Here is a 168,489-nt window from a genome sequence, read left to right as displayed (position 1 = left end):
TTGAGAGGTCAACGATCTTTCTTCTATATAAATTCAAAACAATAAATTTATAAATTCTCTTGGGGCCTTAGCTCAGCTGGGAGAGCGCCTGCCTTGCACGCAGGAGGTCAGCGGTTCGATCCCGCTAGGCTCCATTGCAACTTTAGTTGCGAAAAGAATTGTTCTTTGAAAACTGGATAAAGTTAAAAATCGTAATTAAGTAAGAAACCAGAAACACACCGAAAAGTTTTAAAAAAATAAGTTTTTTAAGGTTCTCATCGAAAGATGAGTATTAAACATTAACGATTAACCATAGGTTAAGTTAATAAGGGCGCACGGTGAATGCCTTGGCACTAGGAGCCGATGAAGGACGGGACTAACGCCGATATGCTTTGGGGAGCTGTAAGTGAGCTTTGATCCAAAGATTTCCGAATGGGGGAACCCAGCATCTTTGATAGGATGTTACTGCTGACTGAATACATAGGTCAGTAGAGGTAGACGCAGAGAACTGAAACATCTAAGTACCTGCAGGAAGAGAAAGAAAAATCGATTCCCTGAGTAGCGGCGAGCGAAACGGGAATAGCCCAAACCAGAAAGCTTGCTTTCTGGGGTTGTAGGACTGAACATATAGAGTCATAAATGAAGTTGGTAGGAGAAGCGACCTGGAAAGGTCTGCCGAAGAAGGTAAAAGCCCTGTAACCGAAACCAATTTCACTCTGATCAGTATCCTGAGTACGGCGGAACACGAGAAATTCCGTCGGAATCCGGGAGGACCATCTCCCAAGGCTAAATACTCCCTAGTGACCGATAGTGAACCAGTACCGTGAGGGAAAGGTGAAAAGAACCTCGGAAGAGGAGTGAAATAGCCCCTGAAACCGTGTGCCTACAAATAGTTAAAGCCCGTTAATGGGTGATAGCGTGCCTTTTGTAGAATGAACCGGCGAGTTACGATCACATGCGAGGTTAAGTTGATGAGACGGAGCCGTAGCGAAAGCGAGTCTGAATAGGGCGAATGAGTATGTGGTCGTAGACCCGAAACCAAGTGATCTACCCATGTCCAGGTTGAAGGTGCGGTAATACGCACTGGAGGACCGAACCCACGTATGTTGAAAAATGCGGGGATGAGGTGTGGGTAGCGGAGAAATTCCAATCGAACTTGGAGATAGCTGGTTCTCTCCGAAATAGCTTTAGGGCTAGCCTCGGAATTAGAATCATGGAGGTAGAGCAACTGTTTGGACTAGGGGCCCTTCTAGGGTTACCGAATTCAGATAAACTCCGAATGCCATTGATTTATATCCGGGAGTCAGACTGCGAGTGATAAGATCCGTAGTCGAAAGGGAAACAGCCCAGACCACCAGCTAAGGTCCCAAAGTTTATGTTAAGTGGAAAAGGATGTGGAGTTGCTTAGACAACTAGGATGTTGGCTCAGAAGCAGCCATCATTTAAAGAGTGCGTAATAGCTCACTAGTCGAGTGACCCTGCGCCGAAAATTTACCGGGGCTAAACATAACACCGAAGCTGTGGATAGAACCATTGGTTCTATGGTAGGAGAGCGTTCTAAGGGCGTTGAAGCTAGATCGTGAGGACTAGTGGAGCGCTTAGAAGTGAGAATGCCGGTATGAGTAGCGAAAGACGGGTGAGAATCCCGTCCACCGAATGACTAAGGTTTCCTGGGGAAGGCTCGTCCTCCCAGGGTTAGTCGGGACCTAAGTCGAGGCCGAATGGCGTAGACGATGGACAACAGGTTGAGATTCCTGTACCAGTTTGTTTTGTTTGAACAATGGAGGGACACAGTAGGCTAAGGAATACGTGCTGTTGGATATGCACGTCCAAGCAACAAGTTTTGAAGTGAGTCAAATGCTTGCTTCTTTAAGAACAAGTTGTGATGGGGAGGGAAATTAAGTACCGAAGTTCCCGATGTCACACTGTCAAGAAAAGCTTCTAGTTAGAAACAAACTGCCCGTACCGCAAACCGACACAGGTAGTCGAGGAGAGAATCCTAAGGTGTGCGAGAGAACTCTCGTTAAGGAACTCGGCAAAATGACCCCGTAACTTCGGGAGAAGGGGTGCTGACCAATTGGTCAGCCGCAGTGAATAGGCCCAGGCGACTGTTTATCAAAAACACAGGTCTCTGCAAAATCGTAAGATGACGTATAGGGGCTGACGCCTGCCCGGTGCTGGAAGGTTAAGAGGAAGGGTTAGCTCTCGGGCGAAGCTCAGAATTGAAGCCCCAGTAAACGGCGGCCGTAACTATAACGGTCCTAAGGTAGCGAAATTCCTTGTCGGGTAAGTTCCGACCCGCACGAAAGGCGTAACGATCTGGGCACTGTCTCAACGAGAGACTCGGTGAAATTATAGTACCTGTGAAGATGCAGGTTACCCGCGACAGGACGGAAAGACCCCATGGAGCTTTACTGCAGTTTGATATTGAGTGTTTGTACAGCTTGTACAGGATAGGTAGGAGCCAATGAAGCCAGGACGCCAGTCTTGGTGGAGGCGTTGGTGGGATACTACCCTTGCTGTATGACCACTCTAACCCACAGCCCTTATCGGGCTGGGAGACAGTGTCTGACGGGCAGTTTGACTGGGGCGGTCGCCTCCTAAAGTGTAACGGAGGCGCCCAAAGGTTCCCTCAGAATGGTTGGAAATCATTCGCAGAGTGTAAAGGCATAAGGGAGCTTGACTGCGAGACCTACAAGTCGAGCAGGGACGAAAGTCGGGCTTAGTGATCCGGTGGTTCCGTATGGAAGGGCCATCGCTCAACGGATAAAAGCTACCCTGGGGATAACAGGCTTATCTCCCCCAAGAGTCCACATCGACGGGGAGGTTTGGCACCTCGATGTCGGCTCATCGCATCCTGGGGCTGTAGTCGGTCCCAAGGGTTGGGCTGTTCGCCCATTAAAGCGGTACGCGAGCTGGGTTCAGAACGTCGTGAGACAGTTCGGTCCCTATCCGTCGCGGGCGTAGGAAATTTGAGAGGAGCTGTCCTTAGTACGAGAGGACCGGGATGGACACACCTCTGGTGTACCAGTTGTTCTGCCAAGGGCATTGCTGGGTAGCTATGTGTGGACGGGATAAACGCTGAAAGCATCTAAGCGTGAAGCCCCCCTCAAGATGAGATTTCCCATCACGTAAGTGAGTAAGACCCCTGAGAGATGATCAGGTTGATAGGTTGGAAGTGGAAGTATAGCGATATATGGAGCGGACCAATACTAATCGGTCGAGGACTTAACCAAAGAAATAACCGGTGTACGACGGATTCAGAACAAAAACGATTTTTACCTTATCCAGTTTTGAGAGAACAATGTTCTCTGATTGAAATTGTGTGGTGATGATGGCAAGAAGGTCACACCTGTTCCCATGCCGAACACAGAAGTTAAGCTTCTTAGCGCCGATGGTAGTGAAGGGTTTCCCTTTGTGAGAGTAGGACGTTGCCACGCAGATTCAATTTTATTCCGCAATAGCTCAGCTGGTAGAGCGCATGACTGTTAATCATGATGTCGTAGGTTCGAGTCCTACTTGCGGAGTTTTTTTTTTTGCAAACAAATAGTAATATCATTCAATAGTGCCGCTTTAGCTCAGTTGGTAGAGCGCTTCCATGGTAAGGAAGAGGTCGCCGGTTCGAATCCGGCAAGTGGCTTATGTATGAATGGGAAAAATCAAATGATATATTAGTTAAATTTAGTTAAAATAAAATCTAGTTTAAGCAGCGTGAGAGAAACTTCTCGCGCTGCTTTTTTGGCTGTGTAATTTTTGGAGTGGATAAGTAAATCAATAGAATTATTCACTTAAGAATTCTGTAGGAATAGAGGGTTGCTTGTATCTGTGCATTGGATTCAATGAGAATTACAAAACGTTAGCTCCTTAGCTCGATTACGGTTTTGTTTGAAGGAAGTGTAAGACTAAAAGCGTTCAAACCCGAAATCTTCTAACGCAGACCTTATCTCTAGTATGGCTAAAGCCACAAGAGCTAAGTCAACTGGAACGAATAAGAACAGGATGGTTACCAACCATAGATAAAGCACTGTAGGCTATGCCTAAGTGTATTATGCTTGTATGTAAGCTGAATCAACTGCAGTCAGGGCCAAGTGGATGCTAAATTTGCTTTTTGGAACATGTTTTAGAGAACAACACCTTCAGACTTCTCATGACTCCACGAGCAAACCTGTACATTCAACAGAAAGAATTTTATCTTGAAATATCCCCACCATTTGATTTAGAGCCAGTATGTTGATTATAAGCCAAAAGCACCACAGTTTAAGTTTCCTGCTCATACCCCTTATTATGAGTTGAACAACTTTAGGCATGATATAATGGACGTCAGGTCTGCTTTTTGGAATGCGCTCTAGAATTTTCATTCGAATATAGGGAAAGAATTGGGAGTTTTGATCTATTCACTTGAGTTTATTGAATATAATCTATTAAGACTATTACACGTGATTGTGAGGATTATGAAATAGTCTTTAATTGATTTGAATCAGTTGAATGAATGAAAAGAATTATAATTTATGTAAGCATAATGAAGCTTTATATCAGTCTTTTCTTGGTATCTAATTCAAAAAGTGTTAAACTTAATAGAATAAATTAAAAAGGAAGTGTTAGCATGGAATTTGAAAAGAATGGAAATCAGTTTTTTAAAAATGATGAATCTGGAAAATTAATTGCTGAGGTAACGTATGTTCCATCTGGTGAAGAGAAAGTAATTTTAGATCATACTTTTGTAGACCCATCTTTAAGAGGTCAAGGTATTGCTGAGCAATTGGTAGATAGAGTTGTTAAAGAGATGGAAAGTGAAGGGAAGAAAATCGTGCCACTTTGTCCATATGCAAAAGAATTATTTGATCGAAAACCTGAAAAATATAAAACAATAAAAGCTGAATAGTAGTCATCCGATGGAATAAATATGACTGTGGATAAAGATTATTCATAGTCATATTTGTGGTTTTAATTATCTGAAAAACCCTTTAATATGATAAAATGATTAAAAATACAATTAAATGAAAGAATAGTCTTTACATTATGCTGAATTATTTATATAATACTCCTTGTGCTTGAATGTTTTCAAGACGTATGACCCGTTGGTCAAGCGGTTAAGACACCGCCCTTTCACGGCGGTATCACGGGTTCGATTCCCGTACGGGTCATTGTTTTTTATTATTAAACTTTTTTGCCGGCTTAGCTCAGTTGGTAGAGCATCTGAATCGTAATCAGAGGGTCGAGGGTTCAACTCCTTTAGCCGGCATACATTTAGAAGGTCATTTAATAGTAAAATCATTTTATTTTGGAGGGGTAGCGAAGTGGCTAAACGCGGCGGACTGTAAATCCGCTCCTTCGGGTTCGACAGTTCGAATCTGTCCCCCTCCACCATTTATGGGCTATAGCCAAGCGGTAAGGCAAGGGACTTTGACTCCCTCACGCGTTGGTTCGAATCCAGCTAGCCCAGTTGCATGAATATGCAAGTAAGATTTAAATGAATTTTGTGTGGTGATGACGGCAAGAAGGTCACACCTGTTCCCATGCCGAACACAGAAGTTAAGCTTCTTAGCGCCGATGGTAGTGAAGGGTTTCCCTTTGTGAGAGTAGGACGTTGCCATGCAAATTCATTTTTTAAGTTGAGTCATTAGCTCAGTTGGTAGAGCATCTGACTTTTAATCAGAGGGTCGCAGGTTCGAATCCTGCATGACTCATAATAAAACTTGCGACAGTAATCGTTGCAAGTTTTTTTTGTATCTAAAATTAGAAACAGGTGCCTAAATGATAATGATAAGAGGTTATCATTTATGTGAATAAAGTTATTCGTATAAAATATTATGGTATAATATATTCTAGGTGACAATCAGAAATATTATCGGGGGTGCGCATATGTCTATAGATTGGTCACAACTAGTGACATGGCGAAATTTTATTAATGTTGTAGATGTATTAGTGGTTACATTTTTTATTTATCAGCTCATTAAAATTTTGCGTGGTACAAGATCGGTTCAATTATTAAAAGGAATCGCTATAATCATGTTAATAAAAGTAGCTAGTTTTTTCCTGGGATTGCAAACATTAGACTGGATCGTTGATTTAGTGATCCAATGGAGTGTTCTTGCAATTATTATTATTTTTCAGCCAGAATTGCGAAGAGGATTGGAACATCTTGGTCGAGGATCCATATTTAATCGGACAAAAAGAAAAACTAATCCTGGAGAAAATTTGGTTCAACAATTAGCAAAAGCTGTTCAATATATGGCAAAAAGAAGAATTGGTGCATTGATTTCTATCCAGATGGAAACAGAATTAGACGAATTTATCGGAACAGGAATTGCATTGGACGCTGATATCTCAAGTGAGTTATTGATCAATATTTTTATTCCGAATACGCCGTTGCATGATGGAGCAGTTATTATTAGAGATTATAAATTAGCATCTGCTGCTAGCTATTTGCCATTATCTGAGAGCACGCTAATTTCTAAAGAACTAGGAACAAGGCATCGTGCTGCAATTGGGTTAAGTGAAGTAACTGATGCGATAACAATCATTGTTTCTGAGGAAACTGGTGGTGTGAGTGTTTCATATAAAGGAGAATTATTACGAGAATTATCTAAAGAAGATTTTGAAAAATTCTTAAGCAAAAACTTAATTGTTACTGAAGAAAAACTGAAGAAAAATTCTCTCCAAGAAATGGTGGATAGTTTTAAAAAGGGGGCTTCTAAATAATGGAGAAAATCTACAATAATCCATGGTTTATGAAGATCGTTGCTCTCGCATTTGCTTTGCTATTGTTCACGTATGTAAATAGTAGCAACAATAGGGGGCAAACAGCCAGTAATATTGATGGACTAAGTGCGGTGACGTCGGATACCATACTTGAAGTACCAATAGTTGTTGAGATTGACCAAGATAATTATTATGTAACAGGTTTTCCAGCGACCGTATCAGTCGAGATATCAGGACCTTCTAGTATTGTATTAAATACTAAAACGACTAAGAATTTTGATATTGTAGCAGCTGATTTAGATAGTTTAGGAGTTGGTACTCATACAATTGAATTAGTTGCAGAAGGTCTTTCGCCTCAATTAGAGTATAAAGTTTTGCCAGAAGAAGTAACAATAACTATTGAAGAAAAGAAAGTGGAAACTTTTAGTGTAGATGTTGAATTTGATGATTCAATAATCGATGATGAGTTTGTAGCGGGTACACCAACTATTAATTACGAAACCGTAGAACTAACAGGTACTGCTTCTACAATAGACCAAATTGCGGAAGTAAAAGTAGTTGTAAATGAAGAAGACGGCGTCACAGAAGACATTGTTCAAACTCTTCCTATTATAGTTAGCGATGCTGAAGGTAAAGAGTTAGATGTCGAGCTTAATCCTAGTGAGGTTACAGTGAATATACCTGTTAGCCCAACTATGAAGGAAGTACCTATAGTATTAAACCAAACAGGTACTACCAATACTAACTTAAATTATGAATTAGGTATCAGTAATCAAGCGGATACGATAGTTTCCGTACAAGCAGATAGTGAACTGCTAAATAGTTTGAGTAGCTATCCAGTAGATATTGATGTAACAGATATAACCGAAACAACCACTCAATTAATCGAATTGCCTTTACTGGATGGTATAACAACTTTAGATCCAGAAGAAATTGAAGTAACTATAACTATTACAGAAAAAAGTTCTCAAGAAAATGAACAAAGTACTACTGAAACGAATGAAGAAAGTTCAAGTTCGAGTGAGTCTAGTTCATCAAGTGAGTCAGTTCAGAATGAAAGTGAAAGTTCAGAAAGTGAATCTTCTTCTTTAGACTCTTCAATGGAACAATCAGATGAGGCATCAAGCGAATCCAGTGAAGAAGTAAGCGAATAGGATAAAGTAAACCTTTAGGGATAAGGTTTAAACTTTGAAAAGGGGTAAAATAAGATGGGAAAATATTTTGGAACAGATGGAGTAAGAGGTGTTGCTAACTCTGAGTTAACTCCAGAATTGGCTTTTAAATTAGGAAGATATGGTGGGTTTGTTTTAACTCAGCATGCTGAAGGGGAGGAACATCCGCGTGTTTTAGTTGGAAGAGATACTCGTATTTCAGGTGAGATGTTAGAATCTGCCTTGATTGCTGGTCTTTTATCAGTCGGAATCGAGGTAATGAAACTAGGTGTCATAACAACTCCTGGAGTAGCTTATTTAACGCGTATTCAAAGAGCTGCAGCAGGCGTAATGATTTCAGCTTCACACAATCCTGCACCTGATAATGGCATCAAATTCTTCGGATCAGATGGTTTTAAATTATTTGATGCGACTGAATTAGAAATTGAAGCATTATTAGATGAAGATATTGATAATTTGCCTCGTCCAAGTGCAAAAGGTTTAGGTACGGTGGATGAATATCCAGAAGGTGCTTTAAAATACACGCAATTTTTACAACAAACGATTCCAAATGATCTAGCTGGGTTACAAGTTTGTTTAGATGGTGCTAACGGAGCGACAAGCCCTCTTCTTAATCGTTTATTTGCAGACTTAGAAACAGAATTTGATGTAATGGCATCAACACCAAATGGCTTAAATATTAATGACGGTGTTGGTTCAACGCATCCTGAAAAATTGGCTGAATTTGTAGTTGAAAAAGGTGCCGATGTTGGATTAGCTTTTGACGGTGACGGCGATAGAGTCATCGCAATTGATGAGTTAGGCAATATCATTGACGGCGATAAAATTATGTTTATTTGTGGGAAATATCTACAAGAAAAAGGTCGTTTGAAAAAAGATACGATCGTTTCTACGGTTATGAGCAACTTAGGCTTCCACAAAGCCATTGAAGCAAACAATATGATAGCTCTTCAAACGAAAGTTGGAGACCGTTATGTAGTAGAAGAAATGCGCAAAAATGGCTACAATTTTGGTGGGGAACAATCAGGACACATTGTATTCTTAGACTACAATACAACTGGTGATGGCATGTTATCAGGTATTCAATTGTTGAATGTTATGAAAGAAACAGGTAAAAAGCTTTCAGAATTAGCTGCAGAAGTTCAAACTTATCCTCAAAAATTGGTCAACATTCGGGTTAGCAATAAAAATGGAGCAATGGATGTGCCAGCAATTAAGGCTGTCATTGATGAAGTTGAAAATGAAATGAATGGAAATGGCCGTATTTTAGTTCGTCCTAGTGGCACTGAACCGTTACTTCGTGTAATGGCGGAAGCTCCTTCGCAAGAGAAAGTAAATCTTTATGTTGATCGAATCGCTTCTATTGTAATAGAAGAAATTGGTTTGGCTGAATAGAATACCATTTTAGTCATGCGTTTATAAATATTCCAGAAAAAAGAGCTCTAAATCAATTTGATTTAGAGCTCTTTTTTTCTGGAATAACATAATAATTAGAATAAATCTTAAATAGCAAGCGTGTTAACTGTTAATCATAAAACCTTATTAGCTAAATCGCTGATTAACACTGTAGCTGCTCTTATGTTGGCTTCAAAGCTAAGTAAGGGTCTATTTATTGCAGGTGGTGTAGAATTTTTGTCTGTGAAGCAGTAGTTCTTTGTTGGTAGCATAATAGCTCTTTTTCTAACTGATCCGCTCATTATTAATGAAATAACTTGTGCAAGATCTCTTTTAATAATAGACTTAGAATGACAGATTTAAAAATTATGTATTATACATTAGCAGGATTTATTTCAATTTTTGTAGTATTTTAACAGAGTGTATAAATTAAGAGAGAAACGTTTCAGCTAACTTGGGTTGTATAATGATCATTAATATAGTATATTTAATAACATAATTTAATAAAAAGATAGAGGTGCAATTTTTAAGAGTACAGTTATTGTGAAGGCGCAATATAATAGCTGGAAAGGAAAAATTGCCGAAGTGTAAAGTATTGCCAAGTACTTCATGCTGGGGTTAAACAGAATATGTTTAACACTGTCGAGAATTTCAATATGAAATTTTTGAAGGGCTATCAACAAAAGGGTTAAAGGGACATTACATATGGAACTATTCTAACACCTTGAGTTGTATAGAACTCAAGGTGTTTTTTGTGCGCAAATAGAGAGGGAGATTAGAATGAAAAAGAAAGTTGCTATTGGTTTATTCATCATTGCATTTGTTTTATTTTCAGTGAATGGAGAGTTTCGAAATACGGCTAGTGCTACAGGAGGTTTTGGCTGGTTTTCGCTAGTGCCACCAGTTGTATCCATTATTTTAGCATTTATTTCAAAAGATGTTATTATTTCATTATTCTTTGGTATTTTTGCTGGAGGGTTTATCTTGCATTTGGCAGATGGATCGATTTTCTATGCATTCGTTCAATCATTTTTAAGTATAGTCGATTATACATTATACTCTTTAGCTGATCCGTGGAATGCAGGAATCATTTTACAAGTACTTACTATTGGCGGATTGATTGCGCTAATGACAAAAATGGGTGGAGCAAAAGCCATTGCAAATGCATTATCCAAAAAAGCAAAAGGTCCTATCAGTGCTCAAATCATCACTTGGATTTTAGGTATCTTCCTGTTTTTTGATGATTATGCAAACTCATTAATTGTGGGTCCGGTTATGCGTCCAGTAACGGATGAAAAGAAAGTATCACGTGAAAAATTATCTTTTATCGTAGATGCTACAGCTGCTCCGATTGCTGGGATTGCACTGATTTCTACCTGGGTCGGCTACGAAGTGGGATTGATCAAAGATGGCTATGAAGCCATTGGTCAAGAGGTCAATGCGTATAGTATTTTTGTTGAAACTATTCCCTATCGCTTTTATAATATTTTAATGATCTTATTTGTATTATGTACAGCAGTCATGTTAAAAGAGTTTGGTCCTATGCTGACAGCAGAAAGAAGAGCACGAAAATACAACCAAACAAATGAAGAAGAAATCAATCCTAATGCTGTAAATGAAATTGATGAAATGGAGCCTGCCGAAGGAATACGTTTAAGTATTTGGAACGCAATTATTCCAATCGGTACTTTAATTATTGTTGCTATTGTCGGTTTTTACGCCAATGGATATTATGCCATTTTAGCTGGCGAAAATACTACATTAATAAACTTATTACAAGAAAGTCCATTTTCATTTACTGCCATCCAAGAAGCTTTTGGAGCATCTGATGCGAGTATCGTATTGTTCCAAGCGGCATTGCTTGCAAGTATTGTAGCTATGACTATGGGAGTAGCACAGAAGATATTCACATGGGGTAAAGCCGTTGAGACATGGATAAATGGAATGAAATCACTCATTATTACCGGAGCAATCTTATTATTGGCTTGGTCATTAAGTGAAATCATAACTGATTTAGGAACTGCTCAATTTTTAGTTTCGTTATTATCTGATACAATGCCAGCTTTCTTATTACCCTCTATCATTTTTGTTTTAGGTTCCGTCATTTCCTTTGCAACCGGAACATCTTATGGAACGATGGGGATATTAATGCCATTGACGATACCGTTAGCAGCAGCTTTGTCACCAGACCCTGAATTTGTTATCATGTCTGCAGGGGCAGTTTTAACCGGAGCAATTTTTGGAGATCATTGTTCTCCAATTTCAGATACAACGATTTTATCTTCAATGGGTGCAGGCGTGAATCATATGGAGCATGTTAAGACGCAAATGCCGTATGCCCTTCTAGTAGGGTTCATTACTATTTTATTCGGTTTTCTCCCAGTTGGGTTAGGACTGCCGATAGGGATTGTTCTACCTGTTTCAATGATTGTCATTGTTTTAGCTGTTTATTTCTTTGGTAAACCAATTGAAGAGAAAAAATAAGAATATACACTGGAAGACTTCATTTATAGATATGTTATAATTAGGCATAGAAAGAAATAAGAGTTACAGTTTTTTAGTATTTTTCTAACGGATCTCTATAGCTGAAATTAGAAATGGGGGAACAATAGTGGAAGCAAATCGAAAGAAAACGGTCCTATTAGCAATCGTGATAATCCTATTGCTTGCTTGGAATTTTCTTACCATCCCATTATTTTTATATGGCTCATTTGGCAGTGATGCGATCCTAGGTCTTAGTCCTGTTGGGAAAATAGTAAACGTATTGCTTGCTGCTTGGATATTTTTACTGATTCCAAATTTTCCATTGTTTGGTATATTCACTTCTCTAAAGAAAGAACAAATAAAAAGAGTTTATTATCATTTAGGCGCATTTATTGGTGTAGTGATAGGAAGCCTCTTTTTCTTCCAAGATAACAGTTTAGCTGCTTTGATTCTTACTGAAATAAGTGGCCTATTTTCACTTGTACTAATGTTAACACAGTTTTTTTCTAAAAAAAATCAGAAACCACATTCTTCCAAGTGAAAAGTTTCTTAAACTAAATAAGTAACAAAAAAAGAGAATCCAAAATAAATTTGGATTCTCTTTTTTTGTTATTAAATTGTTAGTTGTTCCTTCTACCGCCAAATAATAGAACTAATCTGAGAACTTGTAAGAAAGAAGCAATGGCTGCCGCAACATAAGTAAGGGCTGCTGCACTTAAAACTTTCTTAGCTTGTGAAACCTCGGTAGCATTTAAAATTTGGTGATCTCTTAGAATAGCGACTGCCCGGTTAGAAGCGTTAAATTCAACTGGTAATGTGACTATTTGGAAAATCAGAGCTATAGAAAAGAAAACAATTCCCAAATTGATCAACGTTTGGTTATAACTAAAAATAACGCCTAATAAGATCAAAGGAAAAGAGATTTTTTGTCCGAAATTTGTTGCTGGAACTAAAGCGCTCCTTAATTTTAATGGAATATAATTTTTTTGATCTTGGATGGCGTGTCCTACTTCATGAGCGGCGACACCAATAGCGGCAACAGATTGTGACTGACGTGTGCTATCTGAAAGGCGTAAAATGTCTGCATGTGAATCGTAATGATCGGTTAAATCACCGCTAACCGCCTCAATTTTCACATGTTGCAATCCGGCATTGTCTAAGATAAGGCGTGAAACCTCAGTCGCAGTGTAGCCTTTTGAATTGTTGATGCTACTATATTTTTCATACGTACTTTTGACGAAGGAACTTGCAATTCCAGATAAAATAACGCCGATAATAATTAAAATATATGTTTGGTCAAAGAAAAACATCTTATTCTCCACCTTTCTACTTCCTTTTGATTAGTATACCATAAGCGATAATGCCAGATATGAAGATTTTTATAATATTATGAGTCTATATTTTTAGTGTCTGTAGATGATTAAAATTGAGTATACAAAATTTTTGAAGTAATAGGAATTATTTGTATTCATGCAAGGAATTAGACGGTCTCGTGGTTCTTCACAAATAAATTTATTTATTATAGAAGGTATTTTAATTTGACAAACGGAAATAAAATAGCAAAAACACGTATACTTTGCTAAAAAAAAAAGTGAAAGTTATAATCAAATTTATAGAGGGAGACTGAACTTTCCTATTTTTAATAGTACCATTTAATCTGAAAGGATGGATGAAAAATGGAAAGAAAGCGGCAGCTTAAAGAAGTTTTTTTTACCCAAGATGAAGCAACTGTTTTAAAAAAAATGGAAACGACTCAAAAAGGGCTCACGTCGAGTGAAGCCGAAAAGCGAATCAAAGAATACGGACCAAACGAGCTGGATCAAGGGAAAACTAAAAGTATATTCGTCAAATTTTTAGAGCAGTTTAAAGATTTTATGATTTTGGTATTATTGGCTGCTGCGCTCATTTCTGCTATTTTTGGAGATGTCGCAGATGCGTTTATTATCTTGGTCGTTGTTGTATTAAATGCGATATTAGGCGTTTATCAAGAAGCAAAAGCGGAAGAGGCAATTGATGCCCTGAAGAAAATGTCTTCTCCTGAAGCAAGAGTTAGGCGAGATGGCAATGTTGTTTCTTTAAAGAGTGGTCAATTAGTCCCTGGAGATATTTTGTTACTAGAGGCTGGCGATGTAGTAGCGGCAGATTTAAGGTTGATTGAAGTTGCTTCACTTAAAATAGAGGAGTCTGCATTAACAGGAGAATCAGAAGCGGAAGAAAAAGATATCGCTGTGCTCAAAGATGAAAAAGTTGGTATTGGGGATCGACTAAACATGGCTTTCATGAACAGCAATGTAACATATGGTCGTGGAGAAGGAGTTGTTGTTGGAACCGGCATGAATACTGAAGTAGGTAAAATTGCGGATATGCTAGCAACCTCTGAAGAAACAATGACTCCTTTGCAAGAAAATTTAAACCGCTTAGGAAAATACTTAACCGTTGCAATCTTAATTGTTGCTGTAGTGATGTTTGGTATAGGAATGTACAATGGCCGTGAATGGCTGGATATGTTATTGACATCGATTTCTTTAGCCGTTGCAGCTATACCGGAGGGATTACCGGCAATCGTAACCATTATCTTAGCTTTAGGAACACAGAAGATGGCAAAACGCAAAGCACTAATTAGGAATTTACCAGCTGTTGAAACGTTAGGAAGCACCGATGTTATTTGTACAGATAAGACAGGAACTTTAACAATGAATAAAATGACTGTTGAAAAAGTTTATTTCAATGGAGCAATACAGAATGTTGAAGAAAAAATTAATTTTCGAACGCCAGTTATTCGAGTCATGACGTATAGTAACGATACGCAAATTGCAAATGATGGAACATTGATTGGGGATCCAACAGAAACAGCAATGGTTCAATATGCTATAGATAAAGGTATGAATGTTGAAGAAGAATTGGCCAAAGAGCCGCGAATTGCTGAGGTTCCTTTTGAGTCAGATCGTAAATTGATGTCAACGATCCATCAGCTACCAGATGGGAAGTTTTTCATTGGAGCTAAAGGAGCGCCGGATGAATTATTAAAAAGATGTGCGCAAATAGACATTAAAGGAAAGATAGAATCATTAAATGAAAGAACTAGGCAAATTATTTTAGATACGAATCATGATTTAGCAACTCAAGCTTTGAGAGTGTTGGCGATGGCTTACAAAATAGTGGATCAGCTTCCTACAGACATCACAACGCAAGGAGTCGAACAAGAATTAGTTTTTGCTGGTATGATCGGGATGATTGATCCTGAGAGGCCAGAAGTCAAAGATGCTGTTAAAGTTGCTAGAGAAGCTGGAATTCGTTCAGTAATGATTACAGGAGACCACAGAGATACAGCCGAAGCTATTGCACGTCGATTGGGTATTTTGGAAGACAACCAACAAGGCGGTGTGCTGACGGGTGCCGAATTAGACCAAATTGATGATAATGATTTTGCATCTAGAGTAAAAGATTATTCTGTTTATGCTAGAGTGTCTCCTGAACACAAGGTTCGTATTGTTAAAGCTTGGCAAAAAGCGGGTAAAATCGTGGCTATGACTGGTGACGGAGTTATAATGATGCACCAGCGCTTAAAACAGCTGATATTGGTATAGGAATGGGAATCACAGGTACCGAAGTTTCAAAAGGTGCAAGTGATATGGTTTTAGCAGATGATAACTTTTCAACAATCGTCGTTTCGGTAGAGGAAGGACGTAAAGTGTTTTCAAATATCCAAAAGGCCATCCAATTTTTATTATCGGCTAACCTAGGAGAAGTGCTGACATTGTTCATCGCTACTATATTAGGATGGAGCATTTTAGCACCTGTTCATATCTTATGGATAAACCTTGTAACTGATACATTTCCAGCAATTGCACTAGGTTTAGAACCAGCAGAAGCTGATGCAATGAAACAACCACCAAGAGGAAGAAAAGCAACATTCTTTTCAAATAGTGTGTTGCCAAGCTTGATTTATCAAGGCGTTTTTGAAGGAGGAATCACTTTATTTGTTTACTGGTGGGCAACTAACAACCCAGTACATGCAAATGATATAGATTTGATTCATGCAGATGCGTTAACCATGGCATTTGCTACATTAGGATTGCTTCAGTTATTCCATGCTTTTAATGTCAAATCTATTAAAAAATCTTTGTTCACGGTTGGCTTTTTTAGAAATAAAGCTTTTAATTTAGCCATTTTATTATCAGCAGCATTATTAAGTGTCGTTATTTTAATACCGGGGTTAAATGATGCATTTAGTGTATCTCCATTAACTATTGAGCAATGGTTGTTAGTATTTGGGGCAGCTGTTTCAATTATCCCGTTAGTTGAAGTTGTGAAGTTTTTTATGCGAAAAGCTTCTAAAGATGACTAGTAATGAGTGATAAAAAGTTATAAAATTTTTAAAAAGCATTCCTATATTATAGGGATGCTTTTTTTAGGAAAATGCGCTTTTATTTAAAATTAAATTGTGTCACTTAAACATTCGTGTTATCATTTTGTTAAATAGCAAGCACTCGCTTTATCTAGAAGAAGGTTTTAAGGATTAAACAGACTAGTTAAAGGAAAGAGGTCGATGCATATGGGGAAAGTATGGTTTCCACCTTTACAAGATGAGAATCCAATAGTAATGGAAAGAATTAAATATATAATTGCTCTTTTATTCGCTCTTACGCTAGTTGGACTAGCACTATACTTCAATACACTTAAAGAGATTTGGTATGGAAGTCTTAAAATTCTTGTCTCTCCAGCTAATCTAGTAACCGATTATTTTGAATTGGCAAATGTTGGCGCAGCATTCATCAATGCAGCATTGATGATCATAAAAAGTCTATTCATTATCCGATCAACAAAAGTTGTATTGTCTGGTCCATTACTTGCGGCAATCTTCACGATAGCAGGATTTTCGTTATTTGGTAAAAATTTGTTTAATTCCATTCCAATAATTTTAGGTGTAATTTTATACGCTAAACTGACTCATACTCCGTTTAAAAATTATTTGTTATCTGCTTTATACGGGACGGCTTTAGGGCCATTAGTGAGCGAAGTGGCCTTCAACAGTGGATTCTCATTTTTAACGGGTATTTTTTTAGGTTGGATAGCTGGGGCCATCGTTGGTCTGATTTTGCCACCATTATCACGTCATTTTATAAGTTTTCATAAAGGGTTTAGTCTGTATAACATTGGATTTACTGCTGGAATTATCGGCATGGCTTTTATTGCATTTTTTAGAGCCTACGGAATAGAAGTAGATACAGTTCATTTAGTATCAAGTGGTTACAATCAACCGTTATCCATCTATCTTTATAGTTTGTTTTTTTTATTGTTTAGCGGAGGACTTTATTTTAATAGAGGCTCATTTTCTGGATATGCTGCTTTTTTGAAAGAGGACGGAAAAGGTGGACCTGATTTTTTAGAGCATCATGGCTTGGGATTAACTTTGATAAATATGGCTTTGTTAGGTTTTTTGACGACCACGCTTGTGTTAATTGTAGGAGGAGAATTAAACGGCCCAGTTATTGGAGGAATATTTACAGTTGTTGGTTTTGGAGCCTTTGGAAAACACGTGAAAAATGTTTTTCCCATCCTTTTAGGAGTATTACTCGTAGGATGGCTGACATCAGCTGATTTATCCAGTACTAATTTTATGCTTACCGCTTTATTTGGAACAACTTTAGCTCCTGTTAGTGGACACTACGGAATAATAGCTGGAATTTTAGCAGGCAGTTTGCATATGGTTATCGTAACGAATATCAGTTATTTACATGCGGGTATGAATCTTTACAATAACGGGTTTTCAGGAGGATTTACAGCGGCTATAATTGTTCCTTTATTAGAAGTCGTTTTCTTCCATAAAAAGGAACGAAAAAACAAAGAAATTATCAAACCTGTAATTAACACTGAAACTATTGAAGACTTAAAAAAAATAAAAAAGTAGTCTGAATGGTATACTGGAAATAATAAAAAAATAAAGTCTTTGAACTAATGACCCATCATTAGTTCAAAGACTTTTTTTTATATTGAGTTTTCACTTGATTTCCTTACAAAAGTAAAGTAAAATTTAAAAGTCACTAAAAATGCAAGGCAAGTCCTCATTTTTAGGGTAGTTACTTTGGAAAAGGCTACTTGAGACCTTTAATCTTATGATGGATCTGTTTTCTTAATTGAATTAAGGAAGCAAAAAAGGGAGGATTATTATGACAAATCTTTATATTGGTATAGTATTAGTATTATTTATTGCAGTACTTGCTGGATTTTGGCAATTACAAAAAAGACATATAAAATTTTCAACACGTGTTTTTATCGCTTTAGGATCAGGTGTTGTGTTTGGAGCTGTGATACAGCTTATCTTTGGAGCGGGCAGTGAGGTCGCTACTGGATCAATCGATTGGATCAATATAGTCGGAAATGGCTATGTTAATTTCTTACAAATGTTGATCATGCCATTAATTTTTGTATCTATTGTAGGAGCTTTTACAAAGATTGAAGGGTCGAAAGATCTTGGTAAAATTAGTTTTACCGTATTAGCAACACTTTTAGGAACGACGGCTATTGCCGCATTCATTGGAGTAATGAGTGTTATGGTATTTAATTTAGATGGAGCAGAATTTGTACAAGGTACAGCTGAAACGGCACGTATTGAGGAACTAAATGTCACTCAAGAGCAAGTCGTTGATTTAAGTATTCCAGAACAAATTCTAGCCTTTATCCCGGTAAACTTTTTCGCTGATTTAGCAGACTCACGCTCGACAAGTACAATTGCGGTTGTTATTTTCTCTGCTTTTGTTGGAGTAGCCTATTTAGGAGTTAACCGTAAAGATCAAGAAGCGGGAGAATTCTTTGCTAAAATAATTGAAAGTTTATATGCAATTGTAATGCGTATCGTTACTTTAGTATTGCGATTAACACCCTACGGAATTTTTGCTTTAATGACTAAGGCACTTGCTACAAGTGACTTTAACGCTTTACTTAACTTAGGTAAATTTGTTATTGCTTCATATGCAGCTCTTATCGTTATGTTTTTGATTCACATGTTGATATTGATGGGAGTAAAAGTCAATCCTATTCAATATATTAAAAAGACATTTACGGTATTAAGTTTTGCCTTTACTGCTCGTTCAAGCGCGGGTGCATTACCTTTGAATATTGAAACACAAACAAAAACTTTAGGAGTAGATCAAGCGTCAGCAAACTTCTCTGGAACATTTGGATTATCAATTGGTCAAAATGGGTGTGCAGGTATTTATCCAGCTATGCTAGCAGCTATTGTAGCACCTACTGTAGGAGTAGATGTATTTAGCCCAGCTTATATTCTTACTATCCTAGCTGTTGTTACAATCAGTTCATTTGGAGTTGCTGGTGTTGGTGGTGGAGCAACATTTGCTGCATTGATCGTACTAGGAGCATTAGATTTACCAGTAGCAATCGTCGGTTTAGTTATTTCTGTAGAACCTTTGATTGATATGGGACGTACATTGTTAAATGTAAATGATAGCATGATTGCAGGAATCATCTCGTCAAAAAGAATTAAGAGTTTTGATGATAAAATATTAAATGATGATTCAGCAATTATAAAATCTGATATTTAATCTAAAAAAGCTAGGACAAAAATGTCCTAGCTTTTTTTTGCTCTAGGTTAAATGGTGCGGATGCTTCAAGATGAAATTTCTTCTGGAATAGACGGGTTTGCTTGTGGAACCATGGAAGAGCCTGAATCCTGAATCCAAAACAATGGTTACAAACAACTCTTATTCCTCGAGAATTTTGGGATTAGTCATTCAACTTATTTATACACACTAAAATACAGTCTTCTTTTGTAGCTGATCATAATTTCTAGAAATGGTTATTCATATCTTAAAGCTTCTATTGGATCCAATTTTGCAGCTTTTCGAGCAGGATAAATCCCAAAGAAAATTCCTACTGCAGTAGAGAAAAGAAGAACAAGAACAACAGATCCTAAGGTAATATTAGGGACAATATTTAAAGCGTTAGCTATAACATTTGCAAGTAGTATACCCAAAAACAGACCAATAATTCCACCAATCAGAGTCAATATGACGGCTTCCATTAAAAATTGAAAAAGAATGGTATTCGTTGTCGCGCCTAAAGCTTTTCTGGTACCAATCTCACGTGTTCGTTCAGTTACAGATACGAGCATAATGTTCATAACACCAATTCCGCCTACCAATAAAGCAATTGCTGCTACAGCAGCGATAAAGTTTACAAACAAACTTAAAACTGAATCTACTTGATCAAGAGCTTGCAAAAAGTTAGTCGCTGTATAAAAATTCTCTCCTACAGAATCGTGTTTCGTTTCTAATAGTCGAACCATACGATTAGAGACTGATTCGATTGCATCTTTATCCGTCACTTGAACCGTTAAACTATTCATAAGGGCCATTGTTGGATTTAACTTCTCCATTGTTGTAAGAGGAAGAGCTAAGAATAAAGGCATCTGGCTTAGATCAAAAGAGCCTTGTAATTCTTGAAAGGTCCCTTCTACAATACCGATAATTTTCAAATTAAGAGTAGTCCCAGTATTACTCAACAGCTGGATATCCTCACCAATCACATTTTGACGACCATTAAACAGTGATGTAGCTGTATCTTCAGTAATTACGACCACTTCTTTTGCATCATCATAGTCGCTTTGGTTGAAGTAGCGTCCATAGATGAGGGTACTTTCCATTGACTGATTGGTATATTGTAAATCTGAAGTACCGCTAAATGCCAAAACTGTTCGGGTTTCAAAATCCGACTTTACGGTTGTATTAACTGTATTGTCTGGTGAAATACGTGTTATCTCAGGGATAGAATCTTTTAGTGCTGTAATGTCTGCATCTGTGATCGCTGCATCAGTTGTAGCTTCATCACTTAAGGACAATGAAATAGTAGAAGCTCCAAAATCATTGAACGTGTTAGTGATTTCTGAAGTCGCACCATTTCCGACTGATAAAATAGCTATAACAGCTGTGATACCTATAATAATTCCCAGCATAGTCAAAAGAGACCGTAATTTATTTGAAAAAATACTGTCGACAGCCATTTTGAAATTTTCAAGAATATTCATGCGGAAACTCCCTTCTAAACTGATTTTTGAGATTGGTCGTTTATCAATGCACCATCATTAAATGTGAGTATTCGTTTAGTATATAAGGCTACTGCAGATTCATGAGTGACCATCAGAATAGTTGTTCCTTCAGCATTTAACTCTTGGAAAATACGCATAATATCAACGGTCGTCTTGGAATCAAGGTTTCCTGTAGGTTCATCTGCCATTAGTACATGAGGATTATTTACGATTGCCCGGGCAATAGCGACGCGCTGTTTCTGACCACCTGAAATTTCATTTGGTTTATGTTTGACGCGATCGCTTAAACCGACACGCTCTAAAGCTTTTAGAGCTCGTTCTTTTCTTTCTTTAGCTTTCACACCGGCATACACTAAAGGCAATTCAACATTTTCTAAAACTGACATACGCGGCATCAAGTTAAAGGATTGAAAAATAAAGCCAATCTCTTTGTTGCGAATTTTGGCACTTTCTTTATCACTTAGATCACTTACGTTTTGACCGTTCAGCATATAAGTACCTGAATCAAAACGATCTAATAGACCTAAAATATTCATTAACGTCGATTTACCTGATCCGCTTGATCCCATTATTGAAGTAAATTCGCCAGCTGCTATTTCTAGAGAAACATTATCTAAAGCAACTAATTTTTCTTCACCAGTGGTATATGTTTTAACGATATTTTTAATGCTGATCATGGTTGAGCTCCCTCCTATTCACTAGTCACCTTAGTACCATCACTGATCGTATCATCAGGAGATAAGATAATTGTGTCATCCAGTGTAAGACCATCCGTTACTTCTACGTTTGTAGCGGATTGGATGCCAGTTTCTATCGGTGTAGTCAATGCTTTTTCATTTTCAACAACATAAACATATGGGTTATTATCTACGTCATACAAGAGGGCTTCAATTGGAATAGCTAAAACATTTTCCGCAGTATTTGTTGTCACATCAACATCAATATTAAATCCAGCAAACAGACCTTCGGGCGGTGTATCAAAAGAAATGATGGACTTTAAAACCATCGATGTACTGGTCTGACTTGTTACGGTAGAAGCTGTAGGGTCAATATGCGATACGGTTCCATCAAAAGACTGATCTCCAGTCGTTAATACGGCAACTTGTCCTTCTTCAATAAGGGGTGCATCTGATTCGCTTAAGTTGATTGTAACCTGTAAATTGCTTAAGTCAGCAATTGCGATGGCAGGTTCACCATTTTGACTGCTTAAATCAACTTGGCCATTTTTTGCGTTAACTGTTGTGACGGTACCATTAAAATCAGCTGTCTGATTTGTTCCATCTCTATAAGAGATAAGAGTAGCACCTTCTTCAATAGAATCGCCTACACTTACAGGTACATCTTGAATCAGTCCTTGACCAAAAATAGTTTGCGTTTGGGTAGATTCAATTAATCCATTTGTGCTTAGTGTTTCTTTGATCGTCTCCTGTGATACTTTTGCAATTTGCACGGTGATCGTTTCTTCTTCAGTGTTAGAATTTATAACACTATAAAAGATAAAGGCAATGATGGCAATAGCTATAACAACTCCGACTCCTTTTTTCCAATTCATGGCTAGATACTTCCTTTCTATTATTGTCATTATTAGCAGTGAGCGTTTTCCTAATTATAATGATTCTATTTTTTATAGTCTAGACTAATGCCTTACAAACTAGGTCGAAAATCATTATTTTATAAGATATTTTGCTCAACTGGTATAATAATGAAAACTTCTAAAGAGGTGTTGGAGGATGAAAAAAGAATTATTTGCAATTGGAGACGTTCATGGACAAATTTCAATGTTTGAAGAAATGTTGACTCATTGGGATGAAGCGACACAGCAGCTGCTTTTAATTGGTGATCTAGGCGATCGCGGTGAAAACCCAAAAGCTTGTTTTTTGTTGGCGCAGTCATTAGTTGAGCAAAAAGGGGCTATTTATTTAAAGGGTAATCATGAAGCAATGTTGCTGGCATTTATAAACGATCCGGAAAAAAATTATAGCCTTTACTGTTTAAATGGTGGGATGAAAACTCTTGAAACATTCTTGCATTCTGGTTTAGAGGATGAATACTCACCTACAGAAATCGCCATGATTTTGACTAGCCGTTACCCCACGCTGAAGCCTTTCCTTGAAGCATTGCCGCTTTACTATGAGTGGGGAAATTTTTTATTTGTTCATGCGGGTGTGGATCTAGCTAAAAGTGATTGGCGACAAACAGCTGATTATGATTATGTTTGGATCCGTGAACCCTTTCATAAAGAAAAAAACAACACAGGAAAAACAATTGTATTTGGCCATACCATTACGCCTGCTTTATATGGAGACAATCAAACAACTGATTTATGGATAGAGGATCATAAAATCGGTATAGATGGAGGAGCTGTATATGGAGGGGCCCTTCATGGCGTTGTATTTAATGAAGAAGAATTAGTCGAAGATATTAAAATAGACAATATAGGATTCGTTTGGGATGGCAATGTATAAATTATAAGAACTTAGTCAAAGGAGAAATTAAATGATATTTTTTGAAAATGTTTCTAAAGAATATGAAAAAGGAAAACCGGTAGTATCGAATATCAATTTAGAAATAAAAGATGGGGAATTTTTTGTGCTCATTGGACCAAGTGGAAGTGGAAAAACAACGACACTTAAAATGATCAATCGACTGATTCCATTATCGACCGGTTTCATTCGAATAGATGAAAAACCAATCAGCGACTACAATTTACAAGAATTACGATGGAATATTGGGTATGTATTGCAACAAATCGCTTTATTCCCAAATATGACTGTTGAAGAAAATATTATGATCGTTCCAGAAATGAAAAAGTGGTCTAAAGAAGATACCCGAAATAGAGTGACTGAGCTTTTAGATAGTGTTGGATTAGATCCAGAAACATACCGGAATCGTAAACCGTCTGAACTCTCAGGTGGAGAACAGCAGAGAATTGGTGTGATTAGAGCTTTAGCAGCTAACCCGGACATCATTTTAATGGATGAGCCATTTAGTGCGTTAGACCCAATTAGCAAACGCAACTTGCAAAATGATGTAGCTAGGTTACAAAAGAAGTTGAACAAAACTGTTGTTTTTGTAACGCATGATATACAAGAGGCTTTAGCTCTGGGAGACCGTATTTGTTTAATGAATAATGGGAAAATAGAACAAGTAGGAACTCCCAGTGAAATCCAGAATCATCCTAAAAATGATTTTGTTCGCAAATTTCTACAAACGGGTATCAGTGATTTTAAAAAGACGCCAACAATTCAACAGATCATTGCAACCGGAAAGTTAGAAATTAATGAAGCAGTAGAAGAAACAGGACTTTACGTAACTCCTGAGGATACGGTGGATACATTGATTGTCGCTTTAGCTAAAGAAGAGTTTGTTCTCATCAAGGAAGAAGGCAATAAGATAGGCAAAATCACAAAACAACAGCTGCTTAATTATTTAGCTCAAGAAATTCATGCTGAAAAAGAAAGTGTGGTGCTATAATATGAATGAACTTATCACTACCTTTCAGGAACGTAGAAGTCAATTAGGAACTGCCTTGATTGAACATATGCAATTATCATTTGTTTCATTGTTTATAGCAGTCATTATAGCTATTCCGCTAGCAATCTATTTAACTAGACATAAAAAAATGGCAACTATTATGATACAAATCACCTCTATTTTTCAAACGATCCCATCACTTGCTCTACTAGGATTGATGATACCTTTAGTAGGAATAGGAACTTTACCGGCTGTTATAGCATTGGTAATTTATGCCTTATTACCTATTTTAAGAAATGCTTACACTGGAATAATGGAAGTGGACCCATCACTTAATGAAGCGGCAGATGCTATGGGAATGAATCGATTTAAAAAACTGATCAAAGTTCAAATTCCACTTGCTATGCCGGTCATCATGGCAGGGATTCGCAATGCAATGGTGTTGATTATTGGAACTGCGACCATTGCAGCTTTAATTGGAGCCGGTGGATTAGGGAGTCTTATTTTATTAGGGATCGATCGTGGAAATAACTATTTGATTTTATTAGGAGCGATTCCAGCAGCGCTACTAGCAATTTTATTTGATTACCTTTTGAGCATATTTGAAAAAATCTCTTTCAAGAAAACAATCGTTACATTGGGTGTTCTTAGTGTTATTATTTTAAGCCTACTATTTGTACCTTTATTGGCGAAAGATGAAGAAGAGTTAGTTATCGCAGGTAAATTAGGTGCAGAACCTGAAATTATTATGAATATGTATAAATATTTGATTGAAGAAGAAACGGATGTAGCGGTTACGTTACAGCCGAACATGGGGAAAACAACTTTCGTGTTCAATGCATTAGAGTCTGAGGATATTGATATTTACCCAGAATATACTGGAACAATATTAGCAACTTTTTTAAATGAAGAATTGGATTCAACAGATGGACAAGCTGTTTACCAACAAGCTAAAGAAGGGTTAGCAGAACAATATGATATGTCCTTGTTGGAACCTATGGCATTTAATAATACCTATACACTTGCGGTTACTTCAGAACTAGCAGAAGAATATCAGCTTGAGACTATTTCTGATTTGATTCCGATCGCAGATGAAATTAAAGCTGGTTTCACATTAGAATTTTCTGATCGCCAAGATGGGTATTTAGGAATCCAAGATCTATATGGGCTAACTTTTGGAGAAGTTCAAACAATGGAACCAAAACTTCGTTATGCAGCAATTGAAACAGGGGATATTAATTTGGTTGATGCTTATTCAACAGATAGCGAACTTGCTCAATATGAGTTAGTTGTTTTAGAAGATGACCGTGGTTTATTTCCACCTTATCAAGGGGCTCCATTAATGCTGACTGAAACATTGGCAGATTTCCCTGAATTAGCCGATATTTTAAACCAATTATCTGGTAGAATTACAGATGAAGAGATGCGGGAAATGAATTATGCTGTAAATGTTGACGGAAAAAGTACAAGTGAAGTTGCCCAACAATTTTTAATGGAACAAGGATTGATTGAAGAATAAATAAAACTATATAAGAAATTGAATAAAGGGGAAGTTTATGAAAATTGGTGTACTATCAGATCTGCATATTGATACTAATAAGAAAAGACTAGTTGGGAAAGAAGCTTTTTCAGAAATTATTATAAAACAAATCAACTATCAAAATATTGATTTGATGCTGATTGCGGGCGATATTAGCAGTGATTATTTAGTATCGCAACAATTTCTAGATGAAGTCACAGATAAAAGTGGTATTCCAGTTTTATTTGTCCCAGGAAATCATGACTTCTGGTCAATAAAAAATGGAGAAACAGATACCCAAAAAATCTATCGATTTTTCAAAAAACAGCCCAATAGTTTGTTAAATAAACCGTATATTTTAAATGATGAATGGGCCATTGTTGGAAATGCTGGATGGTATGACCATGGGTATGGAGATCAAACTAAATATACACAAGCAGAATTTAATGAAATGAAATTAAGATCGGGTATGTGGCAAGACAAACGATATGTTCATTGGGGAGAAGAGAATCAAGAAACTGCTCAATGGATGCTGAATAAGATAGAAGCAGACCTTCAATCAGTGGGGGATCGCAAGATCATCTTGATGACACATGTGGTTACTCATCCGAAATTTGTCGTTTCTTTGCCACATAAAATTTATGATTATTTCAATGCTTTTCTAGGAAGTTCTTCCTACGAAAGGCTTTATCAAATGTACCCGATTGCTTATAGTATCATGGGGCATGTCCATTATCGAAAAACCTTAGTGGAGAACCATGTGAGTTACATTTGTGCTTGTTTAGGGGGGTCTAAACATTGGCTGACCAAAGATCCAGAAACCGAAATTAGTAAAGCGATAGTTGTATTTCAACTACCGGAAAAGTAAAAAGTGGCTCTGGGTCAAATAAGGTGGATGACTCAAAATGGGATTTATTCTGGAATGAACAGGTTTGTTTGTGGAGAGCCATGAGAACGCCTTAAGCCTAAAAAAAGTCTTTCCGGCTTTCAAGCTTCAAACATAACGTAATCGCTGAGGTGTCAACCTTGTGTAATTCTCATTGAATCTAATACATGGCTACAAGCAACCTTGTTCCGCCAAAAATTTTTGGTGAGTCATTTAATTAATTTCGCAACTCTAAAAATTATAGGCCTTAAAAAGTAGGTAAAGAGGATAAAACCTTTTTGCCTACTTTTTTCAAGGAAATAAGAGCTTGCTGTGTATAATAAGCGTGATTTGGATAGCCTTCTTTATTTATGGTAAAATAGTTGAGTAAAGTGGAACGAGAGAGGAAGAACGACATGACTGAAACAAATGAATCAATTGTATTAGATCTACTAAAAAATGAATTGAAAAGTTATTCTAAAAAACAATTAACAACGGTCTTAGACTTACTAGCTGAAGGGAATACTGTCCCTTTTATCGCCCGATACCGAAAAGAAATGACTGGGACGTTGGATGAAGTTCAAATACGCGAAATAGAAGAGCGTCATAATTACTTAACGAATTTAGAAAAGCGAAAAAATGATGTTCTAAGAACGATTGAGGAACAAGGGAAATTAACACCAGAACTTGAAAGAGAAATTATAAAAGCAGCAAAAATGCAGCTAGTGGAAGATTTATATCGTCCGTTTAAACAAAAGCGTCGTACAAAAGCAACTATTGCAAAAGAAAGTGGACTAGAGCCATTAGCAGAGTGGCTGTTGTCTTTTCCAAAAGACAGTGTTCAAGCCGAAGCAGAAAAATACGTCGATGAAGAAAAAAAAGTTGCAACCAGTGATGAGGCATTAGCTGGAGCACATGAAATTCTTGCCGAAAAAATCGGGGATGAGCCTAGATATCGAACTTGGATCCGTGAGTACAGTTCTAAAAATGGAGCTATTACAGCTAAAGTTAAAAAGGTAGAAAAAGATGAAAAAGGAACTTTTGAAATGTACTATGATTATAGTGAACCATTATCAAAAGTTGCTTCTCATCGTATCTTAGCCATGAATCGTGGCGAAAAAGAAGATATTTTAAAAATCTCTTTTGCTCTAGAAGAAAGTAAAATCTATGAGTATTTAGAAAAACAATTAATTGAGCAGCCGCAATCAACAGCTGCACCGTTTATAAAAGCGGCTTACGAGGAGAGTTATAAACGATTCATCGGACCATCGATTGAACGTGAAATTCGTGCAGAATTAACTGAAACAGCGGGAGAACAAGCGATTCATATTTTTGGAGAAAATTTGCGTAACTTATTATTGCAAGCACCTCTAAAAGGTAAAATCCTGTTAGGATTGGATCCAGCTTATCGCACAGGGTGTAAGTTAGCTGTTATTGATCCTACAGGGAAAGTGCTAGCAATCGATGTAATTTATCCGCATAAGCCAGCGGGTGTCAATGCACGTGCTGAAGCAGCTGTTAAATTCAAAAAATTGATTGAGTCTTACCAAGTTGAAATGATTGCAATCGGAAATGGAACAGCTAGCCGTGAATCTGAAACATTTGTTGCTGAAAACTTAAAAGAAATGGGACGACAAGTTTTCTATGTTATTGTAAACGAAGCAGGTGCATCGGTTTATTCAGCAAGTAAAACGGCTCGAGAAGAATTTCCTGATCTGCAAGTTGAACAAAGAAGTGCTGTCAGCATTGCACGTCGTTTACAAGATCCGTTAGCCGAACTTGTTAAAATTGATCCTAAATCGGTTGGTGTGGGTCAATACCAACATGATGTTTCTCAAAAAAAACTAGAAGAACGACTTGATTTTGTAGTAGAAACAGCTGTTAATCAGGTTGGAGTAAATGTAAATACTGCAAGTGCACCTTTATTGCAACATGTTGCGGGATTAAATAAAACAACAGCAACGAACGTGGTAGCATACCGTGAAGAAAATGGCCGTTTTGAAAGTCGTGCTCAACTGAAGAAAGTTGCTCGCTTAGGCCCTAAAGCTTATGAACAAGCAGTTGGGTTCTTGCGTATCATTGGTGGGAAAAATGTATTAGATAACACTGGAATTCATCCTGAAACCTATAAAGAAGCAAAACAAATTATTGAATTAGCAGGATTGTCTTTATCAGATGTTGGCAGTATGGAAGCCAAAAAAGTTCTGGAAAAAATGGAACTATCAGCATTAACTGAACAAGTTGGTTTAGGTAAAGAAACCATAAAAGATATGGTACAAGCTTTGTCAAAACCAGGTCGTGACTTACGTGATGAACTAGCAGCTCCATTGTTGCGCACAGATGTATTAAGCATGGAGGATCTAATATCCGGTATGGAATTAGAAGGTACCGTCAGAAATGTTGTTGATTTTGGCGCTTTTGTAGATATAGGAGTTAAACAAGACGGAATGGTTCATATTTCTAAATTAAGCAAAGGATATGTTCAACACCCAACAAATGTTGTTTCAGTTGGAGATGTTGTAACTGTTTGGGTTGATAATGTGGATTTGAAAAAAGGACGCATTGCCCTAACGATGTTGAAACCAAAAGGATAAAGCGAAAACGATTCAACATGACAAGATGCAGAAAAAGGCTCTAGGTCAAATAGTGTGGATGCTTCAAAATGAAATTTCTTCTGGAATATACGAACTTGCTTGTGGAACCAAGGCAGCGCCTGAAGCCTGAAAGGAAGTCTGCAGACTTTTAAACTTCAAACACAACTTAATCGCTGAAGCGCTGATGCTGTTTCATTCACATTGAATCCAATGCATACTTACAAGCAACCCCTATTCCTCCAGAATTTTGGGATGAGCCATTTATTTATCCATACTAAAAATTATACAGCTTATAAAAAAGGAATTGTGATTTTCTCAATTCCTTTTTTGCTTGACAGCTTATAGTTGTGAGGCAGCTTGTAAAATTGTAAAATAAAATATAAGAAATGTGTTGGAAATAAAAAATGAGTTCTAAAAGGAAGAATAGATATGAATCAAGCTGAATTGCAAATACTAGTAAAGAAAATATCACGTGATTGTTTTGGACTACCTTTCCAACACCAAGCGGTATTTAACAATCGTCTGCTTACAACAGGAGGGCGTTATCACTTAAAGTCCCATAATTTAGATTTTAATCCTAAAATTTTAGAAGTCTTTGGAGCTGATGAATTTTTAGGGGTGATCAAACATGAACTGTGCCATTACCATCTGCATTTATCGGGTGAAGGCTTTCAACATAAAGATAAAGAATTTAAACAACTGTTAATAAAAGTCGGTGGCTCAAGATTTGTAAAGTCATTAAATAAGAATGTTAAACCCGTAAAAAAAAGAATGCTTTATCAATGTCAAAGTTGTTCACAGTTTATCTACCGACAACGCAAAGTTAACACTCAAAAGTACGTTTGTGGACAATGTAAAGGAAAGCTAATGTACATTGAGACTCAAGAATGAAGTGAGAAACTTTAAGGGGTGAAGTGAGTGAATCAAGAACAAGCGATTCAACAAAAGTTAACATCTATTTTTCCTTCATATAATAGTACGATAAAAAAAATAGAAGCTATTAGCGAAACGGAAAAGCTTTTTCGAACTTTAACAGGTAATTTGGCAAAACAGAAAACTGGTCGATTAGCAGTAAATGGACTTAGTTATAGAAAAAATGATTTTACAACTGAACCACCTGTTTTAGTAGGTGAAAAAGGGAATGTTTTTCCTCATTGGAAGATAGTACTAGACTTTGAAATGACTTGGTTAAAAAAAAGAACAAAAGAGGTTTCTGTTCTTGATTATGGTGCAGTGGGAGATGGGAAAAAAGATTGTACAAAAGCCTTTAAAAAAGCTCTCGCTAATGGTTTTAGACGTGTGGTCATACCGCCTGGAAAATACATTGTTAGAGGAATTGAAATTCCTTCTCATACAGAATTGATTGGAAGCGGGGTAAACCAAACCTTTCTTATCTTGCATAAAAATGCTCCTAAAAAGACACGCTTAATCACCAACAAGCAGCATTTAAATGGGAATCATCATATTTACATTGAAGGAATGAGTTTAGATTGGAATGTCACAAGATTGAACAACACTGAAAAAACTGCGAGTGGTGGGACTTACTCTAGTGGAATCACGTTGGCTCAAGTAAATTATGCCATAATCCGTAATGTAAAGATAATCAATCCAGGATTGCATGGCATTGATGTTACCGCAACACTTTATAATTACTCGGGAGACGGTCGCAGAGCAAACAGAGGCAGCCAATATGTCTGGATCGACCAAATAGAAACGAGCGGATTTGGCGATGATGGGATCACCACGCACCATAGTGATTATATTTTTATTTCTAATTCTTATGCCCATCATCCTAGTGGCCGTTCTCATAAAAAAAATTACGCTAATTCGAATGGCATTGAGGTAGATGATGGTTCGCAGCACGTTACCTTAGTAAATAATCATACGGCTTTTTGTTTTGGAGGAGTTGAGATCAAAGCTCATGAGACAAGTTCCGCTGCATCCGATATCCAAATTATTGGTCATCTTTCGGAGCACGATAATCGTTCTTATAATTTTAGACACATTGGTCATCATCAAGAAGACGATGCGTATTCTAAATCAGCATTTGGCGTAAGGGGAACTTTTTTGGCCGCTTGTTATCCACAGTTAACAGAGCTTTATACAGCTTCGACCCCAAGAGCCTTAGTTGTATCAGCCTACCAAAAAGTAGCCATCCGCCATTTCTTTGCTGTAACTAAACTAGAGGATCGTTCAGACAAAATTGCCTTATCCATCCAATATCGTGCAGGAGAAGTAGCCATTAAAGAAATTCGTTTAAAAAATTATGAACAAGCAACAAAACCTATCAGAATAGCAAAAGGAACTGGGAGAGTATTTGCGGATCAGTCCAGTTAGATAATCTCTTGAAATCTCCATATTTTACTGAGTTTATGGTATGATTAACGGGAATAAATTACAGATAGGGGAACAGTAATGAATACGATATATCCAGATGACAGTTGGGCATTACACACTGATCTATACCAAATTAATATGATGAAAACCTATTGGGAATTAGGAAAAGCAGATTCTCATGCGGTTTTTGAGGCGTATTATAGAAATAATCCTTTTCAAAGTGGCTACGCTATTTTTGCTGGATTAGAACGCGTGATCAACTACATTCAAAAATTAGAATTCACAAAAAGCGATATCGATTATTTAAGAAGTTTAGCTACTTATCCTGAAGAATTTTTAGTTTACTTAAAGAATTTCGAATTTAGAGGAACGATTCGCTCAATGATTGAAGGTGAAGTTGTTTTTGCTGGTGAACCGCTTATTCAAGTGGAGGGGCCTTTAATCGATTGTCAATTAGTCGAAACAACTATTTTAAATATTTTGAATTACCAGACTTTAATTGCAACTAAAGCTGCTAATATTAAGTCTATTGTAAAAGATGAGCCAGTATTAGAATTTGGAACTAGAAGAGCGCAAGAAATGGACGCTGCTATTTGGGGAACAAGGGCAGCTTATATTGGCGGATGCGATGCTACTAGCAATACACGTGCAGGTAAAATTTTTGGTATCCCAGTCAGTGGGACGCATGCTCACTCATTAGTACAAGTTTATCGAAATGATTATGATGCTTTTATGGCGTACGCTACAACACATAAAGATAATGTGTTTTTAGTGGATACGTATGATACCTTGAGATCTGGTGTACCAAATGCTATCCGAGTTGCCAAAGAATTAGGCGATAAAATAAACTTTTTAGGTGTACGCATTGATAGCGGAGATATGGCATATATTTCAAAACGAGTACGCCAACAGCTTGATGATGCAGGTTTTACTGAAGCAAAAATATATGCATCAAATGATTTAGATGAAAAAACAATTTTAAACTTAAAAATGCAAGGTGCTCGAATCGACGTTTGGGGTGTGGGAACAAAACTAATCACAGCCTATGATCAACCTGCTTTAGGCGCGGTTTATAAACTAGTTTCTATTGAAGATGAGCAAGGAAATATGGTAGATACATTGAAGCTTTCCAGTAATGCTGAAAAAGTTTCTACTCCTGGGAAAAAACAGGTGTGGCGTATTACAAAAAATGATGGTGGAAAGTCACAAGGAGATTATATTACGCTATGGAATGAAAGACCCGATCAAAAGGAAGAGCTGTTTATGTTCCATCCCATTCACACATATATTAATAAAACAGTTACTGATTTCAGTGCTAGACCCTTATTAAAAGAGATTTTTGTCGATGGAAAATTAGTTTATGATTTACCAAAATTAATAGAAATAAAAATGTATGCTAAAAACAGCTTAGGTATGCTTTGGGAAGAATACAAGCGTAACTTGAATCCAGAAGGGTATCCAGTAGATTTATCGCAAGCTGCTTACGATCATAAAATAAAGTCTATCGAAAATGTACGTGACAATGTAAAGAGATTAGCTGAAAAAATATAAATAGTAGTGTAAAGTAAATGACTAAATAATCTTGACCCTTTTGAATGAGAAAATATACAATGCTCTATTTAACTTAACGTATAATCAAAGAGAAGAGGATGCTGTATGTCAAAATTAAAAGAACAAATCATTAAAGAAATGTGCGTTCGTCCATCTATTGATCCAAAAGTTGAAATACGAAAAAGTGTGGATTTCTTGAAAGACTATTTGAAAAAGCATTTATTTTTAAAAACGTTGGTGCTCGGTATTAGCGGAGGGCAAGATTCTACATTAGTTGGAAAATTAAGTCAATTGGCTATGATTGAATTGCGTGAAGAGACTGGAGACAATGAATACCAATTCATTGCTGTACGTCTTCCTTACGGAGAGCAAGCTGATGAAAAAGATGCTATGGACGCTATTGAATTTATTGGGGCGGACAAAATCGTTAAAGTAAATGTGAAGCCTGGAGTAGATGCAACAGTAAAAACATTAGAAGATAGCGGTACATCGATTAGTGATTTTATTAAAGGAAATATCAAAGCTCGTCAGCGCATGATCATTCAATATGCGATAGCCGGGAGTTATAACGGAGCTGTAGTAGGAACAGATCACTCTGCAGAATCCGTTACCGGATTTTATACAAAATTTGGAGATGGCGGAACGGATATCAATCCAATCTTTAGATTAAATAAACGTCAAGGGAAAGCACTATTAAAAGAACTAAGTGCTCCTAAACAGCTATACGAAAAAACACCAACTGCTGATTTAGAAGAAAATAAACCGTCTTTACCAGATGAAAAAGCATTGGGCGTGACTTATGATCAAATAGATGATTATTTAGAAGGCAAAGAGACACCAAAAGAAGCAGCTCAAAAAATTGAGAGCTTGTTCTTAAAAACGGAACACAAACGTCACTTGCCAATTACAATATTTGATGATTTTTGGAAATGAAAAGCTAACTACAAAAGGAATAAGTACTGATAAAAGGCTGGAACATAAATTCCAGTTTTTTTGTTATCATAAATCCAGAAATTCTTAGACCATTTTTCAAAAATTAGGCAAGGAGATGGAATTAGTGGAAATGGAAAAACTGTCACTCGTTATTCCCTGTTATAACGAAGAACAAACGATTCCCCTTTTTTTTACTGCGGTTGAAAAAATCCGAACAGCATTACCGAATACAAGTATTGAATATATATTTGTCAATGATGGTTCAAAAGATCATACATTAACGGTACTAAGAGAGATGGCAAAACAATACCCTGATTCTGTTAAGTATTTATCTTTTTCACGAAATTTTGGAAAAGAAGCTGCTTTATATGCCGGATTAGAATATTCTACTGGCGACTATGTAGCTGTAATGGATGTTGATTTGCAAGATCCTCCTGATTTATTGCCTCAAATGCTCCAACTTATCCGACATGAAGAATATGATTGTGTAGGGACAAGAAGGGTAAGTCGAAAAGGTGAGCCTCTTCTCCGTTCATTTCTGGCTAAAGAGTTTTATCGAATCATGAAGCGCATTTCAGCCGTTGAATTTGTTGACGGAGCGCGAGATTATAGACTAATGACTCGTCAAATGGTAGAAGCTGTTCTTTCCATGACTGAAGTCAATCGCTTTTCAAAAGGAATGTTCAGCTGGGTAGGATTTGACACGAAATACTTAGAGTACGAAAATAAGGAACGGGTGGCTGGTAAATCTTCCTGGTCGATATGGTCTTTATTTAAGTATTCATTAGATGCAATTGTTGATTTTTCAGATATCCCCCTAGCAATAGCTTCTTTTGTGGGATTGACTTCGTTTATAATGGCTATCTTCTTTATGATTGCAATTGTTATACGAACAGTATTGTTTGATGATCCAACCGCGGGGTGGCCTTCTTTAGTGACCATTGTATTGGCTATTGGAGGATTGCAATTATTTTGCTTAGGAATAGTGGGCAAATATCTTGGGAAAACGTATCTTGAAACAAAGAAGAGGCCAATCTATATTTTGAAGGAAACAGACAAAAAAAATAAAAGGTAAAATAAATTTTTTTTAGCAAAGGTGGATAGAATGGAAAAAATAAGCAGACATAAAACAAGTCAATCCTTATATAAAGAGTCAAGTATTCTTATAAATAGTTTGATAACGATTCTAATAGGACTGATTATAGCGTTTTTCGGAAATTTTTTACTTCAATTTTTTCAAAATCAATATGATTTTTCGCTAGCTGTCAATTTTACTTTTTATTGGAACACGGAAATATTTTTATTGGGAGCGCTTTTGCTGTTTCTGCTGTATTTATGGATAGCAGCACTGGTTGGTTCGCGTTGGTTGAGTGTCTTGATCATGACAGTTATTATAGTTGCAATGGGAGTGACCACACAGCAGAAAATGGCTTTGCGTGGAGAACCATTATATCCTTCTGACCTTTTGCTAATCAGTGATTTGCCTTTTTTAATTCAAATGGTCGATAGTAAATTGATTTTAGTAGTCATTATCTTTCTAATCAGTGTAGTAAGTTTAAGTACTTATATTATCATTAAGAAGAGAAAAAGAGATTCCAAATATTTGGATACAGCTGTCAAAAAGAAGATGAACTGGCTAGTGAGAGGGAGTACGTTCTTCATTACAAGTGCCGTTCTTTTTTACAGCTTGGGCTTCAATCAGCCAGATAATATATTAAGGCAAGCATATGATCGGTATGCTTATTGGATACCTTATAGCCAACAGATGAATTATTATAATAACGGATTTATAGGCGGGTTTTTGTATAATATTGGCGTAGAAGCAATGGAAAAACCAGCTGATTATTCAAAAAAACAACTAACAACGATCGTTCAAAAGTATGAAGAAAAAGCGTCTGAAATAAATGAAAATAGATCAGCGGTAATAAATGATGTGAATATTATATATGTAATGAATGAAAGCTTTTCAGATCCTTTAGCTCTTGACGGGATAACCGTTTCAGAAGATCCTATTCCAAGAATACGGTCTCTAAAAGAAGAAGTAGTGAGTGGGACTATTTTATCTCAAGGATATGGAGGTGGAACAGCTAATATTGAATTTGAAGCATTGACTGGACTGTCAATGGAACCAATGTCTGCTAGTTTAACAACACCTTATACTCAACTGGTTTCTAGGATGAGCGAGCTGCCTTCTGCCGTCTCTTACTTAAAACAGCAAGGATATAAAGCAACGGCTATACATCCTTATAACACAACGATGTATAAACGGAATGAAGTGTATCAAAATCTAGGATTTACAACATTTTTAAATGAAACAAATATGGAGTTTTTAGATAAAAAAGAACAAAATCCTTATATTTCAGATGAATCCGCTTATCAAGAAGTCTTGAAACAAATGGAATCGACAAATGAATCGGATTTTATTCATTTGGTAACTATGCAGAATCATATGATTTACGATGGCAAATACCCTGATACAGATTTTTCAGCTCAAGGAACGGGGAATGCCGAAGAAGCGGCTAATTATTTGCAGGATTTAGCGTATAGTGATGTGGCATTAGCTGATTTTTTAACCACTGTGGAACAACTCCCGGAAAAAACAATCGTTGTATTCTGGGGAGATCATTTGCCAAGTTTTTATAGTGAGACGATTATAGAAACCAACGGGAATTTGAAAATACATCAGACACCACTGCTGATCTATTCTAATTTCACTGAAAATAATGATACAGTAGAAACCATCAGTCCAATCTATTTTATGAATCATATTTTAGATATTTCAGACGCACAAGTCACTGCTTTTTATGCTCTTTTAATGGAATTAGAAGAAGCCTTACCAGCTTTTGAAAAAGGAATGTATATTGAACGAGATTCAACAATAGTGTCTGAAAAACGAAATGAACTCTCAAAGGAAACACAGGAGCTATTAAAGGTTTATGACGCAATTCAATACGATGTTACCGTGGGTGAAAATTACAGTAAGGCTCTTAACTTCTTTGAAGATTAAGGGCTTTATTTTTCACTTGCTTTTTTGGTCTATACCACTTATAATGATAAAAAAGAGTAAGGGAGATAAAAAAATGGCTAATGTACTAACAAATGTAACAGTCTATACAGGAGAAGAAAAAATTGAAAATGCTTTTATTCGTTTTTCTGATGAAATTTTAGCTGTAGGAAAAATGAATGATTATAAGAAAAAAACATTTGATCAAGAACAAGACGCTGCTGGAAAAATTATTTTACCTGGCTTTATTGATGTTCACAGTCATGGCGGGTATAGTTATGACAATATGGACGGCAATGCTGAAGAAATCAACCAAATGATTGGGAAAATGCATAAAGAAGGCATAACTTCTTACTTTGCTACAACAATGACACAGTCTTATGAAGCCATTGATAAAGCACTTATGGCAATTAATGAAGCTGCAACTAAAAATCCAGTGATTCAAGGAATTCATTTAGAAGGTCCTTTTGTATCGAAGGCTTTTAAAGGAGCTCAACCTGAAGAATTTATCCGTGTACCGGATGCAAAACAAATGGAAAAATGGAATAAATTAAGTGGAAATCGGATTCGTTTAGTGACTTATGCTTCTGAAACAAGTGATGCGTCTGCATTTGAAGACTATTGTGTCAATCATGATATTATCCTTTCAATCGGTCACAGTAATGCTACAAGAGCTCAGTTGATGGACTCTAAAGCTTCACATATTACACATCTATATAATGCGCAAAGAGGGTTGCATCACCGTGAACCTGGAGTAACCGGTCATGCTTTCTTAGAAGATACTATTTATACTGAGATGATTGTCGATGGGTACCATATTCATCCTGATATGGTTAACCTTGCATATAAAGTTAAGGGACCAGACAGAATCGAAGTAATCACTGATTCAATGCGTGCTAAAGGTTTACCTGATGGAGAAAGCGAATTAGGCGGGCAAAAGGTTCTTGTAAAAAATAATCAAGCAAGATTAGAAGATGGTACATTAGCAGGGAGCGTATTGAAATTTAATGACGCATTCAAGAATATTATGGCATTTACAGGATGCAGTATTGAAGATGCTGTTAAAATGACTTCTGGTAATCAAGCAAGAGAATTCGGCTTGGCTAAAAAAGGCAGTCTAAAAGTGGGTAAGGATGCTGATTTAATTTTGATGAACAATGATTTTGATATCGAGCATACATTTAGTTTTGGAAAAATGGTTTATTAAAAAAGTGAATTGAAAAGGTGGAAATTAAAATGGAAATAATTATTGTAAAAGACACTATCGAAGGCGGAAAAAAAGCATTCGAACTTATTAAAGCAGGAATGGATCAAGGAGCAAAAGTATTAGGATTAGCTACAGGAAGTACACCGATTTCTTTGTATCATGAAATGATCAAAAGTGACGTAGATTTTTCAGATATGACAGCTCTTAATTTAGATGAGTATGTTGGACTTGCTCCAACAGATCCTCAAAGTTACCGTTATTTTATGGAAGAACAATTATTTTCAAAAAAACCATTTAAAGAAACATTTGTGCCTAATGGAAAAGCTAAAGATGCAGAACAAGAGTGTGAACGGTATGATCAAATTATTGAAAAACACCCAATTGATATTCAAATTTTAGGTATTGGAAGCAATGCACATATTGGGTTTAATGAACCTGGAACGTCATTTGATCTTACCACTCATAAAGTAGAATTATTGCCATCTACCATTGAAGCGAATAAACGCTTTTTTGATCATGCTGAAGATGTTCCGCGTTTAGCTTACTCAATGGGAATCAAATCAATTATGAAATCTGAAAAAATCATTTTAATGGCCTATGGCGAAACAAAAGCAGAAGCAATAAAAAAAGCTATTGAAGGACCTATAACGCAAGAAGTTCCTGCAAGCATCTTGCAAAAGCATGAAAATGTAATTATAATCGTAGATGAGGCGGCAGCTAAATTAATTAAACGATAGGAGCAAAATCATGGGTAAGGCGACACCAATTTATATTCAAATCCATAATCAAATACGAAAAATGATAGAACAAGAAGTTTGGAAAATAGGAGAACGCATTCCTTCTGAAAGAGATCTAGCTATCCAGTTTAGTGTCAGCCGAATGACTCTGAGACAAGCTGTACAAACGCTTGTGGATGAAGGAATCTTAGAACGAAAAGTAGGTTCTGGCACTTATGTATCTAATAAAAAGGTGCAAGAAAAAATGGCGGGAATCCAAAGTTTTACAGATATCATGATCTCACAAGGACGCAAACCAACAAGTAAAACAATTTCTTATCATGTAAAGCCAGCTAGTGTCAGTGAAGCTGAGAATTTAAAATTAAATACTGAAGAAATGGTTTTAAGAATGGAAAGGATTCGTTATGCTGATGATGTGCCTATTTGTTTTGAAGTTGCAACGATTCCGTACCATCTTGTAGAATCATTAGGAAAACAAGAAATAACCAAATCGCTTTACAAAGTATTGGAAGCTGAACAAGGAATTACCGTTAAGCGAGCTGAACAAACGGTTTCTGCTATGTGTGCTTCTGAGAAAATCGCTGAATATTTATCGATAAAACGCGGTGAATCTATTCTTCAATTAAAGCAAATCAGTTATTCAAAAGAAAAACTGCCTTTTGAGTATGTTCGTACTCAATACGTAGGTGAGCGATTTGAATTTTATTTAGAAAAAAATTTACGCTAAGCAACAGTTAGCGTAATTTTTTTATTTCCTTAGTATAAAAGCCAAAGCCAAATTGCAATTGTATTTTAGTAATTATATTTGTATAATGAAAGAAAGAATGGCTTTGAAAGTAGGTTTCTCTTTTATGTATGATATGTTTCAAGTTTTAGTAGTCTGTTTATTAACAGTTCTCCTCAGCCTTATCCTAACGCCGCTAATAAAAAAATTAGCATTAAAAGTAAATGCCATAGACAAACCTGGTGAAAGGCGAGTAAATATAAAGCCCATGCCAACATTAGGTGGATTAGCAATCTATTTGTCTTTTTATTTTTCACTATTTTTTATGCAAACAATCCCTTTTGAACAAGTTCTGCCCCTGTTTATTGCTTCTACTGTCATCATTATTACGGGGATGGTAGATGATCTAATCGAAATAACGCCAAAAATGAAATTGTTGGGCATTACTATAGCTGCTCTTATCATTTATTATGTCGCGGATATTCAAATGGATCTTGTTACATTACCTTTGATTGGAGAAATACATTTAGGCATATTTAGCCTGCCAATAACCTTGTTATGGATATTAGCTATTACAAACGCTGTTAATCTTATTGACGGTTTAGATGGTTTGGCAACTGGCGTTTCAATGATTGCTTTAACAACCATGGGTATTATTGGGTTTTTCTTTTTAACAATTGATGATGTTGCTGTTCCCATAATGATATTCACATTAGTTGCTGCAGCTACCGGGTTTCTACCCTATAATTTTTTCCCAGCTCGTATTTTTTTAGGAGACACAGGTGCGTTATTTTTAGGATTTATGATTTCTGTCATGTCACTGCAAGGGTTGAAAAATGCTACCTTGATTACAGTTATTATACCGGTCGTCATACTAGGCATACCGATCACTGATACGATTGCAGCGATATTACGGAGACGTTTAAATCGAAAACCCATTTCTAGTGCGGATAAAATGCATTTGCATCACCGCTTGATGACATTAGGTTTAACCCATAGACAGACGGTACTTGCTATTTATAGTATTGCCGCTATGTTCTCACTAATTGCATTGATGTATCCACTATCAAGCTTGATAGGCTCCATTATGTTAACCATTGGATTGTTGCTTGGTCTAGAATTGTTTATGGAATTAATCGGCTTAGTGAGTGAAGAAAGAAGACCCTTATTAACAAGACTAAAACGTTTTGCTAGTAAATTAAACAGAAAACGATAAATACAAAATGGGTACAAAGACGAATAAGTCTTTGTACCCATTTTGTATTTATCAACTTGTGTAAGACTTAGAAATGTAAATTCCGTTAGTAAGCGTAATTTGTTATACCGTTTGTTTCAAATTCATACCCTTCAGCATCTCGCTCATCTAAAGAATCTAATCCTAGAGCTACTCTGAAACGATGACTAACAAAATCAACGCTATCTGGATAAAGTTCAACCATGCTTGCTCCATATAATGTGAAATCTGTCCATTCAAAAGTATAAGAGTTGAATTCATATGAACTCTCTAATCCAGTTTGAGCGATTCCCAACATTTCATTAAACGTTAAATCGGTACGCATGTTTGACCCAACGGCTTCAATGACATTCGTGTATTTAGTGATTGAACCGACACTAAGGGCTTTTTCCACAATTGCTTGGATCAACAATTGTTGTCTTTCTCCACGCATAACGTCATTATCAATTTTTCTTGTACGAGCCAAGGCTAAAGCCTCTTCACCATTTAAAGTCTGATAACCTTCTTCTAAAGTGATTTGATTCAACTTACCATCAGAGTTTTGTTCTGAAAAAGTTATTGGAACATCCATTTCTATTCCACCTAAAGCATCTATGATTTTCAAAAAGGCATCAAAATTAAATGTTACATAATAATGAATGGGAACATCAAGCAATTCCTCAACGGTCTCGATCGTTGCTTGCTCTTGACCTTCACTATAAGCGGAATTGATTTTATCTTCTCCTAAAGATTCCTCTTGATACATGATTGGAGTATACGTATCTCTAGGAATACTGACCATATTCACTTCATGGCTATTAGGGTCGATAGTAAGGTAGATAAGCGAGTCTGTTCTAGAACTCCCAAGTTGTCTATCTTCGGTATCATCAATACCCATAATCAAAATAGAGGTCGTTTCTTTAATTGGATCTACTGTAACCTCTTTCTCACGATTTAGTTCATAATAAGAATCATCAATCGTTTTTTGAGCGGTGGCGTAAAGAATAGCTGCATAAACGGCTACACCTAAAATAATAATCATAATTGGAATCAATATACTTAAAATAATAATATTTTTTCGTTTTTTTCGTTTATTAACATAGGACATACTTCTACTAGTATTAGACTGTTTCTTCAAGCTTATTCTCCTTCAAAAATCATTTTGCTTTTTAGGCATCCAAGTAGAGACTTGTACGTGAAACCCGTAGCCTGAATTATCTTGTTTATTTTATCATGAATAAAAATAAGTAGAAAGTTTATTTGAAGAAAGTAACGATTTCTTAATATTTAATTCGAAATATCTTTGTCACAATAAGCGTCTTTCCCTATTTTAAAACTTACTTGTCCATTAAGCCACTCAATAATCGTTGTTTGAAATTGATTTAACTGAACTTGATCAATTAGACAGACAAAAGAGACAACATCCGAATAAAGAATGTCTTTAATCAGATAGTTCGCTTCACGGAGAGAATTCTCTAATTTTCCTGAAGCTGGATAAGCAACAACAACGCTGATTTGAGTATGCAATCTTCTCTCGACAATGCCACAATCATTTAATCCTTGACTGACTGTTTTTCCGTAAGCACGTATTAATCCACCAGCTCCAAGCTTAGTGCCACCAAAATAACGTGTAACCACTGCAACAACATTTTTCAACTGTCTTTTTTTCAAAACTTCTAACATAGGAACGCCAGCTGTGCCGGATGGTTCTCCGTCATCATAAGCGCGTTGAATTTCATCATGGTCACCAATCAAATATGCGACACAATTATGGTTGGCTTTACCATGTTCTTTTTTAATAACTTGAATAAAATTTTGAGCTTCTATTTCACTCGTTACACGTTTTAAATGGCAAATAAAACGAGATTTTTTTATTTCTAATTCAAATTGCCCATCTTGTTTAATAGTGTAGTAATGATTTAACATAAATAGTCCTTTCGTTAACCTGAATGAATTGCTCTATCTAGGTAGTGTACTCTTAGTAAGAGTATTCAACAAGACTAGCTATAGAAATTATAGAATACAAGGAGAGCAAATAAGGAGGTTGAACAGTAAAAGAAGTATGCTATACTTTTAGTTTGAATGCTAGGTTATAAAATAGACAAATACAATAGTGAGGTGATAGCTTGAGAATCGCAGTGGTAACAGATAGTACCGCTTATTTAACAGATCAACAATGTGAGCTGTATTCTATTTACAAATTACCATTATCAGTGATTATGGGAAATGATGCTATAGAGGAAACAAATATAACTAATGATGACTTTTTTGAAAGAGTTAAGATGATGGATTCTTTACCGACAAGTTCGCAACCAGCTATTGGTCAAGCTATTGATTTGTTTAATGAACTTTCAAAAAAATATGACGCTGTTATAAGCGTACATTTGTCAAGTGCACTTAGCGGAACCTACGATTCAATCGCAAGTTTAGGACCGGTGTATAAAAAGTTGGAAATTTACCCTTACGATTCAGGAATCAGTTGCTCAGCACAAGGTTACTTTGTATTGGAAGCAGCAAGAATGGCAAATGAAGGGTTTACCGTTGAAGAAATTTTTCATACGTTTGAAAAGATGCAAATGACACTACAGGCTTATTTTGTGGTAAATGATTTGCATCATTTGGTTCGCGGAGGACGTCTTTCTAACGGGTCAGCAATTATTGGCTCTTTATTAAAAATAAAACCAATCTTACATTTTGAAGATAAAAAGATTACTATTTTTGAAAAAATAAGAACAAAGAAAAAAGCACTTAAAAGAATTGAACAATTATTAGGAGAAGATGTTGAAAAAGGTTATCCAATCGTATCGACAATTATTCATGCTAATGCTGAACAAGAAGCCTTAGAATGGATAAAAAAATTAAAACAATGTTACCCATCTATTCGTTATGAAATTAGTTATTTCGGCCCTGTTATAGGAACGCATTTAGGTGAAGGCGCCTTAGGAATGACTTGGGTAAAAGATCAGACAAAGGGTTAAAGCAATTATATTATTTATATATATATTGGAAGTTGAGATTTTTTTCTCAACTTCTTTTTTTGTGCGTACTTTAATAAAGAGAGGTGATTGAACATGAATAATTTTTTGATGGGAAGAGAGTTATTGCAAAATGAGTTAGATGAAGTCTTACCTGAAAAATGGGAAGGAATGATTTCAACAGGCTTTATTGAAATAGACAAACAGGCTATCTGTCGTCGCTGTGGGTCTAAACGATTGCAAGATCGACAATTAAATCCTTGTAACTGTGGCGAAAATTGTTTTTATTGTATTCGCTGCCTTCAAATGGGTAAAATCAAAAAATGCAGTCTACTTTACTATCTTCCGGAAAAAAACCAGTTTTTTCCTATAAAAGAGCCCATATTAACTTGGCAAGGTCAATTATCCATACAACAAGCATTTGCTTCTAAAGAAATTGAATCAACGATAAAGGCAAGTCAAACAAGATTAATTTGGGCCGTAGCTGGTGCTGGGAAAACAGAAATGCTTTTTAAAGGGATCGAGTGGGCAATAAGAGGAGGGAGAAGAGTTTGCATTGCTTCACCTCGTACAGATGTGTGCCTAGAATTGGCTCCTCGTCTGAAAAGTGCCTTTCAAAATGTTGAACAACTCACTCTTTATGGCGATATGGAAGAATCCTACAGATACACACAGTTAGTCATCGCAACGACTCATCAATTGATGCGGTTTAGAGAAGCTTTTGACGTTTTGATCATTGATGAAATTGATGCTTTTCCTTTTGATACAGATAAAGGCCTTCAATTTGCAGCGCAAAAAGCTAAAAAGTCTACCGGAACAATTATTTACTTATCCGCCACTCCAAATAAACAGATGAGACGGGATATTGAACAAAAGAAACTATCTGCTTCTATCCTACCTGCACGCTATCATGGATATGCTTTGCCGGAACCAAAAGCGATATGGGCAGGAGATTGGCGTAAAGCAATTGTTAAGCGGCAAAAAAAAGCTGTTATCTACAAGGAAATCGAACGTTTACTGCAAACCCATCGCCGTTTCCTTTTATTTGTACCCAATATTGAATTAATGCTTGAATTATCCAATTATCTTGAGATGATTTTTCCGCAATACTTATTTACAAGTGTCTCTTCAGAAGATGAAAATCGCAAAGAAAAAGTACAAAATATGCGTGATGGGGTTTACCAGTTTATTTTGACAACGACAATTCTGGAAAGAGGGGTAACTTTTCAAGATATAGATGTCATTGTTTTAGGTGCCGAAGATCAAACATTTACAGAAGCCGCATTGATTCAAATTGCCGGTCGAGCTGGTCGACATCGTGATTTTCCAACTGGAGAAGTGTTGTTTCTCCATTATGGTCAAACGAAAGCTTTGAAAAATGCCATCGGTCAGATTAAAAAAATGAACCGTTTAGCTCGTAAGAGAGGACTGTTGATAAACTAATGAAATGTTTATGGTGTGGAAAAAAACAAAATGAAGTGATCAAATTAGGAGCATTAATTTCTTTCACTAAAATTGACCCCGCAGTTAGATGTGATGCGTGTTCTGAAAAATTAGTTTCATTACTAGATAATGCAGTTTGTTTAGGCTGTAGTCGCTATTGGGTCGAAAAAGGACTCTGTTTAGACTGTCAAAAATGGAAAGCAGAGTACCCAAACTATCTATTCAAACATACCGCACTTTATCAATACAATGAATTTATAAAAGAATGGATAGAGGCCTACAAGTATGCTGGGGATTACCGACTTGGCGAATTGTATAAAAAGGAGATCCAAGCCTTCTTCTACAAGCAAAACAAACTAATTATTCCGATACCAATAAGTTATAGGAGTAAACAATCAAGAGGCTTCAATCAAGTGGAAGGTTTATTAAAATTTGCAGGAATAAAGTATACGCCTGCTTTAATTCACTGTGGTATAGGAGAGAAACAATCCAGTAAGGATCGAAAAATGAGGATGCTTACTCCTCAACCGTTTAAATTAAATGAAGTTTTCCAAGATAACATAAAAGGGAAAGCTATTATTTTAGTGGATGACATTTACACAACTGGTCGGACTTTTTTTCATGCTGCAGACTGTTTATTGGAAAATGGAGCACAAAGTATTGAAACGTTTTCAATTTCTCGTTAAAGATTGTTTAAATGTAATCGATTTTATTTGCAATCTTTGTGGGTTGATATATAATTAATCTAAGCAGATCATCATTTGAGTGGTCCAATTGATGATGCTTATTCTGATATATGATCAGATGAAAGGGGAGAGTGTTTATGTTTAAATATAATGTCCGTGGCGAAAATATTGAGGTAACTGCAGCGATTCGTAGTTATGTTGAAAAAAAAGTGGGGAAAGTTGAGAAATATTTTAATGATGTACCTGAAGCAACAGCCCACGTTAATTTAAAAACGTATTCTGATAAAACTGCTAAAGTTGAGGTAACGATTCCATTACCTTATTTAGTTTTACGTGCGGAAGAAACCTCACCTGACTTATATGGAAGTGTGGATTTAGTAACAGATAAACTTGAACGACAAATGCGTAAATATAAAACTAAAATAAACCGTAAAAATAGAGGATCTCATATTGTTGTTCCTCCTATTTTACCAGGTGAAGATCAAGAATCAATGGAAGATGAAATGAACATTGTTAGAACGAAGCGCCTGTCATTGAAACCTATGGATAGTGAAGAAGCGGTTCTACAAATGGATATGTTAGGTCATAATTTCTTCATTTTTGAAGATGCTGATACAAATGGTACTAGTATTGTTTATCGTCGTAAAGACGGAAAATATGGATTGATCGAAACAGAATAACATAACATACTGAAAAATTGAAAAACTTCAAAGCAAGAGATACTTCATTCTTGCTTTGAAGTTTTTTTATTTTTCAAATTTTACTAAAAAGCATCTTAATAAGCTATCATCATTGTAGATAAAAAGGTTTCAATTGTGAATCAGTAATGATAGAATCAATAAGAATAGAGACTTTTGTCAGAAAATGAAATAGTGCAAATGCTAAGCTGAAGTCAACTTTTTTTTGAAAGAAACTAAACAAAAATATCGATAAAGATATAGGGGAGAAAGACTGATGGCGAATTTTTTACGTAATTTAATCGAAAATGATAAAAAAGAATTAAAAAACTTAAGCAAAATTGCTATGCAAGTTGAAGAGTTTGCGGATGGAATGGCTAAGCTATCTGATGATGGATTAAAAGCTAAAACACCCGAATTTAAGAAGAGATACCTAGATGGTGAAACACTAGATGCCTTATTGCCAGAAGCTTTTGCGGTTGTAAGAGAAGCTGCTAAACGTGTATTAGGGTTGTACCCATACCATGTGCAATTAATGGGTGGTGTTACTCTTCATCGTGGAAATATTCCTGAAATGAAAACGGGTGAAGGGAAAACCCTAACTGCTACAATGCCGGTATATTTAAATGCATTAACCGGAGAAGGCGTACATGTCGTAACGGTGAATGAGTATCTATCTAGCCGTGACGCTACTGAAATGGGAGAATTGTATGAATGGTTAGGCTTAACAGTAGGCTTAAACTTAAATTCAAAATCTTCAGAAGAAAAACGTGAAGCTTATTTAGCAGATGTTATGTATAGTACAAATAATGAATTAGGGTTTGATTACCTTAGAGATAATATGGTTGTCTACAAAGAACAGATGGTACAAAAACCATTAAATTATGCTATTGTCGATGAAGTCGATTCTATTCTAATTGATGAAGCTAGAACACCTTTAATTATTTCAGGTCAAGCAGCAAAATCGACCGCTTTTTATAATCGGACAGATTTCTTTGTAAAAGGATTGAAAGAAGAAGAAGATTTTACAATTGATGTCTCTTCTAAAACGATTGCTTTAACAGAAAAAGGAATTGAAAAAGCTGAAAAAACATTTAGAATCGATAATTTATATGACGTAGAAAACCAAGCTTTAACACACCATATTGATCAAGCTTTAAGAGCTAATTTTATTATGCATCATGACGTGGATTATGTTATCCAAGACGGCAAAGTAATGATCGTTGACCAATTTACTGGTCGTATTATGGAAGGTCGCCGTTATTCAGATGGCTTACATCAAGCTATTGAAGCAAAAGAAGATGTCGAAATACAAAATGAATCAAAAACAATGGCGAACATAACATTCCAAAACTACTTCCGTATGTACAAGAAATTAGCAGGTATGACTGGTACTGCAAAAACAGAAGAAGAAGAATTCCGTGAAATTTATAATATTCATGTTGTTGCAATACCAACAAATAAACCGTTGATTCGTGACGACAAGGCAGATTTGCTTTATCCAACATTGGAAAGTAAATACAATGCTGTTGTTGAAGAAATAAGAGAACGTCATGCTAATGGTCAACCAATCTTGGTTGGAACAGTGGCTGTTGAAACATCTGAATTAATATCAGGATTATTAAGAGAAAATAAAATACCTCATCAAGTTTTGAATGCTAAAAACCATTTTAAAGAAGCTGAAATCATTACAAATGCTGGCCAAAAAGGTGGCGTTACTATTGCGACAAATATGGCTGGACGTGGAACAGATATCAAATTAGGTACAGGTGTTCGTGAAGTAGGCGGACTTTGTGTTATTGGTACAGAACGCCATGAGTCACGTCGTATTGATAACCAATTACGTGGACGTTCCGGTCGTCAAGGAGATCCTGGTGTCACTCAATTCTATCTTTCTTTAGAAGATGAGCTGATGAAAAGGTTTGGTTCAGAACGCATTCAAGCTGTTCTTGAAAGATTGAAGGTCAGTGAAGAAGATGCCGTTATTCAAAGTAAAATGATCTCGCGTCAAGTAGAATCTGCTCAAAAACGCGTTGAAGGAAATAACTACGATACACGTAAAAATGTTTTGCAATATGATGACGTCATGCGTGAACAACGCGAAATCATGTATAATCAAAGACTTGAAGTTATTATGGCTGAAGAATCCTTGAAAAAGGTCACTATTCCAATGATCAAACGAACAATAGAACGAATTGTTCAAATCAACACCCAAGGAACACAAGAAGAATGGAAGTTGCAAACAATTCTTGATTTTGCACAAGCTTCGTTAGTTCATCCTGACAATATTGCGCTAAGTGATTTAGAAAATAAAACTATTGAAGAAATTGAAAATGTACTTTTGGATGCAGCAAATGCTATTTATACTGAAAAAGAGAAACAGCTAAACGGGAAAGAACAAGTCTTAGAATTTGAGAAAGTAGTTATTCTACGTGTAGTAGATAGTAAATGGACAGATCATATTGATACAATGGAACAATTGCGTCAAGGAATTGGACTTCGTGCTTACGGACAAAGCAATCCGCTAGTAGAGTATCAAGCAGAAGGTTTCAAATTATTTGAAGAAATGATTGGTGCCATTGATTATGAAGTTACACGTCTATTAATGAAATCACAAATTCGTCAAAATTTAAAAAGAGAACAAGTTGCAAAAGGAACCACTGCACGTTCAACTGGCGATGGACAAGTTGTCAAAGAAGCTCACAAAAAACCGGTTAAAATGGATAGTTCAAAAATAGGACGTAATGATCCTTGCCCATGTGGGAGCGGTAAAAAATATAAGAATTGTCACGGGAAATTAGATTAAAAATTATTTTTAACAGTCAACTAAAATAGACATAAGAAAGAACACGATTGGTTTATTAAGTCGTGTTCTTTCTGAATTGGAGTGAATAATAATGGAATTAAGCGATATTAGAAATTATTTAGAAACGGCAGATAAAAAAATAAATGGTTTCGGGAGGTCTCTTTGACTTAGAGACTTTAGAAAGAAACATTGCTGAATACGATAATAGAATGACAGAACCAACTTTTTGGGATGACGCCCAAAAAGCTCAAATAATCATTAATGAAGCAAATGAATTGAAAGAAAAATATAATCAATACCAGAGCCTTGTAACTGAAAAAGAGGATTTAGAAGTATTATTAGAAATGGTAAAAGAAGAAAGTGATGAAGAACTAGTAAAGGAATTGAATAGTAAAATCAGTCCTTTCTTAGATAAATTAGATAAATATGAATTAGATTTATTATTGAGTGATCAGTATGATAAAAATAATGCCATTATTGAGCTTCATCCTGGAGCAGGTGGAACTGAATCGCAAGATTGGGGAAGTATGTTGCTTCGAATGTATACTCGATGGGCTGAAAAAAGAGGTTTCAAAATTGAAACGCTGAACTATCAATCAGGAGATGAAGCAGGTATTAAAAGTGTAACTTTGCTTATTAAAGGATTGAATGTGTATGGATATTTGAAAGCTGAAAAAGGGGTTCATCGTTTAGTACGAATTTCACCTTTTGATTCTGCTGGACGAAGACACACATCGTTTGTTTCTATTGATGTTGTACCAGAATTAGATGACAGTGTAGATATTAAAATCAATTCAGATGATTTAAAAGTAGATACCTATCGCGCAACTGGAGCAGGTGGACAGCATATCAACACAACCGATTCTGCTGTTCGAATTACCCATCTCCCAACGGGTGTAGTAGTTGCAAGTCAAGCTCAACGCTCACAGTTGAAAAATAGAGATCAAGCTATGAGTATGTTAAAAGCAAAATTATACCAACTTGAAGTAGATGAACAAGAAAAAGAAATGGCAGCTATTAGAGGCGAACAATTAGAAATTGGTTGGGGTTCTCAGATTAGATCATATGTTTTTCATCCGTATTCAATGGTAAAAGATCATCGTACAAATTATGAAACAGGAAATATTGCCCAAGTTATGGATGGTGGAATAGATCCATTTATACAGGCTTATTTAAGAAGTAAAGTTTCTGACTTAGAAGAATAAAAAATAGGAAAGTCAAAATTCTGACATATTTATTTTAAATGTCAAGAATTTGGCTTTTTCTATTTGTAACAAAAGAAATCTGATTAATCCCAAAAAAAAGTGGTTTTAAATGAATAAATGGGGTCTGAAACCTTTTTTTGTTTTATTTCTGCTTATTTTAAAGGAAATAAAAGTAAATTATTTTGAAAAAAGAAAATAAATCAGTTAAGTTACAATAACAATACGAATTGAAATGAATTTGTAAAGAAAATACAACTGATAAAAATATTTATAGTGCTATAATGAATAAGCATTAAGGTGTACTATCGTAAAAAAACGAAGTATTACTCATATTGTGATTTAGAAACTAATAAAAGTTAGGTGATAAAAATGATTGAAATGCTAAATGTCTATAAGAAATATCCAAATGGCATTACAGCAATTAACGGTCTGTCTGTTCGTATTGAACCAGGTGAATTTGTGTATGTTGTTGGGCCTAGTGGTGCTGGTAAATCAACTTTTATTAAGATGATTTATCGTGAAGAAGAAGCAACTAAAGGAACTATCAAAGTTGGCGATTTTGATTTAATGACAATAAAAGAAAAAAAGGTTCCATTTTTAAGACGCTATGTAGGAGTAGTTTTTCAAGATTTTAAATTACTACCTAAGTTGACAGTATATGAAAATATCGCATATGCCATGGAAGTTGTCGAAAAAAATCCTAAGTCTATTCAAAAAAGAGTGTTGGAAGTTCTCGAACTAGTCGGTTTAAAACACAAAGTGCGTATGTTTCCTAATGAATTATCGGGTGGAGAACAACAAAGAATCGCAATAGCAAGAGCAATTGCAAATACTCCACACATTCTAATTGCAGATGAACCCACAGGAAATCTTGATCCAGATACTTCATGGGAAATCATGAAAATTCTAGAAGAGATTAGTAATCAAGGTACAACCGTAATTATGGCTACTCACAATAGTCAAATCGTTAACGTTGTTAAACACCGTGTTCTTGCGGTTGAGAACGGGCGCATCGTCCGAGACCAATTGGAAGGAGATTACGGTTATGAAGCTTAGAACAGCAAAGAGACATGTAATTGATAGCTTTAAAAGTTTAAAAAGAAATGGCTGGATGTCTATTGCAGCAGTAAGTGCGGTAACAGTAACGCTTTTATTAGTAGGAACATTTATTGCTATGCTGATGAATGTTAATAAACTGGCTACAGATATTGAAAATGATGTGAGCGTCAGAGTGTATATTGATTTAGCCGCTAATGAAGAACAACAACAAGAACTACAGTCAGAATTAGAAACGCTAGATAATGTAGATTCAGTTGAATTTTCAAGTCGTAAAGATGAACTGGAACAAGTTGTTGGTAGCTATGGTGATGAATTTAATTTATTTGATGGAGATGACAATCCTTTATATGATGTTTTCATTGTAAGTGCGGATGTTCCAGAAAATACGTCGCTTGTTGCGGAGAAAATTGAAGAATTAGACTATGTTACTCAAGTCAACTATGGTGGGGCAACAGCAGACAACTTATTTAAAACAATGAATACCGTTCGAAATATCGGAGCAGTCGTTATTGTTGCCTTGATTTTAACAGCTGTATTCCTAATTTCAAATACGATTCGAATCACTATTTTCTCACGCCGTACTGAAATTGAAATCATGAAATTAGTCGGTGCAACAAATTGGTATATTAGATGGCCATTCTTAATTGAAGGAGCAATGATTGGGCTTGTTGGCGCAATCATACCAGTAACTATTTTAAGCTTTGCATATGTAGCTGCTTTTGATATCGGTACAGGTTTCTTAACCGGTACGTATTTTGGATTATTAACACCAAATCCATTCTTATATCAAGTTGGAGGCTTAATGTTGGCAATCGGGATTATTATTGGTGCAATCGGGTCATTTATGTCAATTAGAAAATTCTTAAAGACATACTAAATATAACTAAAGACAAAAACTAAAAACTAATGGGAAAACGGGGGAAACAAAATTGAATAAAAAGTTCATTAACATAGCATTAGTTGCAGCATTAGGGTTTACAGCCTTTGTTGCACCTATAACAGCATTTGCAAGTACTGATAAGGATATCCAAACATCTACAGAAAAAATAGCGGACCTAGAAAATAAAGAAAATTCTGCTGAATCTCAATTAGCGGCTATTACAGCTACTATTACCGATGATGAAAAGAATGCAGAATCTTTGATGGATGAAATGAAAAACACACAAGCTAGTTTACAAGCGCTAGAAGTACAAATTTCTGACTTGAAGGTAGCTATTGAGCAACGTGAAGCAAAATTGAATGACCAAGCACGTTCTGTACAAGTAGATGGAGATAACCAAAATTATGTAGATTTTATTGTAAATGCTGATTCAATTGCTGATGTTATTGGACGCGTTGATGTTGTTTCTCAAATTGTTTCTGCAAATCAAGAATTAGTAGAATCTCAAGCAGCTGATAAAGCAGCTGTCGTTACAAAACAAGAAGAAACTGAAGCAAATGCAGAAAAACAAACATTATTGGCTGCAAAATTAGAAGCATCTAAAACAGAAATGGAACAACAAAAATTAGAAAAAGAAGCTGTCGTTGCATCAATTGCAGCTGAAAAATCTGTTGTTGAAAATGAAAAAGAACAATTTTTGGCTGTAAAAGCAGCTGCTGAAAAAGGAGCAGAAGAGTTAGCACTCGTTAAAACAACTGCTACTGCTGTAGAAGAGGTTGCTACACCAGTTGAAACAACGGATTCTACTACGAAAACAGTAGCTAAACCGGTTGAAACTAAAAAAGTTGTTTCACTAACAAAAACAGCAACTGTTTCAGATGGTTCATGGGCAACAATTAAAACAGCAGCATATGGAGTTCTTGGTACGCCGTATCTTTATGGTGGAACGACTACTAGAGGCTTTGATTGTTCTGGTTTTACTAGCTACGCATTTGCTGCAGCTGGAATCAGTCTTCCTCGTACAGCTAGTGCTCAATACTCAGCTTCATCTAAGATTTCACAATCTGAAGCACAACCTGGAGATTTAGTATTCTTTAATCAAACAGGAAGTATTGATCATGTTGGTATTTATCTTGGAAATAACCAATTTATTGGTTCTCAATCTTCAACAGGTGTTTCTGTTACGACAATCAGTCAGGCTTATTGGGCTCAATATTTAGTTGGTTTCGGCCGTATAAACTAAAAGAGTTTAAATGACGAACAAATTATTCACCTGTTTCTCCAAACTAATTTCAGAAGAGGCTGGCACATAACCAGTTGAGAATAGTAAAAGGGTCTGCTTATCAGGAAACTGATGAACAGACCCTTTTTTGTTCGCTATGTTATTTGCTGAATAGTTTTTGTATTCCCTACTTTCTACTAATCAAGGCTGCTTTTAAAAGTACCATTAGAAACAGTAGTTGGATAAGTAAAAGCTCTACGTCAAATTGTGTGGATGAGTTTTGCCGAAAGGAGGTATATGACAAATAGTGTTTATACTTTAAAAATAATTCTTGCGGAATAGATGGTTTTGCTTGTGAAATAGGGACCACCTGGAGCCTGAAAACTACAATTTTAAGACTTTCAATTCTCAAAAGGCCATAATCGCTGAAATGTTAACGATCTACTATTCGCATTGAATCCAAAGCACGGCTACAAATAAATCCTATTCCTTCAGAATTTTTAGGCAAGTAATTGGATTAAATCTAGCAACACTAAAAATTATAATCCTCAATTTAACCGACTTATCAATACTGAAAACGCTAGAATTTTCTTGGATTAAAGAAAAAATGTTGCTTATAAACTGTTTTAAGTGTGAAAATCAAGTAAACTATATTTAGAAGCAGATAAATTCGTGATTAGTTTGGCTTAGTTTGATAGAATGGAAGAGAAATATAAAAAGGGGTGTATGCAAATTGGTAGCAAATTTTTTTATTGCACTAGTATTGTTTTTTATTCAACCTACGTTTATTGTGGGCTTAATTTTTGCAGTTTGGACAAGTTATCGCAGGATCAACCATGAAAGAAGTAACCACCGTGTAGCAATCTATAATACATTGTACGAAATAAAAAATTATTTATTAGTTGGACTTCTTTTTGGAGCAGTTGGATCTATTCTTTTAACCATTATAGGTATTCCGGTTACAATGGATTGGATCATAATTTATCAAATTATTGCAATTGTAAGTTTGGTTTTTGGCTATCGCTTTATCCATCCTTTGTTTACATTTTCAATAAGTTCTTTAATCCTTTTAGGACTATCATTTGTTCTAAGCAAGGACGATTTTTCTTTTATACCAAACACGTGGTATCACCCATTAAGTCAAGGTGATTTTAATGGGCTAGCTTTATATAGGAACATCTTCTTTATTCTTATTTTTTTATTAGTGGTATCTATTTTTACAATCAAGAGAAAATCTGATCGTCATTTATCCGCTCGCTTTTTGAAAACTAAACGTGGGAAAAAAATTGCAAAATATCCTATAAAGCTCTTTTGGGTGTTGCCGCTATTGTTAATTATTCCTGGTGAAAGTTTTCAAGCTTTATTTAGCTGGTGGCCAGTCTTTTCGATTGGAAATGAACAGTATACCTTCTTTTGGCTACCCATTTTAATGGGCCTGCAATTTACCGTCCAGTCTCAAATACCAAAAGAAGCCATATCAAAATTAGCTAAGGATTTAATGATTTTAACAGGAATAGCTTTAATTATTGCAATTAGTTCAATTTGGGTCCCATATGCTCCAATTGCTGGTTTTATCTTTTTGATCGTTGGAGGGTCAATTGTACTATACCGTCATCGCAAACGTGAAAGAAACTGGAACTTCCTTTTTGGACCAGCTGAGAATGGTATAAAAATTATTGGTATTCGTCCAGGTACTCCAGCAGAAAAAATGGATTTAAAGGTCGGAGATACAATTATTGATTGCAACAATCTCACTATTGAAACTGAGACAGACTTTTACCAAGCATTATCGAAAAATAGTGTTTATTGTCATTTGAAAATTAGAGGTCTAGATGGTGAACTTCGTTTAACTGAGACGGCTATTTATGCAGATTCTCCACATGAAATTGGAGTGGTTATTTTAGAAAAGTAACTAAATTTAAAAGTAAATGAAATTAAAAATTCTGTATGGGTGGTATAAAAGATGAAAAAAGTATTAATTGTCGATGATGAACAGTCAATTTTAACTTTATTAGCTTTCAATCTAGAAAAGGAAGGCTATCAAGTAGATACAGCCTTGGATGGCTTGGAAGGATATGAAATGGCTTTAGGACATCCATATGATTTTATTATTTTAGATTTAATGTTGCCATCAATGGGTGGTATGGATATTTGTAAAAAGCTAAGACAAGAAAAGATTGAAGCGCCAATAATGATGTTAACAGCTAAAGACGATGAACTTGAAAAAATTATTGGTCTTGAATTGGGTGCAGATGATTATATGACAAAACCTTTTAGTCCGCGTGAGGTACTTGCTAGAATGAAGGCTATAATGAGAAGAGTAGGCAGTAAAAGTAATACAAATGGGACTGTGGTTAATTCAGAGGATGCAACGGAAAATGATGAGCTGATTAAAGTGGGGGATATTCAAATCGATCCTAGCCAATATGAAGTGATTGTAAGAGGCGAAAAAATTGATGTGACACCGAAAGAATTTGAATTGCTGATTTATATGATCAAACGAATCAACCGTATTTTGAGTAGAGAACAGTTATTGGATGCTATTTGGAATTTTGACTATGCTGGTGAAACGCGTATTGTGGATGTGCACATTAGTCATTTAAGAGAAAAATTAGAGGTAGACACAAAAAATCCAGCGTACATTCGAACAATAAGAGGCTTTGGCTACAAATTTGAGGTTCCAAAAAAATGAAGAAGCTCCAATTTCGAATTCTAGCTATTTTTATTGCTATATTTACAATTTTTAGTATCTCTATTGGCCTTTTCTCAATTAACTTATTACAAGAATACACTAGTAATAGCCAACAAGAAGCATTGATCAAGCAGGCAAATACAATCGCAAGGATGCTCAATGTGAATGCAGAAAATACAACCGATTTAGGTTCATTAACGAGTGAGTTATCAGTTCTAGAAAAACAATCAGAAGAAAGATTGACCGTTATTGATCTTTCCGGTGTCGTGGTCTATGATTCCGTAATGGATAGTGAAGCATTGGAAAATCACAGCAACCGCGAGGAATTTCAAGCTGTGCTAACTGGAGATGAAATCGGAACTTCAGTTAGAACAAGTGAAAGTACGAATGAAACGCTGTATTACGTTGCCGTTCCTTTAGTTGGAGAACAAGATGATTTATTAGGCATCTTACGTTTGTCTTTACCAGTGGCTGATATCAATCAGATCAGTGATCAGATAAAAAACTCTCTGTTGCTTTTTAGTTTACTCGCACTTATTTTAACTACGTTTGTTACACTTATCATAACCAAACGTATAGCGAAACCAATTAATGATATCATGGAAGTAGCGGAAAGTCTTTCAGCAAAAAGGTATGATGCTAGGTATACGGGGAATGCGTATGGAGAAGTGGCTGATTTAGGAGAAACAATCAATGACCTAGCTACAAGTTTAGAAGAACAAACACAAGAAATTGTTCAAAATGATAAACGTCTTTCTGAGCTGATCAACCATTTAGTTATCGGCGTTATGCTGATCGATGAACACCGGACAATAAAAATGGTGAATCCCGCTATGAGTATTATTTTAGGTGAGGATATTAGCAAATTAATTGGAAATTCTTACGTTGAGGCGACAAAGAGTTATGGATTAAGTCATATGATTGAAACAGCTTACCAAAAAAATGAAAAACAAAATGATGAAATTTACTTTTATTACCCCAAAGATAGAATTGTAGATGCAAACATTATCCCTATTGAGGGAAAAGAACTTGGAGAGCATAATTTAATTGTTTTGCTTTATGATATTACAGAAATTAGAAGACTAGAAAAAGTACGAACTGACTTTGTAACGAATGCTTCACACGAATTAAAAACGCCTATTACAGCTCTTAAAGGTTTTTCAGAAACCTTATTGGATGGAGCGATGGAAGATAAAGAAGTCTTAAAACAATTTTTAGAAATTATGTTAGCTGAGAGCAGCCGATTAGATTTTTTAGTAAATGATATTCTTGAATTATCAAAATTGGAACAAAAGCAAGTACCAATGAAAGTAGAAGAAATTAATCTTACAGAAGCCGTTAAGTCAACGTTCCAACTCGTTAAGCAAAAAGCGGATGAGAAAGAAATGAAACTTAATATAATTGAAGAGGATAACTTGTTTATTACCGGAGATAGTAGTCGGTTAAAACAAATATTAGCCAACCTGATCAACAATGCGGTCGTCTACACTCAAGAAGGCGGTAAAGTAGAAGTTTCCATAAAAAAAGAAGCTGATTTTGCTGTAATCAAGGTATCAGATAATGGGATGGGAATACCCGAAGATGAGCAAGATCGGATTTTCGAACGTTTTTATAGAGTAGATAAAGCTCGTAGTCGTAATTCTGGTGGAACGGGACTAGGGTTATCCATCGTTAAATATTTAGTTGAAAACTTGAATGGATTCATAACGGTTGAAAGTAAGCTTGGACTAGGAACGACTTTCATTGTAAGACTGCCTACTCAACCCAAACAACTAATTTAGTACATTAGTAGTGGTAAAAAAAAGCGAAGTTTGCTAAAAAGTCTTGAGATATAATCTCAAGGCTTTTTTTTATGTCTAATAAACAAGACGACTTTTACAAAAAATTAACACTCTTTACAAAAATCAATAGAAAAATTACATAAAGTGAGACTGAAATTAATATTCATTGTTTAAGATAGGTTATGTGGACGAGGGTAACAGTGTCCAACACTATTACTGAAAAGGATGGGGAAAATGACTATTACAAAACTATCAAAAATGACTTTAACACTTGGCTTGGGGATAACATTAGCAGCTTGTGGAACAGATTCAGGTTCAACAGATTCATCAGAGGGTGCGGCAGAATTTGATACTTCTCAAACAATCAATGTTATGTCAAGAGAAGATGGTTCCGGTACTCGTGGAGCATTTACAGAAATTACTGGTGTGCTAGTAGCTGAAGGCGATACTGAAACAGATAATACGTACTCTGCAGCGACGATTCAAAATAGTACAAACGGAGTTATGACAACAGTTGCTGGAGATCCTTCATCAGTAGGATACATTTCATTAGGCTCGCTAGATGATACTATTAAAGCAGTGACTATTGAAGGAATAGCAGCAACTCCTGAAACCGTTCAAGATGGATCATATGCCATTGCTCGTCCATTTAATGTTGCTTATAACGGAGAATTAAGCGAAGTAGCTCAAGATTTCTGGAGTTATATCATGAGCGCTGAAGGACAAGAAATCGTCGTTGGCGAAGGTTATGTTGAAGCAGTAACAGATGCTCCTGCATTTGAAACAACTGATGGAATGTCAGGAAATATTAGTGTTGTCGGTTCAACTTCTGTAACTCCAGCAATGGAAGTTTTAGTTGAAGGGTACACAGCTCTTAATCCAGATGTAACAATTGATGTTACTTCTAACGGTTCTTCTGCTGGTATGACTGCAGCAATGGACGGATCAGCTGATATCGGAATGGCTTCTCGTGAACTAAAAGACGAAGAATTAGAAGTTTTAACTGCTGAACCGCTTGCTATTGATGGTATTGCAGTAATTGTAAATAATGAAAATGGTATTGAAGACTTAACAATGGAACAAGTTAGACAAATCTTTACAGGTGAAGTAACAACTTGGGATGAAGTTGCTGAATAAGTAGGCACTAAATAAAAATGATCAGAAGAGTTTTGGTCATTTTTATGAAAACAAGTTTCTGTCAATTGCAAAATTGACAAACGAACCCAACCTAGTATTGGCAAAAATAGCCATAGGTTGGGTTTTCATTTATGGATAAAAGTGGGTAAAATTATTTACAATTATCCATAAATACAATTGGAAATAAATGTATTTATGGATGATTTATTCTGGTTTATGTTAAAGGAGAACTATATGAAGACGAAAAAATTAGATAGATTCATGCAAGGTGTCTTTTTTCTATCTGCTCTGACATCAGTCTTGGCTATCATTTTAATCTGTATTTTTATTTTTGCAGGTGGCGTTCCTTTTATACTTGACTACGGGGTGTCTGAATTTATATTTGGTCGAAATTGGTCACCTTCTAACACACCCGCATCATTTGGTATATTGCCAATGATTTTGGGGTCTTTAGCCGTAACTTCTGGTGCAATTATTGTGGGTGTGCCTATAGGTATATTAACGTCTATTTTCATGGCAGAGTTTTGTCCAGCCTGGTTACACAAATTTTTGAAGCCAGCAGTCAATTTAATGGCTGCTATACCTTCTATCGTTTACGGATTCTTTGCTTTACAAGCTATTGTACCCATCATGCGTCAAATTTTTGGTGGTACAGGAATGAATATGTTGACAGCAATCATTTTACTTGGAATTATGATTCTTCCAACAATTATTGGGTTGTCAGAATCATCTATACGAGCTGTCCCAAGAAGTTATTATACAGGAAGTATGGCTTTAGGAGCGACTCATGAACGGTCAGTTATGAGGGTCATTGTACCAGCTGCTAAATCAGGGATCATCTCTTCTGTTATTTTAGGTATTGGACGTGCGATTGGAGAAACTATGGCAGTTGTTTTAATTGCTGGAAATCAACCTATTATACCTGAAAGTTTAACATTGGGTGTTCGTACTTTGACAACAAATATTGTATTAGAAATGGCGTATGCAAGTGGTGCTCATAGAGAAGCACTTGTTGCAACAGCAGTTGTTCTGTTTGTATTCATTTTGATCATTAACGGAACTTTCTTGATCATTAAGAGAAAGGGGGCTAAATAATTATGGCCAGCAAATTAATGAGAGGTTTAATTTATTTAGCAGCAGCTGTAACGTTTGGATCATTGTTTTATGTTGTCGGATTTATATTAATTAAAGGGATACCCTACCTTAATATGGAAATGTTCGCATGGAACTATACAACCGATAATGTATCATTGATGCCCTCACTAATTACAACGTTTATCGTAGTAGGGATGACATTATTGATTGCGACTCCTATTGGTGTATTTACTGGTTTTTATTTAGTTGAATATGCAAAAAAAGGCAATAAATTCGTTGAAATTATTCGAATTGCAACGGACACTTTAGCAGCAGTACCATCAATTGTCTATGGATTGTTTGGGATGTTATTTTTTGTTACTTTTTTAGGATTTCAATATTCTGTTTTAGCAGGAGTATTGACCTCCGTAATCATGGTTTTACCTTTGATCATTCGCTCAACGGAAGAAGCTTTATTAGCTGTAAATGATTCATTAAGAGAAGCTAGTTTTGCTTTAGGTGCAGGTAAATTAAGAACGATTTCTAAAGTCATTTTACCCGTTTCAATGCCAGGTATTTTATCGGGTGTAATCCTTGCTAGCGGAAGAGTTGTCGGCGAGACAGCAGCACTATTGTACACGTTAGGAAGTTCAACCAACTTGCCAGATAGTTTGTTTTCTTCAGGAAGAACGCTAGCTTTGCACATGTATGTTTTATCAAGTGAAGGAACTCATGTAAATGAATCATATGCAACAGGGGTTGTATTAATTGTATTTGTTTTAGTTATTAACGGATTGTCAACATTTTTGAGTAACAGACTGACAAAGGGGACAAGATAATGAGTAAATTAAGCATAAAAAATGTAAATCTATTCTATGATGATTTTCAAGCTTTACACAATGTTAATTTAGAAATCCCTAAAAATAAAATCACTGCTTTTATCGGACCATCAGGTTGTGGTAAATCGACTTTGATCAAGAGTTTGAATCGAATGAATGATTTGATTGAAGGTTGCAAGATTGAGGGAGAAATTCTCTTAGATGAAAAAAATATTTATAAAAAAGATTTTAATGTAAATGAGCTACGTAAAAAAGTTGGCATGGTTTTTCAACAACCGAACCCATTTCCAATGAGTATTTATGACAATATTGCTTATGGACCCAGAACGCATGGTGTCAAAGATAAAAAGACGCTGGATAAATTAGTAGAAAAAAGTCTTCGAGGAGCAGCCATTTGGGAGGAAGTAAAAGATGATTTGAAAAAAAATGCCTTATCTCTATCTGGTGGACAACAACAAAGAATCTGCATCGCACGCGCATTAGCAGTTGAACCTGAGATATTATTAATGGATGAGCCTACAAGTGCCTTAGATCCTATCTCGACAGCTAAAATCGAAGAATTAGTTACTGTTTTAAAAGAAGATTATACGATTGTAATGGTAACTCATAATATGCAACAAGCCTCTCGTGTTTCTGATAGAACTGCCTTTTTCTTGAATGGGGTAATTGTTGAGACCGGAGAGACAAGAAAAATATTTACAAATCCTAAACAAAAACAAACAGAAGATTATATTTCAGGTCGTTTTGGTTGATCATCCTAATAAGAAATGGGGGAGAATGAATTGAGAAAAACATTTGAAAAAGAGCTCGCGAATCTACATGTTCATTTTTCTGAAATGGGTATGATGGCTAATGAAGCCATCTATAAATCGGTTAAGGCGTTTACGAATCATGATAAAGAACTAGCTCAACAGGTTATTGAAAATGATATATTGATCAATGCACGAGAAATAGAGTTAGAAAAAAAATGTTTTGAACTGATTGCATTGCAACAGCCTGTTACAAGTGATCTAAGGAGAATTGTAACAGTCATGAAAGCTAGTGCTGATTTAGAAAGAATGGGAGATCATGCGGTAAGTGTAGCTAAATCGACTATTCGAGTTAAAGGAAATAAAAGAGTTCCTAAAATTGAAGCAGAAATAGCCGTGCTTTCAGAAAAAGTAAAAGTGATGGTTGAAGGTGTGCTAAAAGCCTATATTAAAGAAGACGCCAATAAAGCAAAAAGTCTAGCAACAGCTATTAATGATATTGATCATAAGGTTTATGAAATTAATAAACAATGTATTGATGAAATGAAAGAGGATCCTGAATTGGTTTTAGGAGCTACAGATTATATGCTTGTAGCAAGTTATTTAAAACGAATCGGTGATTATGGTACAAATATTTGTGAATGGATCGTCTATTTAAAAACTGGTAAAGTTGTAGAGTTAAATACAAGTAAAAAGCAAATAATAAATAATAAAATATGAACAAATTGCTATTTTAAAGTTGGAATTAGATAAGAGAAATCTCATTTAGATTTTGGGGAAATAACTAAATAAAAAAGCGTCAAATAGAGCTAAAGCTTTATTTGACGCTTTTTTGTAGTCTTTTATTTTGAAAAAAGGTAAAATGATATCAGAATACAATGTTCTTTACGTAAAATTTACAATTATCTTATGTAACTTTTTGTATATTACGTTATTATTAAGAAGTATGTAATTTAGGTAAATACCTAGGAGGTATAAAATGAAACTAAAAAATAGTCGGCTTATGTTAATTATCGCATTTGGGTTTGTTCTGACAGCGTGTGGACCGGTGGTAGAACAAGAGTCCATCACAGTAGTTGGATCAACTGCTTTACAACCTCTTGTGGAAGCGGCCGGTGAACAATTCGGTTCTGAAAATGCTGGTAAATTTATTAATGTACAAGGTGGAGGTAGTGGAACTGGATTAAGCCAAATTGCTGCAGATGCAGTAGATATTGGGAATTCAGATATTTTTGCGGAAGAAAAAGAGGGTATAGATGCTTCTAAATTAGTAGACCATCGCGTAGCTGTGGTAGGTATTACTCCTATCGTTACACCAGGTACTGGAGTAACGGATATCAGCTTAGAAGAATTAAACAAAATTTTTAGAGGAGAAATCACTAATTGGTCAGAACTTGGTGGTAAAGATTTGACAATAACAGTATTAAATCGTGCTTCTGGGAGTGGAACCCGTGCAACATTTGAACAATGGGTACTAGAAGAAGGCCAAAAAAGTATCATTACGCAAGAACAAGAATCAAGTGGTACAGTACGACAAATTGTTGCCAGTACTCCAGGTACGATCAGCTACGTTGGTTTTTCATATGTAAATGAGGATGTTGTTGCTTTATCAATAAATGGAGTAGAACCAACAGTTGAAAATGTAAAAACAAATGATTGGGTAATCTGGTCTTATGAACACATGTATACGAATGGTGAACCTACTGGTTTGACAAAAGATTTTCTTGAATACATTTTATCTGACGAGGTTCAATCAACCTTAATTGAAGCAGTCGGCTACATTCCAACCAGTCAAATGGAAGTAGAGCGAGATGTTGAGGGGAATAGAGTTCCTGTAGAATAGATAAATTAATGCAGAGCAAGATCAAGCAGAAGAACAGATAGCATATCGTTGAAGACGGCTATTTAATATGAAAATTCGCCTTCAACTTGTTTTGTTATATTTGATATAAGAGGAGGGCTTCTTTTGGAAGAGATTCAAGCAAGATTACTTGGAAACTCAAAAAAAGGCAGACTGGAAAAATTAGGGAAAACGATTAGTTTTATTTGTATCGCGATTATCGTACTTGTAGTTGCTTCAATTTTGTATTTTGTTACCAGCAAAGGACTCTCTACGTTCTTTATAGATGGCATTTCTTTTTGGGATTTCTTAACCGGTTCAGTATGGAATCCTGGTAATGTTGGCGAAAATGGTCAACCACTTGTTGGAGCACTTCCGATGATTACAGGATCATTTTTAGTTACCTTGCTTTCAGCAGCATTAGCCACACCTTTTGCAATCGGTGCAGCAATTTTCATGACGGAAATTTCACCAACAACTGGTAAAAGAATTCTACAGCCGGTTGTTGAATTGTTAGTAGGAATCCCATCTGTTGTTTATGGATTCATTGGATTAACAGTAATCGTTCCTTTTTTCCGCTCTATTTTTGGGGGTACTGGATTTGGGATCATATCCGCTACTTTAGTACTATTCGTTATGATTTTACCAACAGTAACAAGCATGGCGGTAGATGCGCTAAATGCGGTGCCCAGATATTACCGTGAAGCCTCTCTTGCTATGGGTGCAACAAGATGGCAAACTATTTATAAAGTTGTATTAAGAAGCGCAACACCAGGCTTGTTGACAGCAGTTGTTTTTGGGATGGCACGTGCCTTTGGAGAAGCTTTAGCTGTTCAAATGGTTATCGGGAATGCAGCGTTAATGCCAACCGATTTAATCACACCTGCGTCAACCTTAACCAGTATTTTGACTATGGGTATGGGGAATACAGTTATGGGTACATTAGAAAACAATGTTCTTTGGTCTTTAGCTTTGATTTTAATGGTCATGGCACTATTCTTTAATATCTTAACGCGTTGGATCGGTAAGAAAGGGGCTATAAAAAAATGAATGCAAAAAAGTGGGATAAATTCGCAGTCGGCGTCTTGTACGCTTTATCAATCGTAATTGTTCTTATTTTATTCAGCCTTTTAGCTTTTATTCTAGTGCGAGGCGTACCGCAAATTTCATGGGAATTTTTAACTCGACCAACAAGATCGTTTCAAGCTGGTGGTGGGATTGGCATTCAATTATTTAATTCATTCTACTTATTGTTCTTAACAATGCTGATCAGTACGCCTTTAGCTTTAGGTGCGGCTATCTATTTATCAGAATATGCACGACAAAATTGGTTAACAGATGTCATCAGAACGGCGATAGAAGTATTGAGTTCTTTGCCTTCTGTAGTTGTTGGACTTTTTGGATTTTTGATTTTTGTTATTCAATTTGGTTATGGATTTTCAATCCTCTCTGGAGCTCTCGCACTAACGATCTTCAATCTGCCTTTATTAACAAGAACTATTGAAGATTCTTTGCAAGCTATACCGAGTATTCAAAGGGAAGCTGGACTGGCTTTAGGGTTGTCTCGTTGGGAAACAGTTACTCGTATTATTTTTCCCGCAGCTTTACCTGGGATTTTAACCGGTATGATTTTAGCAGCCGGACGTGTTTTTGGAGAAGCAGCAGCTTTGATTTATACGGCTGGACAAAGTGCACCTGCGCTAGATTTTACCAACTGGAATCCACAATCGATCACTAGTCCGTTAAATATTACGAGACCAGCTGAAACATTGGCGGTCCATATATGGAAAATCAACAGTGAAGGTGTAATGCCAGACGGAGCACAAGTGTCTGCAGGAGCTTCAGCTGTATTGGTCATTGCAGTATTGCTGTTTAATTTAGTTGCTCGTTACTTAGGAAGACAACTTCAAAAGAAAGCTACTTCTGCTTAATAACTACTATAAATGGAGTACAGTAAAGATTCAGTTAGACTAGGAGGATTTGAGTAATGCCCAATCAAGCTAAATTAGAAACAAATATTTTAAAAATGTCTCCCGGTACGACGATTGATCTATCTACCGAAGACCTACATGTTTGGTATGGCGAGAATGAAGCCATTAAAGGAGTTTCATTAGAATTTGAAGAAAACAAGATTACTTCTCTCATTGGACCGAGTGGTTGTGGAAAATCAACTTACTTACGTTCTTTAAACCGCATGAATGATGAGATTGAAGCTGCTAAAGTTACGGGAAAAATCATGTATAAAGGTATTGATGTAAATGCTAGAAACGTTGATGTCTATGAAGTACGCAAAAATATCGGAATGGTGTTTCAAAGGCCTAACCCGTTCAGTAAATCAATTTATAATAATATTGCATTTGCTTTAAGACGACATGGGATCAAAGATAAAAATGTATTAGATGAAGCAGTGGAAACTAGCTTAAAACAAGCTGCTTTGTGGGATCAAGTAAAAGACCAACTAAATAAAAGTGCGTTAGCATTATCTGGTGGGCAACAACAACGTCTATGTATCGCAAGAGCCATTGCTCTTAAACCAGATATTTTGTTATTAGATGAACCGGCAAGTGCATTGGACCCTATTTCCACTAGTCAAGTAGAAGAAACACTCTTACAATTGAAAGAAGATTATTCTATTGTTATTGTTACTCACAATATGCAGCAAGCTTCCCGAATCAGTGACTATACTGCTTTCTTTTATGTTGGGAATGTTATTGAGTATGATGAAACGAGAAAAGTTTTTACTCGTCCAAAGATTCAAGCAACAGAAGATTATGTATCCGGTCATTTTGGTTAGGAGGAAAAAACAGTGAGCAACGACAATTTTATTATTGAAACTAAAGACGTTCATTTATATTATGGCGATAATGAAGCTTTAAAAGGTGTATCGTTAGATTTTAAGCCGAAAGAAATCACAGCATTGATCGGCCCTAGTGGTTGTGGAAAATCAACATTTTTGAGAACTTTGAACCGTATGAATGATTTAATCCCAAATGTCACCATTACTGGTAATGTGATGTTTGAAAATAGAGACATCTATAGCCCTAAAATGGATACTGTAGAATTAAGAAAAAAAGTTGGCATGGTGTTTCAACAACCTAATCCGTTCCCTTTTTCGATATATGAAAATGTTGCTTATGGTTTGAAAATTGCAGGAATGAAAGACAAAGCGAAAATGGATGCCATTGTTGAAGAAAGTCTAAAAAAAGCAGCTGTTTGGGAAGATGTTAAAGATAAATTGCATAAAAGTGCTCTCTCCCTTTCAGGAGGACAGCAACAACGGGTTTGCATCGCACGAGTATTAGCAATTGAGCCATCTGTTATTCTGTTGGATGAGCCAACAAGTGCTTTGGACCCAGGTTCAAGTGCAAAAATTGAAAATATGTTATTAGAGCTGAAAAAAGAGTACACATTGATAATCGTTACGCATAATATGCAACAAGCTTCAAGAATTTCAGACAATACAGCCTTCTTCTTAAATGGACATTTGATCGAATATGGAAAAACAAGACAAATCTTTACAAGTCCAAAAGAAAAGGAAACAGAGGACTATATTTCTGGACGTTTTGGATAATTTATTGCATAATTAAGAAAATGGTATAGGAGTGATAGAAAATGAGACGCGTATTTGAAGAAGAACTAAATAATCTACACGTTCGTTTTTTTGAAATGGGTAAAATGGTTAATGAAGCCATTTATAAATCAGTCAAAGCATTTGTAAACCATGACAAAGAACTTGCTCAAGAAGTAATCGATGCAGATGTAGAAATCAATAGACATGAAATCAATCTGGAAAAACAATGTTTTGAAATGATTGCTTTGCAACAACCGGTCACAACAGACTTAAGAAAAATTGTAACGGTCATGAAGGCATGTGCCGATCTTGAACGGATGGGAGATCATGCGGTAAGTATTGCAAAATCAACTATTCGAGTAAAGGGCACTAAACGTATATATGAAGTCGAAGCAGAAATTGCTGAAATGTCTGAAAAAGTTAAAATAATGGTTCAAGGCGTTTTAGATGCTTATGTAAATTTTGATGCAGAAAAAGCTAAAAAAGTAGCTTTAAGTGATCGGTCAGTAGATAAAGATGCAAAAAGAATTCATCATGATTGCATTGAACACATGAAAGTTGATTCAGAAATCGTATTAGGAGGATCAGATTATATGTTGGTTGCTGGATACCTAGAACGAATTGGGGACTATGTAACTAATATTTCTGAATGGATCGTTTATTTGGATTCTGGCAAAGTAGTTGAATTAAATGCTCATAACAAAAGTACTCCTATAAAATAAAATGAGTAAGACGACTGGAATAAGTATTCTAGTCGTCTTTTTTTATGGCTCTAGGTCAATGGTGTAGATCTGGTAAATCAAGTACATGAAATCTTTTGACTAATGCTATTTTTAAAATGAGTATAAGATTAGGTGTTTAAAATTAGGCTTCTTTTGCTTTAATAGGTGTTATATGTTAGGATTATGAAAATTTACCAAAGGGAAGGGTGAAACGAAATGGGGATGCACCAATATATTAAAAGTTTGAGTGATTTAGAAAATATTTTCCGTTGTCCAGGAAAGTTTAAATACGAAGAGCACTCTGTCGCAGCACATTCTTTTAAAGTTTCTCAGATCGCTCAATTTCTAGGAACTGTAGAAGAACAAGCAGGATATGAGGTTAACTGGCGCGCATTATATGAAAAAGCGCTCAATCATGATTATACAGAACTATTTATAGGAGATATAAAAACACCAGTCAAATACGCCACGCCTGAATTAAGAGAATTGTTAGCAGACGTAGAAGATTCAATGACCGAAAACTTTATAAAAAAAGAAATTCCAAAAGAATTTCAAGCCGCTTATTCTGAACGATTAAAAGAAGGAAAAGATGATACTCTGGAAGGTCAAATTTTATCTGTTTCAGATAAAATCGATCTATTGTATGAATCTTTTGGAGAAATCCAAAAAGGCAATCCTGAACGGGTATTCACAGAAATATATGAAGAATCTTTAACAACTATTTTAAAGTTTAAACATTTGACGAGCGCAACCTATTTTTTGAAAGAAGTGTTGCCAGATCTATTAAGTAGTAGTTTTACTAATCAAGATCAATTACAAAAAATAACTCAAAGAATTGTTTCTGATTCGTTAATAAAATAAATATGAACAAATGTTCGCCAAAGTGAATGAATTATGATAAACTAATAAGATATGAATAGGGTGCAAATTGCTATCCTATTTTTTGTGTTCCCATTAAAATTAAATTTATAAATAAATTAGAAACGTAAAAATAACTAAAAAAGGAAGTAAGTATATGGCACATGATAAGATTACCGTCAAGGGTGCTCGTTCGCATAATCTGAAAGATATTGACGTAACCATACCTAGAGATAAATTAGTTGTGGTAACTGGATTATCTGGGTCTGGTAAAAGCTCCTTAGCTTTCGATACTTTGTATGCGGAAGGGCAAAGACGCTATGTTGAAAGCCTCTCAGCATATGCTCGTCAATTTCTTGGTCAAATGGATAAACCAGACGTAGATAGTATAGAAGGATTAAGTCCAGCTATCGCTATTGATCAAAAATCAACCAGTAAAAACCCACGTTCCACAGTAGGAACGGTCACGGAAATCAACGATTATTTAAGATTGCTCTATGCTCGTATAGGCCACCCAATTTGTCCAAATGATGGGACTGAAATTTCTAGTCAGTCTGTTGAACAGATGGTGGATCGTATACTTGAATATCCTGAGCAAACTAAAATTCAACTATTAGCCCCAATTGTTACTGGTAAAAAAGGACAGCACAAGAAAATTTTTGATAAAATTAAATCTGAAGGTTATGTACGTGTACGAGTAGATAAAGAAATGTACGATATTTCTGATGATATTGAGTTGGAGAAAAATAAAAAACACGATATTGAAATTGTTATCGATCGAATCGTAGTGAAAGAGGGTATTCGTTCACGTTTATTTGATTCTTTTGAAGCAGCCTTACGCTTGGCGGAAGGTTATGCAATTGCGGACATTATGGGACAAGAGGAAGTTCTATTTAGTGAGCACTATGCTTGTCCGCACTGTGGATTTAGTGTTGGTGAATTAGAACCTCGATTGTTTTCGTTTAACTCCCCCTTTGGTTCTTGCCCAGTTTGTGATGGTTTGGGTGTTAAACTAGAAGTTGATATTGATCTAGTCGTTCCGGATAAAAGCTTATCATTAAAAGATGGAGCTATTTTGCCTTGGAACCCAATCAGTTCGAATTACTATCCACAGATGTTAAAACAAGCCTGCAAACATTTTAACATTGATCAAACGATTCCATTTGAAGAGTTGCCGAAAAAAGATCAAGAGTTAATTTTGTATGGCTCAAATGGAGAATTATTCCATTTTCATCATAAAAATGATTTTGGTGGTATGCGTGATGTAGATATTCCTTTTGAAGGTATACTGACGAACATTGAAAGACGTTACCGTGAAACGAGTAGTGATTTTACAAGAGACCAAATGCGATTATATATGAATGAGTTAACTTGTCAAACTTGTGGGGGAAAAAGATTAAGTCCAGAAGCGTTATCGGTGAAAGTTGCTGGGAAAGATATTGGCGAAGTCTGTGAATATCCTATTGAGAATTCTATTCAATTTTTTATTGATTTACCTTTGTCTGAGCAAGAAAAAATGATTGCAAGACCTATCTTGAAAGAAGTGAATGATCGCTTATCTTTCTTGAAAAATGTTGGATTAAATTATCTAACACTGAGTCGAACGGCTGGAACATTGTCAGGTGGGGAAGCACAACGTATTCGTTTAGCAACCCAAATTGGCTCTAATTTATCAGGTGTTTTGTATATACTAGATGAACCTTCAATCGGACTTCATCAAAGAGATAACAATCGTTTAATTGAATCGTTAAAAAAAATGCGTGATTTAGGAAATACATTGATTGTAGTCGAACACGATGAAGACACAATGATGGCAGCGGATTATTTGATTGACATAGGTCCAGGTGCTGGTGAAAAAGGTGGCGAAATCATGGCCATCGGAACACCTGAAGAAGTTGCTAATAATAAAAATTCATTAACCGGTGCTTATTTATCTGGGAAAAAATTTATACCTGTTCCAAAAGAGCGAAGAGCAGAAGATAAAGGTGTTATTCGTGTTATTGGGGCAGCTGAAAACAACTTAAAGAATGTGAATGTCGATTTTCCATTAGGTCGTTTTATAGCTGTTACAGGTGTTTCGGGATCAGGTAAAAGCTCTTTAGTCAATGCTGTTTTGAAAAAAACATTGTCTCGTGATTTAAATCGTTCAAAACAAAAACCTGGAAAATACAAGTCGATTGAAGGATATAAAGGGTTAGAAAAAGTGATCGATATCGATCAAAGTCCAATCGGGCGAACACCTCGAAGCAATCCAGCAACCTATACAAGCGTGTTTGATGATATCCGCGACTTATTCGCCCAAACGAATGAAGCTAAAATAAGAGGGTATAAAAAAGGGCGTTTTAGTTTCAACGTAAAAGGTGGCCGTTGTGAAGCTTGCAGAGGAGATGGAATCCTAAAAATTGAGATGCATTTCCTTCCTGACGTGTATGTACCATGTGAAATATGCCATGGTACACGTTACAATTCGGAAACTTTAGAAGTTAGGTACAAAGGTAAAAATGTCTCAGACGTGCTGAATATGACAGTTGAGGAAGCCGTTATCTTTTTTGAAAATGTTCCTAAAATTCGCAAAAAAATTCAAACCATTATTGATGTAGGATTAGGGTATGTGACACTTGGTCAACCGGCTACAACATTATCAGGTGGAGAAGCCCAACGTATGAAGTTAGCTAGTGAATTACGCAAAAGTTCAAATGGAGATAATTTCTATATCCTAGATGAACCGACTACAGGGTTGCATACAGATGATATTGCACGTTTACTAGTGGTATTAAATCGATTAGTTGAAGCGGGTAATACCGTCTTAGTCATTGAGCATAATTTAGATGTGATTAAAACGGCTGACTATGTGATCGACTTAGGTCCAGAGGGTGGAGCTGGTGGTGGTACTATTGTCGCTACAGGTACACCAGAAGAAGTAGCTAAGGCGAAGAAAAGCTATACCGGTAAGTATCTAGATGAAATCTTAAAAAGAGATAAAAAAAGAGAGAAAAATATAAATTGATTCAATAAAAGCATATTTTTTTAAAAGGGGTACATCAAACTGATTCATTACAGTTTGGTTTACCCTTTTTTAGGTCCATAATTTTTAGCATAAGTGGATTAGTTTAGTCCATTATTAGGGTTTTTTTGAAAGAATAGGTTGTTACCTTCAAACAGGAAAATTAAACTAATTTAATTCCTAACAAATTAGTTTATTGTATCGCCCTAATTGGTTAAACAGCTTTTTTTAAAGTGTTTCTTTTTAAATTTTTTTTGTTTCATGTTAAACTAATCGTGAAGAGCTTGACTCTTGTTGAGACTATGTAATGACCATAAAATCGTACTTAAGTCCTATGACAAATTTCTTTAGATGACGCATAATAATGATAAGAACAAAGGCACAGCGTAGCCTAAGAAAATAGCAGCTAACCATTATCATTCATTATTAAATAAACTAGAAGAATTTAAGGAGGAACTGACCATGAAACAAAGAGAAAGAATACTCGAGTTAGTCAAACAAGGAATTATCTCTACTGAAGAAGCTTTAGTATTATTAGAAAATGCAGCAAAAAAAGAAGGCAAAGAAGCAATTAAGAAAGAACAAGCGCATACTCATACTGAAGAACAAAAAAATATTCCGCCTATTCCACCTAAAGGTCCTGAAGACCCTCAATTTGAAGACTTGACAAGTACTCCTGAATTTTCAACATCTGAAAAAAACAATCAAGCTGAAGACTTTTCTAGTGAAGAACAAAAGGACCGTGAGCAGCTTGAAAAAATATTAGAAAGCCTATCCAATGAAGCTTCCTCTTACTCGGTTAAATTAGATGAAAAAAATCTAGAAATTGCTACAGTCAAAAGCAAACTTAGATTAGTTCAAGAAAAACTAATGGTACTTGAAACGAAGGAAGATTTAGAAGGATTAAATACTGAAAAAGCACCAGAAATGAAGCAAATGAAAAATGAAATCAATGAATTAAAAGTGCAACTTGAAGACTTAGAAGAGGATAAAGTAGCATTGGAAAATCAGTTGAAGACGGTAAAAAGAAAACAATGGGGAACCCAAAAGAAACAAATTACAGAGAAATTTGAGATACCTGAAGATTGGAAAGAAACAATGGATGAAACGTTGAACCAAGTAACGGGTAAAGTAGTCGATACTGGAAACCAATTCGGTAAGTTTATGAAAAACACCTTCTCAAGTGTAATGGAAAATATGGATTGGAAAGATTTAAATGTTCGTGTTCCTGGCTTAGCTTCAACTAAATTCACACATGAATTCAACTATCCTGAAAGTTCTGTATCTATTCTAGATATAAAAGTTGCAAACGGAAACGTATTATTTAAAAATTGGGATAGCCAAGACATCAAAGTAGCAGCTGAAATAAAAATATATGGAAAATTAGATACAGCAACTCCGTTAGAAGCTTTTGAAAAACGAAGTACTGTTGAAGTAACAGAAGAAAAAATGGTATTCCATGTTCCAAATAAACGGATACGTTGTGACTTAGTCTTCTATCTTCCTAATAGAGTGTATGATCATACAGCGATTAATTTGTTGAATGGGAATGTGAAGTTTGAAGATTTAGAAGGAAAAGATTTCTACGTCAAATGTACAAATGGAAATGTAATTTTCCAAAATCTTACGGCAACAATGTTGGAAACTGATGGTGTTAATGGTACTGTTACAGTAGAAAATAGCACTGTGAGAGATTTGATGGTGAAAAGTGTAAATGGTGGAATCATCACACATGGTAAAATTAAGAGCGGGAATTTATCAACGGTTAATGGAACTGTAAAAGTTACTTTAGAAGGCGAAGACTTGACTCGTATGGCAGCTTCTTCTGTCAATGGCAGCGTAAAAGTATCCTTCCCTAAAAACTATAGCGTTGAGGGCGAAGCGAAAAGTAATTTAGGAACTATTCAAAATCGTGTTGAAAATCTTGAGGTATTAAAAGAAAAAAAAGATCGTATAAGTCAACTTCTAGAATTTAGAAGAATAAAGGATACTCAACTATTAGTGTTGAAATTAGAAACAACAACAGGTGATATTCTTTTGAAAGAAGCAGAATAAAGCAGTTAATAGAGCTAAAAAAATAAGTGAGGTGAATGGATATGAAAAAATTAACAAAATCAAGAGATAATAAGATGGTTAGCGGGGTGCTAGCTGGAATTGCAGAATATTTTGGCTTTGATCCAACTTTACTTCGTATTATTTACGGAGCAGCTACTTTGATTGGAGTGGGAACGCCTTTTATTCTTTATATCGTTCTAGCTATACTGATTCCTGAAGCACCTAGATATAACGATCATAAAAATCCTACTATGCATGGATTTAACCCAAGTAATAATGATTCAGAAAAAAAAGAACCACGAAAAAAAGTTGATGAGGAAGACTGGAGTGACTTTTAATGAGATTTCTGCAAAAAATTATTGTTAACGCAGTGCTCTTTTTAGCCTTAGCTGGTTTTTTGCAAAATATGTTCTATGTGGAAAATATCTGGGTATCATTAGGTGCTAGTATTGTCTTGGCACTATTAAACATGGCTGTAAAACCAGTGTTGTTTATCTTATCATTGCCTATTACTATCTTAACGCTAGGATTATTTACAATAGTTATAAATGCGGGAATGTTAAGTTTGACCTCTGCTATTGTAGGGAGTGGTTTTGCATTTTCATCTTTTGGAGCGACTATGCTTATTGCCATGTTAATATCACTAGTCAATATGCTGATAAATAGCCAGTTCAGAAAACCTTAATAAGTAGAAAAGGATTGGGACAATTACTTTTGTCTCAATCCTTTTTTTTATTAAATTAAAATTGGAAAATCAGGCATTCTTAAAGCATTTCATATTTTTGAATAGGTTTTCTTTTGATTTCCTTTAAACGGTATCATTAACATGGTAAAATGAGAATTATCTAGTGTTTTTAAAGCGAAAAAATAAAGTAATCAAAATGAAAAAATGATTTTTAGAATAGAGGAGAAAAATTATGACTAAAAGTGTGACTGTAAAAAAATTAGTGGACTCTCTGAATTTAGTAGTACATAACGGAGAGGAATTTCTTGATCGTGAAATTTTAACTGAGGATATTTCACGTCCAGGCCTAGAACTAACTGGCTATTTTAATTATTATCCCCAGGAGCGTATCCAATTGTTTGGAAAAACGGAAATATCATTCTCTGAACAAATGACTAGTGATGAGCGGCTGATCGTCATGAGAAGAATGTGTCATGTAGAAACTCCAGCTTTTCTTGTTGCAAGAGGGTTGACACCCCCAAAAGAATTGGTACAAGCAACCACTGAAAAAGAAATTCCTTTACTTTCATCTAAACAATCGACTACGCGATTATCGAGTAATGTAACCAATTTTCTAGAAGCACAGCTAGCTGAACGAATATCTATGCATGGCGTATTAGTAGATATATATGGAATGGGTGTTATGATCACTGGAGATAGTGGTGTAGGTAAAAGTGAAACAGCTCTAGAATTAATTCAAAGAGGTCATCGACTAGTAGCAGATGATCGAGTTGAAATGTACATGATGGATGATAGGAAAATTGTGGGAGAACCACCTGAAATTTTAAGCCATTTACTTGAAATTCGTGGAGTTGGTATTATAGATGTTGTGAATTTGTTTGGTGTTGGTTCAATTCGGTTAAGCAAAATAGTTAACCTAGTTGTTAATTTAGAGTTATGGGACAAAGAAAAAACCTATGACAGACTGGGTAGCGGAGATGAAAAAAAACGCATTTTAGATGTCGATATTCCAAAAATCTCAATTCCTGTTAAAACAGGACGAAATTTAGCCGTTATCATTGAGAGTGCTGCTATGAATACCCGAGCAAAAAATATGGGGTATAATGCTACCGAAACCTTTGAACGAAATTTAGAAAATTTGATCAAAAAAAATTCGCTTGAATAGTAAGGATGGAGATTAAAAGATGAACAGATTTTTAGGGACTATTGATCCAATAGCTATTTCATTTGGGCCATTAGAGATATATTGGTACGGAGTCATTATAGCTTCAGCCATATTTGTAGCTATTTTTCTAAGTACACGAGAAGCAGAAAAAAGAGGAATCAAAGGGGATCATATCGTAGATATGGCTCTTTGGGCATTACCAATAGCTTTTATTGGAGCACGATTATATTATGTGTTGTTTGAATTAGGTTATTATATTGAAAATCCTGGTCAAATCTTGGCAATTTGGAATGGTGGTATAGCAATCTACGGCGGCTTGATCGCTGGAGGATTAACAGTATATTGGTATACAAAAAAGAATGGTATTCCAATATGGTTAATGCTAGATATCTTGGCGCCTAACGTATTGCTTGCTCAAGCTATTGGCCGTTGGGGAAATTTTATGAACCAAGAAGCACATGGTGGAGAAGTAACTAGATCATTTTTAGAAAACTTGTTTTTGCCTGAATTTATTATCAAACAAATGGAAATTGGTGGCGTTTATTATCACCCTACTTTTCTTTATGAATCACTATGGAGCTTATTTGGTTTTATGTTAATTATAGTGTTGCGCAATAAAAAACAGTTATTGCGACAAGGTGAAGTGGCATTGAGTTATGTACTTTGGTATTCTTTTGGACGTTTCTTTATTGAAGGTCTTAGAACGGATAGCTTATGGATTTTTAATTTTATTCGTGTATCGCAAGCTTTATCTTTAGTCCTATTTTTAGGAACAATTTATCTATGGTTCAATAGAAGAAGAGATTATCCACCTGTTCCGTATTATACAGATGGAATGAAGCAAGAAAAAAAGAAAAAAATTTCAAAAAAAAAGCAATAGAGATAAAGGAGTCTGAATAAGATGTCAAAGAAAGTAGCTGTTTTAGGAGCGGGTTCCTGGGGGACAGCTTTAGCAATGGTGTTAGAAGAAAATGGGAATGCTGTTTGCTTATGGAGCCATAAAACAAAACAAGCAGATGAAATCAACATTAAACATACCAACAAAAGTTATCTGCCTTCTGCCGTTTTAGCTGAAAATATTAAAGCAACTTCTCTTGTTGAAGAAGCAATCAAAGATGCAGATGTTATTGTTTTTGTGATCCCAACGAAAGCCATTCGTGAAGTAGCGAAAAGTATTGTACCTTTTATAACTAAGTCAACGGTTATCGTTCATGCAAGTAAAGGGTTAGAGCAAGAGAGTCATAAACGTATTTCAGAAATATTAGAAGAAGAAATCCCAGAAAGCAAAAGACAAGCTGTGGTAGTTTTATCTGGTCCAAGTCATGCTGAAGAAGTAGCGGTCAAAGATCTAACAACCATCACTGCGGCTTCAAAAAGCGAAGAAGCTGCTAAAGTAGTTCAGGATTTGTTTATGAACGATTATTTTAGAGTATACACAAATAACGATATTATCGGAGTTGAACTAGGGGCTGCTTTGAAAAACATTATCGCAGTAGGTGCTGGAGCATTGCAAGGACTAGGTTATGGAGACAATGCAAAAGCAGCTTTGATGACCAGAGGACTGGCCGAGATAAGTCGTTTAGGGGTAGCGTTTGGAGCAGATCCTATGACTTTTCTAGGATTAAGCGGTGTAGGAGACTTGATCGTGACTTGTACGAGTGTCCACTCTAGAAACTGGAGAGCGGGTTACATGTTAGGTAAAGGTAACAGTTTGAAAGAAGTTCTCGAAAGTATGGGAATGGTTGTAGAAGGAATCGCAACGACTAAAGCTGCATACGAATTAGCCAAACAAAAGGAAATTGAGATGCCAATCACTGCAGCAATCTACGAAGTACTGTACAATGGAGCTAACGTGGAAGATATCATCGTTTCTTTAATGAAACGGGATGGCAAATCTGAAGCATAAAATAGGGAATAAATAACTATCATCTAATTAATTGGGGGAATACAATATATGCAAAAAGTACGCAAAGCAGTTATTCCGGCTGCAGGGTTAGGAACAAGATTTTTACCAGCAACAAAAGCGATGGCTAAAGAAATGTTGCCAATCGTAGACAAACCAACGATTCAATTTATTGTTGAAGAAGCAATCAACTCGGGAATTGAAGATATTCTAATTGTAACTGGAAAAAGCAAAAGGCCTATTGAGGATCACTTTGACTCTAATCCAGAATTAGAAGCGAATCTAAAGTCTAAAGGAAAAATGGAACTGTTAGAATTAGTCGAAGAAACAACAGGTTTAAACTTGTTTTTCGTTCGCCAATCTTATCCAAAAGGTTTAGGAGATGCTGTCTTACAAGCTAAAGCATTTGTTGGAAATGAACCATTTGTTGTGATGCTTGGAGATGACTTGATGGAAGATGAAGTTCCTTTAACAAAACAATTGATCAATGGATACGACAAAACGCATGCATCAAATATTGCAGTGATGAAAGTTCCACATGAAGAGACATCTAAATATGGTATCATCGATGTTGAAGGACAAGTAGATGAAACCACATATAATGTTCGTCGTTTTGTTGAAAAGCCAAATCCTGAAGATGCTCCAAGTGATTTAGCAATCATTGGTCGTTATCTTTTAACTCCTGAAATTTTTGATATTTTAGAAAACCAAGAACCAGGAGCTGGAAATGAAATCCAATTAACAGATGCAATCGATACCTTAAATAAAACGCAACGTGTATTTGCGCATGAGTTTAAAGGAATTCGTTACGATGTTGGAGATAAATTTGGTTTCTTAAAAACAAGTATTCAATATGGCTTGAAACATCCAGAAATTAAAGATTCATTGAATGAATACATTATTGAGTTGGGTAAGAAATTAGAAAACGAATAAAATTAAACCGTTCAACAAAAAGATGAATGTATCATAGTTCATCTTTTTTTGTATCCAAAAGGATAAACAAGAACTATTAAAAACAAGGTTTATATGCTATAATGGTATGCAAATGTTACTTTAGAGGAGGGCTGCACATGTCTGAAATAGAAAATCAAAAGGCGACGATTATAGAAGTTATTCCAACAAGTGAATTCTATTTTCAACGGGGAATAATTGCGTTTCAAAAGAATGAAATGGATCGTGCAAAAAAATACTTCTCACGAGCAGTAACATTATCTAAAAATGAAGAAGAAAGTATTTTTGCTTCTTGTCAGTTAGCAATTTGCCATCAACATACTGGTGATTATGATGAATCAATTGAAATTTTAAATGAATTGATTGAAAAAAACGGCGATATTTTTGCGGAGGCTTATTATTTTCAAGCAAATAATTACGCTTTTAAAGATGATTTAGAACAGTCGCTAATATTTGTTGAACAATATCTTATACTTGATCCCGAGGGTGATTTTGTTGGAGAAGCATCTGAACTGCAAGAAACACTTAAGATGGAATTGAATGATTTCTAATAGATTGGTTTAATTACTTTTAATTTGTAAGTGAAATGTGTGGCGGTTTTAGTCTAAAAGGTGTAAACTAATTGAAACGAGTAAGGAAAATGAGGGATTTATTATGGAAATAGAAGAAAAAATTTATGATGTAGTCGTTATCGGAAGTGGTCCAGCAGGAATGACAGCTGCTTTATATGCCTCAAGATCAAATTTATCTACGCTTATGTTAGAACGCGGATTACCTGGCGGACAGATGAACAATACGGCAGAAATAGAAAATTATCCCGGATTTAATAGTATTTTAGGACCAGAATTATCAGAAAAAATATTTGAAGGTTCAAAACAATTTGGAGCAGAATATGCTTATGCAGATGTTCAAGAAGTTCAACAAGGAGTAGCATACAAAACGATTTTTGCAGGAAAGAAAACCTTTAAAACTCGTGCAATTATTATAGCAACGGGAGCAGAATATCGTAAATTAGGTGTCAGTGGTGAAAATGAGTACAATGGTCGTGGAGTATCTTATTGCGCTGTCTGTGATGGGGCTTTCTTCCGTAATAAAGAATTGGTTGTTGTTGGTGGAGGAGACTCTGCTGTTGAAGAAGGAGCGTATTTAACTCAATTTGCCAAAAAAGTAACGATTATTCACCGTCGTGACGAGTTAAGAGCTCAAAAAATCCTTCAAGATAGAGCATTTAAAAATGAAAAAATCGATTTTATTTGGGATTCTACTGTAGAAAGTATTTACGGAGATGACAATAAAGTGACAGGTGTCAAAGTTAGAAATGTTCACACAAATGATGTGCAAGAATTTGCTGCTGATGGTGCATTTATTTATGTTGGTATCCTACCAAATACGGATAAGTTCATAGATTTGGGAATCACAGATGAAGAAGGCTGGATTCCAACTAATGAAACAATGGAATCTTCACAACCTGGAATTTTCGCAATAGGTGACGTTCGTGCAACACCATTGCGTCAAGTTGCAACAGCTGTTGGAGATGGTAGCCTAGCAGGCAATGCTGTTTTTCATTATGTTGAAAAATTAAAAGAAAGCTTAGAAGCAAAAGTTGCCAACTAAAAATAAAAAGCCAGTATAGGTAACGTTCAAGAAAAATGAATAAGTATAAAAGAAGAAATGAGAGAAATCTTGTTTCTTCTTTTTTTGATTTAAAATAAAGTATGAAATTGTTTTTTTTCTGGTGAAATCTATTGATAATGAATGAATTAAATTATTAGAAACTCATTTAGATTGAAATGTGTGTAAGGAAGAATAAGAAGTGTTATACTTATGAGGTAAGCGTTAACGAAATATGAAAAAACTAAATTAGTAAAGGGTGAATTAAAATGAGCTGGAAAGATACTTATCAACTTTGGGAAAATTTTAGCGATTTAGAAACTGAATTAAAAGATGAATTGAAATCTTTAAAAGATGATTCGCATACATTAGAAGATGCATTTTATGCTCCACTAGAATTTGGAACTGCAGGTATGCGCGGTGTTATTGGTGCTGGTGTTAACCGGATGAATGCTTATACTGTTAGACAAGCAACAGAAGGACTAGCTCTTTTTATGGACAGTCTTGGAGAAGAGACACTAAAACGCGGAGTTGCTATAGCTTATGATTCAAGGCACAAATCACCAGAATTTGCTATGGAAGCTGCAAAGACGCTTGGAGCACATGGAATTCCTGCTTTTGTCTTTGAAAGTCTTCGCCCAACGCCAGAACTATCTTTTGCCGTTCGTCACTTGCATGCATTTGCAGGTATCATGATTACGGCAAGTCATAATCCGGCAGAATATAATGGGTATAAAGTCTATGGAGAAGATGGCGGACAAATGCCACCTAAAGAAGCAGATGCATTAACAGCATATGTTCGAAGTGTTGAAAACATGCTTGAAATCAAAGTATTATCAAAAGAAGAACTTGAATCTCAAGGGTTGCTTACGATTATTGGCGAAGATGTAGATAGTGAGTACTTAGAGAATATAAAAAGTGTTACCGTTAATCCAGAACTAGTGAAAGAAATGAGCAAAGAGATGAAATTGGTCTACACGCCGCTTCACGGAACTGGAAAAATGATAGGTGAGAGAGCCTTAAAAAATGCTGGTTTTGAATCCATTTATCTTGTACCAGAACAAGCTGAAGCAGATCCTGATTTCCCGACAGTTAAATCACCTAATCCTGAGGAACCAGGTGCATTTGAATACGCGATTAAATTAGGTAAAGAAGTGGATGCCGACGTATTAGTGGCAACAGATCCAGATGCTGACCGTCTAGGAATAGCCGTTAAGACATCTGAAGGTTATTACGAGGTATTGACCGGAAACCAAATTTCAAGTTTGATGTTGCATTATTTGTTGACTGCGCATAAGGAAGCTGGAACATTACCTGGAAATGGTGTTGTACTTAAATCAATCGTATCGAGTGAATTACCTACGCAAATTGCTGAAAGTTTTAGTGTTGAAATGGTAGATGTGTTAACGGGATTTAAATTTATAGCTGAAAAAATCAAACAATATGAATCAGATGGAAGCAAAACCTTTTTATTCGGTTTTGAAGAAAGCTATGGTTACCTTGTTGCACCATTTGTACGTGATAAAGACGCCATTCAAGCTCTTGTGTTGATTGCTGAAGTAGCTGCCTATTATAAAAAAAATGGAGATACCTTATATGACGGATTGAGAAGAATTTTCTATGATTATGGTTACTTTAAAGAAAAAACAATCTCTATCAGCATGCAAGGAATCACCGGAGCTGAAAAAATAAAAGCTTTAATGGTGAAATTCCGTGAAGAAGCTCCGAAAGAATTTGCTGGTATTGCGGTAAATTGTGTAGAAGATTTCTCAACTAGCAAACGTACGCTGCAAGACGGCACGATAGAAAAAATTGACTTGCCTAAAGCAGATGTTTTGAAATACAAATTGGTAGATAATAGTTGGATCGCTATTCGACCTTCTGGAACTGAACCGAAAATAAAATTTTATATTGGCGCATGTGATGACTCAGGTGTCGAAATCGAACGTAAAGTCGTTCTTCTTGAAGAGAGCATTAATGCACTTGTAAATGAATAAAATAAGAATGTAGATCTACTTTTTGACATTCATTTTAGAAAAGCCTAAAAACAACGCAGAGAATCAATACTGTGTTGTTTTTTATTTAAAGATTTTAACGTGGTTAAATATTTGAAATTGAATACACATAAAATTTCTTCCATAAACTAAATGACTAAGAAACAATTAAGTTTTATTGAAAAGATTGAGATGACCTATACATGAAACACCCGGAGTGCTATAATTAACTAGATGAAATAAAAAGCACCAAAAGAAAGAGGCGAATAAGATGGTAGATAGTCTACAATTAGTCATTCTTACTGGAATGAGTGGAGCGGGTAAAACTGTGGCAATGCAAAGTTTTGAGGATATAGGCTATTTTTGCGTGGATAATATGCCACCAAGTTTATTGCCGAAATTTTGGGAATTAGTTAAAGAATCTGGTAAATTAACAAAAATTGCTTTAGTAATCGATTTGCGTTCGAGAGCTTTTTTTGATGAAATTGTAACGGCCTTAGAATCAATGGATAACACATCTCTTGTTACAACAAAAATCGTCTTTTTAGACGCTAATGATGAAGAATTGGTCTCTCGTTATAAAGAAACCCGTCGAACACATCCTTTAGCAATGAATGGACGAGTTATCGTAGGGATAAAAAAAGAACGAGAATTACTAGAAGAAATAAAAGGACGGGCGCAAATTGTTATTGACACTTCAAAATTAACACCGCGTCAATTAAGAGAAAAAATCAATGATGATTTTAAAACAGCTGAGACCGAGACGTTTAGAATTGAGATGGTTTCATTTGGATTTAAATATGGATTGCCTATTGATGCAGATGTAGTTATGGATGTACGCTTTTTGCCTAATCCTCATTACATTGATAACTTAAGACCCTTAACTGGGCAGGATAAGCCCGTATATGATTACGTGATGAAACAACCAGAAACAGAAATGTTCTACCGTAAGTTCACAGATTTGTTGGAATATATTTTACCGGGTTATAAAAAAGAAGGTAAAAACAACGTTACGATTGCCATTGGTTGTACAGGTGGTAGACACCGTTCTGTAGCTTTGGTTGAACGGATTGCACAAAAAATTAAAATTGATGGCTATCCTGTTCATGTTACTCACCGTGATGAAGGAAAGGTTAAAGAATCGGTGAATCGTTCATGATACAAGAAAGAAAAAAAAATAGACCAAAGATAGTGGTCATTGGTGGAGGAACTGGGTTACCCGTCATTTTAAATGGCTTAAAATCAAAGCAAGCAGATGTAACTGCAATCGTAACGGTTGCTGATGATGGGGGAAGCAGTGGAACACTGAGAAATTATGCTAATATTGTTCCCCCAGGAGATATTCGCAATGTTTTAATTTCTCTCTCTAACATTCCTATGTCTCAAAAGGATATCTTTCAGTACCGATTTGATACACATGATCACTTTTTAGCTGGACATTCAATCGGAAATCTAATCATTGCTGCCATGTCTGAAATGCGAGGCAGTATTTTTGAGGCAATCCAGCTATTGTCTAAAATGATGATGGTTGATGGACATGTTTATCCAGCCGCAGAAGAAGCGTTGATTTTGCATGCTATTTTTGAAGACGGTTCTAGAATTTCAGGTGAATCTAAAATTGCAAAAGAAAGAAAAAAAATAGAAAGAGTGTATGTAACAACAACAGAGGAAGATCATGAGGCTAAAGCTTCTAGAAAAGTGATTGCTGCTATTCATGATGCAGATATGGTCGTATTAGGTCCTGGAAGCTTATTTACAAGTATTCTACCTAATTTAATGATTAATGACTTAGGCAAAGCAGTCACGGAAACCGAAGCTAAAGTGGTGTATATTTGTAACATAATGACTCAACTGGGCGAAACAGAAAATTTTACTGATGCAGATCATGTCTGTGTATTACATCAACACTTAAATAAAAAATTTATTGATACTGTTTTGGTCAATATTGGCGAAGTGCCAGAAAATTATATGGATACTGAACGGTACAATGAGTATTTAGTACAAGTAACACATAATTTTAAAAAACTTGCAGAGGAAGTTCCTTCCATTATATCGGATGATTTCCTTGAATTAAGAAATCAAGGGGTCTTTCATAATGGAGAAAAAGTTGTAGATGAATTATTTAAAATGGCTTTTGATAACAGACGTGTAGAAAGAAAAAATAGTTAGTAAACCAACTTTAAAAGAGAAAGGAGGCTGTCATATGTCTTATGCTTCAGAAGTGAAAAAAGAATTAACGCAATTAGAAGTTCATAGAGAGCATGCTAAAGCTGAATTAGCCGCATTGATTCGCATGAATGGGACAGTTGGTTTGGTGGATAAGAAATTCATTCTAAATGTACAAACTGAGAATGCTGCCATTGCACGTAGAATTTATGTTTTGTTAAAAGATCATTTTGATGTTGAAAGTGAACTACTGGTGCGCCGGAAAATGAAACTAAAGAAAAATAATATTTATATTGTGCGATTAAAACAAGGAACTCAAGAAGTTCTTTCAGATTTATCTATTATGGAAGGTATGTTTCTTCATAGCCATGTTTCAGATGAAGTAATAGGCAATACGCAAAAAGTCAAATCTTATTTACGTGGTGCATTTTTAGCAGGAGGATCAGTCAATAATCCAGAAACGAGTCGTTACCATTTGGAGATCCATTCAAGTTATGAGGAGCATAATGATGATATTTGTCAAATGATGAATCAATTTGGTATGAATGCTCGTACACTAGAAAGACGGAATGGGTATATTACTTATTTGAAGGAAGCCGAAAAAATTGCTGATTTTCTAGCCTTGATTGGGGCAACTAGCGGTATGCTTAAATTTGAAGATGTCCGCATTATCAGAGATATGAGGAATTCAGTCAATCGGTTGGTCAACTGTGAAAATGCTAATTTAAATAAGACGATTGATGCGGCTAGTAAGCAAATTGAAAGCATCAAGTTCATTGATGATACAATTGGATTAGATAAGATACCTTCAAAATTAAGAGAAATTGCACTGGTCCGTTTAGAAAATCCTGAAGTAACTTTAAAAGAATTGGGAGAAATGATTCCGAGTGGAACAATCAGTAAGTCTGGAATCAATCATCGATTACGTAAACTGAATGAGATGGCAGAAAAATTGGGAACAAAAAAACGTGATAAGATTGATATAAGTATCTGAGATAAAAAAAGCTAGGTTAGTTATGAGAAAAAACTTCATTACAAGAAAATCTAAGCTTTGTCCTATTACTTTGATAGCATAGAAGTTCTACTTGTTTTTTCATTATAACTGGGCTACACTATAATAGTTGGTATTTTACTAACAACAGAAATTAGTTAAATCATTGTTAGGTTAAGTGTAGTAGTCCCCTTAGTGTAATGGATATCACGTAAGATTCCGATTCTTAAAATAGGGGTTCGATTCCCTTAGGGGGCATTCTTGTGATTAGAAAAAATTCTAATCACTTTTTTTTATCAAAAAAACAACGAACAAAAAAATTGACCTTTATTGACCAATAAAGTAAAATGAGTCTAGTAACTTATTGAGTTGATATTTTAGTTACTCATAAAGAAATGAACAATTGAGGAGGAAGTAAATTATGAACTTAGTCCCTACAGTAATCGAACAATCTTCAAGAGGTGAACGTGCCTATGATATTTATTCTCGTCTTTTAAAAGACCGTATCATCATGTTAAGTGGTCCAGTAGACGACGACCTTGCAAATGCTGTAATCGCTCAGCTTTTATTTTTAGATGCACAAGATTCTGAAAAAGATATTTACATTTATATTAATTCACCAGGAGGCAGTGTAACTGCCGGATTAGCGATTTTTGATACAATGAACTTTATTAAAGCAGATGTTCAAACTATCGCAATGGGTATGGCAGCTTCAATGGGAAGTTTCCTATTAACAGCTGGTACAAAAGGCAAACGTTATGCTTTACCAAATGCTGAAATCATGATTCACCAACCATCAGGTGGTTCTCAAGGACAAGCAACCGAAATTGAAATTGCTGCTCGTCATATTTTGAAAACGCGTGAACGCTTGAATAAAATTTTATCAGAGCGTACAGGACAACCAATTGAAGTTATCCAACGCGATACAGATCGTGATAATTATATGTCTGCAGAAGATGCAAAAGCATATGGTTTGATTGATGAAATTATGGAAAATAGTGCTGCTTTAAGTAAATAAATAACATGGAAAGAGATTGGGATAATATTCCGATCTCTTTTTTCTTGAAAAAAGAATAAGTTGAATGCGTTTAACTGATCTACTATTGTCTGTATAATAGAAATAACTTACAAATGAGGAGGATTTTTGATGGATATTAGTAATATAAAAGCTAACCAAGTAAACACAACTACTGGAATTAAAATTGGAAGTGAAAATGCTCCAGTTAAAGTAATTGAATTTATTAACTTAGCATGCCCTTATTGCAAAATGTGGTATGAGGACTCAAAAGACTTATTGGCAGAATATGTCTCAGCTGGGAAAGTGCAACGCATCATTAAGCATTTTGATAAAGAATCATCGGGGTTGAAAAAAGGAAATGTGTTACACCAATATTTAGACTACACTGATCCTGAAAAAGCACTTGAAGAAATAGATTTCTTTTTTGAACACCAAAATGAGTGGGGAAGGTTAGCAAATTTTGATGATATTGCAACTTATGCACAAGAAAAAAGGAATCTAGCGGTGCAATCAAATGAGACTAGAGCTCAAGAAATTAAAAAAGAAGCAAATGAAGCAGTGGTTGTACTGGTTCCTACAGTCTTTATTGGTGAAGAGATTTTTGATGAAAATATTACACAACAAGAACTTAAAGATTTAATAGAAGCACGTATTTAATAAAAGAAGCAACCGGAAACAGCAATACACTTGTGAAAAAGACATAATTCAGTCAAAGTTTCTTTGTAGAATTTAATGAAAAACTTAGAAACATAATGGTTGAAAGATAACTAGATAACTGTTACAATAATTGATGTGAGAGATGGTAATGGTGCCTTTATCAGTACTGTTGATAAATGATAAGAAAACCGAAACAGGAAACTGATAGTTTGATTTTCATTTTGATTCTCTTGTTTTTTTAAGTAACAAGGGTCGCCGAACGACTAACGCGGTCACAAAGCGTCCAACGTAGAAAGAGGTCGCTTATGCAAAATGTATTATCAGTTATTGAAGAGGTCATTCCAGATATCATGTTTACACTTCAGAATCGTTATCACATTTTGCGCAATGTCTTTTTATTAGGTCCTGTAGGCAGAAGAGTTTTAGCCGATCGTATGGGAATCACAGAACGTGTTTTACGTACTGAGTCAGAGGGCCTAAAGAAGCAAGGTTTAATAAAAACTTCAAAAATGGGGATGGAATTAACCGAAAAAGGTGAAACTATTTACCATCAATTAGACCAGTTAATGGGTCAAATATTGGGAATGAAAGAGAAAGAAAAACAACTTGCTTCTTATTTAGAAATAGAACAATGCGTGATAGTTTCCGGTGATATAGATGAACTGCCAAAATTAAATGAAGAATTAGGTCGTGCTACAATAGAGGCTTTAGATTTTTTACTTCCAGAAGGTGATAATATTATTGCTGTAATGGGTGGTACAACTATGGCGGCAGTAGCGAATCAAATGAGTGAAGCACTTTCTCGAAAAAGAAAGTTGTTATTTGTTCCAGCTCGAGGTGGTTTAGGAGAATCGCTTCATATTCAAGCGAATTCAATTACTTCATTGATGGCGCAAAAAACAGGTGGCGAAAACCGAGTTCTTTATGTACCAGAACAAGTAAGTGAAGAAACATATAAACCACTTTTACAAGAACCTGGGATCAAAAAAACGCTTAAGTTAGTAAATGATGCGAATTGTGTTTTGTTTGGTATCGGTAATGCAAAGCTTATGGCGGAACGCAGAGGAATGAATGAAGAAGTTCTAGCTCTGATTAAAAATAAAGCGGCAGTTGGAGAAGCGTTTGGAGAATTTTACGATCAGTCTGGTGAAGTGGTATATAAAATACCCCGAATTGGAATGCAGTCAAAAAACCTGGCAAATATTGCTAGTGTGATTGCAGTAGCTGGTGGGAAATCCAAAGCTAAAGCAATTGAAGCTTACATGAAAAAAGCACCCGGTCATACGTGGTTAATCACAGATGAAGGTGCTGCTAATGAGATTTTAACAGGGATAACCCTTTAAAATAAATTTATTGTATGATTCCTAAAGGAGGAAATATATTTATGACAGTTAAAGTAGGTATTAATGGTTTTGGACGTATTGGACGTCTTGCATTCCGTCGTATTCAAGAATTAGAAGGTATTGAAGTTATTGCGGTTAATGATTTAACAGAACCAAACATGTTAGCTCATTTACTAAAATATGATACAACACAAGGCCGTTTCAATGGTGAAGTTGAAGTTAAAGAAGGCGGATTTACAGTTAATGGTAAAGACGTTAAAGTTTTAAGCAACCGTAACCCAGCAGAACTTCCATGGGGAGAACTTGGAGTTGACATCGTATTAGAATGTACTGGTTTCTTCACTACTCAAGAAGCTGCTGAATTACACATCAAAGCAGGAGCTAAAAAAGTTGTTATCTCTGCACCAGCAACTGGTGACATGAAAACAATCGTTTACAATGTAAACCACGAAACTCTTGATGGTTCTGAAACAGTTATTTCTGGTGCTTCATGTACTACTAACTGTTTAGCTCCTATGGCTAAAGTATTGAATGACAAATTCGGTATTGAATTAGGCTTAATGACAACAATCCATGCTTACACAGGTGACCAAAACACATTAGATGCTCCACATCCAAAAGGCGACTTCCGTCGTGCTCGTGCTGCAGCAGCTAATATTATTCCTAACACAACTGGTGCTGCAAAAGCAATCGGTGAAGTATTACCTGAATTAAAAGGTATTTTAGATGGAGCTGCACAACGTGTGCCAGTTGCTGCTGGTTCATTAACTGAATTACAAACAATTCTAAAAACATCAGTAACTGCTGAAGAAATTAATGCAGCAATGAAAGAAGCTTCTGATGAATCTTACGGATATACTGAAGACCCAATCGTTTCTTCTGATATCTTAGGTATGACATTCGGTTCATTATACGATGCAACTCAAACAAAAATCATCACTGTTGGTGACAAACAACTTGTTAAAACTGTTGCTTGGTATGACAACGAAATGTCATATACTTCACAATTAATTCGTACTTTAGATTACTTTGCTAAATTAGGTTAATCTTTAACAAGAGACTTAAATTAGGATAGAAATAGTAAAAAGCGGGGAGGCAACGCGCTTCCTCGCTTTTATTTTTTCAAAAATAAATTTTTATAGATAATTGCTCTTTAGAGGAGGAACCTTCATGGTGAAAAAAGTTGTAACTGATTTAGATTTAAAAGGTAAAAAAGTTTTGGTTCGTGCGGACTTTAATGTGCCAATGAAAGACGGCGCTATTACTAATGACAACCGTATTCAAGCAGCATTGCCAACTATTCAATATGTAATTGAACAAGGTGGAAAAGTTATTTTGTTTTCTCACTTAGGTAAAGTGAAAACAGAAGAAGACAAAGCTGGCAAAAGTTTACGTCCAATCGCTGAACGTTTAAGCGAATTGTTGAAAAAAGACGTTACATTTGTACCTGAAACACGTGGTGAAAAATTAGAAAATGCTATCGACCAATTAAATGCAGGTGATGTATTAGTATTTGAAAACACACGTTTTGAAGATGTTGACGGTAAAAAAGAAAGCAAAAATGATACTGAACTTGGCAAATACTGGGCAAGCTTAGGCGATGTTTTTGTCAACGATGCATTTGGTACGGCTCATCGTGCACATGCTTCTAACGTTGGAATTGCTTCAAATCTTGAAACAGCTGCTGGTTTCTTAATGGATAAAGAAATTAAATTTATCGGTGGCGCAGTTGACGAACCTAAACGTCCATTTGTGGCTATCTTAGGTGGCGCAAAAGTCAGCGATAAAATTGGCGTTATTGAAAATCTATTAAGCAAAGCAGATAAAGTTCTTATCGGCGGCGGAATGACTTACACTTTCTATGCTGCAAAAGGCATTGAAATCGGTAAATCATTAGTTGAAGAAGATAAAATTGAATTAGCTAAAAGCTTGATCGAAAAAGGCGGAGATAAATTAATCTTGCCAATCGATTCAATTACATCTCCAGAATTCAGTAATGATACACCAACTGAAATTCATGAAGGTGCTGTACCGGCTGATCAAATGGGTCTTGATATTGGACCAAAAACAACTGCATTATTCACTAAAGAATTACAAGGTGCTAAAACAGTTGTATGGAATGGACCAATGGGCGTATTTGAAATGTCTAACTTTGCTGATGGAACAATTGGCGTTTGCGAAGCAATTGCCAACTTAACTGAAGCAACTACTATTATTGGTGGAGGAGACTCTGCAGCAGCAGCAATGCAATTAGGTTTTGCAGATCAATTCACGCACATCTCTACAGGTGGCGGAGCATCATTAGAATACCTTGAAGGTAAAGAACTTCCAGGAGTATCATCAATTTCAAACAAATAATTTATTTCAATTAAAGAAAGGAAGTTATGTTATGCGTAAACCAATTATTGCAGGTAACTGGAAAATGAACAAAACAGCTGCTGAGGCTGCTGAATTTGTTGAGGCAGTTAAAACAAAAATACCTTCTTCTGAACAAGTAGATTCCGTTATTGGAGCTCCTACTTTATTTTTACAATCTTTAGTTAAAGCATCAGAAGGAACAGAATTAAAAATTGCTGCTCAAGATAGTCATTTTGAAGAAGCTGGAGCATTTACAGGCGAAACTAGCCCTGTAGCTTTAGGAGATCTAGGAGTAGACTACGTTATTATTGGTCACTCTGAACGTCGTGAATTTTTCAATGAAACAGATGAAGGAGTTAATAAAAAAGCACATGCTATTTTCAAAAATGGTATGGTTCCAATCATTTGCTGTGGTGAAACGTTAGAACAACGTGAAGCTGGAGAAACAAATGAATGGGTAAGTGGTCAAGTTAAAGCAGCAATTGCTGGCTTAACAAATGGTCAAGTAGCTGCATCAGTTATTGCTTACGAACCTATCTGGGCAATTGGAACTGGTAAATCATCAACTTCTAAAGATGCAAACGACACATGTGCCGTTATTCGTCAAACAATTGCAAAAACAGTTTCTCAAGATGCTGCTGATGCTGTACGTATTCAATACGGCGGTAGTGTAAAACCTGGGAATATTGCTGAATACATGGCTGAATCAGATATTGATGGAGCTTTAGTAGGAGGAGCAAGCTTAGAAGCAGAATCATTCTTAGCATTATTGGAGGCTGTTAAATAATGACAAAATCACCAGTAGCCATCATCATTCTTGATGGATTAGGATGTCGTAGTGAAGTTATGGGTAACGCTGTAGCTCAAGCTAAAAAACCAAATCTTGATCGTCTTTTAGAAAAATACCCTCATGGTACATTAAAAGCTTCTGGATTAGATGTAGGTCTTCCAGAAGGACAAATGGGGAATTCTGAAGTTGGACATACAAATATTGGAGCTGGGCGAATTGTCTACCAAAGCTTAACCCGTATTGATAAAGCAATTCAAGATGGAGAATTTCAAACAAACCCTGTTTTAAGTGATGCAATGGAAAGCACAATCAAACATCAATCTAATTTGCATTTGTTTGGGCTTTTATCAGATGGTGGAGTGCATAGTCATATCAATCATTTGATTTCATTGATTAAAACAGCTAAAGAAAAAGGTGTGCCAAATATCTATGTACATGCTTTCTTAGATGGCCGTGATGTTGCACCTGATTCTGGTATCAACTATGTAAAACAATTAGAAGAAGCTATCATGGAAATCGGAGCAGGTGAAATTGCTACTGTATCTGGCCGTTTCTATGCCATGGACCGCGATAAACGTTGGGAACGTGTAGAAAAAGCTTATAACGCTGTAGCTCATGGTGAAGGTATTAAAGCTTCTAATGCATTAGAAGCTGTACAAGCAAGCTACGACAAAGAAAAATTTGACGAGTTTGTTATGCCTACCGTTATTGAAAAAGACGGAAAACCGGTTGCAACTTTACAAGATAATGATTCAATCATTTTCTTCAATTTCCGTCCTGACCGTGCGATCCAATTGTCAAATGCTATTACCGATGATGAATGGGAATTCTTTGACCGTGGACAAAGAGCGCAAAATCTTAAACTTGTTACAATGACCATGTATAACCCTAGTATCAAAGCTGAAATAGCTTTCCCACCAATTGGATTAAAAAATGTTGTCGGGGAAGTTCTTTCGAATAAAGGTCTCTCTCAATTACGCATTGCGGAAACTGAAAAGTATCCACATGTTACATTCTTTATGAATGGCGGACGTAATGAAGAGTTCCCAGGCGAAAATCGTATCTTGATTCCATCTCCAAAAGTGGAAACTTATGATTTGCAACCTGAAATGAGTATTTATGAAGTTACAGATGCATTAGTGGCAGATATTGAAGCGGATAAACACGATGCAATTATCTTAAACTTTGCAAATCCGGATATGGTTGGACATTCAGGCATGCTTGAACCAACGATCAAAGCGGTCGAAGCTGTTGATGAAAACCTAGGACGTGTAGTAGATGCGATTACTGCTAAGGGCGGATATGCAATTATCTTTGCTGATCATGGTAATGCAGAAACAATGCTTACACCTGAAGGCAAACCACATACTGCACACACTACCGTACCAGTTCCTGTAATTGTGACTAAAGAAGGCGCAACATTACGCGAAGGCGGACGTTTAGCTGACGTCGCTCCAACAATGTTAGACTTGTTAAATATTGAAAAACCAGTTGAAATGACCGGTGTATCATTGATTCAAAAATAAATGTAGATTCTAAATCAATTAAGCGTTATACGAAAGATGACTATGTAAAAGCTGCAGACTTTGCATGAATTCTTTTGATGAATAGTTTTTTCAAAAAATTGTTAGATAAAAACTAAAGTGTTTGCATTTAACAGTTAAACTCATTAAAATAAGGCCATGGGCAAAGCCCAGGCACAAAAAAATTTTTAAACTCAAAGGAGAGAAATTAAATGCCATTTATTACAGATATTTTAGCTCGCGAAGTTTTAGATTCACGCGGTAACCCAACAATCGAAGTAGAAGTTTACACAGAAAGCGGAGCATTCGGCCGTGGAATGGTTCCTTCAGGAGCTTCAACAGGAGAACACGAAGCAATTGAATTACGTGACGGAGACAAATCTCGTTACCTTGGAAAAGGTGTTTTAAAAGCAGTAGATAATGTAAATAAAATTATCTCTGAAGCTATCATCGGATTTGACGTTCGCGATCAAATGGCAATCGACAAAACAATGATTGAATTAGACGGAACTCCAAACAAAGCTAAATTAGGAGCTAACGCTATTTTAGGTGTTTCTATCGCTGTAGCACGTGCTGCTTCTGATTTCCTAGATGTTCCTTTATACCAATACCTAGGTGGTTTCAATACTAAAGTATTGCCAACACCTATGATGAACATCATCAATGGTGGTTCACATGCTGACAACAGTATTGACTTCCAAGAATTCATGATCATGCCTGTAGGAGCTCCTACATTTAGAGAAGCTTTACGTATGGGTGCTGAAGTATTCCATGCATTAGCTGGAATCTTAAAAGCAAAAGGATTAGCTACTTCAGTTGGTGACGAGGGTGGATTCGCTCCAAACCTAAGTTCTAACGAAGAAGGTTTCGAAGTTATTATCGAAGCAATCAAAAAAGCTGGTTACAAACCTGGTGAAGATGTTATGCTTGCAATGGATGCTGCTTCAGCAGAATTCTATAACAAAGAAAAAGGTGTTTACGACTTAGCTAGTTCAGGCGAAGGCGAAAAAACAGTTGATGAAATGATTGAAATCTACAAAAACTTAGTTGAAAAATACCCAATTATCTCTATCGAAGATGGATTAGATGAAAATGACTGGGAAGGTACTAAAAAATTAACTGAAATTCTTGGAGATAAAGTTCAATTAGTTGGTGACGATCTATTCGTTACAAACACTGAAAAATTAGCTCAAGCAATTGAAATGGGAGTAGCAAACTCTATTCTTATCAAAGTTAACCAAATTGGTACATTGACTGAAACTTTCGATGCTATCGAAATGGCTAAAAAAGCTGGATACACTGCAGTAGTTTCTCACCGTTCTGGTGAAACTGAAGATTCAACAATTGCTGATATCGCAGTTGCAACAAATGCTGGACAAATCAAAACTGGTTCTCTTTCAAGAACTGACCGTATTGCTAAATACAACCAATTGTTACGTATCGAAGATCAATTAGGCGACTTAGCTGTATACGAAGGTAAAAAAGCTTTCTACAACCTAAAAAACAAATAAGAATTTAAGTGAATTGAATTCTTAAATAGAGGAACACTTCATTAGTTGAGGCAACGCAACTAATGAAGTGTTTTTTGCTCTAGGTCAAATAGTAGGGATACTCAAAAAAAATTCTTCTGGAATAGATGGGTTTGTTTTTACAGTTACAAGCAACATTTTCTAAAAGTGAACAAAAAGTGAACAATGTTATCATTTTTGATACACATATTTTACTGTATCAAAAATAAGGATACAAACTGGTCTATTTGTGATAAAATGTAAGCGATTAAGACTAAAAGAAAGCAGGTAGCTAAATGAAAAGAAAAGATTTAGTTTATCAGTTTGTTAAAAATCATACTGAAAACCTTACTAGTGATGAAATAGAATTCGGATCAGGGATGACAACGATTGAAATTTCTGATGCGCTAAATATTATTCGCAATAATGTAAGTAAAGAGTTGAATCTTTTAGTTCGCGAAGGAAAAGTAGCGAAACTTGAAGGAAGACCTGTGCGATATGTTGATAGCAGTTGTTTAAAATGGAAACCTTTGTCGAAAGTCGTACAATCCTATAAAGATGAAACATTGATCAAAGAAAAACGGGTAATAGAAAAACAAAATGATCCTATAAAAAAAGATAATAACTTATTTGAGTATATGATTGGTTCAAATGGTAGTTTGAAAAATCAAATGGAACAAGCAAAGGCTGCTATTTTTTACCCTCCTAAAGGATTGAATAGTCTCGTTATTGGTCCAACTGGATCAGGAAAGACTTTCTTTGCTAATGCTATGTATCAATATTCGCAAGATAAGGGAATCATTGAACCAGGTCAATCTATGATTATTTTTAATTGTGCAGACTATTCGCAAAACCCGCAATTACTGATGTCTCATTTGTTTGGACATGCCAAGGGAGCTTATACGGGTGCAACAGAAGCAAAAGAAGGATTATTACTGAAAGCTGATAATAATATGCTGTTTCTAGATGAAATTCATCGCTTGCCTCCTGAAGGACAAGAAATGCTTTTTTATTTTATGGATACCGGAACATTTCAGCCAATGGGGGAAACTGACAAACGCTATTCAGCTAAAGTTCGAATCATTTGTGCGACAACTGAAGATCCTAATTCTGCATTATTGAAGACCTTTGTAAGACGTATCCCTATTACGATCGAACTGCCAGCATTCAATGATCGGCCAGCTAATGAACGTATTCAATTGCTTAAATTATTGTTGTCTATTGAAGCGAAACGTATTGATAAACGAATTGTTATCGAAGAAAATGTTGTTAAGGCATTGCTTGGAAGTGTTACTTATGGAAATATAGGTCAACTAAAGTCAAGCATCCAATTGGCCTGTGCCAAAGCCTTTTTGAATAGCATGGATAACAATGAAGAAATGCTGATCAATATGGATGGATTAACCGGAGAATTGCAAGAAGGCTTACTCAACATTGCGAGAAATCGAGAAGAATTGAATGAAATATCCAATTATCTTGAACCTAGCATGGTAATCCACCCAAAAGACTCTGTCTATATTTTAGACAAAGATTCTTATGAATTGCCATTTAATTTATATGAAATCATTGGAGATAAAGCAGTGATGCTCAGAGACGAAGGATTGACACAAGAAGATATTGAGAATTTTATTACAACTGATATTAATCTTCATTTGAAATCTTTCTATAAAACCAATCAATTGATTCCAAATAATGAACACAACCTAAGAGATATCGTTGAACAAGAAGTTATCACATTAACAAAAGAAGTTTGGAAAATGGCGGAAGAACATTTAGGGTATCATTTTAAACAAAATTTTTTATATGCCATGAGTTTACACCTTAGTTCATTCATCAAACGTTCAAAAGAAGGTTTTGTTCAAATAAAACAAAATAGTGAATTAGATAAATTGATTTTAAATTACCAAAACGAATACGAAGTAGCTATTATAATTAAAAATCATATGAAAGAAAATTACCAAATTATTGTTCCAGAAGTAGAATGCTGGTATTTGACTATGTTGCTGGTATCTTTAAAAGAACAAAATAATTTGGGTGATGTTGGGATGGTCGTTGCTGCGCATGGCCGCTCCACAGCTACCAGTATGGTCCAAGTAGTATCCAAATTACTAGATGTTAAAAATATTGAAGCTGTGGACATGCCTTTGGAAATGAGCCCACAACAAGCTTATAAATTAGTTTTGTCAGCAATCCAAAATGTGAATGAAGGCAAAGGTGTCTTATTGTTGGTTGATATGGGATCTTTAACTACATTTGGTGTGAAAGCTATGCGAGAAACGGATATCTCAATCCAAACATTAGATATGGTAACGACTCCACTCGTATTAGAAGCAGCGCGTAAAACATCTTTGATGGATAATCAATTAGATGAAGTCTACTGGTCTTTGAAAAATTTCAGAGGGTACAGCAATCTTCCAGAAGATAATCCCGTTCTTTTAACCGTACCTCAACAACAAAGAATCAATAAACCTAAAGCGATTATTACCATTTGTTCGACGGGTGAAGGAACAGCTGTAAGAATAAAACAACGTGTCGAAAGTGTATTAGAAGATTTTATCGATGAGACAATTGAAATTTTCTCTATCTCTTTAGTTGGTATCGAGGAAGAAGTTACAAAGATTTCGAAAAATTATCAAGTGCTAGCGACTGCTGGAGTTGCAAAGTCATCTTTAAACGTTCCACATCTTTCTTTAGAAGAATTATTTCAGTCTTCAGGAGATGAGAAAGTTAAACAAGTGATTTTAAACCAGCAATATGCTGAAGGAAATTATGCTGAATCAATGGACACGAAGCAGCTTTGCGAAGAATATTTGGCTACTTATTTCACTTTCTTAAATCCGCGTAAATTTATTAATATCTTATGGGACTACACCGAGATCATTGAAGAAAAATTAGATAAAACACTCAGCAATAGCGTTCAAATAGGCTTGTTAATGCATATGGCAGGTGTGATCGAACGAGTTTTATTTAGAGATCCACTCAATCAGCCAGAGGAAGAAATCGATACGGCTTCCATTTATTACCAAGCTATTAAAGAAGCGAATCTACTGCTTGAATCAAAATTAAATATGAGTATTCCAGATTCAGAAATATTTTATATTGTTAAAATTGTTGATGCATAAAAAAGGTTAGGGTAGAAACAATTGTTTACCCAGATTATTGCAATTTTAGAAGAAGATTGATGAGGAGAATAGATAAGGATGCCAATGGAAATTCGTTTAGTTCGTATTGATGACCGGTTGATTCATGGCCAGGTTGCAACCGTATGGGCAAAAGTGACAAAAGTAAATCGTATATTAGTTGTCAGTGATGAGGTAGCAAAAGATTTGTTGAGAAAAACATTGTTGAAACAAGCTTCTCCTCCGGGCGTTATTGTAAATGTTATCACAGTTGATAAAATGATTTCGATTTTTAATGATTCTAAATTTGATCATTTTAAAGCGATGCTATTGTTTACAAGTCCACATGATGCAAAAAGAGCAGTGGAAGGTGGAGTTAAATTTGATTCTATCAATATTGGTGGGATGAGTTTCTCGGATGGTAAAAAAATGATCACAAATGCAGTTGCAGTAAACAATGCAGATGTAGAAAATTTGAAATATCTAAATGATCAAGGAATTAAATTAGAAATTCGTAAAGTAGTGGCAGATAATAAAGTATATATGATGGATTTATTGAAAAAAGAAAAAATGCTTTAAATAGGCTTTTAAAAAAAGTAACCTTAGTTTAAAAAAACTCTATAGAACAAAAAAAGAGATTGGGATTTCCCGGTCTCTTTTTTTAGTTATATGACAAATAGGATTGATAGTTCCTTTTTCAGCAGTTTAAAAAAATTTAAGTTTGTCTGTTTAAATATGAAAATACTGGTATAATAAAAATCATGGTTTATTAAAATCCGGTTAGTTTTAAACGGATATAATTAGGAGTGGATTAGAATGAAGCGAGTTTATAACTTTTCAGCGGGACCAGCTATTATGCCGGTATCTGTATTAAAAACGATACAAAAAGACTTATTGTCTTATCAAGGCAGTGGCATGTCAGTTATGGAGTTAAGTCATCGTTCCTCATTATTTCAATCCATTATGAATGATGCAGAGTCGCTTTTACGCGAATTGATGGATATTCCGGTAAACTATGAAGTGTTATTTTTGCAAGGGGGAGCAAGCTTGCAATTTACCATGCTGCCAATGAATTTAGGGAAAAATAAGGTGGCATATGTCAATACTGGAAGCTGGTCTAAAAAAGCTATAGAAGAAGCTCGAAAAACGGATGGTTTAACAGTAGAAGTTATTGCTAGTTCAAAAGAAAATAACTTTACTGAAAATCCTGCTATACCCTTAGTAGATTCAGAATTTGATTATCTACACATCACAACGAATAATACTATTGAAGGAACAGCTTTTCTTAAGGTGCCTCAAGCTGGAGACGTTTTGTTGGTTGCTGATATGTCTTCTAACATCTTGTCCAGTCGATATAATGTATCTGATTTTGGCTTGATTTATGCTGGAGCCCAAAAGAATATTGGGCCTGCTGGATTAACTGTTGTTATTGTTCGGAAAGATTTGATTGGTCTAAAAGAAAACTTACCTGCGATGCTAGACTATAAAATGCATGTTGATAACGGATCAATGTACAACACACCGCCAACATTTGCCATCTATGCAGCTAAATTGATGTTTGAATGGCTCAAAGAATTAGGTGGCATTACGGAAATCGAAAAAATAAATCGAGAAAAAGCGAGTTTACTTTACGAGGCTATTGAATCGTCAAACCTTTATCGTTCACCAGTTTCTATAGGTTCTCGTTCTTTAACTAATATTCCATTTATTACAGGGAATGCGGAATTGGATAAATCATTTATCCAGCAAGCCGAAAGCAAAGGGATGATCAATTTAAAAGGACACCGTTCTGTAGGTGGAATGAGGGCTAGTTTGTATAATGCTTTTCCACTTGAAGGTGTGAAAGAATTAGTAAGATTTATGAAAGAATTTGAAGCAAAAGTGGAAGGGGATCAATAAGGATGTTTGCTATTAAAACGTATAACGCAATAGCCGAAGATGGCTTGAAAAAATTTGAAGTAGAAAATTATCAGTTAAATCAAACAGATGATCCTGATGGCATAGTATTAAGGAGCCAAAATTTGCACGATATGACTTTCCCTAGCCAATTGAAAGCAATTGCACGTGCTGGAGCTGGAACGAATAACATTCCGGTACAAGAATGCTCTAAAAAAGGGGTAGTAGTCTTTAATACTCCGGGAGCCAATGCAAATGCGGTAAAAGAATTGGTCCTAGCTAGTTTATTATTAGCGGTTCGTCCGATTATTGGAGGCGTAGAATGGGTGAAAACACTCAAAGGTCCAGATGTCGATAAAAAAGTAGAGGCAGAAAAAAATCGTTTTGTTGGGACCGAATTAGCTGGGAAACAGCTAGGAGTCATAGGGTTAGGATCAATCGGTGCGATGGTGGCAAATGACGCTTATCGCTTAGGAATGGATGTTGTAGGGTATGATCCATATGTATCAGTCGATATTGCTTGGAGCATTTCCAGTCGGGTCAAACGAGTGTTGACAATTGAAGAAGTATTAACGACTTCCGACTACATCACTGTTCATGTGCCTTTAATGGAATCTACCAGAGCAATGATCAGCGCGGACAAACTAGCGTTAGTAAAAAAAGAGGCTACCTTATTGAATTTTGCACGTGGTGAGCTTGTTGACGTAGATGCGGTCATCTCTGCACTTGAAAAAGGACAGCTGAAAAAATACATGACCGATTTTGCTGACGAGCGACTAATTAAAATGGAAAATGCTGTTGTCATGCCACATTTAGGGGCATCAACAGAAGAAGCAGAAATCAATTGTGCTAAAATGGCTTCAAAAACACTGAAATATTTCTTGGAGACTGGTAATATCGTCCATTCCGTTAATTTTCCAACTGTAGAAATGGTTCTTAATTCTCCGCTACGATTAGCAATTATCAATCGCAATATTACGAATATGGTTGCCCAAATATCTATTGGATTAGCCGAATATGGTGTGAATATCGTAAACATTATGAATAAAAGCCGTGGAGACTATGCGTATACTCTGATTGATATTGAATCTATTCCAGAAGACAAGTTGACGCTGATTGTTAAAAGGGTGGGAAATGTCGAAGGAATTTTAAATGTTCGAGTAATCAAAAATAATAATAGCAAATAGGAGGAGAAACCATGGTGAAAATTAAACCATTCAAAGCTATTCGACCGGCTGAAGAGTATGCAAACGACATTGCTTCTCTTCCTTATGATGTACTGAGTACAAATGAGGCTCGTAAAATAGGCCGTCAAAATGAAAAATCATTTTTACACATTGATAAATCAGAGATTGACCTAGCTGAAGAAAATTCTCCTTACGCGGAAGAAGTGTATCAAAAGGCTGCCAGCAATTTAAAAGAGTTTTTAAGCAAAAAATGGCTTGTGCAAGATGATGAAGACCAGTTTTATTTGTATCAGCTGACAATGAATGGACGTTCGCAGATGGGTTTAGTGGTCTGTGCATCTATCAAGGATTACCAAGAAAAAAAGATTAAAAAACATGAATTTACACGTGAAGAAAAAGAAGTAGATCGTATTCGACACATTGATGCAGCAGATGCAAATACAAGTCCAATATTTTTAACCTACCGAGATCAAGAATCAATTGATGAATTGATTGAGCAATGGGTCACCGAGAATGAACCTATGTATGACTTTTCAAGTTTTCATGAGGTGAAACATAAAGTATGGGTCATTGACCAAAAAACCGTTATTAATCAATTGGAAAAGTTATTTGAACAAAATGTAGCAGAGTTGTATATTGCCGATGGACACCATCGAACAGAATCAGCTGTAAAAGTTGCTTTAAAAAGGAAAGAGACTTATCCAAACGAACCAGATGAAGCAGAATTCAATTATTTTCTAGCCGTTCTTTTTCCAGCATCACAACTAGCAATTTTAGACTATAATCGAGTAGTTAACGGCTTGATTGAAGAAGACTTTTTAGACCAATTAGCTGAAAAATTTGAGATTGAAAAAGTTTCTGCTAGTTATAAACCGGATCGTCCTAAAACAATCGGCATGTATTTGCAAGGTGATTGGTATAAACTAACCATAAAACCTGCTTTTATTTCAAATCACCCTGTAAAAGGACTTGATGTTTCACTTTTACAAGAACACGTGCTGACGCCTTTATTCGGTATAAAAGATATCCGTACAGACAAACGAGTGGATTTTATTGGAGGAATCAGAGGAATGCAAGCATTAAGTGATGCGGTTGATAAAGGATCATTTACAGTAGCATTTTCTATGTATCCGACAAAAATCGATGAATTGATACGGGTAGCAGACAGCGGAGAAGTGTTGCCTCCAAAATCAACTTGGTTCGAACCAAAGTTGCTAAGCGGATTATTTGTTCACGACCTAGAAAGTAAATGAAAACGTAAATTAGCAAGGGAATAACTTCATTTATTTTCTAGTAATTTAATAGAATTTATGTTAAAGTTAGGGATAGAAGAAACGGTAGATAGGAGGGCAATGAAATTGTACGATACACTTTTAATTGCTGAACTAATTATTTCAGTTTTACTTATCATTGTGGTAGCTATGCAACCTTCAAAAACAAATAATGCTGCTAGTGCGTTTACTGGCGGAGCTGAACAATTATTTGGAAAACAAAAAGCACGTGGATTTGAGGCAGTATTGCAACGTACTACAGTAGTACTTGGAATCTTATTCTTTGCATTGGCACTGGCTCTCGCTTATATAGCAATTAATCAATGAAATTAGTGAAGCTACCTGAATCTTCAGGTGGCTTTTTTTTCTAAAAAATTTAACATCCTTTACTGACTAACGTTAGTGCAAAGACTTTTCATAGCATTAACAGTGTTTAAGTATGAAAAAAGTTTATTTTACAGTAAAATAGTAGAATAAAGACTTACAGGAAATGAGAAAAGGGAGAATAGGATGGCGATAAAATCATTTTTTTTTGAAAACGGGCCTCAAGCGGTCATCTTAATGCATGCTTACTCTAGTACTCCTAATGATGTGCGGATGTTAGGGAGAGCGCTAGAAAAAGAAAATTATACCGTTTATGCACCGTTATTCAAAGGACATGGAACGAAAGACCCAGAAGATATTTTAGATACATCACCAACAGATTGGGTTGAGGATGCGAAAGAAGCCATCCAGTTCTTGCTTGAAAAAGGGTATAAAAAAATAGCTATATTTGGACTGTCTATGGGCGGTGTGATAGCAACTAAAATGCTGATAGATAGAGAACCGATAGTAGCGGGTGGAACGTTTTGTTCCCCAGTAATGAATTTTCATAGAGGCAATAATGTGAAAAAAGAATTTTTAACTTACGTGCGGACATTGAAAAAGAAAGCCGGTTATTCCGAGATAGAAATAGAGGATTACATGCCGGGAATCGAAAAGAAATTAGACGACCAATTAGATGAAATAGGCGAACTAACGCAATCAATGGAAACGGATATTAGTGAAATCAAACATCCCTTCTTTATTGCACAGGCTGGTCAAGATGAATTGATTGATCCACAGGTAGCGTTTGCTTTGAAGGCGGCATTAACACAAGCTTCAGTGGTTGATTTTCATTGGTATGAAAACAGCCAACATGCAGTAACGGTTGGAGTAGATAGAAAAGCTTTGCAAGAAGATGTTAGCAATTTTTTGAAACAGTTAGATTGGAATGGAGGATAAAAAATGAACGACAAAAGAACGTTAAAAGAAGCAATTATAGTTTTTATGAATGAACACAAAAAAGTTTCATTTCAAGTAAGTGATATCAGTGAAGGAATGGGTATGACTAGTGCAGCCGATTTTAAAATCCTGGTCAGTTCTTTAGCTGAAATGGAACGAGAAGGCAAACTATTTCTGAATAAAAAAGGACATTTTAAGTTGCCAAGTAACGATCCTGTATTGACCGGTATTTTCAGAGCAAGTGATCGAGGATTTGGATTCGTTGCGATTGAAGATGTCGAAAAAGATATTTTTATTCCACCGAATATGACTAATTATGCCCTAGATGGCGATAAGGTAACTGTTGATATCATTAAACCTGCTGAACCTTGGTCGGATAAAGGTGCTGAAGGAAAAATAAAAGGCATTATTGAACGCAACTTTACACAATTAGTTGGAGAGTTCTACGCTTATAGTGAAGAAGGAATCGAAGAGACCGGGTTATACGGATATATCGATCCACAAGATAAAAAAATTACAGACTTGCGCGTCTTTATTGAGTCAGAAGGTATTAAACCAGTTGACGGTTCAATTGTTGTTGTAGAAATAACTTTGTACCCAGATGATGAGTTTCCTAGAAGCATGCAAGGAATCGTTAAAAAAGTTGTGGGACATATAAATGACCCAGGAATCGACATTTTGACTATTGTCTATAAACACGGAATCCCGACTGAGTTCTCACAAGAAGCTTTGAAACAAGCAGATGAAGTTCCAGAAAAAATCAGCGAGTCTGATCTTGAAGGTCGTCGTGACTTAAGAGATGAAGTTCTGGTGACGATTGATGGAGCAGATGCAAAAGACTTAGACGATGCGGTAGGCTTGAAAGTATTGGATAATGGAAACTATCTATTGGGCGTTCACATAGCAGACGTTTCTTATTATGTGACAGAAGATAGTCCTTTAGACAAAGATGCCTTTGAAAGAGGAACCAGTGTATACTTAACCGATCGCGTTATACCAATGATTCCACAACGATTATCTAATGGTATTTGTTCGTTAAATCCTCATGTCGATCGTTTAACAATGAGCTGCGAAATGGAAATGACACCTGATGGAGAAATCGTCGGACATGACGTTTTCCAAAGTGTGATACGAACAACTGAACGGATGACTTATACTGAAGTAAATGAAATATTAACAGATAAAAATCTAGAGACCCGTAAAAAATACAGCAGCTTAGTAGCTATGTTTGAATTAATGGAAACTCTGCATCATACCCTAGAGGTAGATCGTAAAAATCGAGGGGCCATTGACTTTGATACAAAAGAAGCTAAAATCATTGTCGATCCTACAGGTAAGCCATTGGATATCGTGTTGAGAGAACGTGGTGTTGGTGAGCGCTTGATCGAATCGTTCATGTTGGCAGCAAATGAAACGGTATCTGAACATTTTTCAAAAATGGAAGTTCCATTGATCTATCGTATTCATGAACAACCTGACAGTGATCGTATGCAAAAATTCATGGAATTTGTTACGGCTTTTGGTATTACCGTTAAAGGGACCAGCAAAGATGTTTCTCCTATGACGTTACAAAAAATTGCCAATAGTGTCAAAGGAAAACCAGAAGAACAAGTTGTTTCAACGATGATGTTAAGAAGTATGAAACAAGCCAAATATGCTGTGGAACCATTAGGCCATTTCGGTCTTGGAGCAGAATTTTATTCACATTTCACTTCTCCCATCCGTCGTTATCCAGATTTGATCTTACACCGTTTGATCCGTTCTTATGGAGAAGAAGGTACTGGATCTGCTCAGAAAACAAAATGGGAAAATCGTTTGCCCGCAATTGCAGAAGATACGTCAAAAGCGGAACGTCGTGCAGTTGATGCTGAAAGAGAAACCGATGCATTGAAGAAAACAGAGTTTATGGCTGACAAAGTTGGCGAAATCTATGAAGGAATCATCGGTTCAGTCTTGAAATTTGGTATATTCGTCGAATTACCGAATACTGTTGAAGGTCTGGTCCATATTTCAAATATGAAAGATGACTACTTTAACTATATCGAAGAGCAAATGATGCTTGTTGGAGAACGAACGGGTGTTGTTTACCGTATCGGACAAAAAGTAAAAGTAAAAATAACAAAAGCCGATCCTGAAACACGTGAAATCGATTTTGAACTTGTTCCAGATCCAGATGCACCGAAATATGATGGACCCAAACAGTCAACAAAAGGCAGAGGCCGTGAAAACAAGCAATATGGTAAAAAAGGTGGTTCTTCTTCATATAAACCTAAACAAGATGGAAATAATAAAAATAAAAGCAAACCTTTCTATAAAGATGCAGCTAAAAGTAAAAAGCCAAAAAAGAAATACTGAGTAAGAGTGAATGAATCAGGAGGTGATCATTGATGCCAAAAGGTACCGGTAAAGTATTAGCTCAAAATAAAAAAGCAGGTTATGATTTTTCTATTTTAGATACCGTAGAAGCTGGAATAGTATTGCAGGGAACAGAAATCAAGTCTATCAGAGCGGCCCGAATCAACTTGAAGGACGGCTATGCGAAGATTCAGAATGATGAAATTTATTTGCATAATGTTCATATCAGTCCTTATGAGCAAGGAAATCAATTCAATCATGATCCACTAAGAACGCGGAAACTATTGATGCATAAAAAACAAATCATGCGTTTAATGAACGAAACGAAGTCTAGTGGAAATACATTGATTCCCTTAAAAGTTTATTTAAAAGATGGCTATGCAAAAGTATTGATTGGCCTAGCAAAAGGGAAGAAAAAATACGATAAGCGTGAAGATTTGAAACGAAAAGATCAAAAACGTGAATTGGACCGTGCATTAAGATCTAGATAAACAAAGTGGATCGGTAAAATCATTCTTGTTGACTTTGATAAAATAAGTAAGTAAAGTTGATATAAGAATTAAAATAGCTTCTAAAAAAAGAGTACACGAAAGAAGGACTATAGATGTCTGTTTACGAGTACACGGTTAATGAAATTAGTGGTGAAGAAGTTTCCTTATCAAAATACAAAGGGAATGTTTTGGTTATTGTAAATACAGCAACAGAATGTGGCCTAGCTCCTCAATTGAAAGATTTAGAAGAATTGTATCAAACATATAAAGATCAAGGACTTGTCATATTAGGTTTTCCTTCTAATCAGTTTATGAATCAAGAACCTCGTGAAGGGGAAGAAATTGCTAATTTTTGTCAAAAGAATTTTGGTGTTTCCTTTCAACTTCATGAAAAGATAATGGTAAATGGAAAAAATGCTGATCCTCTTTATCAGTACCTAACATCAGAAACAAACAATAAGAAAATAAAATGGAATTTCACGAAATTCTTAATTGGTCGAGATGGAGAAATCATTAAACGATTTGGCTCAACAACTCAACCCCAAAAAATGGAAGCAGATATAGCTGAAGCAGTAGCGAACGGCTAGCCTTACTAAAAGGGTCTTAGACAACTAGTCTGAGGCCTTTTTCTGTTTAGTTGTTAGAAAAAAAAGATCTTCACTAATAGATAATTTTCAAGCTCTGTTAATAAAAAAATATTAATGAGAAACATGGTATAATGATTTGGTATAGATTATAAAGGGGTGAGAAAGTATGGACTTGACTAAAAAGTATTTGAACTTATTAGCTAAAGAATATCCAACTATTGGGGAAACCACTACCGAAATTATCAACTTAGAGGCTCTTATGAATCTTCCTAAAGGTACAGAACATTTTGTTAGCGATATTCATGGGGAGTATGAGTCTTTTCAACATGTGCTTAGGAATGGATCAGGCAATATAAAAGAGAAAATTAAAGAGATTTTCCACGATCGTTTAAGTCAAAAAGAAATGAATAGCTTGGCAACATTGATTTATTATCCTGAAGATAAAATTCGCTTAGTCAGTAATGAATTTGAGAGTCAAGAGGAAACAAATGAATGGTACCGAATCACATTGTCTAGACTAATCGGATTATGCGCATTTGTCGCTTCAAAGTATACCCGCTCAAAAGTAAGAAAAGCCTTGCCTAATGAGTTTGCTTACATCATTGAAGAATTATTATCAAAAGATGGAGACGGCTATACGAATAAAGAAGATTACTATAGTGAAATTATTGATAGCATCATTTCATTGAATAGAGGGGCTGAATTTATTGCGGCGATATCTTATCTGATTCAACGTCTTGTAGTGGATCAACTGCATGTGGTGGGTGATATTTATGACAGAGGTCCATATCCTGATAAAATTATTGACACCATGATGGAACATCACTCTGTCGATATCCAATGGGGAAACCATGATATCTTATGGATGGGAGCAGCTAGTGGGTCAGCTGTTTGTATTGCAAATGTACTGCGTATCAGTGCCCGGTATGATAATTTGGAGATTATCGAAGATGCTTATGGGATCTCATTGCGTCAGTTGCTTACATTTGCAGAAATGACTTACCCAGAAGATTTAGAAAGCTGTTTTTATCCTAAAATGGATCCTGATAAAAAAGATTATTTTGAAGATGAGATTCGACAAATCACTAAAATGCATCAAGCGATTTCAGTGATCCAGTTCAAACTCGAAGGAGAAATCATTAAAAGACACCCTGATTTCCAATTAGACCATCGCTTAGTCTTAAATGGAATCAATTATAAAAATGGAACGATTTCAATTAAAGGCAAAGAATATCCATTGTTGAATACAAATTTCCCGACCATAGATCCTGCTGATCCTTACAAGTTAACAATAGAGGAAGAAATGGTCATTGAAAAATTAGTCGTAGCTTTTAAAAACTGTGAACGTCTACAGAAACACATTTCTTATTTATACAGCAAAGGCAGTATGTACCTTACCTATAATGATAATCTATTGTTTCATGGGTGTATGCCATTGACCGAAACAGGCGAATTTATGGGGATGGATATCCAAAGAAAACAATATGCCGGTAAAAAGTTATTAGATAAATTTGAAGAAATACTACGTAAAGGGTATTTAAATAAGGGACAAAAGGACAATGATAAGTATTTAGATTACGTTTGGTACTTGTGGACAGGTCCAGTGTCTTCACTTTTTGGAAAAGATCAAATGACGACTTTTGAACGGTATTATGTTAAAGATAAAGCTACCCACGAAGAAAAGAAAAATGCTTATTATGCTATGCGCAATGATGAAAAAACGTGTGAAATGATATTGAGTGAGTTTGGCTTAGACCCACTTAAAGGACATATTATCAATGGGCATACACCAGTAAAAGAAAAACGTGGCGAAGATCCTATAAAGGCAAATGGGCGTATGATCGTGATCGACGGCGGTTTCTCAAAAGCTTATCAAGAAACAACGGGAATAGCAGGTTATACTCTGTTGTATAACTCTTATGGAATGGTTTTAGTTTCGCATCAGCCATTCACTTCTGTAAGTGAAGCGATTGAAAATGAAATAGATATCATGTCTACAAGAAGAGTGATCGACCGAGAGCTAGACCGTAAAAAAGTAAGAGAAACCGATGTGGGCAAAGAATTGACTGAGCAAGTCAGTGAGTTGAAGGTATTATTGAAAGCTTACCGTAATGGAGATATTATTGAAGAATTAACCTGAAATCAGTCCGTTATAAAAGTGAATTCAAAAGTATTAACAAAAAGTTTACCTAAAACTAAACAGATATCCATATAATCGTTCTTTTTTTTGGTACAATAAGAAGCGTAGGTGAATTAGCAATATTATGATTATATAGGAGGCGATTTTTTATGGGAGAAGGCTGTACTTTTTATTTTATACGTCATGGACAAACTTATTTTAATCATTACAGAAAAATGCAAGGGTGGTCTAATACCCCTTTAACACCAAAAGGGCGCGAAGATGTTCGCAGTAGCGGAAGAGGCTTAGCAGATGTCAAATTTGATGCAGCTTATACGAGTGATTTGAGCCGTACGATTGAAACAGCCACTATTATTTTAGAAGAGAATAAAAAAGGGAAAGATTTAACACTAAAATCAATGCCAGAATTTCGTGAAGTTTTCTTTGGTTCATTTGAAGGAGGCGACGTGGATGAAACTTGGGAAACAGTGAATGAACAAATGGGTTACTCAAGTGTTGCTGAGATGTGGGCTGAGTCGTCTATTCCTGAACAAATGAATGCTTTTAAAAAAGCGGATCCTTATCACGATGCGGAAGATTTTTTAACATTTTGGTTAAGAGTAGAACAAGGATTGATCAAACTAATAAATAAACACCGTGATACTGGAGATAAAGTCATGATTGTTGCTCATGGAAATACGATTCGCTATTTACTAAATAATTTAGTCCCAGAACTTGAAGATTCACAACCCTTATTAAACGCAAGTGTCTCAGCTGTTAAATACTACAATGGAAAATACCATTTAGAATTATACAATGAAGTAGGTCATTTTAAAGATTTAGAAAAGTAATTATAATGTTAGGTTTACAAAAGGGAGATTAATATGGTAATGCCAAAAGCTCTAGTTTTTTTTGATTTAGACGGAACATTATTGAATAATAAATCTGAAGTAGACCAAGAAGTAATCGCTGCTTTAGAAAAATTGAAAATAAATGGGGGAGTTCCATTTATTGCAACGGGAAGAAGCCCACTTGAGATCCAGCATGTACTCGATAAGACACCAATTGAATCTTTTATCACACTTAACGGTCAATACATCATGTATGAAGGCAAAGAAATTTACCGCAGTCAGATGCCAAAAGAATTATTGATTCGTTTAAAGGAAACAGCTGACGAGCTAAAATTGGCCGTTTCTTTTTATACAAGTGATAAAATCCGAGTCACGTATACTTCAAAAGAAGTCGAGAATGCGTACAATTTTCTTCACGCTAAAACTCCTCCCGTTGATGCGGAAATTCATTTGAATGATGAAGTATTGATGGCTTTGATCTTAACAGAAGATAAATCAATTGATGATCAGTTTAGAGAGAAATTTCCAGAACTGTCTTTCTATCGAAATACGCCTTATAGCATAGATGTGATCACGAAGGGCAACTCAAAAGCTACAGGTATTCAAGAATTGGTCAAATTAATGCAGTTTGATAAAATTCCTGTTTATGCATTTGGAGACGGTCCGAATGATTTAGAAATGGTTACTCATGCTGATTTTGGTGTGGCAATGGAAAATGGTACCAATATCTTGAAAAATGCCGCTGATTATATCACATCTAGTCATGTTGAAGGCGGAATCGTTGAAGGATTAGAATTTTACGATTTAATTAAATAAAATTTTAGTTTTAAAAGACTCTACATCAGATAGTTTGGATACTTAAAAAAGAAATTTTTTATGGAATAGATGGATGTGCTTGTGGAGCTACAAGCAAATCTCTTCCTCAAGAAATTTTAGGTGAGTCATTTAATTAAATTATTTAGACAACTAGAAATTATGGACCCTTTAAAAAGAGCTGTCAGCATTGCGCTGGTAGCTCTTTTTTTGTATGTGCATAAAAAAATGTATGCAATTTTTATACATTAAATATCTAATATATGTATAAAATAATTATTTATGCCATTATAGTTGCATAAATAATTTTTATTGTTATAATGAGAATAATTAAAATCAAATGAAAGAAGGTTAGAAATTGATGAAAGCAGCTATTGTTGGCGCAACGGGGTATAGTGCTTTAGAGCTGATCCGTTTACTGAACCAACATCCGCGTGTAACCGTTACGGAAATTATTTCACACACTCATTATGGGGAATTGTTAAGTGATTTATACCCTCACATGAAAAAAAATAAAGAAAAACCGCTAATTGAATACGATCTTGCTTACCTTGAAAAAGCTGTCGATATTTTATTTTTTGCAACTCCAGCTGGTATTAGCAAATCTTTAGTTCCAGATGTTCTAAAAACGTCTTTACAATGTATTGATTTAAGTGGAGATTTTAGATTGCTAAAAAAAGACTATGAAGAATGGTATGAAAAAGAAGCACCGTCAAGTGAGATACAAGAAAAAGCTACCTTTGGATTGGCAGAAATTTATCCAGAAGAAATAAAAGAAGCGGCCTTTATTTCTAATCCGGGATGCTACTCAACTGCGGCTTTATTGGGATTGATACCCGTTATCAAAACTGGTTTAACTACAAAAAAAGGCATCATTATTGATGCTAAAAGCGGTACTTCAGGAGCTGGACGCACACTTTCTAGAATGACCCATTTTTCAGAAATGGATGAATCTCTTGTTCCATATAAATTTGGAAAGCACCAACATACACCTGAAATTGAGTACTATCTGTCAAAAGAAGCAGGTGAAGAGATAAAAGTAACGTTAACAACTCACCTGGTCCCAATGACTAGAGGTCTCTTATGCACCATGTATGTTCCTTTAAACCAAATGGTAACGCCAAAAGAAATTTGGCAATTGTATCAAGATTTTTATGAAAAAGATCTATTTGTGCGACTTTACCCGCTAGGTTCACTGCCTCAGACAAAACAAGTTATTGGAAGCAATTATATCGCTATTGGTATTCATGTGGATGAGCGAACCGAACAGTTAGTCATCGTTACAGCGATAGATAACTTGGTTAAAGGAGCAGCAGGCCAAGCAATCCAAAATATGAATTTGATGAATGACTGGCCTGTTCAAGAAGGACTAGAGAATAGCCCAGTATACCCTTAAAAAAAAGCAAGGAGATGAATGAATGTTGACCCATATAAAGAAACCTGTAAAAACGTTCCATATATTAGAGGATGGCCATGTAACCTCTCCAAAAGGTTTTACTGCTGGAGGTGTACATACCGGCTTACGTAAAGTAGCTCTTGATTTTGGTTGGATCCATTCTGAGATCCCAGCTACTGCAGCAGGTGTTTACACCTTAAACAGTTTTCAAGCTGCACCGCTTAAGTTGACAAAACAACATGTAGACAACGGACAACAAATCCAGACAATAGTCGTGAATTCGGGCAATGCTAATTCTTGTACCGGCGAAGATGGACTAATAAAAGCTCAAGCAACAGTGGAAATGGTAGCTAAAGAAAAAGGCATCGATGAGCAATTAGTGGCTGTTGCTTCTACCGGAATCATAGGAGTCCCATTACCGTTTGAGCCGATCTTGAAAGGTGTCCATTATCTGAATGATCCGCTTTGTCAAAATGTAATGGACTTTGAACGAGCTATTTTAACGACCGATATTGAAACAAAGCATGTAGCTGTTGAGTTGGAAATTGATGGTAAGACTATCACCATTGGCGGAGCTGCAAAAGGATCTGGGATGATTCATCCCAATATGGCGACTATGCTAGGTTTTATCACGACAGATGCTGCTGTTGCTAGTGAAAGTCTAGAAGCGGCATTGAAATCAACAACTAACCAAACCTTTAATATGATCACTGTTGATGGAGATTCAAGTACGAATGATATGGTTCTTGCTTTGGCAAATGGCACACAAGGAAACCTCTTGCTAACTGAAAATCACCCACAATGGAATAAATTTTTGGCAGGCTTTCAATATGTTTGCCAAGTACTGGCTAAATCCATTGCACGTGACGGAGAAGGGGCCACCAAATTAATAGAAGTAGAAGTTCTAGGAGCTCAAACAGTAGAAGCTGCTCGAGCTGTTGCCAAATCGGTCATATCTTCGAATTTAGTTAAGACAGCAATGTACGGTTCAGATGCCAATTGGGGAAGGATTATTTCAGCTATTGGCTATAGTAATCAAAAAATCGAACCAGAACGGGTACACATTTCGATAGGCAACACAGTTGTTGTTGAAAAGGGAGTAGGTATTCCCTTTGACGAAGAAGCAGTCATGCTCACTTTAGTAAAAGATGAAGTAAAGCTGCTGATCGACTTGCAACAAAGTTCATATACCGCAACAGCATGGGGCTGCGATCTAACGTATGATTACATCCGCATCAATTCATCCTATAGAACGTGAGGTGAGAAATTGGATATATTGATTATGAAAATAGGCGGAAGTATACAAGACAAATTACCTGGGTCTTTCTATCAAATGATTGCCCAGTTACAACAGACAAAAAAATGTTACCCACTGATCGTTCATGGCGGAGGACCAATGATCAATACTTTATTGGAGAAATTAGCTATTCCTACAAAATTTGTCGATGGATTGCGTGTTACCACAAAAGAGGTCTTGACGGTGGTGGAAATGGTTTTAAGCGGTTCGATCAATAACGAAATCGTTACTCAATGCCAAATCAAACAGTTGCAAGCTATCGGATTAAGTGGCATCGACCATGGTCTATTAAAAGTGAAACCTGTCCAAACTATTGAAGCTATCGGTTTTGTCGGAGAAGTTACCGAAGTCAATACTGCTTTTCTAATGGAGTTGCTTGAAAATAATATTATTCCAGTAATCTCACCTATCGGAATGGATGAAACGGGACAGCACTACAATATCAATGGAGATATGGCCGCTTCAGCAATTGCAAAAGCTTTAGGTGGGAAGTTGGCTTTTATTAGTAATGTTCCGGGAGTCATGAAACAACAAAAAGATAAATCAAACGTTTATTCTTCATTAACACAAGTAGAAGCAGAACAACTGATCAAAGAAAAAATTATTACTGATGGAATGATTCCTAAAGTACGCTCAGCTATTGGAAGTCTATCTGTTCAAATGAAACAAGCTGTTATTTTGAACGGATTAGAACCAGAAGATATTGCAAATTATTTAAAAGGGAATGAAGTAGGAACAAAATTTATTTATAAGGAGGAAGTGGCGTATGTCTAAAGAAAATCAAGCAGCTCTTATGTCGACGTATGCTCGTTTTCCTATTACCATCCTAAAAGGAAAAGGGACATATATATGGGATGAAAAAAATGAAGCTTATTTAGATTTCACCTCTGGGATCGCTACGTGTAACTTAGGTCATGTTCCTGATCAAGTCACGCAAAAGCTGCACCAACAATTAGACACACTGTGGCATTGTTCAAATTTGTATGAGATACCTGTTCAAACCAAACTTGCTGAAGGACTCACTCAACATTCCTTATTTGATCAAGTCTTTTTCTGTAATAGCGGAGCAGAAGCCAATGAAGCAGCATTGAAAATTGCACGCAAATATGCAAAAGACCACGGTCATCCAGAACGCACGTCTGTTGTCTCTTTTAAAAACTCATTTCATGGAAGAACTTACGCTACCCTTTCTGTAACAGGACAAGAAAAAGTTCAAACTGGATATCAGCCCTTGATGCCGGGCGTGCGATCTCTGATTTTTAATGAGGTCTCTGATTTGGAGAAAATTAATAATGGAAAAACAGCTGCGGTATTGCTAGAGCTTGTGCAAGGCGAAGGTGGAGTCAATTCGGCACAAAATGAGTGGCTGCATGCATTACAAGATATCTGTAAAGAGTCTGATATTCTTTTAATGGTAGATGAAGTCCAAACGGGAATGGGAAGAACAGGAACGCTATTTGCTTATGAACAATATGGCATTGAACCAGATGTTATGACGTTGGCCAAAGGACTAGGTTCCGGCTTTCCAATTGGCGCCATGTTAGCCAAAAAACATGTGGCAGTCTCTTTTACTCCTGGAGCTCATGGGACAACTTTTGGCGGAAATCCTTTAGCGGCAACAGCAGGTATGGCCACCTTAACAGAAATGACCAAGCCTGGATTTATGAAAGATGTCCAGCAAAAAGCAGCTTATTTAAAGGAACAGCTAGAAAAATTAGCCAATCAATTTAGCGTGATAAAAAGCGTTAAAGGGCTCGGTTTTCTTATCGGACTTGAAGTAGACATGGAAGCAAAAGAAATCGTCATACTCTTACACGAGCAACATGTTTTAACTTTGACTGCTGGACAAAGTGTTTTGCGTATTTTGCCGCCGTTAACGGTCACAATTGAAGAAATAAATGAATTTTTACAAAAATTAGAACATGTGTTACTGATCATTCAAGAAAAAACGGACAAAAAGAAGTAGATAGAAAGTGAGTGAGGAATCAATTATGGTAGAACAAGTGTTGAAAGAAAGTCAAACAAACATTTTACAAATAGCGGATCTGACAGCAAAAGAATTGATGCTGCTCATTGAGGAAGCGATCGTGATGAAAGAACAAACTAAAGCAGGAATTTCTCACCATTATTTACAAGGGAAAACATTGGGCATGATTTTTGAAAAATCTTCTACACGGACACGGGTATCTTTTGAAGTTGGGATGACACAATTAGGCGGACATGCCGTATTTTTGAGCTCTAAAGATATTCAGTTGGGAAGAGGCGAGAGCATTGCGGACACGGCCAAAGTTCTTTCGCGATACGTTGATGGGCTAATGATTCGTACGTTTGGTCATGAAATCATTGAAGAGTTTGCTGAAAATGCATCGGTACCAATCATAAATGGTCTGACAAATGAACATCATCCGATGCAAGTCTTAGCCGATTTAATGACAATATACGAAAAAAAAGGAACTTTAAAAGGGTTGACGATAGCCTACGTTGGAGATGGAAATAACAATATGCCCCATTCATTAATGGAGGGGGCAGCCATTATGGGAGTCAATATGAACATAGCTAGTCCTAAAGGTTATGAACCGTTAGAAACGATTTATCAAAAGGCCAAAATTAAAGCTGAACAATCAGGAGCGGTTATTCAATTTACATATGATTCCATTGAAGCTGTAAAAAATGCGGATATCGTGGTGACGGATGTATGGACAAGCATGGGTATGGAGGCAGAAACAGCAGAACGTTTATCCGTCTTTTTGCCTTATCAAGTGAATACAGAACTGGTTCAGTACGCAAAAGAGGATTTTATTTTCTTGCATTGCTTGCCAGCACATCGGGGTGAAGAAGTAACAGCAGAAATAATTGACGGCAGCCACTCGGTAGTATTTGATGAAGCGGAGAATCGATTGCATGCTCAAAAAGCAGTATTGAAGATGTTAATGGGAGAAAGCTAAAGTTTAAAGAAGCAGCCAGGAAAAAAATTCCTGGCTGCTTCTTTAATTGTGTATGAAATGGAGTCATTCATCAAATCGTTAATTGACTAAAAGTAGTTCCAACGGCATCTTTAATAAATAAATCGGCTGTTAGATTCATTTCAAGAGCAGACTTATTGATTACAACAACTTTATTTCCTTTAAATTGGTTGATTAAATTTTTGGCAGGATTTACCGTTAAGGAAGTTCCAGCGATGATCAATAGATCAGCAGCCGAAATGAGTTGCTTACTTTTAACAAGATTCTCTGGTTTCAAGTTTTCACCAAATAAAATGACATCAGCTCTAACGATGCCATTGTCTAGTGGGCACCGGGGAATGTTTTGTTCATCTCGATGGATAGTCTCATAAGCATACTCTGTTCCACAAGTCATACAATAAAAGCGACGATGATTGCCATGTAGCTCAACGACATTTGTACTGCCGGCTTTGTAGTGAAGCCCATCAACATTTTGAGTGATGATTTGAATCGATTTGCCTGATTTTTCTAAAGCAGCTAAATACTGATGCGCTGCATTAGGTTTTGGTTTTAAAGGTGTTTCAGCTTGGAAACGATGACTAAAAAATACTTCAGGTTTTTCCATCATAAACCGTTTGCTCATCAATTTTTTTGGATCGATATTCTCATTTTCCATAGTCGTATAGACACCTTCAGCAGAACGATAATCTGGAAGCCCGCTTTCTGTAGAAACACCTGCTCCGCCAAAAAAGACAATATTATTTGCTTCGTTAATATACTGTTGCAAAAGTTTTATTGGTTCATTCATTAAATGATCTCCTTTTAGCTTGTAATAGAATATAAAATGGGTCAATACCTGATATTGAAAAGGGCGATTTTTATAACATAACACTAAAGGATGGGGTGTTTTTTGTCAAAAAACAAGATTTTCTTTTAGACAGTGGTTTCTGTAGCTGCAGAAAAATGACTTTCTAGCCTAACATTCAAAGAGGACAATCAATCTTTATAAATAACCTTATCAACCTGTTTTTTAATTGGAACGTACGTATTTTCTTTTCAAGTAAAATGTGCTATAATGTTCTAAGAGAGTTAACTAAAGATGATTAATTAGTTGAACAAATCATTTTTTCTGTAGACACATCCCTTCAAGGGAGCGTTACGGAATCGACAGGTATAGGTCGAGCTTGGATTGCGTTTCGTAGGTTACGGCTACGTAAAAACGTTACAGTTAAATATAACTGACAAAAACAATAATAACTCTTACGCTTTAGCTGCGTAATAACAGCTTAGTGTAGATCCTCTCGGCATCGCCCATGTGCTCGAGCAAGGGTCCTATAATTAGTGGGATACGCTAAAACTTTCCGTCTGCAAGTTTTAGAATAGATTATCAGACTAGCGATATACGATGCCTGTTGTGCGGCTAGTACTGAGCGAAACCTTAATAGCATAACTATGAACGTAGACGTCTGGGTGCCGATATATTTGGACAGGGGTTCGACTCCCCTCGCTTCCATCGAGTCAAATTAAATAAGCTGTTAAAACGTTGATACGTGAGTATCTTTAAGACGTTTTAACAGCTTATTTTTTATTGCACATCTATATCCACATTTATTTCATAAAAATCCACGTACTTTGTAAAATTGTTAGTTTTAAAAAGCATAAAGAATTAAGTGGATTGTAATTACTAGCGAATAAAAATTGGACGAATGCAAAGTGAACATGTCTGGAAATTTGGGTTTCTCACAAGTAAGCGCTACAATAGAGAAGGTAGATGCGAGAGTTAATGAAAAAAATAGGAGGATATATTATGAAAATTGGAGTACCAAGCGAAATCAAAAACAATGAAAACCGAGTGGCTATTTCGCCAGCAGGTGTTAAAAGTCTTGTTAAAAATGGTCATGAGGTCATGATTGAAGTAAACGCAGGAAAAGCAGCTGGATTTCCAGATGGAGAGTATGAATCTGCAGGAGCTGTAATATTAGTAGAAGCTTCACAAGTTTGGAATGCTGAAATGATTATTAAAGTTAAAGAACCGATACCGACCGAATACAAGTATTTTAAAAAAGGGATGATCCTTTTCACATATTTGCATTTAGCTCCAGCATTAGAATTAACTAAAGCATTGATGGAGGCAAGAGTAACTGCTATCGGATATGAAACAATGGTTGGAAAGGATGGAACATTGCCTCTGTTAACTCCTATGAGTCAAATTGCCGGTAGAATGGCTGCACAAATTGGAGCAGAATTTCTTGAAAGTGTAAATCAAGGAAAAGGTATCCTATTAGGTGGAGTACCAGGAGTAAAAAAAGGGAAAGTAAGTATTATAGGTGGTGGCGTTTCAGGAACAAATGCTGCTAAAATTGCAATCGGTCTAGGGGCAGATGTTACGATTTTAGATGTGAATCCAAAACGTTTAGAAGAGATAGATGATTTATTTGAAAATAAAATCAATACATTGATGTCAAATGAATTTAATATTGCTGAAACAGTCAAAGAAGCAGATCTAGTGATTGGTGCTGTATTGATTCCCGGTTCGAGAGCGCCAACATTAGTGACTGAAGAAATGGTTAAACAAATGGAACCAGGCTCTGTTATTGTTGATATAGCAGTTGACCAAGGTGGCATTTTTGAAACAGCTTCTGAAGTGACAACTCATGATAATCCTGTTTATTTAAAACATGGCGTTGTTCACTATGCAGTTGCAAATATGCCAGGTGCTGTTCCTAAGACTTCTACTTTAGCTCTAACCAATGTAACAATTCCTTATGCAGTAGAGATTGCAAATAAAGGATTAATCGAAGCAGCTAAAGAAAATTCAACAATCTATACAGGTATCAATGTTATGGATGGGAAATTAACTAAAAAAGAAGTGGCACGGGCTTTGAATATTCCTTTTTATGAAGCTTTGAATTTTTTTAAGTGATAGAGTTTTTAACTAAAATCTCTATCACTAAAATAAATGAATGAATTTTTTTCCGAAATGCAGTATACTGCAATAGAGAGATTAACTGCAAAAGGAGCATTCACATGTCTAAAGGAAATAAAAAAGTTCAAGTAGAAGTAAAAGAAACCCCTAATAACAGAGAAGGTTTCATCGAGTTAGAGTTGTATGTGAATGATAAAAAAATTGGTCAATTGCAACAAAGAGAAGGACAAACAGTTACTGTAACAACGAACTCAGGAACAGAGTCTAAAGTAAGAACTGTCGATGAAGGCATAAACAAATTAATTATGGACTATAATTTACACCAAATGTAAATCCAAAAAAACAACCTTGTTTTTCAGGGTTGTTTTTTTTGCGTTTCTTGCTGAACTAAAAGCTTCCTAAATGCTTTTTAAATTCAATTATGCTATGCTTTTTCTATATATAATGTAAAGGATGTGGTCGTTTTGGCAACGAATACTAAACAAGCTTCTTTTAAAGACAAATTGAAATCTATCCTAGAAGTCGCAAAACCCAATTGGGAACGAGCTGAAGTTTCCTCAAATGCAGCCGAATTGGCTTACTTTAGTTTGCTATCTTTATTTCCTATTTTATTGGTTGTAGCTAATGTTATTCCGCTCTTTCCTATCCGAGCATCTGATGTATTGCCACTTTTAGAAACAGGAGTTCCACCAGATATTTACAATATCCTAGCACCGATACTAGAAAATTATTTAAGTAGTTCAAGTGGAGGAGCTATTTCTATCGGACTTATTACGTCATTATGGGCTGCTAGTAAAGCATTTAACGCTTTACAAAATGTGTTGAATAGCGTTTATGGAGTAAAAGCGAGAGAAAACTTTATTATTGTCCGATTAGTATCATTTTTGGTTCAATTAGCCATGGTGGCTATCGTAGGGTCATTGATTTTTATTTTTGTTTTTGGGGAACAAATTTTGTTATTTGTCCAAGATTTCTTGGGAATCGATCTGGGAATCATTCTGCAAGTGTTTGGTTATAGATGGCTAGTTTTGCTTGTTGTCTTGATTCTAGTCCTAACCATGGTTTATTTTTTAGTACCAAATAATCGTTTGAAAATTAAATATGCTGTTCCAGGAGCTGTATTTACTACAATAGGTTGGTTGATTTTATCTCAAGCATTTACGCTTTATATCCAATTTGCTGGAGGAGAAGCAGCGGCTAGCGCGACGTTCGGGGTATTCATTGTTTTAATGGTCTGGCTTTATTTATCAGCAATAATTTTATTATTAGGTGGACTGATCAATTCAGTTTATTTTGAATATAAAATGGGTAAATCAGTTAATGAAGTTAAACTTGAGAAAGACGAAGCCGAAAAAGACGATAGACCAAAAGAATATCCAGATAGTTTAGATTCGATTCAACATAAAAAATTAATTAAAGTAAAAACAGTCGAAAAACAAAAAGAAAACTGAAACCTCATTCAGTTTTCTTTTTGCTCAGTTACTTTTAGCAGGACAGTATTGTAAGATTTCTCTAAAAAAGACGAGAAGTCTTTTTTTTAGATTTGATTTCTTATATAATGAATGAAGTTTGATAAAGAAATTTTTAACAGATAGGACACAAGGAGAATGTTAAAAAATGACAGAGAACAAAGAAACAAAAATAGATTATGGAATCATCTTATCCGTCTTGTTGCTAGCAATCATTAGTATTGCGACTATCTTCTCAACGACTTCTTTGGATGCTGGCGGTGGTATGGGAGCTACGCTAATGCAAGTAATCTGGTATGTAGTTGGCACAGTTGCCATCATTGTTATTATGCAATTTGATTCGGAGCAATTATGGAAATTAGCGCCGGTTGCATATGGTATAGGGCTCTTTCTGTTAGTGCTTGTTTTATTCCTTTATGATCGCCCTACAGAATTGAGTACTGGAGCCAAAAGTTGGTTTAAGATAGGTCGACTGACCTTCCAGCCCTCCGAAATTATGAAAATTTCCTTTATTCTTATGCTCGCTCGTGTAGTCACAAAACATAATGGCGACTACTTAAACCATTTCCCTAAAACTGATTTCTTATTAATAGGAAAGATTATGCTAACTTCAGTTCCGCCACTAATACTGGTCATGTTACAAAATGATTTAGGTTCAACACTTGTATTTATCGCTATTATTATTGGTTTAGTGCTGATATCAGGCATCACGTGGAAAATCATTCTGCCATTATTTACTGGAGTTGCGGCACTTGGGGGGACCTTGCTCGCTCTAGTAGTGTACAATCGAGAATTTCTACTACAATTGGGTTTTAAACCGTATCAATTCTCTCGAATAGACTCTTGGCTAAATCCTTATGGAGACTCAGGAGATACATCCTATCAATTGATCCAGAGTATAAAAGCGATAGGCTCAGGGAGAATGCTTGGTAAAGGCTTTGGAACCTCAGAAGTTTATGTGCCAGTTCGAGAGTCAGATATGATTTTTTCAACAATTGGCGAAAATTTTGGTTTTCTCGGCAGTTGCATTTTGATTTTCATCTACTTTTTATTGATTTATCAAATGATCCGTATTTGTTTTGATACGAAAAATGAATTTTACGCTTATATCGCAACGGGTGTCATTATGATGATTTTGTTCCATGTTTTTGAAAATATCGGTATGAGTATTGGGCTACTTCCATTAACTGGGATACCACTGCCGTTTATTTCTCAAGGGGGAACGGCGTTGTTAGGAAATATGATGGGTGTTGGATTGATCATGTCCATGAGGTATCATTACCGCAGCTACATGTTTTCTGAAGAAGACGAAAGTTTCAAATAAAAACGTGACGGACGATAGGAGTGAGCTAAAATGCTTAAACTATATCAACACCCTACTTGTTCAACATGTAAAGCAGCAAGGAAATGGTTAGACCAGCAGGCGATAGAGTATCAAGCGATAAATATGATTGATACTCCACCAACACAAGAAACGTTAGTTGATTTAATAAAGCAGTCTGATCTTCCTCTTATCCGATTTTTCAATACTAGCGGAAATAGGTACCGCGAATTAGAGCTGAAATCACGTGTACCCAATATGGCAATCGATGAAGGCGCCACAGTATTGGCAACAGAAGGCATGTTGATCAAAAGACCGTTGTTGACAGATGGAAAAACAACGACTCTGGGTTTTAAAGAAGACGTCTATGAAAAAACGTGGGGAGACAGAAACGAAAAGAGATAGGAGTGATTCGATTGGAACAACAAATGAGATACAGCGAAAATGGCTTATGGGTATTAAAAGAAGGCGAAAACTACCGTGTTGGGTTATCTGAAAAAGGTCAAGATGATATAGGTGAAGTGATGTTTGTCGAACTTCCTAACACATTAGCTGAAGTAAAAGAAGAAGATGTTTTACTAGGCGTTGAAGGAGCAAAAGCAGTCACTGAATTGCTGTCTCCTCTAACGGGTATTGTTGTTAAGTTCCATACAGAGTTAACAGATAATCCTGAAAAATTAAACAGTACAGATAAAAAAGACAATTGGATTCTTGAAGTGAAAGATATAGAACCTGCTACTTTTGACAAATTGTCAGTTGAAATCTGGTAAAAGCTGTAATATATAGTTGACAGAAAAAAAGAGCTCTGTTAGAATATATTAAATATCAATAACGCGATGATAAGAAGAGTACGTTCGTAATAACCATTCATAGAGAGCCTTGTTTGCTGAAAAAAGGTAATGGGAATTGAACCGAAGATGGTCTTTGAGCAGAATGAGTGAATGCTTTGCATAAGCCTATTCCGGGTGCACCCGATAACGTGCCGCAGTATAAAAGAGTTGAAAAAAGCTTGAGTACTGGAAGAGGTTGATTTAGCAATAAATCAATAAATTAAGGTGGTAACACGAAAATTCGAAACTTTCGTCCTTATAGTGAGCAGTGTGCTTAGTATAAGGATGAGAGTTTTTTTATTTCAATAAAATAGGAGGTGTAGCTAAAGTGATTGAATTAAAAAATATAAAAAAGGTATTTCAAACCAAACAAGGCAGTTTAACAGCGGTAAAGGACATAAATATCTCAATCAAAGATGGTGAAATTTATGGCATCGTGGGCTACTCAGGTGCCGGAAAAAGTACATTGGTCCGAATGTTTAACGGTTTAGAAATACCAACGGATGGCACAGTTGCCGTTGAAGGGAAGATTATTTCACAACTAAAAGGGAAATCTCTTAGAAAAGAACGCCAAAAAATTGGGATGATTTTTCAACATTTCAACCTTTTATGGTCAAGAACCGTAGAAGAAAACATTGCATTTCCACTTGAGTTAGCCAACTTGCCTAAAGCAGAACGTGAAGCTAAAGCAAAAGAATTGATTAATTTAGTAGGATTAGAAGGAAGAGAAAAAGCTTATCCTTCACAATTGTCAGGTGGTCAAAAGCAACGTGTTGGAATAGCAAGAGCTCTAGCCAACGATCCAACGTTATTGCTTTGTGACGAAGCAACAAGTGCGCTTGATCCGCAGACAACGGACGAAGTGTTAGATTTATTATTGGATATCAATAAGCGTTTAAATTTAACCATCGTATTGATCACGCATGAAATGCATGTTATTCGAAAAATTTGTGATAAAGTTGCGGTTATGGATGATGGAAAAATCGTTGAAGAAGGTTCAGTTATCGATGTGTTCAAAAAGCCACAACAAGATATAACCAAACGATTTATCCGCCAAGATTCAAATCCAGATAGCGAAGACACAAATATGATCTTTGAGGAATTATTAGCGGAATATCCTGAAGGAAAAATCGTCCACTTAACGTTTCATGGACAGCAAGCTAAGATGCCGATCATGTCAAAAATCGTTCGAGAAGATGGAGTCGATTTAAGCATCATCCAAGGAAGCATTCAACAAACACAAGAAGGTGCTATTGGCTCACTGTATGTTCAACTTACAGGTGAGAATCAAAAAATACAAATCGCTATTGAAGAGTTAAGAAAATTAAAAGTAGAAGTTGAGGTGGTAGAACATGTTGTCGAATCTTAATTTTGGTACCAGTGTTTTATCACAATACGTCGATTTTGCAGAAGTCGATTGGGAAAAAATGCAAGAAGCAACAACAGAAACAATCTTCATGACAATTGGATCAGTGGTGATCATCTTTTTTGCCGGATTATTACTTGGGCTATTATTATATGAAACAAACGGAAAGAATTCGGTATTCGCCAAAACACTTTATCGCGTAGTGGCTATCTTAGTCAATGTCTTCCGTTCTATTCCATTTATTATTTTGATCGTGTTATTGATTCCCATTACTAAGACACTTGTTGGATCCATAATTGGGCCAACAGCTGCATTGCCGGCGCTGATTCTTTCGTCAGCACCATTCTTTGCAAGACTAGTCGAGATTGGATTTAGAGAAATCGACAAAGGAGTCGTTGAAGCAGCTGAAGCCATGGGAGCTAGCAAATGGCAAATCATTTATAAAGTCTTGATTCCAGAAAGCTTACCGGCTATTGTTTCAGGGATTACCGTCACAACGATTTCTTTAGTTGGAGCTACGGCGATGGCAGGAGTTATCGGAGCCGGTGGTTTAGGAAACTTAGCCTATCTTGATGGCTTTCAACGTAATCAACCGGCAGTAACGTTGGTTTCAACTTTGATTATTTTAGTTATCGTCTTTATCATCCAAGCTATTGGAGATGTGATTGTTAAGAAAGTCGATAAACGCTAAGACAGGAAAAACAGCTAAATGAGCGGCAAGTTACAATCATTAGTTGCTAAAAAAGTACAGCAGTTTAATAGGGGATTTAACATTTTAAAAAACAGATTTAAAACAAGGGGGATTTAAAGATGAAAAAGAAAACAGTTTTATCAGCGTTAGTAACAACAGGTGTGGTACTGACTTTAGCTGCATGTGGTAGCGAAGGAAGCAACGAAACAAGCAGTGAAACAGGTGGATCAGCTATAGAAGAAACAACAATCAAAATTGGGGCCAGCAATGTTCCTCATGCTGAAATTCTTGAATTTGTTCAACCCATCCTTGAAGAAGAAGGCATCACATTAGATATCACGACTTACAATGATTATGTTATCCCAAATATCGCATTAGATGAAGGCGAAATTGATGCTAACTATTTCCAACACATTCCATTTTTTGACGCAGCAGTAGAAGAAAATGGTTTTGACTTTGTTAATGCTGGAAATATTCATATTGAACCGTTAGCTATTTTTTCTCAACGCTACGAAAGCTTAGATGAGGTAGAAGATGGTGCAACGGTCTTAGTCAGCAACAATCAACCAGACTGGGGAAGAATTCTTGCGATTTTTCAAGAAGCAGGATTAATAACAGTGAAAGATGGCGTAGATCTTACAACGGCTACTTTTGATGATATTGATGAAAATCCTAAAAACCTAGTCTTTGAATACGATAATGATCCAGCATTGATGACAACATTGTACCAACAAGATGAAGCAGAATTAATTGCTATCAATTCAAACTTTGCAGTAGATCAAGATATCAGCCCACTCAACGACTCAGTTGCAATTGAAAGCTCATCTTCTCCATATGCAAATATTATTGCCGTTCGTTCAGAAGATGCTGAAAATCCTGCTATTTTAAAATTAGTGGAAACATTGAAATCTGATGAAGTAAAAGAGTTTATTTTAGAAGAATGGGACGGAGCAGTTGTTCCTGTAGAAGAATAATCAAATAAAAGTAAGAAGCAAATCAATTGATTTGTTTCTTACTTTTTTTGTGCTCTAAAAGATTGTTAAGATAGTACTATTTTCAAGATAGTGCTACACTCAAAGTAATAATATTAGTTTAGGAGTGGATGGTATGTATAAAGAATTGCCGGTAAAAAAATTAGATGAAAGTACCATTCGATATGAACGGACAAAAGACATTATTGGCAGCTTCTTTACGCTAGTTTTCTTTGGGATTTTAATAGTCTTAACGCTTGAATTTGATTGGCCTACAGCGTTAATAGCGATTTGGATCATCCTACCGATTGTTGATTTCTCAATGAGTTTATTTGTCCTTCCGTATTTGAAATTAAAATCCGTGCGCTATGAGATGCACGCGTTGCATTTGGAAATCATGACGGGCATCTTTTTAAAAAAAAGAACACTGATCCCAATTGAACGCATCCAACATGTAGCAGTAAAAGAAGGTCCACTTACTCGAATATACGCCATACAGATCATAGAAGTTTTTACAGCTGGCACAGTTCACGAGATTCCATTGCTGATAAAAAATGAGGCGGAAGAATTAAGGATTCAGTTATTAGAACAATTAAAGGCGGTGAAATCAGATGTATGATGAAAAAAAATTACACCCGCTAACGCTTATTACCGATGCTTACAATCGCTTGGTGTCCTTTGTTATCCCTATTATTTTCTTTGCTTTTTCAAGTTATCGACTAGAAGGATTGGGTCTCATTTTAACCCTGCTGTTCTTTACTATTTTTGGTTTGGTGTACTTGGTAGATGTTTTGAAATTTATACGGACATCGTACTGGATCGATCACAATCGATTTGTGGTAAAAAGTGGATTATTTATTCAAAAAGAAAAAGATGTTCAAATTAGCCGTATTCAAAGCATTGATTACAGCGAGAACTTGATTCATCGTCTCTTTAATGTGACGAAGATCGAGATCAAGACGCCAGGAAAAGGGATAGCTTTAGACGCTTTATCCAAAGAAAATGCACTGAAGTTGGCTACTCAGCTGCATTATTTAAAAGAAACGCAGCGGGAAACGGTTAGCCAGAGTGCTGAAGAAGCGGGAGAGAAGCAAATCGATCGACAGACGGGCTTTTCATTACAAAAAGTGGGAGTGACAAAATCCCTTTATTCGATGAGTTTAATCGATATTATAAAAATGAACTTGATGGGAGGATCTATTCTTAAAGGGTTAGTTGTATTAGTGGGAGCACTGAATATCTTTGAAGAACTGATTTCAGACACTTTGTTTGATCAAGCGGAAACAATCGTTAGTCAAACGACTATCTTAGCGCAACTGTTCATCATTGTATTGGCGATTGTTATTTTTTATGTTATTGGGAACGTTATATCTGTCATTAAAAATTTTGACTACAAAGTTGAATTGACCAAAGAACATTTGACTATTGAAAAAGGGTTGTTGGAATTGAAGAGCCAAACCATTGCCTTAGCAAATATTCAAAGTGTTTGGGAAGAGCAAAATTGGGTGCAAAAATTATTTGGCTACACGACACTGTCAGTTGGCATCACAAGTGATGAAGAATCAACTACGAAAGATGATACGAGTGAATCGTATGAAAAAGGCAAAATTGTGTTGCTGCCACTTGTTAAAAAGGAGCAGCTGGCCTCATTGAGAGGTGAAATCGTACCGCATTTTAACTGTCTGCCTGCTCAACAAGTCGTTCCAATTCGTTCTTTGAGACGCTTTATTCAATGGCCGCTTTTATGCTGGATCAGTTTAACCCTTTTGATTTCCTACTTTCTATGGTCATTTGCTTGGACGATTGGGATAGTAGGCAGTTTAGTGATTCTTTTTTATGGCTACCGCAGCTATAAAAAGACCGGCTACGCTCTTTCTAAAGAAGAAGTGACATTTGAATTGCCTAAATTAATTAGTACGGAAACCGTTTATTTGCGCAAAGATCGCGTGTTAAATCTGACGGTCAAACAAAATCCTTTTTTAAAAAGAAGCCATTTAGGAAAAGTAGAGGTGTTCAGTGCCCTTGGAGATTCCGCCCAAAATAAAAAATTATCATTTATTGAAGAAGCCGATTGTGAACGATTATTTGATTGGTTTTTAGTGAACGAGAGGAGTGCCGAGCCATGGGACCAAAAAGTATGATTGATCCTCAAGTATTGAAGTTGTGGCGTATTAGAGGCTGTTTTAATAGTCTTCCTTTAGTGATCGTCGCTTTAGTATATAACTTTTTTATCCAAATTATGCCAAATACAGCATTGCCTGACGCAGGTATTTACATCACCATTGGGCTAGCACTGCTTGGTGGGTATGTCTTTATCTACGTGCTGCCAACCTTGACTTATCAAGCTTGGCGGGTGGATTACAATAAAGATGAAATTGATTTTGTTTCAGGTATTTTAATTAAAAAAAGAATTACAGTCCCAATCATTCGGGTTCAAAATATTGAATCCAGTATTGGACCATTAGCTAAAAAAATGGGCTTGATGTCGTTAACAATCTCAACAGCGGCTACTAGTCATAAGCTGCCGGAATTGCCTGAAGAAGAAGCGCTGGAAGTACAAAAAAGAATCCGACGATTGATTCGAAATAGTCTATAAAAAAAGCTGATCCTTGATTTGACCTCCAACTCGTAGCTTAGCTACTGGTGAGGGAAAGAAACAAGGTCAGCTTTTTTAGGCCATTTTTTTGATAACTCGTTTAACAAAATCGGTAAACAAACGTTGCATCATCAAATCGTATGGAATCATCAATTCAGGATGCCATTGTACAGCTAGGATACTTTGATGAGGTGATTTCGCTTCAAACGCTTCAATCAATCCGTCTTTACTCCAAGCCACAGCTTTAAAGGGTTCCGCCAATTCTTTGATTGCCTGATGATGGTACGTATTGACTACATATTGTTCGCCAAAAATCTTACCGATCGTACTATCTGGTTCAATATCAATTGTGTGGGCGCCAGTTTCAAAATGAGTCAATTGAATGTGTTGAACGGCTAAAGAGGGATAATCTGAAACATCTTGATAAAGGGTTCCACCATAAGCAACATTCACTAATTGCAATCCGCGACAAACCGCAAAAATCGGTTTAGCTTGATGGATCGCTTCTCTGACGAGCGCAATCTCAAAAGCATCCCGTGCTGGATTAGTAGCGCCTAATTTCAAACTTGGTTCTTCGCCAAACAGCAATGGTGAGACATCTTGACCACCAGCTAATAAAAGGCCATCTACTTTTGAAAGGTAGTCTTTGGCTTCGGTCGGATCACTGATTGGGAAAACGACTGGGATGGCGTCTGCTTGTCGAATGCCATTAACAAATCCTTGGGGTGTATACGTAATCGGTAAGCCATTTAAATCAGCATTGTTTAATAAAACATTGCCAGCGATTCCAATTAAGGGTTTCATAAAAATCACATTCCTTTCATCAATGAAATCAAACTAAACAAACGCTCGAACAATAAGGATTGCTGAATTGTTTGATAAGGTGAGATCTTTGTTCTTAGTTTACCTGATTTGAGCTGAAAAGTAACCCTGAAACAATTCGTAATAAGTTTGCGAAAGCATTAGGGTTAGTCTAAAATAAAAGGTAACAAGACCGTTAACTTTACCATTAATCAAAGATTTTAAAAAAATTTGAAGCATAGGGGCGAAACGAAGCTATGTCCATATTAGAAGTGAAAGACTTGCATGTATCCATTGAAGACAAAGAAATTTTAAAAGGTGTCAATTTAGTGATGAAAACTGATGAGATCCATGCCATCATGGGACCAAATGGAACCGGGAAATCAACTCTTTCAGCTGCCATTATGGGACATCCGAGTTACATCGTTACTGAAGGCGAAATTTTATTAGATGGCGCAAATGTTTTAGAAATGGCTGTGGATGAACGCGCAAGAGCTGGATTATTTTTAGCGGTCCAATACCCAAGCGAAATTGCTGGCATTACAAATGCTGAATTTATGCGTGCTGCAATCAACGCTCGTCGACCAGAAGACGATAAAATCCCAGTCATGAAATTTATTCAAAAATTAGATGAAAAAATGGCCATTTTAGATATGGCAGAAGAAATGGCTGAACGTTACTTAAATGAAGGTTTTTCAGGCGGTGAGAAAAAGCGTAATGAAATCTTGCAATTGATGATGATTGAACCGACCTTTGCTATTTTGGATGAAATCGATTCAGGGTTAGATATCGATGCCTTAAAAGTAGTCTCAAAAGGGATCAATGCGATGCGCGGCGAAAACTTTGGCGCATTGATCATTACCCATTACCAACGCTTATTGAATTATGTGACCCCAGACGTCGTGCATGTCATGATGAATGGCATCATCGTTAAAACAGGAGGAGCTGAATTGGCTAAGCGGCTTGAAGCGGAAGGCTACAAAGGGATCCGTGATGAATTAGGTTTAGACTTTGTTTTAGAAGACGAATAAGGAGGATCAAGATGAAAGAGACAAATTATTTAGACTATCTTGACCTTGTGCAGCAATTTTCTCTGATGCATGAAGAACCAGCGTGGATGACCGAATTCAGAGCAGCAGCATTAATGAAAATCAATTCTTTAGACCTGCCTTCTTTTGAAAGAGTCAAATATGAACGCTGGCCTTTGCTGCAAGTACCTGATTTCTTCAGCGATGAAGCAGGCATTTTACTAGCACAAGATTTTTTGACCGGCGATGACGATGCTCCGCGAGTCATTCAAGTCGGCAATCAAACGGTTTTCGAGCAGCTGCCGATGAAATACATTGAACAAGGTGTGATCTTTACCGATATTTTTACCGCTTTGCAAGAGCATTCATCACTGCTCAAAAAAATCTATATGAAATTAGCAGTCGAATACGATGAAGATAAATTGACGGCTTTCCATGCGGCCTTTATGACCAGCGGCTTATTTTTGTATGTGCCTAAAAACGTTGTGATCGACGAACCGCTGGAAGCGTTATTTGTCCAAAATAGCAACGTGAAAAATAGCTGGATCAAACACGTTTTGATTTTTGCGGATAGTAACAGTGAATTCACTTATGTTGAAAAGTATGAAACGATCGGAACCCAAGAAAATGCGGCCAATATTATTGTGGAAGTCATTGCCAATCCGGGTGCTAAAGTGAAATTCTCAGCAGTTGATCAAATCGGCGCAACGACCACTACCTATATCAATCGTCGTGGACATACGCTAAAAGATGCCAGGATCGAATGGGCAATTGGCGTCATGAATACCGGGAACGTGATTGCTGATTTTGATACCGATTTGATTGGTGAAGGGTCGCACAGCGAAGTGAAAGTCGTCGCCATCAGTATGGGCAAACAAATCCAAGGAATCGATACCCGCGTAACGAATTATGGCCGCAATACGATTGGCCATATTTTACAGCACGGTGTGATTTTAGATAAAGCGACATTGACCTTTAATGGCATCGGCCACATCATCAAAGGGGCCAAAGGGGCAGATGCCCAACAAGAAAGCCGAATCCTGATGCTGTCTGAACACGCTAGAGGAGACGCCAACCCGATTTTGTTGATCGATGAGAATGATGTGACGGCTGGACATGCTGCTAGTGTCGGGCGAGTAGATCCAGAGAATCTGTATTATTTGATGAGCCGAGGCATTCCAAAAAAAGAAGCCGAACGCTTAGTGATCCGTGGATTCTTAGGTTCCGTTATTGCAGCGATTCCTTTAAAAGTCATCCGTCAAGGATTAGTAGATACGATCGAAAGGAAGTTGGATAAATGAGCTTTCCGGCTGATAAATGGAAAAAAGACTTTCCTATCTTAACACAACTAGTCAATGACGAACCGTTAGTGTATTTAGATAATGCTGCGACGACTCAAAAGCCAACAGCTGTGTTAAAAGCCATTGAAACCTATTACCGTGAATCAAATGCTAACGTACACCGCGGTGTCCACACTTTAGCTGAACGAGCAACAACGCAATATGAAGCAGCGCGCGAAAAAGTGCAACACTTTATCCATGCCAATGAATCAGCTGAAGTTTTATTTACCCGCGGCACAACGACTAGTTTGAACTGGGTAGCTAAAAGCTACGGAGAAGCTAACGTGCAGTCAGGAGACGAAATCTTGGTCTCCGTAATGGAGCACCACTCTAACTTGATCCCGTGGCAACAGTTAGCCAAAAAAACACATGCCGTATTAAACTATGTTGAGCTGACTGAAGAAGGGTTATTGGATCTAGACAGCCTGCGTGATCAATTAGGCGTGAAGACCAAAATCGTAGCCTTGACGCATGTCTCTAATGTGCTTGGGGTTATTAACCCAATCCAAGAGATTGCACGACTGGTCCATGCAACAGGGGCTGTGCTCGTCGTCGATGGGGCGCAAGCTGTTCCGCATATGCCGGTTGATGTCCAAGAACTGGAAGTCGATTTTTATGCTTTTAGTGGTCACAAAATGGTGGGTCCGACTGGCATTGGGGTATTATACGGCAAACGCCAGTTACTAGAACAAATGGAACCCGTTGAATTCGGCGGAGAAATGATTGAATTTGTTTACGAACAAGAAAGCACATGGAAAGAATTGCCATGGAAGTTTGAAGCCGGGACACCCAATATTGCTGGAGCAATCGGGCTAGGGGCAGCCGTTGATTATTTAGCAACGGTTGGGCTTTCTGCCATCCAACAACAGGAACACGAATTGATGGCTTATTTATGGCCAAAATTGATGAGTGTACCAGGGTTAACGATTTATGGACCTTTGGATACCGCAAAACGAACCGGCATCGTGACTTTTAATCTAGATGGCATTCACCCGCATGACGTTGCGACTGCAATGGATATGCAAGGAGTAGCGATTCGCGCCGGCAACCATTGTGCGCAACCGCTGATGCGAAAATTAGCAGCTGATTCAACGGCTCGTGCCAGTTTTTATTTTTATAACACAACCGCTGATGCAGATCAATTTGTTGACGCATTATTGGCGACAAAGGAGTTTTTTACGGATGGCCTTAACTAAACTGAACCAATTGTACCGTCAAGTGATTTTAGACCACTCCAGCCACCCGCATCACCACGGAGATTTAGAGCAGGCAACAACTCATAGCGACTTGACCAATCCGACTTGCGGCGACGTGATGCAGCTGCAACTGATAATCGAAGATCAAATCATTAAAGACATTCGATTTGATGGAAGCGGTTGTACGATCAGCCAAGCCAGTGCGAGTATGATGACCGATGTGGTGATTGGAAAAACGGTGACTGAATCTTTATTGCTAGCAGATCAATTTTCGCTGCTGGTGCAAGGAAAAGAAGTCGACAAGTTAGACGAACTAGGGGATGCGGCACTTTTAAGTGGGGTCGCGCAATTCCCAGCCCGTATCAAATGTGCTACGTTGTCTTGGAAAGCACTGGAAAAAGCTTTAGTAAAATTGTCTGTTTAGACAAGGAAAAGCAAGGAGTGAAGAACGATGGGAGAAGTACCAGAACGCGAGAATTATCAATTCGGCTTTCATGATGAAGTGGAATCCGTCTTTACGACTGGAAAAGGGGTTTCTGAAGCCACGGTCAGAGAAATTTCTAACCGCAAACAAGAACCCGAGTGGATGCTGGATTACCGTTTAAGAGCTTACGATCACTTTACCAAACGGCCAATGCCGGAATGGGGAGCCGATCTGTCGGATATCGATTTTGATGACATTACCTACTATAAAACCGTCAGCAACCAGCCTGAACGCGACTGGGAAGATGTACCAGATAAAGTTAAAGAAACCTTTGAACGCATCGGGATCCCTGAAGCCGAGCGCAAATACCTAGCCGGAGCGGGAGCACAATACGAATCTGAAGTCGTTTACCACAATATGAAAGAAGAGTTTGAAAAGCTAGGTATCGTGTTTACCGATACCGATTCAGCTTTAAAAGAATACCCTGAGATTTTCAAAGAATATTTTGGAACCATCGTGCCTGCAACAGACAACAAGTTAGCTGCCTTAAATGCAGCCGTCTGGTCTGGCGGAACCTTTATTTACGTTCCAAAAGGCGTACGCTGTGATGTGCCACTGCAAATGTATTTCCGGATCAACGATGAAGCCATGGGCCAATTCGAACGTACCTTGATCATTGTTGATGAAGGCGCCAGTGTGCATTACGTCGAAGGCTGTACAGCACCGACCTTTTCATCCAGTAGCTTGCACGCGGCTATTGTTGAAATCATCGTTAAAAAAGACGCATACTGCCGCTACACGACGATTCAAAACTGGTCCAACAATGTTTACAACTTGGTAACCAAACGGGCTGTAGCCGAAGAAGGCGCCACGATGGAGTGGATCGATGGCAACCTTGGAGCCAAAACCACGATGAAATACCCAAGTGTCTTATTGAATGGTCGCGGAGCTAGAGGAACCATGCTGTCGATTGCAATGGCTGGAGCCGGACAAAGTCAAGATACCGGAGCTAAAATGATCCATAATGCACCAAACACTTCGAGTTCAATCGTCTCAAAATCGATTGCCAAAGATGGTGGGGAAGTCAATTACCGCGGACAAGTCACGTTTAGTAAAAACTCAGGTGGATCAATCTCACATATCGAATGTGACACGATCATTATGGATGATTTATCCAAATCCGATACAATTCCCTTTAACGAGATCCATAACGGCAACGTCTCGCTTGAACACGAAGCCAAAGTATCTAAAATATCAGAAGAACAACTTTATTACCTCATGAGTCGCGGTTTGACCGAACAACAAGCCACTGAAATGATCGTCATGGGCTTTGTCGAACCCTTCTCAAAAGAACTCCCAATGGAATACGCAGTGGAACTGAACCGATTGATTGCTTATGAGATGGAAGGCAGTGTGGGGTAATAACAATATTGTAAGTGATAGTTATTTTTTTAAAAGAGAGTAACTATTTTAGTGAAGATATCAGTTTTACATCGAGTTGTGTAGAAGAGTCTTACCAAAAGTGTGTATAGGACAAATAGTGTTTAATACTTCAAAAAAATTTCTTATGGAATAGACGGTTTTGCTTGCGAAGCCATGGGAACGTCTGAAGCCTAAAAAGAAGTTTTACAGACTTTTAAGCTTCAAACAAACGTAATCTCGCTGAAGCGCCAACGTTTTGTAATTCTCATTGAATCCTTTACACGGCTGCAAGCAACCTTATTCCGCCAGAAATTTTGGCTAAGTAATGGAATTAGATTAAATTTATCAACACTAAAAATTATAGACCCAATATATCAAAAAGCAGACCTCTAATGTGGTCTGCTTTTTGAAAAACTAACTTAATTGCTGAGATTAGTGCATAACCTTTTTTAAGAAGTTGACAACGTTATAAATGAGTGTTCATACTTATTTAAAATAGACTGCTAAAAATATAACTAAATTATTTTTGTGATAATAGAAGCTATATTTACCATTCTACCCTTAGTAGATGGATGGAGTTCATACTTAACCACGCCTATATTTTATTTAGTCGGAATTGAATTTTGAGGGAATTAGTTTTTTTTCTTTAAATTAACGATGTCTGACATGCGTAAACCGCTGTAAATCCCGATCAAAAACAGAAAAATATCCCAATTCGCATTTTTCTTTTCTTTTTTAAATAGAATGAAAAGTCGTTGATTTCTTGTTGCGTGAGTAATGAGTAGGAGTTACAGCTTGTTTAAAAGCCCTAATTTCTCATGAAATCAATACATGATTTTATTTTTCATGTCACAAAATCATGTGTTGGAGGGCGATATAAAAAAAGAACCCTATAGAGATAGGATTCTCGATATCCTTTTTTATCCAAATTAATGTATCCAACACCATAATTGCCCAATTGGTATTATGGTGTTAGATACACTTTAATAGGATTTTCCATACATGAATCTATATTTAAGATAAATCCATACGTTTGATATTAAAATTACCGCACTCAATAATAATTGTTGTTTGTGAGAATAAATAAACTTCATGTCTTAAACGACCATTATCTAGCAACGTAAGTTCATCATGTGACCACTCATCTAAACCACTGTTAAACAAAATTTTTTGACTTTCAAATAATTTGTTTCTTGAAATATCAAAATCAATAGAATATATCGTCACATCTGACCATAATAATTGATATATATTATTATCCCAATGCTTTGCTGTAGATGAAATAGATACTATACTTTCTTGAGACTCATCTGGTACTTCTGGATTATAATTATTTACCAATGTAATTTCGCTTACACGACTATCATGAAAAGAGGTGTTTAATAAAAAATTAAGAGTATCTATATCTAATACTTTATTTAAAGTCCTTAAATTATCCATATATCCTTCAAGATCATGTTTTTCTTCTGTAAAGTAGTTCATTGAATTCTCTCCTATTTTAAATTAATAATAAAAATGCTCCCCATGTTGCTACAGCACCTGACGCAAATATCAGAAAACCAACTACACTTACAAATATTCCAATCGCTATAATAATATCTGAGTTTTTACGCAAGTTTAATCCTTTAGATTTCATTTGCTGTTTTGCTTTCTTTATATTAGTCAAATCTTTTTGTGCTTTTTTATAGTCTGCCAATCCTTTTGCTTTATTTTGAATACCTTTAGGTATTCCAGAGCTACCTAACGTTTTTCCATGAGATTTAGTCCCATCTACATTTTCTACTCCATCTACTTTACCATTATATACATGAATATGTGGCTTTGCATCACCTGCACTAGGTTTATCTACTCGAGCTTTCCATCCTTTTCCTAAATCATGTTTAGTACCATAACCAAACGGTACTATAATATTCTCTGATGTACTATCATCTTGTATAGTTACGGGATCTCCATAAGAACTAGAAGTTACTTCTAATTTACTTAGTTCTTCAGAAAGTAATAATAAATCTACATCATCTTCGCTAACAAAACCATCTCGATCTCTTTTAGATTCAAGTTTTTCAGTTAATTCAGTAAACTTAGTGATTGTATCTGCTGTTTCAACCGTAGCTGAAGCTTGTAGTGGGACAAGTACCATTGTAACTAATGCAACTAAAAAAATCGCGATTTTTTTCATTTTCTTCCTCCGATAAATAATATTTAAAAGACTAATTTTAATACTTCCCTCCTTAAGTTAGTACTCTTATTATCCCTAATTCAACCTACAAAGTAATGCACCTATTCGTTTACAATTAGCAACCAGTGGTTTACATACACTAAAATTAAAATTAAAAAAACACATTCGTTATAAATATTTAAATAAAAAAAGATTAAATACTAAATAAAAGTAATTAATCTTTTGCTACATTATTTATGTATCTCCGCTAAAGAAAATACCCATATTATTTTTAGTAATTATGATATATTTCTTATATCAACTGATTGTTAAAATTAAGAAAGTAGAGGTGTACATATTTGCATTACTATTATCTAGTTACCAGAAAACCAATGTATATTGGTCAAAAAATTATTTTTGATAAAAGGAATAAAAACAGATTATATTCCTTCTTTTTAGACAATAATTTTAAGAATAAATCAAATGAATCCTTGGATCAGATCATACAACGTTTAGATACCAACCTTAATAATGAAGATCTTTCATTTTTGAATAATTCTATGTCTCACACCTCAAGAGCTATTAGAGAAGTCGTTACTGAAATGATTAGATTAGAGTCTTTTCCAATGCTTCCTTCAAGGTTTGAATGTCTGTAGGGTGCTGATAACCTAGATGATTTAATAGCATGGAAAGAACTATTTGAATTTTATAATAGAGTCATTCTTCAAATCGTTAAATTAGAAAATACTGGACCTGCTTTCAAAGGTAATGCTTCTTTACTACCAGACTTAGAAAAAATTGATCAAGCAAAAGAATACTGGAGCTCTCCTACTGATAGTCATTTATCTGAAGTATTGATTGGTGGAGAAATTACTGTTACTGAAATAGTTGAGGATTTTCAGTAAGTAGTTCTTAAGTTGATTTAAACCTATGTTTTTAGTTAAAAGTGAATAAATAAATAAAAAAGAACCTTGATTGATCAAGGTTCTTGATACATGACTTTATACAATTTCATGTATGGATATTTTTTTAAGAAACAATATATAATAAAAGATAACCCAGTAAGGAGAGATAAGAAATTATGAGAAATAAATTCAAGCTAATTTTATTTTTAGTAGTTATCGTTATCATTGTATCAAGTTTATACATATCATCTAAAGAGTTGTTAATTAATTTAATAACAAAAAATGAAACATCTGGAGAAATAGAGTATGTCTCTATTTATTCACATGGCAGTAGCAAAGAAACAGATGCTTTTAAAAGTGAGGATTTTGAGCTATATACCGCAGATTCAGATAGCTTTACATCTTACATTTCTAGCAACAAAGTTCTTAATAAAATAAACAAAATTGTACTTACAGATTCTTCGGAAAATATTATAGATAATGATGAAATAATTACAGGGATTTTTCAATCCGCAGAACAAATAGAACATGATATTTTGGAATTTCAGATTTTTAAAGTTCTTGATGATTATTTTGTTTTAGTAAAATTGAATGTAAATTTGCAATCACCTTGTGACTTTTATGAGTACGATATAGCCAATAAAGAATTAAAACTTATGCATAGTTTTGATTCAATTGACGTTATAGGCTTATCATTACCACGTTAATTGAATTTCTACGTAAGTGTCTATTTAGATTCTAACCAGAATAGAGACTTACAAGGTATCAATCGGATATTTTTTAGCTGTCTATTATAAAAAATCGTTTAATATATTTAGGTTTATTAGCTAAAACAGTCAATACGTAGATCCTTAATTTAATAAGGATCTATATACATGACTTTATGTAATTTCATGTATTGTTTTATTAATTTAGTTGTAATAATTGAGCAACTATTTCTGAGCTACCTGGCAACAATAGCATGCTTAACGAAATGATAATAAATAACACCCCAATAATAAACAACATGCTTACAATTTTAACTGAACGTGAAACATCTTTATTTAACATACCTACTACAACAAGAGCGATACCTGCAAAGAGTATTAGAAAATACCAAAAACCCATTTTATCTCCTACTACAGAATCTTATGGTGATTTAGAAGAAACCACTGAAAATATCATTGAATAAATTGATAGCAATCATGAAACTGTTTTTGATCGTTTTTATGATGGTATTTCTGGTGAAGAGGTTATTGCTGCTAGAAAAATTGTATCTGTTAAAGTATTAGGAACAATTTTAAATGTTGCCATTTCATTTGTTACAGGTGGGGCAATTAGTTGGTTTATAAGAAAATATGGTTGGTCTGTACTCGTTTCTCAAATCGGAAGTAGAGTTAGTGCCTCATTCCAGATAAAACGATATCAAGTATTAGCAAAAGGACTTTCTAAATCAGCAGTAGCAATCGCTAATCCAGGATTAACAATTGCTAAATTAATTGACAAGAATGATAAAAATATAAATAATGGATAGACTTTTAAAAGGAGCTTTTAAATGGAATTTATTTTAATTTTTTTTGAAGAAATATTATCAGCTGTTTTAAAGATTAACAATAGAATAATTAAAAATTTTATTTTAATTATTCTATTGTTAATAATGTCCGTATTTGTTTTTTTTATGCTGTATATACTTATTGGGGCTATATTTTCGACAGTAAGTTGGATTATAAAGATAATCCTATTTGCTATATTTATTCCCTGCATGTATGTAATATATATAATTATTTTAAATGGCTATAGCGAATGGGAAAATTAATACCTCTGATGTTTCAATTGCATAGTATACTAAAATCCCAACCACATAAATGGTTGGGATTTTTTCTTGGTTGAGACTATGAACGAGTAGGGGATAGGAAGTTGCCTCTGTTTCGGAAGGTTACGACGAAAACAATTAAAAAATAGCCGATATACTGGGGGAAACGACAGTATCAAGATAAATAAAATAAATAGGTGCAATTGAGGTGGCTAAAGATGGACAAACCTTACTTTATGATTATACTTTTGTAGCCTTTGTTATTGGAGATATGGCTCGGTAACTGTATTTTAAAATTACCAGTAATATTAAACATAACAACCTGCCCCATTATCCAAAAATAGATTTCACTAAGTAAGAAGAACGCCCAACCTTATAAAATCACGGTTGGGAGAGTAGTCACTTTGTATAACGGATATTATGAAAATAATATTTATATTCAATCTATAAATGCAGGTGTAATTTTTTGTGAATTAGACTTAATTCGTAATGTAAAAAAAATTAATTTTGAGAAATGGTTTAGCGTATAAAATATTCTAAAGAGGGTGTATGAAAGATGATAAAAATGGACTACTCACACCAACCAAAAAGAGATATTCTTTGTATTGACGTTAATTCTTTTTTTGCTTCAGTAGAATCAGTAAAAAGAGGAATACACCCTTTAGAATCGTATATCGTAGTAATGAGCAATCAAGAATTAGAAGGCGGATTGGTTTTAGCAAGTGCTCCTAGAGTAAAAAAAGAATCTTGATTTAATAAGATTCTAAATACACTAATTTAAGCAATTTCATGTATTAAAGGGGAAATTGTAAGTGTAATTTTTATTCTTAGGTAACACTTTTCACTTTCTACTCGTTATTAACTATAACGAGTAGAAGGTGAATATCATATCATCAGAAAACATTCACGTGCCAATCAATAACACTATTTTAGTACTTGTTGAAGAAATAAAATAGTGTCTAGAAACGCAATTTCTAATTAACGCAACGCAACAAGACATTATTGAAAATGCAATTGTTGCATTACGTATTCAATATAAATAGCAAAAAAATTCTACCACTTTTTAAGCGGTAGAATTTTCTTGCTTAACATGCTGTACTCAATTTTAATGATTTATTTGTAACTATCTTTCCTATGTCCAATCTCTAACATTAAAATAGTGACTGTCTCGTCATTAATATCGGCGATTAAGCGATAGTCTCCAATTCTGTAACGCCATTCTCCTGAATGATTAGCGGTCAATCCTTTACCCTGCTTCCTAGGATCTGTACAATTCACTAGATTCTTTTGGATCCAACCCATAATTAAAAGAGATTGGTGTTTATCCATTTTTTTTAAAGCTTTTTGAGCTCCTTTTTCAAACGCTACTTGATAACCTGAATTCATTTAATCCGCTAGCTCCTTCAGCATATCTTCAAAAGAAATACTTTTTGGATTTTCTTTGTGTTCAGACATCGCCTGGTTATATAAGCCCAAATCAATTTCATCTTCAATTTTTTCTAAAACAGCATTTCTAAATAAAGCTGAAACCGAGATATTATTAGCTTTAGCATATTCTTTGATTAATTGATCTTCTTGGGTATCAATTCTTAAGGATACTACAGTCATTAGAATCAACTCCTTCTCTTTTGTATGTACATTGTAATACAAAAGAGAAGGAGTTGCAATTTATTTACTCTATAAATAGCACAAAACACTTAAAAATTAACTCTGATTAACGAAAAAAGAACCTTGATATTTCAAGGTTCTTGGTACAGGACTTTATGCAATTTCATGTATTAGATAGAATCAAGATTTTCTTGTTTACTTAATAAGCTATTCTTTTATATAACTATGTTTGTTAAGCTATTATGAGGGGCACAGTAGCAAAGAAAGAAGGTCGTTTTATGTTAAAAAAACTAAATTATATTTTATCAGCACTTATTATTATAATCGCGGTTTATGGATTCGCTACAAATAATATTAATGAAATAATATACGTTATGATGTTGTTTCTGAGTTTATCTGCATTATTAAGAGGGGTAGAATCATTCCAAAAAAACGAAAGAGTAAATGGCTGGTTTAATATAGCTGCATTTTTATTTGTTTTATTTGTATCGATTCAAGGATTTTTATTATATTATGGTATTTTTTAAATTAGAATATCGTCTAAAATAACTTTGATTTAACAAGGTTCCAGATACACTAATCTATTTAATTTCATGGATTGTATTAGTATTACTAATTTTTTCATTACTTTTCAGTTTGTGTCAATAGGGGTTTCGCAAACATTTCCGACAAAACCCACTCTAAAAAAGGCAATCTATAGTACATAATGATATAATTCACTTGTAAATTATTACGGAATCTTAAAATAATACGAACGTAGAAAATTTATATTTTGCGGAATGCAACTTTGAATTGGCAGAAAGCAAATATTAAGTGATAAAAGTCAAAGCGTCCATCCATCAAAATTTAAGGTGTATTGAAAACGTGAGGTGAAGAAATCGTGACAGACAAAAAAATCATAGTACAATTTACGATGCTGACATTTTGCATAGCCTATCTTGTGTCAGGTGCTTTAATTGCTCTTGGGCAATTTGGATATTCGGTTCACAATTGGGTTTACTCGGTACAGCAATTCGGGATGAATATTCCTTTTGCAATCTATATTTTGTCGCCCGCTATTGCTTCATATATCGTTCTGAAGAAAAATAACAAAATAGCAGATTTTAAGGAATGGTTGAAAACTGTTTTTTACGCCAAAAATAACATATGCCTCTATTTTTTCGTTGTTGCAGGGCTTGCACTGTATTTTTTGATACATATTGCAGTTTCAGGCCACACGGAAATGGTGCTTCCATTTTATACGTTTTTTCTTTCCCTGCCTGGTGGTCTTATTATCGGTGGCTTGGAGGAAGCTGGATGGATGTACATACTACAGCCTGAGCTTGACAAAAAATATGGCTTTGTTTTGTCTTCTGTTTTCGTTGGAATTCTTTGGATTTTATGGCATATTCCTCTCTTCTTCATTCCAGGTACGAGTCACGGAGAGGGACTCATTAACTTTTGGATGTTTGCAGTTCAACTCATGGCGTTTCGGTTTTTTAACGGGGCAATCTATAAAATATCAGGCAAAGGCCGTGTGTTTATGTGCGTATTATTTCACACCATGTTTAATGCGGCATCCCCCCTTTTTGGCACCATGACTATGACTTGGACGGGAACCATTGCCGCAAATGCTATGATTGTTCTTGTTTCATTTGTAACCGTTGAGATATACGACAAAAAGAGCAGGCGAATAGTATAAGCATAGTAAGAAGTAAATTAATTCGCAATCTTCCTATATTATTCATAAGCAAGAGTAGAAATGCTCTTGTTTTATTTTTTATATAAGTACCATAAACGCTCTAGTTTAGTAGTTGTTGAAGAAATAAAAGAGTGTCTAGAAACGTAATTTCTAATTCAAGCCAGACAACAAGATACTATGGAAAATGCTATTGCTTTTTTAAGTATCACTATAAGTAATAAAAAAAGGAACCTTATTTTAATAAGGATCTCGATACATAACTTTATACCATTTCATGTGTCGTTTTAAATAATTAGCAACTAGTTATTTTTATCTTTAATTAAACAATTGACATAAACAGTTCGACTGTATACAATGCGAGTATATAGTTAAACTGTTTATTTTTCGTATTTTATTTTAAGAAGGGAATGAACTAAATGAAAAGAAACAAACATTTACCGCTGACAGAAACTGTTTATTATATTCTTTTATCTTTATTTGAACCAGCACATGGTTATCTCATTATACAAAAAGTTGAAGACTTGAGTAATGGTGAGGTGAGAATGGCTGCTGGGACATTGTATGGAGCTATCGAAAACTTATTAAAATTGAAGTTTATTAAGCCGGTTGAGAATGAAGATAAGAGGCGTAAAGTTTATATTATTACACAAGAAGGAAAAAACATTCTCTTTCTTGATTGTGAAAGAATGAAGCACATAGTAGCTATTACTGAAGAACATTTGACTGAGGAAGGGGTATAAGTATGGAAAAATTTAAGTTCTTTTTTAATTTAGATAAAGAAGAAAAATGGTTAAATGAGATGGCTCAACAAGGACTAGTAATATCAGGGAAAAATTTTAAATATGAATTTGATCAAGTTGATAGTAAAGAAAAACTGATAAAGATAGACTATCGAACATTTAAATCGAAAAAGGATTTAGAAGACTATATTTTATTATTTGAAGATAGTGGTTGGCAGCATCTTGTAGGAAATAAAAATTCTGGGAAGCAGTATTTTATGAAAAAAGATGCTCATGCAGATGGAGATATCTTTTCTGATCAGCTCTCCAAAGCGGAGCGCTATAAAAGAATGGCTAATGGCTGGCTGTCTTTAGCTGTAATATATGTACCGATAGCCATCGTATTTTTTCAAACGAACATTATTGATTTCAAAGCATTTCTCAATCCACGGTCATACTATCTGACGCCTGGCCTATGGGAAATGACAGGAAGTTCTTTTTGGAGATCTTTCTTATTTGAAACACCTTTTGCTTTAGGAAGAGGGATTGCATGGTCAATTCCCCCTGCTTTGATTGTCCTGTATGTTGTTTTTGCAATCAAAGCTCATTATCATTATAAAAATACCATCTCAAAAGAGGAACGATAGAAATTATAGCGCAGCACTCTGAGATTAAAAAATAAATCTAATTTCGGAGTAGCGCATTAAGAACATTAAAGTTTTTTTACCCTTAAGTAACAATGCGTTTCCTTCTTCATAAGCCCTAGATGAAAGAGGATAGAAAAATAGCTTTCAGGACACTCTGTGTTAATAGTATCTTTATAAAAGAATAGGAGAGTGAAATATGGAGATTAGAGTAGCAAATGATTTAGATTACCCTGCTTTAAGACGTATACACTTAGAATCCCGACGTAAAAACTTTCATTGGGCAGATATAGAAGAAATGACTTTAGAAGATTTTGATAAACACACCGTAGGAGAATTTATAATTTTAGCAGAAGAAAATTCTGAAATTCTTGGATTTGCTTCGTTACATTTACCAGATAATTTTATACATAACTTATTTGTTCATCCTGACTTTTCAGGTAAAGGTATTGGCATCCAATTGATTAATGCCTCTATAAATAAAATGAATAAACCAATAGAGTTGAAATGTGTATCTGAAAATAAAAAGGCTATGGAATTCTATGAAAATAATGGTTGGAAAAAAGTTATCGAAGAAGGTAATCCGAATGAAAAGTATTGGGTTATGGTGTATGAATAAATTATATAACTTATAGTCTGTTTTATTAAGTTCTTACAGTTACCTGAAATCTTTATTAAATAAGGTTTCAGATACACTGATCTATCCAATTTCATGTATTAAGTATTCTGTGGAAACTTTATCTTGATACAAGCCTGAAAATGGCTTTCCATAATCAGCAGTTGATATAGATAAAATTGGCCTAGTTGAATTCACCAATAGCTGAATTTGTTGAACTTTATTTTTGATTCGAGTATTATAGTTAAAGTTGACTTTAATAAAAAGGAGATTTTATTATGTATACAATCAAAGAAATAGAAAATAAGTATGGACTTCCTGCTTCAACTTTACGATTTTATGAGAAGGAAGGGATTCTTCCCCAAATTCAAAGAAACGATAGTGGGCAAAGACGTTACTCCGACAAAGAATTGCAGTGGCTACAGTTAGTCATTGCTTTAAAAGAAACCGGTATGTCCATAGAAGAAATCAAGCGGTATGTCGAATTGTTGAAGCAAGGGGATTCGACACTGGATAAAAGAAAAGATTTTCTTATGGAACATAAAAAAACGGTTGAACAAAAGATGAATCAAACACTTATACATCTTGAAAAGATAAATAGAAAAATGGCTGTATACGACGTTATAGTACGTGGGAATAACGATAAAGTTTTTCTTATTTAAAACTTACTATTGACTTAAAGTTAACTTCAAGTGTTATGCTATTTGTAGACAAATTGAAGGAGTGAGTAAGTTGAGACAAAACAATAAAGTTTGGTTAATTACAGGTTGTTCGACAGGTTTCGGTAGAGAAATTGCAATCCATGCGATAAACGCAGGTTATAAGGTAATTGTAACCGCTAGAAAACCAGAAACACTGACAGATCTAAAGAAATTGAATGAAAAGAACGTCTTAGTATTACCTCTCGATGTGACCGATAAAAAGCAAGTGAATGAAGCTGTTCAGAAAAGTATAGACGCCTTTGGTCAAATAGATGTATTAATAAATAATGCTGGAATTGGTTATTTTAGTTCCGTTGAGGAGAGTTTAGAAGAAGAGACTCGCAACATGTTTGAAATTAACTTCTGGGGCTTAATGAATATGACAAATGCCGTTCTTCCAACAATGAGAAATCAAAAATCAGGCCATATTATTAACTTTTCATCTATTGGTGGTCTAGCTTCCTTCCCTTCATTGGGATACTATCACGCAACGAAATATGCCGTAGAAGGAATTTCAGAAAGCTTAGGTCAAGAGCTAGCATCTTTTAACATTAAGGTTTCGTTGATTGAACCAAGTTCATTCCGGACCGATTGGGCAGGACGGTCTTCGGTAAAAACAGAATCCAAAATCTATGCAGACACTATAGGTATGATGATTCAAGGAACTGAAAAAGGCAGTGGTAATGAACCTGGAAACCCTGCAAAAGCAGCGGAAGCGATCATCGCGATTGTTGAATCACCAAATCCGCCACTTCGACTTTTATTAGGGCAAGCGGCTTATCAAGTGGCGACTCACAAATATACCTCTCTTTTGGATACTATTGAAGAATGGAAAGAAACAACCGTAACAGCAGATTACGAATAATTCATAAAACCTCCTGACCAAAAATTGGTTAAGGGGTTTTTTCTTAAAGATGTAGTTCACTGTCAAAACTACAAATGGACCGATCTTGACCGTTTGGAAATTAATTTATTATTTTTTTAAAATTTATAATTACATGCCTACATATAGTTAGTACTCTTATCAAGCGTAATTTTTTTGCTACAGATACTTTAAAGAAAGATACTAAAAGAATGGAAATATATAAATAAAATAAATTGAGGAATAAAAATTTGTCAGGCTATTATTCTTCAATTTATTTTATTTAAGTGTTTATTAGAAGCACTTTATTACTTAACAGAGAAAAAGCTTATTATATATTACCAATAAAAATGTCTACTCATATTACTTTTAAGATGAAAAAAGAACCTTGTAGAATCAAGGTTCTAGATAAACGAATGTATGTAATTACATGCATCTGCATAAAAAAATATATTATGAGTTACACTTCTATTATTATATTTTTTTATCTATTGTACTCAATTTTTTCTTTGAAAAATATTACATCAGTAAAAGCTATACCAAAAGATATACCCAAGCTATTAGAAAAAATTTTTAATAAATCTATTTTAGAGGGTCTAAGTATGTAACCAAAAAAATAATTCAAAGTACTCAACAAAATAAAGATGGTAATAAATTTAAATATTTTTTTTCTTATATAAACCCATTTAAGCGTCCTTGCATTTACAATGGCTATCAAAGGAACATATATTAGCATGAAGAATGTAAAAAATATATACCCCATTAAAAATTTAAAAGAAATAGTATTGTCTATGTTTTTATAAACAATAAAAAACGATATCATAGTCGCCAATAAAAATAAACTATAAAAAAATTTTGTTAAAAGTAATTTTTTATTCTTTTTCATTTAGTACCTCTCTCAAGTTGTTAGGATCTAACTATTGTCCAACAATTTTTGACTAAATTATATCATTAAATATACTAATTAACATGACTATGAAGGCACTTATATTCCTTATCGTTTCTTTTATTAGAATTATTTGCTCTATGACAAACTTAGGTACTCATGAAAAGCAGTAAATACAATACTCCTGATACATGCATTTAAGCAATCTTGTATATTCATAACAAATCGACGTACTCGTTTGAGTACGTTATAATAAAAGAAACCAAAAGGAGGAATAACTTATGTTGATCGTAAACCCTAGCCAAGCTAGAAAAGTCTTTTACCAACTACTGAAAGACGTCAACAAAACCAACGAACCCGTCTATATCTCTGGTAAAAATGAAGAAAGTGCAGCGGTTATGGTCAGTAAAAAAGACTGGGACACGATTCAAGAAACCTTATACCTTCAATCTTCTGGCGTAGCGGATGTAATCCAACAGCGTGAAAAAGAAAATGAATTTGTTGCACTGGAGAATATCGATTGTGATACTCTATAAAGTTAGCAAAATCAACGATGAAAGACCTTGGAAATTTAAAATCGGCTCATTTAGATCAAAAGTTTAAAGATATAATGGAAATTTTAAAAGAAAATCCGTTTCAAAATCCACCGCCTTATGAGAAGTTAGTCGGAAATTTAAAAGATAAGTATTCACGTCGATTAAATATCCAGCATCGGTTGGTTTACTCGGTTGATAATGACGCAAAAGAAGTCATTATTTGGTCGGCTTGGACGCACTACGAAAGATAGCAACATACTTTAAAAAAGTATGTTGCTATCTTTTTTTGTCTAAAATGATGAGAAAAAAACTCTTAGCAAAAAAGGGTCCTCCATACATGTTTTTATCCAATTTCATGTATTATAATAACTGTTTGTCTTATCCGGAGTATCGTAGCTATCTGTCTTTAAACTTATTCATTTGTTTCTTAATAAAACTAACAAGAAACAGTACTAGTCCAATAAATATAAATAAATAACCTAAGGGGATAAGAAAAAATAAAGGTTCATGTAAAAAACCGTTACTATCTATTTCTGATTTTCCGAACCCACTTATCACAAATAAAATGCCTCCAATAAGCATTAATAAAATGCTTATTATATTAAGTCGAGCTTTTTTTGTTTCATTTCCATCTTTTACTAACTTGTTTGTCATTGTATCGTCTCCTAAAATAAGTTGATCAAGGGAAATATTAAATAGTTTTGCAATCGTAACAACCATTTCTAAATCAGGAAGATTTCTACTATTTTCCCAACTCGATATAGTTTGTCTAGAAACATTTAATTTTTGAGCTAATTGTTCTTGTGTTAAATGATTATTTGTTCGAATTTTTTTTATTTGACCATTAAATTTCATTATGTCCCATTTCCCCTGTCCACCTCTTTATATCGTATAACGCATTAAAATTAAAGATTGTCTCACAAGCACTACTAACTATTTTTTGATTGCCTGACAAGCATTGTTGATTTATAAGCAATTAAGTAACATTAATTATCGTTTTTTTATTTTCGATTGTAGGTGTTACTACTTATATAGTAACACCTTTAGCTCTATTTTCCGTTATGATCTATCATGAATAAGAGGTATTGATCACGTCATAAACAAACGTTTTTGTGCTTTATATAGACGAATTACTCAATAAAACTCCGCCGAAAAAATCAAATACAACTCTTTTAAAAATCATTTATGAGATGGATTCTGAAGATTTAATTGAACTTCTTCTTTTAGGAATCAATCTACTACTTATTCTTTTTGTTTTTTTTTAATCTAGTAGTTACTAAATTAAAAAAAATAACCTTAAAGTAATAAGGATCTCGATACATTACTTTATGTAGTTTCATATATTCTTAATTTCACTATATACTACTAGTAATAGTGGCTATTATTACAAATAATAATAGTAGAACAATCGAGATAGTAGCTAAGAAAAATATTCCCAAGAAAACTAATCTACTTTTTTATCCATTGGAATGTTTGATATTTAAAAAGCTACGATGAACAAGCCAACAAGATTCGTGAGCAGCCAGGCTACTCCTGTTAGATTATTATAATCAGTAAGTCTGATTAAAAAGTATCCGATCATACAAATTTGGATAACTAAAAAACTTATTTTAATAGTCTTTAATTGTTTTCCCAAAAAATTCCTCCTCGATATAATTTCCAATCAATTTCTTATGTTTTAATAAGAAAATTATACCCTTTTAAAAGAAAAAAAGAACCTTAAACTAATAAGGTTCTCAATACATGAATCTATGCAATTTCATGTATTAATTTTTGAATAACTGATAAGATCTAAAGTACCTTTATATAATTTCCCGGAAAAGTAATTACATAAATAAAAATAAAAAATCAGAGATCAAAAAAATTTTAATCTGGCTCTTGTTTCAAGGTCTTTTAAAAAAGATACCTATAAAAGATACTCCCTGTAATTGAAATAGACCCTATATGATGGACATTTTAAAGACTACTGGAACCTGAGTGTTAAAGAAATTATACATCGGACAAATCAGGTATGATAAAGTACATAACAATATGATTTATACCAGTAAAAATTAATTGGAAGGAAACCGTCCAATAGAAAATGGCTACTGCTAATTGCGGGTCAAGTAAGGATTGGAATCCAAACCAAATCACTAAAACATTAAAAAAAATTGCCAGCCACTTTACATTATGATTTGATTTTAAAATAGCAATCGTGTTTACGACGGCTAAAACAATCATCATGATAACAACAAAGTAGATCATTAAAGCTGCTCCTCTTGCAGGATTTCTTAAAAAAAAGACTACACCAAAACCACTAAATAAAATCCCTTCTACTATACGAAACAATTTGTATTTAAGGCCTTGCGTTAAAATTATCCCATCAATGATAATGACAATTCCGATAAGAGTGAGTGCAGTTCCGATAATCATTAGAAATAAAGAACCTTGGCGGATAGGATTTGACATGAACAATAGTCCTAAAATATACAAAAGAATTCCTTGAGCCAAAAATTTCAAGCGTTCTTTTCTCATGTGTATTCCTCCTGTCTTTTGATACAGCGAGCTTATAATTACAACTAAAAAAAGTCAATTGATTGGATTGGAATTCACAGTGTATATAGCGAGGTAGAATAATGGTGAAAACAGGTGATATCTATCATAATGTAAAGTATAAACAAAGTTCAATTATATCTTGAAATCAAATTCTACGCCCCACACTAACTCATTATCTAAATGATCATAAATAAACGGCTAAATCACGTTTACAATAAGTAGGTTTTTATTAAAATATCTAAAGATCAGGAGGGAAAAATGATGATGAATGAACGAGTTGTTGAGACCTTTGTTGAGTTAGTTAAAATTGATTCTGAAGCTAAAGATGAAGGGAAGTTTCAAACATTTCTTAAAACGAAATTTGAAGATTTTGGATTGAATGTCTATGAAGATAACACTATGGAACAAACAGGGTTGGGAGCAAACAATCTTTTATGCACATTAAAAGGTGAGGAAGACAGACCTTCGTTGTTCTTTTCAGCTCATGTAGATACAGTAGCTCCCGGTAAAGGTATCAATCCACAAATACGTGAGGGAGTTATCTATTCTGATGGCACAACTATTTTAGCTGCCGATAATAAAGCCGGAATCGCGGTTATGCTGGAACTGATTGAAGAGCTTCAGGAAGGGAACATTCCTCATGGGACAATTGAGTTTATTTTAACCCCTGGTGAAGAGATTGGGTTGATTGGGGCTAAGGGCTTTGATATGACTAAGATGGTAGCTACGCAAGGATTTGTGCTAGACAGCGGAGGCCCTGTAGGTAGTATTGTAATGAGTAGCCCTACTTTGATGGGATTAGAAGTAGATATTGCCGGGGTTACTGCACATGCTGGATTAGAGCCAGAAAAAGGCGTTTCAGCGATTGAAATTGCGGCCAAGGCCATCTCAAATATGAAATTAGGACGATTAGATGTAGAGACAACCGCCAATATTGGAACAATCAATGGTGGTGTGGCTAGTAATATTGTCGCAGATAAAGTAAATGTTACTGCAGAGGCACGTTCAGTTTCTCAAATGAAATGTGAAGAACAAATCAACCATATGATAACGCAATTTAAAACGGTTACCCATGAATTAGGTGGGGATGTGAGTTTTAAAACCGATACGAAATCTGTTGGTTATCACTTTGAAGAAGAGAATGACTTAGTCAAACAGGTAGCACAAGTTATCTCTCAAATGGGACGTTCTGTTACTTATGAAATCAGTGGCGGTGGTAGTGATGCTAACGTTTTTAATGCTAATGGTAAGGAAGCCTTAAATTTGTCGATTGGCTATGAAAAAATTCATACAACGAATGAATACTTGCCGATTACTGAATTAATAAAAGCGGTTGAGTTAGCTTACCAATTAGTGATCCATGTCCGCTGAGATTACTTTTTAAAGAAAAGAGGCGAAGAAATTAAAGAAAGTAATCATACAAATCTCAATTGTTGCCTTGGCAGTTATTCTAATCGGTATTAATATAAATATGTTTTTAGGACCACATCATGTTGCAACTAGAGGAGTAAGTGGGACTGGGATTTTTGCTAAGAGGTCTATAGGATTGATTGGCTTCAAAGGTGGTAGACGAAGTAAACATAAGTGCCTTTATGATTGCGTATCATGTCTCAGAAGTTTATAGCTTAGGTTTTACTTATTTACCAATAGGGTAAGTATAAATGGAAATGGGGAGTGAGAAAAATGAATCCTGTTTTAGCTTTCACTATTATTATGTTGGTGTGGACGATCAGTGACCTGATATCGAAGAAAACAAAGTCACTGATTTCCTCATTATTAGTAGCTTCTCTTGTTTTTCTAATCGGCTTTAAGACGAACATCATGCCAAAAGACATTTTGACCAGTTCATCTTTGCTTGGTTTAGGGACAACGGTTGTTGGTTTTATTATTGTTCATATTGGAACGATGATTAGTATCGCTGAATTGAAGAAACAATGGAAGACAGTGGTAATTGGCATTTCAGCCGTTATGGGAATAACGTTTTCTTTATTGTTGGTTGGTCCGTTATTTGAAACGCGAAATTATGCTATAGCAGCAATCGGGGCAGTTAGTGGCGGGACAATTTCAATCATTATTGTTCAAGAAGCGGCTTTAGCAGCAGGTTTGCTTTCAACGGCAGTTTTACCTGTCTTGATTTCCGCTATACAAGGATTGTTTGGTTTCCCTTTCACATCCATTATTTTGAGAAAAGAAGCGCGTCGCTTACAAGCAGAGTATCGAGCAGGTACTTTGAAAGTGGATAAAAAAGAAGAAGGCCATGTGGAAGAAAAAGGAAAGTTACCCGCTATGTTCAACACCACCGCGGGGACACTGTTTGTAGTTGGGGTAATTGTTTTAGTTGCTATCTTTGTTGACAATCTCACCAATGGCATTTTGAATACTTTTATTGTCGCTTTGCTAATTGGGGTAACTTTACGAGCAACAGGAATTTTGAGACCAAACATTCTAACTGGAATCGATGCTTACGGCTTGATGATGCTCGCTATCTTAATTATTATCTTTGGTCCTTTGGCAACCATTGAACCACAAGCTTTATTCGAGATGATTGTACCAATCATCTTATCATTCCTAGTCGGAGTTGGCGGAAATATCCTATTCTCAGTGATTGCCGGTAAGTTGTTAGGCTACAGTATACCAATGTCTATGGCAGTTGGTTTAACCTCCTTATATGGTTTCCCAGGCACAATGATTTTAAGTCAAGAAGCGGCCAAAAGTGTGGGGGAAACGGAAGAAGAAATTGCAGCTATTGAAGGACAAATTTTGCCAAAAATGATTATCGCTGGTTTTTCAACGGTAACGATTACTTCCGTATTAATAACGAGTGTAATAGTCGGATGGATCGGTTAGTTGAATAAAAGGGGAAAAAGAGGCTGAAACAAAACCCAAGCCTCTTTTTTATCATAAATATTTGCTCTCAGTTCTGTAGCTAAATCCGCCTAATTGTTTGGGTTTGATCCTTTTCCATGTAGCCTATGATTGGTACAATAAACTAGATTATTTTTAATCCTTAAGAAATATGCATTTATTAAAAATACTTGGTTACTCATAGTTCCCTCTTTTTTTTGAAGTATGCAATTAATTTCCATTGCTCCTTTAAGCATCCTAAAATCGATTATAAGAAATATCAAACAAATTATAGGGTTTATTTCATCAACTTTTTATCTAAAGTAATTTCAGTTTATTTTTTTGATAATTGTGCACGTTTTAAAGCATGGGCTACATTGTTAAGGGTCTTAAGTATTTAGGGACTTGCCCTGCATGAGAGATAGCGAGTATTCTACAAAATTTGTTTTTGCAGATTTTTTAAAAGATCTTCTTGCTCGTTTATGTTTGAATTTTTTATGGGAATAATTTAGTACATTATTTTGTACTATATCCTTGCAGGGTGAGGTAATTAAATCAGTCAATATTATTGAAAGTCGATTAATTTTGGTTCTATAAAAACAATAAATCTAAAAAAATAAAAGATTGATAAAAAATATAACAGCCACTATGGAGGGCATGTATGAAAAAAGAATCGGGAATTTTAATTGGTATATTACTATTTATCATTTTAATAACGGCTAAACTATGGTTAAAAGCAACATTCGAAATTCAACTACTTGGTATGGTAACTTTATTTGCAGTTTCTTGGTTCTTGAAATATAAAATTATGAAAAAAATTAAACGAAAAGGAAAGTAAAAAATATGTTACAAATGGTTTAATCATAAGAATGTGTAGAATAGAAATGAAGCTCAATGATGATAATAATTTTTAAATTTCACAATAGATTGCTAATTTTGGTTGATTTCATATATAAAAAGAATCCACTAATCTATGAAATGGCCCCCCTGATCTGAATGGATAAAGGCATTTTCATGTAGCGTTGCGCCATCTTTTACGGTTGATAAATAACCCATGAGCCCTTTGGTTCCAGGTAAATAAGTGATATCTGTTAATAGAACTTTATGGGCTATTCCTTGATCAAACTGACGCTTTAACTTGTTCCCAACAGTGCTGTGTTCTTTGGTGGCTTTTGCCATTCTTCTATAAGGATTTGCTTTACGAATAGGACAGAGGATATTAAATTTTCTCATCAAGCGCTGTATCTTCTTACGATTGACGATGATATTTAGAATATTTTTGAAGTGCTTTACAATGCTTCGAGAACCTTTCTTGTAACCACGGTAGTTATAACTTTTTCAATTTGCATTCTCCAAACTTGATCTTCCTCATCACGTGCATTTCTACTATCTAAACCTTTAAGATAGTTGTAGTAACCTGAACGAGAAGCACTCAGCGCTTTACAGGCATTTACGAGGGTTCCTGTATAGGAACCCTCGGTTCTCATTTCATGGATTCTTGAAAAGATGTTACTAGTCTTTTCGCTTTTTTCTGGCCTCCTTTCGCTCCATTCTGATTTTTTTAACAAGTCATTTTCTGCTCCTAATAATAGAATTTTGGCTTGTAATTTTTCAATTTGTTGCTCAAGGGTTAAGGCTGTTTTCCGTGGTCTACTCGCGAATGATTTCATCCTGCTTTCACCAATCATTTCCGGATCAAATCCAGCTTCAATAAATAGTTGCTTAGCCGTTTTCAATCCCAATGATTCTGAAATAAAGTGGCGTTTGAATTCATCAGTATAAGTAATACTTTTCTCTGATACATTTTTAACGTATGGGTTTACTTTTAACACTTAAATTTGTTCTGGTGTGAATGTTACTTTTGACATTTAGCTGCTCCTTCCTACACGAAGTGCAAGTGATTTAAATTATGAACTTGAAGAAAGTAACGTTTCTTCAACTATCACCGTATTCTTCTTTATATCAGAATACAAAAACAGACCTCTATAGAGAGCACTTTTTTTTAGTGTCCATTCTAGAGTGTCCATTTTCTAGTCTTTTTCTTTTTTTTCTTTCTTCTTCTCGTCCTTCGTCATGAACCATTTGTTCTAATTCACGTTCCCAACGAGCATCGTTTCCCCAACCTATTAAATTTACTTTCTTTTTATTTGTCCGCATCTCCTGCTGGTAATTCACTGTGGCGGATATCATGAATGCGAATGATGAATAAAAAGATCTACAATTAATTCAGTTAAAATTTGATCGCCAAAATTAAGATTTTATAGACAAATTAAGAGGCTGGAGGAGAAATTTTTTCAAATAAATACACTTTCACTACTGAACAAATGATTCAGTAGTGAAAGTGTATTTATTTGTATGTTCTTTGATTGTAAATCGATGATTTCCTCTACTTCACCTAAGTCATTACCGATGTAAAAGAGGGTGGTTTTGTCAACCGGTTATTTTACGTGTTTTTCGTTTGTACACGAGGTCTTTGTGCGGCTTTTTGACCGCCTCTTCGACCTTGTTTCTTTTTTGATTGTGTTCCATTATTGCGCGTGGTAACTGTTTTTCTCGCCTGCTGTGTTGGTGCTTGAGTGCCTTCTTTCAACAGATAAGGATGGTCTTTTATGACTGGAACTTTCCTCTTACTAAGTTTTTCAATGTCGCGCAACAAGTCTGATTCTGTTTCATCACAGAAAGAGATAGCTTTTCCGCTTAGCCCTGCGCGTCCTGTACGGCCGATACGGTGAACGTAGGTTTCTGGAACTTCAGGCAAGTCAAATTGGATAACTTGCGAAAGCTCAGGCACATCGATACCACGGGCTGCAATATCTGTCGCTACGAGAACGCTAGTTTTCATGGTCTTGAAGTTTTCTAAAGCTTGCTGACGCGCATTCTGGGACTTGTTGCCGTGAATCGCTTCGGCGGAGAAACCCGCTTGCAAAAGTTTTTTGACGATTTTGTTGGCGCCATGCTTGGTTCTGGAGAAGACTAGAGAGCGCTCAACCTGCTTATTCTTCAAAAGATGGATAAGTAGGTTAGTTTTGTCGGTCTTGGCTACGTGATAAACGCTCTGTTGGATGACTTCAACAGTTGATGAAACCGGATTGACCACCACTTTTACCGGGTTTGATAAAATGGTTCCTGCAAGTTTTTCGATTTCTTTCGGCATCGTTGCTGAAAAGAACATGCTCTGACGTTTCTTAGGCAATTCGCGGATAATATGGCGTACATCACGTAGCATTCCCATATCCAACATCATATCGGCTTCATCCAAGACGAAGAAATCAACCTGGTTCAGTTTGACATATCCTTGTCTGATAAGGTCCAATAGTCTGCCTGGCGTCGCGACTAGGATATCCGTTCCGCGTTTCAGCGTGGCTGTCTGAGGATTCTGGGAAACGCCACCAAAAATTACTTGGATATTCAATGGAAGGTATTTAGCGTATATTTGGAAACTTTCACCGATTTGTATGGCAAGTTCACGGGTAGGAGCAAGGATTAAGGCTTTGATGGCACCTTTTCCAACTGTTTTTTCTTCCATAATATTTTGAAGAATGGGTAAGGCAAAGGCAGCTGTCTTACCAGTACCAGTCTGGGCACAACCCAATAAGTCCTTGTTGTTCATCAGATGCGGAATGGCATCCTCTTGGATAGGCGTTGCTTTCGTATAACCGGCCTCTTCCAGTGCGTGCAATAGGTGTTGGTTCAATTCTAATTCATTAAATAACAAGTTGTTCTCCCTCGGCATGTTATACATGCATTTGATTTTTGTGAATGTGTTTCGGATTAGGTTGGTTTAGCATACAAGAGTCTGACTATCTTTCAAAAACCGACCTGATCCGAACAGGTATATAGTTTCTCTGAGAAATAGTGTGACTGGCTTATTGTATCAGAAATGGAAGTTAGAGTCATATTATTTTATTTTTGAGAAAGAATATGAGATATCCAATATATACAAGTATAACAATGGTATATTTTAACTATATATACCCACGGAAGGTTAAACAGAACAATCTATAAAAATATAAAAATTGACTATATATAACTATCGAACAATCAGTATTTCCCCTTACCTCATAAGGTACTTAAATCAGGACATCATAGTCAAAATTTAAGGGTTTTGACTATAGTATCTTCTATAATAACTGATCTCTCAAAAATAGTATTCTTAAAATGAAATGCTTTAAGATTGGACACTATGATATGACATTAATAATTAGTGGTAAAATGAGCACACAACATGTTAATAAGTACATAGTTTGGAGGAATAGTAAATTAGAGTAGATTTAGAAAAAAATTACTTCTTTGTGGATACTTCATTTGGAGATAGTGATTATTTAGATGATTTTATTGGCGAGAGTTATGGGGGATAAAACATGAAAGAAGAGAGTCAATCGCTAAAACAAATCGGACTTTTTCTTATTTATACTTTTTCTATAACTTGGTTGTCTTGGTTGATGATTATTGTAGGAAATAACTATTTTGATGCTCTTTGGTATGGAGAACCGTTATTTTGGATACCGATGTTAATTGGTGGGTTAGGACCTGCCTTTGGCTCTTATATTATGTATCGGAAGTACAATAAAGAGTTTGGCAGAAAATCTTTTTTTAAGTTTATTTTTGGCAAAAAAATAGATAGGCAAGCATTGCTGATAGTTGGAGTATATCTAATTTGGCGTTTTTTGATGGTTTGGATGGCATTTGGAATCAAGGAGCCTATAGCCATTCTATATATGTTTTTAAATTTGCCACTTTTCATAATTGGAGGTGGACTTGAGGAATTAGGTTGGCGTGGATATTTGCAACCTAAATTAGAGAAGATAGTTAATTATGTTCCCTCGGTCTTAATTGTGGGAATCATATGGAGTTTGTGGCATTTGCCATTATGGTTGATAAAAGGGTCACCTCAAAGTGCGATACCTTTTGGATTATATCTATTTTTAGGAATAGTCCTATCTTTCACATTCACGACCATCTACAAATATACAAAGAACCTATTGCTCTGCGTTTTAAGTCATGCCTGGTTAAATGGATGCATTGGGTTAGCAGTTTATATAGGTAGTGCAGGATACTTGCAATTAAATTTGACCTGGAAAGTATTTTTAGTTTTTATTCTTGAACTAATAGTGTCCGTTATTTTAGGAAAAGTATATAATCGTAAGAATTCCATAAAAAATAATAGGAAAAATATATTGTCATAAAATTAGAATGGACCCTATAGAAGGAACACTAAAAAAGTGTTTTCTATAGGATCCATTTTTGTATACTTTAAACTAATAGCAATCTTGTGCCTTCAAGAGATTCTGTTGATAAAAATGCACCGTAGAGGCTATCCTAACCCAATGAATCTATTATATGCTCCTTGGGTTTTGAGTAATCCATTAAGTGACTTTTGACTTAATTCTTTCTGATCTTTATAGCCATAATTTATTCACTTAATTCGGAGATTTTTAAGTCTGGTGCTTTTGTACTGAAATTAGCTATTTTACCAAATAAACTTTGTAGTAAAGAACTTTGATTATGATTATTAATTGCAGCTTGATCTTTCCAAAGTTCTACCATAATGAAAGCATTTCTTTCTTCTAGTGATTCGTAAAGATTGTAAGCTAAACAACCTTCTTCTTTTCTAGTTTCTGAAATTAATTCTTTGGTATCTGATAGAAAATTCTCACGTTGATCTTCTTTGATAAAAAATGAGGCATTAATAACTTTCATTTGATAATCTTCCTCTCTTATTTAAAAGTAGTGAATTCTTTTGCATCAAGTCGAATAGAATTATATCCTTCTTCTAATGCTTTACCAATGGATAGAATCATGACAGGTACATAACGGTCTTTATTCAAGCCAAATGCTTCTGCTAATTGATCAGCTTCAAATCCACCAATAGGATTGGTATCATATCCATGAGCACGTGCGACTAGCATAAATTGCATAGCAGCTAAACTAGAATCAATTTTCACGACATCATTCATTGCTTCTCTAGTTAAATTTTTGTAATAAGGGATGATTGCAGCTAATTGCTCATCTCTCACTTGAGGAGACATTTTACCTTCAATGACTGCTTGATTATAAATTTCTTCTCCATACTCATAACATTCCATATCCCCAAATATAAGGATCATTGCTGAAGACGTATCATTTTGTCTTGTGTTGAAACGAATTAAAGGTTTCAATTTTTGTTTTTCTTCAGGACTCTCGACAACTACGAAACGCCAAGGCTGCATATTTACTGATGACGGTGCAATAGTTGATTTCTGGATCATTTCAAGCATTTCTTTATTAGAAATTTTGACACTTTCATCGTACACTCTGATAGATTTTCTATTATAAGCGATATCTGAAAAATTATTATTTACTGTCATTTTTAAACCTCTTCTTGTTTGATTAGTTTTTTAAGCAATAGTTGCAATTGTTTTTCTTCTGTAGAACTAAGCACATTATATAAGGGATTTTGTGGTCTATCATGTTCTTTCTCACAGGTTTCAAGATCCATTTTGGCTTTTTGGGTAATTTCTACGAAGAATTCTCGATTATTTTCTTTATTTCTTTCTCGAGTCACGTATTCTTTTTCTTCTAGAATTTTCAAATGTCTCGTAACGGCAGCGCTATCTATACCTAACCTATGCTGTATTTCCTTTTGAGAACATTTCCCTGTTTCTTTAAGCATCATCATTAATTCATATCTGGTCAAACTAAACCCAGTTACTTTTTCAAATTTGGATGTCAGTTCCTGGTTCGCAATCTTTATCTGATAAAGAAGGCTACTAAATTCTCTAAGATTCAAACTACACCTCCTTTTAAAGTTATAGTTGACTCGTCAATCATTGACCAGTCAACTATAACCTTAAAATCTTGTTTTGTAAATAAAAAAAATATAAATAATTCATATTTTCATTATTTTAGTTGTGATAGCTAGTTTAATGGGATTGATCACTGTAACAAGGAACGAATTAATTGCAAATGCTATAAATGAACCATGATCAAAAGGGGAAGATTTATAAGCTTTTTTTTATTCTTTTATTATGAAACTACTTAATTTCACCTGAATAATTCATAATTTCTCTAGAACCTATCTAGAAAATTAGTATAACGCTAATTTTATTGATAATGAAAGGCTATTTCATATAAGATTAGGTTAGCATGAAAATTAATGAGGATTTATAGATAGGTACATAATAAAGGTATAGGAAGCAGGAGACTGAAATTAAAAAAACAGGTGAAAAAAAATATCAAAAAAATGCATTATTGTATTTCATTATTTTTATATGCAGTATTATTATTATCATTTTAAATATTTTATTTGCTCTTGCATTTAAAGAGAGCATTCTGAATCTAAGCATGGCGACAGGTGTTCTATTATTTTTCTATTCCTGGCAAAATTTATTTTCGGAGAAAAAGTAAAATTGAAGATCTCGAATAGCTAAAAAATTCGTTTCTAAATAAGAGCTAAAAAAGATTCTGATTGCTTATTTGCTTATTAGGTTAGTTCTAAAGTGAGGGAAGGAGATTCCAAATATGGATTCAGTCTTAGAAATTTCACGTACTTTAGCACCACTTTTAATTGTGTGTGGTATAGCTGTTTTTGTAGTATTTAGAATGAAAGATAAATATGAAAAAGAGACCTTGGGGAAGAAGCAATCAAAAGAAGCTCAGATGGTATTAGATAGTTTAATACCGTTTGGAATGATAATGGGTTGTATTGTGGCCATAATTCTTAGTTTGTTCTTATCAAGTTCTTTACTAAATATGATCGTTTTAGGTTCTGCATTTGGCTTATTATTTGGTTACTTTGCTTATGAAATTTATAGTAAAATGGAAGAAAAGTAAGACTAGAAAGAATAGCAGTAACAACACATGAGCGACTATAATGTACCAGTTGAATCTTTGCTTCAAAAATAGGATTTTACACAGGATGATTATTTTAAAGGAATTGGTCAGTTAAACTATTGGTAAAAAAGGGGGAAGAGAAACTGTGGAGTGGAAAATAAAAACATTTAACGAATTGAGCAACGATGAGTTGTATGAAATTCTAAAAATTAGAAGTGAAGTATTTGTAATAGAACAGCAGTGTATTTATGAAGAATGTGATGGCAAAGACAAAAAAGCCTATCATTTATTTGGAGAAGAAGATGGAGAAATTCTGGTATATTTACGGATACTCGAGAAAGGTGTTTCATTTAATGAAGTATCTATAGGAAGGGTATTAGCTAATAAAAAATATCGTAGCAAGGGACTTGCAAAAGAGATGATGTCACGTGCAATAACATTTATTGAGGATAATTTGAATGAAAAAGTAATTAGAATATCTGCACAGGAGTATTTGCTGAAATTCTATTCGAGTTTAGGATTTGTAAAGGTTTCGCAGGTGTATTTGGAAGATGGCATTCCACATATGGAAATGGTATACAATAATCTTTAGAAAATATGAAAAGTTAAAAAAATGATCTTCAAACAGTTATTGAATAAGTATTGAAATATTATTTGCAACGCAAATAGCTGGGGCATAAGCATGGTAGCGACTCCTAAATGTTAGAGTGAAATCTAAAATTTGGAGGTCGCTACCTATAGGGTATGTTTTAAGTTGAACAAAGTTCCTTTTTATTGAAAGCGCATACTTGTTAACCTATAATAGAAGTAGAGTTGTGAAGTGAAAAATAAAAAGTAAAGGAGCATAATTATGAATTCGAAATATGGAAAGTTATTTGAAGAAGTGACGTTTAATAATGGTGTAAAGCTAGACACACGTTTTGCGATGGCACCAATGGTAGTGGATGGTTCTTCTCTGGAAGGAGATGTAACAGAAGAAGATATCAAATACTTTGAAAGACGTGCAAATGCAGCCTCTCTATTAATCTCAGGTGCTGCTGCAGTAACTGAATATGGGAATGCATTTGGTTACGCACTAGGGATTTACCGCGATGAGCAATTGGATGGTTTGACTCAATTGGCCACGAGCATGAAATCGAAAGGGAATAAAGCGATTTGCCAAATTTTCCACCCAGGTCGGGAAGCAAAAGTCACCTTCCAACAGCACGGTGTGGTGTATGGCCCAAGTTCAATGGATGTTGACTTTTTAGATTATCCAATTACCGGATTAACCGAAGAGCAGGTTGAAGAGGTAATTGATCAGTATGTGAAGGCAGCAGGGCGGGCAATAGATGCAGGATTTGACGGTGTAGAAATTCACGGTGCAAACCACTACCTAATTCAGCAATTCTTCTCTGAAATATCCAATAAGCGAAATGATAAGTGGGGAGGCAAACGTGAAAACCGTGCCGCCTTTGGGATAGAAATTACAAAACGAGTGAAAGATTTAGTAACGAAGCGTGGCAAGAAAGATTTCATTATCGGTTACCGGATCAGCCCGGAAGAGATCCATGGGAATAAAGCAGGATATACACTAGACGATTCTCTCTATCTAATTGATAAGATAGCTGATTTAGGGATTGATTATATTCATTCCTCATTATGGGGGGCAAAAGCGTATAAATCGAAAGCCCTAATGGGAGATCATGAAGGTGAAATTATCAACCAAGTGATCCATGAATTGCTTGCTGGCAGAACCAAACTAATCGCAGCAGGTGACATATTGAGTGCCGATGCAGCCTTGGATGCTCTAAACTATACGGATATCATCGCTATGGCTTCAGCTGTTCTTATGGATCCTGATATAAAGCAAAAAATTAAAAATGGTCAAGAAGAGACAATCAATTTTGATGTAACCAATCGTTATGATGATTTGGCATTACCGAAACACTTCCCAATCATGCTACCAGCAGTTAATGCGAACGGACATATCCCACAAGCAACATTTGACTATATTAAAACGGTAATGCTTGAAGAAGATAGAAAGTACACTTTGGAAAATAAAAATATCTAATAACTATTTCAGATAAAAGTTTTCCCACAGTTTTACTCATATGAATTTCTGATAATCAACCAAAATATAGTGATCAAAAATAAGAGATTGCCATTTTAATTATGCAACCCCTTATTTTGATTAGTATATTTTTTATTTAAAATCGTATTCAAGTATTCTAAACAATATGGAGGATAACTATGAGAAGAATTTATTTCTTATGTACAGGTAACTCATGTCGAAGTCAAATTGCTGAAGGTTATGGTCACAAATTTTTAGACTCAAAAGAGTTTGAAGTAAGAAGTGCAGGAATTGAAACACATGGATTAAACCCGAGAGCAGTCAAAGTAATGGCAGAAGACGGCATAGATATTACTACGCAGACATCCAATCTGATCGATACCGATTACTTCAACAAAGCTGATTTAATTATCACGTTATGTGGTGACGCAAGAGACAAGTGCCCAGTAATACCAGCGGGAGTGATGCATGAACATTGGGGACTGGAAGATCCCGCTAAAGCGACGGGTACTGAGGAAGAAATACTAAATGTGTTTCGTAAAACAAGAGAAATAATCAAAGAAAAAGTAAAAGCAATCAGATGAAAATTCTGATTAGGACAAAACATAAAAGAATATTGATAGTAGCGACTCCCAAAAGCTAGAGTGAAATCTAAATTTTGGAGGTCGCTTTTTCATGGCAAAAAATAATGTCCATTTAAGTTGAAGCAAAAGAGTTTTTCTTTGTTAATTTTTATTTTTTAGTAACAGCTTAACCACACGCACAATATATGCTGGTAACCTTTACTATTTGGAATTTCTTCGTCATAAATTGACACGTGTTTTTTTATTCGTTAAAACATAGTTAGTCAAACTAACTATGTTGAGGTGTATTTATGAAAGAAAGTATATTGGATAGTATGGATGTTGTTTCAAGGTTTTGTCGTCTACAAATGAATAAAAAAATGGCTATACCTATAAGAGCCAGTGAGATGGGTGCATTAATATACGTTCAAAAAAATGAGTCCCAAGTTACACCGCTTATGATAAGCCATTTCTTCGGAATAGCAAAACCTTCTGTTACTGATATGGTCGATTCACTGATAAAGAAAACCTATTTAATTAAAATACCCTCTAAAATAGATAAAAGAAGTTATACGTTAGAAGTTACAGAAAAAGGCCATAAACTGCTTGAATCTACATCTAAAGAATACCTTAGATCCATGAGCTTTCTCGAAGAAAAAATGGGGCATCAAAAATTCGATTTATTTATTCAGTTGCTACAAGAAGCCAATGAACTATTAAGTGAGGAGTCAGAATGATGAAGGTATTAGTGACGGGTGCATCAGGTAATGTCGGAAAGTATGTAACAAGAGAATTAGTGAAACTTAAAGAGCAAGTAGTAGTTGCAGGTACAAATACTCAGAAACTAAGTGATCTATTTGGAAATAAGGTTGAATCTGTCTATTTTGATTTTCAAGACAAGACTACCTTTGACAAAGCTTTGGAGGGTGTAGATAGAGTATTTCTTATGAGACCTCCTCACCTTGGTAAGCCAGAGGATTTATATCCAATCATTGATGCATTTAAAACTCATGATATTAAACTAGTGACCTTTCTTTCGTTAATGGGTGTTGAAAATAATACAATACCTCCTCATCATAAAATTGAAAAATATATTGAAAAACTAGAAATTCCTTATGCTCATGTTCGCCCAGGATTTTTCATGCAAAATCTATCTGGTGTTCACTCTGTTGAAATCAGAGAAAAAAATGAAGTGTTTATCCCTGCTGGGAGAAGTGAAACAAGCTTTATTGATGCAGCTGACATAGGACTTGCAACAGCAGTGTTGCTTCATAATCCAGAAAAATACAAAAATACAGCACATACAATAACCGGTCCTGAGGCTTTAGATTACTTTGAAGTAGCAAAGATTTTAAGCAAAGTAACCGGAAGAAAGATTACGTATACAAAACCTGGCTATTTAAAATACAGAAATTATTACATTAAAAAAAGACGTTTAGATAAAACTTATGTTAACGTGACAGTGGCATTATATTTTATGACAAGAATGGGAACCGCTAAAGAAATTACTAATCGTTTTTATGAACTAACGCATAGAAATCCTCGTACATTTGAAGAGTTTTCTAAAGATAACCTTAAATACTTTACTTAATAAATAATTTGAGTACTAATTCAAATATGAAAAGATAAGTCCTTTAATCAAAATATAGCTATTTATTAGAGTAGTTTTTTTTAAAATAGTAGCAATACACAACAGTACTCTTATGGCTTATTTTGTAATAAACCATAAGAGTACTGTGTTTGTAAATTTATTCTGCCACAATTATAGACTTGGACTTTACGTCAAAATTAGATTCTAACTTTAATGAAGAAGTTACTGGAAGAAAAAATATCAAAGTATAGAAGGCTTTATTTATGAAGAAAATTCTAATATCAAGACCGATACCTCATCATAATTACTGTGGCCAAATAGACAAAATCATAAAGAAAGGGATAAAGCAGCTGCTGCTATAAAGCAAGCAGCCTAAAATATTATTAACTCTTATGTGCCTATTATTTTGTAATTGATTTCAAAACTTAAGATTAATGGAGAACTAAAAGAAACCTATTTATAGCTATTTAGTACTAGCTATAAATAGGTTCAGATTCAAGATGAGCATTTTTTATCAGCGCGATGTGTAATCTTTTTTAGATAATCGTACTAAAAAAGATATAATTCAATAATTCTGATTATAACATTTATAGATAGTAACTAGTGAAGCAAATCAAGATGTTTTTCCTTGGATTAACTTTACGGGAAGAGTATAAATGTTTTCTAGATTTTTTTCTGGATTCTTTATACGTTGAAGTAAAACATCAACTAATAAATCTGCAAAATCTATCATTGGCTGTGCAATAGTTGAAAGATGGGGGAAATAATTTTGAATAAACTTAGTACCATCATAGCCAATAAGTCTTATTGTTCCAGGTACAGAAATGGATAGCTCTTGGCAAAGATTATAAACTAAAATAGCTGTTAAATCATCTGTACAAAAAATACTATCAATATCTTCTAATTCAAGAATTCGTTTGATTTCTAGATTTTTTAAAGCTGTTGAACGCGCTTTTGTTTGGAATTGAAAAACAACAGGTTCTAATTCTTTTTCCTCTAAAAAGGTTAAATAACCATTTAACCGTTGGTTTGTAGGAGAGTTTGATTCTTGTGTTCCTGTTAAAATAGCTATTTTTCTTGCTCCATGAAGGTATAGATTTTCAGTAGCTAGATACCCACCTCTAAAGTTATCACTACCAACAATAGGGATACCATCCGCTAAGTACCGGTCAAAAGAAACGATGGGGAGTTCAATATTTTCATACTCTGTGATGCCTAAATTATGAGCACCAGCAATAATCCCATCTACTTTATTAGCTGAAAGCATGTTGACGTAGTTTCGCTCTTTTTCTTTATTATTAGCACTATCACAAAGAATTGTTTTATAACCAAGTTCAAATAATTTTGTCTCAAGATTTTCAACTAGCTCACCATAAAATGGATGAGAAACAGTTGGAAAAATTAAGCCTACTAATTGAGTACTTTTCCCTTGTAATGAACGAGCTAGCGAGTTAGGTTGATAATTTAATTCTTTCATAGCAGCATTCACTATATCAATTGTTTTTTGACTAAGTGATCCATAATTATTGATTACACGGGATACTGTTGTTGAAGAAACACCTGCTTTTTTAGCTACATCTGTTAATTTAATCGCCATAAATTCATTCCTCTGATCTCATTGAACGTAAAGTCCAAATATTTCCGGAAAATAGACTGTTTTCTCCTTCTAATATAATTCCTGTTTGGTCGTTATTAGGAAACACACGTGCAGTAACAACTTTTTGTCCGTCATTTATGAATATTTCAATAACTGAACGATCAACAAAAACCTGCAAAGAAAGAGTATCTTGAGGGATAGAAAAGCTACGTTGATTTTCAGATTCTCTCTCAAAATCCACACCATAATTTTCACGATTTATAGTAATTGTACCATTTACGGTGTTAAAAGAAAGCGTTAAAGCTGAATTTATTTGTTGATCTGTCAGAAGGGATAATGTACCTTTTGCACCTTGTTCTAATTGAAGATTTAATTCATAACTATTTTTAGTAGTTGAGAGCAATAATTTTTCTTCTGTTAAGCGTCCTTGTATTTGTTGTTTGTTTTCTCTTAATTCTTTAGTTTCTGAAGCGGGCAGTTGAATTAATTTTCCGTCTCTAAGTGATAATTCTTTTACTAAACTAAGACAATGTGCCCATCCTTCTTTATCTGAAGGGTAAGAAAGTTCAGGTAAACCAATCCAACTCACTGCTAAAGCTCGGCCATCAGGAGCATTGAATGCTTGAGTAGCATAGACATCAAATCCTTCATCTAGATTTTTTAAACTTGAAGGGGAAGTTAAGGTATTGGTTTCTATATCGAAAGAGTCAGCAGTAATATACGTATTTGGATAAATATTTTTATAAGATAAAATATTTTTATCTAAACCTTGAGGACAGAAAAGAAAGACGGCTTTACCTTCTATAAAAACTAAATTTGGGCATTCAACCATAAATCCCATTTTTTCTTTTGTAAAAGAAAGTTCACCAAGCAATTCCCAACTAATTAAATCTTTGCTCATATAAGTTAAAACTTTACCTTCTAGAGCATCATTTTGTGCTCCGATTATTAGATAGTATTTATCCCCTTGATGAAATACTTGAGGATCGCGAAAGTCATTAGTATAGCCTTTAGGAGGTGCAGCAATAAATGGTTTTTTTTCTTTAATAATATGGTTGCTTTTATCCATCCATGCACCTAATTGATATGAAGAACGTTCCCAACTCTTGTTGCGAACATTACCTGTATAAGCTAAAAAAAGCTTATCGTTTACAGCAAACGCAGATCCTGAATAAACACCGTGACTATCATAATCACTGTCAGGTAAGAGAGCCAAACCTTCTTTTTGCCAGTCAATTAAATTATCAGAAGTAAGATGAAACCATGATTTAACCCCATGAACCGGACCCATAGGATAAGCTTGATAAAACAAATGCCATTTTTTATTAAAGTAAGAAAAACCATTTGGATCATTTAATAAACCTGTTTGCGGTTGGATATGATAATTTAAACGCCAGTTAGAAGAATCGATTGACATTTTTAATTCTTTTACATAATCAACGGACCATTGATCATAAGTCTTGTAGCGCAATTCAGTTGTCCAATCTTTAATAAGAGACATAAGTAAACTCCTTTTCGTAAGCGTATTC

Annotated in this window: 150 protein-coding genes, 9 tRNA genes, 3 rRNA genes, 1 other RNA gene, 5 pseudogenes, 1 riboswitch and 1 other annotated feature; of the genes and pseudogenes, 141 read left to right on the top strand and 27 right to left on the bottom strand. The window is 35.4% G+C overall.

All coding sequences use genetic code 11. The features are described 5' to 3' along the window. The first annotated feature begins 61 nt into the window (after positions 1 to 61). The 17 genes from BP17_RS11550 to BP17_RS11470 all read left to right on the top strand — a co-directional run bounded on the left by BP17_RS11550 (position 62) and on the right by BP17_RS11470 (position 12,273). Positions 62 to 134, top strand: a tRNA-Ala gene (locus tag BP17_RS11550). A gap of 160 nt (positions 135 to 294) precedes the next feature. Further along, positions 295 to 3,215: ribosomal RNA gene (locus BP17_RS11545) — 23S ribosomal RNA — on the top strand. A gap of 88 nt (positions 3,216 to 3,303) precedes the next feature. Further along, positions 3,304 to 3,419 (top strand): 5S ribosomal RNA (gene rrf, locus BP17_RS11540). Between the two features lie 14 nt (positions 3,420 to 3,433). After that, positions 3,434 to 3,506: transfer RNA gene (locus BP17_RS11535), tRNA-Asn, on the top strand. A gap of 40 nt (positions 3,507 to 3,546) precedes the next feature. Then, positions 3,547 to 3,619, top strand: a tRNA-Thr gene (locus tag BP17_RS11530). 963 nt (positions 3,620 to 4,582) lie between these two features. Then, positions 4,583 to 4,861 (top strand): GNAT family N-acetyltransferase, encoded by a 279-nt coding sequence (locus BP17_RS11525; RefSeq protein WP_035054529.1) that lies wholly within the window; start codon positions 4,583 to 4,585, stop codon positions 4,859 to 4,861. Between the two features lie 190 nt (positions 4,862 to 5,051). After that, positions 5,052 to 5,123 (top strand) — tRNA-Glu (locus BP17_RS11520). A 25-nt stretch (positions 5,124 to 5,148) separates the two neighbouring features. Further along, positions 5,149 to 5,221 (top strand) — tRNA-Thr (locus BP17_RS11515). 41 nt (positions 5,222 to 5,262) lie between these two features. Further along, positions 5,263 to 5,346: transfer RNA gene (locus BP17_RS11510), tRNA-Tyr, on the top strand. Between the two features lie 4 nt (positions 5,347 to 5,350). Beyond that, positions 5,351 to 5,422 (top strand) — tRNA-Gln (locus tag BP17_RS11505). Between the two features lie 37 nt (positions 5,423 to 5,459). Further along, positions 5,460 to 5,575, top strand: a 5S ribosomal RNA gene (rrf, locus tag BP17_RS11500). An 18-nt stretch (positions 5,576 to 5,593) separates the two neighbouring features. Continuing rightward, positions 5,594 to 5,666: transfer RNA gene (locus tag BP17_RS11495), tRNA-Lys, on the top strand. 175 nt (positions 5,667 to 5,841) lie between these two features. Next, positions 5,842 to 6,681, top strand: coding sequence for a diadenylate cyclase CdaA (gene cdaA / locus BP17_RS11490; protein ID WP_035054527.1), 840 nt, complete (start codon positions 5,842 to 5,844; stop codon positions 6,679 to 6,681). Then, positions 6,681 to 7,835, top strand: a complete 1,155-nt coding sequence (locus BP17_RS11485) for a CdaR family protein (protein ID WP_051910534.1) — start codon at positions 6,681 to 6,683, stop codon at positions 7,833 to 7,835. Before cdaA ends, BP17_RS11485 begins: the two co-directional genes overlap by 1 nt. Before the next feature lie 54 nt (positions 7,836 to 7,889). After that, the gene (gene glmM / locus BP17_RS11480; protein WP_035054525.1) at positions 7,890 to 9,248 is read left to right on the top strand and encodes a phosphoglucosamine mutase; all 1,359 of its coding nucleotides are present in this window, start codon (positions 7,890 to 7,892) and stop codon (positions 9,246 to 9,248) included. Positions 9,249 to 9,752: 504 nt separating this feature from the next. Then, positions 9,753 to 9,932, top strand: a riboswitch (Lysine riboswitch). 96 nt (positions 9,933 to 10,028) lie between these two features. Next, entirely contained in the window at positions 10,029 to 11,732 is a 1,704-nt protein-coding gene (locus tag BP17_RS11475; protein WP_035054523.1) for a Na+/H+ antiporter NhaC family protein, read from the top strand. 127 nt (positions 11,733 to 11,859) lie between these two features. Then, positions 11,860 to 12,273, top strand: coding sequence for a hypothetical protein (locus tag BP17_RS11470; RefSeq protein ID WP_035054521.1), 414 nt, complete (start codon positions 11,860 to 11,862; stop codon positions 12,271 to 12,273). Positions 12,274 to 12,352: 79 nt separating this feature from the next. Here BP17_RS11470 and BP17_RS11465 read toward each other — a convergent pair whose 3' ends face one another. Next, positions 12,353 to 13,042 carry a zinc metallopeptidase gene (locus BP17_RS11465; protein WP_035054519.1) on the bottom strand — a complete coding sequence of 230 codons (690 nt, stop codon included), beginning with the start codon at positions 13,040 to 13,042 and terminating at the stop codon, positions 12,353 to 12,355. Positions 13,043 to 13,408: 366 nt separating this feature from the next. Here BP17_RS11465 and BP17_RS11460 point away from each other — a divergent pair. The 3 genes and pseudogenes from BP17_RS11460 to BP17_RS11450 all read left to right on the top strand — a co-directional run bounded on the left by BP17_RS11460 (position 13,409) and on the right by BP17_RS11450 (position 19,294). After that, a pseudogene (locus tag BP17_RS11460) lies at positions 13,409 to 16,080 on the top strand (cation-translocating P-type ATPase). A gap of 207 nt (positions 16,081 to 16,287) precedes the next feature. Next, positions 16,288 to 17,643 carry a DUF1576 domain-containing protein gene (locus BP17_RS11455; protein ID WP_035054517.1) on the top strand — a complete coding sequence of 452 codons (1,356 nt, stop codon included), beginning with the start codon at positions 16,288 to 16,290 and terminating at the stop codon, positions 17,641 to 17,643. Positions 17,644 to 17,902: 259 nt separating this feature from the next. Then, the gene (locus BP17_RS11450; RefSeq protein ID WP_035054515.1) at positions 17,903 to 19,294 is read left to right on the top strand and encodes an L-cystine transporter; all 1,392 of its coding nucleotides are present in this window, start codon (positions 17,903 to 17,905) and stop codon (positions 19,292 to 19,294) included. A 254-nt stretch (positions 19,295 to 19,548) separates the two neighbouring features. Here BP17_RS11450 and BP17_RS11445 read toward each other — a convergent pair whose 3' ends face one another. Genes BP17_RS11445 through BP17_RS11435 form a run of 3 tightly spaced genes read right to left on the bottom strand, consistent with a single transcriptional unit; the run spans position 19,549 to position 22,348 of the window. Beyond that, the gene (locus tag BP17_RS11445; RefSeq protein WP_035054513.1) at positions 19,549 to 20,775 is read right to left on the bottom strand and encodes an ABC transporter permease; all 1,227 of its coding nucleotides are present in this window, start codon (positions 20,773 to 20,775) and stop codon (positions 19,549 to 19,551) included. A 14-nt stretch (positions 20,776 to 20,789) separates the two neighbouring features. Continuing rightward, positions 20,790 to 21,473 carry an ABC transporter ATP-binding protein gene (locus BP17_RS11440; RefSeq protein WP_035054511.1) on the bottom strand — a complete coding sequence of 228 codons (684 nt, stop codon included), beginning with the start codon at positions 21,471 to 21,473 and terminating at the stop codon, positions 20,790 to 20,792. Between the two features lie 14 nt (positions 21,474 to 21,487). After that, positions 21,488 to 22,348, bottom strand: a complete 861-nt coding sequence (locus BP17_RS11435; RefSeq protein ID WP_035054510.1) for an efflux RND transporter periplasmic adaptor subunit — start codon at positions 22,346 to 22,348, stop codon at positions 21,488 to 21,490. A 178-nt stretch (positions 22,349 to 22,526) separates the two neighbouring features. On the opposite strand from BP17_RS11435, the gene BP17_RS11430 reads away from it, so the two are divergent. The 15 genes from BP17_RS11430 to BP17_RS11360 all read left to right on the top strand — a co-directional run bounded on the left by BP17_RS11430 (position 22,527) and on the right by BP17_RS11360 (position 40,957). Next, positions 22,527 to 23,261, top strand: a complete 735-nt coding sequence (locus tag BP17_RS11430) for a metallophosphoesterase (RefSeq protein WP_035054509.1) — start codon at positions 22,527 to 22,529, stop codon at positions 23,259 to 23,261. Positions 23,262 to 23,292: 31 nt separating this feature from the next. Further along, entirely contained in the window at positions 23,293 to 24,270 is a 978-nt protein-coding gene (locus BP17_RS11425; RefSeq protein WP_035054508.1) for an ABC transporter ATP-binding protein, read from the top strand. Between the two features lies 1 nt (position 24,271). Then, positions 24,272 to 25,789 (top strand): ABC transporter permease/substrate-binding protein, encoded by a 1,518-nt coding sequence (locus tag BP17_RS11420; RefSeq protein WP_035054507.1) that lies wholly within the window; start codon positions 24,272 to 24,274, stop codon positions 25,787 to 25,789. Between the two features lie 37 nt (positions 25,790 to 25,826). After that, positions 25,827 to 26,657 (top strand): metallophosphoesterase, encoded by an 831-nt coding sequence (locus BP17_RS11415; RefSeq protein WP_035054506.1) that lies wholly within the window; start codon positions 25,827 to 25,829, stop codon positions 26,655 to 26,657. Positions 26,658 to 27,070: 413 nt separating this feature from the next. Beyond that, positions 27,071 to 29,248 carry a Tex family protein gene (locus BP17_RS11410; protein ID WP_035054505.1) on the top strand — a complete coding sequence of 726 codons (2,178 nt, stop codon included), beginning with the start codon at positions 27,071 to 27,073 and terminating at the stop codon, positions 29,246 to 29,248. A 429-nt stretch (positions 29,249 to 29,677) separates the two neighbouring features. After that, positions 29,678 to 30,139 (top strand): SprT family protein, encoded by a 462-nt coding sequence (locus BP17_RS11405; RefSeq protein ID WP_035054502.1) that lies wholly within the window; start codon positions 29,678 to 29,680, stop codon positions 30,137 to 30,139. Between the two features lie 27 nt (positions 30,140 to 30,166). Then, on the top strand, positions 30,167 to 31,585 hold the full coding sequence (locus tag BP17_RS11400) for a glycosyl hydrolase family 28-related protein (protein ID WP_035054500.1): 1,419 nt from the start codon (positions 30,167 to 30,169) through the stop codon (positions 31,583 to 31,585). A 78-nt stretch (positions 31,586 to 31,663) separates the two neighbouring features. After that, positions 31,664 to 33,136 carry a nicotinate phosphoribosyltransferase gene (locus tag BP17_RS11395; protein WP_035054498.1) on the top strand — a complete coding sequence of 491 codons (1,473 nt, stop codon included), beginning with the start codon at positions 31,664 to 31,666 and terminating at the stop codon, positions 33,134 to 33,136. 105 nt (positions 33,137 to 33,241) lie between these two features. Then, positions 33,242 to 34,069, top strand: a complete 828-nt coding sequence (gene nadE / locus BP17_RS11390; RefSeq protein WP_035054496.1) for an ammonia-dependent NAD(+) synthetase — start codon at positions 33,242 to 33,244, stop codon at positions 34,067 to 34,069. A 130-nt stretch (positions 34,070 to 34,199) separates the two neighbouring features. Beyond that, positions 34,200 to 35,144 (top strand): glycosyltransferase family 2 protein, encoded by a 945-nt coding sequence (locus tag BP17_RS11385; protein WP_035055483.1) that lies wholly within the window; start codon positions 34,200 to 34,202, stop codon positions 35,142 to 35,144. A 30-nt stretch (positions 35,145 to 35,174) separates the two neighbouring features. Then, entirely contained in the window at positions 35,175 to 37,076 is a 1,902-nt protein-coding gene (locus BP17_RS11380; RefSeq protein ID WP_035054494.1) for an LTA synthase family protein, read from the top strand. A 73-nt stretch (positions 37,077 to 37,149) separates the two neighbouring features. Further along, positions 37,150 to 38,280, top strand: a complete 1,131-nt coding sequence (gene nagA / locus BP17_RS11375) for an N-acetylglucosamine-6-phosphate deacetylase (RefSeq protein ID WP_035054492.1) — start codon at positions 37,150 to 37,152, stop codon at positions 38,278 to 38,280. A gap of 29 nt (positions 38,281 to 38,309) precedes the next feature. Next, complete coding sequence (gene nagB, locus BP17_RS11370) at positions 38,310 to 39,017, top strand: glucosamine-6-phosphate deaminase (protein WP_035054490.1); 708 nt, start codon at positions 38,310 to 38,312, stop codon at positions 39,015 to 39,017. Between the two features lie 10 nt (positions 39,018 to 39,027). Continuing rightward, complete coding sequence (locus tag BP17_RS11365; RefSeq protein ID WP_035054487.1) at positions 39,028 to 39,744, top strand: GntR family transcriptional regulator; 717 nt, start codon at positions 39,028 to 39,030, stop codon at positions 39,742 to 39,744. A gap of 133 nt (positions 39,745 to 39,877) precedes the next feature. Beyond that, entirely contained in the window at positions 39,878 to 40,957 is a 1,080-nt protein-coding gene (locus tag BP17_RS11360; protein ID WP_035055480.1) for an undecaprenyl-phosphate alpha-N-acetylglucosaminyl 1-phosphate transferase, read from the top strand. Between the two features lie 85 nt (positions 40,958 to 41,042). Here the strand turns inward: BP17_RS11360 and BP17_RS11355 are convergent, their stop codons facing one another. Together BP17_RS11355 and BP17_RS11350 are read right to left on the bottom strand one after the other, a co-directional pair. Beyond that, positions 41,043 to 42,092, bottom strand: a complete 1,050-nt coding sequence (locus tag BP17_RS11355; protein WP_035054485.1) for an LCP family protein — start codon at positions 42,090 to 42,092, stop codon at positions 41,043 to 41,045. A gap of 149 nt (positions 42,093 to 42,241) precedes the next feature. After that, complete coding sequence (locus tag BP17_RS11350) at positions 42,242 to 42,880, bottom strand: YigZ family protein (protein ID WP_035054483.1); 639 nt, start codon at positions 42,878 to 42,880, stop codon at positions 42,242 to 42,244. Between the two features lie 200 nt (positions 42,881 to 43,080). Here BP17_RS11350 and BP17_RS11345 point away from each other — a divergent pair, with 200 nt between their 5' ends. The 66 genes and pseudogenes from BP17_RS11345 to argF all read left to right on the top strand — a co-directional run bounded on the left by BP17_RS11345 (position 43,081) and on the right by argF (position 116,482). Next, on the top strand, positions 43,081 to 43,932 hold the full coding sequence (locus BP17_RS11345) for a DegV family protein (protein WP_035054481.1): 852 nt from the start codon (positions 43,081 to 43,083) through the stop codon (positions 43,930 to 43,932). A gap of 93 nt (positions 43,933 to 44,025) precedes the next feature. After that, on the top strand, positions 44,026 to 45,372 hold the full coding sequence (locus tag BP17_RS11340; protein ID WP_035054479.1) for a DEAD/DEAH box helicase: 1,347 nt from the start codon (positions 44,026 to 44,028) through the stop codon (positions 45,370 to 45,372). Continuing rightward, complete coding sequence (locus tag BP17_RS11335; protein WP_035054476.1) at positions 45,372 to 46,058, top strand: ComF family protein; 687 nt, start codon at positions 45,372 to 45,374, stop codon at positions 46,056 to 46,058. Before BP17_RS11340 ends, BP17_RS11335 begins: the two co-directional genes overlap by 1 nt. 137 nt (positions 46,059 to 46,195) lie before the next feature. Further along, positions 46,196 to 46,738 carry a ribosome hibernation-promoting factor, HPF/YfiA family gene (gene hpf / locus BP17_RS11330; protein ID WP_035054474.1) on the top strand — a complete coding sequence of 181 codons (543 nt, stop codon included), beginning with the start codon at positions 46,196 to 46,198 and terminating at the stop codon, positions 46,736 to 46,738. Positions 46,739 to 47,012: 274 nt separating this feature from the next. Further along, positions 47,013 to 49,395: pseudogene (gene secA / locus BP17_RS11325) on the top strand (preprotein translocase subunit SecA); the annotation flags it as partial. Positions 49,396 to 49,466: 71 nt separating this feature from the next. Then, a pseudogene (locus BP17_RS13855) lies at positions 49,467 to 49,541 on the top strand (SEC-C metal-binding domain-containing protein); the annotation flags it as partial. A gap of 91 nt (positions 49,542 to 49,632) precedes the next feature. Then, a protein-coding gene (gene prfB / locus BP17_RS11320) for a peptide chain release factor 2 (RefSeq protein ID WP_156956033.1) occupies positions 49,633 to 50,746 on the top strand; the annotation gives its coding sequence in 2 pieces (ribosomal slippage) (positions 49,633 to 49,704 and positions 49,706 to 50,746; 1,113 coding nt in all). Positions 50,747 to 51,115: 369 nt separating this feature from the next. Beyond that, positions 51,116 to 51,802 (top strand): cell division ATP-binding protein FtsE, encoded by a 687-nt coding sequence (ftsE, locus tag BP17_RS11315; RefSeq protein WP_035054470.1) that lies wholly within the window; start codon positions 51,116 to 51,118, stop codon positions 51,800 to 51,802. Further along, positions 51,792 to 52,682, top strand: coding sequence for a permease-like cell division protein FtsX (ftsX, locus tag BP17_RS11310; protein ID WP_035054468.1), 891 nt, complete (start codon positions 51,792 to 51,794; stop codon positions 52,680 to 52,682). Before ftsE ends, ftsX begins: the two co-directional genes overlap by 11 nt. A 52-nt stretch (positions 52,683 to 52,734) precedes the next feature. Then, entirely contained in the window at positions 52,735 to 53,928 is a 1,194-nt protein-coding gene (locus BP17_RS11305) for a C40 family peptidase (protein ID WP_035054465.1), read from the top strand. A gap of 712 nt (positions 53,929 to 54,640) precedes the next feature. Then, positions 54,641 to 55,819 carry a PDZ domain-containing protein gene (locus BP17_RS11300; RefSeq protein ID WP_035054463.1) on the top strand — a complete coding sequence of 393 codons (1,179 nt, stop codon included), beginning with the start codon at positions 54,641 to 54,643 and terminating at the stop codon, positions 55,817 to 55,819. 51 nt (positions 55,820 to 55,870) lie between these two features. Next, a complete protein-coding gene (locus tag BP17_RS11295; protein WP_035054461.1) occupies positions 55,871 to 56,599 on the top strand; it encodes a response regulator transcription factor in 729 nt (242 codons plus the stop codon). Continuing rightward, positions 56,596 to 58,380 carry a two-component system histidine kinase PnpS gene (pnpS, locus tag BP17_RS11290; RefSeq protein WP_035054459.1) on the top strand — a complete coding sequence of 595 codons (1,785 nt, stop codon included), beginning with the start codon at positions 56,596 to 56,598 and terminating at the stop codon, positions 58,378 to 58,380. Before BP17_RS11295 ends, pnpS begins: the two co-directional genes overlap by 4 nt. 234 nt (positions 58,381 to 58,614) lie before the next feature. After that, the gene (locus BP17_RS11285) at positions 58,615 to 59,517 is read left to right on the top strand and encodes a substrate-binding domain-containing protein (protein ID WP_051910531.1); all 903 of its coding nucleotides are present in this window, start codon (positions 58,615 to 58,617) and stop codon (positions 59,515 to 59,517) included. 234 nt (positions 59,518 to 59,751) lie between these two features. Further along, entirely contained in the window at positions 59,752 to 60,612 is an 861-nt protein-coding gene (gene pstC, locus BP17_RS11280) for a phosphate ABC transporter permease subunit PstC (RefSeq protein ID WP_035054457.1), read from the top strand. Positions 60,613 to 60,614: 2 nt separating this feature from the next. Beyond that, on the top strand, positions 60,615 to 61,430 hold the full coding sequence (pstA, locus tag BP17_RS11275; protein WP_035054456.1) for a phosphate ABC transporter permease PstA: 816 nt from the start codon (positions 60,615 to 60,617) through the stop codon (positions 61,428 to 61,430). After that, positions 61,430 to 62,182, top strand: coding sequence for a phosphate ABC transporter ATP-binding protein PstB (gene pstB, locus BP17_RS11270; protein ID WP_035054454.1), 753 nt, complete (start codon positions 61,430 to 61,432; stop codon positions 62,180 to 62,182). Before pstA (BP17_RS11275) ends, pstB (BP17_RS11270) begins: the two co-directional genes overlap by 1 nt. 15 nt (positions 62,183 to 62,197) lie before the next feature. After that, the gene (gene phoU, locus BP17_RS11265; protein WP_156956032.1) at positions 62,198 to 62,899 is read left to right on the top strand and encodes a phosphate signaling complex protein PhoU; all 702 of its coding nucleotides are present in this window, start codon (positions 62,198 to 62,200) and stop codon (positions 62,897 to 62,899) included. Between the two features lie 259 nt (positions 62,900 to 63,158). After that, the gene (locus BP17_RS11260) at positions 63,159 to 64,022 is read left to right on the top strand and encodes a phosphate ABC transporter substrate-binding protein PstS family protein (protein ID WP_035054451.1); all 864 of its coding nucleotides are present in this window, start codon (positions 63,159 to 63,161) and stop codon (positions 64,020 to 64,022) included. 123 nt (positions 64,023 to 64,145) lie between these two features. Beyond that, positions 64,146 to 65,069, top strand: a complete 924-nt coding sequence (gene pstC / locus BP17_RS11255; RefSeq protein ID WP_035054450.1) for a phosphate ABC transporter permease subunit PstC — start codon at positions 64,146 to 64,148, stop codon at positions 65,067 to 65,069. After that, the gene (gene pstA, locus BP17_RS11250) at positions 65,066 to 65,950 is read left to right on the top strand and encodes a phosphate ABC transporter permease PstA (RefSeq protein ID WP_035054449.1); all 885 of its coding nucleotides are present in this window, start codon (positions 65,066 to 65,068) and stop codon (positions 65,948 to 65,950) included. The genes pstC (BP17_RS11255) and pstA (BP17_RS11250) overlap by 4 nt, the downstream gene beginning before the upstream one ends. Before the next feature lie 56 nt (positions 65,951 to 66,006). After that, positions 66,007 to 66,813, top strand: coding sequence for a phosphate ABC transporter ATP-binding protein PstB (gene pstB, locus BP17_RS11245; protein ID WP_035054448.1), 807 nt, complete (start codon positions 66,007 to 66,009; stop codon positions 66,811 to 66,813). A gap of 12 nt (positions 66,814 to 66,825) precedes the next feature. Further along, positions 66,826 to 67,590, top strand: coding sequence for a phosphate ABC transporter ATP-binding protein PstB (pstB, locus tag BP17_RS11240; RefSeq protein WP_035054446.1), 765 nt, complete (start codon positions 66,826 to 66,828; stop codon positions 67,588 to 67,590). Positions 67,591 to 67,631: 41 nt separating this feature from the next. Next, complete coding sequence (phoU, locus tag BP17_RS11235; RefSeq protein ID WP_035054444.1) at positions 67,632 to 68,312, top strand: phosphate signaling complex protein PhoU; 681 nt, start codon at positions 67,632 to 67,634, stop codon at positions 68,310 to 68,312. A 216-nt stretch (positions 68,313 to 68,528) separates the two neighbouring features. Continuing rightward, complete coding sequence (locus BP17_RS11230) at positions 68,529 to 69,173, top strand: HD domain-containing protein (protein WP_035054442.1); 645 nt, start codon at positions 68,529 to 68,531, stop codon at positions 69,171 to 69,173. A gap of 154 nt (positions 69,174 to 69,327) precedes the next feature. Further along, positions 69,328 to 72,177 (top strand): excinuclease ABC subunit UvrA, encoded by a 2,850-nt coding sequence (uvrA, locus tag BP17_RS11225; RefSeq protein ID WP_035054439.1) that lies wholly within the window; start codon positions 69,328 to 69,330, stop codon positions 72,175 to 72,177. A gap of 459 nt (positions 72,178 to 72,636) precedes the next feature. Then, complete coding sequence (gene liaX / locus BP17_RS11220) at positions 72,637 to 74,229, top strand: daptomycin-sensing surface protein LiaX (RefSeq protein WP_035054437.1); 1,593 nt, start codon at positions 72,637 to 72,639, stop codon at positions 74,227 to 74,229. A gap of 41 nt (positions 74,230 to 74,270) precedes the next feature. Beyond that, positions 74,271 to 74,567 (top strand): PspC domain-containing protein, encoded by a 297-nt coding sequence (locus BP17_RS11215; RefSeq protein WP_035054435.1) that lies wholly within the window; start codon positions 74,271 to 74,273, stop codon positions 74,565 to 74,567. Beyond that, a complete protein-coding gene (locus BP17_RS11210; RefSeq protein ID WP_035054433.1) occupies positions 74,567 to 74,914 on the top strand; it encodes a phage holin family protein in 348 nt (115 codons plus the stop codon). The genes BP17_RS11215 and BP17_RS11210 overlap by 1 nt, the downstream gene beginning before the upstream one ends. Positions 74,915 to 75,146: 232 nt before the next feature. Next, positions 75,147 to 76,079 (top strand): HPr(Ser) kinase/phosphatase, encoded by a 933-nt coding sequence (hprK, locus tag BP17_RS11205; RefSeq protein WP_035054431.1) that lies wholly within the window; start codon positions 75,147 to 75,149, stop codon positions 76,077 to 76,079. A 19-nt stretch (positions 76,080 to 76,098) separates the two neighbouring features. Then, complete coding sequence (gene lgt / locus BP17_RS11200) at positions 76,099 to 76,959, top strand: prolipoprotein diacylglyceryl transferase (protein WP_035054429.1); 861 nt, start codon at positions 76,099 to 76,101, stop codon at positions 76,957 to 76,959. Between the two features lie 21 nt (positions 76,960 to 76,980). Beyond that, positions 76,981 to 77,985, top strand: a complete 1,005-nt coding sequence (locus tag BP17_RS11195; protein WP_035054427.1) for an NAD(P)H-dependent glycerol-3-phosphate dehydrogenase — start codon at positions 76,981 to 76,983, stop codon at positions 77,983 to 77,985. Between the two features lie 48 nt (positions 77,986 to 78,033). After that, positions 78,034 to 78,915 (top strand): UTP--glucose-1-phosphate uridylyltransferase GalU, encoded by an 882-nt coding sequence (galU, locus tag BP17_RS11190; RefSeq protein WP_035054426.1) that lies wholly within the window; start codon positions 78,034 to 78,036, stop codon positions 78,913 to 78,915. Positions 78,916 to 79,052: 137 nt separating this feature from the next. Continuing rightward, entirely contained in the window at positions 79,053 to 79,484 is a 432-nt protein-coding gene (locus BP17_RS11185) for a tetratricopeptide repeat protein (RefSeq protein ID WP_035054425.1), read from the top strand. A gap of 103 nt (positions 79,485 to 79,587) precedes the next feature. Beyond that, positions 79,588 to 80,547, top strand: a complete 960-nt coding sequence (gene trxB / locus BP17_RS11180; RefSeq protein ID WP_035054424.1) for a thioredoxin-disulfide reductase — start codon at positions 79,588 to 79,590, stop codon at positions 80,545 to 80,547. A gap of 266 nt (positions 80,548 to 80,813) precedes the next feature. Next, a complete protein-coding gene (locus BP17_RS11175) occupies positions 80,814 to 82,541 on the top strand; it encodes a phospho-sugar mutase (protein WP_035054423.1) in 1,728 nt (575 codons plus the stop codon). Positions 82,542 to 82,809: 268 nt separating this feature from the next. After that, entirely contained in the window at positions 82,810 to 83,697 is an 888-nt protein-coding gene (gene rapZ, locus BP17_RS11170; protein ID WP_035054422.1) for an RNase adapter RapZ, read from the top strand. Beyond that, complete coding sequence (locus BP17_RS11165; RefSeq protein ID WP_035054421.1) at positions 83,694 to 84,707, top strand: gluconeogenesis factor YvcK family protein; 1,014 nt, start codon at positions 83,694 to 83,696, stop codon at positions 84,705 to 84,707. Before rapZ ends, BP17_RS11165 begins: the two co-directional genes overlap by 4 nt. 34 nt (positions 84,708 to 84,741) lie before the next feature. Next, positions 84,742 to 85,698: a DNA-binding protein WhiA gene (gene whiA / locus BP17_RS11160; RefSeq protein WP_035054420.1), complete on the top strand. Its 957-nt coding sequence runs from the start codon at positions 84,742 to 84,744 to the stop codon at positions 85,696 to 85,698. A 183-nt stretch (positions 85,699 to 85,881) separates the two neighbouring features. Then, positions 85,882 to 85,953 (top strand) — tRNA-Arg (locus tag BP17_RS11155). A 163-nt stretch (positions 85,954 to 86,116) separates the two neighbouring features. Further along, a complete protein-coding gene (clpP, locus tag BP17_RS11150) occupies positions 86,117 to 86,713 on the top strand; it encodes an ATP-dependent Clp endopeptidase proteolytic subunit ClpP (protein WP_035054419.1) in 597 nt (198 codons plus the stop codon). Positions 86,714 to 86,842: 129 nt separating this feature from the next. Beyond that, positions 86,843 to 87,370, top strand: coding sequence for a DsbA family protein (locus BP17_RS11145; protein ID WP_035054418.1), 528 nt, complete (start codon positions 86,843 to 86,845; stop codon positions 87,368 to 87,370). 305 nt (positions 87,371 to 87,675) lie between these two features. After that, positions 87,676 to 88,713: a sugar-binding transcriptional regulator gene (locus BP17_RS11140; protein WP_035054417.1), complete on the top strand. Its 1,038-nt coding sequence runs from the start codon at positions 87,676 to 87,678 to the stop codon at positions 88,711 to 88,713. Between the two features lie 41 nt (positions 88,714 to 88,754). Then, the gene (gene gap / locus BP17_RS11135; protein ID WP_035054415.1) at positions 88,755 to 89,759 is read left to right on the top strand and encodes a type I glyceraldehyde-3-phosphate dehydrogenase; all 1,005 of its coding nucleotides are present in this window, start codon (positions 88,755 to 88,757) and stop codon (positions 89,757 to 89,759) included. Positions 89,760 to 89,883: 124 nt separating this feature from the next. Continuing rightward, positions 89,884 to 91,071, top strand: coding sequence for a phosphoglycerate kinase (locus BP17_RS11130; RefSeq protein WP_035054413.1), 1,188 nt, complete (start codon positions 89,884 to 89,886; stop codon positions 91,069 to 91,071). Positions 91,072 to 91,102: 31 nt separating this feature from the next. Continuing rightward, the gene (tpiA, locus tag BP17_RS11125) at positions 91,103 to 91,858 is read left to right on the top strand and encodes a triose-phosphate isomerase (protein ID WP_035054412.1); all 756 of its coding nucleotides are present in this window, start codon (positions 91,103 to 91,105) and stop codon (positions 91,856 to 91,858) included. Then, a complete protein-coding gene (gene gpmI, locus BP17_RS11120; protein ID WP_035054411.1) occupies positions 91,858 to 93,387 on the top strand; it encodes a 2,3-bisphosphoglycerate-independent phosphoglycerate mutase in 1,530 nt (509 codons plus the stop codon). Before tpiA ends, gpmI begins: the two co-directional genes overlap by 1 nt. Positions 93,388 to 93,596: 209 nt before the next feature. Next, positions 93,597 to 94,895, top strand: a complete 1,299-nt coding sequence (gene eno, locus BP17_RS11115) for a phosphopyruvate hydratase (protein ID WP_035054410.1) — start codon at positions 93,597 to 93,599, stop codon at positions 94,893 to 94,895. A gap of 293 nt (positions 94,896 to 95,188) precedes the next feature. Further along, entirely contained in the window at positions 95,189 to 98,014 is a 2,826-nt protein-coding gene (locus BP17_RS11110) for a sigma 54-interacting transcriptional regulator (protein WP_035054409.1), read from the top strand. A 78-nt stretch (positions 98,015 to 98,092) separates the two neighbouring features. Further along, positions 98,093 to 98,590: a mannose/fructose/sorbose PTS transporter subunit IIB gene (locus BP17_RS11105; RefSeq protein ID WP_035054408.1), complete on the top strand. Its 498-nt coding sequence runs from the start codon at positions 98,093 to 98,095 to the stop codon at positions 98,588 to 98,590. 237 nt (positions 98,591 to 98,827) lie between these two features. Then, positions 98,828 to 99,910 (top strand): 3-phosphoserine/phosphohydroxythreonine transaminase, encoded by a 1,083-nt coding sequence (serC, locus tag BP17_RS11100; RefSeq protein ID WP_035054407.1) that lies wholly within the window; start codon positions 98,828 to 98,830, stop codon positions 99,908 to 99,910. 2 nt (positions 99,911 to 99,912) lie between these two features. Continuing rightward, positions 99,913 to 101,094: a 3-phosphoglycerate dehydrogenase family protein gene (locus BP17_RS11095; RefSeq protein WP_035054406.1), complete on the top strand. Its 1,182-nt coding sequence runs from the start codon at positions 99,913 to 99,915 to the stop codon at positions 101,092 to 101,094. 11 nt (positions 101,095 to 101,105) lie between these two features. Further along, positions 101,106 to 102,347 carry a DUF1015 domain-containing protein gene (locus BP17_RS11090; protein ID WP_035054405.1) on the top strand — a complete coding sequence of 414 codons (1,242 nt, stop codon included), beginning with the start codon at positions 101,106 to 101,108 and terminating at the stop codon, positions 102,345 to 102,347. Positions 102,348 to 102,452: 105 nt separating this feature from the next. Then, positions 102,453 to 102,692: a preprotein translocase subunit SecG gene (gene secG / locus BP17_RS11085; RefSeq protein ID WP_035054404.1), complete on the top strand. Its 240-nt coding sequence runs from the start codon at positions 102,453 to 102,455 to the stop codon at positions 102,690 to 102,692. 183 nt (positions 102,693 to 102,875) lie between these two features. Continuing rightward, positions 102,876 to 103,628 carry an alpha/beta hydrolase gene (locus BP17_RS11080; protein WP_035054402.1) on the top strand — a complete coding sequence of 251 codons (753 nt, stop codon included), beginning with the start codon at positions 102,876 to 102,878 and terminating at the stop codon, positions 103,626 to 103,628. A 3-nt stretch (positions 103,629 to 103,631) separates the two neighbouring features. Continuing rightward, positions 103,632 to 105,983, top strand: a complete 2,352-nt coding sequence (gene rnr / locus BP17_RS11075) for a ribonuclease R (RefSeq protein ID WP_035054401.1) — start codon at positions 103,632 to 103,634, stop codon at positions 105,981 to 105,983. Between the two features lie 32 nt (positions 105,984 to 106,015). Next, a complete protein-coding gene (gene smpB / locus BP17_RS11070; RefSeq protein WP_035054399.1) occupies positions 106,016 to 106,474 on the top strand; it encodes an SsrA-binding protein SmpB in 459 nt (152 codons plus the stop codon). A gap of 113 nt (positions 106,475 to 106,587) precedes the next feature. After that, complete coding sequence (locus BP17_RS11065; RefSeq protein ID WP_035054397.1) at positions 106,588 to 107,061, top strand: glutathione peroxidase; 474 nt, start codon at positions 106,588 to 106,590, stop codon at positions 107,059 to 107,061. Between the two features lie 166 nt (positions 107,062 to 107,227). Beyond that, positions 107,228 to 109,201: a fructose-bisphosphatase class III gene (locus BP17_RS11060; protein ID WP_035054395.1), complete on the top strand. Its 1,974-nt coding sequence runs from the start codon at positions 107,228 to 107,230 to the stop codon at positions 109,199 to 109,201. A 149-nt stretch (positions 109,202 to 109,350) separates the two neighbouring features. Continuing rightward, on the top strand, positions 109,351 to 110,031 hold the full coding sequence (locus tag BP17_RS11055) for a histidine phosphatase family protein (RefSeq protein WP_035054394.1): 681 nt from the start codon (positions 109,351 to 109,353) through the stop codon (positions 110,029 to 110,031). A gap of 39 nt (positions 110,032 to 110,070) precedes the next feature. Continuing rightward, positions 110,071 to 110,847, top strand: coding sequence for a Cof-type HAD-IIB family hydrolase (locus tag BP17_RS11050; protein ID WP_232219622.1), 777 nt, complete (start codon positions 110,071 to 110,073; stop codon positions 110,845 to 110,847). A 358-nt stretch (positions 110,848 to 111,205) separates the two neighbouring features. Beyond that, positions 111,206 to 112,240 carry an N-acetyl-gamma-glutamyl-phosphate reductase gene (gene argC, locus BP17_RS11045; protein WP_035054392.1) on the top strand — a complete coding sequence of 345 codons (1,035 nt, stop codon included), beginning with the start codon at positions 111,206 to 111,208 and terminating at the stop codon, positions 112,238 to 112,240. A gap of 22 nt (positions 112,241 to 112,262) precedes the next feature. Beyond that, positions 112,263 to 113,498 carry a bifunctional glutamate N-acetyltransferase/amino-acid acetyltransferase ArgJ gene (argJ, locus tag BP17_RS11040; protein ID WP_035054390.1) on the top strand — a complete coding sequence of 412 codons (1,236 nt, stop codon included), beginning with the start codon at positions 112,263 to 112,265 and terminating at the stop codon, positions 113,496 to 113,498. A 9-nt stretch (positions 113,499 to 113,507) separates the two neighbouring features. Continuing rightward, positions 113,508 to 114,311 carry an acetylglutamate kinase gene (gene argB, locus BP17_RS11035; RefSeq protein WP_035054387.1) on the top strand — a complete coding sequence of 268 codons (804 nt, stop codon included), beginning with the start codon at positions 113,508 to 113,510 and terminating at the stop codon, positions 114,309 to 114,311. Beyond that, positions 114,304 to 115,503, top strand: a complete 1,200-nt coding sequence (locus tag BP17_RS11030; protein WP_035054385.1) for an acetylornithine transaminase — start codon at positions 114,304 to 114,306, stop codon at positions 115,501 to 115,503. Before argB ends, BP17_RS11030 begins: the two co-directional genes overlap by 8 nt. Before the next feature lie 25 nt (positions 115,504 to 115,528). Further along, on the top strand, positions 115,529 to 116,482 hold the full coding sequence (gene argF / locus BP17_RS11025; protein ID WP_035054383.1) for an ornithine carbamoyltransferase: 954 nt from the start codon (positions 115,529 to 115,531) through the stop codon (positions 116,480 to 116,482). Positions 116,483 to 116,552: 70 nt separating this feature from the next. Here argF and BP17_RS11020 read toward each other — a convergent pair whose 3' ends face one another. After that, complete coding sequence (locus BP17_RS11020) at positions 116,553 to 117,287, bottom strand: NAD-dependent protein deacylase (RefSeq protein WP_035054380.1); 735 nt, start codon at positions 117,285 to 117,287, stop codon at positions 116,553 to 116,555. A gap of 341 nt (positions 117,288 to 117,628) precedes the next feature. On the opposite strand from BP17_RS11020, the gene ssrA reads away from it, so the two are divergent. From ssrA to BP17_RS10960, 13 genes are all read left to right on the top strand, one after another. Beyond that, positions 117,629 to 117,995, top strand: a transfer-messenger RNA (tmRNA) gene (ssrA, locus tag BP17_RS13320). A 291-nt stretch (positions 117,996 to 118,286) separates the two neighbouring features. Next, positions 118,287 to 119,402: an alanine dehydrogenase gene (ald, locus tag BP17_RS11015; protein ID WP_035054378.1), complete on the top strand. Its 1,116-nt coding sequence runs from the start codon at positions 118,287 to 118,289 to the stop codon at positions 119,400 to 119,402. A 104-nt stretch (positions 119,403 to 119,506) separates the two neighbouring features. Continuing rightward, on the top strand, positions 119,507 to 119,737 hold the full coding sequence (locus BP17_RS11010) for a DUF2969 family protein (RefSeq protein ID WP_035054377.1): 231 nt from the start codon (positions 119,507 to 119,509) through the stop codon (positions 119,735 to 119,737). 123 nt (positions 119,738 to 119,860) lie between these two features. Further along, a complete protein-coding gene (locus BP17_RS11005) occupies positions 119,861 to 120,856 on the top strand; it encodes a YihY/virulence factor BrkB family protein (protein WP_232219621.1) in 996 nt (331 codons plus the stop codon). A gap of 166 nt (positions 120,857 to 121,022) precedes the next feature. After that, positions 121,023 to 122,198, top strand: a complete 1,176-nt coding sequence (locus tag BP17_RS11000; protein WP_035054373.1) for an FtsW/RodA/SpoVE family cell cycle protein — start codon at positions 121,023 to 121,025, stop codon at positions 122,196 to 122,198. Positions 122,199 to 122,228: 30 nt separating this feature from the next. After that, positions 122,229 to 122,600: an arsenate reductase family protein gene (locus tag BP17_RS10995; RefSeq protein WP_035054370.1), complete on the top strand. Its 372-nt coding sequence runs from the start codon at positions 122,229 to 122,231 to the stop codon at positions 122,598 to 122,600. Positions 122,601 to 122,611: 11 nt separating this feature from the next. After that, positions 122,612 to 122,965, top strand: a complete 354-nt coding sequence (locus BP17_RS10990) for a glycine cleavage system protein H (protein WP_198022533.1) — start codon at positions 122,612 to 122,614, stop codon at positions 122,963 to 122,965. A 57-nt stretch (positions 122,966 to 123,022) separates the two neighbouring features. Next, positions 123,023 to 123,286 (top strand) — a binding site (T-box leader). 67 nt (positions 123,287 to 123,353) lie between these two features. Further along, entirely contained in the window at positions 123,354 to 124,394 is a 1,041-nt protein-coding gene (locus BP17_RS10985; RefSeq protein WP_035054368.1) for a methionine ABC transporter ATP-binding protein, read from the top strand. Continuing rightward, positions 124,378 to 125,082 (top strand): methionine ABC transporter permease, encoded by a 705-nt coding sequence (locus BP17_RS10980; protein ID WP_035054365.1) that lies wholly within the window; start codon positions 124,378 to 124,380, stop codon positions 125,080 to 125,082. The genes BP17_RS10985 and BP17_RS10980 overlap by 17 nt, the downstream gene beginning before the upstream one ends. Positions 125,083 to 125,201: 119 nt before the next feature. Beyond that, positions 125,202 to 126,056 carry a MetQ/NlpA family ABC transporter substrate-binding protein gene (locus tag BP17_RS10975; RefSeq protein ID WP_035054363.1) on the top strand — a complete coding sequence of 285 codons (855 nt, stop codon included), beginning with the start codon at positions 125,202 to 125,204 and terminating at the stop codon, positions 126,054 to 126,056. A gap of 133 nt (positions 126,057 to 126,189) precedes the next feature. Next, the gene (locus BP17_RS10970) at positions 126,190 to 126,672 is read left to right on the top strand and encodes a PH domain-containing protein (RefSeq protein ID WP_035054361.1); all 483 of its coding nucleotides are present in this window, start codon (positions 126,190 to 126,192) and stop codon (positions 126,670 to 126,672) included. Beyond that, positions 126,665 to 128,194 carry a PH domain-containing protein gene (locus BP17_RS10965; RefSeq protein WP_035054359.1) on the top strand — a complete coding sequence of 510 codons (1,530 nt, stop codon included), beginning with the start codon at positions 126,665 to 126,667 and terminating at the stop codon, positions 128,192 to 128,194. Before BP17_RS10970 ends, BP17_RS10965 begins: the two co-directional genes overlap by 8 nt. Then, positions 128,176 to 128,649, top strand: coding sequence for a PH domain-containing protein (locus tag BP17_RS10960; protein ID WP_232219620.1), 474 nt, complete (start codon positions 128,176 to 128,178; stop codon positions 128,647 to 128,649). Before BP17_RS10965 ends, BP17_RS10960 begins: the two co-directional genes overlap by 19 nt. A gap of 75 nt (positions 128,650 to 128,724) precedes the next feature. On the opposite strand, the gene BP17_RS10955 is transcribed toward BP17_RS10960, so the two are convergent. After that, positions 128,725 to 129,453, bottom strand: a complete 729-nt coding sequence (locus BP17_RS10955; RefSeq protein ID WP_035054358.1) for a gamma-glutamyl-gamma-aminobutyrate hydrolase family protein — start codon at positions 129,451 to 129,453, stop codon at positions 128,725 to 128,727. A 254-nt stretch (positions 129,454 to 129,707) separates the two neighbouring features. Here BP17_RS10955 and sufC point away from each other — a divergent pair, with 254 nt between their 5' ends. From sufC to sufB, 5 genes are read left to right on the top strand one after another with little or no spacing between them, the layout of a single operon-like run. Next, positions 129,708 to 130,481 (top strand): Fe-S cluster assembly ATPase SufC, encoded by a 774-nt coding sequence (gene sufC / locus BP17_RS10950; RefSeq protein WP_035054356.1) that lies wholly within the window; start codon positions 129,708 to 129,710, stop codon positions 130,479 to 130,481. An 11-nt stretch (positions 130,482 to 130,492) separates the two neighbouring features. Beyond that, positions 130,493 to 131,779 carry a Fe-S cluster assembly protein SufD gene (sufD, locus tag BP17_RS10945; RefSeq protein WP_035054353.1) on the top strand — a complete coding sequence of 429 codons (1,287 nt, stop codon included), beginning with the start codon at positions 130,493 to 130,495 and terminating at the stop codon, positions 131,777 to 131,779. Then, positions 131,776 to 133,014 carry a cysteine desulfurase gene (locus BP17_RS10940; RefSeq protein WP_035054350.1) on the top strand — a complete coding sequence of 413 codons (1,239 nt, stop codon included), beginning with the start codon at positions 131,776 to 131,778 and terminating at the stop codon, positions 133,012 to 133,014. The genes sufD and BP17_RS10940 overlap by 4 nt, the downstream gene beginning before the upstream one ends. Further along, positions 133,001 to 133,438 (top strand): Fe-S cluster assembly sulfur transfer protein SufU, encoded by a 438-nt coding sequence (sufU, locus tag BP17_RS10935; RefSeq protein WP_035054348.1) that lies wholly within the window; start codon positions 133,001 to 133,003, stop codon positions 133,436 to 133,438. The genes BP17_RS10940 and sufU overlap by 14 nt, the downstream gene beginning before the upstream one ends. A gap of 27 nt (positions 133,439 to 133,465) precedes the next feature. Further along, complete coding sequence (gene sufB, locus BP17_RS10930; protein WP_035054345.1) at positions 133,466 to 134,860, top strand: Fe-S cluster assembly protein SufB; 1,395 nt, start codon at positions 133,466 to 133,468, stop codon at positions 134,858 to 134,860. A gap of 635 nt (positions 134,861 to 135,495) precedes the next feature. On the opposite strand, the pseudogene BP17_RS13810 reads toward sufB, so the two are convergent. The 3 genes and pseudogenes from BP17_RS13810 to BP17_RS10920 all read right to left on the bottom strand — a co-directional run. Then, a pseudogene (locus tag BP17_RS13810) lies at positions 135,496 to 135,620 on the bottom strand (tyrosine-type recombinase/integrase); the annotation flags it as partial. 254 nt (positions 135,621 to 135,874) lie between these two features. Beyond that, positions 135,875 to 136,342 carry a hypothetical protein gene (locus BP17_RS10925; protein ID WP_035054343.1) on the bottom strand — a complete coding sequence of 156 codons (468 nt, stop codon included), beginning with the start codon at positions 136,340 to 136,342 and terminating at the stop codon, positions 135,875 to 135,877. A 16-nt stretch (positions 136,343 to 136,358) separates the two neighbouring features. Beyond that, positions 136,359 to 137,036 carry a hypothetical protein gene (locus tag BP17_RS10920; RefSeq protein ID WP_051910530.1) on the bottom strand — a complete coding sequence of 226 codons (678 nt, stop codon included), beginning with the start codon at positions 137,034 to 137,036 and terminating at the stop codon, positions 136,359 to 136,361. A gap of 371 nt (positions 137,037 to 137,407) precedes the next feature. On the opposite strand from BP17_RS10920, the pseudogene BP17_RS13850 reads away from it, so the two are divergent. Both BP17_RS13850 and BP17_RS10910 read left to right on the top strand, forming a co-directional pair. Next, a pseudogene (locus tag BP17_RS13850) lies at positions 137,408 to 137,920 on the top strand (DUF2441 domain-containing protein). Between the two features lie 176 nt (positions 137,921 to 138,096). Beyond that, complete coding sequence (locus tag BP17_RS10910; protein WP_035054341.1) at positions 138,097 to 138,627, top strand: hypothetical protein; 531 nt, start codon at positions 138,097 to 138,099, stop codon at positions 138,625 to 138,627. A 199-nt stretch (positions 138,628 to 138,826) separates the two neighbouring features. Here the strand turns inward: BP17_RS10910 and BP17_RS10905 are convergent, their stop codons facing one another. Then, positions 138,827 to 139,027: a hypothetical protein gene (locus BP17_RS10905; RefSeq protein WP_035054339.1), complete on the bottom strand. Its 201-nt coding sequence runs from the start codon at positions 139,025 to 139,027 to the stop codon at positions 138,827 to 138,829. Positions 139,028 to 140,268: 1,241 nt separating this feature from the next. On the opposite strand from BP17_RS10905, the gene BP17_RS10895 reads away from it, so the two are divergent. Further along, entirely contained in the window at positions 140,269 to 140,463 is a 195-nt protein-coding gene (locus BP17_RS10895; RefSeq protein WP_034545119.1) for a hypothetical protein, read from the top strand. A gap of 362 nt (positions 140,464 to 140,825) precedes the next feature. Here BP17_RS10895 and BP17_RS10890 read toward each other — a convergent pair whose 3' ends face one another. Further along, positions 140,826 to 141,098, bottom strand: a complete 273-nt coding sequence (locus BP17_RS10890; RefSeq protein ID WP_035054334.1) for a type II toxin-antitoxin system RelE family toxin — start codon at positions 141,096 to 141,098, stop codon at positions 140,826 to 140,828. Continuing rightward, positions 141,099 to 141,320, bottom strand: a complete 222-nt coding sequence (relB, locus tag BP17_RS10885) for a type II toxin-antitoxin system RelB family antitoxin (protein WP_035054332.1) — start codon at positions 141,318 to 141,320, stop codon at positions 141,099 to 141,101. A 278-nt stretch (positions 141,321 to 141,598) separates the two neighbouring features. On the opposite strand from relB, the gene BP17_RS10880 reads away from it, so the two are divergent. The 7 genes from BP17_RS10880 (at position 141,599) to BP17_RS10850 (ending at position 146,546) form a co-directional block, all read left to right on the top strand. Continuing rightward, positions 141,599 to 141,847 (top strand): YczI family protein, encoded by a 249-nt coding sequence (locus BP17_RS10880; protein ID WP_035054328.1) that lies wholly within the window; start codon positions 141,599 to 141,601, stop codon positions 141,845 to 141,847. A gap of 353 nt (positions 141,848 to 142,200) precedes the next feature. Continuing rightward, a complete protein-coding gene (locus BP17_RS10875) occupies positions 142,201 to 143,001 on the top strand; it encodes a CPBP family intramembrane glutamic endopeptidase (protein WP_035054321.1) in 801 nt (266 codons plus the stop codon). Between the two features lie 416 nt (positions 143,002 to 143,417). Next, positions 143,418 to 143,741, top strand: coding sequence for a PadR family transcriptional regulator (locus tag BP17_RS10870; RefSeq protein WP_035054309.1), 324 nt, complete (start codon positions 143,418 to 143,420; stop codon positions 143,739 to 143,741). 2 nt (positions 143,742 to 143,743) lie between these two features. Continuing rightward, positions 143,744 to 144,367, top strand: coding sequence for a DUF2812 domain-containing protein (locus tag BP17_RS10865; protein WP_035054292.1), 624 nt, complete (start codon positions 143,744 to 143,746; stop codon positions 144,365 to 144,367). Between the two features lie 196 nt (positions 144,368 to 144,563). Further along, the gene (locus tag BP17_RS10860; RefSeq protein WP_035054276.1) at positions 144,564 to 144,983 is read left to right on the top strand and encodes a GNAT family N-acetyltransferase; all 420 of its coding nucleotides are present in this window, start codon (positions 144,564 to 144,566) and stop codon (positions 144,981 to 144,983) included. A gap of 275 nt (positions 144,984 to 145,258) precedes the next feature. Next, a complete protein-coding gene (locus BP17_RS10855; RefSeq protein WP_035054263.1) occupies positions 145,259 to 145,642 on the top strand; it encodes a MerR family transcriptional regulator in 384 nt (127 codons plus the stop codon). 70 nt (positions 145,643 to 145,712) lie between these two features. Beyond that, positions 145,713 to 146,546 carry an oxidoreductase gene (locus tag BP17_RS10850; protein WP_035054254.1) on the top strand — a complete coding sequence of 278 codons (834 nt, stop codon included), beginning with the start codon at positions 145,713 to 145,715 and terminating at the stop codon, positions 146,544 to 146,546. A 481-nt stretch (positions 146,547 to 147,027) separates the two neighbouring features. On the opposite strand, the gene BP17_RS10845 is transcribed toward BP17_RS10850, so the two are convergent. Beyond that, entirely contained in the window at positions 147,028 to 147,429 is a 402-nt protein-coding gene (locus BP17_RS10845; protein ID WP_035054251.1) for a hypothetical protein, read from the bottom strand. Between the two features lie 281 nt (positions 147,430 to 147,710). Here BP17_RS10845 and BP17_RS10840 point away from each other — a divergent pair, with 281 nt between their 5' ends. Further along, the gene (locus BP17_RS10840; RefSeq protein WP_035054248.1) at positions 147,711 to 147,965 is read left to right on the top strand and encodes a type II toxin-antitoxin system Phd/YefM family antitoxin; all 255 of its coding nucleotides are present in this window, start codon (positions 147,711 to 147,713) and stop codon (positions 147,963 to 147,965) included. Positions 147,966 to 147,982: 17 nt separating this feature from the next. Continuing rightward, positions 147,983 to 148,216: a Txe/YoeB family addiction module toxin gene (locus BP17_RS10835; RefSeq protein ID WP_035054247.1), complete on the top strand. Its 234-nt coding sequence runs from the start codon at positions 147,983 to 147,985 to the stop codon at positions 148,214 to 148,216. Positions 148,217 to 148,361: 145 nt separating this feature from the next. On the opposite strand, the gene BP17_RS10830 is transcribed toward BP17_RS10835, so the two are convergent. From BP17_RS10830 to BP17_RS10825, 3 genes are all read right to left on the bottom strand, one after another. Continuing rightward, a complete protein-coding gene (locus BP17_RS10830; RefSeq protein ID WP_035054246.1) occupies positions 148,362 to 148,820 on the bottom strand; it encodes a helix-turn-helix domain-containing protein in 459 nt (152 codons plus the stop codon). 625 nt (positions 148,821 to 149,445) lie between these two features. Continuing rightward, positions 149,446 to 149,601 (bottom strand): hypothetical protein, encoded by a 156-nt coding sequence (locus BP17_RS13450; protein WP_156956031.1) that lies wholly within the window; start codon positions 149,599 to 149,601, stop codon positions 149,446 to 149,448. A gap of 353 nt (positions 149,602 to 149,954) precedes the next feature. Then, entirely contained in the window at positions 149,955 to 150,479 is a 525-nt protein-coding gene (locus tag BP17_RS10825; protein ID WP_035054245.1) for a DUF308 domain-containing protein, read from the bottom strand. Between the two features lie 282 nt (positions 150,480 to 150,761). On the opposite strand from BP17_RS10825, the gene BP17_RS10820 reads away from it, so the two are divergent. The 3 genes from BP17_RS10820 to BP17_RS13445 all read left to right on the top strand — a co-directional run bounded on the left by BP17_RS10820 (position 150,762) and on the right by BP17_RS13445 (position 154,182). Beyond that, on the top strand, positions 150,762 to 151,871 hold the full coding sequence (locus tag BP17_RS10820) for a M20/M25/M40 family metallo-hydrolase (protein ID WP_035054244.1): 1,110 nt from the start codon (positions 150,762 to 150,764) through the stop codon (positions 151,869 to 151,871). A 312-nt stretch (positions 151,872 to 152,183) separates the two neighbouring features. Next, a complete protein-coding gene (locus BP17_RS10815; RefSeq protein ID WP_035054243.1) occupies positions 152,184 to 153,347 on the top strand; it encodes a hypothetical protein in 1,164 nt (387 codons plus the stop codon). A 658-nt stretch (positions 153,348 to 154,005) separates the two neighbouring features. Continuing rightward, a complete protein-coding gene (locus BP17_RS13445; protein WP_156956030.1) occupies positions 154,006 to 154,182 on the top strand; it encodes a hypothetical protein in 177 nt (58 codons plus the stop codon). A gap of 128 nt (positions 154,183 to 154,310) precedes the next feature. Here BP17_RS13445 and BP17_RS13160 read toward each other — a convergent pair whose 3' ends face one another. The 4 genes from BP17_RS13160 to BP17_RS10800 form a co-directional block, all read right to left on the bottom strand. After that, entirely contained in the window at positions 154,311 to 154,580 is a 270-nt protein-coding gene (locus tag BP17_RS13160; RefSeq protein WP_232219619.1) for a hypothetical protein, read from the bottom strand. A gap of 53 nt (positions 154,581 to 154,633) precedes the next feature. Further along, on the bottom strand, positions 154,634 to 155,176 hold the full coding sequence (locus BP17_RS13155; RefSeq protein ID WP_051910527.1) for an HTH domain-containing protein: 543 nt from the start codon (positions 155,174 to 155,176) through the stop codon (positions 154,634 to 154,636). 151 nt (positions 155,177 to 155,327) lie between these two features. Next, positions 155,328 to 155,501, bottom strand: a complete 174-nt coding sequence (locus tag BP17_RS13440; RefSeq protein WP_156956029.1) for a hypothetical protein — start codon at positions 155,499 to 155,501, stop codon at positions 155,328 to 155,330. 286 nt (positions 155,502 to 155,787) lie between these two features. After that, positions 155,788 to 157,059 carry a DEAD/DEAH box helicase gene (locus BP17_RS10800; RefSeq protein ID WP_035054242.1) on the bottom strand — a complete coding sequence of 424 codons (1,272 nt, stop codon included), beginning with the start codon at positions 157,057 to 157,059 and terminating at the stop codon, positions 155,788 to 155,790. Positions 157,060 to 157,705: 646 nt separating this feature from the next. Between BP17_RS10800 and BP17_RS10795 the strand changes: the two genes are divergently transcribed. Then, the gene (locus tag BP17_RS10795; protein ID WP_035054241.1) at positions 157,706 to 158,530 is read left to right on the top strand and encodes a CPBP family intramembrane glutamic endopeptidase; all 825 of its coding nucleotides are present in this window, start codon (positions 157,706 to 157,708) and stop codon (positions 158,528 to 158,530) included. Positions 158,531 to 158,756: 226 nt separating this feature from the next. Here the strand turns inward: BP17_RS10795 and BP17_RS10790 are convergent, their stop codons facing one another. The 3 genes from BP17_RS10790 to BP17_RS10780 are packed head-to-tail and all read right to left on the bottom strand — an operon-like array spanning position 158,757 to position 160,113. Continuing rightward, a complete protein-coding gene (locus BP17_RS10790) occupies positions 158,757 to 159,044 on the bottom strand; it encodes a putative quinol monooxygenase (RefSeq protein WP_035054240.1) in 288 nt (95 codons plus the stop codon). A gap of 17 nt (positions 159,045 to 159,061) precedes the next feature. Then, complete coding sequence (locus tag BP17_RS10785; RefSeq protein WP_035054239.1) at positions 159,062 to 159,691, bottom strand: nitroreductase family protein; 630 nt, start codon at positions 159,689 to 159,691, stop codon at positions 159,062 to 159,064. A gap of 2 nt (positions 159,692 to 159,693) precedes the next feature. Continuing rightward, positions 159,694 to 160,113, bottom strand: a complete 420-nt coding sequence (locus tag BP17_RS10780) for a MarR family winged helix-turn-helix transcriptional regulator (RefSeq protein WP_035054238.1) — start codon at positions 160,111 to 160,113, stop codon at positions 159,694 to 159,696. A gap of 731 nt (positions 160,114 to 160,844) precedes the next feature. On the opposite strand from BP17_RS10780, the gene BP17_RS10775 reads away from it, so the two are divergent. From BP17_RS10775 to BP17_RS10750, 6 genes are all read left to right on the top strand, one after another. Next, a complete protein-coding gene (locus tag BP17_RS10775; RefSeq protein WP_035054237.1) occupies positions 160,845 to 161,156 on the top strand; it encodes a hypothetical protein in 312 nt (103 codons plus the stop codon). Between the two features lie 145 nt (positions 161,157 to 161,301). Beyond that, positions 161,302 to 161,748 (top strand): GNAT family N-acetyltransferase, encoded by a 447-nt coding sequence (locus BP17_RS10770; protein WP_035054236.1) that lies wholly within the window; start codon positions 161,302 to 161,304, stop codon positions 161,746 to 161,748. A 258-nt stretch (positions 161,749 to 162,006) separates the two neighbouring features. Beyond that, complete coding sequence (locus BP17_RS10765; protein WP_035054234.1) at positions 162,007 to 163,209, top strand: NADH-dependent flavin oxidoreductase; 1,203 nt, start codon at positions 162,007 to 162,009, stop codon at positions 163,207 to 163,209. A gap of 179 nt (positions 163,210 to 163,388) precedes the next feature. Continuing rightward, positions 163,389 to 163,793 carry an arsenate reductase (thioredoxin) gene (gene arsC, locus BP17_RS10760; protein WP_035054233.1) on the top strand — a complete coding sequence of 135 codons (405 nt, stop codon included), beginning with the start codon at positions 163,389 to 163,391 and terminating at the stop codon, positions 163,791 to 163,793. A 290-nt stretch (positions 163,794 to 164,083) separates the two neighbouring features. After that, positions 164,084 to 164,509 carry a MarR family winged helix-turn-helix transcriptional regulator gene (locus BP17_RS10755; protein ID WP_035054232.1) on the top strand — a complete coding sequence of 142 codons (426 nt, stop codon included), beginning with the start codon at positions 164,084 to 164,086 and terminating at the stop codon, positions 164,507 to 164,509. After that, positions 164,506 to 165,363, top strand: a complete 858-nt coding sequence (locus BP17_RS10750; RefSeq protein WP_035054231.1) for an SDR family oxidoreductase — start codon at positions 164,506 to 164,508, stop codon at positions 165,361 to 165,363. Before BP17_RS10755 ends, BP17_RS10750 begins: the two co-directional genes overlap by 4 nt. A 613-nt stretch (positions 165,364 to 165,976) precedes the next feature. Here the strand turns inward: BP17_RS10750 and BP17_RS10745 are convergent. Both BP17_RS10745 and BP17_RS10740 read right to left on the bottom strand, forming a co-directional pair. Beyond that, positions 165,977 to 166,960: a LacI family DNA-binding transcriptional regulator gene (locus tag BP17_RS10745; protein WP_035054230.1), complete on the bottom strand. Its 984-nt coding sequence runs from the start codon at positions 166,958 to 166,960 to the stop codon at positions 165,977 to 165,979. Positions 166,961 to 166,964: 4 nt separating this feature from the next. Then, on the bottom strand, positions 166,965 to 168,461 hold the full coding sequence (locus tag BP17_RS10740; protein ID WP_035054229.1) for a sucrose-6-phosphate hydrolase: 1,497 nt from the start codon (positions 168,459 to 168,461) through the stop codon (positions 166,965 to 166,967). Positions 168,462 to 168,489 lie beyond the last annotated feature (28 nt).

Origin of the sequence: Carnobacterium pleistocenium FTR1 (assembly GCF_000744285.1) — a bacterium.
GTDB lineage: Bacteria > Bacillota > Bacilli > Lactobacillales > Carnobacteriaceae > Carnobacterium_B > Carnobacterium_B pleistocenium.
Note: the sequence above shows the minus strand (reverse complement) of the source record. Positions and strands in the feature narration are given on the sequence as shown.

What these genes read in the sequence shown, in the direction of transcription:
- BP17_RS11475 (WP_035054523.1), top strand. Translation starts at nt 10,029, where the DNA reads ATGAAAAAGAAAGTTGCTATTGGTTTATTCATCATTGCATTTGTTTTA.
- pstA (WP_035054456.1), top strand. Translation starts at nt 60,615, where the DNA reads ATGGCCAGCAAATTAATGAGAGGTTTAATTTATTTAGCAGCAGCTGTA.
- BP17_RS10965 (WP_035054359.1), top strand. Translation starts at nt 126,665, where the DNA reads ATGTATGATGAAAAAAAATTACACCCGCTAACGCTTATTACCGATGCT.
- gpmI (WP_035054411.1), top strand. Translation starts at nt 91,858, where the DNA reads ATGACAAAATCACCAGTAGCCATCATCATTCTTGATGGATTAGGATGT.
- BP17_RS10865 (WP_035054292.1), top strand. Translation starts at nt 143,744, where the DNA reads ATGGAAAAATTTAAGTTCTTTTTTAATTTAGATAAAGAAGAAAAATGG.
- BP17_RS11385 (WP_035055483.1), top strand. Translation starts at nt 34,200, where the DNA reads ATGGAAAAACTGTCACTCGTTATTCCCTGTTATAACGAAGAACAAACG.
- BP17_RS11380 (WP_035054494.1), top strand. Translation starts at nt 35,175, where the DNA reads ATGGAAAAAATAAGCAGACATAAAACAAGTCAATCCTTATATAAAGAG.
- BP17_RS11285 (WP_051910531.1), top strand. Translation starts at nt 58,615, where the DNA reads ATGACTATTACAAAACTATCAAAAATGACTTTAACACTTGGCTTGGGG.
- BP17_RS11445 (WP_035054513.1), bottom strand. Translation starts at nt 20,775, where the DNA reads ATGAATATTCTTGAAAATTTCAAAATGGCTGTCGACAGTATTTTTTCA.
- eno (WP_035054410.1), top strand. Translation starts at nt 93,597, where the DNA reads ATGCCATTTATTACAGATATTTTAGCTCGCGAAGTTTTAGATTCACGC.
- BP17_RS10765 (WP_035054234.1), top strand. Translation starts at nt 162,007, where the DNA reads ATGAATTCGAAATATGGAAAGTTATTTGAAGAAGTGACGTTTAATAAT.
- ftsE (WP_035054470.1), top strand. Translation starts at nt 51,116, where the DNA reads ATGATTGAAATGCTAAATGTCTATAAGAAATATCCAAATGGCATTACA.
- BP17_RS11295 (WP_035054461.1), top strand. Translation starts at nt 55,871, where the DNA reads ATGAAAAAAGTATTAATTGTCGATGATGAACAGTCAATTTTAACTTTA.
- BP17_RS10960 (WP_232219620.1), top strand. Translation starts at nt 128,176, where the DNA reads ATGGGACCAAAAAGTATGATTGATCCTCAAGTATTGAAGTTGTGGCGT.
- smpB (WP_035054399.1), top strand. Translation starts at nt 106,016, where the DNA reads ATGCCAAAAGGTACCGGTAAAGTATTAGCTCAAAATAAAAAAGCAGGT.
- BP17_RS10835 (WP_035054247.1), top strand. Translation starts at nt 147,983, where the DNA reads ATGAAAGACCTTGGAAATTTAAAATCGGCTCATTTAGATCAAAAGTTT.
- BP17_RS11030 (WP_035054385.1), top strand. Translation starts at nt 114,304, where the DNA reads ATGTCTAAAGAAAATCAAGCAGCTCTTATGTCGACGTATGCTCGTTTT.
- BP17_RS13445 (WP_156956030.1), top strand. Translation starts at nt 154,006, where the DNA reads ATGAAAAAAGAATCGGGAATTTTAATTGGTATATTACTATTTATCATT.
- hpf (WP_035054474.1), top strand. Translation starts at nt 46,196, where the DNA reads ATGTTTAAATATAATGTCCGTGGCGAAAATATTGAGGTAACTGCAGCG.
- BP17_RS11020 (WP_035054380.1), bottom strand. Translation starts at nt 117,287, where the DNA reads ATGAATGAACCAATAAAACTTTTGCAACAGTATATTAACGAAGCAAAT.
- BP17_RS10840 (WP_035054248.1), top strand. Translation starts at nt 147,711, where the DNA reads ATGTTGATCGTAAACCCTAGCCAAGCTAGAAAAGTCTTTTACCAACTA.
- BP17_RS11090 (WP_035054405.1), top strand. Translation starts at nt 101,106, where the DNA reads ATGGTGAAAATTAAACCATTCAAAGCTATTCGACCGGCTGAAGAGTAT.
- BP17_RS11065 (WP_035054397.1), top strand. Translation starts at nt 106,588, where the DNA reads ATGTCTGTTTACGAGTACACGGTTAATGAAATTAGTGGTGAAGAAGTT.
- pstB (WP_035054454.1), top strand. Translation starts at nt 61,430, where the DNA reads ATGAGTAAATTAAGCATAAAAAATGTAAATCTATTCTATGATGATTTT.
- BP17_RS11095 (WP_035054406.1), top strand. Translation starts at nt 99,913, where the DNA reads ATGTTTGCTATTAAAACGTATAACGCAATAGCCGAAGATGGCTTGAAA.
- BP17_RS10955 (WP_035054358.1), bottom strand. Translation starts at nt 129,453, where the DNA reads ATGAAACCCTTAATTGGAATCGCTGGCAATGTTTTATTAAACAATGCT.
- BP17_RS10820 (WP_035054244.1), top strand. Translation starts at nt 150,762, where the DNA reads ATGATGAATGAACGAGTTGTTGAGACCTTTGTTGAGTTAGTTAAAATT.
- pstA (WP_035054449.1), top strand. Translation starts at nt 65,066, where the DNA reads ATGAATGCAAAAAAGTGGGATAAATTCGCAGTCGGCGTCTTGTACGCT.
- whiA (WP_035054420.1), top strand. Translation starts at nt 84,742, where the DNA reads ATGTCTTATGCTTCAGAAGTGAAAAAAGAATTAACGCAATTAGAAGTT.
- galU (WP_035054426.1), top strand. Translation starts at nt 78,034, where the DNA reads ATGCAAAAAGTACGCAAAGCAGTTATTCCGGCTGCAGGGTTAGGAACA.
- ald (WP_035054378.1), top strand. Translation starts at nt 118,287, where the DNA reads ATGAAAATTGGAGTACCAAGCGAAATCAAAAACAATGAAAACCGAGTG.
- BP17_RS11060 (WP_035054395.1), top strand. Translation starts at nt 107,228, where the DNA reads ATGGACTTGACTAAAAAGTATTTGAACTTATTAGCTAAAGAATATCCA.
- clpP (WP_035054419.1), top strand. Translation starts at nt 86,117, where the DNA reads ATGAACTTAGTCCCTACAGTAATCGAACAATCTTCAAGAGGTGAACGT.
- BP17_RS10925 (WP_035054343.1), bottom strand. Translation starts at nt 136,342, where the DNA reads ATGAACTACTTTACAGAAGAAAAACATGATCTTGAAGGATATATGGAT.
- sufB (WP_035054345.1), top strand. Translation starts at nt 133,466, where the DNA reads ATGGGAGAAGTACCAGAACGCGAGAATTATCAATTCGGCTTTCATGAT.
- liaX (WP_035054437.1), top strand. Translation starts at nt 72,637, where the DNA reads ATGAAACAAAGAGAAAGAATACTCGAGTTAGTCAAACAAGGAATTATC.
- BP17_RS10745 (WP_035054230.1), bottom strand. Translation starts at nt 166,960, where the DNA reads ATGGCGATTAAATTAACAGATGTAGCTAAAAAAGCAGGTGTTTCTTCA.
- BP17_RS11365 (WP_035054487.1), top strand. Translation starts at nt 39,028, where the DNA reads ATGGGTAAGGCGACACCAATTTATATTCAAATCCATAATCAAATACGA.
- BP17_RS11335 (WP_035054476.1), top strand. Translation starts at nt 45,372, where the DNA reads ATGAAATGTTTATGGTGTGGAAAAAAACAAAATGAAGTGATCAAATTA.
- BP17_RS11185 (WP_035054425.1), top strand. Translation starts at nt 79,053, where the DNA reads ATGTCTGAAATAGAAAATCAAAAGGCGACGATTATAGAAGTTATTCCA.
- hprK (WP_035054431.1), top strand. Translation starts at nt 75,147, where the DNA reads ATGACTAAAAGTGTGACTGTAAAAAAATTAGTGGACTCTCTGAATTTA.
- rapZ (WP_035054422.1), top strand. Translation starts at nt 82,810, where the DNA reads ATGGTAGATAGTCTACAATTAGTCATTCTTACTGGAATGAGTGGAGCG.
- BP17_RS11395 (WP_035054498.1), top strand. Translation starts at nt 31,664, where the DNA reads ATGAATACGATATATCCAGATGACAGTTGGGCATTACACACTGATCTA.
- BP17_RS11195 (WP_035054427.1), top strand. Translation starts at nt 76,981, where the DNA reads ATGTCAAAGAAAGTAGCTGTTTTAGGAGCGGGTTCCTGGGGGACAGCT.
- BP17_RS11350 (WP_035054483.1), bottom strand. Translation starts at nt 42,880, where the DNA reads ATGTTAAATCATTACTACACTATTAAACAAGATGGGCAATTTGAATTA.
- BP17_RS10825 (WP_035054245.1), bottom strand. Translation starts at nt 150,479, where the DNA reads ATGAGAAAAGAACGCTTGAAATTTTTGGCTCAAGGAATTCTTTTGTAT.
- BP17_RS10880 (WP_035054328.1), top strand. Translation starts at nt 141,599, where the DNA reads ATGTTAAAAAAACTAAATTATATTTTATCAGCACTTATTATTATAATC.
- BP17_RS11010 (WP_035054377.1), top strand. Translation starts at nt 119,507, where the DNA reads ATGTCTAAAGGAAATAAAAAAGTTCAAGTAGAAGTAAAAGAAACCCCT.
- BP17_RS10775 (WP_035054237.1), top strand. Translation starts at nt 160,845, where the DNA reads ATGGATTCAGTCTTAGAAATTTCACGTACTTTAGCACCACTTTTAATT.
- BP17_RS11055 (WP_035054394.1), top strand. Translation starts at nt 109,351, where the DNA reads ATGGGAGAAGGCTGTACTTTTTATTTTATACGTCATGGACAAACTTAT.
- glmM (WP_035054525.1), top strand. Translation starts at nt 7,890, where the DNA reads ATGGGAAAATATTTTGGAACAGATGGAGTAAGAGGTGTTGCTAACTCT.
- BP17_RS10890 (WP_035054334.1), bottom strand. Translation starts at nt 141,098, where the DNA reads ATGAATTCAGGTTATCAAGTAGCGTTTGAAAAAGGAGCTCAAAAAGCT.
- sufU (WP_035054348.1), top strand. Translation starts at nt 133,001, where the DNA reads ATGGCCTTAACTAAACTGAACCAATTGTACCGTCAAGTGATTTTAGAC.
- BP17_RS11405 (WP_035054502.1), top strand. Translation starts at nt 29,678, where the DNA reads ATGAATCAAGCTGAATTGCAAATACTAGTAAAGAAAATATCACGTGAT.
- BP17_RS10785 (WP_035054239.1), bottom strand. Translation starts at nt 159,691, where the DNA reads ATGACAGTAAATAATAATTTTTCAGATATCGCTTATAATAGAAAATCT.
- BP17_RS11340 (WP_035054479.1), top strand. Translation starts at nt 44,026, where the DNA reads ATGAATAATTTTTTGATGGGAAGAGAGTTATTGCAAAATGAGTTAGAT.
- argC (WP_035054392.1), top strand. Translation starts at nt 111,206, where the DNA reads ATGAAAGCAGCTATTGTTGGCGCAACGGGGTATAGTGCTTTAGAGCTG.
- BP17_RS11000 (WP_035054373.1), top strand. Translation starts at nt 121,023, where the DNA reads ATGACAGAGAACAAAGAAACAAAAATAGATTATGGAATCATCTTATCC.
- BP17_RS11455 (WP_035054517.1), top strand. Translation starts at nt 16,288, where the DNA reads ATGGGGAAAGTATGGTTTCCACCTTTACAAGATGAGAATCCAATAGTA.
- BP17_RS10895 (WP_034545119.1), top strand. Translation starts at nt 140,269, where the DNA reads ATGATAAAAATGGACTACTCACACCAACCAAAAAGAGATATTCTTTGT.
- BP17_RS11130 (WP_035054413.1), top strand. Translation starts at nt 89,884, where the DNA reads ATGGTGAAAAAAGTTGTAACTGATTTAGATTTAAAAGGTAAAAAAGTT.
- rnr (WP_035054401.1), top strand. Translation starts at nt 103,632, where the DNA reads ATGAACGACAAAAGAACGTTAAAAGAAGCAATTATAGTTTTTATGAAT.
- cdaA (WP_035054527.1), top strand. Translation starts at nt 5,842, where the DNA reads ATGTCTATAGATTGGTCACAACTAGTGACATGGCGAAATTTTATTAAT.
- BP17_RS10970 (WP_035054361.1), top strand. Translation starts at nt 126,190, where the DNA reads ATGTATAAAGAATTGCCGGTAAAAAAATTAGATGAAAGTACCATTCGA.
- BP17_RS13440 (WP_156956029.1), bottom strand. Translation starts at nt 155,501, where the DNA reads ATGCGGACAAATAAAAAGAAAGTAAATTTAATAGGTTGGGGAAACGAT.
- BP17_RS11175 (WP_035054423.1), top strand. Translation starts at nt 80,814, where the DNA reads ATGAGCTGGAAAGATACTTATCAACTTTGGGAAAATTTTAGCGATTTA.
- BP17_RS11450 (WP_035054515.1), top strand. Translation starts at nt 17,903, where the DNA reads ATGACAAATCTTTATATTGGTATAGTATTAGTATTATTTATTGCAGTA.
- BP17_RS11430 (WP_035054509.1), top strand. Translation starts at nt 22,527, where the DNA reads ATGAAAAAAGAATTATTTGCAATTGGAGACGTTCATGGACAAATTTCA.
- sufD (WP_035054353.1), top strand. Translation starts at nt 130,493, where the DNA reads ATGAAAGAGACAAATTATTTAGACTATCTTGACCTTGTGCAGCAATTT.
- BP17_RS11050 (WP_232219622.1), top strand. Translation starts at nt 110,071, where the DNA reads ATGCCAAAAGCTCTAGTTTTTTTTGATTTAGACGGAACATTATTGAAT.
- BP17_RS10830 (WP_035054246.1), bottom strand. Translation starts at nt 148,820, where the DNA reads ATGAAATTTAATGGTCAAATAAAAAAAATTCGAACAAATAATCATTTA.
- BP17_RS11465 (WP_035054519.1), bottom strand. Translation starts at nt 13,042, where the DNA reads ATGTTTTTCTTTGACCAAACATATATTTTAATTATTATCGGCGTTATT.
- arsC (WP_035054233.1), top strand. Translation starts at nt 163,389, where the DNA reads ATGAGAAGAATTTATTTCTTATGTACAGGTAACTCATGTCGAAGTCAA.
- BP17_RS10795 (WP_035054241.1), top strand. Translation starts at nt 157,706, where the DNA reads ATGAAAGAAGAGAGTCAATCGCTAAAACAAATCGGACTTTTTCTTATT.
- BP17_RS10975 (WP_035054363.1), top strand. Translation starts at nt 125,202, where the DNA reads ATGAAAAAGAAAACAGTTTTATCAGCGTTAGTAACAACAGGTGTGGTA.
- serC (WP_035054407.1), top strand. Translation starts at nt 98,828, where the DNA reads ATGAAGCGAGTTTATAACTTTTCAGCGGGACCAGCTATTATGCCGGTA.
- BP17_RS10815 (WP_035054243.1), top strand. Translation starts at nt 152,184, where the DNA reads ATGAATCCTGTTTTAGCTTTCACTATTATTATGTTGGTGTGGACGATC.
- BP17_RS11435 (WP_035054510.1), bottom strand. Translation starts at nt 22,348, where the DNA reads ATGAATTGGAAAAAAGGAGTCGGAGTTGTTATAGCTATTGCCATCATT.
- trxB (WP_035054424.1), top strand. Translation starts at nt 79,588, where the DNA reads ATGGAAATAGAAGAAAAAATTTATGATGTAGTCGTTATCGGAAGTGGT.
- BP17_RS11145 (WP_035054418.1), top strand. Translation starts at nt 86,843, where the DNA reads ATGGATATTAGTAATATAAAAGCTAACCAAGTAAACACAACTACTGGA.
- BP17_RS11230 (WP_035054442.1), top strand. Translation starts at nt 68,529, where the DNA reads ATGGGGATGCACCAATATATTAAAAGTTTGAGTGATTTAGAAAATATT.
- BP17_RS11420 (WP_035054507.1), top strand. Translation starts at nt 24,272, where the DNA reads ATGAATGAACTTATCACTACCTTTCAGGAACGTAGAAGTCAATTAGGA.
- gap (WP_035054415.1), top strand. Translation starts at nt 88,755, where the DNA reads ATGACAGTTAAAGTAGGTATTAATGGTTTTGGACGTATTGGACGTCTT.
- relB (WP_035054332.1), bottom strand. Translation starts at nt 141,320, where the DNA reads ATGACTGTAGTATCCTTAAGAATTGATACCCAAGAAGATCAATTAATC.
- BP17_RS10755 (WP_035054232.1), top strand. Translation starts at nt 164,084, where the DNA reads ATGAAAGAAAGTATATTGGATAGTATGGATGTTGTTTCAAGGTTTTGT.
- pnpS (WP_035054459.1), top strand. Translation starts at nt 56,596, where the DNA reads ATGAAGAAGCTCCAATTTCGAATTCTAGCTATTTTTATTGCTATATTT.
- BP17_RS11080 (WP_035054402.1), top strand. Translation starts at nt 102,876, where the DNA reads ATGGCGATAAAATCATTTTTTTTTGAAAACGGGCCTCAAGCGGTCATC.
- BP17_RS11525 (WP_035054529.1), top strand. Translation starts at nt 4,583, where the DNA reads ATGGAATTTGAAAAGAATGGAAATCAGTTTTTTAAAAATGATGAATCT.
- BP17_RS10980 (WP_035054365.1), top strand. Translation starts at nt 124,378, where the DNA reads ATGTTGTCGAATCTTAATTTTGGTACCAGTGTTTTATCACAATACGTC.
- BP17_RS11210 (WP_035054433.1), top strand. Translation starts at nt 74,567, where the DNA reads ATGAGATTTCTGCAAAAAATTATTGTTAACGCAGTGCTCTTTTTAGCC.
- uvrA (WP_035054439.1), top strand. Translation starts at nt 69,328, where the DNA reads ATGGCACATGATAAGATTACCGTCAAGGGTGCTCGTTCGCATAATCTG.
- BP17_RS11110 (WP_035054409.1), top strand. Translation starts at nt 95,189, where the DNA reads ATGAAAAGAAAAGATTTAGTTTATCAGTTTGTTAAAAATCATACTGAA.
- pstB (WP_035054448.1), top strand. Translation starts at nt 66,007, where the DNA reads ATGCCCAATCAAGCTAAATTAGAAACAAATATTTTAAAAATGTCTCCC.
- BP17_RS10855 (WP_035054263.1), top strand. Translation starts at nt 145,259, where the DNA reads ATGTATACAATCAAAGAAATAGAAAATAAGTATGGACTTCCTGCTTCA.
- tpiA (WP_035054412.1), top strand. Translation starts at nt 91,103, where the DNA reads ATGCGTAAACCAATTATTGCAGGTAACTGGAAAATGAACAAAACAGCT.
- nagB (WP_035054490.1), top strand. Translation starts at nt 38,310, where the DNA reads ATGGAAATAATTATTGTAAAAGACACTATCGAAGGCGGAAAAAAAGCA.
- nadE (WP_035054496.1), top strand. Translation starts at nt 33,242, where the DNA reads ATGTCAAAATTAAAAGAACAAATCATTAAAGAAATGTGCGTTCGTCCA.
- BP17_RS10750 (WP_035054231.1), top strand. Translation starts at nt 164,506, where the DNA reads ATGATGAAGGTATTAGTGACGGGTGCATCAGGTAATGTCGGAAAGTAT.
- pstC (WP_035054457.1), top strand. Translation starts at nt 59,752, where the DNA reads ATGAAGACGAAAAAATTAGATAGATTCATGCAAGGTGTCTTTTTTCTA.
- BP17_RS10940 (WP_035054350.1), top strand. Translation starts at nt 131,776, where the DNA reads ATGAGCTTTCCGGCTGATAAATGGAAAAAAGACTTTCCTATCTTAACA.
- ftsX (WP_035054468.1), top strand. Translation starts at nt 51,792, where the DNA reads ATGAAGCTTAGAACAGCAAAGAGACATGTAATTGATAGCTTTAAAAGT.
- nagA (WP_035054492.1), top strand. Translation starts at nt 37,150, where the DNA reads ATGGCTAATGTACTAACAAATGTAACAGTCTATACAGGAGAAGAAAAA.
- lgt (WP_035054429.1), top strand. Translation starts at nt 76,099, where the DNA reads ATGAACAGATTTTTAGGGACTATTGATCCAATAGCTATTTCATTTGGG.
- phoU (WP_156956032.1), top strand. Translation starts at nt 62,198, where the DNA reads ATGGGGGAGAATGAATTGAGAAAAACATTTGAAAAAGAGCTCGCGAAT.
- BP17_RS11415 (WP_035054506.1), top strand. Translation starts at nt 25,827, where the DNA reads ATGAAAATTGGTGTACTATCAGATCTGCATATTGATACTAATAAGAAA.
- BP17_RS10905 (WP_035054339.1), bottom strand. Translation starts at nt 139,027, where the DNA reads ATGGGTTTTTGGTATTTTCTAATACTCTTTGCAGGTATCGCTCTTGTT.
- BP17_RS11105 (WP_035054408.1), top strand. Translation starts at nt 98,093, where the DNA reads ATGCCAATGGAAATTCGTTTAGTTCGTATTGATGACCGGTTGATTCAT.
- argF (WP_035054383.1), top strand. Translation starts at nt 115,529, where the DNA reads ATGGTAGAACAAGTGTTGAAAGAAAGTCAAACAAACATTTTACAAATA.
- BP17_RS10790 (WP_035054240.1), bottom strand. Translation starts at nt 159,044, where the DNA reads ATGAAAGTTATTAATGCCTCATTTTTTATCAAAGAAGATCAACGTGAG.
- BP17_RS10860 (WP_035054276.1), top strand. Translation starts at nt 144,564, where the DNA reads ATGGAGATTAGAGTAGCAAATGATTTAGATTACCCTGCTTTAAGACGT.
- BP17_RS11425 (WP_035054508.1), top strand. Translation starts at nt 23,293, where the DNA reads ATGATATTTTTTGAAAATGTTTCTAAAGAATATGAAAAAGGAAAACCG.
- BP17_RS11140 (WP_035054417.1), top strand. Translation starts at nt 87,676, where the DNA reads ATGCAAAATGTATTATCAGTTATTGAAGAGGTCATTCCAGATATCATG.
- BP17_RS11360 (WP_035055480.1), top strand. Translation starts at nt 39,878, where the DNA reads ATGTTTCAAGTTTTAGTAGTCTGTTTATTAACAGTTCTCCTCAGCCTT.
- sufC (WP_035054356.1), top strand. Translation starts at nt 129,708, where the DNA reads ATGTCCATATTAGAAGTGAAAGACTTGCATGTATCCATTGAAGACAAA.
- BP17_RS11215 (WP_035054435.1), top strand. Translation starts at nt 74,271, where the DNA reads ATGAAAAAATTAACAAAATCAAGAGATAATAAGATGGTTAGCGGGGTG.
- BP17_RS11410 (WP_035054505.1), top strand. Translation starts at nt 27,071, where the DNA reads ATGACTGAAACAAATGAATCAATTGTATTAGATCTACTAAAAAATGAA.
- BP17_RS10870 (WP_035054309.1), top strand. Translation starts at nt 143,418, where the DNA reads ATGAAAAGAAACAAACATTTACCGCTGACAGAAACTGTTTATTATATT.
- BP17_RS10995 (WP_035054370.1), top strand. Translation starts at nt 122,229, where the DNA reads ATGCTTAAACTATATCAACACCCTACTTGTTCAACATGTAAAGCAGCA.
- BP17_RS11485 (WP_051910534.1), top strand. Translation starts at nt 6,681, where the DNA reads ATGGAGAAAATCTACAATAATCCATGGTTTATGAAGATCGTTGCTCTC.
- argJ (WP_035054390.1), top strand. Translation starts at nt 112,263, where the DNA reads ATGTTGACCCATATAAAGAAACCTGTAAAAACGTTCCATATATTAGAG.
- BP17_RS11440 (WP_035054511.1), bottom strand. Translation starts at nt 21,473, where the DNA reads ATGATCAGCATTAAAAATATCGTTAAAACATATACCACTGGTGAAGAA.
- BP17_RS10740 (WP_035054229.1), bottom strand. Translation starts at nt 168,461, where the DNA reads ATGTCTCTTATTAAAGATTGGACAACTGAATTGCGCTACAAGACTTAT.
- BP17_RS11260 (WP_035054451.1), top strand. Translation starts at nt 63,159, where the DNA reads ATGAAACTAAAAAATAGTCGGCTTATGTTAATTATCGCATTTGGGTTT.
- phoU (WP_035054444.1), top strand. Translation starts at nt 67,632, where the DNA reads ATGAGACGCGTATTTGAAGAAGAACTAAATAATCTACACGTTCGTTTT.
- BP17_RS10920 (WP_051910530.1), bottom strand. Translation starts at nt 137,036, where the DNA reads ATGAAAAAAATCGCGATTTTTTTAGTTGCATTAGTTACAATGGTACTT.
- BP17_RS10845 (WP_035054251.1), bottom strand. Translation starts at nt 147,429, where the DNA reads ATGAAAAAGAATAAAAAATTACTTTTAACAAAATTTTTTTATAGTTTA.
- BP17_RS10910 (WP_035054341.1), top strand. Translation starts at nt 138,097, where the DNA reads ATGAGAAATAAATTCAAGCTAATTTTATTTTTAGTAGTTATCGTTATC.
- BP17_RS11165 (WP_035054421.1), top strand. Translation starts at nt 83,694, where the DNA reads ATGATACAAGAAAGAAAAAAAAATAGACCAAAGATAGTGGTCATTGGT.